Source organism: Gordonia sp. QH-12 (assembly GCF_001578675.1).
Classification (GTDB): Bacteria; Actinomycetota; Actinomycetes; order Mycobacteriales; family Mycobacteriaceae; genus Gordonia; species Gordonia sihwensis.
Genome location: NZ_KQ969283.1, coordinates 1 through 227,816 on the forward strand (window position 1 = coordinate 1; position 227,816 = coordinate 227,816).

At 68.9% G+C, this 227,816-nt stretch carries 212 protein-coding genes, 3 tRNA genes, 5 pseudogenes and 2 riboswitches (1 of these 222 running past the window's edge); of the genes and pseudogenes, 114 read left to right on the plus strand and 106 right to left on the minus strand.

Translation table 11 applies throughout. The features are described 5' to 3' along the window. Positions 1-75 precede the first annotated feature (75 nt). A complete protein-coding gene (locus tag Y710_RS01965; protein WP_045537938.1) occupies positions 76-1,005 on the plus strand; it encodes an IS3 family transposase in 930 nt (309 codons plus the stop codon). 30 nt (positions 1,006-1,035) lie between these two features. On the opposite strand, the pseudogene Y710_RS01970 reads toward Y710_RS01965, so the two are convergent. Beyond that, positions 1,036-1,575 (minus strand): annotated as a pseudogene (locus Y710_RS01970) (alpha/beta fold hydrolase); the annotation flags it as partial. Between the two features lie 136 nt (positions 1,576-1,711). Here Y710_RS01970 and Y710_RS01975 point away from each other — a divergent pair. The 3 genes from Y710_RS01975 to Y710_RS01985 are packed head-to-tail and all read left to right on the plus strand — an operon-like array spanning position 1,712 to position 3,298. After that, positions 1,712-2,404: a hypothetical protein gene (locus tag Y710_RS01975; protein ID WP_045537928.1), complete on the plus strand. Its 693-nt coding sequence runs from the start codon at positions 1,712-1,714 to the stop codon at positions 2,402-2,404. Between the two features lie 31 nt (positions 2,405-2,435). Beyond that, positions 2,436-2,930: an SRPBCC family protein gene (locus tag Y710_RS01980; RefSeq protein WP_062366140.1), complete on the plus strand. Its 495-nt coding sequence runs from the start codon at positions 2,436-2,438 to the stop codon at positions 2,928-2,930. Beyond that, positions 2,927-3,298, plus strand: coding sequence for an SRPBCC family protein (locus Y710_RS01985; protein ID WP_082781243.1), 372 nt, complete (start codon positions 2,927-2,929; stop codon positions 3,296-3,298). The genes Y710_RS01980 and Y710_RS01985 overlap by 4 nt, the downstream gene beginning before the upstream one ends. A gap of 21 nt (positions 3,299-3,319) precedes the next feature. Here Y710_RS01985 and Y710_RS01990 read toward each other — a convergent pair whose 3' ends face one another. Next, on the minus strand, positions 3,320-4,357 hold the full coding sequence (locus Y710_RS01990; protein WP_062366143.1) for a LacI family DNA-binding transcriptional regulator: 1,038 nt from the start codon (positions 4,355-4,357) through the stop codon (positions 3,320-3,322). A gap of 140 nt (positions 4,358-4,497) precedes the next feature. On the opposite strand from Y710_RS01990, the gene Y710_RS01995 reads away from it, so the two are divergent. Together Y710_RS01995 and Y710_RS02000 are read left to right on the plus strand one after the other, a co-directional pair. Next, complete coding sequence (locus Y710_RS01995; protein WP_006897490.1) at positions 4,498-5,685, plus strand: acyl-CoA dehydrogenase family protein; 1,188 nt, start codon at positions 4,498-4,500, stop codon at positions 5,683-5,685. Further along, the gene (locus Y710_RS02000) at positions 5,682-6,806 is read left to right on the plus strand and encodes a CaiB/BaiF CoA transferase family protein (protein ID WP_006897489.1); all 1,125 of its coding nucleotides are present in this window, start codon (positions 5,682-5,684) and stop codon (positions 6,804-6,806) included. The genes Y710_RS01995 and Y710_RS02000 overlap by 4 nt, the downstream gene beginning before the upstream one ends. Positions 6,807-6,819: 13 nt before the next feature. Here Y710_RS02000 and Y710_RS02005 read toward each other — a convergent pair whose 3' ends face one another. After that, complete coding sequence (locus Y710_RS02005; protein WP_006897488.1) at positions 6,820-7,299, minus strand: winged helix-turn-helix transcriptional regulator; 480 nt, start codon at positions 7,297-7,299, stop codon at positions 6,820-6,822. Between the two features lie 110 nt (positions 7,300-7,409). On the opposite strand from Y710_RS02005, the gene Y710_RS02010 reads away from it, so the two are divergent. The 4 genes and pseudogenes from Y710_RS02010 to Y710_RS02020 all read left to right on the plus strand — a co-directional run bounded on the left by Y710_RS02010 (position 7,410) and on the right by Y710_RS02020 (position 9,817). After that, on the plus strand, positions 7,410-7,826 hold the full coding sequence (locus Y710_RS02010) for a PaaI family thioesterase (RefSeq protein WP_006897487.1): 417 nt from the start codon (positions 7,410-7,412) through the stop codon (positions 7,824-7,826). A gap of 33 nt (positions 7,827-7,859) precedes the next feature. Continuing rightward, positions 7,860-8,453 (plus strand): annotated as a pseudogene (locus Y710_RS19025) (isochorismatase family cysteine hydrolase); the annotation flags it as partial. A gap of 69 nt (positions 8,454-8,522) precedes the next feature. Further along, complete coding sequence (locus Y710_RS19030) at positions 8,523-9,035, plus strand: TIGR03086 family metal-binding protein (protein WP_231875662.1); 513 nt, start codon at positions 8,523-8,525, stop codon at positions 9,033-9,035. A gap of 26 nt (positions 9,036-9,061) precedes the next feature. Further along, the gene (locus Y710_RS02020; RefSeq protein ID WP_006897485.1) at positions 9,062-9,817 is read left to right on the plus strand and encodes a LysR family transcriptional regulator substrate-binding protein; all 756 of its coding nucleotides are present in this window, start codon (positions 9,062-9,064) and stop codon (positions 9,815-9,817) included. A 16-nt stretch (positions 9,818-9,833) separates the two neighbouring features. Here Y710_RS02020 and Y710_RS02025 read toward each other — a convergent pair whose 3' ends face one another. Next, positions 9,834-11,246: a serine/threonine protein kinase gene (locus Y710_RS02025; protein WP_062366148.1), complete on the minus strand. Its 1,413-nt coding sequence runs from the start codon at positions 11,244-11,246 to the stop codon at positions 9,834-9,836. Positions 11,247-11,379: 133 nt separating this feature from the next. Here Y710_RS02025 and Y710_RS02030 point away from each other — a divergent pair, with 133 nt between their 5' ends. Then, on the plus strand, positions 11,380-12,282 hold the full coding sequence (locus Y710_RS02030; protein ID WP_062366334.1) for a D-isomer specific 2-hydroxyacid dehydrogenase family protein: 903 nt from the start codon (positions 11,380-11,382) through the stop codon (positions 12,280-12,282). 182 nt (positions 12,283-12,464) lie between these two features. On the opposite strand, the gene Y710_RS02035 is transcribed toward Y710_RS02030, so the two are convergent. The 4 genes from Y710_RS02035 to Y710_RS02050 are packed head-to-tail and all read right to left on the minus strand — an operon-like array spanning position 12,465 to position 16,984. Continuing rightward, complete coding sequence (locus Y710_RS02035) at positions 12,465-14,111, minus strand: FUSC family protein (RefSeq protein WP_045537911.1); 1,647 nt, start codon at positions 14,109-14,111, stop codon at positions 12,465-12,467. Further along, on the minus strand, positions 14,108-14,725 hold the full coding sequence (locus tag Y710_RS02040) for a class I SAM-dependent DNA methyltransferase (protein ID WP_006897481.1): 618 nt from the start codon (positions 14,723-14,725) through the stop codon (positions 14,108-14,110). Before Y710_RS02040 ends, Y710_RS02035 begins: the two co-directional genes overlap by 4 nt. Positions 14,726-14,729: 4 nt before the next feature. Further along, positions 14,730-15,629 (minus strand): LysR family transcriptional regulator, encoded by a 900-nt coding sequence (locus Y710_RS02045; RefSeq protein ID WP_006897480.1) that lies wholly within the window; start codon positions 15,627-15,629, stop codon positions 14,730-14,732. Between the two features lie 41 nt (positions 15,630-15,670). After that, complete coding sequence (locus tag Y710_RS02050) at positions 15,671-16,984, minus strand: oxygenase MpaB family protein (RefSeq protein ID WP_062366151.1); 1,314 nt, start codon at positions 16,982-16,984, stop codon at positions 15,671-15,673. Positions 16,985-17,053: 69 nt separating this feature from the next. Here Y710_RS02050 and Y710_RS02055 point away from each other — a divergent pair, with 69 nt between their 5' ends. After that, complete coding sequence (locus Y710_RS02055; RefSeq protein ID WP_231650119.1) at positions 17,054-17,689, plus strand: TetR/AcrR family transcriptional regulator; 636 nt, start codon at positions 17,054-17,056, stop codon at positions 17,687-17,689. Positions 17,690-17,783: 94 nt separating this feature from the next. Next, positions 17,784-18,806, plus strand: coding sequence for a YeiH family protein (locus Y710_RS02060; protein ID WP_082781244.1), 1,023 nt, complete (start codon positions 17,784-17,786; stop codon positions 18,804-18,806). Positions 18,807-18,883: 77 nt separating this feature from the next. Here Y710_RS02060 and Y710_RS02065 read toward each other — a convergent pair whose 3' ends face one another. From Y710_RS02065 to Y710_RS02075, 3 genes are all read right to left on the minus strand, one after another. Next, entirely contained in the window at positions 18,884-19,306 is a 423-nt protein-coding gene (locus Y710_RS02065) for a DUF779 domain-containing protein (RefSeq protein WP_045537907.1), read from the minus strand. 11 nt (positions 19,307-19,317) lie between these two features. Continuing rightward, a complete protein-coding gene (locus tag Y710_RS02070; protein WP_006897475.1) occupies positions 19,318-20,841 on the minus strand; it encodes an acetaldehyde dehydrogenase ExaC in 1,524 nt (507 codons plus the stop codon). Between the two features lie 110 nt (positions 20,842-20,951). Then, positions 20,952-22,229: a sigma-54-dependent transcriptional regulator family protein gene (locus tag Y710_RS02075; RefSeq protein WP_062366336.1), complete on the minus strand. Its 1,278-nt coding sequence runs from the start codon at positions 22,227-22,229 to the stop codon at positions 20,952-20,954. 210 nt (positions 22,230-22,439) lie between these two features. Between Y710_RS02075 and Y710_RS02080 the strand changes: the two genes are divergently transcribed. The 6 genes from Y710_RS02080 to Y710_RS02105 are packed head-to-tail and all read left to right on the plus strand — an operon-like array spanning position 22,440 to position 28,309. After that, positions 22,440-23,378, plus strand: a complete 939-nt coding sequence (locus Y710_RS02080; protein ID WP_006897473.1) for an ABC transporter ATP-binding protein — start codon at positions 22,440-22,442, stop codon at positions 23,376-23,378. 26 nt (positions 23,379-23,404) lie between these two features. Next, positions 23,405-24,181, plus strand: a complete 777-nt coding sequence (locus Y710_RS02085) for an ABC transporter permease (RefSeq protein WP_006897472.1) — start codon at positions 23,405-23,407, stop codon at positions 24,179-24,181. A 34-nt stretch (positions 24,182-24,215) separates the two neighbouring features. Further along, positions 24,216-25,328, plus strand: coding sequence for a sensor histidine kinase (locus Y710_RS02090; RefSeq protein WP_062366153.1), 1,113 nt, complete (start codon positions 24,216-24,218; stop codon positions 25,326-25,328). Between the two features lie 23 nt (positions 25,329-25,351). Beyond that, a complete protein-coding gene (locus Y710_RS02095) occupies positions 25,352-25,963 on the plus strand; it encodes a response regulator transcription factor (protein ID WP_006897470.1) in 612 nt (203 codons plus the stop codon). A 5-nt stretch (positions 25,964-25,968) separates the two neighbouring features. Beyond that, positions 25,969-27,096 (plus strand): acyltransferase family protein, encoded by a 1,128-nt coding sequence (locus tag Y710_RS02100; RefSeq protein WP_006897469.1) that lies wholly within the window; start codon positions 25,969-25,971, stop codon positions 27,094-27,096. Between the two features lie 10 nt (positions 27,097-27,106). Then, complete coding sequence (locus Y710_RS02105) at positions 27,107-28,309, plus strand: hypothetical protein (protein ID WP_045537899.1); 1,203 nt, start codon at positions 27,107-27,109, stop codon at positions 28,307-28,309. 3 nt (positions 28,310-28,312) lie between these two features. On the opposite strand, the gene Y710_RS02110 is transcribed toward Y710_RS02105, so the two are convergent. Further along, a complete protein-coding gene (locus Y710_RS02110; RefSeq protein WP_006897467.1) occupies positions 28,313-28,762 on the minus strand; it encodes an acyl-CoA thioesterase in 450 nt (149 codons plus the stop codon). A gap of 100 nt (positions 28,763-28,862) precedes the next feature. On the opposite strand from Y710_RS02110, the gene Y710_RS02115 reads away from it, so the two are divergent. Beyond that, positions 28,863-29,843, plus strand: a complete 981-nt coding sequence (locus tag Y710_RS02115; protein ID WP_082083920.1) for an alpha/beta hydrolase — start codon at positions 28,863-28,865, stop codon at positions 29,841-29,843. Here the strand turns inward: Y710_RS02115 and hisC are convergent. Beyond that, positions 29,835-30,905, minus strand: a complete 1,071-nt coding sequence (gene hisC / locus Y710_RS02120) for a histidinol-phosphate transaminase (RefSeq protein WP_062366156.1) — start codon at positions 30,903-30,905, stop codon at positions 29,835-29,837. The genes Y710_RS02115 and hisC overlap by 9 nt on opposite strands. Positions 30,906-31,017: 112 nt before the next feature. Between hisC and Y710_RS02125 the strand changes: the two genes are divergently transcribed. Continuing rightward, positions 31,018-31,106, plus strand: a tRNA-Ser gene (locus tag Y710_RS02125). Between the two features lie 57 nt (positions 31,107-31,163). Further along, a tRNA-Arg gene (locus Y710_RS02130) sits at positions 31,164-31,236 on the plus strand. A 117-nt stretch (positions 31,237-31,353) separates the two neighbouring features. On the opposite strand, the gene Y710_RS02135 is transcribed toward Y710_RS02130, so the two are convergent. Further along, the gene (locus tag Y710_RS02135; protein ID WP_045537891.1) at positions 31,354-32,238 is read right to left on the minus strand and encodes a LysR family transcriptional regulator; all 885 of its coding nucleotides are present in this window, start codon (positions 32,236-32,238) and stop codon (positions 31,354-31,356) included. 76 nt (positions 32,239-32,314) lie between these two features. Between Y710_RS02135 and Y710_RS02140 the strand changes: the two genes are divergently transcribed. Then, positions 32,315-33,556 carry an acetyl-CoA C-acetyltransferase gene (locus Y710_RS02140; RefSeq protein WP_062366158.1) on the plus strand — a complete coding sequence of 414 codons (1,242 nt, stop codon included), beginning with the start codon at positions 32,315-32,317 and terminating at the stop codon, positions 33,554-33,556. After that, positions 33,553-34,323: a 3-oxoadipate enol-lactonase gene (pcaD, locus tag Y710_RS02145; RefSeq protein ID WP_006897462.1), complete on the plus strand. Its 771-nt coding sequence runs from the start codon at positions 33,553-33,555 to the stop codon at positions 34,321-34,323. Before Y710_RS02140 ends, pcaD begins: the two co-directional genes overlap by 4 nt. A 12-nt stretch (positions 34,324-34,335) precedes the next feature. On the opposite strand, the gene Y710_RS02150 is transcribed toward pcaD, so the two are convergent. From Y710_RS02150 to benA, 4 genes are all read right to left on the minus strand, one after another. After that, entirely contained in the window at positions 34,336-36,909 is a 2,574-nt protein-coding gene (locus tag Y710_RS02150; RefSeq protein ID WP_062366161.1) for a helix-turn-helix transcriptional regulator, read from the minus strand. A gap of 82 nt (positions 36,910-36,991) precedes the next feature. Next, positions 36,992-39,784: a benzoate 1,2-dioxygenase electron transfer component BenC gene (gene benC / locus Y710_RS02155; RefSeq protein ID WP_062366163.1), complete on the minus strand. Its 2,793-nt coding sequence runs from the start codon at positions 39,782-39,784 to the stop codon at positions 36,992-36,994. A 9-nt stretch (positions 39,785-39,793) separates the two neighbouring features. Continuing rightward, entirely contained in the window at positions 39,794-40,327 is a 534-nt protein-coding gene (gene benB, locus Y710_RS02160) for a benzoate 1,2-dioxygenase small subunit (protein ID WP_062366166.1), read from the minus strand. Positions 40,328-40,371: 44 nt separating this feature from the next. Next, positions 40,372-41,790: a benzoate 1,2-dioxygenase large subunit gene (gene benA, locus Y710_RS02165; RefSeq protein WP_062366167.1), complete on the minus strand. Its 1,419-nt coding sequence runs from the start codon at positions 41,788-41,790 to the stop codon at positions 40,372-40,374. A 246-nt stretch (positions 41,791-42,036) separates the two neighbouring features. On the opposite strand from benA, the gene Y710_RS02170 reads away from it, so the two are divergent. The 6 genes from Y710_RS02170 to Y710_RS02195 all read left to right on the plus strand — a co-directional run bounded on the left by Y710_RS02170 (position 42,037) and on the right by Y710_RS02195 (position 46,678). Beyond that, entirely contained in the window at positions 42,037-42,960 is a 924-nt protein-coding gene (locus tag Y710_RS02170) for a LysR family transcriptional regulator (RefSeq protein WP_062366168.1), read from the plus strand. Then, positions 42,957-44,060: a mandelate racemase/muconate lactonizing enzyme family protein gene (locus Y710_RS02175; protein ID WP_062366169.1), complete on the plus strand. Its 1,104-nt coding sequence runs from the start codon at positions 42,957-42,959 to the stop codon at positions 44,058-44,060. The genes Y710_RS02170 and Y710_RS02175 overlap by 4 nt, the downstream gene beginning before the upstream one ends. A 58-nt stretch (positions 44,061-44,118) precedes the next feature. Next, positions 44,119-44,976: a catechol 1,2-dioxygenase gene (gene catA / locus Y710_RS02180; protein WP_006897456.1), complete on the plus strand. Its 858-nt coding sequence runs from the start codon at positions 44,119-44,121 to the stop codon at positions 44,974-44,976. Positions 44,977-44,980: 4 nt separating this feature from the next. Continuing rightward, positions 44,981-45,262 (plus strand): muconolactone Delta-isomerase, encoded by a 282-nt coding sequence (gene catC / locus Y710_RS02185; protein ID WP_006897455.1) that lies wholly within the window; start codon positions 44,981-44,983, stop codon positions 45,260-45,262. 111 nt (positions 45,263-45,373) lie between these two features. Beyond that, the gene (locus tag Y710_RS02190) at positions 45,374-46,066 is read left to right on the plus strand and encodes a hypothetical protein (protein WP_062366171.1); all 693 of its coding nucleotides are present in this window, start codon (positions 45,374-45,376) and stop codon (positions 46,064-46,066) included. A 15-nt stretch (positions 46,067-46,081) separates the two neighbouring features. Further along, positions 46,082-46,678, plus strand: coding sequence for a putative glycolipid-binding domain-containing protein (locus Y710_RS02195; RefSeq protein WP_062366173.1), 597 nt, complete (start codon positions 46,082-46,084; stop codon positions 46,676-46,678). 10 nt (positions 46,679-46,688) lie between these two features. Here Y710_RS02195 and Y710_RS02200 read toward each other — a convergent pair whose 3' ends face one another. Continuing rightward, positions 46,689-47,642, minus strand: a complete 954-nt coding sequence (locus Y710_RS02200) for a prephenate dehydrogenase (protein ID WP_082781245.1) — start codon at positions 47,640-47,642, stop codon at positions 46,689-46,691. A gap of 69 nt (positions 47,643-47,711) precedes the next feature. On the opposite strand from Y710_RS02200, the gene Y710_RS02205 reads away from it, so the two are divergent. From Y710_RS02205 to Y710_RS02225, 5 genes are all read left to right on the plus strand, one after another. Further along, on the plus strand, positions 47,712-48,233 hold the full coding sequence (locus Y710_RS02205) for a tRNA adenosine deaminase-associated protein (protein ID WP_006897451.1): 522 nt from the start codon (positions 47,712-47,714) through the stop codon (positions 48,231-48,233). Positions 48,234-48,241: 8 nt separating this feature from the next. Then, positions 48,242-48,745, plus strand: coding sequence for a nucleoside deaminase (locus tag Y710_RS02210; protein ID WP_062366177.1), 504 nt, complete (start codon positions 48,242-48,244; stop codon positions 48,743-48,745). A gap of 103 nt (positions 48,746-48,848) precedes the next feature. Then, the gene (locus tag Y710_RS02215) at positions 48,849-49,175 is read left to right on the plus strand and encodes a hypothetical protein (protein ID WP_062366179.1); all 327 of its coding nucleotides are present in this window, start codon (positions 48,849-48,851) and stop codon (positions 49,173-49,175) included. Between the two features lie 67 nt (positions 49,176-49,242). Next, positions 49,243-49,330 (plus strand) — tRNA-Ser (locus Y710_RS02220). Between the two features lie 113 nt (positions 49,331-49,443). After that, on the plus strand, positions 49,444-50,070 hold the full coding sequence (locus Y710_RS02225; RefSeq protein ID WP_006897448.1) for a PepSY domain-containing protein: 627 nt from the start codon (positions 49,444-49,446) through the stop codon (positions 50,068-50,070). Positions 50,071-50,073: 3 nt separating this feature from the next. Here the strand turns inward: Y710_RS02225 and Y710_RS02230 are convergent, their stop codons facing one another. Then, positions 50,074-51,147 carry a D-alanine--D-alanine ligase family protein gene (locus Y710_RS02230; RefSeq protein WP_006897447.1) on the minus strand — a complete coding sequence of 358 codons (1,074 nt, stop codon included), beginning with the start codon at positions 51,145-51,147 and terminating at the stop codon, positions 50,074-50,076. 39 nt (positions 51,148-51,186) lie between these two features. Between Y710_RS02230 and murF the strand changes: the two genes are divergently transcribed. Beyond that, positions 51,187-52,503 carry a UDP-N-acetylmuramoyl-tripeptide--D-alanyl-D-alanine ligase gene (murF, locus tag Y710_RS02235; RefSeq protein ID WP_006897446.1) on the plus strand — a complete coding sequence of 439 codons (1,317 nt, stop codon included), beginning with the start codon at positions 51,187-51,189 and terminating at the stop codon, positions 52,501-52,503. 137 nt (positions 52,504-52,640) lie between these two features. Here murF and Y710_RS02240 read toward each other — a convergent pair whose 3' ends face one another. Continuing rightward, entirely contained in the window at positions 52,641-53,099 is a 459-nt protein-coding gene (locus Y710_RS02240) for a hypothetical protein (protein ID WP_006897445.1), read from the minus strand. 47 nt (positions 53,100-53,146) lie between these two features. On the opposite strand from Y710_RS02240, the gene tgt reads away from it, so the two are divergent. From tgt to Y710_RS02260, 4 genes are all read left to right on the plus strand, one after another. Next, positions 53,147-54,409 (plus strand): tRNA guanosine(34) transglycosylase Tgt, encoded by a 1,263-nt coding sequence (gene tgt, locus Y710_RS02245; RefSeq protein WP_039867817.1) that lies wholly within the window; start codon positions 53,147-53,149, stop codon positions 54,407-54,409. A gap of 90 nt (positions 54,410-54,499) precedes the next feature. Then, positions 54,500-55,318 (plus strand): ABC transporter ATP-binding protein, encoded by an 819-nt coding sequence (locus Y710_RS02250; RefSeq protein ID WP_051999670.1) that lies wholly within the window; start codon positions 54,500-54,502, stop codon positions 55,316-55,318. 4 nt (positions 55,319-55,322) lie between these two features. Then, positions 55,323-57,905, plus strand: a complete 2,583-nt coding sequence (locus Y710_RS02255) for an ABC transporter permease (RefSeq protein ID WP_062366182.1) — start codon at positions 55,323-55,325, stop codon at positions 57,903-57,905. A gap of 33 nt (positions 57,906-57,938) precedes the next feature. Continuing rightward, positions 57,939-58,433, plus strand: a complete 495-nt coding sequence (locus tag Y710_RS02260; RefSeq protein ID WP_062366338.1) for a hypothetical protein — start codon at positions 57,939-57,941, stop codon at positions 58,431-58,433. Positions 58,434-58,631: 198 nt separating this feature from the next. On the opposite strand, the gene Y710_RS02265 is transcribed toward Y710_RS02260, so the two are convergent. Further along, positions 58,632-59,399, minus strand: a complete 768-nt coding sequence (locus Y710_RS02265; protein ID WP_006897440.1) for a class I SAM-dependent methyltransferase — start codon at positions 59,397-59,399, stop codon at positions 58,632-58,634. 28 nt (positions 59,400-59,427) lie between these two features. On the opposite strand from Y710_RS02265, the gene Y710_RS02270 reads away from it, so the two are divergent. After that, the gene (locus tag Y710_RS02270) at positions 59,428-60,558 is read left to right on the plus strand and encodes a glycosyltransferase family 4 protein (protein ID WP_045539056.1); all 1,131 of its coding nucleotides are present in this window, start codon (positions 59,428-59,430) and stop codon (positions 60,556-60,558) included. Position 60,559: 1 nt separating this feature from the next. Here Y710_RS02270 and Y710_RS02275 read toward each other — a convergent pair whose 3' ends face one another. From Y710_RS02275 to Y710_RS02285, 3 genes are all read right to left on the minus strand, one after another. Continuing rightward, positions 60,560-61,210 carry a ScbR family autoregulator-binding transcription factor gene (locus tag Y710_RS02275; RefSeq protein WP_045539052.1) on the minus strand — a complete coding sequence of 217 codons (651 nt, stop codon included), beginning with the start codon at positions 61,208-61,210 and terminating at the stop codon, positions 60,560-60,562. Between the two features lie 302 nt (positions 61,211-61,512). After that, the gene (locus Y710_RS02280) at positions 61,513-63,249 is read right to left on the minus strand and encodes an MmpA family trehalose lipid delivery protein (protein ID WP_062366184.1); all 1,737 of its coding nucleotides are present in this window, start codon (positions 63,247-63,249) and stop codon (positions 61,513-61,515) included. A gap of 15 nt (positions 63,250-63,264) precedes the next feature. Then, on the minus strand, positions 63,265-64,179 hold the full coding sequence (locus Y710_RS02285) for an HpcH/HpaI aldolase/citrate lyase family protein (RefSeq protein WP_006897435.1): 915 nt from the start codon (positions 64,177-64,179) through the stop codon (positions 63,265-63,267). Positions 64,180-64,220: 41 nt separating this feature from the next. Between Y710_RS02285 and Y710_RS02290 the strand changes: the two genes are divergently transcribed. Beyond that, a complete protein-coding gene (locus tag Y710_RS02290; protein ID WP_231875656.1) occupies positions 64,221-65,462 on the plus strand; it encodes a polysaccharide biosynthesis protein in 1,242 nt (413 codons plus the stop codon). Here the strand turns inward: Y710_RS02290 and Y710_RS02295 are convergent. Further along, a complete protein-coding gene (locus tag Y710_RS02295; RefSeq protein WP_062366187.1) occupies positions 65,449-66,573 on the minus strand; it encodes a cell envelope lipid trafficking protein PgfA in 1,125 nt (374 codons plus the stop codon). The genes Y710_RS02290 and Y710_RS02295 overlap by 14 nt on opposite strands. Before the next feature lie 80 nt (positions 66,574-66,653). On the opposite strand from Y710_RS02295, the gene Y710_RS02300 reads away from it, so the two are divergent. Continuing rightward, positions 66,654-67,886, plus strand: coding sequence for an acyltransferase family protein (locus tag Y710_RS02300; protein WP_062366189.1), 1,233 nt, complete (start codon positions 66,654-66,656; stop codon positions 67,884-67,886). Here Y710_RS02300 and Y710_RS02305 read toward each other — a convergent pair. Both Y710_RS02305 and Y710_RS02310 read right to left on the minus strand, forming a co-directional pair. Continuing rightward, the gene (locus Y710_RS02305) at positions 67,843-71,988 is read right to left on the minus strand and encodes an alpha-(1->3)-arabinofuranosyltransferase (protein WP_082781246.1); all 4,146 of its coding nucleotides are present in this window, start codon (positions 71,986-71,988) and stop codon (positions 67,843-67,845) included. The two genes, Y710_RS02300 and Y710_RS02305, sit on opposite strands and share 44 nt — an antisense overlap. 104 nt (positions 71,989-72,092) lie before the next feature. Beyond that, entirely contained in the window at positions 72,093-72,293 is a 201-nt protein-coding gene (locus tag Y710_RS02310; protein ID WP_006897045.1) for a DUF2613 domain-containing protein, read from the minus strand. Positions 72,294-72,384: 91 nt separating this feature from the next. Between Y710_RS02310 and Y710_RS02315 the strand changes: the two genes are divergently transcribed. Both Y710_RS02315 and Y710_RS02320 read left to right on the plus strand, forming a co-directional pair. Beyond that, positions 72,385-73,581 (plus strand): glycoside hydrolase family 3 N-terminal domain-containing protein, encoded by a 1,197-nt coding sequence (locus Y710_RS02315; RefSeq protein WP_197462899.1) that lies wholly within the window; start codon positions 72,385-72,387, stop codon positions 73,579-73,581. Between the two features lie 31 nt (positions 73,582-73,612). Next, complete coding sequence (locus Y710_RS02320) at positions 73,613-74,236, plus strand: TetR/AcrR family transcriptional regulator (RefSeq protein WP_006897043.1); 624 nt, start codon at positions 73,613-73,615, stop codon at positions 74,234-74,236. Between the two features lie 622 nt (positions 74,237-74,858). Here Y710_RS02320 and Y710_RS02325 read toward each other — a convergent pair. Both Y710_RS02325 and Y710_RS02330 read right to left on the minus strand, forming a co-directional pair. Further along, positions 74,859-75,743: a MaoC/PaaZ C-terminal domain-containing protein gene (locus Y710_RS02325; RefSeq protein ID WP_006897042.1), complete on the minus strand. Its 885-nt coding sequence runs from the start codon at positions 75,741-75,743 to the stop codon at positions 74,859-74,861. Positions 75,744-75,755: 12 nt separating this feature from the next. Continuing rightward, positions 75,756-77,123 (minus strand): 3-oxoacyl-ACP reductase, encoded by a 1,368-nt coding sequence (locus Y710_RS02330; protein WP_197462902.1) that lies wholly within the window; start codon positions 77,121-77,123, stop codon positions 75,756-75,758. Between the two features lie 203 nt (positions 77,124-77,326). On the opposite strand from Y710_RS02330, the gene Y710_RS02335 reads away from it, so the two are divergent. From Y710_RS02335 to Y710_RS02345, 3 genes are all read left to right on the plus strand, one after another. Next, positions 77,327-78,634, plus strand: coding sequence for an acetyl-CoA C-acetyltransferase (locus Y710_RS02335; protein WP_006897040.1), 1,308 nt, complete (start codon positions 77,327-77,329; stop codon positions 78,632-78,634). Positions 78,635-78,844: 210 nt separating this feature from the next. Continuing rightward, positions 78,845-80,533, plus strand: coding sequence for a VanW family protein (locus Y710_RS02340; RefSeq protein ID WP_006897039.1), 1,689 nt, complete (start codon positions 78,845-78,847; stop codon positions 80,531-80,533). Positions 80,534-80,616: 83 nt separating this feature from the next. Next, on the plus strand, positions 80,617-81,393 hold the full coding sequence (locus tag Y710_RS02345) for an SDR family NAD(P)-dependent oxidoreductase (RefSeq protein ID WP_039867696.1): 777 nt from the start codon (positions 80,617-80,619) through the stop codon (positions 81,391-81,393). Positions 81,394-81,456: 63 nt separating this feature from the next. On the opposite strand, the gene Y710_RS02350 is transcribed toward Y710_RS02345, so the two are convergent. Next, positions 81,457-82,932, minus strand: coding sequence for a malate:quinone oxidoreductase (locus tag Y710_RS02350; protein WP_006897037.1), 1,476 nt, complete (start codon positions 82,930-82,932; stop codon positions 81,457-81,459). A gap of 91 nt (positions 82,933-83,023) precedes the next feature. Here Y710_RS02350 and Y710_RS02355 point away from each other — a divergent pair, with 91 nt between their 5' ends. Together Y710_RS02355 and Y710_RS02360 are read left to right on the plus strand one after the other, a co-directional pair. Then, positions 83,024-83,923, plus strand: a complete 900-nt coding sequence (locus Y710_RS02355) for a LysR family transcriptional regulator (protein WP_006897036.1) — start codon at positions 83,024-83,026, stop codon at positions 83,921-83,923. A gap of 23 nt (positions 83,924-83,946) precedes the next feature. Next, positions 83,947-84,462: a glycine cleavage system transcriptional repressor gene (locus Y710_RS02360; RefSeq protein WP_006897035.1), complete on the plus strand. Its 516-nt coding sequence runs from the start codon at positions 83,947-83,949 to the stop codon at positions 84,460-84,462. 14 nt (positions 84,463-84,476) lie between these two features. Here the strand turns inward: Y710_RS02360 and Y710_RS02365 are convergent, their stop codons facing one another. Next, entirely contained in the window at positions 84,477-85,709 is a 1,233-nt protein-coding gene (locus tag Y710_RS02365; RefSeq protein WP_006897034.1) for an MFS transporter, read from the minus strand. Between the two features lie 93 nt (positions 85,710-85,802). On the opposite strand from Y710_RS02365, the gene Y710_RS02370 reads away from it, so the two are divergent. Continuing rightward, positions 85,803-86,111, plus strand: coding sequence for an ArsR/SmtB family transcription factor (locus tag Y710_RS02370; protein WP_006897033.1), 309 nt, complete (start codon positions 85,803-85,805; stop codon positions 86,109-86,111). Positions 86,112-86,121: 10 nt separating this feature from the next. Here the strand turns inward: Y710_RS02370 and Y710_RS02375 are convergent, their stop codons facing one another. From Y710_RS02375 to Y710_RS02385, 3 genes are all read right to left on the minus strand, one after another. Beyond that, complete coding sequence (locus Y710_RS02375; protein WP_006897032.1) at positions 86,122-87,177, minus strand: zinc-dependent alcohol dehydrogenase family protein; 1,056 nt, start codon at positions 87,175-87,177, stop codon at positions 86,122-86,124. A gap of 147 nt (positions 87,178-87,324) precedes the next feature. Continuing rightward, complete coding sequence (locus Y710_RS02380) at positions 87,325-89,166, minus strand: acyl-CoA dehydrogenase (RefSeq protein ID WP_006897031.1); 1,842 nt, start codon at positions 89,164-89,166, stop codon at positions 87,325-87,327. Positions 89,167-89,348: 182 nt separating this feature from the next. Continuing rightward, positions 89,349-90,116, minus strand: coding sequence for a deoxyribonuclease IV (locus tag Y710_RS02385; protein ID WP_006897030.1), 768 nt, complete (start codon positions 90,114-90,116; stop codon positions 89,349-89,351). Positions 90,117-90,260: 144 nt separating this feature from the next. Here Y710_RS02385 and Y710_RS02390 point away from each other — a divergent pair, with 144 nt between their 5' ends. Then, positions 90,261-91,448 (plus strand): phosphatase PAP2 family protein, encoded by a 1,188-nt coding sequence (locus Y710_RS02390; RefSeq protein ID WP_062366196.1) that lies wholly within the window; start codon positions 90,261-90,263, stop codon positions 91,446-91,448. Here Y710_RS02390 and Y710_RS02395 read toward each other — a convergent pair. Continuing rightward, complete coding sequence (locus Y710_RS02395; protein ID WP_006897028.1) at positions 91,408-91,629, minus strand: hypothetical protein; 222 nt, start codon at positions 91,627-91,629, stop codon at positions 91,408-91,410. The genes Y710_RS02390 and Y710_RS02395 overlap by 41 nt on opposite strands. Before the next feature lie 75 nt (positions 91,630-91,704). Further along, positions 91,705-92,547: an acyl-CoA thioesterase domain-containing protein gene (locus Y710_RS02400; protein ID WP_045537229.1), complete on the minus strand. Its 843-nt coding sequence runs from the start codon at positions 92,545-92,547 to the stop codon at positions 91,705-91,707. A 24-nt stretch (positions 92,548-92,571) separates the two neighbouring features. Between Y710_RS02400 and Y710_RS02405 the strand changes: the two genes are divergently transcribed. Further along, positions 92,572-93,171 (plus strand): HdeD family acid-resistance protein, encoded by a 600-nt coding sequence (locus tag Y710_RS02405; RefSeq protein ID WP_045537231.1) that lies wholly within the window; start codon positions 92,572-92,574, stop codon positions 93,169-93,171. A gap of 6 nt (positions 93,172-93,177) precedes the next feature. On the opposite strand, the gene Y710_RS02410 is transcribed toward Y710_RS02405, so the two are convergent. Continuing rightward, a complete protein-coding gene (locus tag Y710_RS02410; protein ID WP_045537233.1) occupies positions 93,178-93,747 on the minus strand; it encodes a hypothetical protein in 570 nt (189 codons plus the stop codon). Positions 93,748-93,847: 100 nt separating this feature from the next. On the opposite strand from Y710_RS02410, the gene Y710_RS02415 reads away from it, so the two are divergent. The 5 genes from Y710_RS02415 (at position 93,848) to Y710_RS02435 (ending at position 99,229) form a co-directional block, all read left to right on the plus strand. Beyond that, the gene (locus Y710_RS02415) at positions 93,848-94,747 is read left to right on the plus strand and encodes a cation diffusion facilitator family transporter (protein WP_006897024.1); all 900 of its coding nucleotides are present in this window, start codon (positions 93,848-93,850) and stop codon (positions 94,745-94,747) included. 46 nt (positions 94,748-94,793) lie between these two features. Next, positions 94,794-95,186, plus strand: a complete 393-nt coding sequence (locus Y710_RS02420) for a DUF5709 domain-containing protein (RefSeq protein ID WP_045537234.1) — start codon at positions 94,794-94,796, stop codon at positions 95,184-95,186. A 68-nt stretch (positions 95,187-95,254) separates the two neighbouring features. Then, positions 95,255-95,803 (plus strand): TetR/AcrR family transcriptional regulator, encoded by a 549-nt coding sequence (locus Y710_RS02425; protein WP_006897022.1) that lies wholly within the window; start codon positions 95,255-95,257, stop codon positions 95,801-95,803. A 55-nt stretch (positions 95,804-95,858) separates the two neighbouring features. Further along, positions 95,859-98,009: a phosphate acetyltransferase gene (pta, locus tag Y710_RS02430; RefSeq protein ID WP_045537235.1), complete on the plus strand. Its 2,151-nt coding sequence runs from the start codon at positions 95,859-95,861 to the stop codon at positions 98,007-98,009. Next, positions 98,006-99,229: an acetate kinase gene (locus tag Y710_RS02435; RefSeq protein WP_006897020.1), complete on the plus strand. Its 1,224-nt coding sequence runs from the start codon at positions 98,006-98,008 to the stop codon at positions 99,227-99,229. The genes pta and Y710_RS02435 overlap by 4 nt, the downstream gene beginning before the upstream one ends. Before the next feature lie 262 nt (positions 99,230-99,491). On the opposite strand, the gene Y710_RS02440 is transcribed toward Y710_RS02435, so the two are convergent. The 4 genes from Y710_RS02440 to Y710_RS02455 all read right to left on the minus strand — a co-directional run bounded on the left by Y710_RS02440 (position 99,492) and on the right by Y710_RS02455 (position 106,274). Continuing rightward, positions 99,492-101,183, minus strand: a complete 1,692-nt coding sequence (locus Y710_RS02440; protein WP_062366342.1) for an AMP-binding protein — start codon at positions 101,181-101,183, stop codon at positions 99,492-99,494. A gap of 213 nt (positions 101,184-101,396) precedes the next feature. Then, positions 101,397-103,841: a serine/threonine-protein kinase gene (locus tag Y710_RS02445; protein ID WP_062366344.1), complete on the minus strand. Its 2,445-nt coding sequence runs from the start codon at positions 103,839-103,841 to the stop codon at positions 101,397-101,399. A gap of 4 nt (positions 103,842-103,845) precedes the next feature. After that, complete coding sequence (locus tag Y710_RS02450; protein ID WP_045537237.1) at positions 103,846-104,829, minus strand: glutamate ABC transporter substrate-binding protein; 984 nt, start codon at positions 104,827-104,829, stop codon at positions 103,846-103,848. Next, positions 104,826-106,274: a hypothetical protein gene (locus Y710_RS02455; protein WP_062366198.1), complete on the minus strand. Its 1,449-nt coding sequence runs from the start codon at positions 106,272-106,274 to the stop codon at positions 104,826-104,828. Before Y710_RS02455 ends, Y710_RS02450 begins: the two co-directional genes overlap by 4 nt. Positions 106,275-106,403: 129 nt before the next feature. Between Y710_RS02455 and Y710_RS02460 the strand changes: the two genes are divergently transcribed. Next, on the plus strand, positions 106,404-106,862 hold the full coding sequence (locus Y710_RS02460) for an NUDIX hydrolase (RefSeq protein WP_006897015.1): 459 nt from the start codon (positions 106,404-106,406) through the stop codon (positions 106,860-106,862). A 37-nt stretch (positions 106,863-106,899) separates the two neighbouring features. On the opposite strand, the gene Y710_RS02465 is transcribed toward Y710_RS02460, so the two are convergent. Next, positions 106,900-107,262: a hypothetical protein gene (locus Y710_RS02465; RefSeq protein ID WP_039867667.1), complete on the minus strand. Its 363-nt coding sequence runs from the start codon at positions 107,260-107,262 to the stop codon at positions 106,900-106,902. Between the two features lie 258 nt (positions 107,263-107,520). After that, a complete protein-coding gene (gene thiE, locus Y710_RS02470) occupies positions 107,521-108,198 on the minus strand; it encodes a thiamine phosphate synthase (protein WP_006897013.1) in 678 nt (225 codons plus the stop codon). 43 nt (positions 108,199-108,241) lie between these two features. Next, a riboswitch (TPP riboswitch) is annotated at positions 108,242-108,355 on the plus strand. On the opposite strand from thiE, the gene Y710_RS02475 reads away from it, so the two are divergent. The 3 genes from Y710_RS02475 (at position 108,348) to Y710_RS02485 (ending at position 110,483) form a co-directional block, all read left to right on the plus strand. Beyond that, complete coding sequence (locus Y710_RS02475) at positions 108,348-109,505, plus strand: FAD-dependent oxidoreductase (RefSeq protein WP_006897012.1); 1,158 nt, start codon at positions 108,348-108,350, stop codon at positions 109,503-109,505. (Overlaps the previous riboswitch by 8 nt.) Beyond that, positions 109,496-109,693: a sulfur carrier protein ThiS gene (gene thiS, locus Y710_RS02480; protein WP_006897011.1), complete on the plus strand. Its 198-nt coding sequence runs from the start codon at positions 109,496-109,498 to the stop codon at positions 109,691-109,693. Before Y710_RS02475 ends, thiS begins: the two co-directional genes overlap by 10 nt. Next, the gene (locus Y710_RS02485) at positions 109,686-110,483 is read left to right on the plus strand and encodes a thiazole synthase (protein WP_062366199.1); all 798 of its coding nucleotides are present in this window, start codon (positions 109,686-109,688) and stop codon (positions 110,481-110,483) included. The genes thiS and Y710_RS02485 overlap by 8 nt, the downstream gene beginning before the upstream one ends. A 7-nt stretch (positions 110,484-110,490) precedes the next feature. Here the strand turns inward: Y710_RS02485 and Y710_RS02490 are convergent, their stop codons facing one another. Next, positions 110,491-111,438, minus strand: a complete 948-nt coding sequence (locus tag Y710_RS02490) for a hypothetical protein (protein WP_006897009.1) — start codon at positions 111,436-111,438, stop codon at positions 110,491-110,493. 82 nt (positions 111,439-111,520) lie between these two features. Here Y710_RS02490 and Y710_RS02495 point away from each other — a divergent pair, with 82 nt between their 5' ends. Continuing rightward, the gene (locus tag Y710_RS02495) at positions 111,521-112,687 is read left to right on the plus strand and encodes an ATP-grasp domain-containing protein (RefSeq protein ID WP_006897008.1); all 1,167 of its coding nucleotides are present in this window, start codon (positions 111,521-111,523) and stop codon (positions 112,685-112,687) included. A 30-nt stretch (positions 112,688-112,717) separates the two neighbouring features. Here the strand turns inward: Y710_RS02495 and Y710_RS02500 are convergent, their stop codons facing one another. From Y710_RS02500 to Y710_RS02515, 4 genes are all read right to left on the minus strand, one after another. Continuing rightward, complete coding sequence (locus tag Y710_RS02500) at positions 112,718-113,587, minus strand: alpha/beta fold hydrolase (RefSeq protein WP_006897007.1); 870 nt, start codon at positions 113,585-113,587, stop codon at positions 112,718-112,720. Between the two features lie 11 nt (positions 113,588-113,598). After that, positions 113,599-113,961 (minus strand): arsenate reductase (glutaredoxin), encoded by a 363-nt coding sequence (gene arsC / locus Y710_RS02505; RefSeq protein ID WP_006897006.1) that lies wholly within the window; start codon positions 113,959-113,961, stop codon positions 113,599-113,601. A gap of 46 nt (positions 113,962-114,007) precedes the next feature. After that, the gene (locus tag Y710_RS02510) at positions 114,008-115,249 is read right to left on the minus strand and encodes an NAD(P)/FAD-dependent oxidoreductase (protein ID WP_062366201.1); all 1,242 of its coding nucleotides are present in this window, start codon (positions 115,247-115,249) and stop codon (positions 114,008-114,010) included. Positions 115,250-115,346: 97 nt separating this feature from the next. Then, positions 115,347-115,964, minus strand: a complete 618-nt coding sequence (locus Y710_RS02515; RefSeq protein WP_039867690.1) for a LysE/ArgO family amino acid transporter — start codon at positions 115,962-115,964, stop codon at positions 115,347-115,349. A gap of 76 nt (positions 115,965-116,040) precedes the next feature. Here Y710_RS02515 and Y710_RS02520 point away from each other — a divergent pair, with 76 nt between their 5' ends. Next, positions 116,041-116,997, plus strand: coding sequence for a LysR family transcriptional regulator ArgP (locus Y710_RS02520; protein WP_006897003.1), 957 nt, complete (start codon positions 116,041-116,043; stop codon positions 116,995-116,997). Between the two features lie 23 nt (positions 116,998-117,020). Here Y710_RS02520 and Y710_RS02525 read toward each other — a convergent pair whose 3' ends face one another. Then, positions 117,021-118,313, minus strand: a complete 1,293-nt coding sequence (locus Y710_RS02525; protein ID WP_006897002.1) for an acetyl-CoA C-acetyltransferase — start codon at positions 118,311-118,313, stop codon at positions 117,021-117,023. Positions 118,314-118,452: 139 nt separating this feature from the next. Between Y710_RS02525 and Y710_RS02530 the strand changes: the two genes are divergently transcribed. Then, on the plus strand, positions 118,453-119,127 hold the full coding sequence (locus Y710_RS02530; protein WP_062366204.1) for a DUF998 domain-containing protein: 675 nt from the start codon (positions 118,453-118,455) through the stop codon (positions 119,125-119,127). Here the strand turns inward: Y710_RS02530 and Y710_RS02535 are convergent. From Y710_RS02535 to hutU, 3 genes and pseudogenes are all read right to left on the minus strand, one after another. Then, a complete protein-coding gene (locus Y710_RS02535) occupies positions 119,124-120,107 on the minus strand; it encodes a hypothetical protein (protein ID WP_062366206.1) in 984 nt (327 codons plus the stop codon). The two genes, Y710_RS02530 and Y710_RS02535, sit on opposite strands and share 4 nt — an antisense overlap. A gap of 149 nt (positions 120,108-120,256) precedes the next feature. Further along, positions 120,257-121,336 (minus strand): metallophosphoesterase, encoded by a 1,080-nt coding sequence (locus Y710_RS02540; protein WP_006896999.1) that lies wholly within the window; start codon positions 121,334-121,336, stop codon positions 120,257-120,259. A gap of 142 nt (positions 121,337-121,478) precedes the next feature. Then, a pseudogene (hutU, locus tag Y710_RS02545) lies at positions 121,479-122,414 on the minus strand (urocanate hydratase); the annotation flags it as partial. Positions 122,415-122,621: 207 nt separating this feature from the next. On the opposite strand from hutU, the gene Y710_RS02550 reads away from it, so the two are divergent. The 6 genes from Y710_RS02550 to Y710_RS02575 all read left to right on the plus strand — a co-directional run bounded on the left by Y710_RS02550 (position 122,622) and on the right by Y710_RS02575 (position 129,988). Further along, the gene (locus Y710_RS02550; protein ID WP_006896976.1) at positions 122,622-126,077 is read left to right on the plus strand and encodes an NAD-glutamate dehydrogenase domain-containing protein; all 3,456 of its coding nucleotides are present in this window, start codon (positions 122,622-122,624) and stop codon (positions 126,075-126,077) included. A gap of 50 nt (positions 126,078-126,127) precedes the next feature. Beyond that, the gene (hutC, locus tag Y710_RS02555; RefSeq protein ID WP_006896975.1) at positions 126,128-126,886 is read left to right on the plus strand and encodes a histidine utilization repressor; all 759 of its coding nucleotides are present in this window, start codon (positions 126,128-126,130) and stop codon (positions 126,884-126,886) included. A gap of 127 nt (positions 126,887-127,013) precedes the next feature. Next, on the plus strand, positions 127,014-127,487 hold the full coding sequence (locus tag Y710_RS02560; protein WP_006896974.1) for a hypothetical protein: 474 nt from the start codon (positions 127,014-127,016) through the stop codon (positions 127,485-127,487). A gap of 81 nt (positions 127,488-127,568) precedes the next feature. Continuing rightward, the gene (locus Y710_RS02565; RefSeq protein ID WP_045539376.1) at positions 127,569-128,126 is read left to right on the plus strand and encodes a potassium channel family protein; all 558 of its coding nucleotides are present in this window, start codon (positions 127,569-127,571) and stop codon (positions 128,124-128,126) included. 75 nt (positions 128,127-128,201) lie between these two features. Further along, positions 128,202-128,768 (plus strand): dCTP deaminase, encoded by a 567-nt coding sequence (dcd, locus tag Y710_RS02570; protein ID WP_006896972.1) that lies wholly within the window; start codon positions 128,202-128,204, stop codon positions 128,766-128,768. A gap of 65 nt (positions 128,769-128,833) precedes the next feature. Further along, positions 128,834-129,988: a hypothetical protein gene (locus Y710_RS02575; protein ID WP_006896971.1), complete on the plus strand. Its 1,155-nt coding sequence runs from the start codon at positions 128,834-128,836 to the stop codon at positions 129,986-129,988. A 36-nt stretch (positions 129,989-130,024) separates the two neighbouring features. On the opposite strand, the gene Y710_RS02580 is transcribed toward Y710_RS02575, so the two are convergent. From Y710_RS02580 to Y710_RS02600, 5 genes are all read right to left on the minus strand, one after another. Then, on the minus strand, positions 130,025-130,789 hold the full coding sequence (locus Y710_RS02580) for a MerR family transcriptional regulator (protein WP_039867658.1): 765 nt from the start codon (positions 130,787-130,789) through the stop codon (positions 130,025-130,027). Positions 130,790-130,832: 43 nt separating this feature from the next. Next, positions 130,833-131,969, minus strand: a complete 1,137-nt coding sequence (locus Y710_RS02585) for a PDR/VanB family oxidoreductase (RefSeq protein WP_174302295.1) — start codon at positions 131,967-131,969, stop codon at positions 130,833-130,835. Next, positions 131,966-132,874 (minus strand): metal-dependent hydrolase, encoded by a 909-nt coding sequence (locus Y710_RS02590; RefSeq protein ID WP_006896968.1) that lies wholly within the window; start codon positions 132,872-132,874, stop codon positions 131,966-131,968. The genes Y710_RS02585 and Y710_RS02590 overlap by 4 nt, the downstream gene beginning before the upstream one ends. Before the next feature lie 41 nt (positions 132,875-132,915). After that, positions 132,916-134,688, minus strand: a complete 1,773-nt coding sequence (locus Y710_RS02595; protein ID WP_006896967.1) for an SDR family oxidoreductase — start codon at positions 134,686-134,688, stop codon at positions 132,916-132,918. Between the two features lie 108 nt (positions 134,689-134,796). Beyond that, entirely contained in the window at positions 134,797-136,050 is a 1,254-nt protein-coding gene (locus Y710_RS02600) for a pyridoxal phosphate-dependent aminotransferase (protein ID WP_006896966.1), read from the minus strand. Positions 136,051-136,142: 92 nt separating this feature from the next. Between Y710_RS02600 and Y710_RS02605 the strand changes: the two genes are divergently transcribed. Further along, positions 136,143-137,018, plus strand: coding sequence for an exodeoxyribonuclease III (locus tag Y710_RS02605; protein WP_006896965.1), 876 nt, complete (start codon positions 136,143-136,145; stop codon positions 137,016-137,018). Positions 137,019-137,044: 26 nt separating this feature from the next. Here the strand turns inward: Y710_RS02605 and Y710_RS02610 are convergent, their stop codons facing one another. The 7 genes from Y710_RS02610 to Y710_RS02640 form a co-directional block, all read right to left on the minus strand. After that, entirely contained in the window at positions 137,045-138,643 is a 1,599-nt protein-coding gene (locus Y710_RS02610; protein WP_062366208.1) for an acyl-CoA synthetase, read from the minus strand. A 77-nt stretch (positions 138,644-138,720) separates the two neighbouring features. Then, entirely contained in the window at positions 138,721-140,949 is a 2,229-nt protein-coding gene (locus tag Y710_RS02615; RefSeq protein ID WP_039867681.1) for an AAA family ATPase, read from the minus strand. Beyond that, positions 140,946-141,956: a CDP-alcohol phosphatidyltransferase family protein gene (locus tag Y710_RS02620; protein WP_006896962.1), complete on the minus strand. Its 1,011-nt coding sequence runs from the start codon at positions 141,954-141,956 to the stop codon at positions 140,946-140,948. The genes Y710_RS02615 and Y710_RS02620 overlap by 4 nt, the downstream gene beginning before the upstream one ends. Beyond that, positions 141,956-142,672 (minus strand): phosphatidylserine decarboxylase, encoded by a 717-nt coding sequence (locus Y710_RS02625; RefSeq protein WP_006896961.1) that lies wholly within the window; start codon positions 142,670-142,672, stop codon positions 141,956-141,958. Before Y710_RS02625 ends, Y710_RS02620 begins: the two co-directional genes overlap by 1 nt. 217 nt (positions 142,673-142,889) lie before the next feature. Then, positions 142,890-143,351, minus strand: coding sequence for an SRPBCC family protein (locus Y710_RS02630; RefSeq protein ID WP_006896960.1), 462 nt, complete (start codon positions 143,349-143,351; stop codon positions 142,890-142,892). Positions 143,352-143,465: 114 nt separating this feature from the next. After that, positions 143,466-144,584, minus strand: coding sequence for an acyl-CoA dehydrogenase family protein (locus Y710_RS02635; protein ID WP_045540690.1), 1,119 nt, complete (start codon positions 144,582-144,584; stop codon positions 143,466-143,468). Positions 144,585-144,628: 44 nt separating this feature from the next. Continuing rightward, the gene (locus Y710_RS02640; RefSeq protein WP_006896958.1) at positions 144,629-145,825 is read right to left on the minus strand and encodes an acyl-CoA dehydrogenase family protein; all 1,197 of its coding nucleotides are present in this window, start codon (positions 145,823-145,825) and stop codon (positions 144,629-144,631) included. 99 nt (positions 145,826-145,924) lie between these two features. On the opposite strand from Y710_RS02640, the gene Y710_RS02645 reads away from it, so the two are divergent. Beyond that, on the plus strand, positions 145,925-147,331 hold the full coding sequence (locus tag Y710_RS02645; RefSeq protein ID WP_006896957.1) for an amidase: 1,407 nt from the start codon (positions 145,925-145,927) through the stop codon (positions 147,329-147,331). 135 nt (positions 147,332-147,466) lie between these two features. On the opposite strand, the gene Y710_RS02650 is transcribed toward Y710_RS02645, so the two are convergent. The 6 genes from Y710_RS02650 to Y710_RS02675 form a co-directional block, all read right to left on the minus strand. Beyond that, positions 147,467-149,095, minus strand: coding sequence for a solute symporter family protein (locus tag Y710_RS02650; protein WP_006896956.1), 1,629 nt, complete (start codon positions 149,093-149,095; stop codon positions 147,467-147,469). Beyond that, entirely contained in the window at positions 149,092-149,475 is a 384-nt protein-coding gene (locus Y710_RS02655; protein ID WP_156150524.1) for a DUF485 domain-containing protein, read from the minus strand. Before Y710_RS02655 ends, Y710_RS02650 begins: the two co-directional genes overlap by 4 nt. A gap of 142 nt (positions 149,476-149,617) precedes the next feature. After that, positions 149,618-151,366 carry a sodium/solute symporter gene (locus Y710_RS02660; protein WP_156479393.1) on the minus strand — a complete coding sequence of 583 codons (1,749 nt, stop codon included), beginning with the start codon at positions 151,364-151,366 and terminating at the stop codon, positions 149,618-149,620. Beyond that, positions 151,363-151,707, minus strand: a complete 345-nt coding sequence (locus Y710_RS02665) for a hypothetical protein (RefSeq protein ID WP_169317719.1) — start codon at positions 151,705-151,707, stop codon at positions 151,363-151,365. The genes Y710_RS02660 and Y710_RS02665 overlap by 4 nt, the downstream gene beginning before the upstream one ends. Before the next feature lie 78 nt (positions 151,708-151,785). Further along, positions 151,786-152,574: a LytR/AlgR family response regulator transcription factor gene (locus Y710_RS02670; RefSeq protein WP_062366212.1), complete on the minus strand. Its 789-nt coding sequence runs from the start codon at positions 152,572-152,574 to the stop codon at positions 151,786-151,788. Then, positions 152,574-153,824 carry a sensor histidine kinase gene (locus tag Y710_RS02675; protein ID WP_006896951.1) on the minus strand — a complete coding sequence of 417 codons (1,251 nt, stop codon included), beginning with the start codon at positions 153,822-153,824 and terminating at the stop codon, positions 152,574-152,576. The genes Y710_RS02670 and Y710_RS02675 overlap by 1 nt, the downstream gene beginning before the upstream one ends. A 184-nt stretch (positions 153,825-154,008) precedes the next feature. On the opposite strand from Y710_RS02675, the gene phoA reads away from it, so the two are divergent. Further along, on the plus strand, positions 154,009-155,481 hold the full coding sequence (gene phoA / locus Y710_RS02680) for an alkaline phosphatase (protein ID WP_062366214.1): 1,473 nt from the start codon (positions 154,009-154,011) through the stop codon (positions 155,479-155,481). A gap of 237 nt (positions 155,482-155,718) precedes the next feature. Beyond that, positions 155,719-157,341: a chaperonin GroEL gene (groL, locus tag Y710_RS02685; protein ID WP_006896949.1), complete on the plus strand. Its 1,623-nt coding sequence runs from the start codon at positions 155,719-155,721 to the stop codon at positions 157,339-157,341. An 80-nt stretch (positions 157,342-157,421) separates the two neighbouring features. Here the strand turns inward: groL and Y710_RS02690 are convergent, their stop codons facing one another. Next, positions 157,422-158,747: an amidohydrolase gene (locus tag Y710_RS02690; RefSeq protein WP_231875657.1), complete on the minus strand. Its 1,326-nt coding sequence runs from the start codon at positions 158,745-158,747 to the stop codon at positions 157,422-157,424. Between the two features lie 43 nt (positions 158,748-158,790). Between Y710_RS02690 and Y710_RS02695 the strand changes: the two genes are divergently transcribed. The 9 genes and pseudogenes from Y710_RS02695 (at position 158,791) to Y710_RS02730 (ending at position 165,627) form a co-directional block, all read left to right on the plus strand. After that, the gene (locus tag Y710_RS02695; RefSeq protein ID WP_006896947.1) at positions 158,791-159,621 is read left to right on the plus strand and encodes a tyrosine-protein phosphatase; all 831 of its coding nucleotides are present in this window, start codon (positions 158,791-158,793) and stop codon (positions 159,619-159,621) included. 4 nt (positions 159,622-159,625) lie between these two features. Next, positions 159,626-160,228, plus strand: a complete 603-nt coding sequence (locus Y710_RS02700; protein ID WP_045539312.1) for a TetR/AcrR family transcriptional regulator — start codon at positions 159,626-159,628, stop codon at positions 160,226-160,228. 61 nt (positions 160,229-160,289) lie between these two features. Continuing rightward, complete coding sequence (locus Y710_RS02705) at positions 160,290-160,724, plus strand: SRPBCC family protein (RefSeq protein WP_006896945.1); 435 nt, start codon at positions 160,290-160,292, stop codon at positions 160,722-160,724. Between the two features lie 281 nt (positions 160,725-161,005). Beyond that, a complete protein-coding gene (locus tag Y710_RS02710) occupies positions 161,006-161,494 on the plus strand; it encodes a DUF6764 family protein (RefSeq protein ID WP_231875658.1) in 489 nt (162 codons plus the stop codon). A gap of 216 nt (positions 161,495-161,710) precedes the next feature. Further along, a pseudogene (locus tag Y710_RS02715) lies at positions 161,711-162,774 on the plus strand (HoxN/HupN/NixA family nickel/cobalt transporter). Positions 162,775-162,877: 103 nt separating this feature from the next. Continuing rightward, positions 162,878-163,168 (plus strand): annotated as a pseudogene (locus tag Y710_RS19220) (urea transporter); the annotation flags it as partial. A 64-nt stretch (positions 163,169-163,232) separates the two neighbouring features. Continuing rightward, positions 163,233-163,739: an urea transporter gene (locus tag Y710_RS19225; RefSeq protein WP_269449332.1), complete on the plus strand. Its 507-nt coding sequence runs from the start codon at positions 163,233-163,235 to the stop codon at positions 163,737-163,739. A gap of 61 nt (positions 163,740-163,800) precedes the next feature. Next, positions 163,801-164,751, plus strand: coding sequence for a polyphosphate kinase 2 (gene ppk2, locus Y710_RS02725; RefSeq protein WP_039867673.1), 951 nt, complete (start codon positions 163,801-163,803; stop codon positions 164,749-164,751). Positions 164,752-164,805: 54 nt separating this feature from the next. Then, positions 164,806-165,627, plus strand: coding sequence for a hypothetical protein (locus Y710_RS02730; protein WP_062366216.1), 822 nt, complete (start codon positions 164,806-164,808; stop codon positions 165,625-165,627). Positions 165,628-165,804: 177 nt separating this feature from the next. Here Y710_RS02730 and Y710_RS02735 read toward each other — a convergent pair whose 3' ends face one another. The 4 genes from Y710_RS02735 to Y710_RS02750 form a co-directional block, all read right to left on the minus strand. After that, on the minus strand, positions 165,805-167,055 hold the full coding sequence (locus Y710_RS02735; protein WP_062366217.1) for an MCE family protein: 1,251 nt from the start codon (positions 167,053-167,055) through the stop codon (positions 165,805-165,807). A gap of 401 nt (positions 167,056-167,456) precedes the next feature. Further along, entirely contained in the window at positions 167,457-168,281 is an 825-nt protein-coding gene (locus tag Y710_RS02740; protein ID WP_062366218.1) for an ABC transporter ATP-binding protein, read from the minus strand. Then, positions 168,278-169,351, minus strand: a complete 1,074-nt coding sequence (locus Y710_RS02745) for a FecCD family ABC transporter permease (RefSeq protein WP_082781247.1) — start codon at positions 169,349-169,351, stop codon at positions 168,278-168,280. Before Y710_RS02745 ends, Y710_RS02740 begins: the two co-directional genes overlap by 4 nt. Further along, positions 169,348-170,544, minus strand: coding sequence for an ABC transporter substrate-binding protein (locus tag Y710_RS02750; RefSeq protein ID WP_006894175.1), 1,197 nt, complete (start codon positions 170,542-170,544; stop codon positions 169,348-169,350). Before Y710_RS02750 ends, Y710_RS02745 begins: the two co-directional genes overlap by 4 nt. A gap of 83 nt (positions 170,545-170,627) precedes the next feature. After that, positions 170,628-170,684, minus strand: a riboswitch (cobalamin riboswitch). A gap of 94 nt (positions 170,685-170,778) precedes the next feature. Here Y710_RS02750 and Y710_RS02755 point away from each other — a divergent pair. Then, positions 170,779-171,489: a rhomboid-like protein gene (locus Y710_RS02755; RefSeq protein ID WP_062366219.1), complete on the plus strand. Its 711-nt coding sequence runs from the start codon at positions 170,779-170,781 to the stop codon at positions 171,487-171,489. Here Y710_RS02755 and Y710_RS02760 read toward each other — a convergent pair. The 4 genes from Y710_RS02760 to Y710_RS02775 form a co-directional block, all read right to left on the minus strand. Further along, positions 171,441-173,477 (minus strand): prolyl oligopeptidase family serine peptidase, encoded by a 2,037-nt coding sequence (locus Y710_RS02760; RefSeq protein WP_101841627.1) that lies wholly within the window; start codon positions 173,475-173,477, stop codon positions 171,441-171,443. The genes Y710_RS02755 and Y710_RS02760 overlap by 49 nt on opposite strands. Positions 173,478-173,523: 46 nt before the next feature. Beyond that, positions 173,524-174,882: an MFS transporter gene (locus tag Y710_RS02765; protein WP_006894178.1), complete on the minus strand. Its 1,359-nt coding sequence runs from the start codon at positions 174,880-174,882 to the stop codon at positions 173,524-173,526. A 232-nt stretch (positions 174,883-175,114) separates the two neighbouring features. After that, positions 175,115-176,383 (minus strand): NADH:flavin oxidoreductase, encoded by a 1,269-nt coding sequence (locus tag Y710_RS02770; protein WP_062366220.1) that lies wholly within the window; start codon positions 176,381-176,383, stop codon positions 175,115-175,117. Then, positions 176,380-176,961 carry a TetR/AcrR family transcriptional regulator gene (locus Y710_RS02775; RefSeq protein ID WP_006894181.1) on the minus strand — a complete coding sequence of 194 codons (582 nt, stop codon included), beginning with the start codon at positions 176,959-176,961 and terminating at the stop codon, positions 176,380-176,382. The genes Y710_RS02770 and Y710_RS02775 overlap by 4 nt, the downstream gene beginning before the upstream one ends. A 114-nt stretch (positions 176,962-177,075) precedes the next feature. On the opposite strand from Y710_RS02775, the gene lpdA reads away from it, so the two are divergent. Together lpdA and Y710_RS02785 are read left to right on the plus strand one after the other, a co-directional pair. Next, a complete protein-coding gene (gene lpdA, locus Y710_RS02780) occupies positions 177,076-178,461 on the plus strand; it encodes a dihydrolipoyl dehydrogenase (protein WP_006894183.1) in 1,386 nt (461 codons plus the stop codon). 91 nt (positions 178,462-178,552) lie between these two features. Continuing rightward, the gene (locus tag Y710_RS02785) at positions 178,553-179,428 is read left to right on the plus strand and encodes a DNA-3-methyladenine glycosylase family protein (RefSeq protein WP_082781248.1); all 876 of its coding nucleotides are present in this window, start codon (positions 178,553-178,555) and stop codon (positions 179,426-179,428) included. A gap of 30 nt (positions 179,429-179,458) precedes the next feature. On the opposite strand, the gene Y710_RS02790 is transcribed toward Y710_RS02785, so the two are convergent. The 6 genes from Y710_RS02790 to ramB all read right to left on the minus strand — a co-directional run bounded on the left by Y710_RS02790 (position 179,459) and on the right by ramB (position 183,992). Further along, positions 179,459-180,112 carry a helix-turn-helix domain-containing protein gene (locus Y710_RS02790; protein ID WP_045537540.1) on the minus strand — a complete coding sequence of 218 codons (654 nt, stop codon included), beginning with the start codon at positions 180,110-180,112 and terminating at the stop codon, positions 179,459-179,461. Positions 180,113-180,130: 18 nt separating this feature from the next. Next, a complete protein-coding gene (locus Y710_RS02795) occupies positions 180,131-180,490 on the minus strand; it encodes a cupin domain-containing protein (RefSeq protein WP_006894186.1) in 360 nt (119 codons plus the stop codon). Then, positions 180,477-181,289 carry a class I SAM-dependent methyltransferase gene (locus Y710_RS02800; RefSeq protein ID WP_006894187.1) on the minus strand — a complete coding sequence of 271 codons (813 nt, stop codon included), beginning with the start codon at positions 181,287-181,289 and terminating at the stop codon, positions 180,477-180,479. Before Y710_RS02800 ends, Y710_RS02795 begins: the two co-directional genes overlap by 14 nt. A 73-nt stretch (positions 181,290-181,362) precedes the next feature. Next, a complete protein-coding gene (locus Y710_RS02805; protein ID WP_006894188.1) occupies positions 181,363-182,007 on the minus strand; it encodes a class I SAM-dependent methyltransferase in 645 nt (214 codons plus the stop codon). Next, positions 182,004-182,555: a carboxymuconolactone decarboxylase family protein gene (locus Y710_RS02810; RefSeq protein ID WP_006894189.1), complete on the minus strand. Its 552-nt coding sequence runs from the start codon at positions 182,553-182,555 to the stop codon at positions 182,004-182,006. Before Y710_RS02810 ends, Y710_RS02805 begins: the two co-directional genes overlap by 4 nt. A gap of 27 nt (positions 182,556-182,582) precedes the next feature. Beyond that, positions 182,583-183,992: an acetate metabolism transcriptional regulator RamB gene (gene ramB, locus Y710_RS02815; RefSeq protein ID WP_062366224.1), complete on the minus strand. Its 1,410-nt coding sequence runs from the start codon at positions 183,990-183,992 to the stop codon at positions 182,583-182,585. A 77-nt stretch (positions 183,993-184,069) separates the two neighbouring features. Between ramB and Y710_RS02820 the strand changes: the two genes are divergently transcribed. The 5 genes from Y710_RS02820 to Y710_RS02840 all read left to right on the plus strand — a co-directional run bounded on the left by Y710_RS02820 (position 184,070) and on the right by Y710_RS02840 (position 190,763). Further along, positions 184,070-184,843: a hypothetical protein gene (locus Y710_RS02820; RefSeq protein WP_062366226.1), complete on the plus strand. Its 774-nt coding sequence runs from the start codon at positions 184,070-184,072 to the stop codon at positions 184,841-184,843. Positions 184,844-185,206: 363 nt separating this feature from the next. Beyond that, positions 185,207-186,499 (plus strand): isocitrate lyase, encoded by a 1,293-nt coding sequence (aceA, locus tag Y710_RS02825; protein WP_006894192.1) that lies wholly within the window; start codon positions 185,207-185,209, stop codon positions 186,497-186,499. A gap of 158 nt (positions 186,500-186,657) precedes the next feature. After that, complete coding sequence (locus Y710_RS02830) at positions 186,658-187,539, plus strand: 3-hydroxybutyryl-CoA dehydrogenase (protein WP_006894193.1); 882 nt, start codon at positions 186,658-186,660, stop codon at positions 187,537-187,539. A 9-nt stretch (positions 187,540-187,548) separates the two neighbouring features. Next, entirely contained in the window at positions 187,549-189,870 is a 2,322-nt protein-coding gene (gene metE, locus Y710_RS02835) for a 5-methyltetrahydropteroyltriglutamate--homocysteine S-methyltransferase (protein ID WP_062366228.1), read from the plus strand. Positions 189,871-190,073: 203 nt separating this feature from the next. After that, positions 190,074-190,763: a hypothetical protein gene (locus Y710_RS02840; RefSeq protein WP_006894195.1), complete on the plus strand. Its 690-nt coding sequence runs from the start codon at positions 190,074-190,076 to the stop codon at positions 190,761-190,763. A 77-nt stretch (positions 190,764-190,840) separates the two neighbouring features. On the opposite strand, the gene Y710_RS02845 is transcribed toward Y710_RS02840, so the two are convergent. Genes Y710_RS02845 through echA20 form a run of 4 tightly spaced genes read right to left on the minus strand, consistent with a single transcriptional unit; the run spans position 190,841 to position 194,369 of the window. Further along, positions 190,841-191,944: an NAD(P)H-dependent flavin oxidoreductase gene (locus tag Y710_RS02845; RefSeq protein WP_006894196.1), complete on the minus strand. Its 1,104-nt coding sequence runs from the start codon at positions 191,942-191,944 to the stop codon at positions 190,841-190,843. Then, on the minus strand, positions 191,941-192,708 hold the full coding sequence (locus Y710_RS02850; protein ID WP_006894197.1) for a CoA-transferase subunit beta: 768 nt from the start codon (positions 192,706-192,708) through the stop codon (positions 191,941-191,943). Before Y710_RS02850 ends, Y710_RS02845 begins: the two co-directional genes overlap by 4 nt. Further along, positions 192,705-193,601 (minus strand): CoA transferase subunit A, encoded by an 897-nt coding sequence (locus tag Y710_RS02855; RefSeq protein ID WP_006894198.1) that lies wholly within the window; start codon positions 193,599-193,601, stop codon positions 192,705-192,707. The genes Y710_RS02850 and Y710_RS02855 overlap by 4 nt, the downstream gene beginning before the upstream one ends. A gap of 6 nt (positions 193,602-193,607) precedes the next feature. After that, entirely contained in the window at positions 193,608-194,369 is a 762-nt protein-coding gene (echA20, locus tag Y710_RS02860; RefSeq protein ID WP_006894199.1) for a (7aS)-7a-methyl-1,5-dioxo-2,3,5,6,7,7a-hexahydro-1H-indene-carboxyl-CoA hydrolase, read from the minus strand. 79 nt (positions 194,370-194,448) lie between these two features. Between echA20 and Y710_RS02865 the strand changes: the two genes are divergently transcribed. From Y710_RS02865 to Y710_RS02875, 3 genes are read left to right on the plus strand one after another with little or no spacing between them, the layout of a single operon-like run. After that, positions 194,449-195,228 (plus strand): SDR family oxidoreductase, encoded by a 780-nt coding sequence (locus Y710_RS02865; protein ID WP_006894200.1) that lies wholly within the window; start codon positions 194,449-194,451, stop codon positions 195,226-195,228. 53 nt (positions 195,229-195,281) lie between these two features. After that, positions 195,282-196,178: an SDR family oxidoreductase gene (locus Y710_RS02870; protein ID WP_062366230.1), complete on the plus strand. Its 897-nt coding sequence runs from the start codon at positions 195,282-195,284 to the stop codon at positions 196,176-196,178. Positions 196,179-196,190: 12 nt separating this feature from the next. After that, the gene (locus tag Y710_RS02875; protein WP_006894202.1) at positions 196,191-197,000 is read left to right on the plus strand and encodes a crotonase/enoyl-CoA hydratase family protein; all 810 of its coding nucleotides are present in this window, start codon (positions 196,191-196,193) and stop codon (positions 196,998-197,000) included. Positions 197,001-197,022: 22 nt separating this feature from the next. On the opposite strand, the gene Y710_RS02880 is transcribed toward Y710_RS02875, so the two are convergent. After that, positions 197,023-197,904, minus strand: a complete 882-nt coding sequence (locus Y710_RS02880; RefSeq protein ID WP_062366233.1) for an oxygenase MpaB family protein — start codon at positions 197,902-197,904, stop codon at positions 197,023-197,025. Between the two features lie 91 nt (positions 197,905-197,995). Here Y710_RS02880 and Y710_RS02885 point away from each other — a divergent pair, with 91 nt between their 5' ends. Continuing rightward, positions 197,996-198,580: a TetR/AcrR family transcriptional regulator gene (locus Y710_RS02885; RefSeq protein WP_062366235.1), complete on the plus strand. Its 585-nt coding sequence runs from the start codon at positions 197,996-197,998 to the stop codon at positions 198,578-198,580. 19 nt (positions 198,581-198,599) lie between these two features. Here the strand turns inward: Y710_RS02885 and Y710_RS02890 are convergent, their stop codons facing one another. Continuing rightward, positions 198,600-199,256 (minus strand): GNAT family N-acetyltransferase, encoded by a 657-nt coding sequence (locus Y710_RS02890; protein ID WP_006894206.1) that lies wholly within the window; start codon positions 199,254-199,256, stop codon positions 198,600-198,602. A gap of 189 nt (positions 199,257-199,445) precedes the next feature. On the opposite strand from Y710_RS02890, the gene fadD8 reads away from it, so the two are divergent. Further along, a complete protein-coding gene (fadD8, locus tag Y710_RS02895) occupies positions 199,446-201,050 on the plus strand; it encodes a fatty-acid--CoA ligase FadD8 (protein WP_006894207.1) in 1,605 nt (534 codons plus the stop codon). 122 nt (positions 201,051-201,172) lie between these two features. After that, positions 201,173-202,297 (plus strand): lactonase family protein, encoded by a 1,125-nt coding sequence (locus Y710_RS02900; RefSeq protein ID WP_062366236.1) that lies wholly within the window; start codon positions 201,173-201,175, stop codon positions 202,295-202,297. Between the two features lie 4 nt (positions 202,298-202,301). Here the strand turns inward: Y710_RS02900 and Y710_RS02905 are convergent, their stop codons facing one another. After that, positions 202,302-202,781 (minus strand): nitroreductase family deazaflavin-dependent oxidoreductase, encoded by a 480-nt coding sequence (locus Y710_RS02905; protein ID WP_062366238.1) that lies wholly within the window; start codon positions 202,779-202,781, stop codon positions 202,302-202,304. Position 202,782: 1 nt separating this feature from the next. Beyond that, positions 202,783-203,946 carry a steroid 3-ketoacyl-CoA thiolase gene (locus Y710_RS02910; protein ID WP_006894210.1) on the minus strand — a complete coding sequence of 388 codons (1,164 nt, stop codon included), beginning with the start codon at positions 203,944-203,946 and terminating at the stop codon, positions 202,783-202,785. 200 nt (positions 203,947-204,146) lie between these two features. On the opposite strand from Y710_RS02910, the gene Y710_RS02915 reads away from it, so the two are divergent. Further along, complete coding sequence (locus tag Y710_RS02915) at positions 204,147-205,373, plus strand: cytochrome P450 (RefSeq protein ID WP_197462903.1); 1,227 nt, start codon at positions 204,147-204,149, stop codon at positions 205,371-205,373. After that, a complete protein-coding gene (locus Y710_RS02920; protein WP_006894212.1) occupies positions 205,370-205,819 on the plus strand; it encodes a nuclear transport factor 2 family protein in 450 nt (149 codons plus the stop codon). Before Y710_RS02915 ends, Y710_RS02920 begins: the two co-directional genes overlap by 4 nt. A gap of 508 nt (positions 205,820-206,327) precedes the next feature. Here Y710_RS02920 and Y710_RS02925 read toward each other — a convergent pair. Next, positions 206,328-206,780, minus strand: coding sequence for a DoxX family protein (locus tag Y710_RS02925; protein ID WP_062366242.1), 453 nt, complete (start codon positions 206,778-206,780; stop codon positions 206,328-206,330). 116 nt (positions 206,781-206,896) lie between these two features. Here Y710_RS02925 and Y710_RS02930 point away from each other — a divergent pair, with 116 nt between their 5' ends. Next, complete coding sequence (locus tag Y710_RS02930) at positions 206,897-207,232, plus strand: winged helix-turn-helix transcriptional regulator (RefSeq protein WP_006894215.1); 336 nt, start codon at positions 206,897-206,899, stop codon at positions 207,230-207,232. Positions 207,233-207,248: 16 nt separating this feature from the next. Here the strand turns inward: Y710_RS02930 and Y710_RS02935 are convergent, their stop codons facing one another. The 3 genes from Y710_RS02935 to Y710_RS02945 are packed head-to-tail and all read right to left on the minus strand — an operon-like array spanning position 207,249 to position 210,494. Further along, on the minus strand, positions 207,249-208,418 hold the full coding sequence (locus tag Y710_RS02935) for a thiolase domain-containing protein (protein ID WP_006894216.1): 1,170 nt from the start codon (positions 208,416-208,418) through the stop codon (positions 207,249-207,251). After that, positions 208,418-209,461: a thiolase domain-containing protein gene (locus Y710_RS02940; protein ID WP_062366244.1), complete on the minus strand. Its 1,044-nt coding sequence runs from the start codon at positions 209,459-209,461 to the stop codon at positions 208,418-208,420. The genes Y710_RS02935 and Y710_RS02940 overlap by 1 nt, the downstream gene beginning before the upstream one ends. Before the next feature lie 19 nt (positions 209,462-209,480). Further along, positions 209,481-210,494 carry a Zn-ribbon domain-containing OB-fold protein gene (locus Y710_RS02945; RefSeq protein WP_231650079.1) on the minus strand — a complete coding sequence of 338 codons (1,014 nt, stop codon included), beginning with the start codon at positions 210,492-210,494 and terminating at the stop codon, positions 209,481-209,483. Between the two features lie 58 nt (positions 210,495-210,552). Here Y710_RS02945 and Y710_RS02950 point away from each other — a divergent pair, with 58 nt between their 5' ends. Next, positions 210,553-211,587: an LLM class F420-dependent oxidoreductase gene (locus Y710_RS02950; protein ID WP_062366246.1), complete on the plus strand. Its 1,035-nt coding sequence runs from the start codon at positions 210,553-210,555 to the stop codon at positions 211,585-211,587. 19 nt (positions 211,588-211,606) lie between these two features. Here Y710_RS02950 and Y710_RS02955 read toward each other — a convergent pair whose 3' ends face one another. The 3 genes from Y710_RS02955 to Y710_RS02965 form a co-directional block, all read right to left on the minus strand. Beyond that, positions 211,607-212,098, minus strand: coding sequence for a hypothetical protein (locus Y710_RS02955; protein WP_006894222.1), 492 nt, complete (start codon positions 212,096-212,098; stop codon positions 211,607-211,609). 102 nt (positions 212,099-212,200) lie between these two features. Further along, positions 212,201-213,088, minus strand: a complete 888-nt coding sequence (locus tag Y710_RS02960; protein ID WP_062366248.1) for a class I SAM-dependent methyltransferase — start codon at positions 213,086-213,088, stop codon at positions 212,201-212,203. A 47-nt stretch (positions 213,089-213,135) separates the two neighbouring features. Continuing rightward, on the minus strand, positions 213,136-213,954 hold the full coding sequence (locus Y710_RS02965; RefSeq protein ID WP_006894224.1) for a crotonase/enoyl-CoA hydratase family protein: 819 nt from the start codon (positions 213,952-213,954) through the stop codon (positions 213,136-213,138). A gap of 60 nt (positions 213,955-214,014) precedes the next feature. On the opposite strand from Y710_RS02965, the gene Y710_RS02970 reads away from it, so the two are divergent. Next, a complete protein-coding gene (locus tag Y710_RS02970) occupies positions 214,015-215,646 on the plus strand; it encodes an acyl-CoA synthetase (RefSeq protein WP_062366251.1) in 1,632 nt (543 codons plus the stop codon). 81 nt (positions 215,647-215,727) lie between these two features. Next, on the plus strand, positions 215,728-216,861 hold the full coding sequence (locus tag Y710_RS02975; protein ID WP_006894226.1) for an NAD(P)H-dependent flavin oxidoreductase: 1,134 nt from the start codon (positions 215,728-215,730) through the stop codon (positions 216,859-216,861). A 15-nt stretch (positions 216,862-216,876) separates the two neighbouring features. Here the strand turns inward: Y710_RS02975 and Y710_RS02980 are convergent, their stop codons facing one another. Both Y710_RS02980 and Y710_RS02985 read right to left on the minus strand, forming a co-directional pair. Further along, a complete protein-coding gene (locus Y710_RS02980; protein WP_062366254.1) occupies positions 216,877-217,119 on the minus strand; it encodes a type B 50S ribosomal protein L31 in 243 nt (80 codons plus the stop codon). After that, positions 217,116-218,405 (minus strand): ribosome hibernation factor-recruiting GTPase MRF, encoded by a 1,290-nt coding sequence (locus Y710_RS02985; RefSeq protein ID WP_062366256.1) that lies wholly within the window; start codon positions 218,403-218,405, stop codon positions 217,116-217,118. The genes Y710_RS02980 and Y710_RS02985 overlap by 4 nt, the downstream gene beginning before the upstream one ends. Before the next feature lie 100 nt (positions 218,406-218,505). On the opposite strand from Y710_RS02985, the gene rpmB reads away from it, so the two are divergent. From rpmB to rpsR, 4 genes are read left to right on the plus strand one after another with little or no spacing between them, the layout of a single operon-like run. Then, positions 218,506-218,742 (plus strand): 50S ribosomal protein L28, encoded by a 237-nt coding sequence (rpmB, locus tag Y710_RS02990; RefSeq protein WP_062366258.1) that lies wholly within the window; start codon positions 218,506-218,508, stop codon positions 218,740-218,742. Then, positions 218,739-218,909: a 50S ribosomal protein L33 gene (rpmG, locus tag Y710_RS02995; protein WP_197462904.1), complete on the plus strand. Its 171-nt coding sequence runs from the start codon at positions 218,739-218,741 to the stop codon at positions 218,907-218,909. Before rpmB ends, rpmG begins: the two co-directional genes overlap by 4 nt. Then, a complete protein-coding gene (rpsN, locus tag Y710_RS03000) occupies positions 218,909-219,214 on the plus strand; it encodes a 30S ribosomal protein S14 (RefSeq protein ID WP_062366260.1) in 306 nt (101 codons plus the stop codon). Before rpmG ends, rpsN begins: the two co-directional genes overlap by 1 nt. Next, positions 219,214-219,405, plus strand: a complete 192-nt coding sequence (rpsR, locus tag Y710_RS03005) for a 30S ribosomal protein S18 (protein ID WP_062366267.1) — start codon at positions 219,214-219,216, stop codon at positions 219,403-219,405. Before rpsN ends, rpsR begins: the two co-directional genes overlap by 1 nt. 3 nt (positions 219,406-219,408) lie before the next feature. Here the strand turns inward: rpsR and Y710_RS03010 are convergent, their stop codons facing one another. Genes Y710_RS03010 through Y710_RS03020 form a run of 3 tightly spaced genes read right to left on the minus strand, consistent with a single transcriptional unit; the run spans position 219,409 to position 223,251 of the window. Beyond that, positions 219,409-220,923 (minus strand): AMP-binding protein, encoded by a 1,515-nt coding sequence (locus Y710_RS03010; protein WP_062366268.1) that lies wholly within the window; start codon positions 220,921-220,923, stop codon positions 219,409-219,411. Between the two features lie 4 nt (positions 220,924-220,927). Continuing rightward, the gene (locus tag Y710_RS03015; RefSeq protein WP_062366270.1) at positions 220,928-222,040 is read right to left on the minus strand and encodes an acyl-CoA dehydrogenase family protein; all 1,113 of its coding nucleotides are present in this window, start codon (positions 222,038-222,040) and stop codon (positions 220,928-220,930) included. 29 nt (positions 222,041-222,069) lie between these two features. Then, a complete protein-coding gene (locus tag Y710_RS03020; protein WP_006894237.1) occupies positions 222,070-223,251 on the minus strand; it encodes an acyl-CoA dehydrogenase family protein in 1,182 nt (393 codons plus the stop codon). A 123-nt stretch (positions 223,252-223,374) separates the two neighbouring features. Here Y710_RS03020 and Y710_RS03025 point away from each other — a divergent pair, with 123 nt between their 5' ends. The 6 genes from Y710_RS03025 to Y710_RS03050 form a co-directional block, all read left to right on the plus strand. Further along, entirely contained in the window at positions 223,375-223,569 is a 195-nt protein-coding gene (locus Y710_RS03025) for a ferredoxin (RefSeq protein WP_006894238.1), read from the plus strand. Between the two features lie 82 nt (positions 223,570-223,651). Beyond that, entirely contained in the window at positions 223,652-224,542 is an 891-nt protein-coding gene (locus tag Y710_RS03030) for a 3-oxoacyl-ACP reductase (RefSeq protein ID WP_006894240.1), read from the plus strand. A gap of 95 nt (positions 224,543-224,637) precedes the next feature. Further along, the gene (locus Y710_RS03035; RefSeq protein WP_006894241.1) at positions 224,638-225,402 is read left to right on the plus strand and encodes an MlaE family ABC transporter permease; all 765 of its coding nucleotides are present in this window, start codon (positions 224,638-224,640) and stop codon (positions 225,400-225,402) included. A 3-nt stretch (positions 225,403-225,405) separates the two neighbouring features. Next, complete coding sequence (locus Y710_RS03040) at positions 225,406-226,257, plus strand: MlaE family ABC transporter permease (RefSeq protein WP_006894242.1); 852 nt, start codon at positions 225,406-225,408, stop codon at positions 226,255-226,257. Positions 226,258-226,261: 4 nt separating this feature from the next. After that, positions 226,262-227,446 carry an MCE family protein gene (locus tag Y710_RS03045; RefSeq protein WP_045536833.1) on the plus strand — a complete coding sequence of 395 codons (1,185 nt, stop codon included), beginning with the start codon at positions 226,262-226,264 and terminating at the stop codon, positions 227,444-227,446. Next, positions 227,439-227,816, plus strand: partial view of an MCE family protein gene (locus Y710_RS03050; RefSeq protein WP_062366272.1) — the 5' end (the start) only. It continues 678 nt past the right edge of the window; only the first 378 of its 1,056 coding nucleotides appear in the window; the start codon lies at positions 227,439-227,441; the stop codon falls past the right edge of the window. The genes Y710_RS03045 and Y710_RS03050 overlap by 8 nt, the downstream gene beginning before the upstream one ends.

Here is a 227,816-nt window from a genome sequence, read left to right on the forward strand (position 1 = left end):
CACTGACCGCTTGAATCCGCCGATCTTGAAGACCGCGTCGGCTTTCTTCGCGGCCGAGCTCGACCGGCCACGCCGCTGATCGTCGATTTCATCGACCAGTACCGCCGTCGATGGCCCGTCGAGGCGATCTGCACCGCCCTCACCGAGGCCGGATGCGCGATCGCGCCATCGACCTACTACGCCGCCCGAGGCCGCGGTCCATCGGCCCGCGCCCTGCGCGACGAGGAACTCAAAGAACAGATCATGGACGTCTACGAAGACTCCGGCGGTATCTATGGGCGCCGCAAGATCCGCGCCGCACTCGCCCGCAAAGGGATAACGGTCGCGAAGTGCACGGTCGAACGATTGTGCGGTGACCTGGGAATCCGTGGGGTGGTGCGCGGGAAGTTCCCGCGCACCACGAAACCAGCGGCCGAGACCGAACACCCCGGTGATCTCGTTGACCGCGCATTCGCCGCGACAGCGCCGAATCAGCTGTGGGTTGCCGACATCACCTACGTCCGCACCGATGCCGGCTGGGTCTACGTGGCATTCGTCTTGGACGTGTTCTCGCGGATGATCGTCGGCTGGCAGACCTCGACCCGCATGTTCGCCGACCTGGCGATCGACGCCCTCGCGATGGGCTTGTGGCTGCGGCGTCGGACCGGCCAGGACATCACTGGCCTGATTCATCATTCCGACCGCGGAGTCCAGTATCGAGCGGTGCGCTACACCCAGGCCCTCGACGAGGCCGGCGCCGTCGCCTCAGTCGGCTCGCGCGGGGACTCCTACGACAACGCGATGGCCGAAGCCCTGAACTCGCTGTACAAGCACGAGCTGATTTACCGGAAGGGCCCGTGGCGATCGACGAACGCCGTCGAGATCGCGACTGCCGAATGGGTCCATTGGTACAACACCGCCCGACTGCACGGCGAACTCGATCACCGGCCACCGACAGAGATCGAGGACCTCTACTGGCAGCAGCACGCTGCTGCCGAGACTGAACCTGCACTACAGAACAAATGATCGGTCTCTAACAAACCCGGGACTTGACAGCCCGTAACTAGGCACCATGATCGGCGCGCGTCCGAGGCGAGCGCCGATCAGGTCGCGCACCGCGAGTGCGGTGACCTTTGCGGATGTGACCGGCGGAATCGCCATCGACGCCGCCAGTCCGTCGGTGAAGGGGCACTGCGCGATGACTGCGGCGATGCGGTGATCACGCGCGGCGGTATGGATCACGTGGCCACCGCCGAAGGACGTTCCCCAGATCACCACGCGCTCGGGATCGACGTCGTCCAGAGTCCGCGCGTACGCGATCGCCGCGCGCCAGTCGTCGAGCTGGCTGCCGATGTCGAGCAGTTGGCGTGGCTCACCGCTGCTGGCGCCGAAGTGCCGGTAGTCGAAGACCAGGCATCGGTATCCGGCGTCGGCGAAGCGGTCCGCGAAGGCGTCGAGCCGCATCTCCTTCACGCCGGCGAGACCGTGCGCCATGACGATGATCGGCCTGGGCGTGCCGGCCGCGTCGGCGGGCTCGTACAGCCAGCCGGCGCAGGTCCCGCCGGTCGAAGGAAAGGTCGCATCATTTCGAGGCATGCTCCGACGATATAGAATGAGATCCAAATATGGAAGTGATTCCAACTGTGGATTGTCTTCGCCGGCGGTCCGAGCGGTGTTGCTCCGCCCGGACCGGCGATTCGACTATCGGGGCGTGACGCCGTAGCGTTTTCGGGTGCACTCCGACGACGACACGAGAGTCCCCGCATGGCGGGTGGCCGGCGAAATCCCCGTTCCGTTCTCCGACGCCCTCGCCGCGTGGGCCGTCGCGGCCCGGGAGGCCTTGATCGAGACCGCGCGCGTGTACGGCTCCCTCATCACCCAGGCTGAGCTGGGATTCCAGGTTCAGAGCCAGACCGGCATCAAGGCCGGCGCTCCGGTGCGCAAGTGGATCGCCGATCTCCTCGGCGCCGTCACCGAGGGGCAGGACGACGGCGAACCGCTCCTGGCGTCACTGTGTGTGCTGCTCGACCAGACAGCCGGTGATGCTTACGCGCATGCGCTCGGTGTCGCGGGCCGGTCCGTCCCCGCCGATCTCGACTCGGATGCGGCGCATGTGCGGTTCCGCTGCTACGAGTTCTTCGGCGCGACGATCCCGGCGGGTGCCCGCCCGACGCTGGCTCCCCGGGTAGCGGAGAAGCGCGCCGCTCGCGGTCCGGCACGACCGCCCAAGGCAGCCAAGTCGCCGGCGAAGGCGGCCAAGTCCGCTGCGCCGGGAACGAAGCCCGCGGCCGCGGCCGAACCGAAGCCGAAGAAGGCCAAGGCCAAACCCAAAGCCGACCCGAAGCCGGAAGAGCCCAAGCCCAAGCTGTGCCCGAACTGCTTCACCGTGCTCTCGACATCGGGTGAATGCGGCTTCTGCTACTGAACGCCGCGCTCGCGGGCTCTATGGTCGAACTGTGAACCCCGAACGTGCTGAGCGCGACCTGGACGAGTCGATCCGCATCCACGCGGCACCTGATCGAGTGTGGTCGCTGCTGATCGATCCCCGGACGATGACGCAGGCGAGTCCGGAACTCTTCGCCACCACCCGCCGTCGTCGCGGACCGCTGCGCGCCGGCGAGACGTTCGTCGGATGGAACCGGAACGGTCTGGCGCTCTGGCCGACGGTCAACACCGTGACGACGTTCGACATCGGCCGGGAGATCGCGTGGCATACGCGATCGAGCGGAGCGGTGTGGACCTACACCTTGACCGCCGACGGTGACGGGACCGTGCTCCGCGAGCGTCGCCAGATGCCCGACGGTGCGTCGGCCACCGCACGGCTGTTCGCCCGCGTCCTGCTCGGCGGTATCGAACGCCATACCGATGAACTCTCCGAGCACGTGTCCGCGACGCTGGCTTGGATCAAGACGGCGTCGGAGGACGCACCCGGTGACGGCCGTCCGGAGTGATCGAGCCGCTTCGGACCGTCATCGGCGAGCGGACCCGCGACCTGCCGGCGCCGCGTCGGGCGGTGTTCGAGGACTTGATCGATCCGAAACGACAGCCCGCGCGTCCGTGGCTGAGCCTCCTGGACGACGAAGCGGTTCCAGGAGTGACGATCGTCGCTTCCGAACATCGGGTGATCTGGTCGTCGATCTGGAAGAGGCGCCCGGACGCCCGAATCGAGTTCGAGCTCGCCTCGCGCGGCAGCGGGACTCGGCTGACGTGGCGGCTCGATGTCACAGGCGAGGTGCCGGACGCATCGTTGACCGGTCATATGCGCAAGCGAGTCAACGAGTTGCTCTTCGCCGGGCTCCGATACAGCTACGGGCAGTGATGTCACCCGTCGACGAACCCGTCAACGCTGCTGCGCCGTCGACCCCCGCACGACCAACCGGACCGGGAGCCGGACGTCGTCCGGTTGGGGGTCGGTGCCGGTGACCATCCCGAGCAGTAGGCGCACTCCCGCTGCACCGATCTCGTGTGCGGGCGTGACGACGGTGGTCAGCGGGACGGGGAGCTGTGCGGCCACCGGGATGTCGTTGTAGCCGACGACGCCGAGATCGCCGGGGATGGACAGACGCAGGTCGCGGGCCACGCCGAGCAGGCCGATCGCCATGGTGTCGCTGACGCAGAAGACGGCGTCGGGCCGGTCGTCGCGGGTGAGCAGTGAGCGGGCCGCGTCGATCCCGCCCTGCACATCCATTCGAGCGTGCGCGATGCGATGGTCGGGGATGCGGACGCCCGCGTCGCTCATCGCGTCGAGGAAGCCCGACAGCCGGTCGTGGCCGGTCGTCGCGAACAGTGGACCGCCCACCGCCGCGATGCGCCGGTATCCGCAGTCGAGCAGATGCCGCCCGGCGAGCGCGCCGCCGAGACGGTCGTCGCCGCCGGCGAAGGGCAGGCCCGACCCGGCATGGCGGTTCAACGCCACCGCGGGGACGGTGAGCTTCAATCGGCGGACGAACTCGGCCGCCGGGCTGTGCAGACTGCTGAGGATCAGACCGTCCACCTGACGGCCCGTGAGCAGTTCGATCGCCTGTCGCTGCGCGTCGGGGTCGTCGGGCGGGCTGGACAGGAGCACCGAGTACGAGGCTTCGCGTGCGGCCTGCTCCACGCCCTGGTAGACGGTCGCGACCACGCCGTCGGTGAGCCGCGGCATCACCGCGCCGATGGTCGTGGTGCGCCGGGTGCGCAGGCTCGCGGCCCACAGGTTGGGCTGATAGCCGAGTTCCTGCGCCACCTCGCGGACGCGCTTGGCCGCCTCGGACCATCCGTCGACCGGTTCGGTCTGCCGCAGTACCCGCGAGACCGTGGAGACGTGCACACCGGCACGTTCGGCGATCTCTTTCATCGTCGGCGGGCGCGTGCGGCGCGGGCCGGAGTGATCTGTCATCGGGTGGGTCCTCGTCGATGGGCATTGACGTCGATGGGCATTGACGGCTCGCCGCCGTGATGGATACTCTCACTCCACCATATGCAATCGATTGCGCAAAGCATTGCAGCCACCTCGTCCCCGAACTCAGGAGAATCCTCATGGCCGACACCCGCACCGTCACCGAACTCTTCGCCCTCGACGGACTGCTCTCCGACGAGGAGAAGGCGATCCGCGACACCGTCCGGAAGTTCGGCGCGGAGAGGATCCGGCCGCACATCGCGGGCTGGTTCGACGAGGCGCGGATCCCGGCGCGCGAACTGGCCAAGGAACTGGGCGGACTCGGGGTGCTCGGCATGCACCTCGACGGTTACGGCTGTGCGGGGATGAGTGCGGTGACCTACGGCCTGGCGTGCCTGGAACTCGAGGCGATCGACTCGGGCATCCGTTCGCTGGTCTCGGTGCAGGGCTCGCTCGCGATGTTCGCCATCCATCACTGGGGCAGTGATGAGCAGAAGCAGCAGTGGCTGCCGCAGATGGCGGCGGGCGACGCGCTCGGCTGCTTCGGGCTCACCGAACCGGATTTCGGGTCCGATCCGGGCGGCATGCGCACGCGGGCGGTCCGCGACGGCTCCGACTGGGTGCTCAACGGCGCCAAGATGTGGATCACGAACGGTTCGGTGGCCGACGTCGCGGTGGTGTGGGCCAAGACCGACCTGGCGCAGGGCGCCCGGGGGATCCGCGGCTTCGTCGTCCCGACCGACACGCCCGGATTCTCGGCGCCGGAGATCCGCGCCAAGATGTCGCTACGCGCATCGGTGACCTCGGAGCTGGTCCTGGAGGACGTGCGTCTGCCCGAATCGGCGATGCTGCCCGAGGCGGCGGGTCTGAGCGGTCCGCTGAGCTGTCTCAACGAGGCGCGCTTCGGGATCATCTTCGGCTCCATCGGTGCCGCCCGCGACTGCCTGGAGACCGCGATCGAGTACGCGTCGACCCGCCGGGTGTTCGACAAGCCGCTGGCCGCCTACCAGCTCACCCAGGCCAAACTGGCCGACATGGCACTCGAGGTCGGTAAGGGACACCTGCTCGCCTACCAGCTCGGCCGGCTCAAGGACGCCGGTGAGGTGGAGCCGGCCCAGGTGAGTCTCGGAAAGCTCAACAACTGCCGGGAGGCGATCAAGATCGCCCGCGAATGCCGCACCATCCTCGCCGCCAACGGGATCACCCTGGAGTACCCGGTGATCCGGCATGCCAACAACCTCGAGTCCGTGCTCACCTACGAGGGCACGTCCGAGGTCCACCAGCTCACCATCGGCCGCGCCCTGACCGGCGAAGCCGCCTTCCGGTGACGGGCGACGGCGCTGGCGGAGCCCTCGACGGGCTGCTGATCGCCGACTTCGGCCGAGTGCTCGCCGGGCCCTACGCGACCATGCTCCTCGCCGACCTCGGCGCCGAGGTGGTGAAGATCGAACGGCCGGGATCGGGTGACGACACGCGGTCGTGGGGGCCGCCGTACGCGGGCGGGCAGGCGACGTACTTCCAGGCGGTGAACCGCAACAAGTCCTCGCTCGCGCTCGATCTGCGCGACGCCGACGACCTCGCCTCGGCTCGGGACCTCGTCGCACGGGCCGACGTGGTGGTCGAGAACTTCCTGCCGGGAGCCATGGACCGGCTGGGTCTGGGCTATTCCGAAGTCGCCGCGGTCAACCCCGGCGTCGTCTACTGCTCGATCACCGGCTTCGGCGGACACAACGACCTGCCTGGATACGACCTCTTGGTGCAGGCCGTCGGCGGTCTGATGAGCATCACCGGCGCGTCGCCGGAGGAGCCGACGAAGGTCGGCGTCGCGCTGGTCGACGTGGTGACCGGTCTGCACGCGGCCGTCGGCATCCTGTCGGCACTGCGCCACCGTGACCGCACCGGCCGAGGGCAGCGGGTGGAGGTGAACCTGCTGTCGTCGCTGCTGTCGGCACTGGCCAATCAGGGTTCGGGATACGTCGGCGCGGGTGTGGTCCCGCGGGCCATGGGCAACATGCATCCGAGCGTGGTGCCGTATCAGCCGTTCCCGACGGCCGACCGTCCCCTGATCCTCGCGGTAGGCAACGACCGCCAGTTCTCCGCGCTGACCGCCGAACTCGGCGCCCCCGGGATGGCCGACGATCCGCGGTTCGCCACCAACTCCGACCGCGTCGCCAATCGCGAGTCGCTCATCGACGAACTCACCGAGCTGCTGCGCGCCGACACCGCCGACGGCTGGTTCACCCGATTCGCGGCGGTCGGAGTCCCATGCGGACCGGTCAACGACATCGCCGAGGCGTTCGCATTGGCCGATCGGCTCGGACTGGAACCGATCGCGCAGGTCGACGACCCGCGCCGCGACGCGCCGGTCAGGACGGTGGCCAATCCGATCCGGATGTCGGAGACGCCGCCGGTCTATCGGAGCGCTCCGCCGGAGCTGGGAGAGGACTGACGGCGCGGATGCGTCAGGCGACGGGCCCGGTGGCGCGCTTGCGCGCACCCGGACCCGGTTCATTGCGTACCTCGCGCTGGGGCACGGGGTGCCCGGCGTCGCAGACGATCTCGGTGCGCACCGGAGCGCCGCACCCGCGGTGCACCACGTTCAGCGACGGGCCCGCCGGGTCGGCGCGGTGCTTGTCGCCCCACCGGAGCATGGAGATCAGCACCGGCTGAAGGTCGAGCCCGGCGTCGGTGAGTCGATACTCCTTCCGGCGCCGCGACCCAGGCTCCCGATACTCGGAGGCCACCAGCACGCCGGCGTCGAGGAGCCTGCGCAGACGGTCGGACAGGACAGAGTCGGAGATCCCGGTGTGCTGCTTGATGCGGTCGAACCGGCGCACACCATTGAATACCTCGCGCAGCACGAGCACGCTCCAGCGGTCGCCGATGACGTCGAGCGTGCGCTGGACGGAGCAGTTGTCGGTGTCGAAATCCAGCCAGTCCACGTCGCCAGTCTAGCTGGCTTCGATGTTGACAGTCAGTTGATCGGCGATCTAACTTCTCTATCAGAAGTCAGCGGCAACGTGTCGCCGACATCGATCGCAGGAGAGACACGATGACCGACACCGCACCGATTCCGTCGACGTCGAGCGAGTTCATGGACGCTTCCGGCCTCGTCGTCACCGAGGCCTCCGGCACGCGCGTGGAGGGATACGCCGATCTCGACGAGCGGCACCACACGCCGTTCGGTGTGGTCCACGGCGGCGTGTACGCGGCCATCGTCGAAAGCGCTGGCAGCATCGGCGCCAGCGTGGCCGTGGCCGACCGCGGGCAGTTCGCGGTGGGGCTGAACAATTCGACGGACTTCCTGCGGTCGTCGCGAGGTACTCGTGCGCGGGTGGTCGCCGAACCGATCGTTCAGGGCCGCACGCAGCAGCTCTGGCTCGTCCGGATCAGCGACGAGGCCACCGGCAAGGATCTCGCCCGCGGGCAGCTGCGCCTTCAGAACATCCCGCTGCCGGCGGGCGACTGACGCCCTGCGCAGCGCTGTGCGACCATCGATGACGTGGCCGACTACCTCGTTCCCGACTGGGCCGACGCGGCGCTGGTGCTCATCGACGTCCAGCGGGACTTCGTCGACGGCCCGGCCGCTGTGCCGGGTACGCGCGAAGCCATTCCGGCGATGACGGCGGCGGTCGCGGAGTTCCGTCGGCTCGGCCGGCCGGTGGTCCACATCGTGCGGTCGTACCGCCCGGGGGAGAGCGACGTCGACCTGCTCAGGCGTGCCGCGGTCGAGGCCGGTGACGCGGTCGTCGCGCCGGGCACTCCGGGAGCTGAGATTCCCCCAGATCTGCTGCCCGGTCCCGTCGAGTTCGATTGGGATTCACTGCGATTCGGTGCGGTGCAGCAGATCGGCGCTGCGGAGTACGTGGTGTACAAGCCCCGGTGGTCGGCGTTCTTCCGCACGCCCCTCGACTCGCTGCTCGGTGACCACGACGTGAGCACCGTGGTGGTCGCGGGCTGCAATCTGCCCAACTGCCCCCGGGCCACCCTCTTCGACGCCTCGGAACTCGATTACCGCACCGTCCTGATCTCCGACGCGACCTCGCAGGTCACGCCGGCTCGGCTGGCCGATCTGGAGTCGATCGGCGTGCAACTGCGCACCGCCGACGAGGTGGTCGCAGCACTGGCCGGCGACGAACTGCTCGGTTCCGCGGAGACGCTGTGGGTGGAGTTGCTGGAGCGGGTCGACGGCGATCTCGACCGCGCCGGCGGCTGCGGCGACTGGACGGTCCGACAGCTCGTCGACCATGTCGCGGGCGGTGCGCAGCGGTACGCCATCCTGCTCGACGGCGGCAGCGCGGCGGACACGGCGGCTACCCGCGGTGTCGACTACATCGGCGCCGATGCTGTCGGCAGCTTCTGGGAACAGGAGCACCGACTGCGGGAGGCGGCCGAGCACGCGGATCTGAGCGCGCTGGTCGATCACCGGGCCGGGCGGCGCACCGGCGCCTCGCTGATGCATTTGCGGCTGCTGGAACTGACCCTGCACAGCAAGGACCTCGCCGACGCGCTCGGCGTGGAATGGACGCCCCCGGCGGAACTGGTCGCTCACCTGCTCGATGTGGGCACGCCCATCATCGAGGACCTTCGCGCGCTCGGGTTGTTCGGTCCGGAGCTGCCCGCCGCCTCCGATCACCCCGCCGACCGGCTGCTCGCCGTCGCCGGACGCGGCGCGTGACCGCCCGGCCCCGATAGTCTTTCCCCGTGACTCCCGACTCGGCCGAGAACGCCGCCGCGCACCGCCGCTTCCGTCTGGCGTACGTCCCCGGCGTCACGCCGGCGAAATGGGAACGCAAATGGCGCGAACGGTTCGCCGACGTGCCGCTCGAGTTGGTGGCGTGCAGCGTGTCCGACAGCGTGCGGCTGCTCGCCGACGGCGCGGTCGACGCGGCCGTCACACGCTTGCCGGAGGCCCTCGACGCCGTCGATCCCGGACCCCATCACACCATCGATCTGTACGTCGAGACCACTGTGGTCGTGGTTCCGAAGGACCACTACCTGACCCTGACGGACGAGTTGCGCGCCGACGACGTCGCCGACGAGACCTTTCTGTCGCCCCTCGACGACGCCCTCACCTGGGATCGGTGGCCCGGGCCGTTGCTCGACCACCGTCCGGCGACCACCGCCGACGCGATCGAACTCGTGGCGGCCGGCACCGGACTGCTCGCCGTGCCGCAGTCGCTGGCCCGGCTGCACCATCGCCGCGACCTCGTCTACCGGCCGCTGCTCGACGCCCCCGTCAGCCGGGTGGGACTGGTCTGGCCGTCGCCCACGTCCCAGCTCGCCGACGAATTCGTCGGACTCGTCCGTGGTCGCGGGGCGAACTCGTCGCGCGGCAGGGAGCCGCAGCCCAAGCGGACCGCGAAGGAGAAGGCTGCCGCCAAGCGGGCGAACCGCGAGGCGGCGGGCAAGATCGCAGGCAATAGCTTCGGCAAGGCCGCACGACGCGGTCGGCGGTAACGATGAGGGTCGGAGTCTAGTAGCCCCAGGTCAGAGTCCCGTCAGTGTCGGACTCACAGGTTGCGATTGCGTCGGTACCGCTGATCCGGGCGCGCGCCCCGGGTTCGGAACACTCAGTACCGTACGTCACAGCAGGACGAGACTGGTGTGTACGGTCGGTCCACGCGCCGTTCTCTGCGCTGCAGAACAGTGTGCCGTCAGCGGAGATGTCACCGAACTGATCCAACCCGCACTCCTGCCCTTCGACGGGTTCGGGCGTGACGGTCACGGGTTCGGGCTCCTCGGTCGGCGTGACCTGCTCGTAGACCGTGGCGATCGCAGGAGCAGTGGTGGTCGATGGCGTGGATGTGACGTGCGTCGTGACCGTGGTCTGTGTGATGGGTGCCGAAGCTGTCGGCGTCTCGTCCCGTTGCTGGAAGTACGCGTACGCGGCGGCTCCACCGACTGCGAGGACCGCGGTCGCGGCGAGTGCCGAGACCGCCGTGATCCATCGGTTCCGGCGCGACGACGATCGGTGGTGCGGATGGCGCCCTGGAACCGAGTGCGTTCCGACAATCGTCTGGGCGTAGGCCGGACCGGTCAGCGGCGTTGTTCTGCCATCCAGCGCATCGGACAACGCAGCCACGAATTCGGCACAACTCGAGTATCGCGAGTCGGGCTCTCGCGACAGGACTCGAGTGAACACCGAATCCAACGTCGCCGGCAGATGCGGGGCGAACTTTGAAAGGCTGGGCGGCTCACCGTTCAAATGAGCCGACATCAGCGCGGTCATAGTCTTACCGGTGAAGGGAGCCTGCCCAGAGAACAAATGGAACGCGGTACAACCGAGTGAGTAGATGTCTGATCGGTTGTCGATTTCCGCGCCCTCAATCGCTTCCGGGCTCATATACGCCAAGGTGCCGACGGTGATTCCGGTGGAGGTCAAGGTCGTCGTCTCTTCGGCCGCTTTTGCGATGCCGAAGTCGGCGAGCTTCACTGCCTCGACGGTGTCGTGATCGTCGATCGCGAGAAGGATGTTCGCGGGCTTCACGTCGCGGTGGGTGATCCGCTGCTTACGCCACGCGTAGTCGAGCGCTGACCCTGCGCTCGCGACTAGAGACATCACTCGGGTAGGCGACAGCGGGCCAGTCGATTCGAGCAACTGGCCGGCATCGGTGCCTTCGACGAACTCCATGGTGGCCCAGAGACGGCCGTCGTACTCGCCGCGGTCGTACAGCGTAACGATGTTCGGGTGTGACAGTTGGGCCAGAAGATCCGCCTCACGCTGGAACCTGGCTTTGAACTCGCTGTTCCGCGAGACACCCGCGTCGAGCAGTTTCAATGCATCACGACGCGGCAGACGGGGATGCTCGACGAGAAACACCTGTCCCATCCCGCCGGCGCCGAGAGTGCGCAGGATCCTGTACCCGGCGATTTCCGTCATCTCCATGAAGTGCTCTTTTCGGTCGCAGCATCGACCGGGCAAGTGTGCCATGCGAGCCGATGGTGAATCGAACGAATGGCACGCGTGATCGGCACAGAGCATTCGGTCTACCGTGGGACCGGAGATTGAGGAGGCGCTCGTGAAGATCGCGATCGAACCGGTTGTGGACCGGCACCTGTCGGAGGCGGTGACCGGAGCCGGAAGTGAGGTGACCGGGCTCGACGACGCCGAGGCTCTCGTCTGGATCGGCGGGCCGGACGGCTTCCCGCAACTCGGCGACGCCGTCCGCTGGGTGGCGCTCAGTACCGCCGGTATCGAACGCTTCGTCGACGCCGGCGTCTTGGACGGCCGTCGACTCTGGACCAACGCCTCGGGCTTCTACGCAGCGGGCGTCGCTGAACACGCCCTCGCGTTGCTGTTGGCCGGGCTGCGGCAGATCAACACGGCGGTCCGGGACGGGTGGGCGAAGGAACGGATCGACCCGGCCGTCCGGACACTGCGGGGTGCGACGGTCGCGATCATCGGTGCGGGCGGGATCGGGCGCGAGCTGACGCCGCGTCTGGCGGCGTGCGGCGCCTCGGTGATCGCCGTCAACCGCAGCGGCCGCGCCGTCGAAGGCGCTGAGCTGACGCTGCCCGCCGACCGAATGGACGAGGTGTGGGAGCGTACCGACCACGTGGTGCTCGCCGCACCCGACACTCCGGATACCCGTCACCTGCTCAACGACGAGACCCTCGGCAGACTGCACCCGCACAGCTGGGTCGTCAACATCGCACGCGGGCCGCTGATCGATCAGGCTGCTCTTCACCGGGCGTTGTCGGAGGGAGTGATCGCGGGCGCGGCGCTCGACGTCACCGATCCGGAACCGCCCGCGGACGACGACCCGCTCTGGTCGCTGCCCAACGTCATCATCACCCCGCACGTGGCCAATCCGGCGTCCGGGCTCACGCGCGAGATGGCGCCCTTCCTCGCGGAGAACATCCGGCGGTTCGAGGCGGGCCAGGAACTGCTGGCGGTGGTCGAGCCGGATGCGGGGTACTGAGGGGGTCGGTGAGTGGGGGTGTGGCGGTCGGTAGGGTTTCGACTCGCTGCGCTCGCTCAACCAGCCTGTGGAAGGCTGCTCAACCAGCCTGTTGGAGGTCGCTCAACTGGCCTGTTGGAGGTCGCTGGGGCAGGAGGGTTTCGACTCGCTGCGCTCGCTCAACTGGCCTATATGAAGGCTGCTCAACCTGCCTGTTCAGGGCCTCGCTCAGTCGGGGGAGGGGTGAGGCCGATCGTGCGGCTCGCGGTGACGCGGTCGGCGAGGTCGGCGCGGATCGTCTCGCCGATCAGGGTGTCGGGGCCGGCGCGCCAGCAGGCGCCGAGCGTGTCGTAGCCCACGGATCGGACCGCCGCATGGGCGGGCCAGTAGCGGTACGCCCAGGCGGGCTCGTCGTTCGCGCTGTCGGTCGCGGCCAGCTCGGCTTCCAGCAACTGCCACTGGAGGTCGCGCCGCGACACGCGCATGGACGCCGACGCGGGGACATCCGTGCTCGCCCGGTTCAACACATCGGAACACGCCGCCCTGGCCGCCTCGTCCGCGGAGCGGAGGGTGCTGCGGTGGATCCGCGGGAACAGCAGCCACATCGTCGCCACCGCGAACGCGACGCCCAACAGGGTCTCGATGACGCGTGAGAGCATCTGCTCGCCGAGCGGCTGAGTCGGCGCTCCCATCAGCAGCGCGAGCGGCGTGATGAAGGTGACCGCGAGCGCGTAGTTGGTGGTGACGGTCAGCTCGATCATGATGTTCAGCACGGCCAGCACCACGATCAGCGCGGCGACGTGCAGATCGAGTGTGTGCAGCACGGCGAAGATCGCCAGACCGCCGAGCGTTCCGAGCACGCGGTGCACACCGCGCACCGCGCCGCGGACACGGTCGGGCCCCAACTGCAGCACCAGGACCGCGCCCATGATCGCCCAGTCGGGGCGTCCCAGGCCGGCGAGGACCGAGACCCCGCCCGCGAGCAGCGTGGCCACCGTCGCACGGGTGGCCGTCACTGTCGCGTGGCTGTCGAGGCGCGCTCCGAATCTGAGGCGGTGCACGATGCTGGGACGGGGGAGCGGCGCCATCAGCGCGCCGGCCTCGGCGCCGTGAACGCGGTGATGAGTGAGCCAGAGACGATGTGCGAGATCGCCGTCGATCTGCGCCGCGTCGTGCAGCACCGACCACGCGTTCAGCGTCGACGCCGCGACACTGTGCCTGCGGGAGGGCTCGCGGTTGTCGGCGAGGAAGCGCTCGCCCTCGGCCAGTGCGGTCTCGGTGGCGGCGATCTCGGGTCCGTGCGGGCGCCACAGTCCGGGCGACATGCTGACGATGAACGCGGCGGCCGCGCCCGCGGCCGTACACAGGGCCACCGTCGCGGCGGAGCCGCCGGCGCGGCAGACGACCACGGCGACACCTCCGACCAAGACCAGGAAGAACGGACCGGGAGGCCCCAGACGCAGGGTGTTCACCCCGAATACCGAGACGGCGGTGAGCGCCGCGAGCGCGCCGACCATCGTCATCTCGCGAGCCGTCGATCCACCCGGACCCATCCATGAGCCGAGCGCGCCGAACAGGGCCGCGGAGGCGACCAGCAGCAGACCCGTGGTGAGGTTCACCCGCCACCTGATCCGGTACGGGCGACGTTCGCCGTACATCAGCGCGAACGAGCCCAGTGCGGCGAGGACCGCGTTTCGCTCGAATCCCAGCCCGTACAGCGTCAGCGCGGGCAGCAGGAAGGCCAGCCCTCCGCGCAGTGCCGGAGCCCAGCGTCCACGGGTGGACGGCCGCGACAGGAGTAGTGCGCGGACCGACGGTCGCGACGGCGGGACCGGAGCGTGATCGGTCATGGGCGCCGCGCCGCCAGATGGACGTCGGGGAAGCGGTGGTCGGCGTCCGCTCGGCTCACCGTGCGCCAGATCTCCGCGAAGCCGGCCGCGACGACCGCGTCGGCGAGCGCGTCCGGATGCCAGCGCCACGCCTTTGCGACGGCGTGATCGAATTCGTGCACACCGGGCTCGTCGGCGGCCTGCGTCGAGATGAGCACCACGGCGCCGGCGGACAGTCGTGCCGACCAATCGACGAGGATCTCGCGCACCTCGTCCGGAGGTACGTGGATCAGGCTGTGCCGCGCCACGACGCCGCCCACCCGTGACAGGTCGACGGTGACCAGCCGGGCGTCGTCCGTCCGGAGCGTCAGCTGCGGGTGCCTCCGTCGGGCCACCGCCAGCATTCCGGCGCTCGGATCGACGCCGCACACGCTGAGCCCGCGTCCGGCGAGATGCGCGGAGACACCGCCCGTGCCGCAGCCGACGTCGACGACCCCCGCATCCGGCCGCGACTCGAGCACCATGTCCGCGAAGGCGTCGACGGCCCGGCGCTCGAGCGCCGTCTGAAACGGATCCGGAAACGTTCTGTCGTAGAGGTCGGCGAGGGCGTCGTAGCCGGGCTGGTCGGCGGTCACGGATCTATTGTGCCGACCGGCGGGCGATCCGGACGAGTTCGGCCGCGGGGCCCTGGAGAGTGCGTGGCGGTCGCCACACGGCGCGCAGTTCCCGGGTCAGATCGAGCCCGTCCACATCGATCACGCGCAACTCGCCGCTGCGCGCGGACTCCTGGACGGCGAGGGTGCTGAGCACGGCGGGGCCGACCCCGCCGGCCACCGCGGTGCGGATCGCGGCGCTGCTGCCGAGTTCGAGGATCGGCGGGGCGATGTCGTATCCGGTCAACGCCACCTCCAGTGTCGTGCGCGTGCCCGATCCGGGTTCGCGGACCAGCAGCGGCGTCGCGGCGAGTTCGGCGATGTCGATGGGGCGCCGACGGCGCGACCATTTGTGGCCGGGCGGAACGACGAGCACGAGGCGGTCGCGCGCGACCACCGCGCTGTGCAGTCCGGACGGAATCGACGGGCTCTCGACGAAGCCGACGTCGCAGGCGCCCGAGGCGACGGCCTCGAACACCGCGCTGGAGTTGCGGACCCGCAGGTGCACGGTGGTCTCGGGATGGTCGGTGCGGAATGTCCCGAGCCACAGGGGCATCAGGTGTTCGGCGACCGTCATCGAGGCGTCGACGGTCACCTCGGCGGCGGTATCGCTGAGCAGCCCGGCCGCCACATCCAGCAGTGCGCGCGCATCGTCGACGGTGCGTCGGGCCCAATGCACCAGCACGGTCCCATCCGGGGTGAGGCGGGAGCCGGTGGTGACCCGATCGAGCAGACGGACGCCGAGCAGGCGTTCCAGCCGCCCGATGGCCCGTGACGCATTGGGCTGTGCGACGTGCAACGCGCGGGCCGCCGCGCTCAGACTGCCGTGGTCGTCGACTCCGACGAGCAACTCGAGCGCCCCCAGGTCGATCGATCGCAAGTCCACGGCTGGACAGTACCCCGGTCGCGCCGGCGGTCGTGCATCGTTCAGTGCGCGACGGCGTACTCGGTGTGGTCGGTCCGGAACTCCGGCTTGCCGTAGTCGGCGAGCCGTCGCTCGACCATCCGCGTCGCGTACCGGTCGACGTGCGGGGCGAGGAACGGGATCCGCGTCGCGTACTGGGCGGCCGCGAGGCGACCGACGATGAACGGTGCGGTGACCGCGATCCTGGCGAAGTCGGCGGCGGCGATCTCGACGCCCATCCGTGCCGCGGCACGGCGATTCCCCTGGCAGAACGCGATCATGAACGCGATCTTGCTGTAGCTGCGCTCGACGGATTCGGCGGCACGGTCGAAGGCGGCGTGTCCCGAGCGCAGGTAGGCGTTCATCGTCGAGACCAGTGACGCGCACGAGCCGTCGAATCCGGCGCGCAGCAGCGCAGCGCGGCCGGTGAACACGTCGACCACTCCCCGGGGCGTGGCGGGGACCAGTTCCTCGGGAAGCCCGAGCAGGAAGCAGCGGTACCGGTGGAACTCCACCGTCGCCCGCTCGGCCCGGGTGAACTCGGAGCGACCCTGTCGCAATGCGCGCTGGGCGAGGATGAACGCGCCCATCAGACCGGCCGGTGCCTGATCGAGTTGGGGGATCGGGATTCCGTAGGTGTCGACATCCCAGGTTCCGGATCGGCGCAAGGCGTTGTACCGCACCATCGAATGCATCAGTCGCACCATCGCGGCGGCCTCTAACCCCGCGCCGTCGCGGTCGAGTGCGCCGGGCAGCGTGGTAACCGCGAAGAAGCTCGTCGTCTCGTTGACCCGCCGTGCCGCGCGTTTGCCGGTCAGTGCGCCGGTCATCACCATCGGAAGTGCGGCGTACAGATTCGTGAAGGTGGCGATGAACGCCCTGCGGGTGATGAACGGCGAGAGCAGCGCGGACGGCACTCGCGACAGGCGGGCGCCTTCGGCGACCAGGTCCAGATCGATCCAGTCGGGGGTGGTCTCCATCGCTTCCAGGAACGACGCCAGTTCGGAAGGCGCGTCTTCGACGGCGTCGATCCCCTCGCGGCACGCCGTGCGGAGCATCGAGATCAGCTCCGAGACGCTGTGGTCGGCCGCGAGCGCCGCATACCTGTCGGCGACCACGTCGCCGAGCATCGTCGACGTGGTCATCAGCTCCACGATTCGCTCGTCCGACAGGTAGCGGGACCGGCCGCCCACCCACGCCGGTAGTGCCGATTCGACGTCCGGGTCAGTGGTGAACCGGTAGGGAACGCCGCTGAAGTCGACGTCGCCGTACACCTCGGGCAGGGCGTCGGCTTGTCGGCGGACCACGTCGGCGAGATCGGGGTAATAGGTGGTCACGGCGGCCCTCCGGGGTAACTAACACATTGTTAGTTACTAACTAACAATGTGTGAACTACGATGTCAAGGGTGACTTCGGAGAACGTGCGTCGGCGGATGAGCGGTGCGGCCCGGCGTGAGCAGATTCTCGACGTCGCTCTCGCGATCGTCGACCGCGAGGGCTTTCACGCCGCGACCCCCGCCCGCATTGCCGACGAGGCCGGAGTGCACCGGACGCTGATCTATCAGCAGTTCGGCGACGTCACCGGACTGTTCGTCGCGCTGGTCGATCGCGAGGGCGACCGAGACCAGGCCGACTTCGCGGCCGCTGTCGCGAGCGCGGAGGGTCTCGCCGGACTCGAGCAACTGCGTGCGGTGCTCGCGCGGCTGATCGAGGCGATCGACGAGAATCCGGCGAGCTGGCGGCTGTTCCTGTCGCCCCCGCTGGGGGCGCCTGCCGAGTTCGGCCGGCGGCTCGAAGTGTCGCAGGAGCGGGTTCGGAAGTACCTGGCGGAGGTCGTCGCCGACATCGGGCTCGACCAGCTCGATCCGGAACTGACGGCGCGCGTGATGCACGCGGGTGCCCGGGAGTTGCTGGCCTTCCGGCTGGAGAATCCCGACTCGGCCGCCGTCGACCGTCTGCTGGAGTTCGCCGACCGGATGGGCGCCGGGCTGCTGATGCTGCAGAAGCTCGCCTCCCGGCTCGGCCGGGAGGCCAGTCTTTAGCGAGACGGACGGGGTCATGACCATATCGATTTGATATGCCTGCATATCGGATCTCCGGGTTCCCGATCGTCTCCGGTTCGCCGACCGTGGAGGTATGACTCAGACACTGCATCGTGCCGGAAAGTCCGGGAGAGGCGACCGGCCCGATCCCCGCGCCGTGGTTCCGGGGCTGCTGATCTGCGGCGCGGTCGCCCTCGCCGCCACCGGCATCACCATGCTGCTGCCTGCGGTCAGCCCGCTCCTGCTGGCAATCGTGATCGGCGCGGTGGTCGCCAACGTGGTCCGGCAGCCTGCCGCCGCGGCGCCCGGACTGACGCTGGCGTCGAAGACGCTGCTGCGCATCGGTGTCGCGCTGCTGGGGCTGCAACTGGTTCTCGGCGATGTGCTCGGACTCGGATTCGGGATGATTCTGGTGGTCGTCGCGATCGTCGTCGGCGGCATCGTCGGGGGTCTGCTCATCGGACGGGCGCTGGGCATTCCGTTCGCCCGCCGGCTGTTGATCGCCTGCGGCATGTCGATCTGCGGTGCGGCGGCGGTCGCGGCGGTCGACGGCGTGGTGGAGGCCGACGACGAGGACACCGCGACCGCGGTCGGCACCGTCGTCATCTTCGGAACGCTGATGATTCCGGCGATCCCGCTGCTCTCCCACGCGATGGGGCTCTCGGACGAGGTCGCGGGGCTGTGGGCCGGCGGCTCGATCCACGAGGTGGCGCAGGTGGTGGCCGCCGGCGGGATGATCGGCGGAGGCGCGCTCACCGTCGCGGTGGTGGTGAAGCTGGCCCGCGTGATGATGCTCGCGCCGGTCGTCACCGTGCTGAGCATCCGTCAGCGCCGCGCCACCGGGGTAGCGGGCAAGCGGCCTCCCATCGTTCCGCTGTTCGTGGTGGGATTCGTCGTGTGCGCGATCCTGCGGTCCACCGGAGTGCTGCCCTCGGCGGTCATCTCCGTGGGGCACGAGGCGCAGGTGGTGTTGCTGACGATCGCGATGGCGGCTCTCGGACTCGGCGTCCGCATGGAGGTCATGCGCAGGGTGGGATGGCGCCCCTTCGTCCAGGCGGCGCTGACCACCGTCCTGGTGGCCGGTGTGGCACTCGGCGGGGTGCTGCTCGCCGGGTGAGCTCCGATCGGAAAAACTTTGGCTCCCGGAACGGTCTCAGAGACCGTTCCGGGAGCCAAAAATTCTGCGGGTCGCCGCTACACGTCCAGGTCTGCCCCGGTCAGGGGCGGCGAATCCGCGAGTGCGGCGTTCTCCTCATCGGTGAACACCCGCGATCGGGACAGGAACCGGACGCCCTCGGGGGCTTCGAGGGAGAATCCGGCTCCGCGGCCGGGCACCACATCGAGGATCAGCTGCGTGTGCTTCCACAGTTCGAACTGGTCGCCGTTGATCCAGATGCGCACCGCGGGCAGCGGTTCGGGCAGTTCGACCTCGCCGACGAGCACGTCGCGCTGGCCGACCCGATACTCGCCGACCGGGTAGCACATCGGAGCGGAGCCGTCGCAGCATCCGCCCGACTGATGGATCATGAGCCCGCCGTGAAGCTCCGACAGCTTGGTCAGGAGCTCCACGGCGGAGTCGGTGGCAACCACGCGCGCGACGGTTGCAGGCTCGTTCATCGCACGCCGGCTTAGAAGAAGCCCTTGGCGCTCTGCGCGTAGCCGACCAGCAGGTTCTTGGTCTGCTGGTAGTGGCTGAGCATCATCAGATGGTTCTCGCGGCCGACGCCCGACTGCTTGTAGCCGCCGAAGGCGGCGTGCGCCGGGTAGTCGTGGTAGGTGTTGGTCCACACCCGGCCGGCCTGGATGTCGCGGCCCGCGCGGTAGGCGACGGCGCCGTTGCGGCTCCACACGCCGGCGCCCAGGCCGTACAGCGTGTCGTTGGCGATGGAGAGCGCGTCGTCGTAATCGGTGAACGAGGTCACCGACAGGACCGGTCCGAAGATCTCCTCCTGGAAGATCCGCATGTCGTTCTTGCCGCCGAAGACGGTCGGCTGGATGTAGAAGCCACCGGAGAGGTCGCCGCCCAGATCGGCGGGCTCGCCGCCGGTGAGCACCTTGGCGCCCTCCTGCTTGCCGATCTCCAGGTACGACTTGATCTTCTCCCACTGATCGTTGCTCGCCTGGGCGCCCATCATGGTGTCGGTGTCGAGCGGGTTGCCCTGCTTGATGGCGGCGACCCGGGCGACGGCGCGCTCGAGGAAATCGTCGTAGATGCTGCTCTGCACCAGCGCGCGGCTCGGGCACGTGCACACCTCGCCCTGGTTCAGGGCGAACATCGAGAAGCCCTCGAGTGCGCGGTCGAGGAAGCCGTCGTCGGAGGCCATCACGTCCTCGAAGAAGATGTTCGGGCTCTTGCCGCCCAGTTCCAGGGTCACCGGGATCAGGTTCTCCGACGCGTACTGCATGATGAGGCGGCCGGTGGTGGTCTCGCCGGTGAAGGCGATCTTGCGGATGCGGTTGCTCGAGGCGAGCGGTTTGCCCGCCTCGACGCCGAAACCGTTCACGATGTTCACGACGCCGTCCGGCAGCAGATCGCCGATCAGGCTCATCACGTACAGGATCGACGCCGGGGTCTGCTCGGCCGGCTTCATGACGATCGCGTTGCCCGCGGCCAGGGCCGGGGCCAGCTTCCAGGTCGCCATCAGGATCGGGAAGTTCCACGGGATGATCTGACCGACGACGCCCAGCGGCTCGTGGAAGTGGTAGGCGACGGTGTCCTTGTCGATCTCGGAGATGCCGCCCTCCTGGGCGCGGATGGCGCCGGCGAAGTAGCGGAAGTGGTCGATCGCCAACGGGATGTCGGCGGCGAGTGTCTCGCGGACGGCCTTTCCGTTCTCCCACGACTCGGCGACGGCGATCGCCTCGAGGTTCTCCTCCATGCGATCGGCGATCTTGTTCAGGACGGCGGCGCGCTCGGCGACCGACGTCTTGCCCCACGCCGGTGCGGCGGCGTGCGCGGCGTCGAGCGCCAGATCGATGTCCTCGGCGGTGGAGCGGGCCACCTCGCAGAAGGTCTTGCCGTCGACGGGCGACGGGTTCTCGAAGTACTGACCCTTCACCGGCGGAACCCACTTGCCGCCGATCCAGTTGTCGTAGCGGGACTGGTAGCTCATCAGCGAGCCGTCGGCTCCGGGCTTTGCGAAGACGGTCATGATGCTTGCACTCCTTCGTGGATTCACTTCAATCAGTGAGGTGAATCACACACTAGGGGTGATGTGGTTGCAGTCGCGTTGCATCGCGGCGCGGGGTGCGCCCGGCGCCCTCAGCGCCGCACTCCGAACCGCCGATCGAGCAGCCGGACCCGCCCCTGTGCGACCGCCCGCTGCGGATGTCCGGCGGGGAGCCGCTGGGCGAGCGCGTTCCACGCGGTGATGTCGTCCCGGCCGTGCGGCGAGGCGACCCACGCGTTCAGTGCGACGAGGTCGCCGGTGCCGAACATGCGCGATCGCAGGTCTTCGCGCACTTCGTCGAACAGTTCCACCACGCCGGGGGCGAGGGACTCGGCCAGCAGTCCGCCGCGCCCCAACGCCCGGACCGCCGCGGTCAGATCGCCCGCGGCGATGAGCCCGCGCAACTCGTCGACGTCGGAGCCGGCGTCGACGGTAAGCCGGTACGGGCGGGCGGCGATCACATCGCCGAGGTCGCGCCGCAGCCGCGAGATCTCGGCGCGCACGGTGACCGCGCCGAGCCCCTCGTCCGAGAGCATCGTCGCGAGTTGCTCGGTGCCCAGGCCTTCGGGGTAGCTCTGCAGCAGGAGCAGGATCTCCGCGTGCCGCGGCGACAGCGGTCGGGCGGCGCCCGCGGCGTCGTGCCAGTGGGCGGGGCCGTCGATCAGCACGGTCAGCCGGGGGCGCGTGTCGGGTCGGACGAAGGTCTCGGGTGCGGCGAGGTCGACGGCGCGTGATTGCAGTTCCCGCTCCACCGCGGCGACCACCGATCGGACCGCCGCGAGAGCGAACGGTGCCGCGGCCGCGGGTCCGCCGGTGACGTCGACGACGCCGAGCAGCTCGCCCGACACCGGATCATGCACCGGGGCCGCGGCGCAGTTCCAGTTCTGGACGGGACCGGAGAAATGCTCCGGACCGATGATCTGCACACCGCGATTCATCGTCAGGGCGAGTCCGGGCGCATTGGTGCCGACGGTGTCCTCGCTCCACACCGAGCCCTCGACGAAGTTGATGCGGGCCGCGGCGTCACGGGCGCCGTGGTCGCCCTCCACCCACAGAAGCCGGCCCTGGTTGTCGGTGAGCGCGACCACCACGCCGGAATCGGCGATGTCGTCGAGCATCAGCGACTGCACCAGCGGCCGCACGGCCGCCAGCCGATGCGACGAGCGGTAGGCGTCGAAGGCATCACCCGACATGGGGGCACCGGCGTCGTGGCCGGGTTCCACCTCACTGGGATCCACTCCTCGGCTGCGGGACCGCTCCCACGATTCCCGGACCAGCGAGCGCACGGAGTCGTCGGCGGGTGAGACACCGGCGAGGAACTGCTCGTAGGCACGGCGGACGCGAGTCGACACGCCGGCGCCGTCTCTCATCGCGTTCAACTCCCGACTGTTTTCGCAGGTCCTCGTCCTTCGATTGTGCCTGCACGGTGTGACCCGGGCAACGACCGGCCCCGTCGGCGGCCCGGGCTACACCGATTGCCGCGATCGCGAAGCGTTGTGCCGGGCCCATGACAAACGTCATGGCGAACCGATGACATCCGCTCTGGGTGACCGGCGTCCCCCGGCGGAAGAGTGAATGTCATGACACAGCGACATCTCACCCCAGCGCGAACCGCGTCGACGGTTCCGGCCATCGCCATCTCCGATCTGTCGAAGCGGTTCCGCGGCTCGAAGGGCGAGACCGTCCAGGCCGTCGACGGCATCGACCTTCAGATCCAGCCCGGCGAGGTGGTGGCCTTCCTCGGACCCAACGGTGCGGGCAAGACGACCACCATCGACATGATCCTCGGCCTCACCACACCCGACTCCGGCGAGGTGAGGGTCTTCGGCCGCGATCCGCGCGAGGCGGCGCGCGCCGGCCGGATCGCCGCGGTCATGCAGACCGGCGGACTGCTCGACGACTTCACCGTCGCCGAGACCGTCTCCACGGTCGCCGCGCTTCACGGGCGCACCGCCGACATCCCCGAGGTGATGCGCCGTGCCGACATCGCCGATCTCGGCGCTCGCAAGGTCTCCCGGTGCTCGGGCGGTGAGCAGCAGCGACTCAAGTTCGCGCTGGCGTTGCTGCCCGATCCCGACCTCATCGTCCTCGACGAGCCGACCGCCGGGATGGACGTGGAGTCGCGCAGGACCTTCTGGGCCGCCATGCGAGCCGACGCCCAGCACGGCCGCACCGTCCTGTTCGCCACCCACTATCTGGAGGAGGCGGACTCCTTCGCCGACCGCATCGTGATGATGGCGAGCGGCCGGGTGGTCGCGGACGGCTCCACCGCCGACATCCGCGCCCGGGCCAGCCGTCGCATCGTCTCGGCCGTCCTCGACGACGACGCGGTGCCCGGTCTCCAACGGGTGTTCCCGGACCTGGAGATCACCGAACGGCGCGGCGGCCGGATCTATCTGTCTCTCGAGAACTCCGACGTCCTCGCCCGCCACCTGCTGACCAGCACCCGTGCCCGCGATCTCGAGATCGCCAGCCACAACCTCGAAGACGCGTTCGTCGCGCTGACCACCGGCGCCTGACGCGCCGAGACCTGAAAGGCATTGCCATGAGTCTCAATTCCACCCTCGCTGCGAGCAGCGTGTCGACCGTCTATCTCCGTAACGACATCCGCCGCGTTCTGCGGAACCGGCGAGCGATGATCTTCACGGTCGCGATGCCCGCCCTCCTGTACCTCGTCTTCGGCGCCACCCAGAAGAGTTCCGAGACGGTCGGCAGCGGCAACGTCGCCTTCTACGTCCTGGTCGGCATGGCGTTGTACGGCGCGGTCCTGGCGGCGGCGTCGAACGCCGCCGCGGTCTCCATCGAGCAGCAGGCCGGCTGGACGCGCACACTGATGATGACCCCGCTGCGGCCCGCCGGTTACGTCTCGACCAAGGTCGCGCTCGCGTTGACCATGAGCGCACTGCCGGTGGTGCTGCTGGCCGTGGTCGGCGCGATCTCCGGAGCCACCGCCCCGGTCGGAGTCTGGGCGGTGTGCCTGGTGTTGGCGTGGCTCGGCTCGGCCGTCTTCGCGGCGCTGGGGCTGGCCCTGGGCAGCATTCTGAAGTCCGACGGCGCCATGCAGGCCCTCGGCGGCGTGCTCGCGCTGCTGGCCTTCGCGGGCAACGTCTTCGTCCCCCTGAACGGAACCATGCTGCGGATCGCCGAGTTCACCCCGATGTTCGGCGTCGTCTCGCTGGCGCGGTACCCGCTCGACCACGGGGTCACCGTCTACGGCACCCCGATCTCCCTGTGGGTGATCATCGCGAACATCGCCTTCTGGGCCATCGCATTCGCCGTTGCGGCAAGCTACTTCTACAACCGCAGCACGCGCAGGCAGTAGTTCGCGCCGTGCCGGGACCAGTTTGGAGGAACCGATGACCGCAGCGCCCGCCCCCACCTCACCGTGGCGGAGCGGGCGCTGGCTGTTCGCGGCCGTGTGGCTGCTGTTCATGGGGTATCCGATCGCCGGGATCATCACCGCCGACGCGCGATGGCTGATGAAAGCTCTGGCCCTGGCGATCATCGCGGTGTTCGTCGTCGTCTATCTGCTGCTGTGCGTGTACTCGATGTTCGACTGCGATCCCCGCTCCGCGCCGGCGCGCAACGCCGCGATCGCCCTGCTCGCGGTTCTGATGATCGGACTGATGCCGCTGCTGCGCGCGGACGCGTTCTCCTTGGCGCCGTTCGTGATGGCGGCGGTCGCCTTCGCGGCACCGTGGCGGGTGGGGTATTCGCTGGCCGGGGTGGCGGCGGTCCTCGTCTCGGCGGTGGTCGTACCGGAATTGTTCGGGTGGGAGCTCGACAGCGGCTTCCTGATCGTCCTGCTGGTCGTCGGCATCACGATGGGGTTCTCGCGCGTGATGCGCGACGGCGAGCGCGACCGGGAACTCGCCGCCGAACGCCAGCGGGAGCTGAACGGGCAGCTCGCGGTGGTCGCCGAACGCGAACGCGTGGCCCGCGACGTGCACGACATCCTGGGGCACTCGCTGACCGTGATCTCGGTGAAGTCCGAGCTCGCGGGCCGGCTCGTCGATCTCGATCCGGCGCGGGCGAAGCAGGAGATGGCGGAACTGAACGCGCTCGCCCGGCAGGCGCTCGCCGAGGTCCGGTCGACGGTCGGCAACCTGCGTGCGCCGGAACTGCCGAGTGTGGTCGCGGCCGCGGAGATCGCGCTGACGGCGGCGGAGATCGACGCCGACCTGCCGGATCCGGACGCCTACGACGGTCCGCACGCGGCGCTGTTCGCATGGGTGCTGCGCGAGTCGGTGACGAACGTGGTCCGCCACAGCGGAGTCACCCGATGCGTCGTGACGCTCACCGATCACAGCCTGACCGTCGCCGACAACGGTCACGGCTCGCCGCTGTTGACCTTCGGGAACGGCCTGCGCGGGCTCGCTGAACGGGTCGACGCCGGCGGCGGACGCCTGACGGTCGATTCCGATGCCACCGGCACCACGGTGACCGCGAGCGTGGACGAGGGACGGTAGGTTCTTCTCCGAGAGGGGGACCGGTGGAGACCATCCGACTGCTGCTGGCCGACGACCAGGCACTGGTCCGCGGTGCGCTCGCGGCGTTGCTCGATCTCGAGCCCGACCTCGCGGTGGTCGCGCAGGTGGGCCGGGGAGACGAGGTGGTGGACGCGGCGCGGTCCAGCGGCGCCCAGGTGTGCCTGCTCGACATCGAGATGCCCGGGGCCGACGGCATCGAGGCGGCCTCCCGCATCACGCGGGAATTGCCCGGAGTCCGCTCGCTGGTGGTCACCACCTTCGGCCGGCCCGGATACCTGCGCCGCGCGGTGGACGCCGGTGCGTCCGGATTCGTCGTCAAGGACACCCCCGCCGCCGAACTGGCCGACGCCGTGCGACGCGTCCACGCCGGGCTCCGCGTCATCGATCCGACGCTGGCCACCGAGAGCCTCACCAGCGGTGACAATCCGCTCACTCCGCGCGAGACCGAGGTTCTCACCGCCGCGCTCTCGGGTGCGACCGTCGCGACCATCGCGTCGCAGGTGCACCTCTCGGCGGGCACCGTGCGCAATCACCTGTCGTCGGCCATCGGCAAGACCGGCGCGTCGACGCGGGCCGAGGCCGCGCGGATCGCACGCGATCGGGGCTGGATCTGACCCCGGTGCGACGCCGCGTCCCCGCACTGACCGGTGTCCGGACCGTCGCCGCGCTGTCGGTCTGCCTCACGCACGCCGCGTACTGGACCGGCCACTACACCGACGACTACGTGGGTCGGTTGCTGTCTCGTTTCGAGGTCGGCGTCGCGCTCTTCTTCGTCCTCTCCGGCTACCTGCTGTTCGCGCCCTGGGTGCGGGCGTTGCAGGAGACGCAATCCGGAGCGCCGGCCGAGTATCCGGGGCTGCGGCGCTACACATGGCATCGGGTGCGGCGGATCGTGCCCGCCTACTGGGTCACGGTGCTGGCGGTGTACGCGATCTTCCTGGTGCGCACGGACACGTCCGACTTCGGTCAGGGGTGGTCGGACCTGCTGCGGAACCTCACATTCACCCAGGTGTACGGGCTCGGACACCTGCACACCGGCCTCACCCAGATGTGGAGCATGGCGGCGGAGGTGGCCTATTACATCGCGCTGCCGCTGGTGGCGTGGCCGATCGCGCATCTGGTGTGCCGCGATCGGTGGCGGCCCGACCTGCTGCTCGTGTGCCTGGGCGGGCTGCTGCTGGTCTCGCCGTTGTGGACGGTGGTGGTGCACGGGTCCGACGGCGTCGACCCCACCGCGCGAATGTGGCCGCCCGCCTTCGCGAGCTGGTTCGTCGGCGGGATGGTGCTCGCCGTCCTGGCCCGGACGGTGACGCGGTGGCCCGCGATCCCGAGCGTCGCTGTCGCGGTCGGTGCGTTCCTGATCAGCGGCGGCGCGGTCGCCGGAGAGCCGACGATCGTGCCGGCCGACGCCGGAGCGACGGTCGTCAAACACACGCTCTACCTGGTGGTGGCCCTGGGTCTGGTCGGTCCCCTGGCGATCGGCCCCGGCGACGACGCGTGGTCCCGGGTGTGCGGCAGTCGGCCGATGGTGTGGTTCGGCGAGATCTCCTACGAGTTCTTCCTGGTCCACGTGATGGTGCTGGAGTTCACGATGGATCTTCTCGGGTACTCGGTCTTCACCGGATCCACCCTCGCGGCCTTCGTCGTGACCAGTGTCATCAGCGTGCCCGTCGCGTGGTCGCTGCATCGCCTCACCGCCCCGCTGTGGCGGGATTCTCCCACGCGATCTGTCGGGGTCCGCGGGTAGAATCGGCGCCATGACCTCACCGCAGCGTGCTGTCACGGCAGCCGATCTCCGTCAGTGGACGACGGATGCGCGGGTGCCCGGGCAGCCTGCGGAACTGTCCGACACCGCGTGCATTCTCATCGCTGCCGGCTATCTCGTGCCCACCGCGCGGGCGACGGTGGTCCGCCGCGTCTCGCAGGGACTGCCGATGCCGGTTCCGCAGTCGGGATTCAGTGAACTGCGGCGCGTGCAGCGCGGAATCGTGCACGCCGAGCGCAAACTGGCGTCGACGATGCTGCCGGGCGTCGTGGTCCCGATCATCCGGTCCCGGATGGCCGGGCTCACCCGCCGGCGCGACGAGGCGCACCGCGCGGTCGTCACCGGCAAGGGCGTCTTTCCGTCGGGTATGCGGGCCATTCGCCGAGAACGCCGCGAGAACGTCTACCTCGAGGTCGAGGAGCGCGAGCAACTCTTCGCCGGGCTGCTCTGCACACCGGTGGCGAACCTGTCCACCTCGGGTGCCCGCTGGGCCGGCACCGATGCCCTGGACAAAGTGGCGGGAATCGTCGACAAGGTCGCCGGGCGCGCCGGACGCAGGCAGGTGGAGCACTGGGCCGACGAAGTCTTCGGAACCATGCCCACCACGCAGGACTCGTCGCGCGGTTCGAGCTTCGCCGACGGCTACGAGGCACTCCTGTTCGTCGCCGGCCACTACTACGACCGCATCCGGACCAACCCGGCCTGGCTGTCGGACCACTTCGAGATGCAGCGGGTGCAGGTGAACCTGCACGCCGAACTCGCCGAGATCGCCTCCGACGTCGTGGCGCTGCGGGCGTTGCGCGTCGATCTCGACCGCGCTCGGGACAACGGCGGTTTCGATCCCGGCTTCGTCGCCCACATCAGAGAGCGCGAAGAGGCGTTGCGGCCGGTGTGGACCGAACTGATCGACCGCGTCCACGCTCTCATCGACATCTGTGCGACCGTCGAGTCCGCGGCTGTCGAGTTGCGGCTGCTCAACGAGTTCGACCGTGCCACCACCATCGACGCGCGCATCGACCATCTGCTCTCGCGCTCCGGCGACCGCGAACTGTCCGCGGACCATTCCCGCAGGCTGTCGCAGCAGGTGCGCAGCGGCGAAGAACAGCTGCGCATCTACCGGGACGTCCTGCAGGGCAACATCGCTCAGCTCGGCACGGCGGCACCCGCGCAGCTTCCGGAGAAGTACGAGCCCTGAGTCTCAGGAGCGGGTCCACTCGCGCAGACGGTCCTTCTCGGCGGCGGTCAGGCGCCGCAGACTGTGCTTCTCGATGTCGACGACGGCCATCTGAGTGGTTGCGACGCACGCCGGGCGCGCCCCCGCGGGCGCGGCGGCGCCGGCGATCTCGTAGCCGATCGTGAAGTCGACCGATCGGAAACCCTTGATCCACATCCCGATCCGGAGCGGCGAATCGTCGTGGTGCAGCTGTGCTCGGTACCGGATGTCGACGTGGACGATCATCGCGCTCTTGATGTGCGGTGCGTAGTCGTCCCCGGCGCTCAGGAGCCACTGGATACGTGCCTCCTCCATGAGGGTCACCATCCGCGCATGGTTGACGTGACCGAAGGCGTCCATGTCCGACCACCTGACGGGGACCTGCGCGGTGAAGGCGTGGCGACGGCCGTCCGGCAGCGTCGAGGTCTCGGTCATGTCGCCGATCCTAGTGCCGGCCCAGCACGCTGCTCGGCATCGACGTTCACACGGTCGACACTTTCGCCGGGTACGCTGGGCGACCATGTGGTGCGATCGTATGTCACTGAAGCTGGTCACCGCCGGGTCTGTCGTCGCGGCTGCGGCCATGCTGGCGTCGGTGTCGACCGCACCGGTCAACGCCGCTCCCAAGGGGGCGCACGTGGTCGCGGAGAAGGTTCGGAGCATTCACCGGGTGGACCTCACCGTTGAGTCGGCGGCGATGAACGGCTCGGTGCCGGTCACGGTTCTCAGCCCCGGCGGCTCCGGTCCGCGGCCCACCGTGTACCTGCTCGACGGCGCGGACGGCGGAGACAAGGTCAGCGACTGGATCACCAAGGGCGGCGCCGAGTCGTTCTTCGCCGGGCGCAACGTCAACGTCGTCCTGCCTGCCGGTGGAGCGGGCAGCTTCTACACCAACTGGGAGAAGCCGGACAAGAAGCTCGGCAAGCCTCAGTGGGAGACCTTCCTGACGCAGGAGCTGCCGCCCGTGATCGACGCGAAGTTCAGCGGGTCCGGACGTAATGCGGTGATGGGTCTGTCCATGGGCGGCCAGTCGGCGTTCGCCCTCGCCACCCGCCACCCCAAGCTGTACCGCGGTGTCGCCTCGATGAGCGGCTGCCCGCGTGTGTCGGGTCAGGCCAACGAGGCCTACGTCCGCGCGACCGTCGCGAAGAGCGGCGCCAACGCCGACAACATGTGGGGTGCGCCCGGCTCCAAGGACTGGGTGCAGCACGATCCCGCCCACAAGCTGGACGCCCTGCGCGGGAAGGCGTTGTACATCTCGTCCGGTTCGGGTGCGGTGGGACCGCTCGACCTGGCCGCCAAGCGTGACCCCAAGGACGGCCCGGAGAACGCGCAGATCGCTGCCGGTTCGGCGCTGGAGGTGGGCGCGAACCGCTGCTCGCTCGAGTTCGCGACACTGCTGCGCGCCAACGACATCCCCTTCACCTCGGGATTCCGCCTGATCGGCACGCACAGCTGGGACTACTGGAAGCGCGACCTGCCCGAGGCGTGGAACGCCATCGCGCCCTCACTCTGACCGCGCGCCGGCGTACTTCTCCGCGAAGGTGAGGAAGGCGTCGTTCTCTGCGGGATGGGTGACGGTGACCCGCACCCCGTCGCCCGCGAACGGTCGGACGATCACCCCGGACTCGGCGCACTCGGTCGCGAACGGCATGGAGTCGTCGCCGAGCATCAGCCACACGAAGTTCGCCTGTGAATCGGGTACCCGGTAGCCGAGCTCGCGCAGTCGTGCCGTGACGCGTTCACGTTCGGCGACCACCGCGTCGGTCCGTGCCAGCAGCTCGTCCTGTGCGTGCAGGGAGGCGACGGCCGCGGACTGGGCCACACTGCTGACGGTGAACGGCACGTGCACCTTGTTGAGCGCGGTGATCACCTCCGGATCGCCGACCGCGTATCCGACCCGCAGGCCGGCGAGTCCGTACGCCTTCGAGAAGGTGCGCAGGACCACCAGGTTCGGGAACTCGCGCCGCAGTTCGAGGGCGTCGTACGCGAACGGTCCGGTCAGCCGCATGTACTCGAAGTAGGCCTCGTCGAGCGCGACGACGATGTCTGACGGCACTGCGGCCAGGAAGTCGCGCAGCGCCTGCGCCTCGACCACCGTGCCGGTCGGGTTGTTGGGGTTGCACACGAAGATCAGGCGCGTCCGGTCGGTGATCGCGCCCGCCATGGCTGCGAGGTCGTGCACGGCGTCGCCGGTGAGCGGGATCTGGACCGGGGTGGCGCCGACGACGCGCGTCGCCACCGGGTACATCTCGAACGAGCGCCAGCCGAACAGCACCTCGTCGCCCGGGACGGCGGTGACGGTGATCAGGTTCTGGCAGAGGATCACCGATCCGCAGCCGACCTGGATCTCCGCGGGGGTCACGCCCAGGCTCTTGGCCAGTTCGTCGGTGAGCTCCACCATCCCGTTGTCGGGGTAGCGGTTGGCCGTCGCTGCGGCCTCGGCGATGGCAGCGGCCACGCCGGGGAGCGGGGGGTCGGTCACCTCATTGCTGGCGAGCTTGATCGCGCCCGGAAAGGTCTTGCCGGGGACGTAGACGGGCAGGGTGTCCAGATCGGGGCGGATTCGCATGCTCACCCCTCAAATGTACGTCTGACCTGCGGGTCGATGCTCATCCGGTCGGCGATTTGCGTCCCGACGCTCCCTCTGTGTAATGTTTTGCCCCGGCGGCCCGAAAGGACTCCACCAGGGAGGCGTGCCAGAGCGGCCGAATGGGACTCACTGCTAATGAGTTGTTCCATGAAAGTGGAACCGGAGGTTCAAATCCTCTCGCCTCCGCCGACCGGGACACGCACCCGGTACAATTGAAGAAGTGCGGATCGCAAGATCCACTACGCGCCCGTAGCTCAACGGATAGAGCATCTGACTACGGATCAGAAGGTTTGGGGTTCGAATCCCTACGGGCGCACTCCGAGAAGGTCCCCGTCGTTCGCGACGGGGACCTTCTCGTCGGTGGAATACGGCACAAGTTCCTAGAACGACGAACCGGCGCCATTGGGCGGACCGTCAGCGCCCTCGTACCGGCTCACTCCGCGGCGATCCGCCGCAGGACCGTCAGCGCACGCTCGACGACGGGAGACGCCGGCTCGGGAATCCATGCCGCGGACAGATCGATTCCTGCCTCGGGGCGCAGCGGAAGGTACCGGACTCCGGCGATGTCGAGAGCCGACGTCGGCTCGGGAACCACCGACACTCCGAGCCCGGCGGCCACGAGCGTGACGAGAGTCGAGGTCTCGGTCACCTCGTGCCGGATCCGCGGAACGAACCCGGCGTCGGCGCACAGGCCGGTGACCAGTCCGTTGAGCGCCGAGCGGCCGTGGCCCGCGTGCATCACGAAGTCGTCGTCGCGCAGGTCGGCCAGATCCGCCTCGCCGCGTCCGGCGAGCCGGTGACTGTCGGGAACCAGCGCGATCAGTCGATCGTGGCGCACCGGCTCCACCACCACGCGCGCACTGGTGACCGGGGGCCGCAGCAGCGCCAGATCGATCCGGCCGGCCTCGAGCGCCGTCACCTGGTCGGGGGCCAGCATCTCGCCGCGCACGCTCACATCGACGCCGGGCAGCTCGTCGCGCAGTGCTCGCACCAGACGCGGGAAGAGTGAATAGGTGGCCGATCCGACGCACCCGATCGTCAACGCGCCCTGCATGCCCTCGGCCACCCGGTGCGCCTGCTCGCCGGCCGCATCGACGGCGTCGAGGATCTCGCGGACCCGGTCCAGATACACCTCCCCGGCCGGAGTCAGTTCCACGCGACGGGTCGATCGCGTCAGCAACTGGACGCCGAGCTCTTCTTCGAGCTGTCTGATCTGCGAAGACAGCGGCGGCTGCGCGATGTGCAGACGTTCGGCGGCGCGACGGAAGTGCAGCTCCTCGGCGACCACGCGAAAATACCGGAGATGCCGCAGTTCCATGATTGATACCTCTCCTGTTTCAGCGATCGTAGAACATGTACTTCACGATATGGGTCCGGCTTTCTAGGCTGGACGCATGGTTACTGCGTCCGGCATTCGCACCCACGACGACATCGTGATCTGTTCCCCGCTGCGGACACCGGTCGGCCGCATGGGCGGAGCGCTGGCGAAGCTGACGGTCGACCGCCTCGCGACCGACCTGCTCAGCGAGCTCGTCGCCCGGACCGGTCTCGGAGAGAACGAGGTCGACGACGTCGTGCTGGGACAGGGGTATCCGAGCGGCGAGTCGCCGGCTCTCGGCCGGATCGCCGCCCTCGACGCCGGACTCGGCGCCGGGGTGCCCGGAATGCAGCTCGACCGCCGCTGCGGCTCGGGTCTGCAGGCCGTCCTGTCCGGGGCGGCGCAGATCGCCGGGGGAGGGGCCGATCTGATCGTCGCGGGCGGCGCCGAGTCGATGTCCACCGTCGAGCACTACGCGCTCGGCCTGCGCACCGGGGTCGGGCAGGGCGGCGTGGAACTGCGCGATCGCCTCGATCGTGCTCGGTTGACGGCGGGCGGGCAATCGCATCCGGTGCCGGGAGGGATGATCGAGACCGCCGAGAATCTGCGCGCCCGCTACGGACTCACCCGAGAGCAACAGGATCGGCTGTCCGCCGAATCGCATCGCCGTGCCCTCGCCGCCATCGAGGCCGGCCGATTCACCGACGAGATCGTTCCGGTCACCGTCCCGGGCGGCCGCCGCGACCCCGACGTCGTCGTAGACCGGGACGAGCATCCACGTCCCGGCACCACGGCCGAATCGCTGGCCCGACTGCGCCCGATCCGCCTGGCCGTCGACCCCGACTCGACCGTCACTGCCGGAAACGCCTCGGGCCAGAACGACGGCGCCGCGATGATGGTGGTCACCACACTCGCCGAAGCGGAGCGGCGCGACCTCGATCCGATGCTCGCACTGCGTTCGTGGGCCGTCACCGGATGCGCACCCGAGGAGATGGGGATCGGGCCGGTCGGTGCCACCGCCAAGGCACTCGCGCGCGCCGGACTGACACTCGACGACATCGACCTCATCGAACTCAACGAGGCCTTCGCCGCGCAGGTGCTGGCCGTCCTGGCCGAATGGGGAGTCGAGCCCGGCGACGAGCGGCTCAATCCCAACGGCTCGGGCATCTCGCTGGGCCACCCGATCGGAGCGACCGGCGCGCGGCTGGTGGTCACCGCTGCCCATGAGGCGAAGCGACAACGCGCCCGAAACGTGCTGGTCACGATGTGCATCGGCGGCGGCCAGGGACTCGCGGCCGTGTTCGAGGCGATCCGATGAGCGCCGTCGACGTCCACGCGGTGGTCAGCGGCCGGCCCGACGGACCCGCCGTCGTGCTCTCCAACTCGCTCGGCTCCACGCACCGGATGTGGGACGCGCAGATCGCCGACCTGGAACAGCACTTCATGGTGATCCGCTACGACACCCGCGGTCACGGGCAGAGCCCGGTGCCGGACGGACCGTACAGCATCGACGACCTCGCCGATGACGTGCTGGCGCTCCTCGACGGTTTCGGCGTCGACCGCGCCCACCTGGTGGGGCTCTCGCTCGGCGGCATGACCGCGATGCGGGTCGCGGTCCGCGCACCGCACCGCGTTCGGCGCCTGGCGCTGCTGTGCACCGGGGCCCGGCTGGCCAACGCCGAGTCGTACGCGGAACGGGCGGCCGCCGTGCGTGCGGACGGTGTCGCGCCGATCGCCGAGGCGGTGGTGAGCCGCTGGTTCACCCCCGAGTACCTGTCCGCCGACGCCGAGCGGAAGCGCTACTACGAGGCGATGGTCGCGGGCACGCCCGCAGAGGGGTACGCGGGCTGCTGCGAGGCGATCGCCGCGATGGATCAGCGCGCCGATCTGCCGTCGATCTCCGCGCCGACCCTGGCGATCGCCGGCCGCGACGACACCGCGACCGGACCGTCGGTCCTGGCCGAGATCGTCGACGGCGTCCAGGACGGTCGGCTGCTGGTGGTTCCCGAGTCGGCCCACCTGGCCTGTGCTCAGCAACCGCAGATCGTGAATCCGGCATTGCTGGACCATCTGCTGGCGCAGTAGCCGCTGCCGAGATCACCGGCGCAGCGCGGCCAGCTCCGAACGCGACCGGACGCCGAGTTTCGCGTAGATGCGGGTCAGGTGGTACTGCACCGTCTTCGGTGAGATGTAGAGCTCGGCGGCCACCTCCCGGTTGCTCATCCCGGAGGCCACCAGCGCGGTCACCGACTCCTCCTGCGGTGTCAGCTCCGCAGAACTGCGGTCGCCGCGAACCGCGTGCAGGCCGCCGGCCTTCAACTCGCGGTCGCAGCGGTCGACGTACGCCGTGGCTCCGAGCGACCGGTAGATGTCGCGGGCGTTGCCCATCACCGCATCGGCGGCGCGCCGCTTGCCCGCCCGGCGGAGAGTCTGCCCGTAGGCGAAGTTGACGCGCGCTTGGTCGTGCCGCAGGGGCAGACCGTCGAGAAGCTCGAGGGCCTCCTCGAACTTCCTTCGCGCGGAGGCGATGTCGCCGATGGCACCGAGATAGCGGCCGCGGGCGTAGCGGAGCCGGGCACCGGCCGAACGATGCCCGCGCAGGTCGGCCAGTTCCTCGTGCGGGCGGAGCAGACTGTCGGCGGCCTCGAGCCGGCCGTCGAGTACCAGCGCGTTGGCCAGCACGTCCACCCACGGCCACCAGCCCGGTTCGGTGAGAGCCGGAGTGTCCTCGGCGAGGAGCCTCAGCGGGGAGAGAACTCGGGTGACCTTGTTGTAATCGGCGGCCGCCTCGGCGATCTGCGCCTGTGCCAGCAGCAGCGGAATCTGCATGATCTCGTAGTCGCCCGCCAGTCGGGCCGAATGCGCGACCGCGGCGTCCGCGGCCTCCCGGTCGCCTCGGAGGCAGTGGACCTGAGCCGCGGTCCAGTCGGCGAGCGGGGTGGCGAGGGTGATGCCGCTGGTGGTCGCGAGCTCGCGCGACTGCGCGACGGTGAGCAGTGCCCCGTCCCAGTCGCCGCTCACGAACCGCAGACGGGCCAGCCAGCCCAGTGCCCACAGCGTGATGCGTTTGGAGCCGCCCAGATTCGCCATCGACACCGCCGTCTCGAGACTGGTGCGCGCGGAGTCCACCTCGTCCAGCCCCAGCTGCAGCCAGCCGTGGCCGATGGCGACCCGCTGCGTCTGCGCTCCGAACCGGACGTCGCGGCCCAGCGCGTCGTACGACGCGACGGCGTCGGCCGTGCGGCCGGACCATGCCAGGCCGAGCCCGCGGATCGCGGCGGCCTCCACACCGGCGGGCGAGGCGGTTCCGGCCATGTCGATCGCGCGGTCCGCCCAGCCGACGAGGCGCTCGCCCTGACAGCGGACCAGGCAGTGCAGTACGTAACGCTGCGCGATGAGGGCCGCGATCGCGGGTTCGCGCTCCACGCTGACGATGCCCCACGCTCTGTCGAGCCGGATCCGGGCCTCGGCCGATCGTCCGCGCAGGATCGCCAGATAAGCGAGTGTCGCATTGCGCAGCGGAGTCTCGCGAAGGCTCTCCACCGTCGGCACCATGGAACCGGCGGTGAGGCAGTCACCGTCGGCCAAGAGCGCGTCCACCGAGAGCGTCACTCGTTCGGCATGCCGGAGCGGCTCGTCGGTCAGCCGCCCGGCCTCACGGTAGAGCTCGGCGGCCTCCGCCCATTCGCCCGCGCCGCCCCGATCGGCCGCCAGTGCGGCGACCTCGTCCGCGAGTTCGGCGTCCGGCACCGGTGCGGCGGCGACGCGATGATGCAGTCTGCGTGCCGGATCCGCCACCAGCTCCGAGGCTCGGCGGTGCAGCAACCCGGTCCGCTTGGGCCCCAGCACTTCGAGTACCGCGGCACGGGTGACCGGAGTCGGCACGGCCAGGGCCGAGGCGGCCGGACCGACGGCGGCGGCCGGCTCCACGAGCCCGGTTCCGACCGCCTCGTCGACGGCGGACAGCACGTCGCCGACCGCCGAGAGTTCCACGGCCGTGCCGAGTGAGTTCGGATCGTTCAGAATCGCGATCGCCTCGATGAGCCGCCGCGTCTCCGGTCGACACGCCGCCAGGGCGGTCTGGACCCGTTCCACCTCACGGGCCGGTGCGGGCAGGGCTGCGTCGGCCCGCGACCACAGACGGTCGGGCAACTCGTCGAGCAGTTCGACGATCTCGCGCGGTCGGCCCATCGTGTGCCTGGTCAGTTCGTCGAGAAGAGACGGGTGCACCGACCGCCCGCGGGCCGCGGCGATCTCCGCCACGGCGCTGCGGTCCAGACCTGGAAGTCGCAAGGTGTCCGGCAGCAGGTCGGCGATGGCGGGCGTGGACCGCTCCGCGGCCAGGATCACCGTGACGTGGGCCTGCGGACGCGCGGCGGCGAGCCGCCCGAGCCGGCGCAGAGCCGCGTCGTCCGCATGATCGGCGTCGTCGATCAGCAGCGCTGCGGGGTCGTCACCGAAGAGCTCGGCCGGATCGCCGAGCTCGGGTGCGGCGGCGACCCGGACCCGGCGACCCCGCAGGATCTCCGACAGGCGCCGCAGCAACGTCGACTTCCCGGCACCGTGCGGGGCTGTGATCAGCACGAAGCCGGGACCGGCGGCGTCGGCGACGCGGCCGGTCAGCTCCGACAGTTCGTTCTCCCGGCCGACGCAGGCGGCCTCGATGATCATGGTTGTCGAGGTTATTCCTGTCAGGGCGGACGCGTGGCGTCGCTCGCGGTCGACTGCCGCGAACGACGGGCACGCATGGGGCTCACCCCTGGTCGCCGCCGGCGACCGGAAGCACCGAACCGGTGATGTACGAGGCCTCGTCGGAGGCCAGGAAGCAGATCGCCGCGGCCTGTTCGTCGAGGGTTCCGTACCTGTTCATCAGGGAGGCGTCGAGCGTCTGGTCGATGTGTGCCTGGAACCATTCGCGCTGCGTGTCGTCGGCCGGCACCGGTGTTCCCCGTGAAACACGGCGCGGCGGGGCGTCGGTTCCGCCGGGGGCAGTGGCCACCACTCGCACACCGGCCGGTGCGTACTCCATCGCCAGGGAGGCGGTGATCGCGTTGACCCCGCCCTTGGCCGCGGAGTACGGAATCCGATGGATGCCCCGGGTGGCCGCCGAGGAGACGTTGACGATGACGCCGCCGCCTCGCTCCACCATCGTGGGCAGCACCGCGCGGCAAGCGTAGAGCGTGGTCATCAACGAACGGTCCACCTCGGCGCGGATCTCCTCGTCGGTGAACTCGGTGAAGGGTTTGAAGTTGATGGCGCCGCCCACGTTGTTGACCAGCACGTCCACCCGCCCGTAGGCGGCCAGCGCGCGATCGATCACCTCCGCGGCGCCGGCATACGACTCCAGATCGGCGTTCACCGCGATCGCGCCGGGTCCGCTCGCCGACAGATCAGACGCGACCGTGCGCGCGTACTCGGACCGGTCGGCCACCACCACGCGTCCGCCCTCGGCGCTGATCCGGCGGGCCGTGGCCTCGCCGATGCCCTGCCCGGCGCCCGTCACGACGACGACCTTCCCGGCGAACCGTCCCGGAGTCACGAACCGTGGCTTGCGAGCGGCGAGTTCGTCGGCCATCGCTCGCCGCATCGTCTGCTTGGATCGTTCGCCGTGTGCGCTGATGAGGGCGCGGGCGGTGTCGCGGTCTCCGGCTTCGAACGCGGCGACGATGTCGAGATGGTCCTGGGTGCACAGGGGATGGCACCAGGTGGCGGTCCGCAGTACTTCGCTCATCCGGCCCTTGACCCCGAGCGCGGTGTACGCCTCCAGCAGGTGGGTGTTGCCGGTGACGTGGAACAGGTAGTCGTGGAAAGCGGCGTTGGTGGCCGTGTACTCGGCTGAGTCGACGAAGCGATCGCCGTCCACGTACGGGACGGTGGCCTCCGCGAGGAGGCGATACCCGGCGAGTTGCTGCGAGGTCATCCGGCCGATCATCAACTCGAGAGCACCGAGTTCCAGCGCGGCTCGGGCTTCGAAGAGCGCATCGGATTCGTGGATCTCGGGATGCTCTTCGCCGATCTCATAACCCTCGGAACCGACCGTCGGGACCTCTGCGGGTGCAATGCTCGCGGGCTCGTCCGCCGTGGTCCCGGGCTGGGTCGCCACCGATTCGGCGGCCGCGTCGACGTCCGCCACGGGGGCGGCAGCCGAGCCGGGGAACACCTCCTGCCCGGCGATCGACCTGGCCGCACCGGGTTCCAGGACTCCGGTGTCGGCGTCGAGCAGAGCAGACGGTTCGGCGGCGGTCGGCTCCGGCCAGATCCGCTGCCCGGCGATGCGGGCCCGGGACTCGTCCGCGCCCGGCGCGGACCGCGGTTCGAGACCGGGCAGGCTGATCGCCGGAAGCACCGGCTGCCCCGCGACGGCGCGGGCGTCGAGGGCGGGCGCGATCGGCACGTCGACGGGCGCCTCGGCGTTCGCCGACGCCGATGCCGCGACTGCGTCGGTCACCGGCTCGGCGGGCGACGGGCCCGCAGCGAGGGCGAACTTCTCGTAGTAGAACCCGGTCAGTTCGATCCCCGCCTCGACGAAGTGTCTGCGCACCGATTCGACCATCGGCGGCGGCCCGCACAGGTAGGTCGCGACGTCGCCGCCGTAGAGGTGACGGGGAGCGATCAGCGAGGTGACGTAGCCCTTGTTCGCGGCGCTGCTGCCGGGATCGGAGACGCAGTGGTCCCAGGTGAATCCGGCGACCTCCGACTGCATCCGGTCGAGCGTCTCGGTCTCCACGAGGTCGTCGTCGGTGGAGACGCCGTAGATGAGATGGATGCGGCGCGCGCTGCCGTCGTGGCGCAGCTTCCGCAGGATCGCGAGGATCGGCGCGAGGCCCGTGCCGCCGGCGAGCAGCAGTGCCGGCCGCATCGATTCGCGCAGGAAGAACGATCCGTGCGGCCCGCGCAGCGTCAGCAGATCGCCGGTCGACGCCCGGTCGGTGAGATAGGTCGACATCGCGCCGCCGGGAGTCAGCTTCACCAGGAAGACGAGAGTGTCCTCGTGCGGTCCGTTCGCGAAGGAATACGAGCGGCGCACCGGACTCCCGCTGCCGTCGTCCGTGCCCGGAACGTCGATGTTGACGTACTGACCGGGCAGGAACGCCAGCTCGGAGCGGTTCGGGATCTCGACGGACAGGCGCATCGTGGTGGGCGAGAGGCGCTCGAGCCCGACCACGGTGGCGCTGAACTCGGCGGCCTGGGTCTTGGCGACGTCCGACGTGGCCGCGATCTGCAGCACCAGGTCCGACCGCGGCTTCATGCAGCACGGCAGGGCGTAGCCGTCGGCCGACTCCGCGGGCGACAGGGCGTCGTCGATGTACGTGCCGCCGTCGTAGTCGCCCGATTCGCACATGGCCTTGCAGGTGCCGCAGGCGCCGTCGCGGCAGTCGAGCGGGATGTTGATCCGCTGCCGGTACGACGCGTCTGCCACCGTCTGGTCCTCGCGGCAGTCGATGAACTTGGTGACCCCGTCCTCGAAGGCGAGTGCGACGCGGTGCGTCGGCGCCTCGGCGGGTGCCGCGGTGCGTCCGGATGCGGGGCCGGAAGTGACAGTCATGGTGAGTCCCTAGAAGTGGTAGACGTCCACCACGTGGTGGATGTAGTCGTTCTTGAGGACCACGGTCTTGCGGCGGATCAGCGGTGCCTCGCCGGAGAAGTCGATCGTGTAGAACGACGTGCCGTAGTACGGGTCGACGGTGTGATAGCGGAAGTACATGGTGTGCCAGTTGAACCGGACGTCAACCATGTCGCCGCGCCGTTCGATCACCTCCACGTTGGTGATGTTGTGGCTGGTGCGCGGCTCGGGAAGCGACGTCGCCGACGACCGTTCGGTACGGATCCGGAACACCCGGTCCTCGAGCCCGCCCTTGTTGCCGTAGTAGATCAGCGAGATCTCCCGTCGGGGGTCTTCGGTGAGGCGATCGTCGTCGGCCCACGACGGCATCCAGTAGACGACGTCGTCGGCGTAGCAGTCGAGCCACTTCTCGAACTCGCGGTCGTCGAGGTACCGTGCCTCGCGGTAGAGGAACTGTTCGATGGCGTTCTGGGTGATGAGCTTGCGGCCGTCGGTGTCGGCCGGAGTGGTCTGGGCGGTAGTCATGAGTCCTGTCCGATCTCGGGTACGAAGTGGTGGTCCGATCGCGCTCAGCCGACGGCGGTCTCGACGTCCTCGGCATCGACGGCGCGGCGCATGGTCTTGAGCCAGTAGCCGTGCTGCACGGGGTAGAGACCCTCGTCCTCGTTCTTCAGGCCGGCGGAGATCACGTTCGGCATGTCGAGCGCGGTGGCGACCTCGTCCGGACCGGTGAGCCAGTGTTCGGCGCCGCGGCTCATGTCGTTCCAGGGCGCGGCGGTCGCGCGGAAGGTCAGCTGGCACGACCGGAACTCCTCGAGGTCGTCCGGCGTCGCCATTCCCGACGCGTTGAAGAAGTCCTCGTACTGGCGGATGCGGTGGGCACGGGCGGCGTCGCTCTCACCCTTCGGCGCGATGCAGTAGATCGTGACCTCGGTCTTGTCCGGTGCGATCGGGCGGAAGTGCCGGATCTGGGTGGAGAACTGGTCCATCAGGTAGACATTCGGATACAGGCACAGATTGCGTGAGCCCTTCACCATGAACTCGCCCTTGGCCTCGCCGAACTGGGCCTTGAGTTCGTCCATCCGGTCCCACAGCGGCCGGTCCTGCGGGTTGGCCGCCCAGGTCCACAGGCACAGGTGACCGTGCGGGTACGACCAGTAGCCGCCGCCGGACTTGCCCCATCCGCCGGCGTCGAGCACCTTCGCGTCGTTCTTCGACTCCCCGGTGGTGCGCCGGGAGGTGGTGGCGGCGTAGTTCCAGTGCGTCGCGGTCACGTGGTAGCCGTCGGCGCCGTTCTCCGCCTGGACCTTCCAGTTGCCGTCGTAGGTGTAGGTCGACGCGCCGCGCAGCACCTCCAGGCCGTCCGGCGACTGGTCGACGAGCATGTCGATCACCCGGCGGGTGTCGCCCAGGTGTTCCTCGAGGGGGAGGACGTCGGCGTTGAGGCTGCCGAAGAGGAACCCGCGATAGCTGTCGAACCGCGCGACCTTCGTGAGGTTGTGCGATCCCTCGCAGTCGAAGGTGGACGGGTATCCGGCGCCGTCGGGGTCCTTCACCTTGAGCAGGGTGCCGTCGTTGCGGAAGGTCCAGCCGTGGAACGGGCAGGTGAGCGTCATCCGGTTGTCGGTCTTGCGGCGGCAGATCATCGCTCCGCGGTGCGCGCAGGCGTTGATCAGGCAGTTGAGTTCGCCGTCGCGGCCGCGGGTGATGACCACCGGCTGGCGGCCGATGTAGGTGGTGAAGTAGTCGCCCGGGTTCGCGACCTGGCTCTCGTGCGCGAGGTAGATCCAGTTCCCCTCGAAGATGTGCCGCATCTCCAGTTCGAAGATGTCCTCGTCGGTGAAGATCCGGCGGTTGGCGCGGAACACCCCGGCCTCGCGGTCGTCGATGACGGCGTCCCGGAGTACTTCGCGGACGTGCTCGCGGGTGTCCGCGGTGATCGCCGTACCGGGAATCGACGCGCTGGGGCGAGAACTGGTCGCAGTCATTGAGAACCTCCTGTGTGCGTTGTCCCTCGACGGTCCCATCTCGTGATGGCACTCACACCAGTAGAAACCCCAGTGTTGACCCAGGCGTAGATTCATAAACAGGACAGATCAATAAGGCGAAAATGAGTCCTGGTGTCGTATGGATCTTGTGCTTACCGTGGTCGTACGGATGATCCGGATCACACAGAGGGGCGACTATGACGATGCGTCCCGGCCGGTGAATCGACACACCGACAGGAGCGCGACATGGAGCTACGGCATCTGCGATATTTCGCCGCCGTCGCCGACACCTGTCATTTCGGGCGGGCGGCGGACCGGTTGCACATCGCGCAGCCGGCGTTGTCGTACGCGATCCGCCAACTGGAGGCCGAGCTGGGGGTCTCGCTGTTCGCCCGCACCACCCGTCAGGTGACGCTGACCGCGGCGGGTGAGTTCCTCAAGGGCGAGGTGGACCGGATTCTGGTGGGCATCGACGCGGCCGTCGACGGCGTGCAGCGCGTCGCGGCCGGCCGCAGCGGTGTGGTCCGCCTGGGACTCACCGGCATCGCCGTGTTCTCGCATCTGCCGCGCATCGCCCGGGCCGTCCGCAGCGAACTGCCGCACGTGGAGTTGCGGATCGTCTCCGATCTGCTGACCCCCGACCAGTGCGATCGGCTCCGCGACGGCGCCATCGACCTCGGCGTACTCCGGCCGCCGGTGGTCGGAGAGGGGATCGAGGTCCGGACGATCGACGTGGAGCCACTCGTCCTGGCGGTCGCCTCCGACCACCGTCTCGCGGTGGAACCGGTGGTCTCGGTGGACGATCTGCGCAGCGAATCGTTCGTCATGTACGACAGTCGCGACTCGGCGGTCAACGAGGCCGCCGTCCGCACCTGCCGCACAGCGGGCTTCGTCCCGCACCGCGCCCACGACGCCTCCGGCACCCCGGTGCTCCTGGCGCTGGTCGCCGCCGGACTCGGCGTGGCCCTGCTGCCCGCCTCCGTCCGCGCACTGCCGCTGGAGAACGTCGTGGTGCGCGACCTGCCCGACACCGGAACCATGCCGGTGGCTCTCGCCCGGCGCGCGGGCGACGACAACCCGGTGGTCGACGCCGTGGCCGCCGTCGCCGCCGCTGCATTCGCGTCCGCGTCCGCGCGGGCCCTGGACTCCTCGATGGGAGAGACACGTTGAAGATCACCCGGGTGGAATCGATTCCCTTCTCGATTCCCTACCTCAAACCCCTTCACTTCGCCTCGGGCGAGGTGCACGCGGCCGAGCACGTCCTGGTCCGCGTGCACACCGACGACGGGGTGATCGGCGTCGCCGAGGCGCCGCCGCGGCCCTACACTTACGGCGAGACCCAGCGCGGCATCGTCGCCGTCATCGAGGACGTCTTCGCCGAACAACTGCACGGCCTCACCCTGCTCGAACGCGAACAGGTGGGGGCGAGGCTGGCACGGACCGTCGGCAATCCCACCGCCAAGTCGGCGATCGACATGGCCCTGTGGGACGCCTTGGGCAAGACCCTCGGGCAGCCGGTCTCCGAACTCCTCGGCGGATACACCGACCGCATGCGGGTGAGCCACATGCTCGGCTTCGACGATCCGGCGAAGATGGTCGCCGAAGCTCAGAAGGTGCGCGAGCGGCACGGTATCTCGACGTTCAAGGTGAAGGTCGGGCGGCGCCCGGCCGAGCTCGACATCGCCGTCGTACGGGCGCTGCGCGAACACTTCGGCGACAGCGTCGAGCTGTACATCGACGGCAATCGCGGCTGGACCGCCGCCGAATCGGCCCGCGCCATGAAGGAGATGGCCGACCTCGACCTGCTGTTCGCCGAGGAACTCTGCCCCGCCGACGACGTCCTCGGGCGTCGCTGGCTGGTCGGCAAGCTCGACATCCCGTTCATCGCGGACGAATCGGTTCCCACGCCGGCCGACGTGACTCGCGAGATCCTCGCGGGATCGGCCACGGCGATCAACATCAAGACCGCCCGCACCGGATTCACGCAGTCGCGGCGTGTGCATCACCTGGCGGAGGGCCTCGGCCTGGAGATGGTGATGGGCAATCAGATCGACGGCCAGATAGGCACGGCCTGCGCGCTGGCCTTCGGTGCGGCGTTCGAAGCGACCTCGCACTATGCGGGCGAACTGTCGAACTTCCTCGACATGAGCGACGACCTGCTCGCCGAACCGCTCCAGATCCGTGACGGCTGCCTGCAGACCTCATCCGGCGCCGGACTCGGAATCGACATTGACCCCGACAAACTCGACCGCTACCGCACCGACAAGTGAACGACTCCTCGCACAGCCCATGGGCGAGACGACGAACTGAAGATCAAAGGAGACAGTCATGACCACCACCGAGCACAGCCCGTCCGCCGCGGCGTCAGGCGCATCCGCCACCGAGCGCTTCCAGCAGGACAAGTCGCCGTACGACGCCGTCAAGAACGTCAGCCCCGAGCGCGTCGACAAGCTCGCCCGCCAGGTGCTGGCCGGGGTCCACCAGACGATCCGCGACAACCAGGTCACCTACGACGAGTACAACGCCCTCAAGGCGTGGATGATCCAGGTGGGCCTCGACGGCGAGTGGCCGCTGTTCCTGGACGTGTGGGTGGAGCACGTCGTCGAGGACGTCAACACCGCGCACCGCCACGGCAACAAGGGCTCGATCGAAGGGCCGTACTACGTCCCGGATGCGCCCGAGCAGGGCGCCGAGGGCACCATCCCGATGCGCGACGGCGAGGCGGGCGATCCGCTGGTCTGGGAGGCGCAGATCACCTCCACCGACGGCACCCCGCTGCAGGGCAAGGTGGAGCTGTGGCACGCCGACGCCGACGGCTACTACTCGCAGTTCGCCCCGGGCATCCCGGAGTGGAATCTGCGCGGCACCTTCTCGACCGGCCCCGACGGCAAGTTCAAGATCACCACGATCCGTCCCGCCCCCTACCAGATCCCGACGGACGGCTCGTGCGGCAAGCTGATCGCCGCGGCCGGCTGGCACGCGTGGCGCCCGGCTCACCTGCACGTCAAGGTCTCGGCTCCGGGGCACGAATTGCTGACCGCCCAGCTGTACTTCCCGGGCGATCCGCACAACGGCGACGACATCGCCGACGCCGTGAAGCCGGAACTGATTCTCGACCCGAAGCCGGACGGTCACGGCGGCTACACGATCGATTACGGCTTCGTGCTCGATCCGGTGGAGGGCTGAGCCGATGCTGTTCCACGTCCGGATGGATGTGCGGATTCCGCACGACATGGACCTGACGGTCCGTGAGGAGACCGTCGCGCGGGAGAAGGCGTACTCGCAGGAGCTTCAGCGGTCGGGCAAGTGGCCGCAGATCTGGCGCATCGTCGGCGAGTACTCCAATTACTCGATCTTCGACGTCGAGTCGAACGACGAGTTGCACGAGATCCTGTCGGGGCTGCCGCTGTTCCCGTACATGGACATCACGGTGACTCCGCTGGCGACGCATCCGTCCGACGTCAAGGCCTGACCGATCCGGCCGCGACCGCCCGGATTCCCGATCGGGGATCCGGGCCGTCGGCGTGCCCGGGCCGTCGCCTCTGGCACCATCGAAGGGAGGACGTCGTCGGGAGGAGCCGCCGTGGACCGGTCATCGCAGCCGGCGCCGGGATACCGGCCGCCGCTGGCTCCCGGGCAGTCGTACCCACCGCTCGGCTACAGCGAGCACGGCGCTCCGTTGTTCACCTACGACGACCGGGAACGCGCTCTCGCCGGGCCGCCGCCCGCGGCCGCGCCGCCCGATCCCACCCCACCCGCGCCCGCGCCGCAGCCACCTCCGGATCGACGTCGCGGTCTCGCCGTCGGCGTCGCCGTCGTCGCCGTCGGGGTGCTGTGCCTTGCGCTCGCCTTCCGGATGTTTCCGACCGGCGACGACGACCCGGTGCGGCGAGCCGATCCGCCCGACGCGCAGTCGACCGACGATCCCTATCTGCGGGGCCTGCCCGACCAACCCGAACAGTCGGTGCCGCGCGATCCCGACAGCGCACAGCCGCCGGTCCACTCCGGCGCCGCGACGGTGGAGTACCAGGTCGACTCCGGGCGCGCGACCATCCTGTACGTCGACGACACGTCGGTGAAGATCGAACGCAACGCCGGCGGCACGTGGCGGCACACCGTGCGCGGCAGCCAGAACGCGCTGCTGCGGGTCAGCGTGATCCTCTCGGACACCGATCCGGCGTCATGCAGCATCACGGTCGACGGCAAGGTGGTCGACCGTCAGACGACGCAGGACGCGCAGTCTTCGGGCATGCTCACCTGTCGATACGAGGGATGACGCTACCGTTAGAGAATGACTTCCTTCGACGCGTCGTCCGCCGATGCCGGCGTGAAAGCGATGCTGACCTGGCGTAGCGCCGACGGCGATCGGTTCGAGCAAGTGCGGCTGAATCTGAGCGGTGCCCGGGTCCGCGCGTACGGCCGCATCGTGGCCGCCGCCACCGACACCACCGAGGCCTACTCCGCATCGTACGAACTCGTCACCAACGACAGCGGGGTGACGCGGCGGCTGTCGGTGCGCCTGCTGCGCGCCGGCGGCGAGAGCTCGCTCGACATCAGCCGTGACATGGACGGTCGTTGGATGGTCCAGTCGCCGACCAGCACCGTGCGCAGTGACTTCGACGGGGCCGAGATGATCGACTTGGAGCTCTCGCCCTTCTTCAAGGGACTGCCGATCCGGCGCTTCGGGATCGCCGACGGCGTCTGCCGCGACGACGTCCCGGTCGTCAGGCTCCGGCTGCCCGACTGTGAGATCGACTCGGTGCAGAAGAGCTACGTCGGCGGCCCGGAAGGCCGCGTCACGGTGATCGGTCCCAAGGGACGTCGCGATCTGACGGTCGACGACGCAGGCATCGTGCGCGACTACGCGGGTATCGCGACGCTGATCTGATCCGGGCCGCTCAGCCCATCCACACCCGGGCCAGGTGGGCCTGCCTGCGCAATTCCTCCTGCCACCGGGCATCGCCGATCCGGACGCCGGTGATCGGCTCCGGCGGCGATCCGGCGATCCGCTCGTACTTGCGCCGCGCGCGGTGGCCGTCGTCGACGATCACCGCGACGTCGCCGTGCTCGCGCAGTGCGTCGCGCGCGGTGATCAACCGGTCGATCGTCTCGCTCAGCGTGTTGAGCAGGGCCACCGAGTTGGCTTCGAGCATCGCCCGCTGCAGGTCGGGGGCGGTACCCGCCACCCGAGTGCCGTCCCGGAAGCTGCCTGCGGCCAGCCGGAGCGCGAGGTCGCTCTCACCCGCGCCGACCGTGGCGGTCACCGCGGCGGTCAGATGCGGGTTGTGGGAGATCGCCGCCGCCGCGCGGTCGTGCGCGTCGTCCGCGGCGGGTACCACGTACGAGCCTGCGGCCAGGGCGATCCCCGCGACGTCGAGCCAGTCGTCGGCGACGGTGTCGTCGTGCGTCGCGACCATCCACATCGCGCCCTCGAAGAGCGCCGGGTCGGTGGCCGGCCAACCCGACTCGGTGGTGCCGGTCATCGGATGCCCGCCGACGTACCGGGCCCGCGGATGGAGCCGTCGGACGAGGTCGGAGACCTGCTCCTTCACGCTCACCACATCGGTGAGAAGACAGTCCGGCGCCAGCTCCCGGACCGCGGTGATCATCGGTTCGAGTGCGGTGAAGGGAGTCGCCAGAACGACGATCGCGTCGTCGTTCCGGGCGCGCTCGAGGACCGCGGACAGGTCCGTGGAGGCGTCGTAGCCGTCGGCCGCCGCGGCCTCGACGGTGCCCGCCGAGCGGTTGTAGCCGAACGCGGGACCGCCCGTGTCGGAGAGGCGGCGGAGCAGGGACCCGCCGATGAGGCCGAGACCGAGGATGCAGACGGGGCGAGACGGTGCAGCAGACACGGTTCCAGCGTGGCACATCGGGGTCGGTTCGACTTGGGAGAGTCCCGAAAACCGACTACGGTGGCGGTCATGGCGAAGCCCGGTGCGCAGAGCGAATACGACGAGGTCGAAGGATTCGCTGTCGCGGTCGTCCGCGAGGAGTCGGGGTGGAAGCTCACGACGCTGAAGCCGTCCGCTCTCGACAGTCTCGACGACGCCGAACTGCAGCTGCGGGAACTGCGGGCCACCGGAGCCGTGTTCGGCCTCCTGGACGTGGACGACGAGTTCTTCCTCATCGTCCGGCCGGCTCCCGCCGGAGCCCACGTGCTCCTCTCGGACGCCACCGCCGCGGTGGAGTACGACATCGCCGCCGACGCCCTCGACGCGCTGCACGTCGACATCCCCGACATCGATCCCGACGAGCTCGACGACGTGGATCCGTGGGAGGAGGGCGACCTCTCGATCCTGGCCGACCTCGGTCTGCCGGACGCCGTGCTCAGCATCATCGTCGGTGACACCGATCTGTACGCCGACGAGCAGATCGGCATGATCGCCGCGCGCCTCGGCTTCGCCGACGAGCTTGCCGCGGAACTCGACAAGCTCGGTCGCTGACCGGGTCCATGCCGGTGGACCCCAGCCCGCGACCGGATCGGGGAGCGGTGGACCGGGACGCGGCGGCCCTGATGTCCGTCGCACTCGAAGCGGCACGGGATGCGGACTCCCGCGATGTCCCGATCGGGGCAGTCGTCTTCGGGCCGGACGGGAGCGAGCTGGCCCGTGCCGCCAACCGCCGCGAAGCCGATGGCGATCCGACCGCTCATGCCGAGATCCTGGCGCTGCGGGCGGCCACCGCCCGCCACGGCGACGGATGGCGGCTGTCGGGCTGCACCCTGGTCGTCACCGTGGAGCCGTGCACGATGTGCGCCGGCGCGATCGGACTGTCGCGCGTCTCGCGGCTGATCTTCGGTGCCTGGGAGCCGAAGACCGGCGCCGTCGGGTCACTCTGGGACGTGCTGCGCGATGAGCGGCAGCTGCACCGCCCGGAGGTGCTCGGCGGGGTCCGCGAGGACGAGTGCGCCGCCCTGGTCCGCGACTTCTTCGCCGGCCGTCGGGGTCAGCCCTGAACTATCCCTGAATTCGCTTCCGGGCTCTCGCCGCGCGCGTGCGCCTGTGGCAGATTGAGGAGGTGGGCGCAGCCCGCGCAGACATCGCGAGAAGGGGAATGAGATGTCCGATCCCATCGACAAGATCACCGAGGTCGTCGACACGGTGGTGCGCAAGGTCGACGAATTCGCCAACAGCGAGCAGGTCACCGGCGTGGAAAACGCGAAGTCCGCGTTGACCGAGTTCGCCGCCAACGAGCACGTCGCCGGCGCCGTGGAGACGGCCAAGGACAAGCTGTCCGAGATCGCGAGCAACGAGCACGTCGTGAGCGCGGTGGAGACGGCGAAGGGAAAGCTGGCCGAGATCGCGAACAGCGAGCAGGTCACCGGCGCGGTCGAGACGGCCAAGGAGAAGTTCGACGATCTCGTCAACAAGCGCTCCGGACACTGAATCGTCGAGAAACTGGGTCTGACCTGCCGATTTCGTGCTGGTGACGGGCTGCGGTACAGTTCTTCGCGGTGGCGTGTCCGAGCGGCCGAAGGTGCGACACTCGAAATGTCGTGTGCGGTAACCCCGCACCGGGGGTTCAAATCCCTCCGCCACCGCCGAGGGCCCCTGATCTGCAGAGCAGGTCAGGGGCCTTTTCCAATGTCCGGCCCGGAGAATGTCCGTACGGTGTGAGTCACGTGACGAGACTTCTCTTCTGGGAGGACACGCCTTGAACACACATGCGCTGAACATCAGACTCTCGGCAGCCGCGGTACTGGCCGCGGGCGCAGGTCTGCTCGCCGGGTGCGGAACCGACGACGCGACGCCGGAGACGAAGACCGAGACGATCACCCAGACCGCCGGGTCACAGTCGTCGGCGGCGTCGGCCGCGCCGTCGCGAAGCGGTGTCGATCTCGCCGCGACTGCGCCCGCCGTCTCCTGGCGCGACGCACTGCGGACCGCCGGCGCGCAGTTCACCGGGTCGCCCACCGCGGTCAAGCTCGAGACCGAGCACGGCCGGACCGCGTACGAGATCGAGCTGGCCTCCGGCACACAGGAATCCGACATCACGATCGACGCCGCGAACGGCGGCGTGGTCGCGAAGACGACCGACGATCTCCACGGCGACGACGCAGCCCACGCCGGCGCGGAGCGGTTCGAGGCGGGTGAAGTCACCGTCGAACCCGATCGCGCCATGAGGGCCGCGCAGGCGCGAGTCGCCGGACCGGTGTCCGAGTGGAAGCTCCATCGCGAGAACGGCCGCCTGGTGTACGAGATCAACGTCGGCACAGCCGGCGACGACACCGAAGTGGTCGTCGACGCCGCCACCGGTGAGGTGATCGGCACCGACCGATGACGCTCAGTGCTCGGTGGAGAACGAGCTCCGTCGGCGATGCACTTCGAGCGCCAGCGTCACAAGGCGGTCGATCAGGTCGGGATAGGTGATCCCGGTGGCCTCCCACATCTTGGGGTACATCGATGCGGGGGTGAAACCGGGAATCGTGTTGACCTCGTTGAGGAGCCAGCCGCGACCGTCCTCCTCGTAGAAGAAGTCGACGCGCGCCAGACCCGCGCAGCGCAACGCCACGAAGGCGTCGGCGGCCAGCTCGCGCACCTGCGCGATCGCCTCGTCCGACAGCGGTGCGGGAATCATCAGCTCGGCGGCGCCGGTGACGTACTTGTCCTCGTAGTCGTAGAAGTCACTGCCGGGCTTGATCTCTCCGGGGAGGGACGCGTCGGGGGCAGCGTTGCCGAGGACGGCCACCTCGACCTCGCGGCCGGTCACCGTCTCCTCGATGACGACCACGTCGTCGTAACGGAGGGCGTGGTTGATCGCCGCGTCGAGTTCCTCGATCGAGTCGGCGCGGCTGACGCCGACGGACGAGCCCATGTTCGCCGGCTTCACGAACACCGGCAGACCGAGTTGCTCGGTCGCGTCGGCCAGCACCTGGCGGGCGTCGTCCACACCGTCGCGGAAGGTGATCCACTTGCACTGCGGGATGCCCGCGCGAGCGGCGATCTCCTTCGCCATCGCCTTGTCCATGCAGACCGCCGATGCCAGCACTCCGCAGCCGATGTACGGCAGCTTGAACAGCTCGAGCATGCCCTGCACGGTGCCGTCCTCGCCGTGCGGCCCGTGCAGCAGCGGGAACACCACGGTGAGGTCTTCGGGACGGCCGGCCAGCACCTGAAGCGGATTCACCTCGGGGCCTTCGACGTCGAGACTGTTCGGCAGTTCCGCGCCGGCGGCTAGGGCTTCGGCCGCGGCGTCGTTGCGGTGCCATCCGCCGCGCTTGTCGATGCCGACCGGGATCAGGCGGTACTTGGAGCGGTCCGCGGCGGCCAGTACATGGGCGGCGCTCACACGGGAGACGTCGTGTTCGGCGGACACTCCGCCGTAGAGGACGACCAGGCGGATGAGGGGGGTGCTCATGGATGCAACCATACGTGCTTGCTTGTACCGTGGTCTGTCGTGCATCTCCTCGCCAGTCAGATCGCCGCCGCGACCGGCGGCACCCTTCACGGACCGGATGTGACGGTCGATTCCGCGAGCATCGACTCGCGGTCCGCGCGGCCCGGTCAGCTGTTCGTGCCGATCGTCGCCGCGCGTGACGGCCACGACTACATCCCGGCGGCGGTGCAGGCCGGCGCTCCCGTGTACCTGACCGATCGGACGCCGGATCCGGCCCTCGCCGCGACGGCCGTCCAGGTCGCGGACACCGCCGAGGCGCTCGCCGATCTCGGTCGCTTCGTCCGCGCCGGACTCACCGGCAGCGTCGTCGGCGTCACCGGCTCGGTCGGCAAGACGTCGACCAAGGACCTGCTCGCCGGCGTGCTGTCGACCACCTTCCGCACCGCCGCGAGCGAGAAGTCGTTCAACAACGAACTCGGGCTGCCGCTGACCCTGCTCGGCGCACCCGACGACACCGAGGCCGTCGTCCTGGAGATGGGCGCGCGCGGTGTCGGTCACATCGCACAGCTGTGCTCCATCGCCTCCCCGACGGTCGGAGTGCTCACCCGCGTCGAGGCGGTGCATCTGGAGATGTTCGGCAGCATCGAGGATGTGGCACGGGCGAAGGGTGAACTCGTCGAGGCTCTGCCTGCCGACGGGCTCGCCGTTCTCAATGCCGACCACCCGGTGGTCGCGGCGATGGCGTCGCGGACCAGCGCGCGGGTCGTGACCTACGGTGTCGATCCCGCCGCGGACGTGCGCGCCACCGACATCGTGCTCGACGACCAGTTGCGTGCGGCCTTCACTCTGCACAGCCCGTGGGGCAGCGTGCCGGTGCGGCTCGGGGCACGCGGCGAGCACCAGGTCGGCAACGCCCTGGCCGCGGCCGCTGCCGGCGGCGGCGTGGGGGTGTCGGTCGAGCGGATCGCCGACGGTCTGCTGCGCGCGGGTCTGTCCGGACTGCGGATGGAGATGAGCACCACGGCCGCGGGAGTCGTCGTCATCAACGACGCCTACAACGCCAACCCGACGTCGATGGCGGCGGGCCTGTCGGCACTGGCGCGCGTCGAGGCCGGACGCCGGTTCGCGGTGCTCGGCACGATGGCCGAACTCGGAGACGACAGCGACGCCGCCCACCGCGCCGTCGCCGAGCGGGCCCGTGAACTGGGCGTGACGGTGATCGCGGTGGACGAGCCCGCCTACGGCGACGGCGTGGCGCACGTCTCGGGCATCGAGGGCGCCGTCGACGCCCTGAGCGGACTCCGCAGCGGCGACGCCGTGCTGGTCAAGGGCAGCCGGGTCGCCGCCCTCGAACGAGTGGTGCAGGCGCTCGGCTGAGCGTCGCACCGCGTCACCACACACAAACGCGACATTCGGCGACAGAACCCCCGTCCCGGACGGGGGTTCTGTCGCCGAATGTCGCGTTTACTGAGCGGTCTACTGCGCGCTCGACTGCGCGTGTTGGCCTGCGAGCCTCAGTTGGGCATCAGCGCGAAGGCCTGGCCGCCCTTGGTGCAGCGGGCGAGTTCGCCGACGGTCGTCGACGGTCCGCAGTCCCAGCCCGACACGGTCTGCGGTGCGCCGGTCGCGATCAGGGGTCCGTACTGCTTCGCGATGTCCTTGGCGGACGAGCACGACAGGTCGCCCGCGACGATGTGGATCTGGAGGGCGCCGTCGGGCCCCTTGGTGGGGCCGCAGGTCTTGTCCCCGGACGACGACGTCGCCTCGCCGGTGCTCTCGTCCGTGGCGGCGGTGCTCTGGGGCTTCGGTCCGCCGACCACCGGGACGCTGGTGTCGCTGGAACCGGTGACCGCGGAGGCCCCGGACTTGTCGGCGCCGGACGACGCCTCGTTCTCCGAACCGCAGGCGGTGGCGGCCAGGGCGATCGAACAGACGAGGAGTGCGGTCGCGGCCAGTTTCATCGTGCGAGTCATGGGCACAACGCTAACGAATTTGAGCGGCCGAGCGCACGGCTGGGATGATGGCCTGCGTGACCACCAGCCACTTCGCTCCGCGAACCCGCCTCGAAGGCACCACCGGGCGCACCGGGACCATCACCACACCGCACGGCGAGATCCAGACCCCTGCGTTCATCCCGGTGGGAACCAAGGCCACCGTCAAGACGGTCCTGCCGGAGTCGGTCGCCGCGCTCGGCGCGCAGGCCGTGCTCGCCAACGCCTATCACCTCTATCTGCAGCCGGGGCCGGAGATCGTCGATCAGGCCGGCGGTCTCGGCCGGTTCATGAACTGGCCCGGACCCACGTACACCGACAGCGGCGGCTTCCAGGTGATGTCGCTGGGCGCGGGCTTCAAGAAGGTCATCGCGATGGACCTGGTCGGCGAGCAGGACGACCACAAGATCGCCGACGGCAAGGAGCGGCTGGCCAACGTCGACGACGACGGAGTCACCTTCAAATCGCACCTCGACGGGTCGATGCACCGGTTCACCCCCGAGGTGTCGATGCAGATCCAGCACCGGCTCGGCGCCGACATCATCTTCGCCTTCGACGAGCTCACCACGCTGATGAATACGCGCGGGTACCAGGAGCGGTCACTCGAACGCACTCGGCAGTGGGCCATTCGGTGCCTCGCCGAACACAACCGGCTCTCCGTCGAGCGCTCGCATCGTCCGCAGCAGGCGCTGTGGGGTGTGGTGCAGGGGGCGCAGTACGAGGACCTGCGGCGGAAGGCGACTCGCGACCTCGTCGAGCTGAGCCGCATCGATCGTGAGAACGGCGGCAAGGGTTTCGGCGGTTACGGCATCGGCGGCGCGCTGGAGAAGGCCAATCTCGGCACCATCGTCGGATGGGTCACCGACGAGCTCCCGGACGACGCCCCGCGGCATCTGCTCGGGATCAGCGAGCCGGACGACATCTTCACCGCCATCGAGAACGGCGCCGACACCTTCGACTGCGTCTCGCCGACCCGGGTGGCGCGCAACGGTGCGATCTACTCGTTCGACGGCCGGTACAACATCACGAATGCCAAGTACCGCAACGACTTCCGGTCCCTCGATGAAGAGCTGGACAACTACTCGACGCAGTACACCCGTGCCTACCTGCACCATCTGTTCAAGGCGAAGGAAGGTCTGGCGTCCACGCTCGCGACCCTGCACAACCTCTCGTTCACGATCACCCTGGTCGATCGCGCCCGGCGCGCGATCGACGAAGGCGACTACGTCGAGTACCGCGATGAGTTCCTGCGCCGCTACTACGCCGGAACCCGGCAGGCCGAAGCCCGATAGGTCCGGATCGCGCGGCGAATCGTCGGGCGAGGCGGTGATTCCGGGTGGTCCCTGATGCGCGGGCGGCGCAATTCTGACACCTTTGTCTGCATGACAGAAACAGCACCGGCAGGCAAGCATGCAATGATCGCGGCGCGTGCGGACGACGTGGTGAAGACGTACGGCAGCGGCGACACCGCCGTGCACGCGCTTCGGGGCGTGTCGATCGGATTCCGTGCGGGAGAGTTCACCGCGATCATGGGGCCGTCGGGCTCCGGCAAGTCGACCCTGATGCACTGCCTGGCCGGACTCGACACGGTCACCGAGGGCGAGGTGCACATCGGTGACGTCGGTCTGGCCGGTCTGTCCGACAAGGAGATGACCAAGTTGCGGCGCGACCGCATCGGATTCGTCTTCCAGGCGTTCAACCTGGTGCCGACGCTGACGGCCGAGGAGAACATCACCCTGCCACAGGGGATCGCCGGCCGCGAGGTCGACCGCCCGTGGTTCGACACGGTGATCGACCGCCTCGGCATCCGGCCGCGACTGAACCACCGTCCCAGTGAACTCTCCGGCGGCCAGCAGCAGCGCGTGGCCTGCGCCCGCGCACTCGTCGGACGTCCGGACATCATCTTCGGCGACGAACCCACCGGCAACCTCGACTCCCGCTCGTCCGGTGAAGTGCTCGCCATCCTGCGCGCCGCGACCGACGAGTTCAACCAGACCGTGGTGATCGTGACCCACGATCCGCGCGCGGCGTCGTACGCCGACCGCGTCGTCTTCCTGGCCGACGGCCAGATCGTCCGGGAACTGCAGCGCCCGTCCGCCGACGACGTCTTCGAGGTGATGCGCAATCTCGACGACTCGGCACCGGGACAGGACGACCACGGGCAGTCGACGCGTCCCGCCGGATCCGGCGAGGTGAACTGAACCGATGGCTGCCAACGTCATGCGCAAGGTTTCTCTGAGAAGCCTTGCGTCTCACAAGATCAGGTTGATCCTGACGGTGTTCTCGGTGGTGCTGGGCACCAGCTTCGTCGCGGGCGCGGTCATCTTCACCTCGACCGTGGCCACCGCTTTCAACTCGATCTTCGACAACGTCGCGCAGGGAGTCGCGGTCGAGATCACCGCGGCGGGCAACGAAGCACCCGGCGTGCCCGTGACGATCGTCGACGATCTGAAGAAGAACGAGCAGAAGCTCGGAATCGAACGGGTGGCCGCCTCGAACTCCGGGCCGGTGACGCTCGCCGATTCGTCCGGCCGGGCCGTCCAGACCGGCGGAGCGCCGAGCGTCGGCATGAGCTACCTCCCGCCCGACGAGGCGGTCGGCGAGGACATGAAGTTCAGCGAGGGCCGCGCACCGGAGAAGTCCGATGAGATCGCGGTCAACTCCCAGGCCGCCGACAAGGGCGGGCTCAAGGTCGGGAGCCGGACGAAGGTGGTCGTCGGAGCCGGGCTGGCCCCGCCGATGGACGTCACCGTGGTCGGTCTCACCGACATGCCGTCGTCCACCGGCGGTTATGTCGGGGTGCTCTTCGACCAGGCGACCGCCGCCAAGCTGTTCTCGGATGGCAAGTACGTCTCGACCGTCGACCTCGCGGCCCGTCCCGGGGTGTCCGACGACCAACTGCGCGACGCCGTCCACGCCCATCTGGCCGACGTGGTCGCCCGATCGGGGAAGACCGACTTCGATCAGCTGTACAAGGTCCGCACCGGCGAACAGGTGCGCGAGGACCAGAAGGAGAGCATCCAGCAGTTCCTGACGATCTTCCGGGCCATTCTGCTGGCTTTCGCCGCGATCGGCCTGCTGGTCGGCACCTTCATCATCTACAACACCTTCTCGATGATCGTCGCCCAGCGGAACCGTGAGCTCGCGCTGCTGCGCGCGATCGGCGCGAGCCGGGAGAACGTCTCCCGGTCGGTGCTGCTCGAAGCGCTGATCGTCGGCGTCATCGGCGGGCTGATCGGTCTGGCGCTGGGTGTCGCGATCGCCGCAGGCCTGCTCGCGTACACCCAATCGCAGGGCCTGCCGTCCAACGGCATCCAGGTCGGCGCGGCCGCGATCATCTCCGCGGTGTTCGTCGGAGTCGTCGTCACCCTGCTCAGCGCATGGATCCCGGCACGCCGGGCCTCGCGCATCCCGCCGGTGGAGGCCATGCGCGAGAGCACCGTGGAACCCGGCGCCGGCTCGCTCCGCGTCCGGACCCTGCTGGCGGCCGTCTTCGGTGTCCTCGGCGTCATCGCGCTGGTGATCGGCGGACTCGGGGAGGGGGCCGGCTCGGCCACCATCGTCGGAATCGGGGCGCTCCTTGCGGTGATCGCCGTGGTGCTGGGGGCACCCGCCATCTCCCAGCCCGTCGTGGGCGCGTTCGGCGCCGTCTTCCAGAAGCCCTTCGGCACCGTCGGCAAACTGGCCAGGACCAACGCGGTCCGCAACCCGCGGCGTACCGCGGCCACCGCGTTCGCACTCACCCTCGGCCTGATGCTCGTGGTGGTGATCGGCACTCTCGGATGGTCGTTCAAGGGCACCGTCGACTCGTCGGTCGACAAGGGCATCCGCGCCGACTTCATCGTCACCGGCACCAACAACATGCCGCTGCCGCTCTCGGTGGTGGACGCGGTCAAGGAGGCTCCGGGAGCGGACAAGGTGGTCGCGCAGGCATACGGCGAGGCCCGCTACGACGGGAAGGACACCTACGTGACCTCCCCGTACGGTGGTTCGATCGGTGACGTCGCGTCCATCAACGTGCTCGAGGGCAGCCTGGATCTGCCGGACGACGGGCTCCTCATCAGTTCCTCGCAAGCGCGCGACAACGGTTGGAAACTGGGGCAGACGGTCACCTTCACCAGCGGTACCGGCGACGAGGTCGCCACCGAGGTGACGGGGATCTTCGAGGACAACCAGGCGATCGCGTCGTCGATGGTGGGCTGGCCGACGTACGAGCAGCTCATGCCGGTCGCGATGAAGCGGATCGCGGGCCCGGTGCTGGTGACCGCGAAGCCCGGGGTGAGGGCGGCCGACCTGCGTAAGCAACTCGAGGACGCCACAGCTGAGTACCTCACCGCCCAGGTGCAGGATCGCGATCAGTTCAAGAACTCGATCTCCTCGCAGATCGACCAGATGATGGCGACGCTGTACGCGCTGCTGGCCCTGTCACTGGTGATCGCGGTGCTCGGCATCGTGAACACGCTCGCGCTGTCGGTGGTGGAGCGCAGGCAGGAGATCGGAATGCTCCGCGCCGTGGGCATGAGCCGGGCGCAGGTGCGCCGCACGATCTACCTCGAGTCGACGTACATCGCGGTGTTCGGGGCACTGCTGGGCACCGTGCTGGGTCTCGCGATCGGCATCCCGCTGGTGCGGACGCTGGCGTACTGGGGTCTGGAAGGCGTGGTGATCCCGTGGGCGCTGATCGGCGGGACGCTGGTCGGAGCCGCGGTGGTCGGGGTGATCGCAGCGCTGTGGCCTGCGGTGACCGCCGCTCGCACCCGCCCGCTCGAGGCCATCACCGCAGAATGAGGGGCTTCTCGCACCGGGTATACGGTGGTCGGCATGACTAGCCCCTCGCCCTCGGGCCGCGGCCGCACGGTGGTCCTGTCGTTGATCGTCGTCCTCGCGGTGATCATCCTGGCGGCCGTCGGTTTCCTCGTGTTCCGGTCGGGTTCGCCGAACTCGGGAACCGACCGGCCCTCGGCGACGCCGACCACCGTCACGACCACCAGCGAGGAGAGTGAGACGATCTCGTCGCCGAAGCCGACGCCGACCCGGACCACCCCGCGGGTGGAGCCCGGCTCGGTCACCTATCAGCTCACCGGAGACGGCGACGTGGTGGCTCTGGCCTATCGCGATTCCGGCGGTCGGGTGGTGGTCGCCGCGACGGGGACTCCGTGGTCGGCCAAGACGGTCGTGCCCGACCGCGAGGTCGAGATGACAGCGATCGTGGTGCGCGGTCCGGTCACGTGCACGATTCTGCAGGGCGACGACATGATCTCGTCGAGCACCAGCCGCGGCGGTCCGCTCCGCTGCGCGGGACGGTTGCCGCGCTAGACCGGTCCGTCTGCCTGCGAGGCACGCCGCGTTACGCGGCGTGCCTCGTTTCGTATTGTGCTCAAACACCTGTTCGGGATATGTTATCCACAGTTATCCACAACCTTCATCCACAATGTGCATGAATTACACACATGTAATTTCCACATTGTGGATGGATTCAGGTGTGGGAAGCGTGTCCCGAAACCGCCCCTGACCTCAGTTTTTCCGGAGCACGAGGACCAGGTTGGTCGCTGCCGCCTCGCGGACCACGGGGATGTGCACAACTGGCCATGCGAACCTGGGGAGATAGCGCGGAATGGCGGCCAGCAGTTCGGCGTCGGCTGTGGATCGTGCCCAGCGCAGTCCCGCGGCAGCGGTGATCGGAAACAGCGACACTCCGTAGAGGTTCTTCGGCAGGTGACCGGTGCGCCGCGTGTACCAGCGCGCGGCGCGGTGGCCGCCGAGGTAGTGAGTCAGTCCCATCTCGTGGCCGCCGAACGGACCCCACCAGAGGGTGTAGCTGAGGACGATCGTTCCGCCCGGCCGGGTGACCCGGACCATCTCGTCGGCCATCGCCCACGGGGTCCGAGTGTGCTCGGCGACGTTCGACGAGTAGCAGACATCGACGCTTCCGGTCCGGAACGGGAGATGCTCGCCCTGCGCGCGGACCGCCGACCGTTGGTCGATCCCGGCGGCCGCCATCTCTCCCGCGTCCGGTTCCACCGACAGATAGGCGGCACCGCGATCGCGGAAGGCGTCGGCGAAGAACCCGGGCCCGCCCCCGACGTCGAGCACGGTGGCGCCCCGCAGCGGGCCGGGGTGGAGAGAGTCGATCATCACGGCGGTGTCGTGTGCGAGCGCCGAATAGAACCGGGCCGGGTCGGACTGCTCGTACCGGAAGGCGTCGAGGAGCCGCACCGAACGACGGATCGTGGCGTGCCGACCGAAGGCGGCGGCGGGAGCGGGGAACCGGGAACGCGGCATGCAGCCAGGTTCGCATACGCTGGAACGAATGAGCGTCCCGACCGATGTCCTGCTGCTGTGCTGGCGTGACACCGGCCATCCCCAGGGCGGGGGCAGCGAACGCTACCTCGAACGCGTGGGCGCCGAGTTCGCCGCCCGGGGTTCGCGCGTCACCCTGCTCACCGCCCACTATCCCGGTGCTGCGAGGAAGCAGACGGTCGACGGGGTGCGCATCGTCCGCGCGGGCGGTCGGCTCACCGTGTACCCGCGGGCTCTGGCCACCGTCGCCGCGGCCCGCTGGGGACGGGGACGGCTGGCCGGGTATCGGCCCGACGTCGTCGTCGACACCCAGAACGGCGTTCCCTTCTTCGCGCGCCTCGTCGCTCCCGCGCCGACCGTGGTCCTGGTCCACCACTGTCATCGGGAGCAGTGGCCGGTGGCGGGGCCGGTCCTGGCCCGGGTGGGTTGGTGGATCGAGTCGAGGATCGCGCCGCGGATCCACCGCCGGAACCGCTACATCACGGTCTCCGAACCATCCGCGGCCGAACTCACCGGTCTCGGTGTGGACCGGCACCGCATCACCGTCGTGCGCGGCGGAGTCGACCCGGTGCCGAACGGTATCGATGTGACCGGGCGGTCGGGCGGTCTCCGCCTGATCGCCGTCTCGAGGCTGGTGCCGCACAAGCAGATCGAGGACGCGCTCGAGGTGGTGGCCACGCTGTCCGCCGCGGGCGCGGACGTGCACCTGGACGTCGTCGGGGACGGATGGTGGGCGGGCCGGCTGCGCGCGCAGGCGCAGTCTCTGGGAGTCGTCGACCAGGTCAGCTTTCACGGGCACGTGAGCGATCGGCGCAAGCACGAGTTGCTCGCCGCCGCCGACGTCCATCTGATGCCGTCGCGGAAGGAGGGATGGGGGCTGGCGGTGATCGAAGCCGCACAGCACGCGGTTCCGACGATCGGCTATCGCAGTTCGGCGGGGCTGGCCGACTCCATCGTCGACGGGGTCACCGGCGTGTTGGTGGACGACGCCGTCCAACTCGCCCGGGCCGCCGCGGCCCTCGCGGCCGACCCGGATCGGCGGCGCGCGTTGGGGGAGGCCGCACGGGACCGTGCAGAGCAGTTCTCCTGGGCGGGAACCGCGGACGGGTTCGCGGCGGTCTTCGACGAGGTGTGCGGCTGACTCAGGCGCCGGGTTCGGTCGGCGGAGTCCAGCGTGCCCCGAGCAGATCGGAGCGCGCGGCGATGCGTTCGTCGGGCATCAGCGCCGTCACCAGGTAGTCGGCGAGCCGGTCGATGCGTGCGGGCAGATCGTCGTGGCCCGACACAGCGTAGGAGAGGACGTGGGCGCCGACGAACGACTCGGTGACGAATACGGCGGCCTCCTCGGCGTCGGTGTCCGGCGGCACGTCGCCGTCTTCGACGGCCTTCGTGACGAAGTACTTGATCGCTTCGATCCACGCGAGGTACACGGGGATCGGGGCCTCGCCGGAATGCAGTTCGATGATGAGGCGGATGCCCGCGCGGACCACCGGGTCGTCCACCAGCAGGCGGCCCATCTCCCGGCACAGCATCACGAGCTGTCGCATGCCGTAGGTGTCGGTCTGCGCGATGGTTCCGACCGCCCTCATCGAGGTGGCCTGGAATTCGTCGACGACGATCGCCGCGAGGTCGTCCTTCGACTGGAAGTGGAAGTAGATCGCGCCGCGGGTGAGGCCGGATTCGCCGACGATGTCGTTCAGTCGCGCCCGTTCGTAGCCGACGCGACTGAAGAGATTCGCGGCGGCGACCACGATCTGACGACGTGTCTCCACAGCCCTGGCCTGCTGGGCCATCGCCGCCCCCTCGGTGTATGAGAAATGCGCTCTGATGTGGTCGTATTCGGCACATATGGTAACCGAGCGCGCTTGCGCGATATTACTTCAGAGTATACGGTTACATACCGGTGGACCGGTTTAGCCGGACACGACAACTGGAGCTGCGACATCGGCTGGGACACGGAGGATTTCCGCCGACTGACCGAGGGGTGCTTCAGCGACGTGCCGGACCGGGTGCACCGACGCCAGTGCGCGACCCCCGCGCTCGATCCGAACGCGAGGGTGGCGCACTGGCGTGCTTCTGCGGCGTGCTCGCCGCATCACTTCCGTTGAGCCGCTTCGTCTTCCTCGGTCTCCGGGGCCCTTCGACGGACGACGGCCGCGGCGAGACCGGCGGCCACCGAACAGATCCAGAGGACCAGGGCCGCGAATGCCGCCGCCCGCGCGGCGGTCGCCGGAACGGGCGCGGCCACGGCGCCGGGAATCCGGTACACGGTCAGATGCTCGCCCGAGTAGGCCGGAGCGGTTGCGGCCAGCCGGGCGGGCGGGTCCGACTCCTCGGCCACCACCCAGCCGACGCCGAGCCGTGCCAACCGCTGCGGGTCGCCTCCGTCTCGGAGAACGTCGAGGACCTGCGCCGTCCGGCCGGTGGGGGAGTCCACCGTCGTCCCGTCCACGGTTAATGCGCCCGAACCGATCACCGGTGCGTCCAGCATGCGCGGGAGCGGAGACAGCGACGGCCCCCGGGCCCACGACAGCCGTCGCACGGCGTCGCCGGGCCACAGGGCCACTGAGCCGCGGGCGCCGTCCGTGTCGTGGCCGACGAGCGCCGTCACCCGGGCGTAGTCGTCGGGGTAGATCACCGGCCGGATCTTGCCGCCCACACCCCAGGCGAGGTCGGGGAGCGGTGCCACGATCAGTGCGATCACCGCCGCTGCGGCGAAGCCGGCCGGTACGAGTGCGCGCAGTGCGGTCACGGCGGCCGCCGCCGCGACCGCGACGAACGGGACGGCGAGCGCGAGGTATTTCTGCGTGTCGCGCAGCAGCCCGGCACCGGGCACATGCGCCAACACGACGTCCATCACCGCCAGTCCGGGCGGTGTCGCAGCGACCACCACCGCCGCGATCGCGACCGCCGCCAGGAGTGCCTGCCCGGCGACCGCGGGGCTCAGTTCCCGGCGCATCCGGACCAGGGCGCCGGTGCCGACCGCCACCACCGTCAGCAGCATCAGTGTCGCGACCAGGGCCCAGGGGGTGGTGCGGCTGGCGGGGACGGCGTCGGCGTTCCAGATGCCGCCGAGCCCGAGGGCGGTGCCGAGCAGCCCGAGCCCCGGCTCGGCACGCAGCGCGAACACCGCGGCGCCGCCGGAGGACCCGACGTCCGACGCGACCGCGGAGGCCACCAGCCAGGGAGAGGCGGTGATGAGCCAGCATCCCGCGGCGAGTCCCGCCGTCCGGATCGGCAGCCGCACCGCCGCCGCGGTGGCCACCGCCACGATCCCGGCCAGAAGCGAACCGGTGGGCGTCAGGCCGGCTGCCGCGAATATCCCGGCGAGACCGGCCCATTGGCGCCACGACCGCCGGCCGTCGGCCAGGTCGAGCACCGCGCACACCGTCCACCCGAGGGCGGCGTAGCCGGCCAGCAGACTCCAATGCCCTTGCAGCAGGCGCTCTGCCACGTAGGGATTCCAGATCCCGACGACGGCGGCGGCCACCGCACCGGCGGTGGCGGCGCGCGGGACGAGCCTGCGGGCCAGCCGCCCGTAGCCCACTCCGGCCGCGAAGACGGCCAGGATCGTCAGGCCGGCCACCAGGAGGCCGCCGTCCACGAGATGCGAGCCGAGGGCGAGCAGCGCGTCCTGCGGGACCGCTCGCGGCGCCGTGCCGTCGATGCCGAGCGCGGCAGCCGTCAGCGGCGACTGCGGAGTCGCGACCGCGTCCCGGTAGAGCAGGTGGTTCCCGACCAGGGGCGCGCAGATCAGGGCGGTGAGCAGAGCGCTGACCGCGTAGACCGCCGCCCCGGTCTGCGCGGGCGTGCGCGTGGAGGTGGCGGTCACCGCACTGCCGTCGGATCAGAAGTGGTACGTGTCGGTCGGTGCGGGCATGTGGTCGTTGATCCCGTAGTCGCTCGGGACGATCTCGTATGCGCGGGCCAGTTCCAGAATCTTGGTGGCACGGGCGATCCGAGGCAGGTCGGAGCCGTTGCGGATCTCGCCGCCGTCCGCCTCGAACTCGGTGAAGAACTCACGCGCCCACTTGATCTCGTCGTGCGACGGCGACAGCCCCTCGTTGACCGACGCGCACTGGTCGGGGGTGAGGCAGATCTTGCCCGTCATCCCGAACTCCGCGCTGACGGCCGTCGCCTCCGACAGCTTCAGGGCGCTGGAACCGACGGTCGGGCCGTCGATGGCCGACGGCAGGTTGGCGGCCTTGGCCGCGATGGTGAACCGTGACCGCGCATAGGCCAGCGTGGTCGGCTGCTCACCGAAACCGGTGTCGCGGCGGAAGTCGCCGATGCCGAACGCCAGGCGGAAGGTGCCCTTGGCCGAGGCGATCTCGTTGATCCGTTCCAGGCCCCGGGCGGTCTCGACCAGCGCGACGATCGGCACGCCCGGGACACGCTGGGCCGTCTCGGTCACGTGATCGACCGATTCCACCATCGCCAGCATGATCCCGCCGATGGACGTCCCGGCCAGCGCGGCGAGATCCGCCGCCCACCACGGGGTTCCGAAGCCGTTGATGCGAACCCAGTCGGAGTGACCGTCGGCGAGCCAGCGGACCACGTTGTCGCGGGCGGAGTCCTTGTCCTTCGGTGCGACGGCGTCCTCGATGTCGAGGATGACGATGTCGGCGCGGGAGCGCGACGCGGCCTCGAACCGGTCGTACTGCGCCCCGTTCACCAGGAGCCAACTGCGGGCCAGTACCGGGTCGATGCGGGACCCGACATCGGAGGGGTCGGGCTCGTTGAATGGTTCGGTGTCGTACATCGACTCTTAGCGCTCGTCTCGATCAGCTACGGATACTGCCGATGCAGTCTATCGCGCAGCGGCCGGGCACACTGGTCAGCATGGTCGACGCCGCCACGCCCCGCCGCGGGTCCACCGTGCGGTCGGTCGGCTGGGTCACCGCGGGTTCTCTCCTGGCCAATCTGCTGGCGTACGTGGTGCAGGTTCCGGCGAGCCGGGTGCTGGGGCCGGACGCCTTCGGCGAGTTCTCGGTTCTCAACGCGGCCATGCTCATCGCCTCGGTGCCGGCGCTGGCTCTGCAGGCGGTGGTGGCGCGCGAGGTGGTGCGGGGAACGCCGTCGCGTCGGCTGTGGAGGCTGATCGGCGTGGTCTTCGGCGTCGTCGCCCTGGTGTCGGTGCTCGCGGTGGCCGCGATGATGAGGATCGCGCACACCGATCTCGGACCCACCGCGGCAGCGCTCGCCGGTGCCGCACCGCTCGCGGTGGTCTCGGGCGGCCAGGGGCTGCTTCAGGGGGCGGGGCGGTTCCGGTTGCTCGGGGCGGTGCTCGCCGGCGTCGGGCTCCTGCGGTCGGTGCCCGTGGTGGGCGCGGTGTACGCGGGGGCGGACGCGGCCGGCGCGCTCGCGGCGGGGACGCTGGGAACGGCCGTCGCGGCGGCGCTGGTGGCCGCGGTCGCCGCAGCCGCGATCGGTCCGGCCGGACGCTCCCGAGGCGCGGCAGTTCCCGGGTCGAGGCTCACGCTGTCGGCGGTGGTCGCCGCGTCGGGCGTGCAGTTCGTGATGATCGTCGCGGTGTCGGTGGATCTGCTGCTGTCCCGATCGGTGCTGACCGCCGGGGACGCGGGCGTCTACGCGCTCGGCGCCGTCGCCACCAAGGCGGCGTTCTGGCTGCCGCAGGCCATCGGCGTGGTGGTGTACCCGAGGCTGGCCGACCCGGTGCGTTCGGCCGCCGCTCTCCGCGGTGCGGTCGGCGTCCTCGCGCTGACGGGTCTGGTCACCACCCTGATCGCCGCCGTCGGCGGCGGATTGGTGCCCGTGGTGATCTCCGACGACTACCGGCCGGTGGCGGGGTTGATGTGGTTGTTCGCGCTCACCGGAGCCCTGCTCGCGGTGCTGCAGCTGATGCTGTTGACCGCGATCGCTCGCGACCGCGCGCGGGGTGCGATCCCGGCGCTCGTAGTCCTCGTGGTGGAGGTGTCGGTGATCCTGACCGCGGTCGATTCGGTGGCCGGACTCGCCGCCGTCGCCGCCGGGGCGGCGGCCTGCGCGGTGGCCGCGACCGGCGCCTGGCTCACCGCTTCCTGACGCCGTCGTCTTCTCGCCCGTTCCGCACGCCGGTGCGGTAGACGTACACCGCTCCGCCGATCAGCGCCAGCACGCCCACGGCGCCGAGTGCGACGGGCAGGGTCCGCGTCACCAGAGTCACTGGGCGGGCGCGGTGCCGGGCGGCGTCGGCCCCGTCGATCCGGCTCTGCCGATCACCGGTGAGGACGGTGCTCAGATTGGGCAGGCGAAATCCCGTCAGCGCCGGATTCGACCCGGCTTCGCCCGGCGCGAACCGGTACTCCTCCTCGATCTCGATCCGCTCGTCCACCACCACGCCGGTCGCCGTGTCGACGAACAGGTCCCGAGTGGCGCGGTGATGGAGGCTGGCGGTCAGTCGTCGGCTCGGCGCCACTCCGGGGAAGGTGCCGAACCACGAGGCCGGGCGGGTGATCACTCCGCGCGGATCGGTTCCCAGCGCGCCCAGGTCGGTGTCGGGGATCACCGCGCGCAGCCGGGCCACCCTGCGGCCGTCGATCTCGGTCTCACCAGCGGCCTGCAGAGGAACCGTCTGCCTGGTGGTGACGTCGAAGTAGTCGCCGGGATCGCCGAAGCCGTACGGCAGTGCGTAAGTGCGACCCCGGCGGTCGGGGACGGCGACGGCGGCGTGCTTGTCGTCGTACTGGATCTCCGACCGCCCGGTCGGCGACGCCGTCACCCGGTTCACCGTCACCCGGTCGATGGTCGCGGCCAACGTGGGCTCTGCGCAGACTCGCTCGGCGTCCTGGGCACTGCCGTCGACGAGGTACGAGTCCACGCCCAGCGCCGTGGCCGCCTGCAGTGTGACCACGTCGGAGTCCGACGGCCTCACCGCGACCGTCCGGCGGCGCTGCTGCAGATGCGCCTCGAGCACTCTCGCCGCGGGCGAGTCGATGGAGCAGCGGTCGAGGACCGTCGTGTCGTCGGAGGAGTCGGCGATCCATGTCTGGTCGACGCTCAGCGGCAGTTTCCTCAGGCCGGGACCGATGATCGGGCCCATCGCGACCGCCGCCGCCAGCAACAGTGCGCCGAGGAAGAACGCGGTCGGGGCGATGAGGTCCCGGGTCGACCAGCGCGGACCGGTCCGGGGGCTGTCGGGAGCGGCGTCGGACATAGCGTCGACTGTATGTGAGGGGGCCGGCCGCTCGTCCGGGCTCCCGCCGCCGCGCTCGCGCGGCTTACCCTGGGCAGGACATGTCTGACTCGCAGCCGGCACCGGCCCGGCGTTTCTACCCCCAACTGGAGGGCCTGCGCGCCGTGGCCTCGCTCGGCGTGCTGACGACGCACGTCGCCTTCCAGACTCGGGTGACGCAGTGGCCGGTGCTCGGAGAGATCCTCGGCCGCCTCGACCTCGCCGTCGCATTGTTCTTCGCGCTCAGCGGATTCCTGCTGTGGCGCCCGTATGCCGCGGCGGCCCGCGACGAAGAGGCTCCTCGGCCCGCCGTGCGCCGCTATCTCCGACATCGCTTCGTCCGCATCTGGCCGGCGTACGCGCTGGTGGTGGTCGCGGTGCTGGCTCTGCTGCCGCAGGCGCGCGGCGCCTCGGCGACGGTCTGGCTGGCCAATCTCACCCTCACCCAGGTGTTCGTCCCCCTCACTCTCGCGCCCGGCCTCACCCAGATGTGGAGTCTGTCGGTGGAGGTCGCGTTCTACCTGCTTCTGCCGGTGATCGGCTTCGCCCTGTACCGGGTACGGGGTGCCGCCGCCCGCCGCCGCATCCCGATCGTCGTCGGGGTCGCGATCGTCAGCCTCGGGTGGACCTGGGTGACGCGACTGTTCGCGCTTCCCGCCGGTGTCGAGGCGCGCAACTGGGTGCTCGGGTACCTGCCGTGGTTCGCCGTGGGTCTGGTGCTGTCGGAGATCGCGGCCGCCCTCGCCATCGGCCGGCTCGACCGCCGATCGCGCGCAGTGCGGCTCGGCGCCGACCGCCGGGTGATGCTCGTGGTGTTCGTCGTCGCGTACGGACTCGCGTGCACGCCGATCGCCGGACCGGTCGGGCTCGGCGACATGACTCACCTGGCCTACGTGGCCAAGATGGTGCTCGGCGCCGTCGCCGCATTCGCGGTGCTGGCGCCGCTGGTGCTGTCCGACGGCCCGTTCGTCTTCCTCGACTCTCGGGTGATGAACGCGCTCGGCCGATGGTCGTACGGCATCTTCATCTGGCATCTCGCGGTGCTGAGCGTGGTCTTCGGGCTGTTCGGCATTCCGATGTTCGACGGTCACTTCGTATCTGTGTGGCTGCTGACGGTGATCATCACCGTCGCGCTCTCGGCCGCCAGCTACGCGTTCGTCGAGGAACCGCTCCGGGCGCGGTTGTCGGCGCGGGAGAAGCGACGGACCGCGGAGGTGCCCGCCGACGAACCGACGCCGGAACGCGCCGGCGTCACCGCGGCCGGCCGAACAGCGCCGCCGCCACCGCCGCGCTGACGGCGATCAGCGCGAACGCCTGGGCCCAGCCGCTGTAGCCGGTGTAGGCGGTGTCCGAATGCCAGGGTCCCGCGGCCAGCACCACCGTCGCCGCGAGCATCGCCGTGAACGTCAGCGCCGGTCGTAGGCGGGCGGAGAGCCGCCAGGTGACGGCCCCGGTCGCCGCCGCGATCAGCGCCCCCGGCCAGCCGGTCAGCAGGAACGCCGCCGCGAGGGCCGCGGCGACCGCGCCTCGTCCGGCGCGCACGCCGTCGTCCGGCCGCACGGCCGGCTCGCAGCGGCGCCGTCCGAACCTCGGACCGAAGGCGACGGCGAACAGAACCACCACCAGCGCCAGACCGGCGCCCAGCGCCCACCGGTACGGCGAGTCGAGGTCGACGGTGAGCGCGACGGTGCCGCCCGTTCCCGCCGGCACGATCCAGCCCTGCTGCCAGCCGTTCACCACGACCGGCTTCAGTTCTCGGCCGTCGGCGCGTGCATGCCAGGCGGGATTCGTGCTCTCCGGAACGAACAGGATGCGGTCGGTGTCGGCGGCGTCCACCGTCAGCCTCCGGTCCGTGGGCGCCCATTCGGTCACCTGCGGGTGTGTCACCGCAGGCGAGGAGGCCTCCGCGCCGGGACGCCGGAGGGTCACCGCGTCGACGGTGAAGGCGCGTCCCGGATTCACCGCGACCTCCTGCTCACCCGCCGGCAGTCGCAGCGACGGGCCGGGGCACGCGGTCGCCGATACGCTCTCGCCGAGGCGCAGCGCGCCCACCGTGGTGCGGACATGCAGTCGGAGCATCTGGCCGGCTGCCGTGACACCCATGCCGTACGGGCCGGACGGGTCTGTGGCGCAGCCGATCTCGATGATGCGATGGTCGTCGTCGGGTACGTTCGGGCCGCCCGGCAGCACTTGGGCCTCGCTGATGCCGACCGGTGCGTCCTTCGCGAAACCGAGATCGTTGACGTCGATCAGATCGCTCTGCTCCTCGATCGTCAGCACCACGGTGTCGGCCCGGGCGGCGGGAACCGACAGCACCCCGTCCGTGCCGACCCGCGCTGTCGTCCGCACCACCGTCCGATCACCGTCCCGCAACTCCACGGACACGCGGGTCGGGTGCGCCGGATAGTCCGCGGGCGTCTGGAGACGGATCCCGGACACTTCGCGAGGGGCGGGCAGATGAAGGGTCAGAACGGGTTTCCTTCCCTTCGGGAACGTGTCCGGATCCGGTGCGGTCCACGTGGTGTTCGGATCACCGTCGACGGCGGCCGATGCGTTGCCGCGCGGATCGGCCACCGACGACTGCGCCTCCGCGCGGATCGCGCCGGTGCGGGCCAGCAGATCCGAGAGTTCACCGCCGGCCTTCGGTCGCAGCGTGACATGCACGTCGGCGTCGGTCTGCGACGGCACCGACAGGGTCCGGGAGAACACGCCCGGCGTCTCCGGACTCAACCCCACCGCCGGGGAGCAGCGCACCCGGCCGTCCGCCGCGGTGACGCAATCCGGGATCGGACCGAGTTCGGGGGAGAGCACCCAGCCGGACACGTCGTCGGCGGCGTCGAGTGTCGGCAGCACCGTGCGCTGCCGGATCGACAGCGGGACACCGGTGTTCGCGTCGGCGACCGACAGTTCGGCGATCGCGAACTGATTACCGGCCGAGCCGTCGGCGGTGTCGATGGCGCGGACCTGGACGCTCGACGTGGGCCCCGACGGCACCAGGATCCGGGTCGGCACTCCGGGTTTCACTCCCTGAGCCACGGTGCTGCCGGAATCGGACGAGACCAGCAGCGTCGAGACGTCCGGCCCGAGCGCCTTGGCCGTCGTGACGGTCACCGCGAGGTCGTCCTGCGGATGGGTGAAGTCGATCGAGAGCCACCTGCCGACCGCCGACTCCAGACCGCGACTGACCCAGGCGGTGTCCGGATCGCCGTCGAAGGCGGCGGCGGTGGAATTGGCAGGCGACGTCCGGCCGGGCTGCGTCGCGTCGGCGGCCGAGCCCGAACTGGTCACGCGCACCATGCCCGGCTGGTTGTCGAGCAGCCATTGCGCGCGGACCAGCGGCTGGCCCGGCACCGGGTAGTCCGGCGCCGCGTTCTTGGTCAGCCGGGGATCGTCGGGGCCGCGAATAGCCGAGGAATGGTCGTCGACCCGCCCGAAGTCGGTCTCCCGGTCGACAGGGGAGTCGGTCACCACCGCCGGAGCGTCGGGCAGGCCCGCGCGCCTCGCGTCCGCGGTCAGCAGCGCCGGACCCAGCGGTTCCTCTCCGGCTCGGCTGCGGGCGTCCTCCACCGCGGCGAGGGCCTCCGGTCCGCCGGTCACCCGCGTCATCGCGCCGACGTCCACCAGTCCGGGCGCGCCGGCGGTCGTGGCACCGGTGCCGTCGGGAGGTCCGACCCGGTAGACCGTCACCGCCGGCATCGGCGGACGCAGTCCGTCGTCCACGACCACGCCGTCGAGCGTCGGCGGTGAGACGTCGGGACCGAACCGGGCCGCCTCCGACAGTCCGGGTGAGTTGCGGATCGCCTGCGCCACCAGCAGCGGTCGTGCCGACCGTGACGTCACCGCGTCCAGATCGGCCCGCAGCACCAGGTATCCGACACCCTGTTCGGCGAGTGTCGCGGCCAGTCCGGGTGATCCGCGGCCCGAGCTCAGCGCCCGTTGCACCGAGTCCATCGCTCGGATGGCGCCCGGCGGCGTCAGGGGAATCGCGTCGCGGACGGCCCACGGCGAGTGCGCCAGCGCCTGCAGCGGTTCGTCGCGCGTGAGACCCCAGATCTGGTCGGCGAAGGGCGCTCCCGGGACCACCAGGGCGCGCGACGGAGTCGGGGAGCCGGCCTGCGCGGCGTCGAGCCAGTCGGCCGTCTGCTGCCAGTAGTCGGGGACCGCGCGGTAGCTCTTGGCCGGTGCCAGCCCGCCGGTCCACAGCAACGACCCGGAGCCGAACGCGGCGATCACCACCACCAGTGCGGCGGCCACACCTCGTTCGGCACCGCGGCTGCGGATCGGGACACGGACACGCGCGAGCAGATGCGCGATTCCCATCGCGAGGGGGAGCCGGACCAGCGGATCGAACTTGTGGATGTTGCGCAGCGCGGCGCCCGGACCGTCGAGGAAAGCGATGACCGTCTCACGCACGGGCGAGCCGAGTGCTCCCGGATATCCGAGACACAGGGCGAGAAGGCCGATCACCAGGATGGTCAGGAAGCGGCGGCGGTGCGGCATCGCCCGCATCGTGAGACCGGCCAACCCGGCGGCGGCGAGGATGCCGGTCGCGACCACCGCGGCCGGCTCGGAGACCAGAACGGCGCCCACAGCGCGTTCCGGGGAGACGAACGGCGTCCACGAGTCGGTGCCGCGCAGCACTTCGGTGAGGGAGGTCCATTCGGTGGTGACGCTCGCCGACTCGATGAAGTCGAGGAAGGGCGGGGAGACCCGCGAGAGGATCAGCAGCGGCACCACCCACCACAGGCACGCCATCGCCAGACCCGCCGCCCACCATGCGCCGAAGACCAGTCCGCGACGGCGGCGTCCCCGGTCGCGCCGCGCAGTCGCCAGCAGCCACCAGATCGCCGACACCGCCACGGCCGCAGCCGTGGCGACGGCGTTCACCGCACCCATCAGCGCCACCGCGCATGCGGACCGGGCCGCGTTGCGCCACAGCGGACGGGGGTCGGACGCGTCGAGAGCCCGGACCACCGGGAGCAGCACCCAGGGCGCCAGCATCATCGGCAGCGTCTCCGAGGAGATGGTGCCCAGCGTGGTCATCACGCGGGGGGCCAGTACGAAGACCCAACCGGCGATCAGCCGCGATGTGAACGACCCGACGCGCAGCGCCTCGGCGAGACGGACCACGCCCAGGAAGCCGACGGTCAGCAGAATCGCCCACCAGAATCGCTGAGTGATCCACGGCGGCACGTGCAGGATCTCGCCGACGGCGAAGAACAGGCCGTGCGGGAAGAAGTATCCGTAGGCCTGGTTCTGGATCTGGCCCATCGGGGCATCCGGCGACCACAGGTGCGCGGCGCGAGTGAGGAACCCGATCGGATCGGCGGTCAGGTCCAGCTTGGTGTCGGGCGAGATGCGGCCGGGGCGCTGGAGTAGACAGACCACCAGCGCCACGACAGCGACGATGAGTGCCTGCGCCCGCGTCAGAATCCGGCCCGGGCCGCCCGGCTCAGTTGCTGCGGGACTCGACCGAGCGGACCGGCGGAGGAGTGCGCGAGTCAGTTGTTGGCGTCTCCGCCGCCGCGGGATCCGTAGTCCACCGATCCCTGAACGAAACCGTTGTCGGCGTTGAAGCTGTTCACGTCGGTCGACGGCTTGGTTTCGGAGGCGAGCTGCCCGCCGAGGAAGACGGCGCCGATGCCGACGAGCACGCCGGCCACTCCGGCGACGGCACCATAGATCAGGCGTTCACGCAGCATGGATTCCAAGGTACCAGTTCAGTCGGCGCCGCCCGGGCTTCGTCCGCCGCGCCGATCCGGCCGTCGCGAGCGAGCATGAAACACTGGGTGAATGAGCCCGCTCACGCATCTACGTCCCAGCCGTGCTCTCGTCGCCCTCGTCGCAACGGCAGGCCTCTTCGCCTCCGCGGCGTGCTCGGACTCGACCGGCGATCAGGCCGCACCGTCGTCGCACACGACGACTAGTTCGCGGACCGTTTCCGCCTCGAGCAGTGCTCCGACGGTTCCCGCCGCGTGCGGCTCCGAGGAACTGGCCGGGATGAAGCTGCGCGACAAGCTCGCTCAGCTGCTGGTGGTCGGGGTGCAGAACGGGGCCGACGCGCGGCGGGTGGTCGCGAAGGAGCACATCGGCGGAGTGTTCGTCGGCAGTTGGACCGACCTGTCGATGCTGAGCGACGGCACCGTCGCCACGCTCTCGAAGAGCCAGAAGGTCCCGCTGATGGTGACCGTGGATCAGGAGGGTGGCCGAGTGAGCCGGCTCAAGTCGCTGGGGATCGACATGCCGTCGGCGCGTGTGCTGGCGCGCACCAAGACGCCCGAGCAGGTCCGGCAGCTCGCCAAGGCGGCCGGCGAGAAGATGGCGAAGCTCGGTGTCACCGTCGACTTCGCTCCGTCGGCGGACGTCAGCGCCGAGCCCGACGACGAGGTGATCGGCGACCGGTCGTTCTCGAACGATCCCGAGGTGGTCACCGAGTACGCCGGTGCCTATGCGCGCGGGCTCCAGGACGCGGGCATCATGCCCGTGTACAAGCACTTCCCCGGCCACGGGCACGCATCGGGGGATTCGCACACCGGCGCCGTCACCACGCCTCCGCTGGCGGACATGCAGAACACCGATCTCGTTCCGTACCGGACTCTGCTGCGCAGTCCCGGGACCGCGGGCGTGATGGTCGGGCACCTGATCGTGCCGGGTCTGACCGGGCCGGAGACGCCCGCGAGCATCAGTCCGGCGGCGATCGGCATGTTGCGCACCGGCAAGAAGTACAACGGACCGGCGTTCGACGGCGTCGTCTTCTCCGACGATCTGTCCGGCATGAAGGCGATCACCGACAAGTACACGATCGAACAGGCGGTGCTGAAGGCGATCACCGCAGGCTCGGACGTCGGCCTGTGGCTTTCCACCGATCACGTGACCTCGGTGCTGGACACTTTGGAGAAGGCGGTCGCGGACGGGAAGCTGTCGCAGCGCCGGATCGACCGCTCGGTGCTCCGGATCCTGAAGGCCAAGCACGTGGTGAACTGCTCCTGACGCGTTCTTACTCGATGGTAAGTTTGTAGTCATGGCTAGCGGAACCAAGCGGCTGCCGCGGGCAGTTCGAGAGCAGCAGATGCTCGATGCTGCGATTTCAGCGTTCGCCGCGAATGGCTTCGCGGATACCTCGATGGACGCCATCGCCGCCGAGGCCAAGATATCCAAGCCGATGCTCTACCTCTACTACGGCTCCAAGGACGAACTGTTCAGCGCCTGTATCGCGCGCGAGTCCGGCCGGTTCATGGAAGCCATGTCGGCGGGTTTTGATCCCACGATGAGGCAGAAGGACCAGGCGCGCACGCTGGTGCGTGAGTTCCTCCGGTTCGTCTATCAGAACTCCGATTCGTGGCGAGTGCTCTACCGGGTCGCGGTCGGGACCGCGACGTTCGCACACATCGTCACCGAGAGCCGCGAGGGAATCACCTCGATGATCACTGATCTCATCCGCCGCGGCACCACCACCGAGGGTGCGAGCGACGTCGATTTCGAATTGACGGCGGTGGCCCTCGTCGGCGCCGGCGAGGCCGTCGCCGACCGGATCGCCGAAGGCGACATCGACCTCGAAACGGCCACCGACCTGCTGCTCGGCATCACCTGGCGCGGTCTGCGCGGTGTCGGAGTGTCGGAGGACGCCGTCGGCGACGAGACATAGTCGGATCCCTCACGCCGGCCGGGCCCGGTTTGAGTGAGCCTTCCAGGCCAGTTGAGCGAACTCTTCCCAAGCTTGTTGAGCGAGTTCTTCCTGAGGCCTGTTGCGTGGGTTCTTCCTTAGGCCAGTTGAGCGGGTTCTTCCTTAGGCCAGTTGAGTGGGTTCTTCATTAGGCCAGTTGAGCGAGCGGAGCGAGTCGAAACAGACGCGCACATGTTTCGACTCGCTGCGCTCGCTCAACAAGCCTGGGAGAGGACTCGGTGAGTTGCCCTTGCGGCGTGTCGTGCGGGTTCTACCTTCGGCCAGTTGCGTGGGTTCTTCCTTAGGCCAGTTGAGCGAGCGGAGCGAGTCGAAACAGACATGCACATGTTTCGACTCGCTGCGCTCGCTCAACAAGCCTGAGAGAGGACTCAGCGAGCCTGGGGGAGGACTCGGCGAGTTGCCTTTGCGGCGTGTCGTGCGGGTTCTTCCTTCGGCCAGTTGCGTGGGTTCTTCCTTAGGCCTGTTGAGCGAGCGGAGCGAGTCGAAACAGACATGCACACGTTTCGACTCGCTGCGCTCGCTCAACAAGCCTGGAGGAGGACTCAACGAGCCTGAGGGAGACTCACCGAGTCCGGGCAAGCGGTCAGACGCGCGGGCGCGTCGTGGCGGTCAGATGCGGATAGCCCTTGCGGCGGTTCAGGATCGACAGGTCGTATCCGTCGGCCACCCGGTCGGTGTACATGTTCACCTTCGCGGGCAACAGGATCGGCTTCCCGAAGCGGACCGAGTACACGACCGATTCGGGGAGCTGAGCCTCGACGTTCGCGAGCACGGCGGCCGCACTCCACATGCCGTGGGCGATGGCGCGGCTGAAGCCGAAGGCCTTCGCCGTCAGGTCGGCCATGTGGATCGGATTCCGGTCGCCCGAGGCGTTCGCGTACTGGCGGATCAGACCGAGGTCGACGCTGACCACGCGATCGGGCGGCGGCGGTGCGACGTCCTTGGGCGCCGGGCCTCGTTCGGCGTCCGACAGGCTCGTGCGCTGCTGCTTGAGGAACGTGCCGGTCTGGACGGCGACCAGTTCGCGGCCGACGCGGAACTCCGATACCACGTCCACCAGCATGCCCTTGCGGTGCTCCCGGAGGTTCTCGGCGTGAGTCGAGACGGTCAGCGGCTCGTCGACGCCGATGGCCCGGATCCGCTCGATCCGGTTCTCCAGATGCACCGCGCCGACCGCGCCGAACGGGAAGTCCGGCGAGACCATCACGGTCATCGCGAGCGGGAACTGCAGAACGAACAGGTATGTCAACGGCACCTGCGCACCGAACTGCAGACCCGTGGTGCGGCAGTACTCCTTGAGCTGCGCCTCGTCGACGCGCAGGTTCTCGATCCGGTAGACGGTGTCGGGCAGTGACGCGTCCGCGCTGACGCGGGCCGGCTTGCCGATCACCGGGAGCATCGCGCTCACGGCTTTCGGGTAGATCTGGCCCGCGCCCGGCAGGGACGTCAGAGTGACGGTCTTGGTCATGGCAGGGTCCCGTCAGGCGCCGAGGAGGCTCTGACCGCACACGCGGACGATATTGCCGGTGACCGCGTTGGACGCCGGGTTGGCGAAGTACGCCACGGTCTCGGCGACGTCGACGGTCTGTCCGCCCTGCTGCAGCGAATTCATGCGACGGCCCACCTCGCGCGTGGCGAGCGGGATGGCGGCGGTCATCGCGGTCTCGATGAAGCCCGGGGCGACGGCGTTGATGGTGATGCCCTTCTCAGCCAGGATCGGGGCGTAGGTGTCGACGAGGCCGATCACGCCGGCCTTCGACGCGCCGTAGTTGGTCTGGCCGCGGTTGCCCGCGATGCCCGCGATGGAGGAGACGTCGACCACGGCGCCGCCCGACCGGAGGGCCTTGCGCTCGACCAGCTCGTTCACCAGCGTCTGCGGTGCGATCAGGTTCACGCTGATGACCGAGTTCCAGCGGCCGGCGTCCATGTTCGCGAGCAGCTTGTCGCGCGTGATGCCCGCATTGTTGACGATGATGTCCAGGCCGCCGTGACGCTCGAGAACGTGCTCGGCGACCTTGGCTCCCGCGTCCTCGGCGGTCACGTCGAGCGGCAGCGCGGTGCCGCCCACCTTGTTCGCCGTCTCGCTGAGAGCCTCGCCCGCGGCCGGGACGTCGGCGGCGATGACATGGGCGCCGTCGCGCGCCAGCACCTCGGCGATCGTGGCGCCGATGCCGCGTGCGGCACCGGTGACCAGGGCCACCTTGCCGGCGAGGGGCTTGTCCCAGCTCTCCACCGAAGCGGCGTCGGCGGCGCCGACCCGGATCACCTGGGCGTCGACGTAGGTCGACTTGGCCGACAGCAGGAAGCGGAGGGTCGACTCGAGACCGGACAGGCCGGTCTTGGCCTCGGGCGAGACGTAGACCAGCTGGGCGGTGGCGCCGTTGCGGAGCTCCTTGCCGAGCGAGCGGGTGAAGCCCTCGAGCGCGCGCTGCGCGACGTGCTCGTCGGGCTCAGCGGTCAGCTCGGGTGTGGTGCCCAGCACCACGAAGCGCGCCGAGTTGCCCACCGAACGCATGATCGGCGTGAAGAACTCGAAGAGCTGCTCGAGATCGGCGGGCTTGGAGATGCCGGTGGCGTCGAAGACCGCGGCGCCGAGCTTGTCGGCGCTGCGTCCGCCGGCGTTGTTCTCGACCAGCGTGTAGTCGTCGCCCGCGCTGAGGATCTCCCGCACCGGCTCCACCAGACGTCCGGCGCCGCCGAGCAGGACCGGACCGGCGAGAGCGGGCTGAGACGGCGAGTACCGACGCAGTGCCGGCGGCTGCGGAAGACCGACGCGCGAAGCGATGAAAGCGCCCGGGCCGCTGTTGACGATGGACGAATACAGGTCGGTGTTGCCTGCCACGACTATCTCCTTCGATGTCTGTGAAACGAATCCGTGTCCCGTGTCGGGTACCGGTCCTGCCGGAGACCCTAAGCGGATGCCGCAGACGAGCAGTAGCCCGCTCGTCTGTGACATGTACCGCAGGTTCAGGAGTCGACAATTAACTTACTCGGGAGTAAGAATACTCTCAAGGTCGATCTGTCGACATCCGAGACTCTCCAGGAGAAGTTGTGGCCTCGTACACGCCCCGCCAGCCGGAAACCCGTCAGCAGCGCCCGGTCGCCATCCTCGGCGGCAATCGCATTCCCTTCGCGCGTCAAGACCGCGCGTACGCGACCGCGAGCAATCAGGACATGTTCACCGCCGCCCTCCAGGGGCTGGTCAGCCGTTTCAGCCTGCAGGGCGAGCAACTCGGCATGGTCGCCGGCGGCGCGGTGCTCAAGCATTCGCGTGACTTCAACCTCATCCGCGAGTCGGTGCTCGGTTCGTCGTTGTCGCCCTACACCCCGGCGGTGGACGTCCAGCAGGCGTGCGGCACCGGTCTCCAGGCCATTCAGATCGTGGCCGACGGTATCGCCGCAGGCCGCTACGACGTCGCGATCGGCGGCGGCGTCGACACCACCTCCGACGCCCCGATCGGCGTCTCCGAGGACATGCGCAGGCAGATGCTCGAGGTGAACCGGGCCAAGAGCACCGTGGACCGGATCAAGGCCGCACTCGGTCTGGCGACCAAGCTGGGCATCGAGATCCCGCGCAACGGCGAGCCGCGCACCGGCCTGTCGATGGGCGAGCACGCCGCCATCACCGCCAAGGAGTTCGGCATCAGCCGCGCCGAGCAGGACGAGCTGGCCGCCGCCAGCCACCAGAAGATGGGCGCCGCCTACGACCGCGGCTTCTTCGACGACCTCATCACCCCGTTCATGGGCCTCACCCGCGACGAGAACCTCCGTCCGAACTCGTCGGTGGAGAAGCTGGCCACCCTCAAGCCGGTCTTCGGCGTGAGCCTGGGCGACGCCACCATGACCGCGGGCAACTCCACCCCGCTCACCGACGGCGCGTCGGCCGTCCTGCTCGCCACCGACGAGTGGGCCGCCGAGAAGAACCTCCCGGTGCTGGCCTACCTGCGCGACACCGAGACCGCCGCGGTGGACTACGTGAACGGCCCCGACGGGCTGCTCATGGCACCGACTTACGCGGTCCCCCGCCTGCTGCAGCGCAACGGCCTCACCCTGGCCGACTTCGACTTCTTCGAGATCCACGAGGCTTTCGCCTCCGTGGTCCTGGCGACCCTGCAGGCGTGGGAGTCGGAGGAGTACTGCACCGAGCGTCTCGGCCTGGACGGGGCGCTGGGCTCGATCGACCGCAGCAAGCTCAACGTCAACGGCTCCTCGCTGGCCGCCGGGCACCCGTTCGCCGCCACCGGCGGCCGGATCATCGCGCAGGCCGCCAAGCAGATCAAGGAGAACGGCGGCGGTCGTGCGCTGGTGTCGATCTGCGCCGCGGGCGGCCAGGGCGTCACGGCCATCGTCGAAGGCTGATCCCCGCATCGGATCGCAGGCCCCGGTCGGCCGCCGCACGGCGCTGACCGGGGCCTTCGCGATCATCGATGAGAACTCCGAAGTTTTTCCCGCAGATGTGTAACGCCCCCGCACCCGCCACCTATAAACCGGATAGCTCCGGCTGAACCGCCAGACCCCCGACCCGGCGGTTCAGCCGGAGCTCTTGTTCCCGGCTAGGATTCGACAGTTGTGACCTCTTCCGACGATCGCTCCGATCACCGCCGGTGGGTCGCCCGCGCGCTCATCGGCGCGCTGCTGCTCGTCGGCGCGATCTTCGGGATCGACGCGATCCTCACCCACGGCCACACGGCCCGCGGCGCACACATCGCCGAGTTCGATCTGGGCGACCTCACCGAAGATCAGGCGCGCGCGAAGCTCACCGGACTGACGGTGGCCGCACACAGCCCGGTCTCGGTGCGTACTGATTCCGGCTCGGCGCAGATCGATCCGGCCGCGCTCGGTGCCGACTTCGACGTCGAAGCAACGCTCGCGCGCCTCATGGACCAGCCGCGCAATCCCTGGGATCGATTCCTCGGCATGATCGGCCTCTCTCGCGATGTGGCCCCGGTCGTCTCGCTCGACGACGCCGACTTCAACGCGGCGCTCGACGAGCATCGGGAGTCGCTCGAGAAGGCGGCCGTCGAGGGCGGTGTCCATTTCGACGGTCTGCAACCGGTCGGCGACTTCCCGTCCAAGGGACTGCGTATCAAGCGCGAGGCCGCGAAGCAGGCCATCGCCGACAACTGGCTCAGCGGTCACCCGATCGACCTCGAGATGGAGCCCTTCTCGCCGACCGTCTCGGCTGAGACGGTTCAGGCCACCCTCGACGGGCCGGCCCAGAACGTGACGGCGTCGGCGGTCCCGCTCGCCGGACGCGGAGCGCGAGTGATCGTCTCACCGCGGGAGGCGGGCGCGCTCGTGTCGTTCGTGCCCGACGGCCGCGGCGGTCTGACCCCGCACGTGGATCCCAAGAAGGCGCTGGAAGTCCTCGGCGACCGCGCGGCCAAGACCGAGTCGACCCCGGTCGATGCGAGTTTCCGGCTGACCGGCGGCGCGCCCGTCGTGGTGCCGTCGTCCGACGGCGCCGCGGTCGACTGGACCCGGACAGCCGCCGAGATCGAGAAGCTGGCTGTCTCCGCCGACTCCCGGTCGGGCCGGGTGGCCTACAAGATCACCCGACCCAAGGTCGACACGAAGCGGGCGAAGAAGCTGGGGGTGAAGGAAGTTGTGTCCGAGTTCACCACCGGCGGGTTCAGCGGACCGTCGGGGGAGAACATCCGGCTCGTCGCCGAAGAGGTGGACGGCGCGCTGGTGCTGCCCGGCCAGACCTTCTCGCTCAACGGTTACACCGGACCGCGCGGGACGGCCCAGGGCTACGTCGAGTCGGGGATCATCGATCACGGCCGTCCGTCCGAGGCGGTCGGCGGCGGCATCTCGCAGTTCGCCACGACGCTGTACAACGCCTCGTACTTCGCCGGGCTGGAGGACGTCGCCCACACCGAGCACAGCTACTACATCTCGCGCTATCCCGAGGCGCGCGAGGCCACGGTGTTCGAGGGCGCCATCGATCTGCAGTTCAAGAACAACACGCCGTACGGGATCGTCATCGACACGTCGTGGACGCCGTCGAGCATCACCGTCCGGATGTGGAGCACCAAGACGGTCGAGGTCCAATCGGTGACGGGCGACCGCACCGATCCGACCTCACCGACGACCGTGGAGGTCCCGGCGGGGCAGAGCTGTGTGCCCAGCAGCGGTCAGCCCGGCTTCACCGCGTCCAACACCAGGATCATCCGCAGTCTCAAGACCGGCCAGGAGACCTACCGGCACACCCGGACCGTCAAATACGACCCGGAACCGGTGGTCCGCTGCCGCTGATCGGGCCCTGCGGAAGCCGCGGACTGAAACGTGTTTCAGCCCCGGCGCTGTGCTGCCGGTCACCGGCAGATATGCTCCCCGACATGGATATCAATGGAGCAAGTGCAATCGTGACCGGAGGTGCCTCGGGCATCGGCGCCGCGACGGCTCGCCGGCTCGCCGCGCGGGGCGCCAAGGTCGTCATCGCCGACCTGAAGGCCGAGGACGGCGAGGCCCTGGCCAAGGAGATCGACGGCGTCTTCGTCGCTGTCGACGTCACCGACACCGCACAGATCGAGGCGGCGGTCAACAAGGCTGTCGAGCTCGGACCGCTGAAGGCCGTGGTCAACTCGGCCGGTATCGGCTGGGCCCAGCGCACCATCGGCCGCGACGGCGAGTTCGCCTCGGCGCACAACCTGGACCTCTACAAGAAGGTCATCGCGATCAACCTGATCGGTACCTTCGACACGGTCCGCCTCGCCGCCACCGCGATGAGCCGCAACGAGCCGAATGCGAACGGAGAGCGCGGCGCCATCGTCAACCTCGCATCCGTCGCGGCCTTCGACGGCCAGATCGGCCAGGCCGCGTACTCGTCGTCGAAGGGCGGCGTGGTCGGCATGACGCTGCCGGTCGCCCGCGACCTGTCGGCGGCGGGCATCCGCGTGAACTGCATCGCCCCCGGCCTGATCGACACCCCCATCTACGGCTCGGGTCCGGAGTCGGAGGCGTTCAAGGCCAAGCTCGGCGAGAGCGTGCTGTTCCCGAAGCGTCTGGGCGTGCCCGACGAGCTCGCGTCGATGGTCGAGGAGCTCATCACGAACTCGTACATGAACGCCGAGGTGGTCCGCGTGGACGGCGGCATCCGGATGCCACCGAAGTAGAGTCTCCGCACCGGATCGACGCCTGCGACGGCCCCGCACGAATGCGGGGCCGTCGCTCGTCTTTCAGCGGTGCTCGGCCGGCGGTCGCAGCCGCAGTGCGCGGGCGGTCTCGGCCGTCGCGCGGCGCACGTCGTCGTGGGTCCACTCCTCGACGCGCAGATCGGGCACTGCCGCGTGCAGGTCCTCTGCCCACCGCTGCGACCATTCGGCGGGGAAGGCGCGTCGGAGCAGATCGATCATGATCGGCACGGCCGTCGATGCACCCGGCGATGCGCCGAGCAGTCCGGAGACCTGCCGGTCGGCGCTCACGATCAACTCGGTGCCCTGCTGCAGCACTCCGGCGACTCCCGGGCCGGGCGTGACGAGCTGCGCGCGCTGGCCGGCGTGCACCAGGGTCCAGTCCGCGTCGCGGGCCTCGGGGAGGTACCGCTGGAGCTGTGCGAAGCGTTTCGCGCGCCCCGCGAGCAGTTCGGAGACGAGGTACCGGACGAGATCCAGGTTCGTCGCCGCGGCCGACATCACGGTCCACAGATTCCGCGGATGCAGTGTGGCGAAGAAGTCCCACAGGTGCCCGCCCTTGAGCAGCCGGGTGCTGAACGTGGCGTACGGGCCGAACATCAGATGGTCGCGGCCGCGAACGGTCCGGCGATCCAGATGCGGCACAGACATCGGCGGGGCGCCGATCGGGGCCTGCCCGTAGACCTTGCCGTCGTGCCGTGCGACCACCTCCGGCGCGTCGCACCGGAGGAAGGCCGCTCCGACCGGCAGCACCCCGTAGCGGCTCACCTCGTCGAGCTTCGCTTTCTGCAGCTGCCGCAGGGCCTGTCCGCCCGCGCCGACGAAGACATGCCGAGCGCGGATGCGGAAGCGGCCCGCCCGACCGCGGCCGGTGACGGTGGACCGGCCGTGAGCGTCGCGGGCGATCCGGCGCACCCGATGGCCGAACAGGACCTCGGCACCGGAGGTCTCGAGCAGACCCGTCGACAGCGCCCCGAAGTCGACGTCCGTCCCGTCCGGATGCCGCGTGGCGGCGATCGGTCCGGGCGCGCGACCGTCGGTCACCAGTGGGGCCCATGCGCCGACGGTGGCGGGATCGTCGGTGAATTCGAGGCGGTCGAAGAGCGGCGACCGGCGCAGTGTGGCGTGACGGCGCCGCAGGTAGTCGGTGTCCCCGTCGAAGACGACGCTCAGGTGCCCGGTGGTGTGGATGAACGACGCGGGGTCGAGCCCGCCGGCCGCTGCCAGATGTGCCCACCATTCGCGGGTCAGGAGGAACTGCGCCGCGATCGACTCGGCCTTCGCGGAGTCCTCCGGGTCGGGCATGTAGTTGAGTTCGCAGAAGCCTGAGTGGCCGGTGCCCGCGTTGTTCCACGGATCGCTGCTCTCGGTTGCGGCGCGATCGGCGGCTTCCAGCACCACCACCGACCACTCGGGTTCCAGGTGACCGAGCATCGAGGCCAGGGTGGCGGACATGATGCCCGCGCCCACCAGGACGACGTCGGCGTCGGGAAGGTCGACGGCTGCGGTACGGATTCTCATCGGGCTCTCCTTCGCGTCGAGGTGACGTATTCGATGCTCGTCCGCCGCTAATGATCCGTCTAATGTGATTCGGCTGGAATATGATCCGATTGTGCATGAATGGACCGGGGAGCTGTCCCCTCGGCTGCGCGCGCTGACCGCACTCGAATCCCACGGCGGTTCGATGACCGCCGCGGCGGCTGCGCTCGGCGTCTCGCAGAGTTCGATGAGCAGGCGCCTGCACGCGCTCGAAGCGCAGATGGGCGTTCCGTTGTTGATCAAAGACGGACGCAAGGTGCGGTTGACTCCGGCCGCGCTGTCGTTGGTCGCCGACATCCGCGCACCGCTCGCCGCGCTCGAACACGCTGTGGAGCGCGCGGTCGACGCAGGAGACGGGAGCACCGGATCGGTTCGTTTCGGCTTTCCGCTGACGATGGGTTCCGGCGAGGTGCCCGAACTGCTGGCGGCCTTCCACCACCGCAATCCGGGGATCCGCCTGGAGCTCAAACAGGCTCACGGCGCACAGTTGGTGGCCGATCTGCAGTCCGGGGAGCTCGATCTCGCGATCACCATTCCGCTCGCGCACGAGGTGGAGCACGCGATGGTCGGCTCACAGGAGATCGTCGTGGCGGTACCCGAGAATCACTGGAGTGCGCGGCGTTCCTCGGTGGCGCTCGCGGAGCTGTCGGGCGAAGACTTCATCGCGAACCCGGAGACGTATCATCTGCGGCGCGCGACGCAGGAGTGGTGCGCCGCGGCGGGATACACGCCGAGGGTCGCGATCGAGATCACCGAGTTCGCGACCGCCCGCGAGTTCGTCGAACGAGGTCTGGGCATCGCGTTGCTGCCGCGGGCCGGGCGCCCGATCGCCGGCGTGGCCGAGGTCCCGGTGGCGCCGGAGACGCTGCGCCGCGACATCGGGCTGGCCTGGGCCTCGACGATCCGTACGCCGGCTGTGGAGAGATTGAGCCGATTCCTCCGGGAGAACCTGCCGGTGCGACCGCCCGCGTGAGCATTCCCCGATACGCTTCGACCATGCGGAATCTGGTGCTGTCGGTGATCGGGGACGACCGTCCGGGGCTGGTGTCGGCGCTCGCCGATGCGGTCGCCGCGCAGGGCGGCAATTGGGAGCGCAGTCAGCTGGCACAACTCGCGGGCAAGTTCGCGGGCATCGTCGTCGTGGCGGTTCCCGACGAGCGCGCCGACGCACTGATCGCCGCGGTCACCGGACTGGACGGGCTGCTGGAGGTGGCGGTCCACTCGGCGGACGGCGCCGAACCGAGCACCGCCGATTGGCCGGCGCTCACGATCGGACTGCTCGGGAACGATCGTCCCGGCATCGTTCACGAACTCTCGGCGGCGCTGAGCGCCGGCGGGGTCTCGATCGAGAAGATGACGACCGGCACCCGGGAGGCCCCGATGGCCGGTGGGATGCTGTTCGAGGCGGAGTTGGAGGTCCGGCTGCCGCCGAATGTCGACCCCGCGCGCATCCGTGCCGATCTGGAGCGGATCGCGGAGGAACTGCTCGTCGATCTCGGCATCGAGGGCTGACGGTTCCTTCCGCCCTAGGCACCGGCCGCGGGCACCCGATCCGGCCGACCGCCCCGGAGGCCGAGCACCGCTGCCGTGAAGCACGCCAGGGCCACGGCACCGGCGAACCACGGGAACACCTCGGCGGTTCCGTACGACGACGACAGTGCCCCGGCGATGACGGTCGGAACGCCCATCGCCAAGTAGCCGAGCAGGTAGTACGCGCTCATCACCCGGCCGCGCGCATCCGGGGGCGTGACGTCGTTCAGATGCCGCAGAGACCCTCCGAAGGCCAGACCGAAGGCCGCGCCGAGCACGATGGAATCGACGATCACGAATGCCGTCGACCCGGTGTGCAGCGCCCAGATCGCCGACAGCAGTGCGACGATCATCCCCAGGTCGCCGGTGATGGCGGCGGTGCGGGGATCGAGCCGGCCGCCCACCCACTGGGACGCCGCGGAGGCCGCGGCCATCACGGCCACGACGACTCCGACGAAGATCACCGACGTGTGGCCGGTGGCGTGCTGGGTCAGCGCGGGGTAGAGGCTCAGGAAGACGCCGAGGACCGACCACGCCGTCATGATGCCGATTCCGGAGAACCAGAAGTCGGAGGTGATCTCCTTCGGGATCGACGGACGCTGCAGGCGGATGCGGCCGCCGGTGCGTTCGGTGTGCGGTTCCACGAGTGCGATCACGGCGACGAGCATCACCACGACCACGGCGCCGACGATCGCGAAGGGCACCCGCAGCGGGTTCGACGCCCACTGCGCCGCGGCGGCGGCACCGAAGACGGTGATCGTGATCCCCACGTTGAGGGCGATACCGCTGGCCATGCCGTTGCGGGCGCCGTCGTGCGGTCGGACGTCGAGCAGTGCCGCGCCCGCCACCACGGTGATGGCACCGATCGCGCCTCCGTGCAGGAAGCGGGCGATCATCAGCTCCCACGCATTGGTAGCGATGAGGAACAGGCCGAGTCCGGCGAGGATGGAGATCAGTGCGGCGATGAGCACGGGTTTGCGGCCCACGGCGTCGGAGACCGGGCCCACGGTCAGCGCCGATCCGAGCGCGCCGATCGCGTACACCGCGAAGACGATGGTGATCGTCAGCGGGCTCATATGCCATTCCGACTGGTAGATCGGATAGAGCGGCGACGGCAGTCCGGAGCAGCCCAGTGCCAGCGCGAGAAGCGCGAGCAGGAGCAGGTACGACCACGCCTGTGGATGCGTGGTCCGCTCCACCGGTCGGTGGGTGACGGTGCTGCTGGTCATGGCGTCCTCGAGTATGTTTGATAGAGATCGAACAGTGACGACAGTACCGCAACTGTTCGACGACCATCAAACTGTTTTCGAGGAGGTGGACCCGTGACGGGGACGACTGCGCGGTTGGACGTCGCCGACCTGCACGCGGTGCTGAGCGCGTTGGCCGATCCGGTCCGTCTGGAGATGGTGCGGCGGTTGAGCCGCGCGGGCGCGCCCGTCTCGTGCGCCGGGTTGTACGACACCGTCACGAAGGCCACCGCGAGCCATCACTTCAAGATCTTGCGCGAGGCGGGCGTGATCGAGCGCCGACCCGCCGGCCAGGGAGCCGAGTACGTGCTGCGCGACGCCGAGATGGAAGCCGCCTACCCGGGACTGCTGACCGCGGTGATCGCGGCTGCGAACGCGCGGTAGCGGATCGTCGCTACGCGGTGAGCACCACCTTCAGCGCCTTGGTCTCCGCGGCGCGTTCGAAGACGTCATAGGCGTCCATCATGTCGTGCAGTGCGAACCGGTGGCTGATGAACACGTCCGGGTCGATCTTCCGCTGCGCCACCATCTTGAGCAGGGTGCCGAGGGTGTCGGTGTTCACCAGTCCCATCGTCATCGTCACGTTGGTGATCCAGAGATCCTGCAGCGGCAGGTCGACGCCGGTGCCGTGCACTCCGACGTTCGCGACGTGTCCCGCTGGGCGCACGATGTCCAGGCACATGTTCCAGGTCTGCGGCACTCCGACCGCTTCGATGGCGACGTCGACGCCGAGGCCGTCGGTCATCGCGAGGATCTGCTCGCGCCAGTCGTCGTCGGACGACACGACGCCGTCCGTGGCGCCGAACCTGCGGGCCTGCTCGACGCGGCCTGCATCCACATCGACGGCGATGACGCGGCTCGGGCCGTAGAGTCCCGCCGTGGCGATCGCGGCCAGGCCGACGGGGCCGGCACCGATGACCGCGACCACGTCCCCGGGCTTCACCGCGCCGTAGCGGACGCCGATCTCGTGACCGGTCGGAAGGATGTCCGAGAGGACGACGCCCTGTTCCGGACGCATGGTGTCGGGCAGCCGGTACACGGAGGTCTCCGCGTAGGGCACACGGACGTACTCGGCCTGCGTCCCGTCGATGAGGTGGCCGAAGATCCAGCCGATCCCCGAGGTGCCCTCGTCGCCGAGGCAGTGCGAGAACACGCCCTGCTTGCAATAGGCGCACTTACCGCACGCGCTGATGCAGGAGATGATCACCTGATCGCCGACAGACAGCGTGGTCACCGCCGCGCCGACCTCGGTGATCGTCCCGACGCCCTCGTGGCCGAGGATGCGTCCCGGCGTGACAGCGGGGACGTCGCCCTTCAGAATGTGCAGGTCGGTGCCGCAGATCGTCGTCGCGTCGATCTTCACGATGACATCGGTGGGCGCCTGGATCCGGGGTTCGGGCACGTCGTCCCACGACTTGTTCCCGGGCCCGTGATAGACGAGTGCTTTCATTGCCTCGCGCTCCAATCGGACGAAGTTCCGCCGATCCGACCGTAGACCGGATCCGGTGACGAGAGAACCCCGCCGGGAAAACTGGCTGCTCCCGGCGGGGTCCCTGCGCTTGCGCCGGTCGGAGTGGACCGGATCTGAACCGCCCGATCAGAACGCGGCTTCGTCGAGCTCCATCAGGTCGTTGTCGACGTTGTTCTCGACGATCTGGCGAACGGAGGTCAGCAGCGGCAGCATGTTCTTCGCGAAGAACACACCCGAGGCCACCTTGCCCTCGTAGAACGCCTTGTCGTCACCGGAGGCACCGGCGTCGAGCGCGGCCTGCGCGACGACGGCCTGACGCAGCAGCAGCCAGCCGATCAGCAGATCGCCGACGGCCATCAGGAAGCGGACCGACGCGGTGCCGATCAGGTACAGCTGCTTCGGATCCTCCTGCGCGCTCATCAGCCAGCCGGTGAGCTTGGCGGCCATGGCCTGGACGTCCTCGTTGGCGGTCTTGAGCAGTGCGCGCTCGGCCGCAAACTGTTCGCCACCGTTGCCCTGGCCGTTGTCGATGAAGTCCTGGATCTGGCCTGCGACGTGGGCCAGTGCCTGGCCCTTGTCGCGGATGATCTTGCGGAAGAAGAAGTCCTGCGCCTGGATGGCGGTGGTGCCCTCGTACAGCGAGTCGATCTTCGAGTCCCGGATGTACTGCTCGATCGGGTAGTCCTGCAGGAAGCCCGAACCGCCCAGCGTCTGCAGGGACTCGGTCAGCTTCTCGTAGGCACGCTCGGAGCCGACGCCCTTGACGATCGGGAGGAGCAGGTCATTCACCTTGTGCGCCATCTCGGCGTCCGCGCCGGAGACGATCTTCGCGGCGACGGCGTCCTGGTGCGACGCGGTGTACAGGTACACGGCGCGCAGACCCTCGGCGTAGGCCTTCTGGGTCATCAGCGCGCGGCGCACGTCCGGGTGGTGCGTGATCGTGACGCGCGGAGCGGCCTTGTCGGTCATCTGCGTCAGATCGGCGCCCTGCACGCGCTGCTTGGCGTAATCGAGAGCGTTGAGGTAGCCGGTCGACAGCGTCGAGATGGCCTTGGTGCCGACCATCATGCGGGCGTGCTCGATGACGTCGAACATCTGGGCGATACCCTTGTGGACCTCGCCGACGAGCCAGCCCTTGGCCGGGGTGCCGTGCAGGCCGAAGCTGACCTCACAGGTGGCCGAGGCCTTGATGCCCATCTTGTGCTCGACGTTGGTGACGAAGGCGCCGTTGCGCTCGCCCAGCTCGCCGGTCTCATGGTCGAAGTGGAACTTCGGAACGAAGAACAGCGACAGACCCTTGGTGCCCGGTCCGGCGCCCTCGGGGCGGGCCAGGACCAGGTGGAAGATGTTCTCGGTCATGTCCTGGTCGGCCGAGGTGATGAAGCGCTTGACGCCCTCGATGTGCCAGGTGCCGTCTTCCTGAAGGGTGGCCTTGGTGATGCCCGCGCCGACGTCCGAGCCGGCGTCCGGCTCGGTCAGGACCATGGTGGCGCCCCAACCGCGCTCGGAGCAGATGGCGGCCCACTTCTTCTGCTCGTCGGTGCCGTTGTCGTAGAAGATGTTCGAGAAGCCCGAACCGGCGGCGTACATGAACACCGGCGGGTTGGCGCCCAGGATCATCTCGCCGATCGCCCAGTACAGCGAGCGGGGTGCGGGCAGGCCGCCGAGTTCCTCGTCGACGCCGACCTTGTCCCAGCCGGCCTCGATCAGGGCGTTGTACGACTTCTTGAAGCTGTCGGGAATGGTGACGCTGTGGTCCTCCGGGTTGAAGACCGGGGGATTGCGGTCGGCGTCCGCGAACGAGTCGGCGATGACGCCCTCGGCGAGGTGCTTGACTTCGCGGAGCATGTCGACCGCGGTGTCGTGGTCGAGGTCGCCGAACTCGCCGGAGGCGAGGACCTCGTCGAGCTTGTACATCTCGAAGAGGTTGAAGTGCAGATCGCGCAGGTTGGACTTGTAATGGCCCATGGTTTTCCTTACTCGCTGTTCTAGAAGTTCGTTTCCCGGGGGCGTGGCTCCGGTGGCTGACTCGGTGCCGACTATGTTACTTGCCGGTAACTATTGACAGCGTACCGCTAGCCGTTCAGACGGACAATATGAGTGCGGTGTGGCCCCGCTAACAAATGCAAGCGGACGGCGCCCGGTGCCCGTCAGAGCGATCGCAGATACGCCAGATCGTCGGGAATGCCGTCGGCGGGCGTCTCCAGCACACCGGGTGCACCGGCGGTCTTCATCAACTCGGCGAGCACCTCCGCATCGATCTGGCCGGACTCGAGGTTGGCGTGCCGGTCGCGGCCCGAGTCGAACTCGTCACGCGAGTTGTTCAGATGGATCAGATCGATCCGGCCGGTGATCGACTTGATCCGTTCCACGAGGCCGACGAGGTCTTCACCGCCGGCCCAGGCATGGCAGGTGTCGAGGCAGAACCCGGCCTCGGGGAAGTCTCCGACGGCGTCCCACAGGCGCTCGATCGACTCCAGTGTCCGGGCCATCGCGTGATCGCCGCCCGCGGTGTTCTCGATCAGGATCGGCACCCCGAAGCCGCCCTTGTCCGCCTGTCGTTCGAACAGCTTGCGCCAGTTGGCGAATCCGTCGGCCGCGTCCTCCCCGTCCTTCAGATGGCCCCCGTGCACCACGAGGCCGATCGCGCCGAGGTCGGCGGCCGCCGCGGCCTGCTGCTCCACAGCCTTGCGTGACGGCATCCGCAGGCGGTTGTTCAGGCTCGCCACGTTGATCTGATAGCTCGAGTGCACGACCACGTCGATCGGCGACTCGCGGATCTGCTCGGCGTGCGGATGCGGCTCGGGCTTCTTCCAGCTCTGCGGATCGGTGACGAACATCTGGAAGATGTCGATCCCGAGTTCCTCGGCGGTGGCGACGGGGTTCTCGTCCTGGCGAAGATGGGCTCCGACTCGCATGAACCCAGCCTATCGTCTGGCCGACCGCCTCCGGGGTGGCCGCAAGGAAGACATCCGGTGCACTGACAGCCAATTCCCGGAGAACTTCTATAGAGTTCGCCATGGACGGTGGCACCGTCCTCGACTGGGGCAGGAGGCTCGGGCGTGAGCGTGGACACGGCGTCGCCGGGTACGGCGGGTGGATCCGACCCCGACCCAGACGATCCTCCCGCCGGTGCGGACTCGATCCCGGATCTCCCCCCGGACGACGCGCCCATCGAAGTCGTCGAGGAGAAGGTGCGCGACTTCCGGTTGCTGCGCCGGATCCTGCTGACGATCTGGGCGGTGAGCCTGGCCGTCTACTTCTGGCGGTACGGCATCGCCGCAGACCGGACGAGTCTCATCTTCTTTCTCGCGTTCGGGATGGCGGCCGCCACCATCGGGCGCCGTCGCGTCAGCACCGTGCTGATCGACTGGCTGCCCTTCGTCCTGATCCTGATGCTCTACGACTGGACCCGGAACATCGCGGTGTGGCTCGACATGCCGGCGCACTGGCAACTCGCGCCGGACGTCGACCACTGGATCTTCGGGACCAACCCGACCGTCTGGCTTCAGTCGCATCTGAAGGAGTCCTCGCCGCCGTGGTGGGAGGTCATCACCAGCGCGGTCTACATGTCGTACTTCATCGTTCCGTACGCGACCGCCGCGGTGCTGTGGGTGCGCGATCGGGCGCTGTGGCGCCGGTTCGCCGCGTGCTTCATCGCGGTGAGCTTCCTCGGCCTGGTCGGTTACACGCTGGTCCCGGCGGCGCCGCCGTGGGCGGCGGCCCGCTGCACCGTCGCGCAGGTCGCCGACAGTCCGCACGATCCGCCGTGCATGTACCGGGCCGACGTCGAGGTGCCCGGCAACCTGCTCGGTGAGGTGCATCCGGAGAATCCCGGCGCCGAACCGTACGTGGAGCGGATCTCCGACCGCGGCTGGAGTGTGATCGGCTTGGACATGGTGCTGCGAGCGGTCCGGTTCGGTCAGACGAAGTCGAATCTCGTCGCCGCGATCCCGTCCCTGCATGCGGGACTGACGATGCTGCTCGCGCTGTTCATGTGGCCGCGAACGCGCTGGTTCGGCAAGACGATGTTCATGGGGTACGCGCTCACCATGGCGTTCGCGCTGGTCTACAGCGGCGAGCACTACGTCTTCGACATCCTGCTCGGCTGGGGCCTCGCCGGAGCGGTCTTCGCGGCCTATTGGCTCATCGACACCCGGTACATCCTCCCGCGCAATGCGCGCCGGCGGGCGGAGAGAGCAGACGCGGCTAAGCAGGAGCGTCGAGATACGGCTCCGTCTCAATCGTGATCGGCACCCCCGCGGCGATCAGCAGCCGGCACTCGGCCTCGCTGTCGGGGTAGAGGTTGAGCCACTCGTGGCCCGCGCTCCCGTCGGCGTAGACCTTGTCGAGCGCGCGGTGAAGGCGGGCTTCCGTCTCGCGATTGATGATGAAACGACGATCACCGTACCTGAGATACCTGTTCGTCACGACAGCCTCCGGAAATAGCTCGCTGTGACTTAGAACACTACTCGCCCAGGTGTGGTCGCCGCCGGTTCTCCCGGGTCAGCTCAGTTCGGGGGCCCGGTTGGTGTACGGCTTCACGGTCGTGAAATCGATCATCGCGCGGGTGTTGTCGACGGCGGTCACCATTCCCACCCCGAACTGTCCGTGCTCGTCGTACAGGTTGGCGGTGCCGACGGAGACGCCCGCGTTCTCGATGTGCGAGTCGGCCTCCACGCCGACGCGGACGCCCTCCGGCAATCGGGCGACCGCGACGGTCAGATCGCAGTTGATGAACCCGATACCGCCGTCGCCGATGTTCGTGACCAGGCTCGTCGACTCGGCGGCGATCACCGCGCGCTGGAAGGGCGTCAACTCCTCATCGGGGACGGCGTTGAACGGCCTGCTCCAGATCGTGAGCCGCTCGGAGTTCTGGTACTCGCCCATGTCGTTGGACCACGTCCCGCCCTCGGTCCGGAACCACGGCCGGTAGCCGTCACCGGCGTCGGCGGGCGGGGTGAAGGTCCGCTCCCGCGCGGGGCGCTCCCATCGCTCGCCCGGCGGATTCGAACCCGTCTTCAGGAACACGACGTTGCCGCGCGCGACGAGGATCTCGGCGTCGCCGTCGTACTGCCGTACCGACACCTCGATGACCCGGATGCGGTGACCGTCGCGCAGGACGGTCGTGGTGGGCACGGTGGGCAGCCGTCGTGCGCTCTTGAACAACTCGAGGGTGAACCGTGCGGGAGTGAAATCGGCACTGCCGCCAGCGTTCTCGGCGGCGCGGGCGGCGATCGCGCAGACCGACGGTCCGTTCAGCGCGTCCGGGCCCCACAGTCCCACCGCATACCCGGTGGGGTCGTACCGACCGGCGCCGTCGACGGTGAAGAAGGCCTTATCAGTCATAGGTCTGCACGCTACGCTGCGTGCATGACCACTCAAGCATCGCCGTCGGTTCTCCCGAACGACGCGGTCGGCGCCGTGCGGACCTTCGTCATCTTCTCCTCGCTCGTCGGAATCGCGCTGGGCATCGTCGCGCTCGTCTGGCCCGCCGCGACACTGGCCGTGATCGGTGTGCTGTTCGGCATCTCGCTCATCGTCGCCGGGCTCTTCCGGCTCTTCGTCGCCTTCGCGCTGACCCGGGCGACCGCGGGGACCCGGCTGCTCCTCGGCGTGTTCGGCGGAATCGTGCTCGCCGTCGGCGTACTCGCCACCATCAACCCGTCCAAGTCGCTGGTGCTCCTGGGTGTCTTCATCGGCATCGGATGGATCATCGGCGGTCTGCAGGATCTGCTCGGGTCGCGCTTCACGGTCACCATGGCGCCCCGCTGGTTGGTGATGCTCTCGGGTGTGGTCTCGGTGCTCGCGGGTATCGCGATGATCGTGCTGCCCGCCGTCTGGACCCTCTCGACCATCCTGTGGATCCTCGCGGTGCTGCTCATCGTGGTCAGCGTCGTCACGCTGTTCACCGTGCCGGGCAAGGTCAGCGCGCTGGCCGCCAGGATCGAGCGTGAGGAACCGGTGATCTGACCGAGCTCAGCCGGTGAGCGCCAAACCGTCCAGGGTGAGGGTCGGCTCGGCGTCTGCGTGTTCCGCGAGCCGTTCGGCGACGGCGCCCAGCACCGCCAGCAGTTCGTCGGTGTGCGCGATCGGGACACCGTCCACCCGGCCCCGCCACACCATCTCGGCCGGTCGGGCGTCGGGGACGACGGCCGCCGCGCCGATGAGACGGCGCGCGCCCGGCGCGTCCGCATCCCACATGGCGTCGGCGGTGGTCAGATACAGTGCTGTGGCCGGTCGCAGGTCGTGGCGGTGCACCATCGCCCACGCCCAGTGTTTGGCGACGTCGACCGTCACCTCCTGACCGCGACCGAGCGTGCGCACGTACTTGCTGTGCAACTCGCTGCACAGGAGGTCGGCGTCGTCCCACATCTCCAGCATCGACATGCAGCGGACGCTGTTGTGGAGTGCCTCGAGGTACTTCACCGAATACGGGCCCTCGCGGCGTGAACGGATCTCGCGGAGCACCGAGAAGCCGGCGAGTGCCGTGCTGAACTCGCCGGAGTCGTAGTCGGCGCGGGCCTGGTCGTTCAACTCGTCGAGCATGCTTCAATGCTCCCCCTGTGCGGAAGAATCCGCAGCGTAATGCCGACTTTCCGTGGCGTCGGATGGTGCGCGACCCGCCGGCGTGCGGGATGATTCCGGTGTGGTGGAACAGACACGGGACCTGACCAGGTGGGCACTGCTGAGCATCGTGACGGCGATCGTGGTGATCGCGCTGAAGATGGTCGCGTGGTGGATGACCGGATCGGTGGGTCTGCTCTCCGACGCCGCCGAGTCGGTGGTGAACCTCGTGGCCGCCGTGGTGGCGTTCATCGCCCTGCGCATCGCGGCGAAGCCGGCCGACGACGAGCACAACTTCGGTCACGTCAAGAGCGAGTACTTCTCCGCGGTGGTCGAAGGAGTGATGATCGTGGTGGCCGCGATCGTCATCATCGTGACGGCCGTCGACCGGCTGCTCAATCCGCGTGACCTCGAATCGGTGGGCGTCGGTCTGGCGGTCTCGGTGCTGGCGTCGGTGATCAACGCCGCGGTGGCGTGGCAGCTGATCCGCGCGGGCCGACAGCACCGGTCGCTGACGCTCGAGGCCGACGGCAAGCATCTGATGACCGACGTCTGGACCACCGCGGGCGTGATCGCCGGAGTCGCGGTGGTGGCACTCACCGGCTGGACGATCCTCGATCCGCTCATCGCGATCGCCGTCGCGGTCAACATCGTCTTCGTCGGCTACCGCTTGGTGCGCCAGTCGACGCGCGGGCTGATGGACTCGGCGGTGCCCGATGCCGAACGCGCGGCGATCGACCGGGTCCTCGACCGATTCCGGGGCGACGGCGTCGACTTCCACGACGTACGCACGCGCGAGGCCGGCCATCTGCGATTCGTCCAGCTGCACATGCTGGTGCCGGGCCAATGGACCGTGCAGCGCGGACACGACCTGCTCGAGGAGGTCGAGGCCGCGCTGCACGATGAGGTCGAGGACCTCGTACCCACGATTCACCTGGAACCGATCGAGGATCCGCGCAGCTACGAGCCGTGGCGAAGGTAGCGGAGAACACGTCCACGCGCGGACGCCGAAGCATTAGCCTGGAAGTATGAGCGCTCGTGATTCGTACGAAGGTGGCGAGTACGACCAGGACGACACCGATCAGTTGCAGCCGGCGGACACTCTCGCCGACAGCGAACTGTCGGACGTCCTCGACCGCGGTTACTCGCCGCCCGACTACGCGCCTGCATCCCACGAGCACGACTGTCTCGACGAGAGACTCGCTGAAGAGGTGCCCGACGTCGGCTATGCAGACGAGGACGGCGACCCGGACTTCCCAGAGCGCGACGAGGTCGGCGACCGGCGGGCGGGGCGATTGATCGCGCCGGACGAGGGCGTCGGTCCGGATGTGGACAACCAGTTGCTCGCGACCGACGCCGGCGTCGACGGCGCGGGCGCTTCGGCCGAAGAGGCGGCCATGCACTACATCGACGAGGAGTGAGTGATTCTCGTCCAATCGAGACGAGACATCCGCCCGGAACGGTAGTGGGATTCGATACCGTTCAACCCATGGATCGTGACCGGTTGGTGGAAGTGGGCGTCGCACTGGTGTCGCGCTTCGGGGCCAAAGCCCTCAGCCTGACCTCGGTGGCGCGGCAGGCCGGCGTCGCACGCGCCACGGCCTACCGCATGTTCGGCGGGCGCGATGCGCTCGTCGCCGCGATCATGGCGCGCGAACTCGAGCAGCTCCGGACGCAGCTGCGGGTGTGGGGTGCCGATCAGCCCGACCCCGGCGAGCGGATCCGTGAACGCGTCCGCGGCAGCCTCGCCTACATCCGCGAGCACGAGGCGCTGCAGTACGTCCTCCGGAACGAACCCGAGGAAGTGGTGCGGGCCCTGATCACCACGCACGATTCCGAGCGGCCGTCGCTGATCGAGATGATCGTCGACGCCACGGCGCCCGATGTGCAGGACGACGAGGCAGCGGTGCTGTACCCCGACCCCCGCGCGGGCAGCGAGTTCATGGTCCGCGTGGTGTACTCCTGCATGCTCGTCCCCGACAGCGTGATGTCCGACGACGAGATCGCCGAAATGGTGGTGCGTGCCGTCGTCCGGTGACGGGCCGGAGGCGGCCGGTCCGAGCAATGCGTCCCGACCGACTACGCTCGGATGCATGACTGGCACGGGCGCCCGCAGCATCTACGTCGCGTCGGCGGAAGGCGATACCGGCAAATCCACGATCGCGCTGGGGGTGCTCGCCGTCCTCACGGCGGCGGGCGGACGGGTCGGCGTCTTCCGGCCGATCTCTCGGGCCGCCGCCGGCGAACACGACTACATCCTCGACCTCCTGCACCAGTTCGCGTCGGTCGACATTCCGTACGAGCAGTGCATCGGCGTCACCTACGACGACGTGCACGCCGACCCCGACGCCGCCGTCGCCGAGATCGTCGACCGGTACCACACCGTCGCCGAGCAATGCGACAACGTCCTGGTGATCGGATCCGACTACACCGACGTCGCCTCGCCGTCCGAACTGAGTTTCAACGCGCGGATCGCGGCCAATCTGTCGGCGCCGATCATTCTGGTGGTCAAGGCCTTCGAGCGCCAGCCGCAGGAGGTGAAGGCGGTCGCCGAGATGCTGATGGCCGACATCAAGGCCGCGCACGCCACCACTGTCGGCGTGGTCGCCAACCGTTGCGATCCCGACCGGTTGCTCGAGGTGGTGGCCGCGCTCGGATCGGTGGACGTGCGGACGTGGGCGCTGCCTGACGAGCCGCTCCTGGTGGCGCCGACGATGGCCGAACTCTGCGAAGCGCTCGACGGAGTTCTGTACTCCGGCGAGGCGGATCTGCTCGAACGCGAGGCGCTGGAGGTGATGGTCGGCGGCATGACCGTCGAGCACATCCTCGAGCGGCTCAGCGAGTCGATGGTGGTGATCGCACCGGCGGACCGGTCGGACGTTCTGCTCGCACTGGTGAACGCCAATGCGGCGGAAGGCTTTCCACGGCTGTCCGGGATCATCATCAACGGCGGTCTGCGACCGCACCCGATGATCGACGCCCTGGTCAAAGGGCTCCGTCCGACGCTGCCGATCATCGCGTGCGATCACGGAACCTATGAGACGGCGCGGATCGCCGCGCATACCCGAGGCGCGATGGTCAGCGGGTCGGTCCGCAAGATCGACGCGGCGATGAGTCTGATGGAACGGTACGTCTCCCCGCAGGACCTGCTCGCCGAACTCGATCTGCACACACCGGAGGTGGTCACCCCGCAGATGTTCGAGTACCAGCTGCTGGCGCAGGCCAAGTCGGACCGTCAGCGGATCGTCCTGCCCGAAGGCGGCGACGATCGGATCCTGCGGGCCACCGACCGGCTCGTGCGTCGCGGTGTGGCGGAGTTGACGCTGCTCGGCGACCCGGACTCGGTGCGGCGCCGCGCCAACGAACTCGGCGTCGACCTGTCCGAGGTGGACATCATCGACCCGGCGACCTCGGAGCTCGCCGAGGAGTTCGCGCCGATCTACGCCGAACTGCGCAAGCACAAGGGAATGACGCTGGAACGGGCCTCGGAGGTGGTGCGCGACGAGTCGTACTTCGGCACCATGCTGCTGCACACCGGCCGCGTCGACGGCATGGTGTCCGGTGCCGTGCACACCACCGCCCAGACCATCCGGCCGGCATTCGAGATCATCAAGACGGTGCCCGGGGTGTCGACGGTGTCGAGCGTCTTCTTCATGTGCCTGGCCGATCGGGTCCTGACCTACGGTGACTGCGCGGTGGTTCCCGACCCGACGGCCGAGGAACTGGCCGACATCGCGGTGTCGTCGGCGCAGACGGCCGCGGCCTTCGGGATCGAGCAGCGGGTCGCGATGCTCTCGTACTCGACGGGCGGGTCGGGCTCCGGCAAGGACGTCGACAAGGTCCGCACCGCCACCGAGCTGGTTCGCGAGCGAGCGCCGGAACTGCTGGTGGAGGGGCCGATTCAATACGACGCGGCGATCGAACCCTCGGTCGCGGCGGCGAAGATGCCCGATTCGCCGGTCGCCGGGCGCGCGACGGTGCTGATCTTCCCGGACCTCAACACCGGCAACAACACGTACAAGGCGGTGCAGCGCAGCGCCGGTGCGATCGCCATCGGCCCGGTGCTGCAGGGACTCAACAAGCCGATGAACGATCTGTCTCGCGGCGCACTCGTCTCCGACATCGTCAACACCGTCGCCATCACCGCGATTCAGGCGCAGAACATCAAGAAGGCCCTCGCCGCCACGGAGCGGGGACCGCGAACCGAGACCCCGGGCGGGGAAGAGAACGGGAGCGACGCATGAGCCGCACACCGATCGACGGGACGGTGCTCGTGGTCAACGCCGGGTCGTCGTCGCTGAAATACCAGGTCCTCGATCCGGTGACCGAAGAGGTGATCGCCGACGGGCTCGCCGAGCGGATCGGGGAGTCGGCGTCGCGGATCAAGCACTGGTACCGCGGTCACGACGTGGAGGTCGAGGAGACGCTCGCCGACCACGAGGCGGCGATCGCGCGGGTCCTCGCACTCTTCGCCGCCGACGGTGTGGACGTCGCCGACTCGGGGTTGGCGGCGGTCGGCCATCGCGTGGTGCACGGCGGGCGCTCGTTCTTCGAGCCGACTCTGATCGACGACGTGGTGCGCTCGGAGATCGAGCGGATCTGCCCGCTGGCCCCGCTGCACAATCCGGCCAATCTCGTCGGCATCGACGCGGTGTCGGCACTGTTGCCGGACGTGCCGGCGGTCGCGGTCTTCGACACCGCGTTCTTCCACGACCTGCCCGACGCGGCGGCCACCTATGCGCTCGACGCCGCCGTGGCCGAGGAGTACGCGGTGCGGCGTTACGGTTTCCACGGCACCAGCCACGAGTACGTCTCGCGCCGGGCCGCAGAGTTCCTGGGGCGCGACTACGCCGACGTCGACCAGATCGTGCTGCATCTGGGCAACGGCGCCTCCATGTCGGCGGTGGCGGGCGGGCGCCCGGTCGACACCACGATGGGGATGACGCCGCTCGAGGGGCTGGTGATGGGCACCCGTACCGGAGACATCGACGCCGGGATCGTCTTCCAACTCGCGCGGGTGGGCGGGATGTCGGTCGATGAGATCGACACGCTCGTCAACAAGCGATCCGGGCTCAAGGGGCTGTGCGGGGAGAACGACTTCCGCGCGATTCTCGAGCGGGTCGAGGCGGGCGACGCAGCGGCGCGCCTGGCCTACGACGTGTACCTGCACCGACTGCGCCGGTACATCGGCGCGTATCTGATCGAATTGGGCGGCGCCGACGCCATCGTGTTCACCGCCGGAGTCGGGGAGAACGCGGCGGCGGTGCGCGCCGATTCGCTGGCCGGGCTGGAGAAGTTCGGCATCGAGATCGACGCCGAACGCAACGCGGTCCGCAGCAGTGAGTCGCGTGTCATCTCCACCGAATCCTCCGAGGTGACGGTCCTCGTGGTGCCGACCAACGAAGAACTCGCCATCGCCCGCCAGGCCGTCGCTGTCGCCGGCTCTACCTCACAGGCCGGTTGACCGATTTCCCCCGCAGGCTGGTTGAGCGACTCCCACCCCCAGGCTGGTTGACCGACTCTCCCCTCAGGCCTGTTGAGCGAGCGGAGCGAGTCGAAACTGCGTTGTGCAGTCGACTCCCTCCCCCTCAGGCCTGTTGACCGACTCTCCTCTCAGGCTTGTTGAGCGAGCGGAGCGAGTCGAAACTGCGTTGTGCAGTCGACTCCCTCCCCCTCAGGCCTGTTGAGCGAGCGGAGCGAGTCGAAACTCCCGCACCCCGGCAGAGTCACACGACCAGGTCCTCGTACCGGAACTCGGTGACGATCTCCTCTCCCGCCGCATGCGACGCGGCTTCGCGCTGCTGCAGTTCCACACGTCGAATCTTCCCGGAGATGGTCTTCGGGAGTTCGAAGAACTCGACGCGGCGCACTTTCAGATACGGCGCCAGATGGTCCCGGGCGTACTCCATGATCGTCTTCGCGGTCTCGGCGGTGGGCTCCCATCCCTCCGCGAGTGCGACGTAGGCCTTCGGCACCGCGAGACGGGTGTCGTCCGGTTGCGGAACCACCGCGGCCTCCACCACGGCGGGATGCTCGATCAGCACGCTCTCCAACTCGAACGGCGAGACCTTGTAATCGGACGACTTGAAGACGTCGTCGGTGCGGCCGATGTACGTGATGTAGCCGTCCTCGTCGCGGTGCGCCACATCGCCGGTGTGGTAGTAGCCGCCGGCCATCACCTGCTCGTTGCGTTCCGGATCCCCGAGATAACCGGTCATCAGGTTCATCGGGTGCCGGGCGAGGTCCAGACAGATCTCGCCGTCGTCGGAGACCTCACCGGTCAGCGGATCGACGAGCGTGACCGGAACGCCTGGCATCGGACGGCCCATCGAACCCGCTTTCACCGGTTGGCCGGGTGTGTTGCCGACCTGGAGCGTGGTCTCGGTCTGCCCGAAGCCGTCGCGGATCGTGAGACCCCACGACTGCTCGACCTGACGGATCACGTCGGGGTTCAACGGTTCGCCCGCGCCGAGCAGTTCGCGCAGCCCCTCCGGCCGTTCTCCCAGATCCGCTTGAATCAGCATGCGCCACACCGTCGGCGGGGCGCAGAAGGTGTTGACGCGGGCCCGTCGCAGCTGCCCCATGAGGGCGGCGGCGTCGAACCGTGAGTAGTTGTAGACGAAGATCGTCGCCTCCGCGATCCACGGCGCGAAGAACAGGCTCCACGCGTGCTTGGCCCAGCCGGGCGAGCTGATGGTCAGGTGGACATCGCCCGGCTTCACGCCGATCCACGCCATCGTCGTGAAATGGCCGACGGCGTAGCTGATCTGCGAGTGCTCCACCAGCTTCGGCCGGCTGGTGGTGCCCGAGGTGAAGTAGATGAGCATCGGGTCGCCCACCAGGGTGGTCGACTCGAACGGTCCGGCCGACTCGGCATCGGCGCTGGCGGAGTACGACGTCCAGCCGGCGACGTCGCCGCCGACCACGATGCGCCGATAGTCGCCCTCGACCGTGTCGAACTTGGCGGTGTCCGCGGCGTTCGCGATCACACAGCTCGCGCCGCCCCGCTTGATCCGGTCGGTGAGATCGGCCGGGCCCAGAGCCGCGGTCGTCGGCATCACGATCGCGCCGAGCTTCATGATCGCGAGCATCAGCTCCCACAGTTCCACCTGATTGCCGAGCATCAGGACGATGCGGTCGCCCTTCGTGATGCCGAGACCCCGCAGCCACGTCGCCACGCGATCGGAGTTCGTGGCCATCTCGTCGAACGTGACTTTGACCTCCGACCCGTCCTCTTCGGTGATCCACAGAGCGAGACGGTCGTTGCCGCGGGCGAAGCTGTCGAACCAGTCGATGGCCCAGTTGAACGTGCCGGTGATCTCCGGCCAGCGGAACTCGCGGACGGCGCGGTCGTAATCGTGGATCAGCTCGATCATCTGGTCGCGGCTGCTGCGGTAGAGCTCAGTGTTCGTGGTCATGGTCACATGATCCACATCACAGTCGGGTGCGGCCACCCTCCGAAGAGGGGTGTGGGTGTGGTGGGTGGGTGCGGTGGTTTCGACTCGCTGCGCTCGCTCAACCAGCGTGGGGGTGGGGGCGGTGGTTTCGACTCGCTTCGCTCGCTCAACCAGCCTGGGAGGAAGTGCTCAGCCAGCCTGGGGGCGCTCAACGAGCCTGGGGAGTTGCGGCGGTCAGAACAGGGTGGCGGGCCGGATCAGGTTCGCGAGGTCGACCAGCAGGAAACGGTGGGCGCGATTGTCGCGGGTCGCCTTCGCCAGCTCGCGGAGAGAGCGTTCGGTTCCGGCCCGCAGACCGTGCTCGTTGAACGGGAAACCGAGGAAGTCGTCGGCCGGATAGTCCTCGTCGAGGTGAGCGTCGATCCACCCGAGAGCCGTGCCGAGGATGATGAGCTGGAGGCGGCCGCGCCGGGGATCGTCCCAGCTGATCTCTTCGAAGCGCTCGGCCGCCTCGAACAGCTCCGACCTCGTCACCTCGCTCGGCGGGCGACCGTGGACGAGGGTGATGATCGCCGAGATCTGCGCGGTGCCGTAGTGCCGGCTCGTGGTGGGTACCTCATCGAGGGGCTCGATGGCGGCGTCGTACCGTCCCTCCGCCAGGATCATCCTGGCCAGCCCGAAAGCTGCGGACACGATGCTGTGATCGGTCAGCCACAGATCGTGATAGTTCTGCCGCGCGATCTCGTACCAGCGTTCCACCTGCGCCATCTGGTCGTTGGAGGTGTACTCCTCGGCGGAGAGCCAGTAACCGATCAGCTCGGCGGTGCCCGCCACCGCCAGTTTCGGCGCCACCTCACCGGGCATCGCCTCCAGCACTTCGTGAAAGCGGTCGAAGGCGAGTTCCGGCTCGGCGTTGAGCAGCGAGCAGATGCCCAGATACCAGTGCAGCCGCCACGAGTCCCCGTGATGGACCGCGACCTCCCGAAGCAACTGCAGCGCCGTGTCGAGATTGCCGAGCTCCAGATGGGCGCGCGCTTCGGCGAGGTCGAGTTCCATCGACGGGTGCTGCGGTCCGGCGCCGTCGTCGGCGTCGTCCGTCGCGATGAGCGCCTTGTACCCGTCGGCGCGCGCGGCGCGGATGGTGTCGAGCGTTTGCCGCGGGTACGAGAGAGCGGCCGAGGTCAGGACGCTCGCGGCGGGATCGGTCGGGTCCACGAGCGGCACCGGCAGCGCTCGCGCGATGTCGGCGGGGTCGTGGATCGCCGCGTCCTTCGGGTCGAAGAAGCCGTCCACGGGCGCCAGCAGGAGTTCGGTGCCGAACGTCGAGCGCTGCGGGGTGAAGACCGTCGACATGGAGGGCCGGGGGACGCCGGTGTGCAGCGCCACGGTCTCCCGCAGCACGTTGAGCACCTGCGTGGTCATCTCCTCCGCGGACGAGAAGCGTTCGGCGGGGTCGGGGGATGTGGCCCGGTGCAGCAGGAAGTAGAACGACGGATTCTCCACGAACAGCGGAGTGGTTCGCGGGTCGGGCAGTCCGTCGAGGTATCGGCCGTCGGCCATCGGCATGTCGACGGTGAGGACGGCCAGTGTGCGGCCGATGCTGTAGATGTCTGTGACGATCTGCGGGCCCGTCTGCACGATCTCCGGAGCCTGGAACCCGGGCGTGCCGTAGAGATGCCCGGTCCCGTTGATCGCGGACACCGCACCCAGGTCGATGAGCTTGACCTCATCGCTGGTGATCATGATGTTGTCGGGTTTCACGTCGTTGTAGACCAGGCCCACCGAATGCAGGTATCCGACGGCCGAGAGCACTTCGAGGATGTAGGCCATCGCCTGCTCGATCGGGAGCAGCGACGAGGTGCCGTCCTCGTTGGTGGTCAGCTGTTTGAGAGTGTGACCGCCGACGTACTCCATCACGATGTAGCCGACGGACCGCCCGTCCTCCGTGACGCCCTCCACGAAGTTGAAGATCTTCACGATGCCCGGATCGTTCACCGAGGCGAGGAACTGCCGCTCGGCGATGGCTACCGCCTGAGCCTGTGAGTCCGACGAGTTCAGCAGGCCCTTCAGGACGACGGGGCGGTCGGAGACGTTGTGGTCCACAGCCAGGTAGATCCATCCGATGCCGCCGTGCGCGATCGCGCCGGCGATCTCGTACTGATCGGCGACCATCGTGCCCCGTTTGAGACCGGGGACGAACGAGTACCGCGACCCGCAGTTCCAGCAGGTGCCGCTGAGCGGTCCCTTGCCGCGGCCCGACTTCCGGCCCACCGGCTCGCCGCAGTTCCAGCACTTGCGCTTGCTCGGCGCGATCACGGGGTCGGCCAGGACGGCGTCCGCGGGGTCGATGTCGGTGATCTCGGGAAGCTGGACCAGTTCACTGCCGAGGCGGCGGTCGTGGACGTGGGCGCTCTTGCGGCTCTTCCTGCGTGAGGCGGCGATGTCGTCGAGGATCCGCCGCACCTGCGTCGACTGGGTGACGGTCGCCGTAGGCGCGGTGTCCCCGACAGCGCCCATCGGCGCGGGGACGGTGCCCGCCTGTGTCTGGACCGACTCGGAGGCCTCGGTCTGTGCGGGTTCGACTGCCGAGGCCTGCGTCTCGGCCGGGAGCGCGGTCGCCTCGGTGGCGACCGGCTCGGCGTCGCCGTTCTTGTTGCGCTTCTTCTTGATATCGCTCATCACGTCAATCCCGGTACATCGTCGGCGGCGGGGATCCGGGCCCGAGGATCGACAGCCACTCGTCGTAGGACCGCTGCCAGCTGCCGTCGGCCTCGCGGGCCGCGATCACGCCGTTGATGAATCGCGCGAAGTCATCCTGCCCCTTGGGTATCCCCACTCCGTAGTACTCCGTTCCGAGGCTGTCGCCGACCACGTGGACCCACGGGTCCTGCGCGGCGATCCCGGCGAGTATGGAGTCGTCCGAGGTGATCGCGTCCACCTGCCCCTGCTGCATCATCACCAGGCAGTCGGCCCAACTCGCGGTGGTGAGATATTTCGCGCTCGGAACAGCACGTTCCACACGCGCGATGGAAGTGGACGAGCGAGTGGCGCAGACGTTCTTCCCGGCGAGATCGGATGCCTGTGAGATACCCGAATTGCGGTACGCGAGGATCTGCTGGGCGGCGGCGTAGTAGGGCACCGAGAAGTCGATCGACTTGAGCCGATCGCACGTGATCGACATCGTCTTGACGACGACGTCGACCGCGCCGTTCTCCAGCGCCTGGATTCGGTTCTCGTTGGTGATCATCCGGTACTCGATCAGATTCGGATCCCCGAAGATCGCCTCGGCGATCCAGTGCGCGACGTCGATGTCGAATCCTTTGACGTCGCCGGTGATCGGATCGCGGAAACTCAGCGGATTGCTGCCGAGGTCGGTGCCGACGATCAGCCGTCCGCGCTTGGCGATCCGGTCCATCGTCGATCCGGGCGGCATCTGCCGCGGTTCGGGCAGCGGTCCCGGCCGGAGTCCGGCGATCGTGGCGCAGTCGGAGTCGGGCGCCGGCGCGTCGGGCTGCGCGCCGAAACCGACGTCGGGCGGGAACGGCGCGTGCGCGGTGGTGGACGGCGGCTCGCTGGGGGTGCTGGTCACGGTGGCGCATGAGGTGAGGCCGGACGCGATGAGACACAGCAGTACGATCAGGCGGCGGGCGGACGCGGAGGCTGTCATCGGTACTCCCGGATCCGGGGGAACAGGCCGATCGCGACCGCCACGGCGGCCACCCCGCACAGCACGCCGATACCAGTGCCGGTGAAGCCGAGCATACGCTGGGCGGTGCTGATGTTGTCGCGGAACGTGGTGCGGGCCTGGCCTATAGCCTTGACCAGCGCGTCGTTGACCTCGTTGTATCCGGTTGCGGTGCTGATCTTGCCGTTGCCGATGGTCAGGGCCCGCGCGGCCGTGTAGTCACCGCTCGCCAGCCGACGGCCCACCTCCTCGTGGGCACTGCGCCAACGTTCGAGCGCCGACTGGACGTCGGTGAGCGGCTGCGTCAGGCCGTGGTCGTCGGCGTGGTCGGGGTCGTTCGCGAGTTGGTCGGCGTGATCGTGGATCTCCTCGAGATCCTTGCTGAAGCCGACGTCGAGTTCTCCCGGATCGGACCGGCGGACCAGCGACAGCGTCTCGGCCGACCGCGCCTGCTGTGTGAGGATCCGCATGGTGGTCAGCGTGTGCAGCGGATCGGCACCGGCGGTCTTCGCCGTGTTGGCCGCGGCCACCGACAGCAGTCCCGAGATGAGCAGCCAGACCGTGCCGAGGATCATCGCGGTGAGCGCGCCGATGAGACCGATGTTGAAGTGGCGCCGCGTGCGCCGGGCCAGATAGCGTCCGGTGACGATCAGCATCGCGATGATGATCAGCAGCGCCACGTAGACGCCCCACGGTGGGACGGTGAGGGTGCGCTGGGGGTCGGAGATCGCCGACGACCGGTCCTCGTAGAGGCGTTGCGCCGCGGGCAGGATGGTCTCGATCATCAATGACGAGGCCTCGCTGAGGTAGGCCGATCCGACGGGGTTCGCGAGCCGGTTGTTGGTGCGTGCGGTCTCGATGAGGCCCGTGTACACCGGGATGTTGGTGGCGATGGTGTCGAGATCGTCACGCGAGGGCTTGTCGCGCTCGGACACCTCCGCCGCCGTGGACAGTCCGTCCGCGGCGGCGATGAGCGCGGAGGACGCCGTCGCGATGGAGTCGGTGTACTCCGCGCGGAGGTCGGGGGACTCGCGGCCGCCGGAGATGAACGCGGAGTTGGCCGCGGCGTCGGCCACCGACAGCGAACTGTAGAGGACCTCGGCGGCCTCGGCCTGCGGCTCGGCGCGGTCGACGAGTGCTTCGAGGGTCTGGCTTCGCTCGGTGAGCGAGACGGACGAGTACCAGCCGGTGAGACCGCATGCGAGGACCATCGCGAGCAGGATGATGACGAGTTTGCCGGGCGTGGTGGTCGCGTAGAAGCGCATCGTCAGCAACGGCGACGAGACCCGCTCGCGGGTCATGGCGGCGATCTCGCGCCGGTCGGCGATCACCTGGCGCAGAGTGGGGCTCGGCGCGCCACGGTCGGGCAGCACACTGCGGCCCGCATGCGTGAGTGCCGAGCGCACTCGGTAAACCTGGCCGGCCACGAGTTGTCCCTTTCGGATGTGCTGCGCTCAACCCTAGTCGGCGCGGCTGCGAGTAGACGGACAGCCCGGTACGGTGATTCGTCAGAGAAGCCGATCTGAAGTCGGTGGGTCGGTGCAGGAGGTCGCAGGGTGCGCGGTGACGGTGACGGCTGGGTATTCGGTGCGGACGGTGCGCGCTACTGGGGACGCTTCGGGGCGGCGGGTCTGCTGCTGTGCGCGCCGGCCGACTCAGGCGTCGTGGTGCTGCTCCAGCATCGCGCCGTGTGGTCGCATCAGGGCGGCACGTGGGGGCTGCCGGGCGGTGCCCGCGACTCGCACGAGAGCGTGGAACAGGCCGCGGTGCGTGAAGCGCACGAGGAAGCCGGGATCGCTGAGTCGGACGTCGCGGTGATCGAGTCGATCGTCACGCACTCGGCGCCGGAGTGGAGTTACACGACGGTCATCGCCAAGGCCGATTCGCCGGTCGCGACGGTCGGCAACGGGGAGTCCGCCGAACTGCGCTGGGTGCCCGCCGAGTCGGTGGCCGAGCTGCCGCTGCATCCCGGTCTGGCGAAGGCGTGGCCGGGGCTGCTGGCCCGGCTCACCTGAGTCCGGCCCGCCCGAAACCCGGACCACCTGAGCGAGCTCACGCCAGCTGATTGGCTCCCGCGATCAGCGCGTTGATGGTGGCCTCGTCGCCGGTGCGGCCCCGGCCGTACGACCAACTCCGGTGCAGATCGCGTTCGCAGAGCAGGTAGGTGACGGTCTCGCCGTCCTCCTGATGCTGGTACAGCGAGACGATCTCGACGCCCGCGCCCAGTGCGTACAGCACCTCGGTCATCGCGCCGATGGCGCCGACCGCGGTGGCGCTGACGTCGTGGCATCGTCGGCCGAGATTGATCCGTGCGCGGCAGGTGACGGTGTCGCCGCGACCCGGCTCGATCGTGATCGCCTCCAACGCGATGTCGCCGGCGGGTGCGTAGGTCTGGTCGAAACTCGAAGTGGTCATGTCGGCCGCCTCCCGTGGAAACCAGTTCGGCAGTCGCCGAGAGGAGCGGGACTGCTGCGGACGGTCGTATCCGTTACGGGTACAGGATGTCGGCAGGATCTGAATGGAACGCATCGGGAGCCTTCATTTCGGTCGAAGATTCGATGACCGACGAGCTCAGATATGTGGAGAGACGACAACCCCGCAGCGGGGGGTCGGTCGAATCAGACCCCGCTGCGGCGGGCTACAAGAAGCTTCCACGTCATGATGGCAAGCAGCTTACTCCGCCGTGCCGGAAAGGCAAGCCGTCCGGAGGTCGCGCGCGGCGGTCGCGGGATCGTCGGCACCGGTGATCGCCCGGACCACCACGATGCGCTCGCCGCCCGCGTCGGTGACCTCTCGAACGCGGGGCAGGTCGATGCCGCCGATCGCGAACCACGCCTTGCTGGGCCGCGCCGCGGCGACCGCGCTGACGAACTCCAGTCCGGTGGCCGCCCGGCCCGGTTTGGTCGGCGTCGTCCAGCACGGGCCGGTGCAGAAGTAGTCCACGTCGGGATCGGCATCGGCGGTGAGCGCCTGCTCCACGGTGTGCGTGGAGCGGCCGATCACCACGTCGGGGCCGACGATGCGCCGGGCGGTGGCGGGCGGCAGATCGTCCTGGCCGACGTGGAGGACGTCGGCGCGGGACGCGACCGCGACGTCGGCCCGGTCGTTGACCGCCAGCAGCGCACCCGCGGCGTGCGTCAGTTCGCGCAGCCGCCGCAGCAGTTCCAGCTCCTGCACGGCGGTGAGCTCGCCGAACTCGCGTTCCCCGGGCGAATTCTTGTCGCGCAGCTGGACGATGTCGACGCCGCCCGCGAGAGCGCTCCGGACGAAGTCGATCAGGTCGCCGCGCTCGCGCCGCGCGTCGGTGCACAGGTACAGGCGGGAGGTGGCGAGACGAGTGCGGGCATCCATGACCGACACCGTAGTCGCCGATGCCGGGCGGTAGACTGTGAGGCGTTATCGACACGGGAGTCCGGAGGTCCGCCGGGCTGAGAGTGCGCTGCGCCGGCGCTGACCGTCACACCTGATCCGGGTCATGCCGGCGAAGGAAGGCTGACGTCATGTCTGGTGAAAGCGCATCCGGCGAAGAGTTCGCCTCCCCGAGGGGACATAGCACCGAGCGGCTCGGTGAACTGTCGGTGATCGGGGGCGGCGTCGTCGGCCTCACGTGCGCCCTGTCCGCCGCCGACCGCGGATGGCGGGTGCGCGTCTTCGACGCCGGACCGCAGGAGCGGGCCGCGCACGTCGCGGGCGGCATGCTCGGCTGCTTCGCAGAAGGACATCCCGGCGAGGACCGGCTGCTGGCGATCTCGCGGGACTCGGTGGCGCGATGGCCCGCCCTGCTCGAACGACTCGGCGATCCGACCGTGCGGACGGCCGCCGACAGCTTGCTGATCGGTGCCGCGCCGGCCGATCTGGAGCACCTGCGGACACAGGTGCGGTTCGGGCTGTCCACGTCGCCCGGCGACGCCGACCGGCTGCCCGCGATGACACCGGCCGAGCTGCGTGCAGCCGAACCCGCGCTGGTGCGCGGCGTGGCCGGAGGGTTTCACGCGGTCGGTGAGGGGTCGCTCGACAACCGGCGGCTGATCGCCGCGCTGCAACGCGCGCTCAAGAGCCGCGGAGTGATCTGGGAGCGCGGGCGGGTGACCGATCTGTCGACGATCCCCGGGGATCAGGTGCTGGTCGCGGCCGGCCTCGGTTCCCGCAGGCTGCTGCCGAGCGTGGAACTCCGCGGTGAGAAGGGCGAGATCCTCCGACTGCGCCGCACACGTTGGTCGGTGCCGCCGCCGACGCATGTGATCCGGGCCCGCTGGCATGGGCGCGCCCTGTACCTGGTGCCGAGGGATGACGGGGTGGTCGTGGGCGCCACCCAGTACGAGGCCTACGACGACGGTGATCGGATGCCGCTGGCGGGCGGGGTGGGCGATCTGCTCGCCGACGCCGCCGAGCTGATGCCGGGACTGCGCACCTACGAACTCGCCGAGGCGGGCGCGGGGATCCGCCCGTCGTCGCCGGACGGTGTGCCCGTGGTGCGGCGGGTGGACGAGCGGATTCTCGTCGCCGCCGGGCACGGCCGCAACGGCATCGCGCTCGCCCCGTGGACCGCGGCGCGCGTGGCCGCCCTCCTCCGACCGCCGGATCGGCGCGGACCGGACTCGCGGGTGGATCCGATCGCAACTGACAACACCGACAACAGGGAGCCGACATGGAACTGACCGTCAACGGCGACACCGTCACCTTCGATGACGCGCCGACCGTCACCGGGCTGCTGGCCCACCTCGACCTGCCCGACTGCGGAGTCGCGGTGGCCGTGGACGGGGTGGTGCGTTCCAAAGCCGAGTGGGACCGACCGCTCGGTGCGTACGCCGAGATCGACATCCTGACGGCGGTGCAGGGTGGCTGACACAGCACGGGGACCGGTCGGGGAGGTGCCGCCGCTGTCCGTGGCCGGCCGCGAGTTCGGTTCGCGGCTCATCACGGGGACCGGCGGCGCGCCGAATCTCGCTGTGCTCGAACGTGCATTGATCGCCTCCGGAACCGAGCTGACGACGGTGGCGATGCGCCGCATCAGTCCGGAGTCCGGGACCGGTGTGCTCGACCTGCTGCGTCGCCTCGGAATCGCGGTCCTGCCGAACACGGCGGGCTGTCACACCACGGCCGAGGCGGTACTGACCGCGCAGCTCGCCCGTGAGGCGTGCGAGACGGATCTGGTCAAGCTGGAAGTGGTGGCCGACGACCGCACGTTGCTGCCCGATCCGCTCGAGTTGGTGGACGCCGCATCGGCGCTGGTCGCCGACGGCTTTCAGGTTCTCGCGTACACCAACGACGACCCGGTCCTCGCTCTGCGTCTGCAAGACGCGGGGGTGGCCGCGGTGATGCCGCTGGGCTCGCCGATCGGGACCGGGCTCGGCATCTCCAATCCACACAACATCGAGATGATCGTCGCGCGGGCCGAGGTGCCGGTGGTGCTCGACGCCGGCATCGGGACGGCGAGCGACGCGGCACTGGCCATGGAACTCGGCTGCGACGCCGTCCTGCTGGCCTCGGCGGTCACGCGCGCGGACGACCCGGCGGCGATGGCCGCGGCCATGCGCCACGCCGTCGTCGCCGGATACCTGGCCGCGCACGCCGGCCGGATCCCGAAGCGGTTCTGGGCGCAGGCATCCTCGCCGAGCCGTTCCGCGATCTGCTGAGGACGCGTCAGCGGTCCGCGTCGTCGACCTGCTCGCGGCCGCGGCGCCATCCGCCCTTCTCCGGCGGGGCCTCCCCGAAGTGGTCGGGGTCGCCGGTGCCGTACCAGGCGACGAGGACCGCGCCGACCACGGCGCCGATGAAGCCGACCACCGCGAGCCAGCCGAGACCGGGGTGTGCGCTGTCGCCCAGGAAGGCCACGCCGATGATGCTGGGGCCCGCGGTCTCACCGACCACCAGCATCGCGGTCACGCCGCTGACGGCACCGACCTGCAGCGCCACCGTCTGCACGTAGAAACCGATCGCTCCGGCGATCGCGATCGACCACGCCGCGGGGTCACCCAGGATGGTCAGGATGTCGAACTTCTCCAGGCCGTCGAGCACCCGGACCGAACACGCGATCACGCCGAACAGCAGCCCCGCGCCGGCACCGCCGATCGGCGCGGCGAACTTACCGCCCCGGTACACGCCGACCAGGGAGACGGTGCACAGCAGGATGGTCGCGATCATCAGACCCCAGTGGAAGGTCATCGACGCGCTGTCCTTGACGCCCGGGGACGACGACACGCCGAGCAGGAACAGGGAGAGCACCACGAGCCAGATCGCGACCCAGTCACGGGTGTGCAGAACGATATTGAGCAGGAGTGTTCCGAGCAGTGCCGTGACGACGAGGTTGGCGGACACGATCGACTGAGCCAGGAACAGCGGCAGGAAACGCGCGGCGACGGCGCCGCCCGCGAAGCCGACGATGACCATGACAGTCCCGAGGATGAACGCGGGATCGACGAGCGTGGAGAAGGTCGACTCGACCGACGGCGAGTTGTCGCCGCCGACCCCGGCCTTGCCCTCTTCCCGCTGCTCCACCGCGACCCGGCGGGCGCCGAGTGCTCGGAGCACGGTCGAGACTCCGTAGGCCACCGCGGCCATCGACGCCGCAATGATCCCGATTACGTACAACGAAGAATCCCCTGAGTCGTGAATGAGTACTCGGTAAGAACACGCTACACGTGAGGCTTGTTCACTTGTCTACTCTGTATCTGTGGTCTCCGGTACGCGCAAACATGTCCTCATCACCTTCGGCAGGTCGTTTCTGACGCTCAACCTGGCGCGACAGTTCGCCGCTGCCGGGCACACGGTGTCGACGTGCGACAGCCTCCCGATCACGGTGAGCCGCTTCTCGAACGCCGTCTCGTCGTTCCATCGGGTCAGTCCGCCCAAGTTCAAGCCGCAGGAGTACTGCCGCGAGATCGCCGAACTGGTCAAGTCCGAGGGCATCGACATGGTGATCCCCATCCACGAGGAGACCGACATCCTCTCGATGATGGCCGGTCTGTTCCCGCCGGCATGCGAGCTGTTCCTGTCGCCATTCGAGGTGGAGGACATGCTCCACAACAAGTTCTCCTTCCAGGAGGCGCTGGTGGAGCGGGGCTTTCCCACGCTCAAGTTCAAGAAGCTGGCCTCGGCGCAGGACACGGTCGGGCTCGACTTCGACACGCCCTTCGCCATCAAGCAGACGTACTCCCGCGGCTCGCAGAAGGTCTACAAGGCGCAGCCGGGCGAATCCCTCGACTTCCTCACCTACGACGAGACCAACCCGTGGATCGCCCAGGAGTGGATGGAGGGCGACCGGTACTGCACCTACTCGGTGTGCCGTGACGGCGAGGTCTTCGCCCACGCCACCTATCCCGTCGACTACGCCATCGACGGCAGCTCGTGCCTGACCTTCACGCAGGTCGATCACCAGCCGATCCTCGACTGGGTGCAGCGCTTCGCGAAGTCGGTGAACTTCACCGGCCACATGGGACTCGACTTCATCGACCACCCCGAGAAGGGGCTGTACACGATCGAATGCAATCCGCGGGGCACCAGCGGAATCATGATGTACACCAGGCAGAATCGCCTCGACCGCGCGTTCTTCGGCGAGAACACCGAGATCATCAGCCCGCCCGAGAACCGCACTCGGATGATCGGCGTCGGCATGACCCTCTACGGCTGGCGCAAGTCCAGCCGAGGTGGGCGCAGCCTGCGGCAGTTCGTGCGCGACTTCCGTGCGGCGAGCGACGTGATCTGGGATTCCGAGGACCGGCTGCCCGCGCTGATGCTGATTCCGGCCTACATGGCGATCCTGAGTCACGGATTCCGATACAAGGTGGGCCTCGCGGAGGCTTTCATGCACGACCACGAGTGGGACGGGCACAAGGTCTGAGAGCCGCACTCCCCGAACGGAGCCGCGCGGCTACGACGCCGTGACCTTGCGGCAGAACTCGACCAGCAGGGCCGTCGCGCGGCGATCGGGGTCGAGCATGAGCCCGCCGTGCGCGAGTCCGTCGAGTTCGTGGAAGTCGGCGATCGGCATGTGCGACGCGGCTTCGCGACTGCCCGACGGCGGAAAGAAGACGTCGTGCTGGTAGGCGACGACGAGCGCCGGAACGTCGATCGCGGCGAGGCGTTCGGGCGTCGGCTCCTTGGCCAGCATCCATCCGTGAGACGCCGAGAGCTGGCCCTTGAGGCCGTCCGGTGACGCCCACACCGGCTCGCCCGCCGTCAGCACCTCGCGCCAGGCGCGGACGGTCAGGTCGTCGCCGAGCATGCCCGGTCCGAGAGTGGTCATCAGTTGTTCGAAGACGGTGACCGCTTCGGGGATCTCACCGAGCCGCTCGATGAGCCCGAGTTCCATCTCGTTCACCATCTCCCCGATGGCGGACGACCGAAGCCCGGCGATCATTGCGAGACCGCGGATCCGTCCCGGCCACGACGACGCGAGGACCTGGGAGATGTAGCAGCCCATCGAGTAGCCGGCGATGACGGCGTCGTCCACCCCGAAGTGGCCGAGCACGGCGGCGGCGTCATCGGCCATCTCCGGGACCGAGTAGGGCGCGGGCGGCGCGGACGACGGCACGAGTCCGCGCGCCGAGTAGGTGATGACGGAGAACCCCGCCTCCACCAGTGCGGCGGGCACGCCGGTGAACTGCCAGACACCCGCCGGCATGCCGAGCCCGCCGTTGAGAAGAACGGTGGGGCCCTCACCGACGCGTGTGGCGGCGATACGAACGTCGGCGGCTGTCTGGATCAGTTCTGGCTTCGACTCTGGCTTCGACGCGGTCACGACTGCCGACGTTACTCGCGGCCGCGCAGACCCTCGACGATTCGCTGGAGACTCTCCGGCGTTCTCGCCATGACGGTCCCGGCGTCAGTGACGACCAGCGGCCGCTGGATGAGCGACGGGTGCGCGACCATCGCGTCGAGCAGCGCATCGTCGTCGGCTCCGTCGAGACCGAGGTCGGCATACAGCGGCTCCCCGCTCCGGACCGCGTCGCGCACCGATAGGCCCGCGGCCGCGATCAGTTCGGCGAGTGCGTCTCTGTCGGGGGTGTCGGTCAGATACTCCACGACGGTGACGTCGGCGCCGGCGTCGCGCAAGGCGTCGAGGGCGGTGCGGGACTTGCTGCAGCTCGCGTTGTAGTAGATGGTCGCGTCCACCGCGTCGGCCTTTCGGTAGGGTCTGCGGACGAGCGCAGAACGGGTGTCAGATCAGGCTCGACAAGGGTACTTCGGGGTCGGCCAGCGCGGCGGCGTCCACCGGGCGCCGTGCCTGCACCAGGGCTGCGATGTCGTCGCCGGCGTCCCAGATGTTCACGTTCATCCCGGCCAGAACGGTTCCGGCCTCGTCGAGCCAGAAGGCCAGGAACTCCAGCCCGGAGACGTCGCCGCGCGTCACCACGCGCCGGTAGCCCTCGGCGAGGCCCCGGTACTCCATTCCGAGGTCGTACTGATCGGTGAAGAAGTAGGGCATGCGGGTGTACTCGGTGTCGCGCCCGACGATGTTCTCCGCGACCACGGCGGGCTGGTTGAGAGCGTTGGCCCAGTGCTCGGTGCGGACCCGCGTCCGCAGGATCGGGTGCATGGCGGCGGCGATGTCGCCGGCCGCGTACACGTCCGCTGCGCTGGTCCGCAGCCGGCTGTCGGTGGCCACCCCGCCGTCGGCGAGCGTGAGCCCGGCGGCTTCGGCGAGCCCGGTCTCGGCCCGGGCTCCGACGGCGATGAGGACCGCGTCGGCCGTGACGGTCGCTCCGTCGTCGAGTTCGAGGCCGGTGGCCCGGCCGTCGGCGACGGTGATCGACGAGACCTTGCGCCCGGTGCGCAGATCGACACCGTGCGCGCGATGCAGATCGGCGAAGGCAGCGCCGATCTCGGGTCCGAGCGCGGCCCGCAACGGCTGATCGGCGGCCTCCACCACGGTCACCTCCGTGTCGCGACGCCGGGCCGCGGCCGCCACCTCCAGGCCGATCCAGCCTCCGCCGATCACCGCGAGCCGCTTGCCCTCGCCGAAGGTCTCCAGAAGCGCGGACGCCTCGTCCACGGTGCGGAGATAGTGAACGCCCGCCGCGTCGGCGCCGTCGACCGGCGGATGCACGGACGTCGACCCGGTGGCCAGCACCAGTGCGGAGTAGGCGACGGCACCGCCGTCGCTGAGACGCACGGTCCGCGATGCGGTGTCGACAGACTCGGCGCGCACGCCCAACCTCAGGTCGACGTCGTTATCTGCGTACCAGGCCTCGTCGTGGACGGTGAACTCCGGCAGCGACTTGCTTCCGGCGAGGAACTCCTTCGACAGCGGTGGGCGCTCATAGGGTGCGACGCGCTCGGCGGCGATCAGCACCACGCCGCCGGAGTATCCGTTCTCCCGCAATTGCTCGGCGGTCTTCGCTCCGGCGAGCCCGCCGCCGATGATCACGACGGGGTCGGAGGGTCGGTTCGGTCCGGTCATCTCACTTCTCCTCACTTCGCCTGTACAGCCGAGTCTAGAGACGTCCGGTGCGCGGGGAGAGGTGTACAGCGACGTCGTCTGGCGCGCTGCGTGCGACTCAGGCTCCGGCGATCAGCATCACGCCGAGAGCGGCCATCACGGCGGCGATCGCGGTGTCGAGGACGCGCCACGCGCGCGCAGAGGCGAACACCGGCGCCATCCGCCGGGCGCCGAGGCCCAGCATCAGAAACCAGATCAGGGATGCCGTGCATGCGCCGATCGTGAACGACCACTTGGCGCCGCCGTGACTGTTGGCGATCGATCCGAGGGTGAGAACCGTGTCGAGGTAAGTGTGGGGGTTGAGCCAGGTCAGAGCGAGTGCGGTGCCCAGTGCAGCCCACAGCCCCACGGTCCGTCCGGAGCCGGAGTGCGCGGGTCCGGAGCCAGGGCGAAGAGCGCGCCGCGCGGCGAGGGCGGCCAAGACGAGCAAGTAGCCGCCGCCGACGAACTCAGCGATCGCGACGGCGCTCGGATGAGCGGAGACCAAGGCGCCGAGCCCCGCCGTTCCCGCGCTGATCAGGACGATGTCGGAGACCACGCAGACCGCGATCACCGGGAGTACGTAGGCACCACTCACGCCTTGCCGGATGACATAGATGTTCTGCGGTCCGATCGCGATGATGAGGCCGGCGCCGGTCACGAGGCCGGCGAGCGCGGCGAGAAGGTACGTGCTGATCACGTGAGTCCACGCTAGGAACGTCGACCTCATTAGTCCAACAAATGATTCTTAGTAAAGATTAGAATGACTTAATATGGAGTTTCCGGTTGAAGGACTCGTGACGCTGGCCACCGTCCTCCGTGAGGGCACATTCGAGGCGGCGGCGGCATCGCTGCACGTCACGCCGTCCGCGGTGAGCCAGCGGATCAAGGCGCTGGAGCAGTCGGTGGGGAGAGTGCTGGTGCGCCGCACCAAGCCCGCGACGCCGACCGTCGACGGCGAGGTGCTCGCCCGGCTCGGCGAACAGTGGGAGGTCCTGGTGGCCGAGGCCCGGGGCGCGCTGATCGGGACCGCGCCGGAGTTCGACGGCGACCCAAGGCATCTGCCGCGGGTGGAGCTGTCGATCGCCTGCAACGCCGACTCGTTGGCGACGTGGTTCCTTCCGGTGCTCGCCGAACTCCACCGCGAGCACGCCGTCTCGATCGACGTCAACCGTGACGACGAGTCGATCACCACCGCGCTGCTTCGGTCGGGCGACGTGATCGGGGCCGTCACCTCCGACCCGGTCGGTGTGCGGGGCTGCGAGACCATCGAACTCGGTTCCCTGCGGTACTTCGCGGTCGCTTCGCCGGAGTTCATCGAGTACTGGCTGCCCCACGGCGTACGGGCCCGAGACATGCGCTACGCGCCGATGGTGATGTTCGACAGCAACGACCATTTGCAGATCAAAACGCTGAAACAGCTCGTCGCCGAACCGATCTCACCGCCCGTCCACTACATTCCGGCGGCCGCGGAGTACCGGCGGGCCATCGCCGCCGGCATCGGTTGGGGAGCGGTTCCCGAAGTGGATCTCGACGACGAGCACACCGGGCGAGACCTGGTGAAACTGTCGCAGACGCCGGTCGACGTACCGCTGTTCTGGCAGTACTGGAAGCTGCGGTCGCCGGCCGTGACCGCGCTCACCGAGATCATCGTCGCGCACGCGCGGGCCGGCCTGGTGCCACGCCGTCGCGCGACCGCCGTGCAGGCCCGCCCGTCGGGCAGCCGCTGAGCGCGTCCGCCGACCGCGGTCGGTCAGCCGGCCGATTCCAGAATCATGGTGACGGCCATGCCGCTGCCCGCGCAGATCGAGACCAGCGCGCGCGAGCCCGGTTGGGAGGCGAGGAGTTTGGCGACCGTTGCGACGATGCGGCCGCCGGTGGCGCCGAAGGGATGACCGGTGGCCAGCGAGCCGCCGCACACATTGAGGCGGCTGCGGTCGATCTCGCCGAGTGCCCGGTCGCGGCCCAGAGCCGTCCGGCAGAACTCATCGTCGTTCCAGGCGGCCAGCGTCGAGAGCACCTGAGAGGCGAATGCCTCGTGGATCTCGTAGAAGTCGAAGTCCTGCAGGGCGAGGCCGTTGCGGCGCAGCAGTTCGTCGACCGCGTACACCGGCGCCATCAGCACGCCCTGCGTCTTCGGGTCGCCGTCCACGTAGTCGACCGCCCAGCTCTGTGCGTCCACCAGCCGGGCGAGCGGGGTCAGATCGCGGCTCTGCGCCCACGCGGCCGTGCCCATCAGGACCGACGACGCCCCGTCGGTCAGCGTGGTCGAGTTCGCCGGCGTCATCGTGCCGTCGGGCCCGCCGAAACACGGTGCGAGCGCCGCGACCCGTTCGGCGGTCAGACCGCGTCGCAGGTTGTCGTCCTCGGCGAGCCCGGCGAACGGGGTCAGCAGGTCGTCGAAGAATCCGTCGTCGTAGGCCCGCGCCAGATTGTGGTGGGAGTCGAGCGCGATGCGGTCCTGGTCGGCGCGAGTGACGTTCCACGCCGCGCCGGTCACCGCCTGGGCGGCACCGGGAACGAGGTTGGTTCGGCGCTCGGCGGGGCTGGGGACGTCGAAGTCCAATGACAGCGGGATCTGCACGGCCTCGCGCAGGCGGTCGGGGAGGCTGCGGGCAGCGTTGACCCGGACGAGCCGGTTGCGCAGCCGAGGACCGAATCCGATCGGCGGATCGGAGGTGGTGTCGGCACCGCATGCGACGCCGGACTCGATCTGGCTGCACGCGATCTTGTTCGCGATGTGAACCACGGCCTGGCCTCCGGTGGCGCACTGCTGCTGCACGTCCACGGTGGGAGTAGCCCGCGACAGCGGGGTGTCGAGAAGGCTTTCGCGGGTGAGGCTGTGGTCGCGGGCGAGCTTGACGACAGCGCCGCCGGCCACCCCGCCCAGGCGTACGTCGTGGAGACCGAAGCGGTCGACGAGGCCGTTCAACGCGGCGGTGAGCATCGTCTGGTTCGTCTCGCCCAGGTAGGCGCCGTTGGAACGAGCGAAGGGGATCCGGTTACCGCCCAGGACATAGACGTTCTGGAGTTCGCGAGGTGACATGGTCCAGAAAGCTACCATCAGCCGATGTAAACGTTCGAGGGGCCGTCGACGGGACTCGGCGCGAACCGGTCGGGCGCCGACCTCGGTAGACTCCGACGTCGTGCACGGATTACGAGCCAGATCCGCCTTCGTCGGCGCGATGCTGGTGTTGGCGGGGGTCTGCTACTCGTCGTGGGTGCTCGACCTGTTCCTGCATTCCGGACTCGATCCGATGCGCTCGTTCCTGTCCGAGCTCGACAGCGGCCACATGCCGCACCGCGATGTCTACGTGACTGGCGACGTGCTGACCGGGGTCTTCTCGCTGCTCGCCGCGTTCGGCCTCGGTTGGCCGCCGTCGCTGGTGCGCAACAGGTTCTCGATCACCGCCGCGGTGGCGATCGGCGCGTTCGGTGCGTCGACCATCGCCGACGCGCTGATGCCGATCGAGTGTCTGGCCGGTCGCGACCCGGGGTGCCCATCCGAGTCACGCGGCCTGCTGCCGCAGTTGCAGCACGTTCACGCCCTCACGAGCTCGCTCGCGGTGTTCGCGATCTTCGTGGCGATGGTCGCGGCGTCATTGGCGGCCTGGCGGCGGGGCGACTGGGCGTGGCTGCGTTACGGGGGCGGTCTGGTCTTCGCCGTCGTCGTGCTCGCGACCGTCTGGATGCTGGCCGCCGACCGGCTCGGCGGCGACTACCGGCTGGGACTGGCCCAGCGGATCCAGGTCGGCGGGATGAGCCTGTGGCTGGCGTTCTGGGGCGTCGCGATCGCCCGGTGGGGACGCGGCGCGCGTGCCGCCTCCGCGAACTCGGCGGACGACGGCACCGCAGGCTAACGGCCCTTGGGTCGCGTCTCGCCGCGCAGCCAGGCCGGGATGTCGGTCTCCAGTCGCGGCCGGGCGGGATCCATCACGACGCGGACCACATCGCTGTTCAGGCGCGGCACCATCCGCGCACCGAGGAGATCGTGCACCGCGTCCGGAACGTCGACCACCGAGCCGACCACACCGACGAGGTCGCCGAGTGATTCGCCGAAGGGATTCACCAGGCTCACGTCGAGCGGGTTCTTGACCGAGAGAGCGATCGGGCCGTCGTCGTGCTGCGTCCGCTGGAACAGGAATCCCACGCTGGTGCAGGAGTCGGTCACCGAGTTTCCGGAGCGGACCTCGGCGGTGCCGAAGGCCGCCGTACAGATCGCGCCGTTGCCGGGCCCCTTGCCACTGCTCGCCGAGGTGACCCCGCCGAACGCCGTGGTCGTCGTGGTGCGTCCGCGGGCGTCGGCGGTGCTGAAGGCGAGTGCCGCGGGGAGGGCGGTGGCCTCGGCGCGCGCGCCCGTCACCGTTGCCACCGCCACGGAGGCTCCGAGCACCGTCGCATTGGCCGAGGCCTCTCCGCCGAGGAGACCGGCGGCGACACCGAGGCTCAGCACATTGGCGAGCGAATGCGCCTCACCGCCGGTGACCGCGATCGCGGCGGTGATCCCGCCGCCCGCGATGGAGGCCTTGGTCGGCAGTGCCGGACCGACGGCGATCGCCTGGTTGAGGTCCCGCAGGATCGGTTCCTGACCGAACAGGCGGAGCAACCCGTCACCCAGTGCCGCCGTGACCGGTGCCGCCCGTTTGCAGTCGGCGGTGATCGGGATCAGGACGTTGCCGTTGATCGGATTGCGGATGCTCGCATCGGCCGATTCACCGGGTGCGCATGTCGCCGATACCCCCGGAGTCGACGCCGCGTGCGCCGGTGCCGCTGACGCGCCTGCGGCGACGATGGCCACGGCGGAGGCGGCCAGGATCCGTCGAGTCGTGAGCTTGGACATCTGAAGCCTCCCCTGGTCGGCGACCCGCGACGAGATGCGACGAACGACTGAGATGGATTGCTTGAAACTAGCGCCGTCAGTCGGTCGGGGGAGGGGTTTTCAGCGAAAAGTCCGATGGATCGGGACTGTGCGGTGTAGGTACTTCGACGTCAGCGTCGGTACGTCGTGGTGAAGGCCTCCGTCGGCCCGGACGCGTTCGCGGCCACTTCGTGGGCCGTCAGAACCACCGATGTGGAATCGATCGCGAGCGTCATGAATCCGCGGTCGCGGTAGTTCTCGTACTTGGCCCGGAAGCGGCCGGCGGAGCGGCCGTTCACCGACTTCGCCGCGGCCCCGGACACGATCTGGCGCGTGCCCTTGAGTCCGGAGACGTTCTCGAGGACCTGCTGGCTGTGATCGTGTCCGGAGAACAGGAAGTGCGCGCGGCCTGCGACGTGCTTCTCGATGAACCGCTTCATCTCCACGCCGTTCAGCGGGGCCGGGAGGCCGTCGAAGTCGCCTGCCGGCCCGTGTGGTCCGTTGTTCGCGTACGGGTGATGGGTGCAGACGATCTTCCAAGGTGCAGTCGAAGTCCGCAGCGCGCGGTCGAGCCATGCCGCCTGGCGCGTCATGTAGTGGCCGCCGGGCTCCCACTCGGGGGACAGGAAGGGCGGAATGTAGGCGGCGAGGGGGTTCATGTCGAGGACGAAGACGTCGGCGACGCCGAGCGGGACGCTGTAATAGCGCGCGGGCATGTACCAGCGGCGGGAGCGCCGGTGGTAGGCCACCTCGGCGTCGCCGCGCAGCAGCCAGCCGCCGTCGCCGGGGAACACGGCGGTGTTGTCGTGATTGCCGAGCGTCATCAGCCACGGGAAGTCGAGACCGGCGTTCGGCTTCTCGAACTTGGTGGTGAATTGATGGTCGTCCGGGCCCTTCGGGCCGGTCTCGTAGATGTTGTCGCCGAGACCGAGGGCGAGGTCGAACGGAGTGGTCGCGTGGATCCTCCGAGCGGCGGCGGTTACCGCGTACTGGGGCTTCTCGCCGGTGCCCGCGTCGCCGGTCACCAGGACGTGGAGGCTCGACGCCTTCGACGGGAGGGGGAAGCGGGACGCCGCGGAGGCGGTTCCGGCTCCCCGGGCGGTGGATCCCAGTGCTCCGAGGCCGGCGGCCGCGCCGGTGGCGGCGGCGCCCGCGAGGAAGGTGCGTCGATTGAGGCCGCGGCGGTGCGGCTGGGGGCTGTTGTCGGTCATGGGCGTGATGGTTCCACGTCTACGTGAACGAAAGGTGTTCGATTCCAGCACTATTCGCCATGTCGGCGCCGACTTGCGTTTACTGACGAGTAACCTGTCTCTGCCAGCCTTCTCGCGATGTCTGAGAAACGAACCTCCCTCCCCCGACCATCGCCTCCACGTGCGCGGCCATCGAGCGCTGCGACTCCGTGGTGAACCACTGCGGATCCTTCTGGGCGTACGTGTGCCAGTCCTCGAGGGAGATCCCGACGGGCAGGTACGACAGCGGGTCGTGCGCGGAGGTCTGGTCGGTGACGATGTCGATCGGGGCGTTCATCTCCAGCAGCTGCGGGAAGATCTCGGCCGCGTTGCCGAGCAGGCCGATCGACAGCGGTCGGCGCTCGTCGCGGGCCCTGGTCGCCAGATCGAGCGCCTCGTCGACGGTCTCGGCCTTCGCGTCGAGGTAGCGATGCGCGATCCGGCGGTCGATGCGGGCCGGGTCGCACTCCACGCAGATCGCGACGCCGTCGTTCATCGTGACCGCCAGCGGCTGCGCGCCGCCCATGCCGCCGAGGCCGGCGGTGAGGGTGATCGTCCCGGCCAGCGTGCCGCCGAAGCGCTTGCGGGCCACGGCACCGAAGGTCTCGTAGGTGCCCTGCAGGATGCCCTGGCTGCCGATGTAGATCCACGAGCCGGCCGTCATCTGGCCGTACATGGTCAGCCCGAGTTCCTCGAGCCTGCGGAACTCCTCCCAGTTGGCCCAGTCGCCGACGAGGTTGGAGTTGGCCAGCAGCACGCGCGGCGCCCACTCGTTGGTGCGGAAGACGCCGACCGGCTTGCCGGACTGCACCAGCATGGTCTCGTCGTCCTTGAGGGTCTTGAGCGTGGCCACCATCGCGTCGAACGCGGCCCAGCTGCGGGCGGCGCGACCGGTGCCGCCGTAGACGACCAGGTCGTCCGGGCGTTCGGCGACCTCGGGGTCGAGGTTGTTCATCAGCATCCGCAGCGCGCCCTCCTGCTGCCACCCGAGGGTGTTCAGCTCGGAGCCGCGCGGTGCGCGGACGGGGCGGGCTTCGTGGCCGGGCGAGGTGATGTCCATGAGAACTCCTGGTGTTCTGCGTCGTGTTTATCGGTGGTTGTGTACTGGCTCACGTTCTGCAAGTATGACTTGTATATTCCTGTCTATACAGATTCGTGTCAAGGGGCGGTTCCGAAACCGGTCCCGGGACGCGAGAAGTTCGACCACCCGAACGGACACGACGATCAGCCGGATGCAGCGTGGTATCCGGCGGAAGGGTCCCTTGAAATGGACACCGCATCTCCCACCGACACCGCCGCCCTCGTCCACACCGACGCCGACCACACGGACGCCGGAGACACCGCCGCGGGCGGGATCGACGACGCCCTCGCCCGCGTCTTCCGCCGATGGGACGAGGCGGCCCTCGACGGCGCACAGACCGACATCCGCGACTCACTCGCACGGTTCGTCTCCGGGCTGCCCGCCGGGTACAAGCAGGACTTCGAGCCTCGGCGCGCTCGCGTGGACCTGGACGTTCTGGCCGGGCTCGCCGCCGGGGACCTGGATGTCCGCCTCGCCGCCGACCCGGCCGCGGCGGACCGGCACCGGTTGTCGCTGTACGTCGGCGGACAGCCGGCGTCGCTGGGCGACGTGATGCCGTTGCTGCAGAGTCTCGGCGTCGAAGTGCTCGACGAGCGTCCGTACGCGCTGGTCTCGCCGACCGAGGTGCCGTGCTGGGTGTACGAGTTCACGGTCCGCTACCCGAGCGCCCCGACCGACGGTTTCGAGGCCTTCGCGGCGCGCTTCGCCGCCGCCGTGCGGGCGCTGTGGCACGGACGGACCGAGCCGGACGCGCTCGGCGAACTGGTGGCCCGCGCCGGACTGCACTGGCGACAGGTGACCGTGCTGCGCGCCTGCGCCGAATACCTCCGTCAGGGCGGACTGCCGTACAGCAGCGCCTACGTCGCCGACGTCCTGCGCCGTCACCCGGACATCGCCGCGGGGATCGTCGGGTACTTCACCGCCCGGTTCGACCCGGCCGCCGCGACCGGCGACGGGGGCGAGGCCGCGGCGGCCGAGGTATCGGCGCTGATCGAGACGGTGCTCGGTCTCGACGAGGACCGGATCCTGCGCGCATTGGTCGACGTGGTGCGGAACACCGTGCGCACCAACTACTTCGCCACGCCCGAACGCGAGGCGCTGGCACTCAAACTCGATCCGCGCGCCATCGCCGAACTGCCGCAGCCGCGCCCGCGACACGAGATCTTCGTTCACTCACCGTCGATGGCGGGTGTGCACATGCGGTTCGGGGCGGTCGCCCGCGGCGGGCTTCGCTGGTCGGACCGGCGTGAGGACTTCCGCACCGAGGTCCTCGGTCTGGTGAAGGCACAGGCGGTGAAGAACGCGGTGATCGTTCCGGTCGGAGCGAAAGGCGGGTTCGTGCTGCGCCGCCCGCCCGCCGCGACCGGTGACGCCGAAGCCGATCGTGCGGCGCTGCGCGCGGCGGGCGTTGCCGGTTACCGCCTGTTCATCCGCTCGCTGCTCGACGTCACCGACAACGTCGACCGTGCCACCGGTGCCGTGATTCCGGCCGCCGGCCTGGTCCGGTACGACGGTGACGACGCCTACCTCGTGGTGGCCGCAGACAAGGGCACTGCGTCGTTCTCCGACATCGCCAACGAGGTGGCCGCCGAATACGGCTTCTGGCTCGGCGACGCCTTCGCCTCCGGCGGCTCGGTCGGCTACGACCACAAACAGATGGGCATCACCGCCCGCGGGGCGTGGCAGGCGGTGACCCGCCGATTCCGCGAACTCGGCGTCGACGTCGGTGCCGAGGACTTCACGGTCGCGGGGATCGGCGACATGAGCGGCGACGTCTTCGGCAACGGGATGCTGTGCAGCGAACACATCCGGCTGGTCGCGGCCTTCGACCACCGGCACATCTTCCTCGATCCCGACCCGGACGCCGCGTCGTCGTACGCGGAGCGGCGGCGGCTGTTCGAGCTGCCGCGGTCGTCGTGGGCCGACTACGACAGTGCGCTCATCAGCGCGGGAGGCGGGGTGTGGGAGCGCGGCGTGAAGTCCGTGCCGGTCAGTGCGCCGGTGCGCCGGGCACTCGGTCTCGACGAGTCCGTCACCGAACTGACCCCGCCGGAGCTGATCCGGGCGATCCTGCGCGCACCCGTCGACCTGCTGTGGAACGGCGGCATCGGCACCTATGTGAAGGCGGGCACCGAGTCTCACGCCGACGCGGGGGACAAGGGCACCGACGCCGTGCGCGTGGACGCCGGCGACCTGCGCGCCCGTGTGATCGGGGAGGGCGGCAACCTCGGCCTGACGCAGGCCGCCCGCATCGAGTTCGCGCGCGGCGGCGGCAAGGTCGGCACCGACGCCCTCGACAACTCCGCCGGCGTGGACTGCTCCGACCACGAGGTGAACATCAAGATTCTGCTGGACGACCTGGTGGGCGCCGGTGAGATCGACGCCGAAGCGCGGGCGCGGTTGCTCGCGGCCATGACTGACGAGGTCGCGGCATTGGTACTGGCGGACAACGTCTCCCAGAACGCGGTGATCGGTACCGCCCTCACCGAGGCGCCGGCGCAACTCGGAGTGCACGCCCGGCAGATCGCGGCACTGGAGGCCGCAGGCGCGCTCGACCGCGCATTGGAAGTGCTGCCGGACCGCGCCGAGATCGCCGCCCGCAAGCGGGCGGGGGAGGGCCTCGCCGCCCCCGAACTCGCGACGCTGATGGCGCACGTCAAACTCGAACTGAAAGAGCAACTGCTGGCAGGCGACCTCGTCGACCACGGCGTCTGCGTGCCGATCCTGCGCGAGTACTTCCCCCAGCCGCTGCACCGCGCGCACGCCGACGCGATCGATCGGCATCGGTTGCGCCGCGAGATCATCGCGACCGAACTGACCAACCGCGTGGTCGCGGGCGGTGGCCTCGCCTACGTCTTCCGGCTCGCCGAGGAGGTGGGGGCGTCCACGGACGACGCCGCGCGGGCGTTCGTCGTGGTGACGGAGGTGTTCGGGTTGCCGGAGCTCTGGTCGCGCATCGGTACGGCCGATGTCCCCGCCGCGGTCGCCGACGAAATCGTGCTGGTCTCCCGGCGGCTGCTCGACCGGGCGGCGCGCTGGATGCTGAATCGTCGTCCCCAGCCGCTGGCGGTCGGTGCCGAGATCGCGCGGTTCCGCGAGCGGATCGCGAGGGCGTCGGAACTGCTCGGCGGCTGGCTGGTGGGCGCCGACCGCACCAACCTGCACGACCGTACGCGCGCGATCGCGCGCCGCGGTGCGCCCGAAGAGCTGGTGCGCGACGTGGAGTTGGTGCTGGATCGGTTCGGTCTGCTCGACGTCGTCGAGATCGCCGACCGGGCCGGATGCGAACTGTCCGTCGCGGGGGAACTGTACTTCCGACTGTGCGAACACGTGGGCCTGGTTCCGCTGCTCGGCAGGGTGTCGGCGCTGCCGACGGAGAGCCGGTGGGACACGCTGGCGCGGCTGGCGCTGCGGGATGAGTTGTACGACAGCGTGCGAGTCCTTACCCTCGACGTTCTCATGCACTCGGTGGCCGGCGACGGTCCCGAACGGATGATCGCGGACTGGGAGGAGCGCAACGGGTCCCGGCTGAGCCGGGCGCGGGCCGTGCTCGACGAGGTCGCCCGGATACCCGTCTCCGCCGACCGCGGGCTGGCCGCGCTGTCCGTCGCGTCGCGGCAACTGCGACGGATGGCCGGCTGAGGTCGGTAGACTTCGTGGGCCGGTGAGATCTCGAGGAACAGGGGCGGTCGATGGCAGTGGTCGAACTCGACGCGGACCTCGCGGCTCTGTTCGACGAGCCCGGCGGCGAGTCGCTTCCCGCCTACGAGCGCGTCAAGCGGTTGGTCTCGGCTCAGATCCGGTCGGGCCGGTGGTCCGAAGGCGATCAACTGCCGTCCGAGAACCAGTTCGTCAACGCGCTGGGGCTCTCCCGGATGACGATCAACCGGGCACTGCGCGAACTCACCGGCGAGGGACTGATCGTCCGGATGATGGGCGTGGGCACCTTTGTGGCGGGAACGAAGGCGCCGTCGCCGCTGTTCGAGGTGAAGAACATCGCCGACGAGATCCAGCAGCGCGGGCACCGGCACCGCACCGAGGTGGTGCTGGTGCGCGAAGAGAAGGCCACTACCGCGTCGGCGCCGTTGAGCGAAGCCGTCGGGGTCACCACGGTGTTCCACTCGGTGCTGGTGCATTTCGAGGACGAGACGCCGATCCAGGTCGAGGACAGGTTCGTCAATCCTGCCGAGGCGCCCGACTATCTCGCGCAGGACTTCACCGAACTCACGCCCAACGATTACCTCAGCCGTGTGGCTCCGCTGGTCCGGGGAGAGCATGTGGTGGAGGCGGTGCTGGCCAGTCCCGAGGAGTGCCGGCTGCTGCAGATCGAACGGTCCGAGCCGTGCCTGCTGATCCGGCGCCGGACCTGGTCCGAGCACGGACTGGTGAGTGTGGCCCGGCTGATCCATCCCGGCTCGCGCAATCGGCTGGAGGGCTCGTTCACCCGCTGACCGTTCGGCTGTGGGGGCCACGGTGGAGAACCCGAGCGGGTACGCCGTCCGAATGGTCGCTCTCGCGGCGAGAGGTCCGTCCCGATTAGGTTCGGATCACCGCGATCGGCTACCCACCGGAGACTCGATGACTGCACCACCGCCCGGCGGTCACCCGTCGTGGGGGCCCGGCCCGTCGCCGCTTCCGCGGCCGCTCGCATTCGGAATGCTGCCGCAGGGGCCGTACCTGGGCGAAGGGGTGGCGATCATGTGCGGCTTCGCGATCTTCAATCCCGTGCTCGCCTCCTCGGCGATCAGCGTGGAGGTCGACGGCTACGAACTGGCACCGGTCAAGTGGGGCCGGATCGAAGTCCCCGTGGTTCCCGGAACGCATCGTTTCCGGGTGTTCATCCGACGCGGCGCCGAACGCAAGCACCTCGCCGAGTGCACCGGTGAGGTCCGTGCGGGCGAATTGCTGGAGCTGACCTACATGTTCCCCCGGTTCGGTGGCGTGCAACTGCATTCGACGCCGACCGCGGCGGAGTCGCGGCGTGCGCTGCTGGTGTACTTCGCTCTGGTGGCGGTGATCTGGGCGCTGCTCTGGGGCGTCACGCTGCTGTGAGTTGCTGCGAGACAGGCGCGGACACCGGGCGGTTCGGCGATTCTCTGCGCCTGGTCCGCCGCGCGTGGTGCGATTGATTCGATGAACGATTCCGGCACCGCTCCCCATCGAACGAGCCACGTGGCCGCGGCGTTGCTGCGGCCGCTCGGAGCCGCGGCGGTCCTTCTCGCGGGCTACTTCCTGCTGCCGATCGGCAGCGACAGCACCTGGCGGGTGCCCGGGATGATCGTCGGCGTCGCGCTGCTCGGCGGCTTCTGCGTATGGGAGGTCCGGCACTTCCTCCGGTCCGACCACCCGGTCGCGACGGCGATCGAGATGCTCGCCGCCGTGATCTGCTTCTACATCGTCTCGTTCTCGGCGACCTACTACCTCTTCAGCGAGTACGCGCCCGGTTCGTTCAACGAGGACCTGAGCAGAGTCGACGCCCTGTACTTCTGCCTGACGGTCTTCACGACCACCGGATTCGGCGACCTGGTCGCGGTATCGCAGAATGCGCGGATCGCCGTATCGGTTCAGATGGCGAGCAGTTTGATCGTGCTCGGTCTCGGTATCCGCTTCGTCAGCCTCCTGGTGCGCGACCGAGTCTCCGGCGGTCGCCGGCTCGACGAGTACCGGCGCCGGCAGCGGGACGAGCAGTGACGTCACCGCCGCCCGGTGCGCTCCGCACTCCCGACCCTCGATGAACTCGGCCTTCATGCTCTAGTCTGAGGAATCGTGCTGCTATCAGACCGCGACATCCGTGCCGAGATCGATGCCGGGAACCTCGGCATCGACCCGTTCGACCCGGGCCTGGTCCAGCCGTCGAGTGTGGACGTACGACTGGACTCGCTGTTTCGCGTCTTCAACAACACCAAGTACACGCATATCGATCCCGCGAAGCGGCAGGACGAGTTGACCACCCTGGTCGAACCCGCCGAGGGCGAGCCCTTCGTGCTGCATCCGGGCGAGTTCGTCCTCGGCTCGACCCTGGAGGTGTGCTCGCTGCCCGACTTCCTCGCGGGCCGTCTGGAGGGCAAGTCGTCGCTCGGCCGATTGGGCTTGCTCACGCACTCCACCGCGGGCTTCATCGACCCGGGCTTCTCCGGCCACATCACGCTCGAACTGTCGAACGTGGCGAATCTGCCGATCACGCTGTGGCCGGGAATGAAGATCGGCCAGCTCTGCCTGTTCCGGTTGACCAGCCCCGCCGAGAGCCCGTACGGCTCCGCGTCGGTCGGGTCGAAGTATCAGGGGCAGCGCGGGCCGACGCCGTCGAAGGCGTACCTCAATTTCCAGAGATGAGCCGGAGCCGGCACCGGCGGCACCGGTGCGGGTGACGGGTTCGAATCACCACTAGGAGAGTCGTCGTGACGGGTCCGCTCAGCCGACCGCCGGCCTGGCTGGCGGACTTCGACCTGCCCGGCGACCCGACGGGTGCGGTGATCGCCCTCGATCTGCGTCCCACCGGACTGTGGGCCGCGCGCATCGAGAACGGTGCGGTGATCGCGTCCGAGGTCGAGGAGCGCATCCACCCCGACGTGCTCGACGCCAGAATCGCCGCGTACCTGCGCGATACCGGTCGCGTCGACGCTGCGGCCCCGGAGGTCTTCGCCGAGCTCGTCACCCTGGTGGGCCGGGCCCGCGCCTCGCTCGCCGGACGCGACAGTGCGCTCATCCTCGGAGACGAGCACATCCGGGTGCTCACGCTGACGCTCGACGACGTCGTCGAGGCCACCGTCCCGGAGGCGAATCGCGCCCACGGAATGGTGGTGGAGCTCGCGGGCGCCCTGCCGGTCGATGCGATCGCGCTCGGGCCCGGCGACACCGCCTGGCCCGGGTTGTCCGAGTCGCTCACCGAACGCGGCTTCTCGGTGATCGCACCGGGCGACGACTTCCCGGCGACCTTCGGCGGTGACGACGAGCCGACCGAGACGCTCGCTCCCGTCCCCGCACCGCCGCCGATCCGCGCGTGGGATGCCGGCGCCGCGGACCCCGGGCTGATCGACCCGGCCGACTACGGACTGGATCGCTTCGGCAACGCGCTGCCGGACGTGTACGACGATGCCGAGGGCGCCGAGGAACCACCTGCCGAGGAGCCGGCGTCCGCGGACGCGGCCGTCGAACCGCAGCCGGGTATGAGGGGCCGGATGATCGTGGTGGCGGCGCTGGCGCTGCTCGCGATCGGGGGCGGCGGCGTGGCGCTGGCGATGAATGCTCATGAGACGTCGGGGCCCGACCGGAGCGCAGCGGAATCGGCGACCCGGCCGACTGCCCGGACCTCGAACACCGCGTCCGAGCCGGTCCGGGTGCCCGGCTCGGTGGATCCGCGCGATGTCGCCGCGGCGCGGGCGCCGCTGGCCAGGTACACCACGCCTCCGCCGCCCCCGCCGCCGCCCAAGACGACGCGGCGCACGCCGACGGAGGCGCAGACCGGCCCTGCGCCGCCGGCTCCGCCCCCGGAGAACCGGCGTCGGACGATCCCGAACCCGATACCGGGTCTCCCGCCGATCGTGATCGGGTAACGCGGTCTCACGCGGCCCGATCCGAGACGGTCGCCTTCAGCTCTCGCGCTGGTCCCGGCGTTCGCGGGCGACGGCCAGGTAGTCGTCGAGCTGTCGTGCCAGTTCGCGGTCGAGCGCGCGGTAGAGCGTGTTGTGCGCCGCCACCCGGCCGGTGACCTTCAGCTCGCCCAAGAAGGTGGACGCCCAGTCCGACTCGGCGCCGCTCTCCGGGATCCAGCCGTCGAAGCGGCCTTCGGTGATGGCGCGGCGGCCGGCGCTGATCAGCGTCTTTGCGGCACGGTCCATGTCCTCGTCGAGCTGTCGCTGCAGGTCGAGGATGTACGGCAGCGGTATGCCGATCTGCATCAGACGCTGATAGGCGTCGATGGTCTCGACGTCCTTGATCATGTACTGGCGGGGCGGGTCATCGTCGCCGATCGGCTCGATGAGCCCGAACTCGCGGACCCGGCTCAGCAGCTTCGGATCGCTGGTGTTGAGCTTGGCGTGCAACTCGGCGGCGGTCACGGTGTCGGTGGGGGTCTGCGACCACGGCCGCGACACCACCTCGCGCAGCCCGAGCGACTCGGCGATGTCGTCGCCTGTCTGCACGCGCTTGAAGAAGTCGCCGATGTGCGTCATCGTGAAGCCGCGAGCCAGCAGATCGTTGATGACGCGCAGCTTCGCCAGGTGCTCGTCGCCGTAGATCGCTATCCGGCCGCGGCGGATGGGACGCGGGATGAGTCCCCGATCCTGGTAGCCGCGGACGTTGCGGGTCGTCGTTCCCGCGGCCCGTGCCAGATCATCGATTCGGTACTCGGTCATGGGGTGCATTGTTCCAAACCCCGGACCGGTGCCGGAGCCGTCCTCACATCTCGACGGTCAGGGAGTCGGAACGGCACCGGGACACGCACGGGAGGAACCAGCCATCCTCCCGTTCGGGTCCGGTCAGCAGCGTGTCACGATGATCCACCTCGCCCGCGCTCGTCTTGAGCCGACAGGTGCCGCAGAATCCCTGCTGACAGGAGTACGGGACGGCCGGATCCACCCGCCGCAGCGCGGTGAGCACCGACTCGTCGGCCGCGACCGTCTCCGTGCGTCCGGTGGAACCGATCCGGACTGTGAACTCGGTGCCGTCGAGGATCGGCGGCGGCGAGAAGCGCTCGAAGTGCAGCTCGATATCGCTGCGATCGGCCAGATGCGTACGCAGGCGCTCGAGCATCGGGACCGGACCGCAGCAGTACACCGACAGCCCCGCGTCGCCGGCCGGGACCGGTCCCACCAGTTCGTCCATGCCCGGCAGCCCGTCGACGTCGTCGGTCCGGACCGTCACCTTGTCGCCGTACCGGCTGAGCTCGTCGATGAACGGGATCGAGTCGGCGGAGCGGCCGGAGTAGATCATCGACCAGTCGAGTCCGTAACGGTCGGCCATCGCGATCATGGGGAGGATCGGGGTGATGCCGATGCCCGCGGCGACGAAGCGCAGCGTGCGCGCCGGCGATCCGTAGCCGGGCAGAACCAGCGGGAAGGCGTTGCGCGGTCCCTTGACCTGGATCGAGTCACCGACCCGCAGACCGTCGTGCACCTCGATGGAGCCGCCACCGCCGTCCGGGATGCGCCGGACCGCGATGCGGTAGGTGCGCCGATCGCCGGGATCGCCGCAGAGCGAGTACTCGCGCATGCGGCCCGACGGCAGGAGTAGATCCAGGTGCGCGCCGGGATGCCACTCGGGCAGGATCGAGCGATCCGGCGCGGCGAAGGTCAAGGCGATCACGTTCTCGTCGACGGCCACCACCTCGCGGTCGACGATGTCGAGGGTCATGACGCCGTCGTTCGCGGCCGGATCGCGCAGCGGCGAGATCGGCCGCCAGAACGGGAACCAGACCTTGCCGACCCCGGTGAGCAGCCTCATCAGCGGGTCGCGGCGGAACCGGCCGTACAGGTGCGGCGGTTCGGTGGAGAGGTCGGAGATGGGGCGTGCGGAGCCGTGCGTCATGATCGTCATGCCGCTCGACGAGCTCCGGGCGAGGAGGCCAGGAAGGCCACCGCCTGGGCGGTGTCGCCGATGTCGGTCGGCGCGAAGCCCGGTTTGAAGTAGGTGAGCGTCGCGAGCGCGAGCTTCGAGAGCTTCGGGAACACTCCGGCGCGTGAGTCGCGCACGTAGCTCCGGACGTACAGGCGGGTCTTCGCCACGACTGACTTGTCGGCGACCGTCGGATCCTGACTGTTGATGAACCGGAAACCGCGAGCCATCAGCCAGATCAGGAAGGGGAAGGCCAGCGCCATCGCGCGAGCGCGGCGGAGCGGACTGTCGGCGAAGTACGCGGCGGCGTCGTGCGCCACCGCACGGTGCTCCACCTCTTCGGCTCCGTGCCAGGTGAACATGTCGGTCATCGCGGGGTCGGCGCCGTTCTCGGCCCACGTGCAGTTCAGCGCGAAATCACCGAGGATCGCGGTGTAGTGCTCGATGGCGGCGATGAGCCACAGGCGTTCGATCAGGTGCTTGCGCTTCTGCTCGGCGTTCCCGTCGCGAGGTCCGAGCACCCGCCGGAAGATCCACTCCATCTGCTGCAGGTAGCCGGTGGGGTCCACGCCGTGTCCGCGCAGCCAGTTCTCGACGGCCCGGTCGTGAACCTCGGCGTGCATCGCCTCCTGCCCGACGAATCCGCGCATGTCGGCGGCGAGCGCCTCGTCCTTGATCAGAGGCAGCGCCTCGTTGAAGGTCTCGACGAACCACCGTTCGCCCTCGGGCAGCAGCAGGTTGAGGACGGTGATCATGTTCGACGACATCGGGTGGCCGGGGATCCAGTGCAGCGGAGTCTCCGACAGATCGAATGCGACGTTGCGCGCGTGGAGTTCGATCTTGCCGGGATCGGTGTCGGCGGTGGAGTGTGTGTGCCCGGTGTTCATCTGTCCCTCCGGTTCTAGAGAAGAGTCCTGTTCGAGGTGGATCAGCCTGCGATCTTCTGACGGGCGCCGATGCGCGCCGCCCACGGGAAGAAGCGGTAGACGCGGTAGCCGAACTCGGCTTCGGGCGTCACCGGCACCACGGCCTTGTTCTTCGCGATGGCGGCGACGATGTCGCGCGCGACCCGGTCGGGAGTGAAGTTCCGCTTCTGGTAGAACTTGTCGACCTTCTCGCGGGCCGCCGACTCGTCGGCGGCCCCGGCGTACTCGGTGTTCGCGGTGATGTTGGTGTGCACGATGCCCGGGCAGATCGCGGTGACCCCGACGCGGTGCTCGGCGAGTTCTGCGCGCAGCGACTCGGAGAACATCAGCACACCGGCCTTGCTCGCCGAGTACAGGCCGAGGTCGCGGGAGAGGGTGAAAGCCGCGGCGGAGGCCAGGTTGACGATGTGTCCGCCGACGCCGCGCTCGGCCATCTGCCTGCCGAAGGCGCGGCTGCCGCTGATGACCCCGCGCAGGTTGATGGCGAGGAGCCGGTCCACCTGTTCGTCGGACGCGGCCAGCGCCGATCCGGCGAGGGCCACGCCCGCGTTGTTGACGACGATGTCGGCGACGCCGTGGGCAGCGCGCACATCGTCGGCGAAGCGGGTCACCGCGTCGGTGTCGGAGACGTCGAGCCGGTAGGCGGTGGCCGGGACGCCCTTGGCCTTGCACGCGATCGCGGTCTCCTCGGCCGAATCCAGGTCGATGTCGGCGAGGACCAGTTCGGCGCCGAGATCGGCCAGGGCATACGCCGTCTCACGTCCGATGCCGCTGCCCGCGCCGGTGACGACGGCGAGTTTGCCGATCAGTTCGCGCGCCGGCCCGTCGACGCGGGCACGGTCGATGGTGTTGGGGGACACCGGTGCGCCGCCGGCGATGGTCTCGATGAACTCGATCGCCGTGTCCGCCAGGTAACCGGGGTTGGTGTACGGGAGCCAATGGCCGGTGGCGGTCCGCTTACGCCAGAGCCTGTCCGCGTGGGTGTGCGTGCGTTCGTAGATCGCCGGACGCAGCGCGATGTCGCGATCGTTCACGACCTCCAGCACCGGCACTCGGGTCGGCCGGGGCTCCGGATTCGCCAGCTTGCCGCGGATGTTGGCTCGGTACAGCTTGAGCCCGCTGATCATGTCCTCTCGCAGCGTCGGGCCGAACCGAGCGTTCTCGCGCGGGGTCCCCTCGACGAGGTGGAGGAACTCCGTCCAGACGCGGTCGGATCCGAAGGTCCGGAAGAACAGGTCCGATGCGCCGGGGACCTGGAAGAACGCGGTGTAGGCCGACGAGGCGACCTGGGAGAGCGCCTGTGCGACGCCCCGCGGCGTGGGCCGTGCCATCTTCGCGCGAGCCCACTCGCCGAGGTAGTCGAGGTTCGGGCCCGACACGGAGGTGAACGAGGCGATCACGTCATCGGCGCCGGCGGTGGTGACCGTCTCCCAGGCCTGGACCGAACCCCAGTCGTGCGCGACGATGTGCGTCTTGCCGTCGGGGTTCACGGCGTGGCACACCGCGAGCATGTCCTGCGCCAGGGCGTCGAGACGGTACGACTCCACCGCTACCGGACGCGTGCTGTCGCCGAACCCCCGCGTGTCGTATGCGTAGACGCGGAAATGCTCCGCCAGCCGCGGCGCCACCAGGTCCCACAGGTGGTGAGTGTCGGGCCAACCGTGCACCAGCAGCACGACCGGCTTGTCGGGCGTGCTCTCGCCGGGCGTGCCATACGAGAAGGTCGCGAGATCGACGTCGCCGTTCGTGACGTTGAAGCGGTGCCAATCGGCCATGGGCGTCTCCATCTGTCGGTGTGACAGATTTGACGTTACCAGGTGTCACATCTAACTGCTAGCAGCAGTTAGCGTCTGTTTTTCCGCTGGTCAGGGCGTCGGAGCCGGTCATTGTCGGTACGACGAGAGGAAGTTGCCGATCCGTTCGATGGCCTCGGCCAGGTCCTGGGCCCACGGCAGTGTGACGATTCGGAAGTGATGGGTGTCGGGGAGATTGAAGCCCGAACCCTGAACCACCAGGATCTTCTCCTGCAGCAGCAGATCCTGGACGAACTGCTCGTCGTCGTGGATCTGGTGCACCTCCGGATCCAGGCGCGGGAACGCGTACAGCGCCCCCATCGGCTTCACGCAGCTGACGCCCGGGATCTCGTTGAGCTTCTCCCACGTCACATTGCGCTGCTCGAACAGCCGGCCTCCGGGGGCGGTGAGCGCGTCGATGCTCTGATAACCGCCGAGCGCCACCTGGATCGCGTGCTGTGCGGGGACATTGGCGCACAGTCGGGTGGAGGCGAGGATCGACATACCCTCGATGAAGCCCTTCGCGTGGTCCTTGGGGCCGGTGCGAACCACCCATCCCGCGCGGTAGCCGCACACCCGGTAGGCCTTCGACAGGCCGTTGAAGGTCAGCACCAGCAGATCGGGGGCGAGGCTCGCGATGTTGATGTGCTCGGCGTCGTCGTACAGGATCTTGTCGTAGATCTCGTCGGCCAGGATCAGCAGCGAATGACGGCGTGCCAGATCCACGAGGCCCTCGAGGACCTCTCTGGAGTAGACCGCGCCGGTCGGATTGTTCGGGTTGATCACGACGATCGCCTTGGTGTTCGGCGTGATCTTCGACTCGATGTCCTCGATGTCCGGATTCCAGCCGTTGTCCTCGTCGCACCGGTAGTGCACGGGCGTGCCTCCGGACAGTGCCGTCATCGCCGTCCACAGCGGATAGTCCGGTGCCGGGATGAGCACCTCGTCGCCGTTGTTGAGCAACGCCTGCATGGTCATGGTGATGAGCTCGGAGACGCCGTTGCCGAGCAGGACGTCGTCGACGTCGAAGTAGGGGAAGTCCGGAATGGTCTCGTAGCGCGTGACCACCGCACGCCGTGCCGACAGCACGCCCGCCGATTCGGAGTAGCCCTGCGAGAACGGGAGGGCGTGGATCATGTCGCGCATGATGACGTCGGGCGCCTCGAAGCCGAACAGTGCGGGGTTGCCGATGTTCAGCTTCATGATCCGGTGTCCTTCGGACTCCAGACGGGACGCGTGCTCGTGCACTGGCCCGCGGATCTCATAACAGACGTTCTGCAGCTTCTCGGACTGTTCCAAGGGGCGCAGGTTCAGATTCTGGTGCGACACGTGGGGGCGGCTCATGGACTCATTCTGTCAGCCCCGGGCAACCGAATAGAATTCCGCGCCCGGGGGCGGCGGATGCCGCCCGCGGAGAGCTCGGGCATTCTGGGGCCGTGGCATCCGAGGAACTGACCGTGGTCTCGTTCAACGTCAACGGCATCCGTGCGGCGCGACGCCGCGGCTTCGACACGTGGCTGGCAGATCGGGCACCGGATGTGGTGGGACTGCAGGAGCTCCGCTGCCCGCCCGAGGAGATCGGCGAATTCCCCGGCTACACGGTGTCTTTCGACACGGGGACCATTCCGGGGCGCAACGGCGTGGCGATCGCGACCCGGCAGCCGCCGGCGTCGGTGCGGAGCTGGGCCACCGACCCGCCGCGGGCCCGCGGGCTGTCCGCGCACGCCTCGCACGGACGCTATCTGGAAGTCGACCTCGCCGATGAGCCGATCACGGTGGCCTGTCTGTACTTGCCGAAGGGCGGCTTGCCCGCGGAACTGCAGCGTCCCGGGAACATCCGGGAGAAGCCCGACGGCGGTGCGAAGTACCGGCGCAAGATGGCGTTCCTGGCCGGCTTCGCGCGCGAACTGGAGCGCAACCGACTCGCCGCTCGCCGCGCCGGTCGGGAGTTCCTGCTGATCGGCGACCTGAACATCGCCCACTGCGAGCACGACGTCACCAACTGGCGCGCCGCACGCAAGATGGAGGGGTTTCTGCCGGAGGAGCGCGAGTGGCTCGATCGGCAGCTCTCGCCGCGCAGGCTGATCGACGTGGTCCGGACACTGTACGGCGACCGGCCCGGCCCGCTCACCTGGTGGAGCTGGGCCGGGCAGTCGTTCGTGAAGGACGTCGGATGGCGCATCGACCACCAACTCGCGTCACCGGGGCTGGCGTCCCGGGCGCGATGGGTGACGGTCGACAAGGAGCCCTCGCCGGATGAGCGTCTGTCGGATCACGCGCCGCTGGTGGTCGGGTACCGGCGGCGGGCCTGAGACCGACACGCCGGCGCCGTGACGCGTCAGTCCTGCGAGGCCACCGCCGCATGCGCCGTCCGGAGGTCCTTCTTCAGGATCTTGCCCGACGGGTTCTTCGGCAGGGCGTCGGCGAAGATGACGTACTTCGGCCGCTTGTAACCGGCGAGGACGCCTTCGAGGTGGGCGTTCACGTCGTCCTCGGTCAGCTCGACGCCGTCCTTGCTCACGATCACCGCCGTCACCGCCTCGATCCACTTGGGATGGGGAACACCGAACACCGCGACCTCGGCGACGCCGTCGAGCAGGTAGATCGCCTCCTCCACCTCGCGGGAGGCGACGTTCTCACCGCCGGTTTTGATCATGTCCTTCTTGCGGTCGACCACCGAGAGGTAGCCGTCGGCGTCGATGATCCCGAGGTCGCCGGAGTGGAACCAGCCGTTTCGGAATGCGGCCGCGGTCTTCTCCTCGTCGTTGAAGTAGCCCAGACAGGCGTGCGGACTGCGGTGAACGATCTCGCCGACCTCGCCCGTCGGCACCGGATTGTCCTCGTCGTCGACCACGTGGGTCTCCACGTTGAGCGAGGCGCGGCCGGCCGATCCGGCGCGCTCGATCTGCTCGTGTGGTTGCAGGATGGTGGCCAGCGGACTCATCTCGGTCTGGCCGTAGAAGTTCCAGAGCCGGACGTCGGGCAGGCGCCGGCTCATCTCCCGCAGGACCTCGACGGGCATCGGCGAGGCCCCGTAGTAACCCTTCTTCAGCGAGGAGAGGTCTCGGGTGTCGAAGTCGGGATGGCGCAGCAGTGAGATCCACACGGTGGGCGGACAGAACAGTTTGGTGGCGCGGTGCGTCTCGATCGCGGCCAGCAGGGCCGCCGGCTCCGGGCTCGGCAGGATGATGCTCGTGGCGCCGAGGTAGACGTCCACCGACAGGAAGCAGTCGAGCTGGGCGCAGTGGTAGAGGGGCAGGGAGTGCACCTCGATGTCGTCGGCGGACATGCCGCCGTCGATGATGCACGAGACGTACTGGGACACCAGTGATTTCGAGGATAAGAGCACGCCCTTGGGACGAGACTCGGTCCCGGAGGTGAACATCATCCGCACCGGATCATCGTCTTCGACGAGAACGTCGGGGACCGAGGCGTCGTCGTGGGCGATCCAGGAGGCGACATCCTCCCAGCCGGCTGTCGTACCGCCGGCGAGGTTGATGACGCCGCGCACCGCGTCGCCGCCGGAGGAGGCGTCGACCGCCGCGCCGACGGTCTCCGTGAGCGCGTCTTCGGAGACGACGATGCGGGATCCGGAGTGCGAGAGGATGAACGCGATCTCGTCGACGCCGAGGCCGAAATTGATCGGCACCAGAATCGCGCCGAGCCGGGCCACCGCGAAGTTCAGCACGGCGAACTGCCAGCAATTGTGACTCACCAGAGCGAGGCGGTCGCCCTTGCCGAGTCCGCGGGCGGCGAGGGCGTTGGCGCAGCGGTTCACCGCGTCGTCGAACTCGGCGAAGGTGAGCGTGGTGTCGCCGTTGACGACGGCGGTCTTATCCGGGCTGCGCAGGGCGGTGCGGCGTAGCAGTCCGCCGATGGTGTGCGAGCGGGCGACGTCGATCGCCCGCGTGGTCTCGACGCTGAAACCAGTGGTCACGTGTACTCCTCGGGAGGGTTACTGGGCATTCCCAGTAAGTGTCGCCCAGAAGTGACACGAATTACTAGGGCTTCCTACTAATTGTCTCGATCGCGGCGCTCGGCGTAGGCCTCGAGTTCGGCGACCTGCTGAGGATCCAGCGACGGCCGGACCGCTCGCCGGGCGGTCGCGACGTCGTCGGCGGTCACCGTCGCCGCGTCGATGTCCCGGCGCATGGCGGCCAGTGCCGACTCCCGCAGGACGGCGGCGCAATCGGCCGCCGAATACCCCTCCAGTTCGGCGGCGAGCGCCTCGAGGTCGACGTCCGGCATCGGAATGCTGCGGGCGGCGGCGCGGAGGATGTCGGCGCGGGCGGCGGCATCGGGCGGCGGCACGAAGACGAGGCGTTCGAGGCGTCCGGGCCGCAGCAGTGCGGGGTCGACGAGGTCCGGCCGATTGGTGGCGCCGAGGACGACGACGTCGGTGAGCGGCTCGGCCCCGTCCAGTTCGGTGAGCAGCGCGGCCACCACCCGATCGGCGACGCCGGAGTCGGTGGACCCGCCGCGGCGGGGCGCGAGGGCGTCGACCTCGTCGAGGAAGATCATCGACGGCGCGCTCTCGCGGGCGCGGTCGAAGAGGTCGCGGACGGCGCGCTCGGACGATCCGACCCACTTGTCGAGCAGTTCGGCGCCCTTCACGCTGTGGACCGACAGCCGGCCCGACGCGGCCAGTGCCCGGACGACGAAGGTCTTGCCGCAGCCGGGCGGTCCGTACAGCAGGACGCCGCGCGGCGGCTGCACACCCAGGCGGGTGAAGGTGTCGGGATGCTGCAGCGGCCAGAGCACCGCCTCGGTGAGGGCCTGCCGGGTCTCCACCATGTCGCCGACGTCGTCGAGCGTGATGGATCCGAGTGCCACGTCGGGGGATTCGAGTCGGGACGCCGGGCGGATCACGCCGAGCGCGGCATCGAGGTCGTCGGTGCGCAAGGCGGCGGGAGAGCCGTCGCGCGTGGCGCGCGCGGCCGCCCGCAGTGCGGCGTCGCGGGTCAGGGCGGCGAGGTCTGCGGCCACGAAACCGGGAGTGCGTGCGGCGACGGAGTCGAGGTCGAGGCGGCCGTCGGTGGGTGCCTGCGAGAGGATCGCACCGAGCAGTTTGGCGCGTTGGGCGGCGTCGGGCAGACCGATGGCGAGTTCGCGGTCGCACAGATCGGGCTCGCGGACCCGGCTGTCGAGGCCGGACGGGTCGGAGGTGGTGGCGACGAGCGCGACGGCACCGTCGGCGACGGCGGCGCGCAGGTCCTGCAGGATCAGCGTCGACACCGGGTCGGCCTGTGCGGGCAAGAGCTTGTCGATGTCGGTCACCAGCAGCACACCGCCGCCGGTGAGCCGGCTCAGAGCGCCGGTGACGGCGGCGCGTCGGTCGTCGGCGGCGAGAGCGCCGGTGGAGGGCCCGTCGACCTCGACCAGCGGGCGGCGGGCGCACACGGCCCGGACCACCGTCGCCTTTCCGACTCCGGCGGGCCCCGAGACGAGGACGCCGAGCCGAGGCTGTGCGCCGAGGGCGCGCAGTACGTCCGGATTGTCGAGAGTCACCTGGAGCCATTCGCTCAGCCTGGCGACCTGCGTGTCGACCCCGACCAGTTCCGACACCGGTCGGACGTGCGCGTCCGGCTCCGCGGCGGTCGCGGTCGGGGCAGTGAGGGTGCTCGGAGTGGCCGGCGTCGCCGCGGCGGTCGGGGCCGGAGGCACCGCGCCCGGAGTCCGGGCGTCCGTCTCCCACAGGACCGCGGTGTTGGTCTGCACGCTCACCGGGCCGGCGGGGGCGGTGGCCGTCACGGTCAGCAACTCGTTGGTCCAGGTGATCCCCACCGAACGCGCGAGGGACCGGGTGGCCTCGGCGGCGGTGAGTTCGGGACCCAGATCGCGGGGCAGCAGCGAGACGGTGTCGCCGACGCTCACGACCTTGCCGAGCAGAGCCCGGCGCAGCGTCGCCTCGCTCACCGATGCACTCGCCAGCCGTGAGCCTCGGACACTCACGCGCGCGGCGCCGTGCACCACCACCGGTGCCACCGCGACCCCCGAGTTCTCGCGGATCCCCAGATTCGACAGCGTCAGGTCGTCGAGCAGGACCAGACCGGTGGGGGAACCGGGCGGCGCGGCGGCGACGACCGCCGCGCTCGTGCGCGCGCCGACCAGCGAGACAGCGTCCCATTCACGCAGCGACAGGGCGGCGAGCACCTCCGGATGCACCCGTACGATGCCGCGGCGCGAGTCGGCCGCGGAGGTGTTGAGCCGGGCGGTGAGCGTCAGCGTCGGGTTCACCGTCAGTCCTCGCGCCGCGCCGGGGGTCGGCGCAGACCCAGCCGCGCATTGGAACGCGCGGGGATCACTCGCCTGCGGGTGCCGTCCGCGACCGCCTGCCGGCGCTCGTCTCGGCGCTGGAGCCTGCGGTCGCGGGCGGGGGCCTCCCAGTGCTCCGGGTGCGCCGCCACCCAGCGCTGCGTGCGCCAGGCGAACGGGATGTGGATGAGGTAGGCGGCCACGCCGATCACCATCAGCAGATACGGGAACGTGAACAGCAGCGCTCCGGCCGCTGCGACCAGGAACAGCAGACCCGCCAGTGAACTCGGCCTGATCTTGACCGACTTGAGCGACAGGGTCGGGATGCGGCTGACGGCGAGGAACCCGATGAACAGCAGCCAGGCGCCGACCGCGGGCACCGACACCCACCATCCGTGACCGAAGTGCTGCTGCAGCCCGATCGGCAGCAGCGCCATCACCGCCGCCGCCGGCGCCGGCACACCGACGAAGTAGTCCTTGGTGTAGCTGGGCGCGCTGTCGTCGTCGAGAAGGGTGTTGAACCGGGCCAGTCGCAGGACCACCGCCACGCAGAACAGCAGCGCGAGCACCCAGCCGAAATCCTGCGCCGCAGAGCCCGCGTTGTCGCGCAAGACCACCGAGTACACGATCAGCGCGGGGGCGACGCCGAAGTTGATGGCGTCGGCCAGTGAATCGACCTCGGCACCGATCTTGGTCGAGGCGTCCATCATGCGGGCGACGCGACCGTCGAGTCCGTCGAAGACGGCGGCCAGGACCAGCAGACCCATCGCGAGGTCGACCTGGCCGGCATCGGCCGAACGCACGGCGGTGAGGCCGGAGCAGATCGCGAGGATCGTGAGCGTGGACGGGACCAGCATGCGTCCCGCGCGCGCCGACCGGGCGGCACGGGAGGCCCGCGAGCGGGCCTCGGGGTCGGACGACGGCGTCGACGTGCGGCGCCGCAGTCGTCTGCCGGACTTGTTGGTGGGATTACGGTGCGGACGGCTCCTGGCCATCAGGGCAGCTCCGCGACAACGGTCTCGGCGCCGACCGCGCGCTGGCCGAGTGCGACCCGGACGTCGCTGCCCTCGGGGAGGTAGACGTCCACACGCGAGCCGAACCGGATCAGTCCGTAGGTGTCGCCGAGACTCAGGACCTCGCCCGGGGCGGGTTCGCAGACGATGCGGCGGGCGAGAAGTCCGGCGATCTGCACCACGCCGACTCGCGGACCGGTTCCGTCTGGGCCGGTGGCGATGGTCATCGCGGTGCGTTCGTTCTCACTGCTCGCCTCCGGGAGGTCGGCGGACAGGAACTTGCCGGGGGTGTGCTGCACGGACAGCACCCGGCCGGCGATCGGAACCCGCTGGACGTGGACGTCGAAGACCGACAGGAAGGTGCACACACGCGGTACGGGCCGGTCGCCGAGCCCCAGTTCGGGCAGCGGCACGGCCTCGTCGACGAGGGCGATGGTGCCGTCGGCGGGCGCGACCACCAGCCCGTCGCCGGTCGGAGGCACACGGTTCGGGTGCCGGAAGAACAGCGCGGAGGCGCCCGCGGCGGCCCACGCAGGTCGCGCGATCCAGCGGTGCCTGCGGCCCAGCAGCGCGAGGGCGGCCGGGGCGGCGACGAACGGCACGCCCGCCGGATGCAGCGGTGGAACCGTTTCGCGGATCAGGTCCACGATGTGGGCGAGGCCTTCGCGGTCGTCGGGTCGGGCGGGACGTCGGGCCACCGGTTCTGCGCTCCTAGTTCGAGGTCGCTGCGTCGGGTCGTTCAGGTCGCAGCGCAAGTGCTTTCAGCTTAATCGTCCGCGGGCCGCGGGTCGCATCTCGTCGAGCACGCACACAGATCCCCGCTCAGCGGGCCGCCGCCGGGATCGGCGGGCGGTGGCTGAGCGGGGATCTGTGGGTTCGGTCCATGCGCGCCCGAATGCGCGCAGATGGCGGTGGTCAGGCGGTCTGCGCAGCGCGCTTGATCTTGCCGAGGGTCTCGCGGATTCCCGCGGCCAGTTCCGCCTCGAACGACTTCTCGCCGCCCATCACCTTGTCGACGAGGGTGGAGGAGATCTTGGTGGTCTGCCCGCCCGGCACCGTGCGGCTCTCCGTGAGTCGCACGCCCGAGTCGGTCGGCTCGATCCGGAACGACCACACGGTCCGGTTGTCGAGCACGCGGAAGGCCAGCTCCTTGTTGGGCTCGAAGGTGACGACCTTCGATCGCGTGGGCCACACGAGCGGGCCGCGGCGGTTCACGTTCAGCGTGGTGGTGCCGAGTTTCACGTCACCGCCGAAGATGATCATCTTCTTGCACTGGGGGCTCCATTCGCCCATGCGGCGCAGATCGCTGACGACGGACCAGACCTTCTCCGGGCTGGCGTCGATCTCGATGGAGTCCTCGATGAGGGGTGCGGCCATTGTTGCCTCCGTTTCGATCGCGCCGAGCGGCTCGGCGCTGGGGTTTCGGTCACCTTAGTACATGTGACCGACGGTCACAGATTCGGTGGCCCGCCGTTCGGGCCGGGCGCAGGCTCAACCCACGGTGACCATGTCCCACTCGCCGATCGACGCCGAAAGCCGCTGGAGATGACTGTCGGCGTCGCCCAGGGTGTGCCCGATCGCGGTGAGCCGGCTGACGTAGTGCGCCACCGGATACTCGGCCGTCATTCCGATGCCGCCGTGCATCTGGATCGACTCCTGCCCGATGTGCCTGCCCGAACGGCAGATCTGCAGTTTGGCGCGGGAGGCGATGACGGGGTCCACGCGGCCCTCCGCGAGCGCCGCCGTCGCGTAGACGCTGAGGCTGGTGGCCAGCTCGAGTGAGACGTACATGTCGGCGGCGCGGTGGGTCAGCGCCTGGAAGGTCGCCAGCGGAACGCCGAACTGCTTGCGGGTCTTCAGATATCCGGTGGTCATCTCCAGCGACGCCCGCATGGCTCCGACCGCCTCCGCGCACAGGGCGGTCTGGGCGAGCACCTCCACCTCGGCGATGACGGCGGTGGCGTCGCCGGAACCGAGGCGGGTGGCCGGCGCACCGTCGAATTCGATCTGTGCGCCACGGCGGCGGTCGTGGGTGCGGTAGCCTGTGCGCTTCAGGCCCTCGGCCGTCCCGTCCACCAGGTAGAGACCCACCTGGCCGGCCTCATCGCGGGCCGAGACCACCAGGGTGTCGGCGCAGTCGCCCGCGGCGACCAGCGACTTGGTGCCCGTCAACCGGCCGTCGGCGAAGGACGTGGCGATCGCGAACGCCGGCCAGCGATCACCGTTCTCGTGGTGGGCGAAGGCGCAGAGCCGCTCGCCCGACGAGAGGCCGCCGATGAGTTCGGCTCGGGTCTCGGGGTCGGCGGTGCGGGTCACCAGCAGTCCGGGTACCACGACGGCGTCGAGGAACGGTTCGGGTGCGATCGTCGCGCCGAACTCGCCCATCACCGGTGCGAGTTCCTCGGGTCCGGCGCCGGTGCCGCCGTCGGCCTCGTCGAATACCAGACCCAGGATGCCGATCTCGGCGAGCGCCGACCACACGTCGCGGCTCCAGCCCAGTTCGGTGTCGGTGACCGCGCGCAGGTTCTCGATGTCGCCGTATTTTCTGCCCAGTACGTCGCGGACGGTGTCGCGCAACAGGACCTGTTCCTCAGAGAGTTCGAATTCCATTGTCTTCCTTGTGAAGTGGTATCGGAGTCGGGGTGTCTGCGCGATCAGAGGCCGAGTACGGCCTTGTCGATGATCTGCCGCTGGACCTCCGAGGACCCGCCGTAGATCGTCACCTTCCGGTGGTTGAGATACGCCGGGACGGTCAGCTGGGCCCAGTCGGGGCTCAGGATCTCCGCGGGGTCGCCCTCCGCGGCGGAGTCGATCGCCGACACCGGAAGCGAGTCGGGTCCGGCGATGTCGGCGAGCAGTTCGGTGGCGTCCTGCTGCAGCTGGGAGCCGCGGAGCTTCAGCAGCGACGACGCCGGATTCGGCTTCCCGTCGGCCGATCCGGCGACCACCCGGAGCTGGGTGATCTCCAGCGCCAGCAGCTCGTTCTCCAGGTTCGCGAGCCGCGCGGCGAAGAGCGGATCGTCCAGCAGCGTGCCGGCGGCGGTGCGAGTCCGGGCGGCGAGCTTCTTGGCCCTGGCGACCTTGGTCTTGGTCCATCCGACGCGGGCGATGCCCGACCGCTCGTTGCCGAGGAGGAACTTCGCGATCGTCCAGCCGAGGTTCTCCTCGCCGACCAGGTTCTCCGCCGGGACGCGGACGTCGGAGAAGAAGACCTCGTTGACCTCGTAGCTGCCGTCGATCAACTGGATCGGCCGGATCTCGACACCGGGCGTGTCCATGGGGAAGAGGAAGAAGCTGATGCCCGCCTGCTTCTTCACGTCCGGGTCGGTCCGGGCCAGAGCGAAGATCCAGTCGGCGTACTGCCCCAGCGTGGTCCACGTCTTCTGTCCGTTGATGACGTAGTGGTCGCCGTCCCGGACCGCGCGGGTCTTCAGCGATGCGAGGTCGGAGCCGGCCTCGGGTTCGGAGAAGCCCTGACACCACCAGATGTCGAGGTTCGCGGTGGCGGGCAGGAACTTCTCCTTCTGCTCCTGCGACCCGAACTGCGCGATGACCGGGCCCACCATGCCCGCGTTGAAGGGGAGCAGGTCGGGCACGAAGTTGAGAGACATCTCCTCGCGCCAGATGTGATGCTGGATGGGCGTCCAGTCCCGACCGCCCCACTCCACCGGCCAGTGCGGCACGGCGTAGCCCGCCTTGTTCAGAATCCGGGTGGTGGTGACGATGTCTTCGGGGTAGTTCAGCGCACCGGCCTCACATCTCTGGCGGATCTCGGCGGGGATCTCGGTGGTGAAGTAGTGGTGGAGTTCTCGGCGGAAGGCTTCTTCCTCGGGAGTGAATTGCAGCTGCATCTCTGTAGTCTTACCCGCTCGGCCGGGTCGGGAGAAGGGCTCGCGCGAGTTGACTCGGGCGGGGGCCGGAGGCGGGCGGCCTCGGCTAGCGTGATCGGCATGAAACACGTTCACTCATTCGCCGACGACTGCCTCGGTGACCTCGACGCGGTCGGGCTGGCCGCGTCCATCGCCTCCGGAGCGATCTCGGCCGCCGAGGCGGCGCGTGCCGCGCTCGCCCGGATCGACGCGGTGGAGCCGCGACTGTCGGCGGTGGCCGTCGACGATCGGGAACGCGCGTTGGCGCGGGCGGAGGCCGACGACTTCACCGGCGTGTTCGCCGGTGTGCCCTCGCTGATCAAGAACAACACCGATTTCGCAGGGATCCCGACGCTCCACGGTTCGGCGGCGGTGGCGAACGTCCCCGCGCGCGCGGACGAGGCCGTGACGCGTGAGCTCGTCGGCACGGGGCTGAACATCCTCGGTGCATCGACGATGCCGGCCTTCGGTCTCACCGCGACCACCGAGTTCGCCGACCGGCCGCCGACCCGCAATCCGTGGGACACCGACTACTCCTGCGGTGCGTCGTCGGGCGGTGCCGCGGCGCTGGTCGCGGCGGGGGCGGTGCCGATCGCGCACGCCAACGACGGCGGCGGCTCCATCCGCATCCCCGCGGCGGCGTGTGGGCTGGTCGGTCTCAAACCCACGCGGGGGCGGGTGGCGCAGGCCAAGCAGATGCACGGCCTGCCGATCGACCTGGTGAGCAACGGCGTCGTCACGCGGTCGGTTCGCGACACCGCGCACTACTACGCGGATCTGGAACGGCAGCGGGAGGTCGCCTCGCTGCCGCCGATCGGCCTGGTCGAAGGTCCGGGCCGGGCGCGGCTCCGCGTCGCACTGATCAACACGCCTCTGACCGGCCGGCTCCTGGACGACGACACCGATCGCGAGCTGGCGGCGACCGTCGAACTGCTCGAATCGCTCGGGCACCGCGTGGAATCGGTTCCGATGCCCGTCGACCGCTCGTACATCGCCCAGTTCACCGACTACTGGGCGCTGCTGGCGTTCGGCATCGATCGCATGGGCGGCAGGTCGGTGGGCAAGGGATTCGACCGCTCGCGACTGGACCCGTTCACCAAGGGGTTGTCGGCGGCCTTCCTCAAGCACTTCTACCGCCTGCCGGCGTCGGTGATGGGGCTCAAGCGGGCGACGGCGAGATTCCGCAGCGCGTTCGAGGGGTACGACGTCATCCTCTCGCCGACGCTCGCGCACGCCGTGCCGGAGATCGGCTACCTGGCGCCGGACGGCGACTTCGACGAGATCTTCGCCCGGCTCGTCGACTACGTCGCCTTCACCCCCGCGAACAACAGCAGCGGCACCCCGGCCATCACGCTGCCGCTCGGCCGGAGTGCGAACGGTCTGCCGCTCGGGATGCACTTCTCGGCCGACCTCGGAGGCGAGCGCACACTGCTCGAACTCGCCTTCGAACTCGAGGCCGCCCGGCCGTTCGCCCGCATCCAGGACTGATCCACCGGGCGTCTCCGCCCATGTCTCCGCCCACGCCGAACGCGGCCCACGCCGAACGCGGCCCACGCCGAACGCGGCCCACGCCGAACGCACTGTGCCCCGCCCTTGCGGACGGGGCACAGTGCGTATCGGGGGTCAGTGAGCGAGTGCGCCTTCGGCGCCCACTCCGGTGAGCGAACGGACCTCCATCTCGGCGTTGCGGCCGGGCCGGCCGCGGTCGGGCGACGTCAGCGTCCCGACGATGCCGAGCACGAAGGCCAGCGGGATCGACACGATGCCGGGATTCGACAGCGGGAACCAGGCGAAGTCGGCTCCGGGGATCATCGCCTTGGCGCCGCCGGAGACGGCGGGGGAGAAGACGATCAGGACGATGCACGAGATCAGGCCGCCGTACATGCTCCACAGTGCGCCGCGGGTGTTGAACCGCTTCCAGTAGAGCGAGTACACGATGGTCGGCAGGTTCGCCGACGCCGCGACCGCGAACGCCAGCGCGACGAGGAAGGCGATGTTCTGACCGTTGGCGAGGATGCCGAGGATGATGCTGACCACGCCGAGCACCACGATGCAGCGACGCGAGACTCGCACCTGATCGTCCTCGGATGCCTTGCCGCGCTTGATGACCGACGCGTAGATGTCATGGGCGAACGATGCCGAGGCGGTGATCGCGAGCCCGGCCACCACGGCCAGGATGGTCGCGAACGCGACGGCGGAGATCACACCCAGCAGCACCGTTCCGCCGAGTTCGAGGGCCAGCAGCGGAGCGGCGGCGTTCTCCTTGCCCGCGGCGGACAGGATCCGGTCCGGGCCCACGAGCGCGGCGGCGCCGTAGCCGAGGATCAACGTGAACAGGTAGAAGGCGCCGATGAGGGAGATCGCCCAGACCACCGAGCGGCGGGCCTCCTTGGCGGTCGGAACGGTGTAGAAGCGCATCAGCACGTGCGGCAGACCGGCGGTGCCGAGAACGAGGGCCAGGCCCAGCGACAGGAAGTTGACCTTCGACATCGTCGATCCGCCGTACTGGGCACCGGGCGCGAGGACGTCGCGCGAGGCGACGGCCTTGTCCGCCGAATCGCCCATGGCGTTCTGCGCCTGACCGAGGATCTCCGAGACGTTGAAACCGAACTTGCCCAAGACCAGGAAGGTCATCACCGCGGCACCCGCGATCAACAGGACCGCCTTGATGATCTGCACCCAGGTGGTGCCCTTCATGCCGCCGATCAGCACGTAGGCGATCATCAGCACGCCGACGACGGCGATGACGATGGACTGTCCGGTGCGGTCGTGGATGTCCAGGAGCAGTGCGACCAGGCCGCCGGCTCCCGCCATCTGCGCGAGCAGATAGAACAGCGACACCACCAGGGTCGAGAGTGCGGCGGCCATGCGGACCGGCCGCTCTTTGAGCCGGAAGCTCAGCACGTCGGCCATCGTGAACCGGCCGGTGTTGCGCAGCAGTTCGGCCACCAGCAGCAGCGCGACGAGCCAGGCCACCAGGAAGCCGATGGAGTACAGGAATCCGTCGTAGCCGTAGACGGCGATCGCGCCGGCGATGCCGAGGAAGCTGGCGGCCGAGAGGTAGTCGCCCGAGATGGCGATGCCGTTCTGCGGGCCGGAGAACCCGCCGCCGGCGGTGAAGAACTCGGAGGCCGAGGCGTTCTTCCGGTTGGCGCGGATGACGACGATCATGGTCACCGCGACGAATGCGACGAAGATCGAGATGTTGATGGCCGGGTTGCCGACGGTCTCGGCGGCGAGCACGTGGTTCATCGCTGCGCCTTTCCGGCCGTCGAGTAGGTGCCGTCCGCGAAGTTCTCGCGGATGGCCTCCGACTGCGGATCCAGATCGCGGTTGGCGAACCGGACGTACAGGAATGTGATGCCGAACGTGGTGACGAACTGCAGCAGTCCGAGGATGAGGCCCACGTTGATGTTGCCCCAGACCGGGGTGGCCATGAAGTCGTGCGCGAAGGCTCCGAGGATGACGTAGCCCGCGTACCAGAGGAGGAAGAAGGCGGTCATCGGGAAGACGAAGCGGCGCAGCGCGGTGCGCAACCTCTGGAACTCTGGGCTGGCCTGCGCGACGAGGAACTCGTCCTGGGAAGGACTGACGTCCTTCGGCGCGGCATGATCGGTGACGGTCACGATCACTCCTTTGCTGGTGTGCTGCGGGGATGTAGCTGCACAAAGCATGAGTGAGACGACAGTCACGGGTAATGTCGTCTGTGACCTGAGCGACGAGCCATGGCGGCCGTGCGGTGAACGGTCGCCGCCGCCCGATGAACGGTAGCGGTCAGTCCTGCGCCGACGGGGTCCGTTCCACCCCGAGCCCGAGCCGTTCGGGCACGTGCATCCGAGCGAAGGCCGCGCCGGTGACCGCCGGGATCCGCGACCTGGTGGCCAGGCTGACGAGGACCATCGTGGCGAAGGTCAGGGGAACGGTGACCGCCGCGGGGAACCCGGCGATCACCGACAGCCAGCCGGCGCCCGCACCCTCGTCGATCGCCCCGGTCACCGCTACTCCGACCGCCAGCGCGGACGTGGTCGCGCCCACACAGAGTCCGGCGATCGCACCGGCGGCGGTGAGTCCGCGCCACCAGATTCCCAGCACCAGCAGTGGGCACAGCGTGGACGCCGAGACCGCGAAGACCAGGCCCACCGACCGTGACAACTCCAGTGTCCCGGCGTTGAGGGCGATCACGATCGGCACCGCCCCGCCGAGCAGAGCGCAGATGCGGAAGCTGCGGACTCCCGGGGGCATCAGGTCGGTCGACATCACGCCGGCGATGCTGACCAGCAGTCCGGACGAGGTGGCGAGGAAGGCGGCCATGGCGCCGGCGGCCACGAGCGCCGACAGCCCGATCGCCCAGGCCCCGTGCAGCGCGGAGGCGGGTAGCAGCAGGACGGCGGCGTCGGCGGTGCCGGTCGCCAGGACCTGCGGGACCCACGCGCGGGCGAGTGCGCCGAGGACGGTCGGGAAGAGGTAGAAGACCGCCAGCGCCGCGATCACGTTCAACGCCGTCCGCCGCGCGGCACGGCCGTCGGGATTGGTGTAGAACCGCACGAGCACGTGCGGCAAGCCCATCGCGCCCAGGAAGGTCGCCACGATCAGCGAGAGCACCTGATAGAGCGGATGGCCCCCGCCCAGGCCGCCGCCCGATTCCATCCAGGCCGCCCCGGTCTGCGGCGCGTTCGCCACCACCGGGGTCGCGGCGCCCTCGTCGAGGTCGATGACCGCGCCGCGATCGAGACGGTGCGTGCCCGCGCTCAACGGCTGGTCGACGACCGCGACGTGGTCCACGTCGCCGGTCGCCCGAACGCCCGCCGGGTCGGTCACCGTCACCTCCACCGGGGTGTCGACCCGGACGGTGGTGTCCGCGGACACCCGCGGTGGCAGCGGATCGCCGAGGCGCTGCGGGCTGTTCAGAAACACCGCGGTCAGCACCAGCGCGGGGATCGCGACGGCGGTGAGCTTGAGCCAGTACTGGATCGCCTGCGCGAAGGTCACCGATCGCATGCCCGCGCCGACCACGTTCACGATCACCAGCAGTCCGGTCGCGGTGACCCCGACCCACGGCGGTACGTGCAGCAGGATGTTCAGGGTCAGCCCGGCGCCCTGCAACTGCGGCACCAGGTACAGCACGCAGATCACGATCACCACGACCATCGCGGCCTTGCGCGCCCGAGTCGAGGCCAGCCGGAACTCGGCGAAGTCGGGCACGGTGTACGCGCCCGACCGGCGCAGCGGAGCGGCGACGAAGAGCAGCAGCGAGAGGTAGCCGGCGGTGAATCCGATGGGATACCAGAGCGCGTCGGCACCGTACTTGGCGACCAACCCGGCCACGCCGAGGAACGACGCCGCCGACAGGTACTCGCCGGCGATCGCCGCGGCGTTCCATCCCGCGCCGATGCTGCGCGAGGCGACCAGGAAGTCGGACGTCGACCGCGAGCCGCGTCCGCCGTAGGCGCCGACCGCGACGGTGCCGAGGGCCGCGAGGAGGACGGCGGCCACCGTCAGTGCCGCGACGTGCTCGGTGATCATCGCGTACCGCCGCCCGGGTCGTCGCCGCTGTCGGAGTCGGCGTCCACCAGCCGGACGAAGTCGCGTTCGGCCTGCTCGGCCAGCCGGATGTACAGGCGACCCGCCAGATACAGGAGCGGAAGGGGCAGCAGGCCGAGGATCAGCCAGTTCAGGCGCAGACCGAAGACCGTCGCGTCGGCGAACGGTTCGACGGTCGCGCCGATCAGCGGGATGGCGACGAAGATCGCGAGGACGGCCACGCCGAGCCGCAGCGCCAGCGCCAGCTGGGCGCGGACCAGTCCGCGGACCAGATGCTCGCCGACGCCGGTCTGCTCGGCCACCTGCACTCGGGTGCGGACCATGCGCGCGCCTCGCCGCTCGGACAGGACGACGCGTTCGCGCTGTGGGGCCGGTTCACGGGCGGAGTCGGGCGCCACGGATCAGCCGTCCCGCCCGGAACGGAAGGTCCGCATCGGGTCACGGACCAATCGGTCCTTCAACTCGCGCACCTGCCTGCGGCTCACCGGCAGTTCCACCGCGGGCGAGGCGCCGTTGGCCCGGACCCGGACCATGGTCGACGCCCCGGTGGACCGTAGGCCGGTCACCATTGGCAGCGCCACCAGGTACGAACGGTGAACGCGTGCGAAACCTGCTCCTCCCCAGCGTGATTCGAGGGTCGAGAGAGTGACTCGGACGAGGTACGAGCCGGTGTCGGTGTGCAGTCGGGCGTAATCGCCGACCGCCTCGATCCACGAGATGGAGTCGCGCTGCACCAGCGAGGTGATCCCGCCCGACTCCACCGGAATCACATCGTCGGCGGGTTCGTCCGGCTCCTCGGTCCGGACCGGACCCTCGCCGCCGGCGAGGGAGGCGAGGATGCGGCCCACCGCTTGATCGAGCCGTTCGGCTCGCAGGGGTTTGAGCAGATAGTCGACGGCACCGACGTCGAAGGCCTCGACCGCGCGGTCGTCATGCGCGGTGACGAAGACGATCGGCGGCGGCGCCGAATAGTTGGCCAGGACCGCCGCCAGCTCCATGCCCGAGAGTCCAGGCATGGAGATGTCGAGGAACACCGCGTCGATCCGGCGCTCGGCGAGTTCGCGCAGCGCCTGGGTCGCGTCGGACGCCTTGTGCACCGCCGACACCGCGTCGTGACGGTTCAGCAGGTAGGTCAGTTCGTCGAGGGCGGGGATCTCGTCGTCCACGGCGAGCACGGTGAGGTCGGTCATCAGCTGCTCTCCTCCCGTCCGTCAAACCGTAGCGCGGCGGCCGGGCCTCCGGCGTGGATGCCCGCGGCGAACTTCGGGATGCGCATGCTGACTTTGGTTCCCGCTCCCACCGCCGTCTCGACGACCAGGCCGTAGTCGTTGCCGAACGCCGCGCGCAGCCGCTGGTCGACGTTCGTCAGTCCGACGTGTGCGCCGTCGGACTCTCGCGGTCCGGCCGGGTCGAGCGCGTCGATCGCACCCGTGCGCAGCAGTTCCGGATCCATGCCGACGCCGTCGTCCTCCACGCTCAGCAGACAGTCGGGTCCCGCGTTGCGCGCGACGATCGAGATGGTTCCGTCCCGGCGCCCGGCGAGGCCGTGCCGCACGGCGTTCTCCACCAGCGGCTGCAGTGCGAGAAAGGGCACGACGACGCCGAGGACCTCGGGTGCCACCTGAACCTTCACCGTCAGCCCGGGCCCGAAACGCGCTCGTTCGAGCGTGAGGTAGCGGTCGATGTTGCGGAGTTCGTCGGCCAGTACCGTGTACTCGCCCGCGGCGCGGAAGGAGTAGCGCGTGAAGTCGGCGAAGTCGAGGATCAGCTCGCGTGCGCGGTCGGGATCGGTGCGGACGAAGGATGCGATCGTGTTCAGTGCGTTGTAGATGAAATGCGGGCTGATCTGTGCGCGGAGGGCGAGGACCTCGGCGCGATCCAGTCGCGCGCGGGAGGCGTCGAGCTCGGCGAGCTGCAGTTGGCTGGCCGCATAGCGTGCGACCTCGGTGATGGCGCCGATACGGCCGGGGCCGGGCTCGGTCACCGATGCCACGACCAGTGCGCCGATGCCGATGCCGTCGGCCATCAGCGGCGCGGCCAGGAGACTGCGCAGGGGACCGACGCCGTCCGCGGGATCTCGCTGCACGCAGTGGCGGCCGTTCGCGAGCGTGTCGGCGGCCAGCGCGGCGGCCGCCGAGCGCATCGGCGGGGTCCACAGCTGTTCGTCGCCGTCGAAGGTCAGGAGCGATCCCTCGGCGTCGTAGAGCGCGAGTCCGTCGGCGCCGGTGAGCGCCCGCAACGGGCCGGCCGCCTCTGCCGCCGACTCGGCGGTGAGACCGCGGCGGAGCGGCCGGGCGGCCAGCGCCGCCGTGTGCAGGGTGTCGTGCACGGCGCGCTCGTGGGGTGTGCTCACCACTCGGCGCGTGCGCAGTGCGACGACGATCAGGACCGTCGCCAGCGCGACGCCGAGAACGGCGATCGCGATCAACTCACCCGACATGCGCAATCACGAATCGACGCTAGCAAGCGTGTCTCGCGGTCGACGCCGGATCGCCGGGCCGCAGGCGGATTCACCGGGCGTTCGCCTCCGGTACGCCGGATCGACTCGGGCGGGCACCCGCTCGTCGAATGGAGTTCGGTTCGAGGCCGACAGCCGTTCATATGCGACTGTTGGCATACCTTTCATGGCTCAGAACCTGGAGAAGAAGAAGGCCCGCAGGGCGGGCGCACTCGCGGCAGCAGCTCTCGGACTCACCGGAGTGCTCGGCGCGTGCTCGGTCGGCGTCGACGGCGACAAGGCCGCAGACGTCGACATCTCGCGCGCGGCCACCGGCGACATCACGGTGCACGGCGGTGCCCGGCGGCTGGCGGAGGATCAGACGCAGGCGATCGCCGATTCGATTCAGAAGTCGGGAGCCAAGAACGTCATCCTGATCATCGGTGACGGCACCGCGAATCAGGAACTGACCCTGGCTCGCAACTACCAGTGGGGTGCGGCCGGCGCGATCCCCGCTATCGACGAGCTTCCGCTGAGCGGTGACTACACCACGTACTCGTTGAACAAGGACACCCACAAGCCCGATTACACGACCGACTCGGCGGCCTCCGGCACGGCGTGGTCGACGGGGACGAAGACGTACAACGGCGCTGTCGGCGTCGACGTGAACGGGGTGCCGCAACGCACGATCCTGGAGATCGCCCGCGCCAACGGCCTGCGCACTGGAGACGTCACGACCACCGAACTGCAGGATGCGACGCCGGCCGTACAGGTGGCGCACGTGACTCAGCGCAAGTGCTACGGACCGAAGGAGACCACCGAGAAGTGCCCGGAGAACGCGCTTGAGAACGGCGGCGCGGGATCGATCACCGAACAGCTCCTGGCGGCCCGCCCCGACGTCACGTTCGGCGGCGGGTGGGCCACCTTCGCGCAGACGGCCACGGCGGGCCGATACCAGGGGAAGACGCTCGAGGCGCAGGCCAAGGAGCGCGGCTATCAGATCGTCCGCTCGGCGGACGAGATGCACGATGTGACCGTAGCGGACCAGGACAAGCCGGTGCTCGGTGTCTTCGCCGACGGCAACCTGCCGCGCATCTGGGACAAGGCGACCGCCGTCAAGGACGGCATCGAGCAGCCGCCGGTCCGGTGCGCGCCCAATCCCGCGTTCACCTCGGCCACGCCCAAGCTCGGAGACATGACTCAGAAGGCGATCGACCTGCTGAAGAACGACAAGGGGTTCTTCCTGCAGGTGGAGTCCGGGTCGGTCGACAAGGCCAACCACGACGCCGATCCGTGCGGTCAGATCGGCGAGACGGTGCAGTTGTCGGATGCGGTGAGCAAGGCGCTCGACTTCGCGAAGAAGGACAAGAACACGCTGGTGATCGTCACCGGCGACCATGCGCACACCAGCCAGGTGGTGGAACCGCATCCGGAGCTGCCGATGCCCGGACTCACCCGGCTGCTGACCGGTCGCGACGGCGACCCGATCGCGGTCAACTACGGGACCTCGCTCGAGCCGGGGGAGGAGCAGCACACCGGCGGGCAGGTCCGGATCGCGGCGTACGGTCCGGGTGCGGCCAACGTCGTCGGCCTCAGCGATCAGACCGATCCGTTCTTCTATATCACCGACCAGCTGGGACTCGACCGCACCAAGAGGTAGCGGCCCGGGACGTGGTTGCTGACCTGCTTATACGCGCCGAAGCGGCGGCCGTCGAGCTCCGGGCCAGACCTTGCACTCTCACCATGCGAGTGCTAAAACGGAGTCTGGCACTCACGGAGTGTGAGTGCCAGGTCGGAACGGTGAGATCGGTCCAACAGACACCCCGGTCGTCCGTCGCGGGCATCGAGTCCGGCCCAGAAGACTTAGTGTCACCCCCTACCGGAGGATCACTTACCAATGGCAAAGCAGATTGCTTTCGACGAAGAGGCCCGTCGCGGACTCGAGCGCGGCCTGAACAGCCTCGCCGACACCGTCAAGGTCACCCTTGGACCGAAGGGTCGCAACGTCGTCCTGGAGAAGAAGTGGGGCGCCCCCACCATCACCAACGACGGTGTCTCGATCGCCAAGGAGATCGAACTCGAGGACCCGTACGAGAAGATCGGCGCTGAGCTGGTCAAGGAAGTCGCGAAGAAGACGGACGACATCGCCGGCGACGGCACCACCACCGCCACCGTTCTGGCGCAGGCGCTGGTCCGCGAGGGTCTGCGCAACGTCGCGGCCGGCGCGAACCCGCTCGGCCTCAAGCGCGGCATCGAGAAGGCCGTCGCGGCCGTCACCGAGTCGCTGCTGAAGTCGGCCAAGGAGGTCGAGACCAAGGAGCAGATCGCTGCCACCGCGGGCATCTCCGCCGGCGACCAGTCGATCGGCGACCTGATCGCCGAGGCGATGGACAAGGTCGGCAACGAGGGTGTCATCACCGTCGAAGAGGCTCAGACCTTCGGTCTGCAGCTGGAGCTCACCGAGGGCATGCGCTTCGACAAGGGCTACATCTCGGGCTACTTCGTCACCGACGCCGACCGCCAGGAGGCCGTCCTCGAGGATCCGTACATCCTGCTCGTCTCGAGCAAGGTGTCGACCATCAAGGACCTCCTGCCGCTGCTGGAGAAGGTCATCCAGTCGGGTAAGCCGCTGGTGATCATCGCCGAGGACGTCGAGGGCGAGGCTCTCTCGACCCTGATCGTCAACAAGCTCAAGGGCACCTTCAAGTCCGTCGCCGTCAAGGCCCCGGGCTTCGGTGACCGCCGCAAGGCCATGCTGGCCGACATCGCCATCCTCACCGGTGGCGAGGTCATCAGCGAAGAGGTCGGCCTGTCGCTGGAGAGCGCCGGCCTGGAGCTGCTGGGCACCGCCCGCAAGGTCGTCGTCACCAAGGACGAGACCACCATCGTCGACGGTGCCGGCGATGCCGACGCCATCTCGGGTCGCGTCGCACAGATCCGCGGCGAGATCGAGAACAGCGACAGCGACTACGACCGTGAGAAGCTGCAGGAGCGTCTGGCCAAGCTGGCCGGCGGTGTCGCAGTCATCAAGGCCGGCGCTGCCACCGAGGTGGAGCTCAAGGAGCGCAAGCACCGCATCGAGGACGCCGTCCGCAACGCGAAGGCTGCCGTCGAAGAGGGCATCGTCGCCGGCGGCGGCGTGGCCCTGCTGCAGTCGGAGCCGGCCATCGACGGTCTCGCTCTCGAGGGCGACGAGGCCACCGGCGCCAACATCGTGAAGGTCGCTCTGGAGGCTCCGGCCAAGCAGATCGCCGTCAACGCAGGCCTCGAGCCGGGCGTCGTCGCGGACAAGGTCCGCAACTCGCCGCTCGGCACCGGCCTGAACGCGTCGACCAACACCTACGAGGACCTGCTCGCCGCGGGCATCAACGACCCGGTCAAGGTCACCCGCTCGGCGCTGCAGAACGCGGCTTCGATCGCCGGTCTGTTCCTCACCACCGAGGCCGTCGTCGCCGACAAGCCCGAAAAGGCCGCTCCGGCCATGCCGGGTGCCGACGAGATGGGCGGCATGGGCTTCTGATCTGATTCAGAACCCCCTGCGATTCCACGCAGAACGAAGGCCGGTCACCCGAAGGGTGGCCGGCCTTCGGCGTCGCGGGGTCAGCTCCGGTTCAACAGGCCGAGCATCGAGTAGGCGGCGACCTTGGCGCCGAAGGGGATGGCCGACAGGTCCACCAGATAGTTCGGGTTGTGCGGAGCGAACGGGAACGGCTCGCCCTGCGCCTGAGCCGCCGCGAAGGTCTCATGGTTCGCGATGCCGACCAGGAGGTAGTTGAACGGCATCTCCGGGTACGGGCCCTTCAGCAGCTGGACGTCCTCCGAACCGGTGGCTCGCGGCATGTCGGTGACGATCTGCTGGTCGCCGAGGACCGCCGCGAGCGTTCGGGCCATGCGTTCGGACAACTCGAGGTCGTTCACCAGCGGACTCGACCCGCCCTTCAGGGTGATCTCCGGCAGCTTGTCCTCGGGCATCCCGTACGTCCTGGCGATCCCGTCGGCGACCGACTCGACCGCTGACAGCATGATCTCCCGGACCGCGGGGTCGTACCAGCGCAGATTCGCCTTGAGCAGGGCCTGTGTGGGGATCACGTTGTTGTCGGAGCCGGCGTGGACGGCGCCGACGGTGAGCACGGCGGTCTGCTGCGGATCGATCATCCGCGACACGATGGTCTGGAACTCCACGATGGCCATCGCGGCCATCAGCACCGGGTCCTTCGCCTTCTGCGGCATCGAGCCGTGGCCTCCGACACCGTGGAAGAGGATGTCGAGCTGATCGGTGCCCGCGAGCCGCGGCCCCGGAGACGAGACGACCACCCCCACCGGGGCGGGCGCGGTGTGCATGCCGATGAACACGTCCGGTCTGGGGATGAAGTTGTACAGACCGTCGTCCACCATCGCCTTGGCTCCGGTGATCGGTTCCTCTGCGGGTTGACCGATCAGGACCAGGGTCCCGGACCAGCGGTTCTTGAGTTCGATCAGTGCGTGCGCCATCCCCAGCATCCAGGTGACGTGCGCGTCGTGGCCGCAGACGTGGGCCACCGGCACCTCGGTGCCGTCCTCGCGCGTGACCCGCTTCTCACTCGCGTACTCGACGCCCGTCTCCTCCTGCACCGCCAGTGCGTCCATGTCGGCGCGGTACATCACCACCGGACCGTCGCCGTTGCGGTAGATGGCGGCCACCCCCGTGGTACCGATCCCGGTCGTGATGTCGAAGCCGAGGTTCTGCAGGGCCAGCTCGATGATGCGGGCGGTCCGGACTTCGGCGAATCCGAGTTCGGGATTGCGGTGGATGTCCTTGAACGTCTCCACCAGCCGGTCGGTGTCGGCGTCGATGATCCGGTCGACGTCGGCGACGAGGTCTGCGGGGAGGGAATCGGTCAGCGGCTCGCCGTCGTGGGCGTCTGGGAGAGTGCTCACATCCGCCATGTTAGACAGCGTGCCGAGCCTCGGCTGAGCATAATGAGACTTCATGACCGACCAGCAGACCCGGGTCCCCGGCGCCCCCAGTCCGTTCCCCGTGCTCCCCAATCTGCGTGATCTCGGCGGATGGGTCGGAGTCGACGGGCGGCCGGTCCGCCACGGAATGCTGTTCCGGTCCACCGATTTCCGGTCCATCGTTCACGACTCGTCGGCGGTCGCCGAGATCGCCGCGACTCTCGGCCTCCGCACCGTCTACGATCTGCGGTCGGCCGGCGAGACCGAAGCGATGCCGGACCCGGTGTGGGCCGACGTCGCCGAAGTGCACCTGGACGTCCTGGCCGATGCGCAGACCGCCGTACCCGCCAACCTGGCGACCGTCCTGACCGATCCGGCGGGTGTCGCCGAGATCAATCGGGTGCTCGAGAGCGGCGGCGCCATCTCGACGATGGCGGGCACGTATCGCCAGATGATCACCCTCGACAGTGCGAAGACCGGTTACCGCCGCTTCTACGAGGGGCTCCTCGGCGAGGACCGATCGCCGGCCTTGTTCCACTGCACCACCGGCAAGGACCGCACCGGCTGGGCCTCGGCGTCCTTCCTGTCGCTGATGGGCGTCGCCCGCGACGACGTCTTCAGCGACTATCTGCTCACCAACGACCGTCTGGTTCCGGCCCTGGCTCCGGTGTTCGAGAAGTTCACGGCTGCGGGCGGCGACGCAGATGCGCTGAGGCAGGTCCTGGGTGTGCGGCCGGAGTATCTCGAGGCGGCGTTCGACGAGGTGGATCGGGTTCACGGCGGCATGGAGGCGTATTTCGCCGAGGCTCTCGGAATCGACTCCGCCGCGCAGTCCGAACTGCGAGAGCGGTTCCTCGAGGCCTGAGGCTGTGAGATCGCCGGAGCCGGACTCGCCGCGGGCCGCGATGGTTCGGTGCGCGGCCGACCTCATCGCCCGCCACGGAGTCGCGGGTACCTCGATCGGCGACGTACTGGCAGCTGCCGACGCCGCCCGCGGATCGGTCTACTACCACTTTCCGGGCGGTCGCGCTCAGCTGATGGCCGAGGCCGTCTACTTCGCGGGCGAGGTACTCGGGGCGGAGCTGAATCGCGCCCGTAGGCGGCCGCTTCCCGACGCGGTGGCCGCCGTCGCCGGCATCTGGCGCCGGAGGCTGATCGAAGACGACTTCGAGGTCGGCTGCCCGGTGGCGGCGGGTGCGCAGGCACGCGAGCGCGACCCCGAGGCGGCCCAGGCCGGCGAAGAGGTCTTTCTGCAGTGGACGCATCTGCTGGCGGCCCGGTTCCGTGAGGAGGGCTTCGACGACCGGCGCGCGGACGAACTCGCCGATGCGGTCCTGTCGGGCATCGAAGGCGCGGTGGTTCTGTGCCGAGCGCGGCGCAGCGTCGAGCCGCTTGACCGCGTCGTGCTCACGCTGAACGAGCTGGTTCGACGCCCCGTTCCCGAAACCGTGACCGATGCGGAACCGCGCTGAGGAGAGTGAAGATTCCGGCGGCGGCCGGGTCCACCGTCACCGGCTGGGGTAGGTTCTGTCCATGGCTGTCTCTGCATCAACAGAATTCGACCTCAAGGCCCCGCTCGCGCTGGTGATGGAGGTGCTGCTCGACGTCGAGTCCCTGCCGGAGTGGTCGGGCCCGCACAAGTCGGCGAAGATCCTCACCGAGGACGCCGACGGGCGGCCCGCTCGCGTGGAGGTCTCGGTGAGTGCGGTCGGCATGACCGACAACCAGACCCTCGACTACTCCTGGACCGACAACACCTGCACCTGGGATCTGGTCGAGAGCGATCAGCTCAGCGAACAGCACGGCGTCTACACGCTCACCGAGAACGGCGATACGACACACGTGAAGTTCGACCTCACCGTCGACCTGAAGATCAAGCTCCCCGGACTCATCGTCAAGCGAGCCCAGAAAATGGCGGTCGACACCGCCAAGAAGGGACTCACCGAGGAGGTCAAGCGCCGCAGCTGAGCGCGACTCGGACTCGAGACGCTCACAGTAGACGCGAACTTCGACGACAGAACCCCCGTCCCGGACGGGGGTTCTGTCGTCTCGCGTCGCGCCTGCGGGTGGGGCGACCACGGCCCGATGCCACGGCAGGAATCAGTCCGGTCACGATCGGCTGTGAGGAACCTGGAATCGCGAAACTCGCGAGTAGGGTGGCGGCTGCATCGTGCGCCGGTGAGCGGCCGCACAGTCGCGTCTTGTTGAGAGGGACAGTCATGCGAATCGGGTCGTTGTTCTTTCGTGTCGTGTTCGGGATCGCCGCCGTCGCCGCGGCGTTCGGACTGACGTCGTTGCTGGGCGGTGGTCACGCCGCGGCGTCGACCAACTGCACCGCGAACGACAACCAGCGCGTCGAGCGCGCCAACGGCCAGAGTCATTGCATCGCGAACGCCGGTCCGGGCAGCCGCGCCTCGGCGCAGGACACCACGAACAACGGTGCGGCGCTCGCCGTCGCGACGACCGGAGGGACGGCGACGGCGCAGAACAACGGCGTCAATTCGTCGGCGCTCGCGAGCGGCATCCACCGGGGCAACGGTTACGCGTACACGATGGGCCCGTACTCCACGTCGGTGGCGCAGGGCCGCAGCGGCGGTACCACGGTCGCGGTGTCCGGAGCGGCGGGCGGAGCGTTCGCCACCGGCGACGGCGTCGCGTGCCTGGGCAGCATGGCCGCCACCTACGACACGACCACCGGTCGGGGCTGCTTCCGGTGGGGCGAATTGTACGTGCACTGAGACGAAGTCGGCCGATCCGGCTTATGCTTCGCGAATGACGGTAGTGCGGATCGGTTCCTTCACTCTCCCTTCCTCTCTGCTCAGGCCCGCGCGGGCGGATGATCCGTCGGCGGCGCGGCCGTGACCGCCTCGACGGACTCCCGGCCGGGACCGGTGCGCCGTCTGCAGACCCTCTGGGGCGGACTGTCGGCGCGCGACCGCCTGTCACTCGGCGGTATGACCGCGGTGGTGGTGCTCCTGCACGTGGTGGGCATCGGCATGCTCGTGGGGCTGGTGGCGCCCGAGCACTTCCAACTCGGGGGTGCCCACACCGAGTTCACCGTCGGCGTGGGCATGCTGGCGTACACCTTCGGCCTCCGGCACGCCTTCGACGCCGATCACATCGCCGCGGTCGACAACGCCACCCGGAAACTGCTGGCGGACGACGCCGATCGCCGGGCCGACGGACTGCCCGCCCGGCCGAAGCCCCTCTCGGTCGGGTTCTGGTTCTCGCTGGGCACTCGACCATCGTCTTCGGGCTGACGGTCCTGCTGGCGGTGGGCGTTCGGGCACTCGCCGGGCAGATCGAGGACGATTCGTCGACCCTGCATTCGATCACCGGTGTGATCGGGGCGTCGGTGTCGGGAGTGTTCCTGTGGATCCTCGGGGCGGCCAACCTCGTGGTGCTCATCGGCATCGTCAGAGTGTTTCGCGAGATGCGGCGCGGTGAGTTCGACGAGGAGGCACTGGAGGAACAGCTCAACAAGCGCGGCTTCATGAACCGGCTGCTCGGCGGGCTGGCGAAGTCGGTGCGCAAGCCGTGGCACATCTATCCCGTCGGCGTGCTGTTCGGTCTCGGCTTCGACACCGCCACCGAGGTGGGCCTGCTGGTGCTCGCGGGCGGTGCGGCGGCGTTCTACCTGCCGTTCTACGCGATCCTCGTGCTGCCGATCCTGTTCGCCGCCGGGATGTGCCTGATGGACACCGCTGACGGGGTGTTCATGAACGCGGCATACGGCTGGGCCTTCGCACGGCCGGTGCGGAAGGTCTACTACAACATCACGATCACCTCGATCTCCGTGGCGGCGGCTCTCGGGATCGGCACGGTGGAATTGGCCGGGGTGCTCGCCGACGAGACTCACGTCGAGTCCGGGCCGCTGGCGTGGGTCGCCGGAATCGACTTGGACTACGCGGGATTCGTGATCGTCGGGGTGTTCGTCGCCGCATGGGCCGCGGCACTGGCGATCTGGCATTTCGGCGATATCGAGAACCGCTGGAAGCAGGAGGTCCGCAGTGAGTGACGTCGAGACGCGGACGGACGCTCCGGCCGAACCTTTCGGGTCGCCGCGCGACGCGGCGGCCACCGCACTCAACGGGATCGGTCAGATCTACTTCCAGCCGAACGTGTGGTGCGGTCTGCTGATCCTGGCGGGATTCGCGGTCGCGGACTGGGGAATGGCGCTGCTGGGCGTCATCGGGCTGGCGGCTTCGACCGCCGCGGGGGTCGCCCTGCGCGACCGCTTCCCCGGGTCGCCCGACGGTTCGGCGCTGCGCGCCGGAATGCACGGCTTCTGCGGGATTCTCGTGGGTGCGGCGGCCTTCACCATGCTCGGAGCGGGCTGGGCCGGTGTGATCGCCACGGTGGTCGGCGGATTGCTGTGCGGTCCGATCACCGTCGCCCTCGTCGCGCTGTTCGCCGCCCGCGGATTCGCGCAGTTCGCGCTGCCCGCGACGACGGCGCCGTTCTGCCTGGTGCCTGGTGGCCGAGGCCGTCCACTACGCCACCGAGCCGCTGCAGGAGCCCGCGGGCGCGCTGGCGGAGATCGACGGCAACCGCTTCGAGGTCGCCGTGCACGCGATCCTCAGCGGGATCTCGCAGGTGGTTCTGATCGACGATCCGATCTCCGGTCTGCTGATCCTCGTCGGCCTGACCGTCGCGGGCTGGCGGGTGGGTCTGGCGGCGCTCCTGGGCAGCGCGCTGGCCGCCGGTTTCGCCGTCGCGATCGGATCCTCGCCGCTGCGCGACTATCACGGACTCGACGGCTACTCGTCGGTGCTGGTAGCGATCGCGATGGCGTGCGTGTTCCTCTCTGGACGGTGGATGCCGTGGGTGATGGCGGTGATCGGAGCACTGCTGGCGGTCCTGCTCGAGCGGCTCATGCTCGGAACCCAGGTGCCGCTCTTCACGTGGCCGTACGTTCTGATCACCTGGATCCTGCTGGTGATCGTCCGCTTCGTGCCGGGTGTGCAACGCGCGCCGGGCTGACCCCGACACGCTGCTGGTGCCGGAGCCGCCGAACCGGGCTAATCTGACGGACGTGGATGGAATCACCGGCGACAGCAACCCCGTTCAGCACGTGGGACCCGACCTCAGCCTGGTCTCCGGGCGCGAGGCTCTGCAGCACCTCGTGGACCTGCGGAACACCGCCGGGTTCGCCGTCGTCGACGATGACGACGACGATCCCATCCTGCTGACGCTCCCGACCCGGAACGTGGTGGACACCTGGCGCGAGGACTACCCGTACGACGAGCGGATGAGCCGCCGCGAGTACGAGGTCACCAAACGCCGTCTGCAGATCGAACTGCTGAAGCTGCAGAAGTGGACCAAGCAGACCGGGCAGCGGCATCTGCTCGTTTTCGAGGGGCGCGACGCGGCGGGCAAGGGTGGCACCATCAAGCGGTTCAACGAGCACCTCAATCCCCGCGGTGCCAGGACCGTCGCCCTGGAGAAGCCCACCGAGCGCGAAGCCACCGAGTGGTATTTCCAGCGGTACGTCCAGCATCTGCCCGCAGCCGGAGAGATGGTCTTCTTCGACCGCTCCTGGTACAACCGGGCCGGCGTGGAGCGGGTGATGAACTTCTGCACCGACGCGCAGTACGCGCAGTTCATGCAGCAGGCGCCCGCGTTCGAGAAGATGCTGGTCGACGATGGCATCCACCTGGTGAAGTTCTGGTTCTCGGTGACGCCGCTGGAACAGCGGACCCGGTTCGCGATCCGGCAGATCGACCCGGTGCGCCAGTGGAAGCTCTCGCCGATGGATCTGGCGTCGCTCGATCGCTGGGACTCGTACACCGAGGCCAAGGAGCAGATGTTCGCCGACACCGACACCGATTTCGCGCCATGGACCGTCGTGAAGAGCAACGACAAGAAGCGGGCCCGCATCAACGCCATGCGGTACGTGCTGAGTCTGCACGAGTACGACGGCAAGGACGAGGCGCTGGTGGGAGTCCCCGATCCGGCGATCGTGGGCCGCGCGCGCGATGTGATCGGTGAATGACCCCGGCCTCGTCGGCTTGGCAGTCCGCCGCGATCACCCGGTAGCCTCGGCACCGTGCGAAGCGTAGTTTCCGGCCTGTTCACCGTGGTCGCGATGATCTGCATGATCGTCGCGGTGCCGAGCATGTGGCTGTCACAGAGAGTCGTGTCGTCGGACGGGTTCACCTCTTCGGCGGCGGAAGCCGCGCACAGCTCCGAAGTGCAGGACTACTTCGCCCAGAAGGTCGCGGCGTCGGTGGAGGAGAACACCGGATCCAAGGTCGCGAGCGACCTGGTACTGCCCGCCGCGAAGAACTACGCGCGCAGCGACGGCTTCGTCGAGGACTTCTCCGAGGTCGCGAGGCAGCAGCACAGTTGGCTCTTCACCGCTCCGGCACCGGACGCCGACCTGCACATGATGGAACTCGACATCAGTCCGATGATCAATCGGGTGATCGCGTCGGCCCCCATCCCGGTGCCCGTGTCCATCGGTCATCCGGTGATCGTGACGATCGATCAGAGCCAGATCACTGCGGGGTCGCTCGAAGACAGCGGAAAGATCATCGACGTCGTGTCGTGGGTGACGGTGATCGGCGCCGTGATCGCGGCGGTCATCGCACTGCTCGTGGCCAACCGCCGCAGCACCGTCCTCGCGTGGCTCGGCGTCGGTGCGGTCCTGGCGGGCGTTGCCGGCTGGGGGCTGGCGGCATTCACCAAGCACATCGTGAGCGAGCGGCTGGCCGACACCGAGCAGGCCGCGCGCTCCACCATCGAGGTGGTGGTCGGGGTGATCGCCGATCACCTCACGACGGTGTCGTTGTTCGTCGGGGTCGCCGGCGCGGTGGTGGCGGTCGTGGGCGTCATCGCGCGCGTCGCGGCGGGACGACGCTACGCGTAGCGGTACCGGGGTCGGTCCGGCGGTTTCGACTCGCTCCGCTCGCTCAACCAGCGGAAAGGCGAGCCCGTGTCAGTGGAGTCGAGCCAGCCGCATCCCTTCCATGGGGTTGAGCGGGTCGTGTTTTGTTATTTCAGGCTTGTTGAGCGAGCGGAGCGAGTCGAAACCCCCGACCCCCCATCACGATCGCGGTCGCACGCCCATGAGTTGCGCGAGCTGAGTGGCGAGGGTGTTGAGGTTCAACTTGTCCGGGTCCTTCTTGGCCGTGTGATCCCACGGTTGCGCGTAGGCGGGATCGGCGAGTGCAGCGTTGTTCGCGCCGCGGACCGCCGTCGGGCTGCCGGTCGGCACCGTGCAGTGCACATCGGTGTTGAACGGGAAGTCGTCGTAACTCTGGTCGAAATCCGGGTTCTTGCGCTTGATCTCGGCGATCATCTTCGCGGTGCTCTCGTAACCGCGCGTGCACGACGGCGGATTCCCCGTTTCGAGCACGATTCCGAATCGGATCGAACCGTCGGGCGAGGCCGCCGTATGGCTGCCCGCCGACAGTGCCGAGAGCATCCAGAACGTCGGCTCGGCGGCATAGGACGCCGGAGCGATCGCGTGGACCGTCCCGCCGAGCCGGCCGATCAGTTCGGTGGCCTCGTCGCCGGTCTCGTCGAGGAGACGGGAGAGCGCCGACGCAGCGCGCGGACCGTCGGTGAGGATCCGGCGGACCGCCGGATCCGATGACGCCAGCGTCGCGGTGACCGCGTCGAGATTCTTCGACCAGCGCAGAATCTCGTCGGACTGCTCGTTCTGGGTCGCCAGAACCGAGTCGGCGGAGGTGATGAGCCCGATCGTCTCGTCGAGGCTCTCGACGCCCTCCTTCGACAGACGGTCGAGGGAGTCGACGAGCCGGCTCATGTCGTCTCCGCGGCCGTTGAACGCCGCGCCCAGTTCGGTGACGGTTCTGCGCAGCGCATCGACGGGGATCGTGTCGGTCAGGTCGATGGCCGATCGCACCACTTCGTCGAGCCGAGGCGGCAGCCGGTTCTCGTCGATCACCGAGCCGTCGCGCAGGTACGGTCCCGCGTCGGAGGGCGGCTGCAGATCCAGGAACTGTTCTCCGATCGCCGATCGGTCGGAGACGACGGCGACCGCCGAGGCCGGAACCTTCGCCTCGCTCGAGTCGAGGGCCAGAGTGACGTCGATCCCGCCCGGGACGATCGACATCTTCTGCACCCGGCCGATCTCGACGCCGCGGTAGGTGACCTGCGCTTGCTCGAACAGTCCGCCGGAGTCGGGCATGCGCACGGTCACGTGGTACACCCCGACGCCTGCCGCCTGATCGAGGCGCGCGTATCGGATGCCGCCGTAGACCGACGCCACCAATCCGATCAGCAGCACGACGATCAACTGGGTGCGCACGAGACGACTGAGCGGCGGCATGCAGTCCCTTTCCGGTCGGAAGAGTTCGAACGCCCGCGATTCATCCAGGAGCGTAGGAATTGACGGCAGAAGAATGCCGACGATCTGCGATGACGTCGTGACCGTCGGTGCTTGCTGATGTTAAACGCAGGGGTCGCAAGCGAGGCAATCCCGGTATGTCGGGAGTGGGGCGGGTAACAGTGGTGATTCGGAGTGAGACGGCGGGAGGAGAGGGCGGGGGGCGGGGTGTGTCACGGTGGGTGGGCGTGCGGGTGCGGATGGTTTCGACTCGCTGCGCTCGCTCAACCAGCGGGCGGGAGGCTCGCTCAACCAGCGGGCGGGAAGCTCGCTCGGCCGGCGGGCGGGAGGCTCGCTCAACCAGCGGGCGGGAAGCTCGCTCGGTCGGCGGGGGAGAGGTTCGGTCAGCCGGTGGGCGGAGGCTCGACCGCCGGATGCTGTGACGAACCGTCCTGCACCTCGAACACGAACCTCTCCGGGTCGAAGCGGAGCCGGCCTCGATCGAAGGCGGCGGAGACGGCACCGGAGGAGGCCACGTCGAGCGGGGTGCCGGTGTGCATCACGCCGCCGGGGGCGAGGAGCCAGATCGCGTCCGAGAGGCGCATCGCCAGCTCCAGTTCATGGGACGACACCAGGACGGTGAGACGCTGCTCGCGGGCCAGCGTGCTCAGCAGATCCAAGAACTCGACGCGCGACGGTGCGTCCAGGTGCGAGGTCGGCTCGTCGAGCACGAGGAGTTCCGGATCCTGCGCGAGGGCGCGGGCGGCGAGGACGCGCTGCGCCTCGCCGTCGGACAGGTCGTGGAAGGGGCGGTCGGCCAGCGCCGCAGCGCGAACGGCCTCCAGCGCCCAGTCGACGCGCAGGCGATCATGGGCGCCGAGCCGGCCGGTGGCGCCCAGGTAGGGAGTCCGGCCCAGCTCCACCACTTCTCGCGCGGTGAGCCGGCCCGGGTCGACGATCTGGGTCCCGACGGTCGCGATCCGGCGAGCCAGCCGGGCCGGCCTCATGCGTGTGACGTCGGTGCCGTCGGCGAGGAGAGCCGATCCCGACAGTGGTCGCTCCAGACCGCAGACGGTCCGCAGCAGTGTCGACTTTCCGGCGCCGTTCGGACCGATCAGCGTCGTCAACCGGCCCACCTGCGCCTCGGCGGTCAGATCGGAGGCGATGGTGACCGGCCGTCGGCCCCGGTAGCCGATGGTCAGCCCGGCGAGGGTGAGACCGGCCGTCATACCGCACCGCCGTTCCCACGACCGCGCAGCAGAACGGTGATGACCACCGGCGCGCCGATCAGAGCGGTGACCGCGTTGAGGGGCAGCGAACTGTCCTTACCCGGCAGATCTGCGACGATGCCGCACCAGATCGCGAGCAGCGCTCCCACGAGGACGCATCCGGGCAGAATCACCCGATGATTCGAGGTGCGGAACACTCCGCGCGCGAGATGCGGAATCACGAGACCGAGGAATCCGACGGGTCCGCAGTACGCGGTGACCACACCGGTGAGAACCGCGGCCGACAGCAGCGTGACGGTGCGGGTGAGACGCAGGTCGACGCCCATCGACCGCGCGTACTCCTCGCCGAGCAGCAGGGCGTTGAGCGCTCGCATCGAGGTCGACGACAACAGGACGGCACTGAGGATCACAGGTGCGGCGACGCGCAGGTCGGACCACGACGTCGCGGAGAAGGTCCCCAGGCCCCAGATCATGTACTTCTGGACCGAGTCGGGATCGGCGTAGACGATGAGGACTGCGACGAGCGAGCCGGTGACGGCACCGATCATCACGCCGATCAGCAGCAGGGTCACCGCGCTGCGGACCCAGACCGCGAACAGCAGGATCAGTCCCAGCACCGCCGCGGCACCGAAGGCGGCGGCCACCACGCTTCCCGCTCGTCCCCAGCCCGCGAGGCCGCCGGCGAAGGTCGCGGCGCCGGTGACTCCGCCGCCCAGTGCGACCAGCGCCACGCCCAGGCTGGCGCCGGAGTTGGCGCCGAGCACATAGGGATCGGCGAGGGGGTTCCGGAACAGGGTCTGCATCTGCAGCCCGGCCACTCCGAGCGCGGCGCCGACCAGCGCGGCAGTCGCGATCCGCGGCAGCCGCACCTCGCGCAGAATGAAGTCGCTCCCCGCGTCCAGCGCGTGACCGCCGGTCAGTACCCGGAGCGTCTCCGCGGGCGGGATCGCGACCGATCCGACCGCGGCGGCCACCAGCAGCGACGCGAGGAGTGCGACGGCGAGTCCGACCCAGACCCCGGATCGGGCGCGTGGTCGCCGGGCTGCCGCCGAGGTCCGGACCGGTGTCATCGCTGCGGCAGATGGAGGTAGAACTCGAAGGCATGACCCGGGAAGAGATCCGGGTGCGCAATTGCGGCGATGTCCGCCAACACGAGGTCCGGGCGCAGCACACCAGTCTCCCAGTAGTCGTTGCCGCCACCGGAATTGACGGCCTTGGTGCTGTTCCACGCTTGTTTCGCCGGACCGGCGAAGGCGCGGTACCGCGGATCCTGCTTGTCGAGATCGGCCACAGAGTTCACCGTCGGGTCGCTCAGCAGCCACACGGCGGAATCACGGGCGCGGGCGATGACCGATTCGATCGACAACTGCAGGCTGCCCGCGGCGCGATCGTCGATCCACGGATAGGTGGCGCCGGCGTCGGCGACGAGCTTGCCGAAGTAGCTGCCCCCGGAGGGCATGGTCCACGAGCCGTTGGCGATCGAGCCGAGCAGGACCGGCGTCTTCGGCACTCCCGACAGCCGGTCGGCCACGCTGCGGTACTGGGACTTGATGTTCTGGTAGACGCTCGAGGCCTGCTTCTCGGTGCCGGTGAGGGCGGCGAAGAACTTGAGCCATTCGGCGCGGCCGAGTGGGCTCTCCTCCAGCCAGTCGGCGTCGGCGAGGACGGGAATGCCCGCGTCGCGGATCTTGCCGAAGGCCGGACTGTCGCTGCCGTCGGTCACGAGCACGTCCGGGCGTCCGGCGATCACCTTCTCAGCGTTGACGGCGCCGGCGTCGGTGAACTGCTGCACCTTCCCTGCGTCGATCCGCTCGACGATCTCGGGAGTGGAGACGAAGCCGGTGGTCGCGACCCCGGTCACCGCATCGGCCGCGCCGAGAGCGGCGAGTCCCGGCAGATGCGTCGTCGAGCCCGCGTAGACGGTCCGCACGGGAACCTCGACCTGAGGCGCGTCCGCGAGTTCTCCGGTCAGCTCCGGGGCGGGGGCGCCGCATCGCACCAGAACGTACGACGCGGGCGGCGCTCCCTGCGCCGGATGCGCCACGGTAACGACCTGGTACGAGCGGTGATACTCGATGGTCAGGCCGGTGGCGTCCTCGATCGTCGACTTCTCCGGGAAGTAGTCCTTCGACGGGTCGAAGTCGGTGATGCAGTCGCGTGCGGCTCCCGCGGAGCGGGGCGCCGGCGACGAGCAAGCGCTCGCACCGAGCGGAATGAGGACGGCGATGCTCGCGAGCAGGGCGCCGATGCGTGGTGATCGCACGTGCAGACCTCCCTCGGGGAGGCTCCGCCCCCGGGATCTCGGTGGCGCGACGCAGGAGGGTCTGGCTGCCGCCCGCGGGGATCGTCTCCTGCCGGGCAGACCACAGTGGCGGGACCGCACCGGAATCGCACCGGATTTCCTCGTCTGGCATCGCGTGCTGGACGGCGCAAATCTAACACGCGCGGTTCGCGGGCAGATCTGGCGCGCGGTGGTCGGCGGGCCTACCGTGAGACGGTGACCAGCGTTCGGAGCAGGTGGCGCCGCGGCCTCGGCGCCGTCGCGCGATGGATTCGGAGCGCGCCGGTCACCTACGCGTGGCTGGTGATCCTGCTGGCCACCACCATCGTGGCGCACCGGGTGTCGCCGCAGCGGCTGGACCGGATCCTGGGCAAACGGTCGACGAACATCGACAACCTGCTGCACGATCCGGTCCGTGCGATCTTCGGCAGCCTGTTCTGGCTCGACGGCGCGTACTGGATTCCGTACGTCGTCGGATTCACCGTCTTCCTTATGCCCGCGGAACGCTGGCTCGGCAGTCGGCGGTTCGTCGTCGTCGGCCTGAGCGGACACATTCTCGCGACCCTGGTCAGCCAGGGGCTCGTCGGCGCCGAGATCGCGCGCGGCGACGCCAATCCGTCGCTCACTTACGCCATCGACGTCGGGGTCAGCTACTTCATGGCATCGGTGATCGGCATCCTGGCCTACCGGTTTCCGCGGCCGTGGCGGTGGGTGTACGTCGCCGGGGCGACGGTCGCCTTCTGCGCACCGCTGGCGGTGGCTCCCGTGACCTTCACGGCGATCGGTCACGCGAGCGCGCTGCTCATCGGTTTCGCGTGGTATCCGATGGCCCGGGGACGGCCGATGCTGGACGTCGAGGCGACGGTGCGCCGGCTCCGTCAGCGCTCCGGAGCCGCGGCTCCGACTGTGCGCCACAGGAACTCGTAGGCCAGCGCCGATTTGAACGCCGCCTGGCGGTTGTCGGCCGCGCCGCCGTGCCCTCCCTCGATGTTCTCGTAGTACCGGACCGGGTGACCCTGTTCCTCCATCCGCGCCGCGAACTTCCGGGCGTGGCCGGGGTGCACGCGGTCGTCCCGAGTCGAGGTGGTCACGAGCATCTCGGGCATGGCGGCGTCGGCACTCAGCCGCTGATACGGCGAGTACCTCGAGATGAACTCCCACTCGTCCGGATCGTCCGGATCGCCGTACTCGGCCATCCACGACGCTCCGGCGAGCAACAGGTGGTACCGGCGCATGTCGAGCAGGGGGACCTGGCACACCAGCGCGCCGAACAGGTCCGGATAGGTGGTGGCCATGACCCCCATCAGCAGACCGCCGTTGGAGCCACCCTGCGCGGCCAACCGGGCCGGGGTGGTCAGTCCGCGCCCCACGAGGTCGCGGGCCACCGCCGCGAAGTCCTCGTACACCAGGTGTCGGCCGGCCTTCTGCGCCTGCGTGTGCCAGGCCGGGCCGTACTCGCCGCCCCCGCGGATGTTCGCGATCACGTAGATGCCGCCCCGGCTGATCCAGCTCCGCCCGGCGATACCGAGATAGCTGGGCGTCATCGAGTTCTCGAAGCCGCCGTATCCGTAGAGCAGGGTGGGACCGGACGCCACGTCGTCGCGTTTGACGACGAAATAGGGGATGGCCGTGCCGTCGTCGGACGTGGCGAAGAACTGTTGCGCCGACACGGCGGACGCGTCGTAGAACTCGGGGGACGATTTGATGACCGACACCCCCTCGGACGTGGAACCCTGGAGCAGGCTCGGGGCCTGGACGAAGGTGCTGGCCGACAACCAGATCTCGTCACTGTGATCGGGGTCGGTGTCGAGCACGCCGATCGTCGCGAGTTCGGGCAGCCCGTTCAGCGGCTCGGACTCCCAGGTGCCCAAGCGGAGAAGCTCGACGCGGGTGGCCACGTCGTGCAGCGTCACCATCACCAGGTGCGAGCGGGTGTACGCGAGGTCCTGCAGGCTGGTGTGCGCGTCGGGAGTGAACAGCACGCGGTGGGTGCGGTCGCCCGACAGGTACGAGGGGTAATCGAAGAGCAGCAGCGCTCCGGCCGGATGCTCCTGGCCGTCGACCGTCCACGGCGACCGCGTCAGGACGGTCAGCCAGTCGTGCCGGACGTCGAAGTGCGAGTCGGTCGGCACGTCGATGCGGAGGAGTTCGTCGCCGCGCAGTTCGTAGGCGATCTCGTTGAAGAAGTCCACCGACCGGGAGACGAAGTGCCGCACATGGCCGGGCGTCCGGTCGCAGGCTGCGCCGACGGCGACGTCGGACACCTCGCCCGCGAAGACCGTCGGGGCGTCCGCCACGTCGGTGCCACGCGACCAGCGCCGGACGGTCCTCGGATAACCGGAGGAGGTCAGCGCGGGCAGCCCGTCCGGCGTCTCGACGAAGTCGGTGCCGACGTACACCGTGTCGCGGTCGATCCAGCTGACGGACGACTTGGCCTCCGGCAGGACGAAGCCGTCGTCCACCCAGTCCCGCGCGAGTACGTCGAACTCCCGCACCACTGCCGCGTCGGCGCCGCCTCGAGACAGCGAGATCAGCGCGCGGTCGTACTCGGGCCGGTTCATGGTGGCGCCCGACCACACCCAGTTCTCACCCTCCGCCGCGGCGAGGGCGTCGACGTCGATCAGGACGTCCCATTCGGGTTCGGCGGAGCGGTAGCTGTCGAGAGTGGTACGCCGCCAGAGACCTTTCGGGTGCGCCGAATCGCGCCAGAAGTTGTAGAGGAAGCCGCCGCGCCGGCGCACGTACGGAATGCGTTCGTCGTTGTCGAGCACTTCGAGGGCGCCGGCTTCGAGTTCGGCGAAGCGCTCCGAGCCGGTCAGCTCGGCGACGGTGGGAGCGTTGTGCTCACGCACCCACCGCAGGGCGTCGTCGCCGGTCACGTCTTCGAGCCACAGGTACGGATCGTCGTCGGTCACGGTGTCCAACGTACCGGCGCCGGCGCGGCGGCCTTCCGGTGGCGGGCTACGCGCCCACCCGCGAGGTCTCGACAGCGTCCTCGACCGGCTCGGCACCCGGAGTCTTGGTTCCGGCGATCGAGCAACCGGCGGTCTCGCGCAGGAAGCTGAGGGCGATACCGCCCACCACGCACGCGGCCATCATGTACACGGCCGGGAAAAGGTTCCAGCCGGTCTGGTCGACGACGGCGTCGTTGACCAGGGGTGCCGTACCGCCGAAGGCGGCGGTGGACAGGTTGTACGAGATCGCGAAGCCCGCATAGCGCACGTGAGTGGGGAACATCGCGGGGAAGGTCGCCGAAATGGTCGCCAGCTGCGGGATGTAGAGGACGCCGAGCACGACGAATCCGACGATCGCCCATCCGAAACCCTGGCCCATCAGCCAGTACATCGGCAGCGCGAAGACGAACAGACCCACGAGGGAGACCCGCCACATCGGTTTGCGGCCGGTGCTGTCGGACCACATGCCGAACACCGGGATGAGCAGCATCATCACCACCTGGCCGATCAGGACCACCACCGAGGCGGTGTCCTCGCTCAGGCCGATGGTGCCCTTGAGGTACTGCGGCTGGTAGGCCAGCAGGGTGTAGTTCGCGATGTTGAGCGCGACCACCATGCCGAACATGATGAGGATCGGCTTCCAGTAGTGCACCAGCGTCTGACGCAGCTGACCGGTGATTCCGCCCGGATCGGCGACCTTCTTCTCCACATCGGTGTACAGCGGCGGATCGTCGAGCTGCGACCGCAGGTAGAGGCCGGCCAGACCCAGGGGGAGAGCGATCAGGAACGGGATGCGCCAGCCCCATTCCTGCATCTGCGACTCGCTCAGGCCGAGGTTCATCAGCAGGACGATGGCGGTTCCCGAGGCGAAGCCGGCCATGGTGCCGAACTCGAGGAAGCTGCCGTACCGTCCGCGCTTGTCGGCCGGCGCGTACTCGGCCATGAACGTGGCCGCGCCGCCGTACTCGCCGCCGGTCGAGAAGCCCTGCACCACTCGCAGTGCGATCAGCAGGATCGGAGCCCAGATACCGATCGACGCGTGGGTCGGCAGTACGCCGATCAGCGCGGTGGCCAGCGAGATCAGCAGGATCGTCAGCGCCAGGACGTGTTTGCGGCCGAGGCGGTCGCCGATCGGTCCCCAGACGAAGCCGCCGAGCGGCCGGAGCACGAAGGAGACGGCGAAGCCGAGCATGGTGCCGATGGTGCCGAGGTGGCCGGGGAAGAACGCCTGGGTGAGGTAGGTGGTGGTCGCGGCGTAGACGCCGTAGTCGTACCACTCGGTGGCGTTGCCGATCGCGGACGCCGCGATCGCCTTCCGGAGCGTCGCCGTGGAGGTGGCGTCGGTGGAGACGGTCGAGTCAGTCATCTGACCTCCGAATTGTCGATAGTCGTTTCTCGGGTCGGGCGAACTGGATTCATTCGACGGCGGCGACGTGGAGCGCCGCGGATCTGACTACCACTTCCCCCGGCCGGTAGGGCCCATCGACTCTCGGGTCAGTGACCCGAACGGACTAATCCTGCCTATCACGTTTCGCGGACCAGTGGAAACCGCGCGGACCGCGGGGCGGGTGGTCCCGCGGTCCGCGCGACGGCCGGAATCAGCCTGCGGCGGTCAGCGGATCGGGGACCTCTCCGGTCCGGATCGGGCAGCGGGTGTGGGAGTAGATGGTCGGCATGCAGAGGTTGCAATGCACGCACTTGCTGCGGGTGGACGGGTCCGCCTCGATGAGGTGCGGCAGATCCGGCTCGCGCAGCAGCGCGCGGCCCATCGCGACGAAGTCGAAGCCCTCGTCCATCGCCGTCCGCATCGATGCGTGATCGGTCACGCCGCCGAGCAGGATCAGCGGCAGGGACACCGCCTTGCGGAGTTCGCGGGCGAGCGGAAGCAGGTAGGTGTCGGTGTACGGGTAGTGCTTCAGGAACAGACGGCCGCCGAGCTTCATACCGGTCTTGACCGGTCCGGCCATCGCCTCGGCGAACGATTCCAGCGGCGGCTCGCCGTGGAACAGGTACATCGGATTCAGCAGCGAACTCCCCGCGGTGGGCTCGATGGCGTCGATGAACCCGTCGCTCTCGAACAGCTCGGCGTATTTGATCGCATCGTCGAGATTGGTGCAGCTCCAAGGTCTGCCACCGCGTCCGCGGGCGGGTTTGCCGAGGCCGTCGAACATGTTGAGCTTGGCCCAGACAGCGGCCTCGTCGCCGACCTCGTTGCGCACCGCTTCGAGGACTTCGCGGGCGAACCGGGCGCGATTCACGGCCGAGCCGCCGTATTCGTCGCGCCGGTGGTTCAGCAGCGGTGACATGAATGCGCTGAGCAGGTAGTTGTGGCCGCAGTGGATCTCCAAGCCGTCGAACCCGCTGTCGACGGCCAGCCGCGCGGCGGTGGCGAACTTGCGCACCAGTCCGGGGATGTCGTCGCGCGCGACCTTCGCGGTCAGCGACATGCCCATCGGCGCGGGGATCCGGCCCGGACCGAGCGCCGGAAGCCTGTTGGACACGGCGTTCGCGACCGGCCCGGCGTGCCCGAGTTGAGCTGCGGCCAGAGCGCCTTCGGCGTGGATCGCCGAGGTGAGCCGCTGCAGGCCCGGGACCGCCTCGGGCCGCATCCAGATCTGATGGCGGTCGGTGCGGCCTTCGGGCGCGATCGCGCAGTAGGCGACCGTCGACATCGCCGCGCCGCCCGCGGCCACCTCGCGGTGGAACTCGATGAGCTCGTCGGTCACCAGTGCGTCGGGCGTCATGGCCTCGAAGGTCGCGCACTTGATGATCCGGTTCCGGAGCGTGAGCGGTCCGAGCACAGCTGGGCTCAGCGGGTCGTTCCCGGCTCTCGGTGCGGGATCTTTCGGACTCGGGCTGGTGGTCATCGAATGCCTTTCGGTAGGCCGGCGAGGCCGGCGATGAGGAAGTCGGACAGGGCTGCGACGTTGTCGGGGGAGATCTCCCGGGGTGCGGCGAACTCGGTCATCATCAGGCCGAACGCGAAGCGCCAGCGGCGTCGTGCGACGTCGGGGTCCAGGCCGGGCACGGTGGCGGTGAGCAGTTCGGTCCACACGTCGAGCTGGAACCACCGGCTGTCCCACGGCGCTCGCGGATGAGTGAGCACGAATTGGGCGAGGGTGCGGACCAGGGGTGCGGTCTCGGGGGCGGCCTGCAACGCGATGAGCGGGTCGAGAATCGCCTCGACGATGTCGGTGACGGTGCGCGGACCCGCTTGGAGTGTGTCGAGCTGGTCGGACCATTCCGGTTCGAGGCGGTCTTGGAGCAGCGCGGCGACCAGGGCCTCCTTCGATCCGAAGTGGTAGTGCACGGCCGCGGGGTTGGCGCCGGCCTCGCCGCACACCGCCCGCACCGACAGGTCGTCGTAGGGCACGGCGGTGAGGAGTCGTTCGGCCGCGTCCAACAGGCGCGAGCGTGTGGTGGCGGCAGTCGGGTCGACGGGCATCTGTTGAGCAGATCACATTTCAATCAGCGTTTCAATCACTGATTGAATTGTGATTCGTGACTGAGCGTGACCGGACACCTGCGTGGCACACAGGGGAGAAGTACGCTGAACTGCGTGGCTGAACATTTTCAAACAGTTGTCCTGGGAGCCGGTCCCGGTGGGTACGTGGCCGCGATCCGGTCCGCCCAGCTGGGCATGAAGACCGCCGTCATCGAAGAGAAGTGGTGGGGAGGTGTCTGTCTCAACGTCGGGTGCATCCCCTCGAAGGCGTTGCTGCGCAACGCCGAACTCGCACACGTCTTCAATCACGAGGCCAAGACCTTCGGTATCAGCGGTGAGGTGAGCTTCGACTTCGGAGCCGCCTTCGACCGCAGCCGCAAGGTGTCCGACGGCATCGTGAAGGGCGTTCACTTCTTGATGAAGAAGAACGGCATCACCGAGATCGACGGATACGGCGTCTTCCGCGACGCTGAGACGATCGTCGTCGGAGATCGGGAGATCACCTTCGACAACGTCATCATCGACACCGGTTCCACCGTCAAGCTGCTCCCGGGCGTCGCGCTGAGCGACAACGTGGTGACCTACGAGACGCAGATCCTCACCCGCGATCTGCCCGGCTCGATCGTCATCGTGGGTGCCGGCGCCATCGGCATGGAGTTCGGGTACGTACTCGCCAACTACGGCGTCGACGTCACCATCATCGAGTTCATGCCGCGCGTGCTGCCGAACGAGGACGCCGACGTCTCGAAGGAGATCGCGAAGGCCTACAAGAAGCTCGGCGTCAAGATTCTCACCGGCACCGGTGTGCAGAGCGTCGACGACAACGGCGACAACGTCACGGTGACGTACAAGGACGCCAAGGGCGCCGACGGAAGCATCACCGTCGACAAGGTCCTGATGTCGGTCGGCTTCGCTCCCCGGGTGGAGGGCTACGGCCTGGAGAACACCGGTGTCGCACTCACCGACCGCGGCGCCATCGCGATCGACGACCACATGCGCACCAACGTTCCCGGCATCTACGCGATCGGCGACGTGACCGCCAAACTGCAGCTGGCCCACGTGGCCGAGGCGCAGGGCGTCGTGGCCGCCGAGACCATGGCCGGCGCCGAGACGATGACGCTGGGCGACTACCGGATGATGCCGCGCGCCACGTTCTGCCAGCCGCAGGTCGCGTCGTTCGGTCTCACCGAGGAGCAGGCCGAGGCCGAGGGCTACCGGATCACCGTCTCCAAGTTCCCGTTCAGCGCCAACGGCAAGGCTCAGGGCCTGGCCGCCCCGGCCGGCTTCGTGAAGCTCATCACCGATGCCGAGACCGAGGAACTGCTCGGCGGCCACCTGGTCGGCGACAACGTCTCCGAGATGCTGCCCGAACTGACGCTGGCGCAGAAGTGGGACCTCACCGCTCGTGAACTGGCCCGCAACGTCCACACCCATCCGACGATGAGCGAGGCTCTCCAGGAGACCTTCCACGGCGCGATCGGTCACATGATCAACCTGTAGCGACACCCGCTCAGATCCGCTCGGCGAGGGCGCCGCACCGACACCCGGTGCGGCGCCCTCGCGTCTGCGGTCCGCGCGCACAATGGGTGGCATGCTGCAGCGCGAGTGGACGCCCGGATGGCGTGTTCCGGTGCGCGCGATGCTCTCACTGCACCGCCGGGGGCGGGCCGATCCGGCGTACCGGGTGGCGACCGACGGATCCGTGTGGCGCGCGGTCCACACGCCCGACGGTCCCGGCACGCTCGCGGTCGCGGGCCGCGCCGACGGTTCGGTGTTCGCCCGGGCGTGGGGGCCCGGCGCGGGCTGGCTCGTCGAGAACGTGCCGGCGATGCTGGGTGCGCACGACGACCCCGCGGCGCTGACCCCCCTCGATCGGGCGGTCGCACGTCTGGCGGAACGGGTTCCCGACCTCCGCATCGGGCGCACCGACCGCGTCTGGGAGGCCCTGGTGGCGGCGGTCTTCGAACAGAAGGTGGTGGGCGACGAGGCCTACCGGGCCTGGCGCTATCTGCTGACCCGATACGGCGACCGCGCGCCCGGTCCGGTCCCGGCCGACATGAGGGTGCCGCCGCCGCGCCCGAGGTGGCGGGAGATCACCGAGTCGGACTGGCACCGGAGCGGGCTCGAACCGGTGCGCGCTCGGACCGTCAGAGCCGCCGCGACGGTCGACGTGGAGCGGAAGGCGGACCGCCTCACCGCCCTTCGCGGCATCGGCCCGTGGACCGCCGCGCACACCCGGATACGCGCGGTCGGTGACCCGGACGCGGTCCCGGTGGGCGACTATCACACTCCGTCGGTCGTCGGACTCGCATTGATCGGCGAGCGGGTCGACGACGACGGGATGCTGGAGTTGCTGGAACCGTATGCGGGCCAACGCTATCGGGTGATCCGGTTGTGCGAGCTGGGTGCGGGGATGCCGGCCCGTCGCGGACCGCGGATGCCGGTGCGCGACTACCGCTCGTTCTGACATCCGAGTCAGCGTGCAGGGGTGCGAACTTCAGGGGGTGCGAACTGCAGGAGTGTGAACTCCGGACAACCGCAGCACGAGTTCGCAGTCGCCGGCCGAATCGGGCGAGACGTCGACGGCATAGGCGCCTCCCAGTGCCGGCGACGCCTGCTCGAGTGCGAACTCCACCGCGCCGCGGACGATGCCGTGGGCGATCTCGGGGTTACGTGACGCGATGCTCTGCAGCGGGCAGCCGCAGACCGACAACTGGTGCTCGCCGAATGCGCTGAGCGCATCGGTCACCCGGAAGCCGAGCCGCGTCAGCATCGCCTCGACCACCGTCACCGGGTCGGGGACAGCGACCGCATCGATGTCGGCGCCACGCCGGCCGCGTGCCCAGAGTCGGCCGGTCTCCGCGGCGACCCGTTCGCGTTCGGCCTCGGTCTCGCCGATGCGGCGCAGCAGCAGGTGCACGAGTTCGTCGGCGGACGGGGCGGGCACGATGCGGTAGACCACGCGCGGCCGCCCGACGCCGCGGGGTTCGGTGGTCTCGGTGACGGCCGAACCCTCGTCGACCAGGTTGTTCAGGTGGAACCGGGCGGTCGTGACGTGAACGCCCAGCGCATCGGCCACCTCATGCGCGTCCATTCCGTCCGGGGCGTCGGCGAGGAGCGCGCGGGCTCGGTCTCGAGGGCGCACGGGCATGGCGACCCCCTCCTGATGTCAGCTTCCGTGGATCATCACCAGTGTTACCGCACCGTCGGTGACCGCGTGCAGCGAGTGGGTCACCCGGGCGTCGACCCGGATCGCGGTGCCGGGTTCGAGCCGGACGGTGGCGCCCGCGACCGTGAAGTCCACGGCGCCCGACTGGCCGAGCACCACGATCGGGTGGGCGGCGAGGTGGTCGGGCATCTCCTGTCCCGCGCGGAAGGAGAGCCGAACGACGGTCTCGGTATCGCTCCGGTGGATCCGCTTCACCGCCGGCTTCGACCCGGTGTCCCCGGTGTTGGGTGCGTTCAGTCCGGTCAGATAGGTGAACGGCGCCGCCGCCGTCTCTCTGCCCGCTGTCTCACTGCTCGACATCGGGTTTCCTCACGATCACTTCGATGGCGGCCATCTGGTCACGGTACTTCGCGAACACCTTGCGCATCCCCAGGATCCGCTTGCGCGCCGACGGGTTGCGGGCCACGTTGAAGGCGATCCTCAGTGTCCCGGCCACACCCTCGTCGGCGATCATCCGTGCGGGTTCCAGGAGCGCCATCGGCGCGAACCGCACACGCTCGACGACGAACCCCGATCGCTCCAGAGCCTCGCGCCACTCGGCCTCGGTGAGCGGGCGGGCGTTCACCTTGATCGAGCGTGCCAGCGCTTTGCGGATCTCGGTCTTCGCGTCGTCCGGCAGGGTGTCGGGATGCAGCGACAACTCGTGCACGGCGTATCGGCCTCCGGGACGCAGCACTCGGAACGCCTCGTCGATGATGGCGGATTTGCCTCGATCGGACTGCATGGTCAGCATCGCCTCGCCGACCACGACGTCGGCGCTCGCCGCATCGAGCCCGGTGTCGTCGGCGTCGGCGTGAACCACTCGGCCGCGGTCGCCGATCGCGGCCGCGGTCAGTGCGACGGCCTGCTCATCGGCTTCCACGCCGAGGTAGCTCCGCGGCCGGCGGCCGAGGATCTCGACCGCGGTCTTGCCGAGGCCCGGTGCCAGTTCCACCACGTCGGCGCCGGCGAGCGCGGCATCGTCGAGCAAGGCGGCGGTGAGCTCGCGGCCGCCGGGCCGCAGCACGCGCTTGCCGACCTTGGCGAGCAGCCAGTGGCCGGGCAGATCCTCGTCGCGGCGGTCGGACAGAGGGAGCTCTCCTGTATGCGGATCGGACATGACCACTCCTGCCTATTCAGCGGAATAACTTCCTTTAAATAGGCTAGCCTAAGCTAGTTCGCTTGCCTAGGGGTCAGACGCGAGGTCGCCGCGCGTGAACGTATTGGCCGACGCCGGTGATGGTCTGCTCCACGTGTGTCATCCCGAGATCGTCGAACCGGTCCAGCAACTCCCGGCGCCCGAAGATCCGCAGTCCCGACAGCCCGGCGACGAGATCGGCGCCGGGGACTGCGGCGATCGACGATCGCACGGAGGTGAAGACGATCAGTTCGCCGCCCGGCTTCACCACGCGGGCCATCTCGTCGAGCACAGGGAGCGGGTCGGGGATCAGGTAGAGCGCGGCGAGGCACATCACGGTGTCGAACGACGCGTCCGGCACCGGCAGTCGGTGGGCGTCGCCGCGGACGTAGGCGATGCGGTCGTCGCGGTGATCGCGCTGCGCCTGTTCGAGCATGCTCGCGGAGAAGTCGAGGCCGACGTACCGGCCGTCGCCCGTGAGCCCCGAGGCGGCGTCCCGGCTGTAGTTGCCGGGGCCGCAGGCGACGTCGAGGACGAGCCGTTCGCCGGGCCTGGCCAGGTAGGCGCGCAGCGCGCGGTCGTAGTCCAGAGTCTGCGATCCGCCGAGGCTGAAGCCCCTGGTGAACACCGGCCGCCAGAGGCGCTCGTAGATCTGCGAGAACGCCGGGTTGCCCATGAGTCGTTGCGCCACGGAGGTCATCGGCGACCGCTTCCCCGGAACTCGTCACGCTGGACGCGGAGCGCGGTGATGGTGGTCGCGAGCCCGTCGTACTGCTCCACCAGCAGGACGAAGGCGACGGCGCGGCGCTCGTCGAGGTGCCGGCGCAGCGCCTGCCAGGTCTGATCGCCCAGGTCGCGCTCGGCGACGAGTTCGTCCACGGCCGACAGCAGGGTTCGCTCGCGGTCTCCCCAGCCGGCGTCGGGTCCCTCGAGGATCTGCTCGAACGCCTCAGCGGTGATCCCCGCGCGTGCCCCCAGACGTCGATGGTGGTCGAGCTCGTAGTCGCAGGAGCGCAGGTGGGCGACGCGGATGATGATCATCTCGGTCTCTTTGCGCGACAGTTCGCCGAACGGCATCATGCGCGACGAGTAGTGCAACCAACCGCGGAACAGGCCCCGGCTGCGGCCGAGCGTGGCGAAGATGTGCGGGTCGTCGGTGCCGGTGGCCAGGCCCATCGCGCGGACCACCAGCCAGTTCACCGGGCCGAGTTCGAGCAGAGTGCCGGGGGCGACGCGAGGTGTGTTCATGTCGACCCAAGGTAGTCCAGCCGCGGCTCACCCCGGCATGTACGGAGAAACCGTGCTGCGGTGTTCGTCGATCGCCAGATTGGCGCCGAGTTGTGGAAAGGCGCGCTGGGGGCAGTTGAGACGGTCGCAGACCCGGCACCCGGCGCCGATCGGCGTCGTTCGCGCATCGGTGCCGATCTCGGTGCCGTCGGAGTAGACGATGCGTCCGGCGTGGCGCAGTTCGCAGCCCATGCCGATCGCGAACGACTTGCCGGGCTGCCCGTACCGCGCAGCGCGCCGCTCCACGGTGCGCGACACCCAGAAGTACTCGCGGCCGTCCGGCATCTCGGTGATCTGGGTCAGGATCTTGCCCGGCGAGACGAATGCCTCGTACACGTTCCAGAGCGGGCAGGTGCCGCCGCTGGAGGAGAAGTTGAAGCCGGTGGCCGACTGCCTCTTGGACATGTTCCCGGCGCGGTCGACGCGGACGAAGGTCCACGGGACTCCGCGCAGACTCGGCCGCTGGAGCGTCGAGAGCCGATGGCAGATGGTCTCGTACGAGACGGCGTAGAAGGCCGAGAGCCGTTCGATGTCGTAGCGGAAGTCCTCGGCCGCACCGTGGAACTGCCCGTAGGGCAGCATCGCGGCGGCGGCGAAGTAGTTGGCCAGCCCCTGTCGGCCGAGGGCCAAGGCGTCGTCTGTGGTGAACCCGCCGTCGGCCACGAGTTCGTCGATCAGATCGCCGAGCTCGAGGTAGGCCAGTTCCGCGGCGATCTTGAAGGTGCGCTGGCCGGCGGAGAGCGCCGCGGAGAATTCCAGCTGGCGCCGCTCGGGGTCGAACCGGTGCAGCACGTCGTCGCCCAGGTCCACGCGCCGGATGATCCGCACGCCGTGCCGGTCCTCGAGGCGCGAGGCCAGGCCGGCGCGGATGTCGGCCGAGTGCATGCGCATCCGCGAGGTCAGGTCCTCGGCGGCCTCGTCCAGTTCGTGCACGTAGTTGCGACGTTGGTAGAAGAAGTTGCGGACCTCCTCGTGCGGGGCGCTGATGGTTCCGCGCGTGCCGGAGTCGCCGCGACCGGCCGTCGCCGCCGCGAGTTGCTCGGAGACCACGCGGTACCGCTGGTAGATCCCGACCAGTGCTTCGGCGATCGCCCGGTGGCTGCCGACCAGCGACGCCACCTCACCCGCCTCGCTGGCGGCGGGATCGAAGTCGAGGTCCTCGTCCTGCAGTGCCTCCCGCAGTTCGGCGACGAGCCGGACGTCGTCCTGCGGGTCGAAGAAGTCGATGTCGAGTCCGAACAGATCGGTGATCTTCGCCAGGACCGGGCCGGTCAGCGGCCGGTTGTCGTGCTCGATCTGGTTCAGGTACGACGCGGAGATGCCCAGCATGCCCGCCAGGGCCTGCTGCGAGAGTCCGCGGTCGGCGCGGAGCCCGCGGATCCGCCCGCCGACGAACATCTTCTGGCCGGCCGGGTGTTCAGTGCTCACGCGATGTGCCTCCCTCCCCGCGGCTCTCCGCCGGGTACGGTGCCGGTGTGCTTCGCTCCATTCTGTCCCGTTCCGCACTCGCCCGTACCACCGCACTCGCGGCCGCCTGCGCGGGTCTGATCGGCGTCGCCGGATGCGGGGACGGCAGTGCGCAGGAGCCGACGTTGCCGAGCCTGCTGCTCACCAGCGATCAGCTGCCGCCGGACTTCACCGCGGTTCCGATGATGGTCAACGATCTGATCGTGTCGAATCGCAGCACGCTGGAACAGTCGAAGACGGTCGCCTTCACCCCGCCGGAGTGCGCGCCCACCGCTGATGCCGAGTTCAATCCGCAACTGACCGAGGACAACTCGGCTCTGCTGGTGGCGCGCTCGGACACCGGAGTCTTCAGTGAACTGCTCTCTAGCGTCCGCCGCGACATCGATGTGGACCGTCGTGCGACGACGGGCCCGTGCGCGGTCGTGACGGCGGTTCCCAGCAAGGGCACGCTGGCCGGGGCGCACATCGTGACCACGACGGTGGAACTGCCCGCGCTCCGCGACTCGGCCGTGGAGCAGTCGTTCCTGGTGCGCAGCGATTCGGTGACCACGCTGCCCGGCGGCGCCGTCCGCGCCCGCGCGGGTCTGATGGGCAACATCCTGGTCCGGCGGCCCAGCGGCGAGACCGTCACGCTGCAGCTGGGCCTGTCGACCGACGAACGCGCCGTCAGCGAGCAGGAGCGCGCGGCGGTGGTTCCGGGTTCGGCGCTCGTCGCGGCGCCGGTGACCGACGACGAGTTCGTGCGGCTCGTTCGAGACGCCGTCACGCGTGCCGCACGCTGATCTTCCGTCGTTTCGCGCCGCGGCCGTCTGTGAAGTGCCGCACTTTCGGCCGCGGTGCCCGTCGCCGCCGAGTGCCGCGGTCGGTGTCGCGCGGCCGAGCGTCCCGCGACGAGTTTTCCCAGTACGCGCGTACTTTTTTGAGATTCGGCCCGTGAGGTTCACACATCAATATTTACAAGCTTTGCAAAACTCGTCGGTAACATGCCCGTTATTTGCATCCATGTAGGGATTGAACTGCAGGTTTTCCCTATGGCAACCTGATGTCAGGCATCGCCTCAAGGTGTCAACCGGTTCGCAAGAATCGGATGGGGCCGTAAACCCTCAAAGCACTGCGATCGAGCAGTTCTAACGAAAGCGAAGGCTATGAGCAACGTCGGAAAGCCGCGTACCGCCGCCGAGATCCAGCAGGACTGGGACACCAACCCCCGCTGGAAGGGCATCAAGCGCGATTACACCGCGGAGCAGGTCGCTGAGCTCCAGGGCAACGTCGTCGAGGAGCACACGCTCGCCCGCCGCGGCGCGGAGATCCTGTGGGAAGGCGTCACCAAGGGTGACGACAGCTACATCAACGCGCTCGGCGCACTGACCGGCAACATGGCCGTGCAGCAGGTCCGCGCGGGCCTCAAGGCCATCTACCTGTCGGGCTGGCAGGTCGCCGGTGACGCGAACCTCTCGGGCCACACCTACCCGGACCAGTCGCTGTACCCGGCCAACTCGGTGCCGTCGGTGGTCCGCCGCATCAACAATGCGATGCTGCGCGCCGACGAGATCGCTCGCGTCGAGGGCGACGACTCGGTCGACAACTGGGTCGTGCCGATCGTGGCCGACGGTGAGGCCGGCTTCGGTGGCGCTCTCAACGTCTACGAGCTGCAGAAGGCCATGATCGCCGCGGGTGCCGCAGGCACCCACTGGGAGGATCAGCTGGCTTCGGAGAAGAAGTGCGGCCACCTCGGCGGCAAGGTGCTGATCCCGACCCAGCAGCACATCCGCACCCTGACCTCGGCGCGTCTGGCCGCCGACGTCGCCAACACCCCGACCGTCGTCGTCGCCCGCACCGACGCCGAGGCCGCCACCCTGATCACCTCGGACGTCGACGAGCGCGACCGTCCGTTCATCACCGGTGAGCGCACCTCCGAGGGCTTCTACAACGTCAAGAACGGCATCGAGCCCTGCATCGCTCGCGCCAAGGCCTACGCTCCGTACGCCGACCTGATCTGGATGGAGACCGGCAAGCCCGACTTGGCCCTCGCGAAGCAGTTCGCCGAGGCCGTCAAGGCCGAGTACCCGGACCAGCTCCTGGCCTACAACTGCTCGCCTTCCTTCAACTGGAAGCAGCACCTGGACGACGACACCATCGCCAAGTTCCAGAACGAGCTGGGCGCGATGGGCTTCAAGTTCCAGTTCATCACGCTGGCCGGCTTCCACGCCCTCAACTACTCGATGTTCGATCTGGCCTACGGCTACGCTCGCGAGCAGATGAAGGCGTACGTCGACCTGCAGGAGCGCGAGTTCGCTGCCGAGGAGCGCGGTTACACCGCTACCAAGCACCAGCGTGAGGTCGGTGCCGGCTACTTCGACAAGATCGCCACCACCGTCGACCCGAACACCTCGACCGCGGCTCTGAAGGGCTCGACCGAAGAGGGACAGTTCCACTAGGAACCGACGCGACCTTCGCTTGAAAGGTTGACGATCTCGTGATGATCCCGGGGCAGTGGGGTATTGAACCCCAACTGCCCCGGGATCATTGCTAAACAGGTAGTACTCCGCCGTTCGCGCGGCGCGACACGTCAGACAACACTTCAGGAGCCTTCACAATGGCAGGTGAGAAGATTTCACGCGTCGGTATCATCGGCGCAGGTCAGATGGGTGCAGGTATCGCCGAAGTGTGTGCCCGCGCGAACGCCGACGTCCTCGTCTACGAGTCGACGCGCGAACTCGCCGCGGCCGGCCGCTCCCGTATCCTCCGCTCCCTCGACCGCGGCGTCAGCAGCGGCAAACTCACCGAGCGCGAGCGCGAGCAGGCCTCGTGGCGCCTGCGATTCACCTCCGACCTCGGAGACTTCGCCGACCGCCAGCTGGTGGTCGAGGCGATCATCGAGGACGAGGAGGTCAAGACACAGATCTTCCGGGAACTCGACAAGGTGGTGACCGACCCCAACGCGGTGCTGGCCTCCAATACCTCGTCGATCCCGATCATGAAGCTCGGCATGGCGACCGAGAACGCGAGCCGGGTCATCGGCATGCACTTCTTCAATCCGGTCCCGGTGCTGCCCCTCGTGGAACTGGTGACCACGCTGATGACCTCCACCGAGGTCAGCGAGCGCGCCGAGGCCTTCGCGCACGACGTGCTCGGCAAGCAGGTGGTCCGCTCGTCCGACCGTTCCGGCTTCGTGGTCAACGCGCTGCTGGTGCCGTACCTGCTGTCGGCGGTGCGCATGGTGGAGAGCGGATTCGCCACGGTGGAGGACATCGACAAGGCGATGGTGCTCGGCTGCGCACATCCGATGGGTCCGCTCAAGCTCACGGACCTCGTCGGGCTCGACACCGTCAAGGCGATCGCCGACAGCATGTACGAGGAGTTCAAGGAACCGCTGTACTCGCCGCCGCCGCTGCTGCTGCGCATGGTCGAGGCAGGGCGTCTGGGTAAGAAGTCCGGTCGCGGTTTCTATCAGTACGGCGACGGCGCGGCCAAGTAGGCGTGCGCCATGACACGCGCTGACGGTATCGAGTACGGGTCATCGATTCTCGGGTACCCGAGAATCGGTGCGCGCCGCGAACTGAAATTCGCGCTCGAGGACTACTGGCACGGCTCCGGCGATCGCGGGAAGCTCCTCGCCGCCGGCCGTGAGCTCGCCGAGTCGACGTGGCGTGAGCTCGCCGCCACCGGTCTCGAGCAGGTTCCGGGCAACACCTTCTCGTTCTACGACCACGTTCTCGACAACGCGCTGATGTTCGGGATGGTGCCGCGTCGCTTCGAGCCGCTGCACGCCGAGCTCGATCCGATCGACTTCTACTTCGCGATGGCTCGCGGCAAGCCCGACTTCCCGCCGTTGGAGCTGATCAAGTACTTCGACACCAACTACTACTACCGGCAGCCGGAGGTCGGCCCGGACACCGAGTTCTCGCTCGGCCGAGCGAGTTGGCTCAGCGAGAACCTGCTCGACGAGCATGCGCGCGCCGCGGAAGCGGGCATCGAACTGCGACCGATCATGCTGGGGCCGGTCAGCCTGCTGCTGATGAGCAAGCCTGCGGCCGACGCACCGGAAGGGTTCCGTCCGCTCGACCGGCTCGACGACCTGCTCGAGGTGTACATCGAGTTGTTCGAGAAGCTGGCCAAGCAGAACACCAAGTGTGTTCAGCTCGACGAGCCCGCTTTCACCTCCGACCGCACCGACGCCGATCTCGCGGCGCTCGCCCGCGCCTACGACCGACTCGGCGGCGCGGGGCTGCGTCCGCGGATCCTCGTCACCGGCGAGTACGGCGATCTGGGCCCGGCGCTCCCGATTCTCGCGGCGTCCAAGATCGAGGCGATCGGTCTCGATCTCGTGTCCGCGCCCATGACGCCGAGCATGCTGATGGAGATCGCCGGGCTCCGCCGCAAGCGGCTGTACGCGGGGGTGATCGACGGCCGCAACGTCTGGAAGGCGGCCAAGGGCGGGAAGCTCGACTACCTGCTCCAGATCAAGAAGGTGATCCCCGATCTCGTCGTGTCGACGTCGTGCACCCTGATGCACGTCCCGGTCGACAAGCTCATCGAACCCGACCTTCCCGGCGATGTGGCCGACCGGCTCTCGTTCGCCAAGCAGAAGGTCGCCGAGGTGATCGCGCTGGCGAAGGCGATCTCCGAGGGGGCGCCCGAACACTGGTACACGCGTCCGGCGACCGTCCACTTCAAGCTCAAGCACGAGGTCCGTCAACGAGTCGCCAATATCCGACCGGACCAGCGCGAACGAGCTCCGTACGCCGAACGCCGGAGGGCCCAGGCCGCAGTCCTCGGGCTGCCGCCGGTGCCGACGTGCACGCTGGGGTCGTTTCCGCAGACCGCGGACATCCGACGCGCCCGGTACTACTACGGGCAGGGTCGGCTCACCTGGGACGAGTACGCCGAGCGGCTCCGCGAGGAGATCCGGCGGGTCATCGAGTTGCAGGAGGACATCGGGCTCGACGTCCTCGTCCACGGTGAACCCGAGCGCAACGACATGATCCAGTACTTCGCCGAACTGATGGAGGGCTACGCCTTCACCCACATGGGCTGGGTCCAGGTATACGGCTCGCGATACGTCCGGCCGCCGATCCTCTACGGCGATGTGAAGCGGCGGGGTCCGATGACGATCGAATGGATCACCTACGCGCAGTCGCTGACCGACAAGCCCGTCAAGGGCATTCTCACCGGCCCGGTCACGATGCTCGCACGGTCGTTCGTCCGGCAGGACCAGCCGCTGTACGAGACCGCCGAGCAACTGGCGCTGGCCGTCCGCGACGAGGTGGCGGATCTGGAGCGGGCGGGAATCAAGATCATCCAGGTCGACGAGCCGTCGATCCGGGAGTTGCTGCCTCTGCGCGAACGGGGCCGCGAAGGCTATCTCGACTGGGCGGTCGCGGCGTTCAAACTGGCGGTCGGCGGCGCGAAACCCGAGACGCAGATCCACACGCACCTCGGCTACTCCTCGATCGCCGAAGTTGTCGAGGCGTTCAACGCGATGGACGCCGACGTCACGTCGATCGTGGCGACGCGGTCCATCGACTGGGTGCTGAGCGAACTGACCGAGCACGGCACCGCCATCGAGCGCGGGGTGGGGCCGGGGGTTTACGAGAGCCGCAGCGCGGTGATCCCGGACATCGACACGATCGACGACCGTCTCACCCGGGCCGCGTCGGCGATTCCGATCGATCGGCTCTGGGCCAACCCGGACGGCGGATTGAAGACGCGGCACTACTGGCAACTGGAACCGGCACTCCGCAACATGGTTGCTGCAGCACGCAGGTTGCGGCGTCGGATGGACGCTGACAAAGCGCCTAAGGCGTAGATTCTGCTAGCAGCGAACTAAAGGGTTGCGCTGGAGCGGACGGGTGGTAGTTGCGCAAGAAACCACGGTGAACACGACGTTTATTGCAGGCGGAAGTACTTTCAGTAGCAGTGACATCGACCACTCACACGCTCCTAGCGCTAGCATTTGCTAGCACATTGACGCACACTGGTGGTGCAAGTTAAAGCAAGCAAGGAGTTGCCATGAGCACCGCCGAACGTACTCTGCCCACCCCGGTCTACGCCGTCGTCGGCGCCGGCGACGTCGCCGTCCAGGAAGTCAAGGACGCCCTCGCCGAGCTGAAGAACCGCGCCCAGGCCTCGCGCGAGCGCACCCAGAGCCGCCTGGACGAGACCCGTAGCCGGATCACCGATCTGCCGACCGAGTTCCCGTCGATCGAGGAACTGCGCGCCAAGCTGACCGCTGACGAACTGCGCAAGGTCGCCGAGCCCTACATCGAGGCCACCACCGGCCTGTACAACTCGCTCGCCGAGCGCGGCGAGAGCGCCGTGGAGCGTCTTCGCCAGACCCCGTACGTCGAGGAGAACCTGGCTCGCGTCGAGAAGGTCTACAACGACGCCGTCGACCTGACCGAGGACGCCCTGGGCGCCGTCTCGACCCAGACCCGTGCCGTGGGCGAGCGCGCTGCCGCACTCGCCGGCCGCGCCGCCGACCGCGTCGAGGATGCGGCTGTCGCCGCCGACGAGGTCTCCGAGAAGCTGCAGGAGACCGCGGCGGACATCGAGAAGGCCGGCACCAAGGCCAAGGCCGACGCCGATGCCGCCGCCAAGAAGGTGAGCACCGCTGCCGCGCGCAAGCCGGCTCCGGCCAAGAAGGCCACCCCGGCCAAGAAGGCCGCGCCCGCCAAGAAGGCTGCGCCGACCGAGAAGTAGTTCCGGTCCGCCGAAACGGCCCCGACACTCGAGAGAGTGCCGGGGCCGATTCGTTGTCTGCGGAGCGTGGGAGACGCTCAGCGGGGAAGCGCGGCCAGGCGCGCGTGCGCTTGCGTCATGATCGAGGTGATCAGTTCCGCGCAGGACGGCAGATCGTCGATCATGCCGACCACCTGGCCGGACGCGAGCACGCCGGCGTCGGTGTTGCCGTCGACCAATCCGGCCTTGAGCAGCATCGGGGTGTTGCCTGCCATGATGATCTGCTGCCAGGTCCGCTCGCCCGACTTCTTCATCGACGCACCGTCGCGCAGCATGGTGGTCCACTTCATACCGGTGAGCTGCTTGAACTCGTTGGCGTTGCGCGCCGCGGCCAGCAGCGCCTTCGCGCGGGAACCGCTTTCGAGGGCGTTGACGAGCTCGGTCCGCAGCACGCGGTGCGGCATGCCGTCCACCTTGAGCGACACCACCGTGTCGTTCAGTCCGCGTTTGAGGTATTCGCGCTTGACGCTGTCCGGGACGGCGGAGTCACTGGTCAGGAGGAACCGGGTGCCCATCGCTATGCCTTCGGCGCCGTAGGCGAGTGCGGCCACCAGACCGCGACCGTCGAAGAAGCCGCCGGCGGCGATCACCGGGATCGACGTCGGCCCGTCGCCGCCGCCGAGGGCGTCGATCACCGACGGCAGCAGCAGCGTGGTCGCCACGCCGCCGGTGTGGCCGCCGCCCTCGCCGCCCTGCACGATGACGGCGTCGGCGCCCCATGACGCGACCTTCACCGCGTGCTTGGCGGCGCCGATCGACGGCACCACCACCAGGCCGTTGTCCTTCAGCTTCGCGATCAGCTCCTTCTTCGGAGCCAGCGCGAACGAGGCGACCTTCACGCCTTCGCGGATCATCAGATCCACGCGCTCGGCCGCATCGGTCGCGTCCGCGCGCAGGTTGACCCCGAAGGGCTTGTCGGTCAGCGACTTGGTCTTCTTGATCGCGAACTCGAGTTCGTCGTAGGTCATCGTCGCCGATGCGAGGATGCCCAGTCCGCCGGCTTCGGCGGTGGCGGCCGTCAGTGACGGTCCGGAGACCCAGCCCATGCCGGTCTGCACGATCGGATAGTCGATGCCGACCAGTTCGGTGAAGCGAGTCGACAGCGGAGCCGCGGGCGCCGGTCCGTTGTGAGGCGCGGTCACGACCGGACCTCGCGGTCGCGGAGATTCCTGGGGTCGAGGACCTCGCGGATGATCCGCAACTGTTCGTCGGTCGGGTCCGCGGTGGCCGGGGCCGATTCGAGGTCGGCCACCGGGAAGCCGGTGGCGTCGGCGACCGCCTCCGGCGTCACGCCCGGATGCAGCGACAGGGCCCGCATGGTGTGGCCGGGTCCGCGGAAGTCGAAAACGCCGAGGTTGGTGACCACTCGGTGGATGTTCAGATCGTCGAAGGCGGGATTGCGCTCGTCCACCTTGTCGAAGCCGACGCCGGAGACGATGTCGACCCGCTCCGGGAACACCCGAGCCGTATGGTTCCCGACCCAGTAGCTGGTCGGGTGGTTGATGGTGTTGCCGGGAGCGCCGCGCACGCCGAACATCTGGCGAGTCGGCTGCTGCAGCGGACCGAACGCCGAGAGGTTCTGGTTTCCGTAGCGGTCGATCTGGTTGGCGCCCATCACCACGTGCCGCCGGCCGGAGGCGACCACGTCGAACACCTTGCGGAAGGGCATCCACCCTTCCACCGGACCCGACTGGCCCACCGCGGGTGTGTCGGCCAGGATGAGCGCTTCGCCGTCGGTGATGAGCAGATCGGGTTCGGTGGTCAGTCGCGCCAGCCGGGCGCCGATCAGCGGAGTGGTGGCCATCGGCGACGCCATGATCTCGCCCGCGCCGGTGAAGATGTCGGCACACGCCGCGACGCAGTACTCGGCGCGGGTGATGACAGCGGTGGTCTCGGGACTGCTCACTTGGCTTCCTCCTGCTCGGCCTGCCACTTGGCGACCTCGGTCTGGTATCCGGCCTCGTCGACGTCGAGGAAGCGGGTCTTGAACGCCGACCAGCTCTCGTCGTCTGCCGCAGAGGTCGCGTAGTGCTTCAGGAACGCGTTGTCGCGGCCGTATCCGCCCGCGAAGGTGAAGTGTGCGCCGTTCGGGGTGTGGACCACGCGGTCGACGTTCATCCGGTTGATCAGAAGACGTTCGCGGGCGACGGAGTCCACCAGTTCCTCGGTGGGGACCACCTGGTCGGCTTCCAGATAGCGGCGCCGCGCCGCGGCCAGGTACAGATCGTCGAAGTACGGATCGACTCCGGTGTAGGCGGCGTTCCCGTGAGGATCGGCGATGTCGAGGTGGACGAATGCCGCGTCGAGCTCGAGCGCGGGCATCGCGATGAGAGTCTGGGTGCGTCCGTCGGCATCCGGATACGGGGATTCGACGGTTTTGAGCTCGCCTTCCCAGAAATCGGGGACGGCGGAGCCGAGTCCGGCGCGGATGGGCAGGAAGGGCAGGCGTGCGGCGGCGGCCTCCAGGCCGCACTTGACCATGCCCTCGTCCATCTCGCGGGCCTCGATGGCGCCGGACAGACGCGCCTTGGCGAACCAGGGATCGTAGAACGGTGCGGCGTCGAGGGAGACGAAGCCGTAGTACGCGCGTTTCACCTTGCCCGCCGCGCACAGCAGCCCGAGGTCGGCGCCGCCGTAGGTCACCACGGTCAGATCCTTCACATCCGAGCGGGCGATGGCGCGGACCAGCGCCATCGGCTTGCGCCGGGAGCCCCAGCCGCCGATGCCGATCGTCATGCCGTCGCGCAGTTCGGCGACCACGTCGTCGAGGCTCGACGTCTTGTCAGTCTTGGTGGCCATTCGGTGTCAGTTCCCCTTCAGTGTCTTACCGGTCTCGACGAACGCGTCGCGGTGCTCGTCGGCCACTCCGGCCAGATTCAGTTCGTACGTGTAGCGCTGCTCGAGCAGATAGCTGGTCTTGACGTCCACCGGATCGATACCGTTGATCGCAGCCTTGGCCGCCCGGATGACACGCGTGTCCTTGGCGTCGATCAGACGGGCGACCTCGAGCGCGGTCTCCAGCAGTTCCTCTCGTGGGACGGCCTTGTAGCAGGAGCCGAACTGCACCAGCTGCTGCGCGGTCACGTTCTGCGCGGTGTAGTACAGCGTTCGCATGAGGTGCTGCGGCACCAGGCGTGCCAGATGCGTGGCCGCGCCGAGCGCACCGCGATCGACCTCCGGCAGGCCGAAGACGGCGTCGTCGGAGGCGACGATCACGTCGGCGTTGCCGACCAGGCCGATGCCGCCGCCCACGCAGAAGCCGTTGACCGCGACGATCACCGGGACCTCGCAGTCGTACACGGCGGAGAACGCCGCAGCGCACCCGCGGTTGGCGTCGATCAGGGCACCGAAACCGGTGGTCTGCTGCATCTCTTTGATGTCGACGCCCGCATTGAAGCCGCGTCCCTCTGCTCGCAGGATGACCACGGAGGTCTCCGGATCGGCGCCCGCGGCGCTGATCGCGTCGGCGAGTTCGAACCATGCGGCGCTGGGCAGCGCGTTGACCGGCGGAAAGTCGACCGTCACGGTGACGATGCCGGATTCGGCGCGGGCGGTGGTGATCGGCACACCGACTCCTTTGTCTGGGCTGGGTGAGGCTCTGACGAGCCACCCAAGCAAATGCTTGGTTGTTTGTTACAGTAGCACCATGACCGAAGCAGTGCACGGCCCGGTGAATCTGGGGCTGGCAGGGAGAATCGTCCTGATCACCGGCGGTGTCCGCGGGGTGGGCGCGGGAATCGCGCAAGTGCTAGACGACCTCGGCGCCACGCCCGTCGTCTGCGCTAGACGCCCGGGCGACGACGACCGCGAGTTCTATCCCTGCGACGTCCGCGACGGTGATGCGGTGGCCTCGATGATCGAGCAGATCGTCGCCGCGCACGGCAGGCTCGACGGCGTGGTGAACAACGCGGGCGGCTCGCCGTTCGCGCCGGCCGCGGATGCCTCCGACAACTTCTCCCGGAAGATCGTCGAACTCAATCTCGTCGCGCCGCTGATCGTCGCGCGCGCCGCGCACCGAGTGATGTCGACCCAGGACGGCGGCGGCGCCATCGTCAACGTGTCGAGCGTCAGCGGGCACCGGCCGTCCCCGGGCACCGCCGCCTACGGTGCGGCGAAGGCCGGTCTGGACAATCTCACCGAGACGCTCGCCGTCGAATGGGCGCCGTCGGTGCGGGTCAACTCGGTGGTCTGCGGCCCGGTGCAGACCGAGCTGGCGCATCTGCACTTCGGCGACGAGGCGGGGGTGGCCGCCGTCGGCGCCACCATCCCGATGGGCCGCATGGCCCGGCCCGCCGACATCGGCAACGCGGTGGCTTTTCTGCTGTCGCCGCTGTCGCAGTACATCACCGGTTCCACCGTCACCGTCCACGGCGGCGGCGAGAAGCCGGCCTTCCTGTCCGCCGCGAACGCCGGCAACGACGCCTGAGAACCGCGACGGTCGGGTAACCGCCGCAGACTTCCGAGAGAGAGTGAAGAGCATTGAGCAACAAGACCAATGAGGGCCGCGTCGTCATCGTCACCGGTGCCGGCCAAGGGATCGGGCGCGCACACGCGCACGCTTTCGCCGCCGACGGCACCAAGGTGGTGGTCAACGACTACGCGGCGGAATCGGCCGCGGCCGTCGTCGACGAGATCAGGGCGGCCGGCGGCGAGGCCGTCGCGGCGGTGGGCGACGTCGCCGACTGGGACACCGGCGCCGCGATCGTCGCGACTGCGATCGATGCCTTCGGCCGTCTCGACGCGCTGGTCAACAACGCGGGATTCCTGCGGGACCGGATGCTGCTCTCGCTGAGTGAGGACGAGTGGGATTCGGTGGTCCGCGTGCACCTCAAGGGGCACTTCGTGATGCTGCGTCATGCCGGAGCGCACTGGCGCGCCCAGGCCAAAGCCGGTGAACGCGTGCAGGCCCGGATCATCAACACCAGCTCGGGAGCCGGCATCTTCGGCTCGGTGGGGCAGGGCAACTACGCCGCCGCCAAGGCCGCCATCGCCGAACTGACGATTCAAGCGGCCGCCGAACTCGGCGGATACGGGGTCACCGTCAACGGCATCGCCCCGGCCGCACGCACTCAGATGACGATGGGTGCGGGCGAGGCGATGGCCGCGCAGATGGCGGCGCCGGAGGACGGCTCCTTCGACGCGATGGATCCCGCGAACATCTCGCCGCTGGTGGTGTGGCTGGGCTCGCCGGCGTCGGCCTCCGTCACCGGGCGGCTCTTCGAGGTCGAGGGCGGCCGCGTCACGGTGCTCGACGGCTGGCAGCGTGCGGCCTCGCGCGACAAGGGCGCGCGCTGGGACGTCGCGGAGCTGACTCCGGTGGTCGCCGAGCTGATCGACGCTTCACCGGTCCAAGTCAAGGCATACGGCGCCCGCTGAGAGGGCTCGCAGATGTCTGAGACCGCGGAGGGATCGGTCCGCTACGAAGCGTGCGACGGCGTCGCCGTGGTGACGCTGAACCGGCCCGAGGCGCTGAACGCGATCGACGGGGCAGTCGCGACCGGGCTGGGGGAGGCGCTGGAGAGGGCCTCCGCCGATCGCGCGGTGCGGGCGGTGGTGCTCACCGGAGCGGGCCGAGCCTTCTGCGCGGGGGCCGACCTCAAGGCCGTCGCACGCGGTGAGCCGATCATCGACGACACCCATCCGGAGTGGGGGCTGGCGGGGCTGGTGCGGCACTGGACCGACAAGCCGCTCATCGCGGCGGTCAACGGAACGGCGCTCGGCGGCGGGACCGAACTCGCTCTCGCCTGCGATCTCGTGGTCGCCGCCGACTCCGCGGTCTTCGGACTGCCCGAGGTGAAACGCGGACTGATCGCCGGTGGCGGCGGTGTGATCCGGCTGGCGCGGCAGCTTCCGCTCAAGCGGGCCCTGGAGATGATCCTCACCGGCGACGGGGTCGACGCCGCGACCGCCTGCGAGTGGGGACTGGTCAACCGCGTCGTCCCGGCCGCCGAGGTCCTGGACACCGCGCTCGCGTTGGCGCACCGGATAGCGGCCAACGCACCGCTGGCGGTACAGCTCAGCAAACGCGCCGTCTACCGGACACATCAGGGCCGGTCGGAGTGGGACCCCGAATGGGGCGCCGAAGAGCCCTGGGCCGTCAATCAGGAGGCCGGGCTCACGGTCCTCGCCTCCGCTGACGCGAGGGAGGGACCGCGCGCGTTCGCCGAGAAGCGCGAACCGGTCTGGCGCGGAGAGTAGGTCTCGGGTATCGGCGGTCCGATCAGTGCCTGACCGGGCATCCGGGCGGTGCGAAGGTGCCCATCCGCTCGATGTCGAAGCCGTTCGGATAGCTCTTGATCCGGGGCAGATCGTGAACATGTCGCGGCCGCCGACGCCGGGGCAGCAGTGAGACCAGCCGGCCCCGGATTCGGAGGCCTGCCCTCGACGCGAACCGCAGCGCGGCGGGCGGACGCCGGTAGCCGAAGGCGTCGAGCAGTGCGTCGTCCATCACCGACAGACTGAAGGCGCCGATCAACGGTCGCAGCGGCGCCGGGTAGAAGGTCTTGAACAGGTCGATCGTCGCGTCGCCGGTGCGGCGGACGCCCGCGGTGCCGCCGGACCGGTAGTGGGCGGCTTCGTACGAGTCCATCAGAGCTGCGAACTCCTCGTAGGTCTCCGGTACGTCCTTGATCGCCATGTGTCTGCCGAGTTGCCGGTAGTACAGCACGGTCGCGCGGATCTCGTCGTCGGTGAGCGGGCGTCTGCCGTAATCGGCGATCCAGCGGACCGGCACGACGACGAAGGTGGACAGTACGTACCGCATGTCGTCGTTGCTGATCTCGAACATCTTGTGCATCTGGTTGATCCGGCGAATCGCGGCCCTGCCGTCGGTGCTGTCGAAGCCTTTCAGGAGCGGCACCTCGAGCAGGACGGCGGTGTCGTCGTACCGCTTCTGCGGTCGGTCGCGGAACTCGCCGGTCCGGTCGAGGAGGTCGCCGATGCTCGGGACCGCGTACGTCCGGAACAGGGCGAAGCTCAGCGCTTGATTGATGTCCCAGGGGAACTCGTACGTGGCCAGGGCACGGTAGATCTCGTGGAACTCGGTCTCCGGATCCATGCCCGCGGTCCGGGACGGTGTCTGGACCGGCGTCTTGAGTGTCATCGGTCGGCTCCTGCCTGTCGGTGAGCTCACTGTAAGTTGAGTTATAGTTTTGTGCAAGGGGTCACGTCGCAGGTGCGGGAGGCGGGTTCGCATGGTGAAGAAGCAATCGGTGCCGTCCGAGCATGCGCGCAGGCGGTTTCTGGACGCGGGCCTGGAGGTGCTGGGGGAGCACGGGCACGCCGGTCTCAAACTGGCGCAGGTCTGCCGGGTCGCCGGCACGACGACGGGCAGCTTCTATCACGCCTTCGCGGACTGGGCCGAGTACAAGTCGGCGCTGATCGACTACTGGCGAGAGGAACACAGCCGCAGACCGATCGGAGACGCGATCGCCGTCGACGACCCCAGGGAGCGGATCGACTTCCTGATCGGCGTCGGCCTCGGGCTCGACCGTGCCTCCGAAGCGGCGATCCGGGTCTGGTCGACCCACGATTCCGGGGTGCTGGCGCACTTGGCGGAGGTCGACCGGGAGCGCGCGGAGGTGATTCGCGAGACGTCGGCCGAGGTCATCGGTGACGCCGACAGGGCGGAGAAGTTCGCGCAGGTGGCCATGTACCTGCTCATCGGCTACCAGATGGGGACGGTCGATTCGCTGGACGCGCTGCGGTTCGGTTTCGAGTCCATGCTGGCCGGCGCAATGGGCGACGGGCCCGGTCCGTCGTGGACCGGGCCCGCCTGAGGGTCTGCAGGGTGCCGCGTCAGGCGCTGGGGGCCCGCACGACCATCGGGACGCCGGGGAACAGCGCTGCCATCTCCGAGCGCGACTTGCGCAGCGCCGCAGTGCCGTAGCCGCGCTTGCGTGATTCCGGGCGAATCCAGATGCGGACGTCGACCTCTCCGTCGTTCAGCTCGCCGAAGACGATGCCCACCTTCTGGTCGCCTTCCACGGCCACCAGCCAGACGGCGTCTTCGGCGTCGACGCGGTCGACGCCCTTGGTGATCTCGTCTGCGACGTCCCCGGCCGGCGCGCCCGACCCGTCGCCTGCGACACCCTGTTCGGCGGTGCGTTCGGCGAACAGATCGGCGTCGTCGTCGGCGGAGAAGGGACGGAGGTCGAGGCTGTCGCCCGAACTCGCCGGCCGCTCGGCGAGCGTGAAGGTGATCTCCTCGTTGAGATTGTCGAGTTCGGCCTGGTTGTGGCGCCGCTCGGTCTTGGTGAGCTGGTAGAAGGACATGTTCAGGACCGCTTCCGCGCCCAGTTTCGACTTGCCGAGAAGGTCGGCGATCGCAGTCGCCGCGGCATCGCGATCCTCTGCGTCGACGATCGCGTCGAGTACCTCGTGCCGCCGCTCCATCGCGGTCAACAGCGCGTCGGTGATGTCTCGTCGGGTTGCTGCCTGGTCCAGATCCGTCATATCTCGATACTAGGTCCGATCCCGGCCGAACGGTTGGACTTCTTTTCGCCGGTCGCGATCTCGGCGCTCTTTTCGTGACGGGATCCCGAATCGGAGACGTCTCGAGAGAGTCTGTGCGGCAACAGTTTTCGATCGAGTGCTTCCAGTCAGCTAGAACACGTTCTAGTATTTGCGCACATGGGATCCGAAATGACTGCGGCCGACGCGCTGCGCAACCCCGTCCACCTCGGCGACCTGATGGTCGCGGCCCTGCGCCGTCACCGGGACAAGCCGGTTCTGAAGCTCGGCGACGCCGAACTCACCGGCGGTGAGATGGCCGACCAGATCAGTCGCTACATCCAGGCCTTCGAGGCGGCCGGTGCAGGCACGGGAACCGCCGTCGGGCTGCTCGCACTGAACCGCCCCGAGGTGCTGTTCGTGATCGGAGCGGGCCAGACGCAGGGCTGGCGCCGAACGGCGCTGCACCCGCTCGGGTCGCTCGACGATCACGCCTACGTCCTCGCGGACGCCGGCGTGTCGACGCTGGTCATCGATCCGAATCCGATGTTCGTCGAGCGAGCGGTGGAACTGGTGAAGCGGGTCGACGGGCTCACCCGGGTCCTCACTCTCGGCCCGGTGCCCGCTGAGCTCACCGACATCGGCGTGGACATCGTCGCCGCCGCTCAGGAGTACCCCGTCCGAGAGTTGACCGCCGCGGTGCTCGATCCCGACCACGTCGTCTCGATCACCTACACCGGCGGCACCACCGGAAAGCCCAAGGGCGTCATCGGGACCGCCCGCGCGATGTCGACGATGACGCAGATCCAGCTGGCCGAGTGGGAATGGCCCGAGCGGCCGAAGTTCCTGATGTGCACTCCGCTCTCGCATGCGGGCGCGGCCTTCTTCGTGCCCACCCTCATCAAGGGCGGCACGATGCTGGTCCTGAGCAAGTTCGATCCGGCGCTGGTCCTCGAGACCATCGAGCGGGAGCGGATCACCGCCACCATGCTCGTGCCGTCGATGCTGTACGCCCTGATGGACCACCCGGACTCCCGCACCCGCGATCTCTCGTCCCTTGAAACCGTCTATTACGGCGCGTCGCCGATGAATCCGGTCCGGCTGGCGGAGGCGATCGAGCGGTTCGGGCCGATCTTCGCGCAGTACTACGGCCAGTCCGAGGCGCCGATGGTCATCAGCTACCTGCGCAAAGACGAACACGACAAGGCCCGCCTCGGCAGTTGCGGACGCCCGTCGGCGTTCCTGCGCACGGCCCTGCTCGATTCGGAGGGCAACCGCGTGGCGCGGGGTGAGCCGGGTGAGATCTGCGTGTCCGGTCCGCTGCTGGCCGGCGGTTATCTCGGGCTGCCCGAGCAGACCGCCGAGACCTTCGTCGACGGCTGGCTGCACACCGGCGACGTCGCCCGCGAGGACGAGGACGGCTTCTGGTTCATCGTCGACCGCACCAAGGACATGATCGTCTCCGGCGGATTCAACGTGTTCCCCCGCGAGGTGGAGGACGTGGTCGCCGAGCATCCCGCGGTCGCACAGGTCGGGGTGATCGGCGTGCCCGATGAGAAATGGGGAGAGGCGGTGACCGCGGTGGTGGTCCTGCGCCCCGACGCCGATGCCGGGGACGCGGCGCAGACGCAGATCGCCGCGGACATCCAGGCCGCGGTCAAGGAACGCAAGGGTGCGGTGCAGGCGCCCAAACAGGTCGTGTTCGCCGAATCGCTGCCGTTGACGGCGCTCGGCAAGCCGGACAAGAAGGCCCTGCGCGCGCAGTTCTGGGAGGGTGCCGGCCGCGCCGTCGGATAGTTCGGCGGGACAGGAGCCGGGCGAGTGTGCAGGAATCGTGACAGTTCCGGCGTCGCAGGCCGGGAGACGATGAGCCCGAACCGGCCTCGCCTCTCGGGGCCACCGACAGCGAAAGTCCTGACATGGCTATTCTCCCGAACGGTGTCCGCGTCCGGCTGACGGCTCTTCTCACCGGCCTCGTCCTGCTGACCGCCGGGGCGCCGGGCACGGCACACGCCGGCACCCCGCATCCGCGCTTCCTGCTGACCGCGGGTACCGCGTCCCAGGGTATCAGCGTCCTGCGCGTGCACGACGACGGTGCACTCACCCCGGTCCCGGGCAGCCCCTTCGCCACCGGTCTCGGGGTGCTGTCGCTCGTGGTGAGTCCGGATGGAGAGAAGGTCTACGTTCCGCACGCACTCGATGGCGGGGTCAGCGGTTACCGGATCTCCGGCAGCGGCCGGCTCACTCCGATCCCGGGTGCCGATGTGAAGGTGGGCGGCGCGCCGACGGCCGCCCGGCTCACGCCCGACGGCAAGTATCTGTACGTGGTTCTCGGCGGCGTCCCCGGCCGGGTGACGTCGTATCGCGTCACCGGCAGCGGTGCGCTGATCGCGACGGGGAAGCCGACCGCGCCGGTCGACGGGTTCAGCATGGTCGGTATGGGCGGCATCGACCCGAGCGGCACCCGGATGCGCGTGGTCAGCTACATCGGCAACACGATGACGAATTACGCCCTCGGCCCGGGCGGCGGCATCCGCCGTCTCGGTGTGACGCAGGTGGGGCTCGGGCCGGTCGCCCCCGGTTACTCGCCCGACGGTCGGTTCCTGTACGTCAGCGACGAGTTCTCCATGGGACTGTCGGGATTCCGCATCGGCGACGACGGCTCCGTGACACGGACACCGGGGTCTCCGTACCCCACCGGAGGCGTCCCGCACGGCATCGTCATGACGCCGGACGGCAAGCGCCTGTACGTCCCGAACGCGGTCGGCACATCGATCGCCGCGTACAACGCCCACGCCGACGGGCGGCTGACGCCGATCGCGGGCTCGCCCTACCCGGGGCCGGCCGGAACCCTCCCCGGGCAGGTGCTCCTGCACCCGAACGGGCGCTACCTGTACGACATCGACGTGCTGACCGCACGGCTGACCTCGAGGGTGACCACCTATCGGATCGGGGCCGACGGGTCGCTCTCCCGGACGTCCCGACCGGAGGTGGACACCGGCGTGATCATGTCCGACGGCCCGATCGCCGCGATGACGCCGTGAGCGATCACACCGGTTCGCAGATCACGACCGGGATCTCGCGGTCGGTCCACGCGGCGTACGTGTCGAAGTCCGCGTACATCTCGACCAGCCGCGGCCAGAGTTCGGCGCGTTCGGCGTCGCCCGCGATTCGCGCCAGATAGTTGCGCTCTTCCCGGCCGATCTGGATCCGGACGTTCGGCTCATCGCGCACGTTGTAGTACCAGGCCGGATTGTTCGGCAGTCCGCCCTGCGAGGCGACGAGCACGATCGACTCGCCGTCGCGCAGGAACAGGAGCGGAACGGTGCGCTCCTGTCCCGACTTGCGCCCCGTCGTGGTGAGCAGGCAGACGGGTGTGGGGCGGCGCAGCGCGGCACCGACTCGCCAGGTCCCGCCCAGCCGTCCGCGCGTGAGCCGGTACAGCCGGGTGTTGAGCCGTGAACCGATCCTGATGATCCGCGCGACCACCGGCGAATCGAGTTGGGCCGGTCGGGAGCTCGCCTCCAAATCAGATCCGTTCGATGATGGTCGCGGTCGCCAGCGCGCCGCCGGCGCACATCGTGACGAGCGCGGTCTGCTGGTCGCTGCGCTCGAGTTCGTGCAACGCGGTGGTGAGCAGCCGGGAGCCGGTGCTGCCCACGGGGTGCCCGAGGGCGATGGCGCCGCCGTTGACGTTCACCTTGTCCATGTCGGCACCGTGCACCTGGGCCCAGCTGAGGACGACGGAGGCGAAGGCCTCGTTGATCTCGACCAGATCGATGTCGTTGAGATTCATCCCCGAGCGGGAGAGGACTCGTTCGGTGGCCTGAACGGGTCCGTCGAGGTGGTAGTACGGTTCGGCTCCGACGAGCGCCTGGCTCACCAGCCGGGCCCGCGGACGCAGGCCGAGGGCCTTGGCCTTGTCCTCGTCCATCAGCAGCACGGCCGCCGCGCCGTCGGAGATCTGCGACGAGTTGCCGGCGGTGTGGATGCCGCCCTCGATCACCGCCTTGAGTCCGTTCAGCGACTCGGCCGTGGTGTCGCGCAGACCCTGATCGCGGTTCACCTCGAGGATCTGACCGGTCAGCTCGCCCTCCTTGGTGCGCTCGGGCGCCTTGACCGTGAGGACCTCGCGGTCGAAGCGGCCCTCGTCCCACGCACGCTTGGCCTTGGTCTGCGAGGCGAGCCCGAGTGCGTCGACGTCGGCGCGGGTGATGCCCCGGCGCTTGGCGATCCGCTCGGCGGCGTCGAACTGGTTGGGCATGTCGATGTCCCACGAATCGGGGCGGCGGGGGCCCGCATCCGTGCCGACGTTGGCGCCGAGCGGCACATGTGACATGCATTCGACGCCGCAAGCGATGCCGATGTCGATGGTGCCGGTCGCGATCAGGCCGGCGACCATGTGATTGGCCTGTTGTGCGGATCCGCACTGGCAGTCGATGGTGGTGGCGCCGGTCTGCCACGGTAGGCCCGAGTGCAGCCATGCGGTGCGTGTGACATTGTTGCCCTGCTCGCCGACCTGCATGACGCAGCCGCCGACCACTTGCTCCACCAGGCCCGGATCGATTCCCGCGCGTTCGACGACGCCGCGCTGTGCCGCACCGAGGATCTCCGCCGCATGCAGGCCCGACAGCCAGCCGTTGCGCTTGCCGATCGGAGTACGGACCGCTTCGACGATCACCGGTACACCCATGCCAACTCCTTGTTCGAGAAACGTTTCTCCGTCAAAACTAGAACAAGTTCTTGTTCGCGTCTATCCAGTGTGGCAGAGTGTGAGTTACGCAAATTGTAACGGGTTCTCGTTCCGATCGAGACCGGAGAACATGGCCAGAGAATTGAGGTGATGACGTGACTCAGGCGCAGAGCGTTGAAGCGTCCGGCACGTGTCCGTTCATGCATCAGGAGGGGTGGGATTTCACGAACCCGGACCTCCTGGTCGAGGGTATTCCCGTCAAGGAGTTCGCCGAGCTCCGCAAGACCGCGCCGGTGTGGTGGAACGCTCAGCTGCCCGGCAAGGGCGGCGGCTTCCATGACGGCGGCTACTGGGCCGTCACCAAGCACGAGCACATCCGTGAGATCTCGAAGAACGCCGACGACTGGTCGGCGAACGAGAACGGCGTGATCATCCGCTTCGAGGACGACATGGACCCGGAGCAGCTCGAGGTCACGAAGACCCTGCTGATCAACCACGATCCGCCCGAGCACACGCGCCTGCGCAAGGTGGTCTCCCGTGCGTTCACGCCGAAGGCGGTCCACGCGCTGGAGGAGAAGCTCGACGCCGCCGCGCGAGAGATCGTTCAGAAGGCCGCGGACGAGGGCAAGGGCGACTTCGTCCACCAGGTCGCCGTCGACCTGCCTCTGCTGGCGATCGCCGATCTGCTCGGCGTGCCCGAAGTGGACCGGATGAAGCTATTCGACTGGTCGAACTCGATGATGAACGCCGATGACCCGGAGTTCACCACGGACCCGCTCACCGCGAACATGGAGATCCTCGGCTACGGCTACAACATGGCCGAGGAGCGCAAGAAGTGCCCGGCCGACGACATCGTCACGCAGCTGATCGAGGCCGACATCGACGGTCACGGTCTCACCGAGGCGGAGTTCGGCTTCTTCTTCATCCTGCTGACGGTCGCGGGCAACGAGACCACCCGCAACGCCATCACGCACGGTATGAACGCCTTCCTGGACAACCCGGATCAGTGGGAGCTGTTCAAGAAGCAGCGTCCGGCCACGGCGGTGGACGAGATCGTCCGGTGGGCGACTCCGGTCAACGTCTTCCAGCGCACGGCCAAGCACGACACCCAGGTCGGCGGCGTCGACATCAAGGCCGGTCAGCGCGTGGGCATGTTCTACGGTTCGGCGAACTACGACGAGGACGTCTTCGAGGATCCGTTCACGTTCAACATCCTGCGCGATCCGAACCCGCACGTCGGCTTCGGCGGCAACGGCACGCACTTCTGCATCGGCGCCAACCTGGCTCGCATGGAGATCAACCTGATGTTCAACGCGCTCGCCGACCTGGTGCCCGACATCACCAAGCTCGAGCAGCCGCGCCGGCTGCGTCACGGCTGGATCAACGGCATCAAGGAACTGCAGGTCGATTATGGGACGAAGTCTTGACCGACACCCAGAACTCTCCCGCGTATCTGAACATCGACCGCGCGAACCATCCGGCGGTACTCGCCGGGCGGCGCTCGCGGGAGGCCGTCGAAGCTCGTGACAAGGCGGCATGGCTGGCGAACTTCGCCGCGAACGGATCCGTCGAGGATCCGGTCGGCCCGTCGATGTTCGACGAGGAAGGGCGGGGTCATCGTGGCGCCGACGGGCTGTCGGCGTTCTGGGACAAGGCGATCGCACCGACCGAGAGCATCGACTTCCAGTTCGAGAAGGAGATCATCTGTGGTCGCGAGGTGGCCTACATCGGCACCATCGTCACCCGGATCGGCGGCCACATCTCCGAGGCCGAAGGCGTGTTCACTTACAAGGCGGACGAGAACGGAGACCTGGAGGCGCTCCGCGCGTTCTGGGAGGTCGAAGCGACGATGAAGTCGTTCCGGCCCCAGTAGGTCTGCGGATGCAGTAACGGGCGAAGAAGTCCCGGCGACCGAGATGGTCGCCGGGACTTCTTCATGTCGAGCCTCGCGGCTGCGCCCGACGGACCCGCGTCCGTCTCGATGCGCTCCGTCGCTCCGCTCCTGCGCTTACTCGACTGGCCCTGAGCGGTGCCCCCGAGGGCTGTCGAGTAGGACGAGGCGCTAGCCGAGGACGTATCGAGGCCGACGTCCGTCTCGATGCGCTCCGTCGCTCCGCTCCTGCGCTTACTCGACTGCCCTGGCGGAACGGCCCGCTTACTCGGCTGGCTTGACGGAGCGACCCCCAGGGCAGTCGAGTAGGACGAGGCGCTAGCCGAGGACGTATCGAGGCTGACGCGGGGCCGTCTCGATGCGCTTCGTCGCTTCGCTCCTGCGCTTACTCGACTGGCCTTAGCGGTGCCCCAGGGTAGCCGAGTAGGACGAGGCGCTAGCCGAGGACGTATCGAGGCCGCCTCGATGCGCTGCTGGAATCAACGGCCGTTCAGCTGTCGGCGCCGACCTTCTCGGGGGCCTTGTCCGCGGAGACCGCCTTGAGGAGGTGGGTGTCGACGGCCAGCACTCCCTGCTTGACGAAACCGACGGCCAGCAGGCCGGCGATCAGGGCCAGGACCAGTTCGTAACCGCCGTCCGAGGCCCAGAAACCCGCGTCGATGTGGGCGATGAAGATCGCGCCGATCATGTCGACGATCAGGATCACCGACACCACCGGAACCGCGAGGCCCACGATCAGCAGGCCGCCTCCGATCAATTCGGCCAGCGCGGCGAGCCAGGCGCTCACACCGGGGACCGGCGCGCCCATCATCTCGAAGTTGGCCTTGACTCCGTCCATGCCGAACGTGAAGAACTTCTGCCAGCCGTGGGCGAAGAAGATGACGCCGAGGATGATCCGGGCGATGCTGACGGCCAGGCCCTGGCCCTGCTTGAAGTAGGTCATGGTCGAGGTGACTCCTTGTGGGATCGTTCTGTTCTCGCCCACCGAGATGTGTGGGGTCACCGGAATTCAATCACTTACTTTTCGTAAGCGCAAAAGGTCAGGGCTAGTATCGAGGTATGATCCCGTTCGACGTCTTCGCGAAGCAGTGCCCGTCCCGGGAGGTGTTCTCGCACGTCACCGGCCGCTGGGGAGCTCTCGTGCTGGGCAAGCTGAAGACCGTTCCGCAGCGTTTCTGTGAATTGCGTGAGCAGGTGGAGGGCATCAGCGACCGGATGCTGACGCAGACGTTGAAGACGCTGACGAACGACGGCCTCGTCGTGCGGACGATGTCCGACGAGAGGCCGTCGCACCCGGAGTACTCGCTGACCGACTCCGGGGTGGAGGTGGCGCGCGCGGTGCGCGCCCTGGTGGAGGCTGTTCAGAACAACATGCCCGCGCAGGCGTACGTCTGACGCCCGCGCGGCGCGGCTAGGGCTTGTCCGCGCCGAGAAGCCACATCGAGAAGTACTGTGAGCCGCCGCCATAGGCGTGGCCGAAGGCCTTGCGGACATCGGGCACCTGGTGATCGCCGCCCTTGCCCATCACCTGGATCGCAGCCTCAGCGCACCGGATCATGCCCGAGGCGCCGATCGGGTTCGACGACAGCACGCCGCCGGACGCGTTGACGGGGAGCTTCCCGCCGATCTCGGTCTCTCCCGCCTCGGTGAGCTTCCAGCCCTCGTACTCCGGCATGAAGCCGAGGTTCTCCAGCCACATCGGCTCGAACCAGGAGAAGGGCACGTAGATCTCGGCCGTGTCCACCTCTTCCAGCGGATTGGTGATCCCGGCGGCCTTCCACAGCGCGGCCGAGGCGTCGCGTCCGGCCTGCGGGCTGACCACATTGCGGTGCGAGTACGAGAGCGGCTCGGTGCGCATGGCGGTCGCGTGCACCCACGCCACGGGGCGTCCTTCGGCGATCGCATCGTCCGCGGATCGCTCGTCGCCGAGCACCACCGCGCACGCTCCGTCGGACGACGGGCACGTCTCGTCGAAACGGATCGGATCCCACAGCATCTGCGAGGCCATCACCTTCTCGACGGTGATATCGGGCTGGTGCAGATGCGCGAGCGGATTCTTCGCGCCGTTGCGGCGGTCCTTGGCGGCGACCATCGCGCCGATGTGCGCCGGCGCCTTCGAATTGTTGATGTAGGCGCGCACGTGCGGGGCGAAGAATCCGCCCGCGCCGGCACCGACCGGCATCGTGAACGGCACCGGGATCGAGAGCGCCCACATGGCGTTCGACTCCGACTGCTTCTCCCAGGAGACGGCCAGCACGCGTCCGTGGACGCCGCTGCTGACCAGGGAGGAGCCCACGATCGCGGTGGACGCTCCCACCGAGCCCGCGGTGTGCACGCGGATCAGTCGTTTGCCGACCGCGCCGATGGCCTCGGCCATCGCCAGCTCCGGCATCATCGAGCCCTCGAAGAGATCGGGTGCCTTGCCGATCACGATGGCGTCGATGTCGTCGATCGAGACGTGGGCGTCGGCGAGTGCACGGTCGATCGCCTCGCGGACCATGCCCGCCATCGTCACGTCGGTGCGCTTGGCGACGTACTTGGTCTGGCCGGTTCCGAGGACGGCGACGCGATTGCGGCCCATCAGTTCTCTCCTCCTGCGAGTGTGACGACCATGTTCTGCTGCAACAGCGGTCCGCTGGTCGCGTGAGCGACCGCGGTGCGCGCGTTGCCCGCGAGGATCTCGTGCGCGGCGTAGCCGATGCGCTGAAGACCCACGGAGAACAGGGCGTTTCCGGTCAGGGCGCCGCCCGACGGGTTGATTCTGGTGCGGGCGCCGAGCCCGAGTTCGCGCGCGACGATCAGTTCCTGATGCGTGTAGGTGGCGTGGATCTCGGCGACGTCCACATCGCGCGAGCGGTCGCCGAACGCGGTGTTCGCGGCGAGTTCGGTGGACGGCGACCGCGTCAGGTCGCGTGCACCGAAATTGGGTGTGTCGATGCGGTGATCCCAGCCGGTCACCCACGCCGGGTTCGCGACCAGCTCACGGGCGCGGGCCTCGGAGGCCAACACCACGGCGGCACCGGCATCGGCGTACGGCGCGATGTCGTGAGCGCGTAGCGGATCGGCGACGTAGTCGGCGGCCAGCAGTTCCTCGACCGAGGCTCCGGTGGTGCGCGCGGCGACCGCCGCCATGTCGGCCTCGGTCCAGGCGCCCGACTCCAGGCCTGCGCGAGCCTGCAGGCCCGCGAGCGACCGGGCGTCCGGCCACAGCGGAGCCACCGTGTAGGGGTCGGTCTGCATCGCGAGCGTACGGTCGGAGTCGCCGGCCGAGGCCTTGCCGAATCCGTAGGCCAGTGCGATGTCGACCTCGCCGGTCGCGATCTTGACCCACGCCTCGTACAGAGCCCAGGCTCCGTCCATCTCGACGTGCGACTCGTTGATCGGCGGAACGGCGCCGATGGCGTCGATCGCGGAGATGAAGGAGAACGCGCGGCCGGCCAGGTAGTCCGACGATCCACTGCACCAGAAGTCGATGTCGGTGCGGCTGATGCCCAGATCGGCGTACAGCTTCTGGAAACAGGGGATCAGCATCTCGACGCCGTTGGTGGTGCCGGTCGATGCGGGGTCGTTGGTACTGTGCGCGAATCCCACGACTGCGATGCGCGGGAGTGTGCTGTTGCTCATGTGAATAGCTCCTTCCCGCTCAGAGGTGATTCCGGTACGCGTCGAAGTCGGCGTCCGGTTCGCCGCTCGGGGCGAAGTGGCTGATATTGCGCATGGTGTAGTCCCATTCGGCCTCGGGACGCCATACGGCCTTGACCCGCATGCCCATGCGTACCTCTTCCGCGGGGCAGTCGAGGATCAGGTGCAGGAACGGGATGTCGGCGCCGTCGAGCAGAACGTAGGCGGCGACGTAGGGCGGCTTGATCTGCTGCCCCAGGAAGGGCACGTTCACGATGCAGAAAGTGGTGACGGTGCCGGTGTCGGGCAGCTCCACCCGCTCGACGGTCGGGCTGCCGTCGGCCGGGCTCACGTACCGGGGTGGGAAGTACACCTCGCCGGTACGCACCCGACCGCCGATGAGACGGCCTGCCTTGAGGCCCTCGAGGTACCAGCTCTCGGACTCCGCGGCCGAATGCATGATGTCGGTGGTGATCGGCGTGGTGATGATGACGTCGCCCGCGTCGTCGACGATCATCTCGCCGGTCGCCTCCGGTGCGGTCTCCGGTGTCTCACCCAGGCTGAAGTGGGCGATGTCGGTGATCGCTCCGCTGCGCGCCGCATGCCACACGGCGTGGACGCGTGCGCCGACGCTCATCTGCGACGGCTCGTCGGCGTCCACCACGTGCAGCAGCGCGGTGTCGGCGCCGTCGAGCCTGATGAGGGCGAAGGCGAACGGCCGGTCGAGGATCTGGCCGTCGAGCGGCTCCGGCTGCCAGGACCAGCTCTCGACCGTGCCGACCGGCGCGACCTCCACAAGCGAGGTCGTCGGCTCCCCGGAGGAGGGGTCGAACTCGGCGGGAGGAACCGTGACGCGGCCGTCGGAGCCGCGGCTTCCGACGATGCGGCCGTCGCGCAGGGCGAGGGCGAACTGCGACAGGACCGGTCCGAGCGAGCGTGTGTAGGCGAAGGTGTTGGTCAGCTTCGCGGACAGGATTCGTGACTCGGGTGCGGGGACCTGCACCTCGGGAGTCGGGTGGGTTGCACTATTGGACACCACCAAAGTAGAACACGTTCTAGTATGTGTCGCAAGGGTTCGACGGAAGGGTTCTCGCGTGAAACTTGGCCTACATCTGGGGTATTGGAGTGCGCAACCGCCGCTGGGCGTCCCGGAGATGTTGGTGGCCGCGGAGGAGTCGGGATTCGACTCGGTGTTCACCGCGGAGTCCTGGGGATCGGATGCGTACACCCCGCTGGCCTGGTGGGGAGCGGCCACCGCGACCCTGCGGCTCGGCACGGCGGTGGCCCAGCTGTCGGCCCGGCCGCCCACCACCCTGGCCATGGCGGCCTTGACCCTCGACCATCTCTCGGGCGGCAGGCACATCATCGGTCTCGGCGTCTCCGGGCCGCAGGTGGTGGAGGGCTGGTACGGGCAGTCGTTCGGCAAGCCGTTGGCGCGCACCCGCGAATACGTGCGGATCGTCCGCGACGTGCTGGCGCGCGAGGGCGCCGTGGTCAGCGACGGACCCCACTACCCGCTGCCGCGGCGGGAGGGCGAGGGGGTCACCGGTCTGGGGAAGTCGCTCAAGCCGATCACCCATCCGCTGCGCGCGGACATCCCGATCTGGCTGGGAGCCGAAGGTCCCAAGAACGTCGCGCAGACCGCCGAGATCGCCGACGGCTGGCTCGCGATCTTCTACACGCCGCGGCTCGCGGGCATGTACGACGAGTGGCTCGACGAGGGCTTCGCCCGTCCCGGCGCGCGCCGATCGCGTGCCGACTTCGAGATCTCGGCGACCGTTCAGTGTGTGATCACCGACGACGTCGCCGCGGCGATCGACCGCTATCGGCCGTCGACCGCGCTCTACGTCGGCGGGATGGGGGCGGCGGAGAAGAACTTTCACGCCGACCTCTATCGGCGTATGGGGTACGGCCAGGCGGTCGACGACATCGGCCGGCTGTTCCGGTCCGGCCGCAAGGAGGAGGCTCTGGCTGCGGTGCCCGACGAGATGGTCCGCGAGACGATGCTGGTCGGCACCGCCGACGAGGTGCGCGAACAGATCGGGTTGTGGGAGGCCGCAGGGGTCACCACGCTGATGGTGACCGCGCGCGATGTGCAGACCGTGCGAGCACTCGGCGAACTGGTCTAGCGACGCAGCGGCGAGCGGTTCAGGGCGCGACCACCACGCCGCCGCAGCTGCGCGCGGGTATCGCCCAGAGTGCGTTGCGGTTCACCGTGCTCAGCCGCAACTGCACTCTGCCGGGCCCGAAGGTGCTGCGGGGGAGGCTGAAGTTGTGCACCCCGGTGTTCGGCGGCCGCACCTGGCTGTGGTCGATCATCGTGCCCTTCCGCCCGGTCTGCAGGTTGTGCCAGTCCAGGCGGGCCACCGAGTCGTATCCGACCCCGATCCAGAGGCTGCCGTAGTCGATCTGGATATACGTGGTCCCGGCGTACTCGGAGACGATCGCGCGGAAGGGCCGGTAGGGCATGTCGACGATGTTCGGACTGACGTTGAGGCAGCCGTGGAGCGGGTACTCGCGTGTCACGGCGCCGGCGCTTCCCGCTCCGGCGAGAAGCGACGAGACGACGGCAGCGGCGGCGACCGCCGCGGCGAGGACACGGGTCCGGAGTGAACGACGATGTGTCGGCAGGGTGGGCATGAGCTTCTCCTCGGCGGGCTCGTCGCGTGGCTTCGTACCCGGTATGTCGACGCCGAGGGGGCGATCTGTTAGCCGGATCACAGAATCGGTGAGCCCCGGGCGTCAGGTCTCGCGGTCGGACGGGAACGAGACCTCGGCCACCACGACGTGGCCGTTCGCCAGTCTGCGCGGGTGCCGAGTCCGGACGCCGACGTCGTCGGCGATCGATTTCAGATCGCGATCGGAGACGACGGTGAACCCGAAATCCTCCAGCAGGTCGCGCATCGCCGCCGGTCTCCAGGCCGAGACATGGCGTTCCTCGCCCATCGGATCGGGCCGCCCGGCGATCGCGAAGACCGTCTTGAGCGCATAGTGCGCCGGACGGCTCACCGTGTGGCGTTGCGGATAGGTCGCTATCAGCTGAGATCCCGGAGCCGAGCGTTCGGCGACGTCCGCGAGGGTGGCACGGACCTGGTCCGTCGTGAGATACGGCAGCACGCCCTCCCAGATCCACGTGGTGGGGAGTTCGGAGCGATGGCCGGCTGATTCCAGGGCGCCGGTGAGACTGTCGGTGCCGAACTCGACCGGGACGAAGGTGAGTTCCTCGGTGACCGGCTCCAGATTCCGGACGCGCCTGCGCTTGTCGGCCTGCGATGCGGGGCGGTCCACCTCGAAGACGGTGGTCTGCGGCAGCTTTCGCATCCGCCAGGCCCGGGCGTCCAGGCCCGCTCCGAGGACGACGAGTTGGCTGTGCCGCCGCTGGCGCACGGCGTCGTCGATCGCGACGGTGCGCGCCGCCAGGATCTCCACGGTCGCCGTCAGCAGTTCATAGGCCGGACGGTCGCGCCAGTGTCTCGGGGCCGGCCCGCGTGCCGTCTCGACCTCTCTGCGCTCGTCGTCGTCGAGCAGGTCGATGGCGATGGGATCGCTGAACCGTCCGATCGCGATGCGCCCGTCCGCGACGGCGCGCGCCTGGCAGACCAGGACGGCGGTGCGGCTCGCTTTCGGCATGGCAACGACCGTAGGCCGGGACGGACCGATGGGCAACGCAGCCGCTCCTACTCGCCGGTGAACACCGGCTTCTCGCGGTTGGCGAAGGCGCGCGGGCCGATCTTGGCGTCCTTGGACGCGAAGACCTTGGCGCCGAGTTCGGCGTCGATCTTGAAGGCCTCCTCCTCGTGCAGGCCCTCGCTGTCGCGAATGGTCTTGAGGATGGCCTGGACTGCGAGCGGGCCGTTGGCCGCGATCTGGTCGGCGATCTCGAGAGCCTTGTCCAGCGCCGTGCCGTCCGGAACCACGTGGCCCACGAGTCCGTACTCCTTGGCCTCGGCGGCGGTGATGTGACGGCCGGTCAGGAGGATGTCGGCCGCCACGGTGTAGGGGATCTGGCGGACCAGCCGGACGGCGCTGCCGCCGAGCGGGAACAGGCCCCACTTGGCTTCGGAGACGCCGAACTTCGCGCTCTCGGCGGCGACGCGGATGTCGGTGCCCTGGAGGATCTCGGTTCCGCCGGCGATCGCCGGGCCCTCGACCGCGGCGATCAACGGCTTCGACAGCCGACGTCCCTTGAGCAGTGCGGGGAGCCGCGTGAGGTCCCATCCGCCTTTCGCGAAGGAGTCGCCCGGTGCCGACTGGTTCATGGCCTTGAGGTCGGCGCCCGCGCAGAAGTAGCCGCCCGCTCCGGTCAGGATCGCGACCCGGATGTCCGGATCGTCGTCCACCTGGTCCCACGCCTGCTCCATGATCCGCATCATCGGACCCGACAGTGCGTTGCGCGCCTCGGGTCGGTTCATCGTCACGATCAGCACGTGGCCGCGCTTCTCGACGAGGCACTCCGGTGCGGCGGCGGTGGTGGCGGCAGCGCTTTCTGGGGACATGTTTCCTCCTGGCCCGACGTTTTCCTTGCCGCGAACAGTAACACGTTCTAGTTTTGATGCATGGCCTTCACTGTCGCGGACCTCTTCGAGCACGCCGTGGACCTCATGCCCGACCGCGTGGCGCTGGAATCGGGCGACCGCTCGCTGACCTACGCCGAGCTCGATCGCCGGGCCAACGCGCTGGCGCACCGGCTGCGGTCGCTCGGCGTGGCACCCGGCGACGCGGTGGGCCTGTACAGCAGAAACACCATCGAAGCAGTCGAGTCGATGATCGCGATCTTCAAGGCGCGGGCAGTGATGGTGAACGTCAACTACCGCTACGTGGAGAACGAGCTGAAGCACATCTTCACCGATTCGCAGATGACGGTGCTGATCCATGAGCGCCAGTACGCCGCGAAGGTCTGCAACGTGTTATCGAATGCGACCACCGACATCACCGCGCGCATCGTCGTCGAAGACGGATCCGACGCGCCTGCCGAGTGTTCGGACGCGGCCGGCGTCGCGGTCGTCGGATACGAGGCGGCGATCGCCGAGTCGTCGTCGGAACGGGACTTCGAGGAGCGGTCGGACGACGATCTCTACCTGCTCTACACGGGCGGCACGACGGGAAAGCCGAAGGGCGTCGTCTGGCGTCAGGAGGACGTGTGGCGGGTGCTCGGGGGCGGGATCGACTGGTACACCGGACGGCCTGTCGAGGACGAATGGGAGCACGCGCGGACCGGATCGCAGGGCGGCCAGCTGGTGCGCTTCCCGATTCCGCCGTTCATCCACGGCGGCAGCCAGTGGGCGGTGTTCCAGTCCCTGTTCGCCGGCGGGAAGGCGGTGGTCTACCCGGATTTCGACGCCGCCGAGGTGTGGAAGGCGGTGCAACGGCACGGTGTGAACGTCGTGTTCATCACCGGTGACGCGATGGGCCGGCCGATGATCGAAGAACTCGAGAAGGGTGGCTACGACACCTCGACGGTGGTGTCGGTGGCCTCGTCCGCGGCCCTGTTCTCGGCGTCGATCAAGGACCGCTACCTGGAGCGTCTGCCGAACGCGGTCATCGTCGACGCGATCGGATCGTCGGAGACCGGCTTCGGCGGCATGGGAGTGGCGGTGAAGGGTCAGAGCCGGGTCGGTGCGCCGACGGTGAAGGCCGACCCGAGCGCTCACGTCCTCGCCGAGGACGGTCGCCGTCTGGAGCCGGGCAGCGGAGAGGTGGGGCGCCTGGCGCGGTCGGGTCACATTCCGCTGCGCTACCACAACGATCCGGTCAAATCGGCCGAGACCTTCGTCGTCTACGACGGTGTCCGCTACTCCATGCCGGGCGACTTCGCGACCATCGAGGCCGACGGCACGATCACGATGCTCGGCCGCGGGTCGATGTCGATCAACACCGGCGGCGAGAAGGTCTTCCCCGAGGAGGTCGAGGCCGCGCTCAAGGGTCATCCGGACGTCTTCGACGCAGTCGTGGTGGGCGTGGCGGACGATCGCTTCGGTCAGCGGGTCGCGGCCGTGCTGCAGACCCGCGACGGGGTCCGGCCGGACCTGGTGACCCTCAACGAGGCCGTCCGCGCCGAACTCGCGGGGTACAAGTGCCCGCGGAGCGTCTGGTTCGTCGACGAGGTGAAGCGCTCACCCGCGGGCAAACCCGACTATCGGTGGGCGCGCGAGGTGACCGGCTCCCGCGAAGCCGACCACGCTCTCTGAACCCGTGACTCCCATCCCTTCTACGACCATCGCCTCTACGACCATCTCCTTTACACAATCTCTTCTACGACAAGGACATCGATGAAAACCCCATTGTGCGAGCGGTTCGGGATCGAATACCCGATCTTCGGCTTCACCCCCAGCGAGGAGGTGGCCGCCGCGATCAGCCGCGCGGGCGGCCTCGGCGTCCTGGGATGCGTGCGGTTCAACGAGCCGGATGAACTCGACGCGGTCCTGGAATGGATGCACGAGAACACCGACGGGAAGCCCTTCGGCGTCGACGTCGTGATGCCCGCCAAGATCCCCACCGAGGGATCCAAGATGGACCTCGACGCGATGATCCCGCCCGAGCACCGTGCGTTCGTCGAGCGGACGCTCGACGATCTCGGAGTGCCGCAGCTGCCGGACGGCGGCGATCGGGTGAACACCGGCGTGCTCGGCTGGCTGCACTCGGTCGCACGCTCGCATGTCGACATCGCGATGGAGCACACGCGCAAGTACGGGCAGATCAAGCTGATCGCCAATGCGCTCGGCTCGCCTCCCGAGGACGTCATCGGCATCGCGCACGACAACGGTGTGGCGGTCGCGGCGCTCGCGGGAGCGCGGGAGCATGCGCTGCACCACCTCGACGCCGGCGTCGACATCGTCATCGCGCAGGGCTATGAGGGCGGCGGGCACACCGGCGAGGTCACGTCGATGGTCCTCTGGCCGGAGTTGGTCGACGCCGCCGGTGAGGCTCCGGTGCTCGCCGCGGGCGGTGTGGGCAGCGGCAGGCAGATCGCCGCCGCCATCGCGCTCGGTGCGCAGGGCGTGTGGATGGGCACCTATTGGCTCACCGCCGCCGAGTACAACCTCGGCGCGCACAAGCCGGGCGAACCGTCGACCGTTCAGCAGGCACTGCTGGCCGCGACCTCGCGCGACACCGTCCGGCGTCGGATCTACTCGGGCAAGCCGGCGCGCCTGCTCAAGACGGCGTGGACCGACGCGTGGGACGCTCCCGGCGCCCCGGAACCGCTGCCGATGCCGCTGCAGAATCTCCTGGTGGGCGAGGCGCACGCGCGGATCTCGGCATCCGACGACCCGAAGGTGGTGGCGATGCCGGCCGGACAGATCGTCGGGCGCTGCAACGAGATCACCCCGGTGGAGAAACTGATCGACGGACTGGTCTCGGAGTACCGCGAAGCGGTCGCGAGGATGAACGCCACCCTGGACTGAGCGTCCGGGTCGGCTCTACAGCCCGTACCGCCGCTTGAACCGTTCGACGCGGCCCTCGGCGTCCACCAGACGCTGGGTGCCGGTCCAGAACGGATGGGAATCGCTCGTCACATCGACGGTGATCAGCGGGTAGACCTCGCCGTCCTCCCACTCGACGGTCGCGTCCGAGGCGGCCGTCGATCGGGTGAGGAAACTCGTGCCGGTGGTCGCGTCGCGGAATACGACGTGGCGGTACTCGGGGTGGATTCCGGGCTTCATCGGTTCTCTCCTTCGGTCTGGTCCACGGTGGCGGACCGGTCGGTGGTCTCGAGGTCGTCGCACGGGTCGCGATGGTCGGTGCCGAACGGGGACGGCAGGTTCGCCAGGGCCCGCGGCCCAGCGGCCAGTTCGTCATCGGTGACGAGCGCCGCGTCGAAGGCGGCGCGGATCTCGTCGGGCGCGGCCCGATGGCACAGGACGACGATGCTGGTGTGGCGATCACCGTGCACGTCGTCCCAGTAGAACGCCGCCGTCGCGGACTGCTGCGGATCCGCGGCGGCCGCGGGATCGGTGGCCAGCCAGGTGCCGACGCGGCGGATGCCCAGGGCGCCGCCGGCCGAGTCGAGCCACAGCACGTCGTTCGGATTCGCCGCGATCCACAGCCGACCCTGCGCGGTCACGACGCCGTCGAGCAAGGCGTCGAGCGCCACGTGCAGCCGCTCAGGGTGGAACGGGCGCGTCGCTTCGATCGTCATCAGCTCCACGCCGCAGTCGGCGGTGAGGTCCGGTCGTCCCGACAGCAGGGGATCGAACGGGCGGCGCGGGCGTCCGTGAGGTGACTCCGCCGTGCCGGAGGCGAGCGCCCGCGCCATCAGTGCGGCGTCGAGCGGCTGCCTGCTGTTGAGCGTGCGCATTCCCGCGGCCGGCGCCAACCGGACGAGCACGGCGTGCAGTCGTGCGAGCTCCCATGCACCCGCGGCCGAGTCGGCGCGCTCCACGATCACGGTGTCGGCGAATCGCACCTGCCCGACGGCCACCTGTGCGAGGGTGCGCTCGTCCTCGGCGGCCGAGAGTCCCGCCTCAGCGAGCGTGAGATCGCCGGTGGCGTCGGCGAGCCACCGTGCCGCGTCGACGCCGCAGACGGTGTGGCTCAGGCACACGTCGTCGCCCGCGGGGGCGGGTGGCAGCCCCGGCACGTGCACGACCGTCTGGTGGACCTCGAGCGCGACGTTCTCCGGTTCCGCCACCGGATCGAGAACCACCACGATCCGGGACACCTGCGTCTCGCGGTGCAGGGTGCGCAGGAGCGGGAGGAGATCGAGTCGGAGTGTGCACGACACGCATCCGTGTTCCAGGTCGATGTCGTCGACACTGAACTCGTCGTGGCCGTCGGTGTCGATCCGATGCACGGTTCGCGTGACGCGGCCGCGCTCGACGTCACGCAGATCGTGGCTCACCACCGCGGTCCCGGGAGTGGCCAGGGTGTGGGCGATTCTGGCGGAGATAGTGCGATCGAGGCCGGTGACCAGGGTCAACGGTGTTCTGTGCGAACGTTCCTGCGGCATCTCGACTCATTCCTTACTTGTAATGGTTTTCATTAATTTCGGATTTCACTGTACCGTCATCGGCGAAATTAATGCGAATAGTTGTCAGTAAGGAGGCTTCATGTCAGCGAGATGCCAGGTGACGGGGGCGGTACCCGGATTCGGGAAGTCGGTGTCGCACTCGCACCGTCGGACGTCGCGTCAATGGCAGCCCAATCTGTTCCGGAAGACGTACTGGGTGCCCAGTCTGGGTCGCCGGGTGACGTTGCGGGTCAGCGCCAAGGGGATCAAGGAGATCGATCGGGACGGGATCGATGCGGTCGTCGGTCGCATCCGGCGGCGAGGGGAGCGGGTCTGATGGCGAGCAGCACTGATCTGCGGCCGGTGATCAAGCTCCGGTCGACGGCCGGTACCGGATACACGTACGTGACGCGCAAGAACCGCAGGAACGACCCCGATCGTCTCGTCCTGCGCAAATACGACCCGATCGTGCGGCGGCACGTGGATTTCAAGGAGGACCGCTGATGGCGAAGAAGTCGAAGATCGTCCGTGACGGGCAGCGGCGCGCGGTGGTCGAGCGGTACGCCGAGCGGCGGGCCGAGCTGAAGCGGATCGTCGTCGATGCGAGCGCCGAGCCCGCGGCCCGCCGGGCGGCTCAGGCGGAGTTGTCGAAGCAGCCGCGCGACGCCAGCGCCACCCGGCTGCGCAATCGTGACGCGGTCGACGGCCGGCCGCGCGGCTACCTCCGCAAAGCGGGAGTGTCGCGCATCAGATTCCGTGAGATGGCGCACCGCGGCGAGCTGCCCGGCATTCAGAAGGCGAGCTGGTGATGCGTGAGGTGAAACGGCGTACCGCCGGTCCGAACCTGACCTTCGACTACAAGGACACGCAGACGCTCAGGCGCTTCCTGACCGACCGCGGCCGCATCCGGAAGCGATCGGTCACCGGCTTGTCCGTGCAGCAGCAACGCCGCCTCGCGGTCGCGGTGCGGAATGCGCGGGAGATGGCGCTGCTGCCCTGACGCTCAGCCGGCCAGGCGCCAGGTCGGCTCGCCGAGCGACGCGGCGAGGGCGGCGCGGGCGGTCTTGAAGGTCGCGGTCTCGGGCTGCGAATCGGTGAGCCAGACCAGGGTCGGCCACTGCTTCGGCCCGAGATCGGTCTGCGCCTTCAAGAACTCCACCAGCGACTCCCGCGTCAGTCCCGGTGCCACCAGCACGGCACCGACGGCGTCGCCGATGTCGTCGGGGACGCCCAGCACGGTGGCGTCGGCTATCAACCGATGGCGCAGCAGGATCTGCTCGATGGGACGGGTACCGAGATTCTCGCCGTCCACCCGCAGCCAGTCGCCGAGACGGCCGGCGAAGTGCACGTACCCGTCGTCATCCACCCATCCCAGATCTCCGGTGCGGTACACGCCGCCGCGCAGGCGCTGCGCCGTCGCCTCCTCATCGCCGTAATAGCCGTCGAAGAGTCCGGCACCGGCGGTGTTGACGATCTCGCCGATCCGTCCGGCGGCGACGGGTTCGAGTGTGTCCGGGTCGACGACGGCGTTCGGGGCGGTGAGCGGCCCGAGCGCATCGTCCGGGGTGTCCGCGGTGCGGGTGATCGAGACACCGCCCTCGGTGGACCCGAAACCGTCGACCACGCGCGCGCCGAACCGGCGCGCGAACTCGGTGCGATCGGCGGCCCCGGCCTCGTTTCCGTACACCAGGCGGAGGGTGCTGCGGGCGTCGTCGTCGCGCTCGGGCGTGGCCAGGACATAGCGCAGCGGCTTGCCGACGTAGTTCGCGTAGGTGACACCGTACCGACGCACGTCCTCGCAGAACCCGGTCGCCGAGAACTTCCTGCGAAGGACGATCGACGCGCCGGCGGCCACCGCCACCGACCATCCGGCGATCAGCGAATTGGAGTGGAACATCGGCATCGACAGGTAGGCGACGTCGTCGGGTCCGAGTCCGAAACGCTGCGCCAGCATCACTCCCGGCGCACCGAACTTGCGCTGACTGCAGCGCACGGCCTTGGGGTCGCCCGTAGTGCCGGAGGTGAAGATGAGCATCACCAGATCGTCGGGTCGCACGGGCGCCGGTGCGAACCCGTCGGACGACGCCGCGGAGACCGTCTCGGCCCACTCGGCGCCGTCGACGTTGAGCACCGGGACCGGGAGATCCGCCGGAATCAGCTCGGCCGTCTCGTCCGAGACGATCACGATCTGACAGTCCGCCCGGGCCACGTCCGCGGCCAGCGCCGCACCCCGGCGCGTGCTGTTGAGCCCGACGAGGACGAACGCGCCTAGTGCGGCCGCTCCGAACAGGAAGCTGAACTCGGGGACGTTCGGCAGCAGCACGCCGACGTGCGGAGGACGGACGGGATCGAGTCGTTCGCGCAGCGCCGCAGCACGTTTCCTGGTCGCAGTGAAGTGATCGCGCCACGGGGTGAACCCGCCCTCGAAATGCATCCCGCGGTCGGTGACCTCCGACAGCGAGGCGTAGAGGTCCGACAGGCAGCGGGCGTCGGTGACGGCGGCGGGCGGCGCGGTCACCGAATCACCGCGTCGCCGTCAGCAGGTCGCCGAGTTCGGCGAGCACCACCGGGGCGCTGCCCAGCGTGAATTCGTTCTGCTTGGCGCGCAGGAAGTACCGGTGCACCGGGTGGCTGGTGTCCAGACCGACGCCACCGTGCACGTGAACCGTGGTGTGGGCGACGCGGTGTCCGGCTTCGGCCGCCCAGAACTTGGCGGTGTCGACCGCGGCGGTGGCCCCGTCGGCGTCGGTGTCGGCGAGTCCCGACAGCAGCCAGGCGGCCTGCAGCACGCTCAGCGTGAGTGCCTGGACATCGATGTAACCGTCGGCGAGGCGCGCGGCCACGGCCTGGAACGAACCGATCGGCCTTCCGAACTGCTCTCGTTCGCGTGCGTAACGGGCGGTGGCGTCGAGGGCTCCGGCGATCACGCCGGCCTGGTCCGCGCTGACGGCCAGCCGCAGCAGGTCGAGTGCTCGATCGACGGTGGCGGCGCCGCCGTCGAGGATCTCGTCGGCCGCCACCTCCACCGCGTCGAACTCGACGAGATAGGTCGGGGTGAGACCGGTCGTGACGGTCTCGGTGATGCGCACGCCGGACCGGTCCGCGGGTACGACGGCGATCAGCGGCCCGCCCGCGCTCGCGGCGGTGACGAGGAGGGTGTCCGCGGCCGCCGCGTAGGGGACGTTGACTTTGGAACCGGTGAGAGCCGAGCCGTCGAATGCGGTGAGCCCGTCGACGGGTCCGTAGGCGCCGTCCTCCTCGACCGCGGCGGTCAGCACCTGCTCGCCGGAGACGGCCCGCGGCAGCAGTTCGGATCGGAGCCGGTCGCTCGCGTGCGCGCAGAGCAGCGGAACGCCGGCCACCGCGTGCGGACCGAACGGCACTCGGGCCAGGGCGCGGCCCAGTTCGGTGGCCACCGCGGTGGTCTCCAACGTGGTGAGACCGGCGCCGTCGACGGCCTCGGGTGCGGCCAGGCCGAGGAGGCCGGCCGCGGCGATCTCGGTCCAGAGCCGCCGGTCGATCGGCGCGCGATCGCTCTCGAGTTCGGCGACCCGCTCGGCGGGGCTGAGCCGGTCGACGATGTCGGACGTCAGCTTGGCGAGGTCGGTCGCAGCTTCGGTGGGGTTGAAGTCCATGGGTTCGTCCTTTTGAGTACGGCGGCGGTTCAGCGGCGGGCCGGCGGGAGCTTCAATGCGAGCATGCCGATGATGTCGCGCTGGATCTCGTTGGTGCCGCCACCGAAGGTGAGGATCAGGGAGGTGCGCGCGAAGCGCTCCAGCCGGCCGAGCAGATGAGCTCCCGGACTGCCCTGCCGCAGAGTGGCGGCGGGTCCGACCACCTCCATCAGCAACCGGTAGGCCTCAGTGGCGAACTCGGTGCCGAACACCTTCGTCGCCGAGGCGTCGGCGGGCGACGGCGAGCCGCCCGAGGCGGCGATCGACGCGATCTTCCAGTTCACGAGCTTGAGGAACTCGACCTTGGCGTGGACACGTGCGAGGTTGGCCCGGACCCAGGCTTGATCGGCCGGCCGCCGACCGTCGGTCTCCGCGGTGGCGAACGCCAGCGTCTCCCGCAGTGCGGTCTGGATGGGGGCGGCACTGCACAGCGCCACCCGCTCATGGTTGAGCTGGTTGGTCACCAGGCTCCATCCGCCGCCCTCTTCGCCGACGCGATTCGTGACCGGAACGCGTACGTCCTGGTAGTAGGTGGCGCTGGTGTCGACGCCCGCCATCGTGTGGACCGGGGTGTACGAGAAGCCCTCGGCGGTGGTCGGCACGATCACCATCGAGATCCCCTTGTGCTTGCTCGCCTCCGGATCGGTGCGGCAGGCCAGCCAGACGTAATCGGCGTAGGGGATCAGCGAGGTCCACATCTTCTGCCCGTTGATGACGTACTCGTCGCCGTCCCGGACCGCGGTGGTGCGCAGCGCTGCCAGGTCGGTGCCCGCACCGGGCTCGGAGTAGCCGATCGAGAAGTGCAGGTCGCCGGCCGCGATCTTCGGCAGAAAGAACTTCTTCTGTTCGTCGGTGCCGAAGTGCATGATCGTCGGCGCCACCGAATTGATCGTCAAGAACGGGACGGGGGCGCCCGCGATTGCCGCTTCGTCGGTGAAGATCAGCTGATCCATCATCGAGCGGTCGGCTCCGCCGTACTCGGTGGGCCAGCCCAGCGCGAGCCAGCCGTCCCGCCCCATCTGGCGGACGACGTCCCGGTAGGCATCGCCTTCTCCGAGTTCTCCGTCACCGCCGGTGAGTGCGGCTCGGCGCTCCGGCGTCATCAAGGCGTCGAAGTAGGCGCGAAGTTCGCTCCTGAGCTGCTCTTGTTCCTGCGTGTAGGCGATCCGCATGGCTCTCCCGCCGTTGCTGTTTCCCAATCGGGGCGCAATACTGCTTCCCTAGTATTGAAACACGTTCTAACGTGTAGGACGCGAGCCCGTCAACTGTTCGGGCTGCAAGCGGAGGAGGAATAGATGCACATCAAATGCGACTTCGATCTGTGCGAGTCGAACGCTGTCTGCGTCGGTATGGCACCCGACGTCTTCGAGCTCGACGACAACGACTACCTGGTGATTCTGCAGGACGACGTGGCCGAGACCCGGCGCGAGGAGATGCGTCAGGTGGTCGCCAGCTGCCCCCGCTCGGCACTGTCCATCGTCGACGACTGACAACACTCATTTCCCGATCGAGTGGATGCTCGCAGGGATCTGTGTTAGAACAAGTTCTAGTTTTCGCGTCGAAGGGATAGAAGTGAGTCAGTCGTTGGACGGTCGGGTAGCAGTCGTCACCGGTGCGGGTGCGGGTCTGGGGCGTGCGGAGGCGATCGGTCTCGCGCGCGACGGGGCCACCGTCATCGTGAACGACCTTCAGTCGGCGCTCGACTCCAGCGACGTCTTCGACGAGATCGCCGGTGTGGGCGGCAAGGCGGTTCCGGTGGCAGGCGACATCGCCGACTCGGCCACCGCGGCCGAGATCATGCGTGTCGCGACGCAGGACCTCGGCGGTCTGCACGTCGTCATGAACAACGCGGGCATCACCCGCGACGCCATGCTCTTCAACATGACCGATGAGCAGTGGGATCTGGTGCAGCGCGTCCACCTGCGGGGTCACTTCCTGCTCAACCGGAACGCCGCCGCACACTGGCGCGCCGAGTCCAAGGCCTCCGGTGCGCCCGTGTACGGCCGCCTGATCAACACATCGTCGGAAGCGGCGCTCCTCGGTGGCGCCGGCCAGGCGAACTACTCCGCGGCGAAGGCCGGCATCTCGATGCTGACGGTCTCCGCGAGCCGCGCACTGGCCCGCTACGGCGCCACCGCCAATGCGATCTGTCCCCGTGCGCGCACGGCGATGACCGCGGACGTCTTCGGTGCAGCCCCCGAGGACGCCGTCGACCCGCTGTCGCCCGAGCATGTGGTGACCCTGGTCCGCTACCTCGCCGGTCCCTCGGCGCAGAATGTCTCCGGACAGGTCTTCGTGGTCTACGGCCCCAAGGTCAGTCTGATGGCCGCTCCCAAAGTGCAAGAGGTCTTCGCCGCGGACGGCGACCAGTGGTCGCCCGAGGCGCTCGGCGACGTCGTCTCGGCGTACTTCGCCGAGCCGGAGAAGGTCGGCACATTCTCGGCCTCGGATTTGATGGACTAGCACACCTCTCTTTAGAGTGTGTCGGCTCGGCTTGTAACGCAGAGCACAATTTTCGTACGTGATAGGTTGCCAGCATCGGAGCGGGAGGAGGGGCCTTGACGAGCAGACTCGCTGCCCCGATGAACGGCGTGGGAGAGTTCGTCTCCCTGGGTGTGGAATCCGCCCGTGAGCTTTTTCGACGTCCTTTTCAGTGGCGTGAGACCGTCGAGCAGTCGTGGGCCATCGCCCGCGTCTCACTCGTGCCCACCCTGCTGGTCGCGATCCCGTTCACGGTGCTGGTGAGCTTCACGCTCAACATCCTGCTCCGGGAGATCGGTGCGCAGGACCTCTCCGGCGCCGGTGCCGCGCTCGGAACGATCACCCAGATCGGCCCGATCGTCACGGTGCTCATCGTCGCCGGTGCCGGCGCCACCGCGATCTGCGCCGACCTCGGTGCGCGCACCATCCGTGAGGAGATCGACGCGCTCGAGGTGCTCGGCATCAACCCCGTCCACCGGCTGGTGGTGCCGCGCATCATCGCCTCGACCGGGGTGGCGCTGCTGCTCAACAGCCTGGTGTGCACCATCGGCATCGCGGGCGGCTTCATCTTCTCCGTATATCTGCAGGACGTGAATCCCGGCGCCTTCATCGCCAACCTCACGCTGCTCACCGGTCTCGGGGAACTGGTGATCTCCATGATCAAGGCCGCGCTCTTCGGCCTGTTCGCCGGACTGGTGGGCTGCTACCGCGGCCTCAACGTCAAGGGCGGAGCGAAGGGCGTCGGTGACGCCGTCAATGAGACCGTCGTCTACTCGTTCATGGCGCTGTTCGTCGTGAACGTGGTCGTCACCGCGGTCGGTCTCAAGGCGACGATGGGATAATTGATGGTTCTGCCAGGTACTACCCGTCTGCTCACTGCCCGTGTCGCGCTCAAGCGCGCCGGCGAGGACTGGAACAAGATCGGTGATCAGGCCCTCTTCTACTGGGACGCGATCGCCTCGATTCCGCGTGCCGTCCGGCTCTACAAGAAGGAGACGCTCCGCCTCATCGCGGAGATCTCCATGGGTACCGGTGCGCTCGCGATGATCGGCGGCACGGTGGTCGTGGTCGGCTTCCTGACCCTGTTCACCGGCGGCACGATCGCCGTCCAGGGATACAACTCGCTCGCGAACATCGGCGTCGAGGCCCTCACCGGCTTCTTCTCCGCGTTCATCAACGTGCGAATCGCCGTCCCGGTGATCGCCGGCATCGCCCTGGCGGCGACGATCGGCGCGGGGGCCACCGCTCAGCTCGGCGCGATGCGAGTGTCCGAGGAGATCGACGCCCTGGAAGTGATGGCGATCGCGTCCGTGCCCTACCTGGTGAGCACGCGCATCGTCGCGGGACTGGTCGCGATCATTCCGCTGTACTCCCTCGCGGCGCTGGCGTCGTTCCTGGCCAGCCGGTTCGCGACCGTGGTGCTCTACGGCCAGTCCTCCGGCGTGTACGACCACTACTTCTCCACGTTCCTGATCCCGTCGGACATCCTGTGGTCGTTCGTACAGGCGATCTGCATGGCCGTCGCGGTCATGCTCATCCACACCTACTACGGATTCAACGCGTCCGGCGGTCCGGTCGGCGTCGGTGTGGCGGTCGGCAACGCGGTCCGCGCCTCGCTGGTCGTGGTCGTGGTCATCACCCTTCTGACGTCGCTCGCGATCTACGGCGCCGACGGCAAGTTCAATCTGGCGGGCTGAACGGATGGCGAAGAAGAACAGCAGAGGCTACAGCGACCGCACCCGGAAGCTCGCAGCCGTCATCATGGTCGGCGTGCTCGCCGGCATCGTCGCGCTGGCGTCCGGGCAGTTCCTCGGATGGTTCGCCAGCACCGAGACGGTCACCCTCTTCGCGCCGCGCGCGGGACTGGTGATGAATCCCGACGCGAAGGTCAAGCTCCGCGGGGTGGAGGTCGGGCGCGTCGCCTCGGTGACCACCCTCGGTGACCGGGCCGAACTCAAGCTCGACATGGCCTCCGACCAGATCGGCATGGTTCCGGCCAACGTCAAGGCCGACATCAAGTCGAACACGATCTTCGGGGCCAAGGCCGTGAACCTCGTGGTGCCGGAGTCCGGGCCGGAGGGACAGCTGCGGGCGGGCTCGGTCATCACCGCCGACCACGTGGTCGTGGAGCTGAACACGGTGTACCAGCAGTTGGTCAACGTGCTCGCCGAGCTGCAGCCGGACAAGCTCAACGTCACCATCGGCGCCGTCGACGAGGCCCTCTCGGGACGCGGGAAGCAGATCGGCGACGCGCTGGTCCAGCTCACGGACGTGCTCGGCAAGACCAACCCGCACCTGCCCGAGCTCAACCGGCTGCTCCGCGAGGGTGCAGGCGCCACCAACGTCTACGCCGACGCGATGCCCGATTTGATGCGCGTGCTCGACAACGCGACCGTCGTCGGGAACACCCTGGTCGACAACGCCGCGAACCTCGACGCGCTGCTCATCAACGTCACCGGCATGACCAACACCGTCAACGGCGTGCTGACGGCGTCGAAGAAGAACCTCATCTCCACTCTGACCGATCTCAACCCGGTCAGCCGGCTGCTCGGCAGGCAGGCGCCGGGACTGCGGTGCTTCATCACCGCGGCGTCGGACGCCACCGACATCGCCACGCCGCTGCTCGGCGGGCGTAACGGCATGCTGCTGCTCGACGCCGGACTGATCCCCGGTCAGGACCCGTACCGCTACCCGCAGGACCTGCCCGAGGTCCACGGCGACGGCCCGCCGACCTGCCAGGCCGGACTGACCGATGTGCAGTCCAAGGAACACATCCCGTTCTACGTCATCGACAACGCGCCGCAGCCGTATCAGCCGCGCACCACCCCGAAGGTGGAGTCGCGCAAGCTCTTCCAGTTGCTGTTCGGAGGTACCCCCCGTGGATAGTCGCGCACGCGCATTCCGTGCGACCGTCATCAAGCTCGGCGCCTTCGCCCTCGCCATGATCCTGGTGCTCGTCGGCCTGGTGCTGGTGTTCAGCCGTTACCAGGGCGGAAGCAGTGACAAGTACAGCGCCGTCTTCGCCAGCGCCTCCGCCATGAAGTCCGGCAGCGTCGTCAAGATCGCGGGCGTCGACGTCGGAGCCGTGAGTTCGGTGAAACTCAATCGCGACAACCAGGCCGAGGTCACGTTCACGGTCAACGACAACTACCGGCTGCCGAAGTCGGTGCAGGCCCGGATCCGGTACCAGAATCTCACCGGCGACCGCTATCTGGAGCTGCAGCCGGGCACCGGCGACATGAGCCAGACGCTGTCG

What these genes read in the sequence shown, in the direction of transcription:
- Y710_RS01990 (WP_062366143.1), bottom strand. Translation starts at nt 4,357, where the DNA reads ATGACAGATCACTCCGGCCCGCGCCGCACGCGCCCGCCGACGATGAAA.
- groL (WP_006896949.1), top strand. Translation starts at nt 155,719, where the DNA reads ATGGCAAAGCAGATTGCTTTCGACGAAGAGGCCCGTCGCGGACTCGAG.
- Y710_RS02660 (WP_156479393.1), bottom strand. Translation starts at nt 151,366, where the DNA reads ATGATCACCGAGCACGTCGCGGCACTGACGGTGGCCGCCGTCCTCCTC.
- Y710_RS02290 (WP_231875656.1), top strand. Translation starts at nt 64,221, where the DNA reads ATGCAGTCTATCGCGCAGCGGCCGGGCACACTGGTCAGCATGGTCGAC.
- Y710_RS03045 (WP_045536833.1), top strand. Translation starts at nt 226,262, where the DNA reads ATGGCGAAGAAGAACAGCAGAGGCTACAGCGACCGCACCCGGAAGCTC.
- Y710_RS02640 (WP_006896958.1), bottom strand. Translation starts at nt 145,825, where the DNA reads ATGCAGCTGCAATTCACTCCCGAGGAAGAAGCCTTCCGCCGAGAACTC.
- thiS (WP_006897011.1), top strand. Translation starts at nt 109,496, where the DNA reads ATGGAACTGACCGTCAACGGCGACACCGTCACCTTCGATGACGCGCCG.
- Y710_RS02140 (WP_062366158.1), top strand. Translation starts at nt 32,315, where the DNA reads ATGGTTACTGCGTCCGGCATTCGCACCCACGACGACATCGTGATCTGT.
- Y710_RS02770 (WP_062366220.1), bottom strand. Translation starts at nt 176,383, where the DNA reads ATGACCACCAGCCCGAGTCCGAAAGATCCCGCACCGAGAGCCGGGAAC.
- Y710_RS02510 (WP_062366201.1), bottom strand. Translation starts at nt 115,249, where the DNA reads ATGACCGGACCGAACCGACCCTCCGACCCCGTCGTGATCATCGGCGGC.
- Y710_RS02275 (WP_045539052.1), bottom strand. Translation starts at nt 61,210, where the DNA reads ATGGCCCAGCAGGCCAGGGCTGTGGAGACACGTCGTCAGATCGTGGTC.
- Y710_RS02270 (WP_045539056.1), top strand. Translation starts at nt 59,428, where the DNA reads ATGAGCGTCCCGACCGATGTCCTGCTGCTGTGCTGGCGTGACACCGGC.
- Y710_RS02775 (WP_006894181.1), bottom strand. Translation starts at nt 176,961, where the DNA reads ATGCCCGTCGACCCGACTGCCGCCACCACACGCTCGCGCCTGTTGGAC.
- Y710_RS02785 (WP_082781248.1), top strand. Translation starts at nt 178,553, where the DNA reads ATGCTGCAGCGCGAGTGGACGCCCGGATGGCGTGTTCCGGTGCGCGCG.
- fadD8 (WP_006894207.1), top strand. Translation starts at nt 199,446, where the DNA reads ATGACTGCGGCCGACGCGCTGCGCAACCCCGTCCACCTCGGCGACCTG.
- benC (WP_062366163.1), bottom strand. Translation starts at nt 39,784, where the DNA reads ATGACTGTCACTTCCGGCCCCGCATCCGGACGCACCGCGGCACCCGCC.
- Y710_RS02880 (WP_062366233.1), bottom strand. Translation starts at nt 197,904, where the DNA reads ATGACACTCAAGACGCCGGTCCAGACACCGTCCCGGACCGCGGGCATG.
- Y710_RS02910 (WP_006894210.1), bottom strand. Translation starts at nt 203,946, where the DNA reads ATGGGTGTACCGGTGATCGTCGAAGCGGTCCGTACTCCGATCGGCAAG.
- Y710_RS02695 (WP_006896947.1), top strand. Translation starts at nt 158,791, where the DNA reads ATGACCGACCAGCAGACCCGGGTCCCCGGCGCCCCCAGTCCGTTCCCC.
- Y710_RS02740 (WP_062366218.1), bottom strand. Translation starts at nt 168,281, where the DNA reads ATGACGGCCGGTCTCACCCTCGCCGGGCTGACCATCGGCTACCGGGGC.
- Y710_RS02065 (WP_045537907.1), bottom strand. Translation starts at nt 19,306, where the DNA reads ATGAACGAGCCTGCAACCGTCGCGCGCGTGGTTGCCACCGACTCCGCC.
- Y710_RS02195 (WP_062366173.1), top strand. Translation starts at nt 46,082, where the DNA reads ATGACTTCCTTCGACGCGTCGTCCGCCGATGCCGGCGTGAAAGCGATG.
- pcaD (WP_006897462.1), top strand. Translation starts at nt 33,553, where the DNA reads ATGAGCGCCGTCGACGTCCACGCGGTGGTCAGCGGCCGGCCCGACGGA.
- catA (WP_006897456.1), top strand. Translation starts at nt 44,119, where the DNA reads ATGACCACCACCGAGCACAGCCCGTCCGCCGCGGCGTCAGGCGCATCC.
- Y710_RS02875 (WP_006894202.1), top strand. Translation starts at nt 196,191, where the DNA reads ATGTCTGAGACCGCGGAGGGATCGGTCCGCTACGAAGCGTGCGACGGC.
- Y710_RS02915 (WP_197462903.1), top strand. Translation starts at nt 204,147, where the DNA reads ATGCATCAGGAGGGGTGGGATTTCACGAACCCGGACCTCCTGGTCGAG.
- Y710_RS02400 (WP_045537229.1), bottom strand. Translation starts at nt 92,547, where the DNA reads ATGACTGATAAGGCCTTCTTCACCGTCGACGGCGCCGGTCGGTACGAC.
- thiE (WP_006897013.1), bottom strand. Translation starts at nt 108,198, where the DNA reads ATGGATGCCCGCACTCGTCTCGCCACCTCCCGCCTGTACCTGTGCACC.
- Y710_RS02735 (WP_062366217.1), bottom strand. Translation starts at nt 167,055, where the DNA reads ATGCCGCCGCTCAGTCGTCTCGTGCGCACCCAGTTGATCGTCGTGCTG.
- Y710_RS02530 (WP_062366204.1), top strand. Translation starts at nt 118,453, where the DNA reads ATGCTGGTGTTGGCGGGGGTCTGCTACTCGTCGTGGGTGCTCGACCTG.
- Y710_RS02595 (WP_006896967.1), bottom strand. Translation starts at nt 134,688, where the DNA reads ATGGCCGATTGGCACCGCTTCAACGTCACGAACGGCGACGTCGATCTC.
- Y710_RS02935 (WP_006894216.1), bottom strand. Translation starts at nt 208,418, where the DNA reads ATGGGCCGCAATCGCGTCGCCGTCCTCGGAACCGGCCAGACCAAGTAC.
- Y710_RS02965 (WP_006894224.1), bottom strand. Translation starts at nt 213,954, where the DNA reads ATGTCCCCAGAAAGCGCTGCCGCCACCACCGCCGCCGCACCGGAGTGC.
- rpsN (WP_062366260.1), top strand. Translation starts at nt 218,909, where the DNA reads ATGGCGAAGAAGTCGAAGATCGTCCGTGACGGGCAGCGGCGCGCGGTG.
- Y710_RS02345 (WP_039867696.1), top strand. Translation starts at nt 80,617, where the DNA reads ATGGATATCAATGGAGCAAGTGCAATCGTGACCGGAGGTGCCTCGGGC.
- Y710_RS02650 (WP_006896956.1), bottom strand. Translation starts at nt 149,095, where the DNA reads ATGAACCACGTGCTCGCCGCCGAGACCGTCGGCAACCCGGCCATCAAC.
- Y710_RS02840 (WP_006894195.1), top strand. Translation starts at nt 190,074, where the DNA reads ATGAGCACCGCCGAACGTACTCTGCCCACCCCGGTCTACGCCGTCGTC.
- Y710_RS02405 (WP_045537231.1), top strand. Translation starts at nt 92,572, where the DNA reads ATGACCACTCAAGCATCGCCGTCGGTTCTCCCGAACGACGCGGTCGGC.
- benA (WP_062366167.1), bottom strand. Translation starts at nt 41,790, where the DNA reads ATGACTGCGACCAGTTCTCGCCCCAGCGCGTCGATTCCCGGTACGGCG.
- Y710_RS02830 (WP_006894193.1), top strand. Translation starts at nt 186,658, where the DNA reads ATGGCAGGTGAGAAGATTTCACGCGTCGGTATCATCGGCGCAGGTCAG.
- rpsR (WP_062366267.1), top strand. Translation starts at nt 219,214, where the DNA reads ATGCGTGAGGTGAAACGGCGTACCGCCGGTCCGAACCTGACCTTCGAC.
- Y710_RS02795 (WP_006894186.1), bottom strand. Translation starts at nt 180,490, where the DNA reads ATGTCGAGCAGTGAGACAGCGGGCAGAGAGACGGCGGCGGCGCCGTTC.
- pta (WP_045537235.1), top strand. Translation starts at nt 95,859, where the DNA reads ATGACTGGCACGGGCGCCCGCAGCATCTACGTCGCGTCGGCGGAAGGC.
- Y710_RS02940 (WP_062366244.1), bottom strand. Translation starts at nt 209,461, where the DNA reads ATGAGCAACAGCACACTCCCGCGCATCGCAGTCGTGGGATTCGCGCAC.
- Y710_RS02630 (WP_006896960.1), bottom strand. Translation starts at nt 143,351, where the DNA reads ATGGCCGCACCCCTCATCGAGGACTCCATCGAGATCGACGCCAGCCCG.
- ramB (WP_062366224.1), bottom strand. Translation starts at nt 183,992, where the DNA reads ATGTTCGTCGGCGGGCGGATCCGCGGGCTCCGCGCCGACCGCGGACTC.
- Y710_RS02705 (WP_006896945.1), top strand. Translation starts at nt 160,290, where the DNA reads ATGGCTGTCTCTGCATCAACAGAATTCGACCTCAAGGCCCCGCTCGCG.
- Y710_RS02265 (WP_006897440.1), bottom strand. Translation starts at nt 59,399, where the DNA reads ATGCCGCGTTCCCGGTTCCCCGCTCCCGCCGCCGCCTTCGGTCGGCAC.
- Y710_RS02550 (WP_006896976.1), top strand. Translation starts at nt 122,622, where the DNA reads ATGGACACCGCATCTCCCACCGACACCGCCGCCCTCGTCCACACCGAC.
- Y710_RS02960 (WP_062366248.1), bottom strand. Translation starts at nt 213,088, where the DNA reads ATGCCGAAAGCGAGCCGCACCGCCGTCCTGGTCTGCCAGGCGCGCGCC.
- Y710_RS02745 (WP_082781247.1), bottom strand. Translation starts at nt 169,351, where the DNA reads ATGACACCGGTCCGGACCTCGGCGGCAGCCCGGCGACCACGCGCCCGA.
- Y710_RS02620 (WP_006896962.1), bottom strand. Translation starts at nt 141,956, where the DNA reads ATGGCCAGGAGCCGTCCGCACCGTAATCCCACCAACAAGTCCGGCAGA.
- Y710_RS02240 (WP_006897445.1), bottom strand. Translation starts at nt 53,099, where the DNA reads ATGACTCGCACGATGAAACTGGCCGCGACCGCACTCCTCGTCTGTTCG.
- Y710_RS02955 (WP_006894222.1), bottom strand. Translation starts at nt 212,098, where the DNA reads ATGCCCACCCTGCCGACACATCGTCGTTCACTCCGGACCCGTGTCCTC.
- Y710_RS02070 (WP_006897475.1), bottom strand. Translation starts at nt 20,841, where the DNA reads ATGACCGTCTTCGCAAAGCCCGGAGCCGACGGCTCGCTGATGAGCTAC.
- Y710_RS02060 (WP_082781244.1), top strand. Translation starts at nt 17,784, where the DNA reads ATGACTCAGACACTGCATCGTGCCGGAAAGTCCGGGAGAGGCGACCGG.
- Y710_RS02325 (WP_006897042.1), bottom strand. Translation starts at nt 75,743, where the DNA reads ATGACCAAGACCGTCACTCTGACGTCCCTGCCGGGCGCGGGCCAGATC.
- Y710_RS02425 (WP_006897022.1), top strand. Translation starts at nt 95,255, where the DNA reads ATGGATCGTGACCGGTTGGTGGAAGTGGGCGTCGCACTGGTGTCGCGC.
- Y710_RS03025 (WP_006894238.1), top strand. Translation starts at nt 223,375, where the DNA reads ATGCACATCAAATGCGACTTCGATCTGTGCGAGTCGAACGCTGTCTGC.
- Y710_RS02210 (WP_062366177.1), top strand. Translation starts at nt 48,242, where the DNA reads ATGCCGGTGGACCCCAGCCCGCGACCGGATCGGGGAGCGGTGGACCGG.
- Y710_RS02810 (WP_006894189.1), bottom strand. Translation starts at nt 182,555, where the DNA reads ATGAACACACCTCGCGTCGCCCCCGGCACTCTGCTCGAACTCGGCCCG.
- tgt (WP_039867817.1), top strand. Translation starts at nt 53,147, where the DNA reads ATGGCCTGCGTGACCACCAGCCACTTCGCTCCGCGAACCCGCCTCGAA.
- Y710_RS02565 (WP_045539376.1), top strand. Translation starts at nt 127,569, where the DNA reads ATGAACGATTCCGGCACCGCTCCCCATCGAACGAGCCACGTGGCCGCG.
- phoA (WP_062366214.1), top strand. Translation starts at nt 154,009, where the DNA reads ATGGCTCAGAACCTGGAGAAGAAGAAGGCCCGCAGGGCGGGCGCACTC.
- metE (WP_062366228.1), top strand. Translation starts at nt 187,549, where the DNA reads ATGACACGCGCTGACGGTATCGAGTACGGGTCATCGATTCTCGGGTAC.
- Y710_RS02890 (WP_006894206.1), bottom strand. Translation starts at nt 199,256, where the DNA reads ATGACGGATCTGGACCAGGCAGCAACCCGACGAGACATCACCGACGCG.
- Y710_RS02105 (WP_045537899.1), top strand. Translation starts at nt 27,107, where the DNA reads ATGACCTCACCGCAGCGTGCTGTCACGGCAGCCGATCTCCGTCAGTGG.
- Y710_RS02690 (WP_231875657.1), bottom strand. Translation starts at nt 158,747, where the DNA reads ATGGCGGATGTGAGCACTCTCCCAGACGCCCACGACGGCGAGCCGCTG.
- Y710_RS01995 (WP_006897490.1), top strand. Translation starts at nt 4,498, where the DNA reads ATGGCCGACACCCGCACCGTCACCGAACTCTTCGCCCTCGACGGACTG.
- Y710_RS02300 (WP_062366189.1), top strand. Translation starts at nt 66,654, where the DNA reads ATGTCTGACTCGCAGCCGGCACCGGCCCGGCGTTTCTACCCCCAACTG.
- Y710_RS02115 (WP_082083920.1), top strand. Translation starts at nt 28,863, where the DNA reads ATGTCACTGAAGCTGGTCACCGCCGGGTCTGTCGTCGCGGCTGCGGCC.
- Y710_RS02475 (WP_006897012.1), top strand. Translation starts at nt 108,348, where the DNA reads ATGTCTGGTGAAAGCGCATCCGGCGAAGAGTTCGCCTCCCCGAGGGGA.
- Y710_RS02365 (WP_006897034.1), bottom strand. Translation starts at nt 85,709, where the DNA reads ATGACCAGCAGCACCGTCACCCACCGACCGGTGGAGCGGACCACGCAT.
- hutC (WP_006896975.1), top strand. Translation starts at nt 126,128, where the DNA reads ATGGCAGTGGTCGAACTCGACGCGGACCTCGCGGCTCTGTTCGACGAG.
- Y710_RS02230 (WP_006897447.1), bottom strand. Translation starts at nt 51,147, where the DNA reads ATGAGCACCCCCCTCATCCGCCTGGTCGTCCTCTACGGCGGAGTGTCC.
- Y710_RS02080 (WP_006897473.1), top strand. Translation starts at nt 22,440, where the DNA reads ATGACACAGCGACATCTCACCCCAGCGCGAACCGCGTCGACGGTTCCG.
- Y710_RS02085 (WP_006897472.1), top strand. Translation starts at nt 23,405, where the DNA reads ATGAGTCTCAATTCCACCCTCGCTGCGAGCAGCGTGTCGACCGTCTAT.
- Y710_RS02385 (WP_006897030.1), bottom strand. Translation starts at nt 90,116, where the DNA reads ATGCGAGTCGGAGCCCATCTTCGCCAGGACGAGAACCCCGTCGCCACC.
- Y710_RS02580 (WP_039867658.1), bottom strand. Translation starts at nt 130,789, where the DNA reads ATGACCGAGTACCGAATCGATGATCTGGCACGGGCCGCGGGAACGACG.
- Y710_RS02635 (WP_045540690.1), bottom strand. Translation starts at nt 144,584, where the DNA reads ATGGAATTCGAACTCTCTGAGGAACAGGTCCTGTTGCGCGACACCGTC.
- Y710_RS02315 (WP_197462899.1), top strand. Translation starts at nt 72,385, where the DNA reads ATGAGCCCGCTCACGCATCTACGTCCCAGCCGTGCTCTCGTCGCCCTC.
- benB (WP_062366166.1), bottom strand. Translation starts at nt 40,327, where the DNA reads ATGACTACCGCCCAGACCACTCCGGCCGACACCGACGGCCGCAAGCTC.
- Y710_RS02205 (WP_006897451.1), top strand. Translation starts at nt 47,712, where the DNA reads ATGGCGAAGCCCGGTGCGCAGAGCGAATACGACGAGGTCGAAGGATTC.
- Y710_RS02855 (WP_006894198.1), bottom strand. Translation starts at nt 193,601, where the DNA reads ATGGCCACCAAGACTGACAAGACGTCGAGCCTCGACGACGTGGTCGCC.
- Y710_RS02800 (WP_006894187.1), bottom strand. Translation starts at nt 181,289, where the DNA reads ATGTCCGATCCGCATACAGGAGAGCTCCCTCTGTCCGACCGCCGCGAC.
- Y710_RS02350 (WP_006897037.1), bottom strand. Translation starts at nt 82,932, where the DNA reads ATGAGAATCCGTACCGCAGCCGTCGACCTTCCCGACGCCGACGTCGTC.
- Y710_RS02540 (WP_006896999.1), bottom strand. Translation starts at nt 121,336, where the DNA reads ATGACCGACAACAGCCCCCAGCCGCACCGCCGCGGCCTCAATCGACGC.
- Y710_RS02805 (WP_006894188.1), bottom strand. Translation starts at nt 182,007, where the DNA reads ATGACCTCCGTGGCGCAACGACTCATGGGCAACCCGGCGTTCTCGCAG.
- Y710_RS02865 (WP_006894200.1), top strand. Translation starts at nt 194,449, where the DNA reads ATGACCGAAGCAGTGCACGGCCCGGTGAATCTGGGGCTGGCAGGGAGA.
- Y710_RS02375 (WP_006897032.1), bottom strand. Translation starts at nt 87,177, where the DNA reads ATGAAAGCACTCGTCTATCACGGGCCCGGGAACAAGTCGTGGGACGAC.
- Y710_RS02310 (WP_006897045.1), bottom strand. Translation starts at nt 72,293, where the DNA reads ATGCTGCGTGAACGCCTGATCTATGGTGCCGTCGCCGGAGTGGCCGGC.
- Y710_RS02170 (WP_062366168.1), top strand. Translation starts at nt 42,037, where the DNA reads ATGGAGCTACGGCATCTGCGATATTTCGCCGCCGTCGCCGACACCTGT.
- Y710_RS02360 (WP_006897035.1), top strand. Translation starts at nt 83,947, where the DNA reads ATGCGGAATCTGGTGCTGTCGGTGATCGGGGACGACCGTCCGGGGCTG.
- Y710_RS02520 (WP_006897003.1), top strand. Translation starts at nt 116,041, where the DNA reads ATGGAGTTTCCGGTTGAAGGACTCGTGACGCTGGCCACCGTCCTCCGT.
- Y710_RS02090 (WP_062366153.1), top strand. Translation starts at nt 24,216, where the DNA reads ATGACCGCAGCGCCCGCCCCCACCTCACCGTGGCGGAGCGGGCGCTGG.
- Y710_RS02260 (WP_062366338.1), top strand. Translation starts at nt 57,939, where the DNA reads ATGACTAGCCCCTCGCCCTCGGGCCGCGGCCGCACGGTGGTCCTGTCG.
- Y710_RS02585 (WP_174302295.1), bottom strand. Translation starts at nt 131,969, where the DNA reads ATGACGATCATGACGCACGGCTCCGCACGCCCCATCTCCGACCTCTCC.
- Y710_RS02535 (WP_062366206.1), bottom strand. Translation starts at nt 120,107, where the DNA reads ATGTCCAAGCTCACGACTCGACGGATCCTGGCCGCCTCCGCCGTGGCC.
- Y710_RS02250 (WP_051999670.1), top strand. Translation starts at nt 54,500, where the DNA reads ATGACAGAAACAGCACCGGCAGGCAAGCATGCAATGATCGCGGCGCGT.
- Y710_RS02255 (WP_062366182.1), top strand. Translation starts at nt 55,323, where the DNA reads ATGGCTGCCAACGTCATGCGCAAGGTTTCTCTGAGAAGCCTTGCGTCT.
- Y710_RS02885 (WP_062366235.1), top strand. Translation starts at nt 197,996, where the DNA reads ATGGTGAAGAAGCAATCGGTGCCGTCCGAGCATGCGCGCAGGCGGTTT.
- Y710_RS02450 (WP_045537237.1), bottom strand. Translation starts at nt 104,829, where the DNA reads ATGACAGCCTCCGCGTCCGCCCGCCGCCTGATCGTACTGCTGTGTCTC.
- Y710_RS02525 (WP_006897002.1), bottom strand. Translation starts at nt 118,313, where the DNA reads ATGTCACCTCGCGAACTCCAGAACGTCTATGTCCTGGGCGGTAACCGG.
- Y710_RS02600 (WP_006896966.1), bottom strand. Translation starts at nt 136,050, where the DNA reads ATGAGCCGCCCCCACGTGTCGCACCAGAATCTGAACCTGCGCCCCTTG.
- Y710_RS02980 (WP_062366254.1), bottom strand. Translation starts at nt 217,119, where the DNA reads ATGAAGCCCGGAATCCACCCCGAGTACCGCCACGTCGTATTCCGCGAC.
- Y710_RS02035 (WP_045537911.1), bottom strand. Translation starts at nt 14,111, where the DNA reads ATGACCGATCACGCTCCGGTCCCGCCGTCGCGACCGTCGGTCCGCGCA.
- Y710_RS02410 (WP_045537233.1), bottom strand. Translation starts at nt 93,747, where the DNA reads ATGCTCGACGAGTTGAACGACCAGGCCCGCGCCGACTACGACTCCGGC.
- Y710_RS02670 (WP_062366212.1), bottom strand. Translation starts at nt 152,574, where the DNA reads ATGACCGACCTCACCGTGCTCGCCGTGGACGACGAGATCCCCGCCCTC.
- aceA (WP_006894192.1), top strand. Translation starts at nt 185,207, where the DNA reads ATGAGCAACGTCGGAAAGCCGCGTACCGCCGCCGAGATCCAGCAGGAC.
- Y710_RS02215 (WP_062366179.1), top strand. Translation starts at nt 48,849, where the DNA reads ATGTCCGATCCCATCGACAAGATCACCGAGGTCGTCGACACGGTGGTG.
- Y710_RS02590 (WP_006896968.1), bottom strand. Translation starts at nt 132,874, where the DNA reads ATGAACACCGGGCACACACACTCCACCGCCGACACCGATCCCGGCAAG.
- Y710_RS02665 (WP_169317719.1), bottom strand. Translation starts at nt 151,707, where the DNA reads ATGGTCCGCACCCGAGTGCAGGTGGCCGAGCAGACCGGCGTCGGCGAG.
- Y710_RS03020 (WP_006894237.1), bottom strand. Translation starts at nt 223,251, where the DNA reads ATGCGGATCGCCTACACGCAGGAACAAGAGCAGCTCAGGAGCGAACTT.
- Y710_RS02445 (WP_062366344.1), bottom strand. Translation starts at nt 103,841, where the DNA reads ATGAGCGATATCAAGAAGAAGCGCAACAAGAACGGCGACGCCGAGCCG.
- Y710_RS02075 (WP_062366336.1), bottom strand. Translation starts at nt 22,229, where the DNA reads ATGAGAGACGGCGCCGGCGTGTCGACTCGCGTCCGCCGTGCCTACGAG.
- Y710_RS02010 (WP_006897487.1), top strand. Translation starts at nt 7,410, where the DNA reads ATGACCGACACCGCACCGATTCCGTCGACGTCGAGCGAGTTCATGGAC.
- Y710_RS02930 (WP_006894215.1), top strand. Translation starts at nt 206,897, where the DNA reads ATGATCCCGTTCGACGTCTTCGCGAAGCAGTGCCCGTCCCGGGAGGTG.
- Y710_RS02440 (WP_062366342.1), bottom strand. Translation starts at nt 101,183, where the DNA reads ATGACCACGAACACTGAGCTCTACCGCAGCAGCCGCGACCAGATGATC.
- Y710_RS02110 (WP_006897467.1), bottom strand. Translation starts at nt 28,762, where the DNA reads ATGACCGAGACCTCGACGCTGCCGGACGGCCGTCGCCACGCCTTCACC.
- Y710_RS03015 (WP_062366270.1), bottom strand. Translation starts at nt 222,040, where the DNA reads ATGGACTTCAACCCCACCGAAGCTGCGACCGACCTCGCCAAGCTGACG.
- Y710_RS02985 (WP_062366256.1), bottom strand. Translation starts at nt 218,405, where the DNA reads ATGCCGCAGGAACGTTCGCACAGAACACCGTTGACCCTGGTCACCGGC.
- rpmB (WP_062366258.1), top strand. Translation starts at nt 218,506, where the DNA reads ATGTCAGCGAGATGCCAGGTGACGGGGGCGGTACCCGGATTCGGGAAG.
- Y710_RS02285 (WP_006897435.1), bottom strand. Translation starts at nt 64,179, where the DNA reads ATGTACGACACCGAACCATTCAACGAGCCCGACCCCTCCGATGTCGGG.
- Y710_RS02320 (WP_006897043.1), top strand. Translation starts at nt 73,613, where the DNA reads ATGGCTAGCGGAACCAAGCGGCTGCCGCGGGCAGTTCGAGAGCAGCAG.
- Y710_RS02150 (WP_062366161.1), bottom strand. Translation starts at nt 36,909, where the DNA reads ATGATCATCGAGGCCGCCTGCGTCGGCCGGGAGAACGAACTGTCGGAG.
- Y710_RS02900 (WP_062366236.1), top strand. Translation starts at nt 201,173, where the DNA reads ATGGCTATTCTCCCGAACGGTGTCCGCGTCCGGCTGACGGCTCTTCTC.
- Y710_RS02420 (WP_045537234.1), top strand. Translation starts at nt 94,794, where the DNA reads ATGAGCGCTCGTGATTCGTACGAAGGTGGCGAGTACGACCAGGACGAC.
- Y710_RS02970 (WP_062366251.1), top strand. Translation starts at nt 214,015, where the DNA reads ATGGCCTTCACTGTCGCGGACCTCTTCGAGCACGCCGTGGACCTCATG.
- Y710_RS02925 (WP_062366242.1), bottom strand. Translation starts at nt 206,780, where the DNA reads ATGACCTACTTCAAGCAGGGCCAGGGCCTGGCCGTCAGCATCGCCCGG.
- Y710_RS02675 (WP_006896951.1), bottom strand. Translation starts at nt 153,824, where the DNA reads ATGTCGGGTGAGTTGATCGCGATCGCCGTTCTCGGCGTCGCGCTGGCG.
- Y710_RS02975 (WP_006894226.1), top strand. Translation starts at nt 215,728, where the DNA reads ATGAAAACCCCATTGTGCGAGCGGTTCGGGATCGAATACCCGATCTTC.
- Y710_RS02135 (WP_045537891.1), bottom strand. Translation starts at nt 32,238, where the DNA reads ATGGAACTGCGGCATCTCCGGTATTTTCGCGTGGTCGCCGAGGAGCTG.
- Y710_RS02560 (WP_006896974.1), top strand. Translation starts at nt 127,014, where the DNA reads ATGACTGCACCACCGCCCGGCGGTCACCCGTCGTGGGGGCCCGGCCCG.
- Y710_RS02435 (WP_006897020.1), top strand. Translation starts at nt 98,006, where the DNA reads ATGAGCCGCACACCGATCGACGGGACGGTGCTCGTGGTCAACGCCGGG.
- Y710_RS03040 (WP_006894242.1), top strand. Translation starts at nt 225,406, where the DNA reads ATGGTTCTGCCAGGTACTACCCGTCTGCTCACTGCCCGTGTCGCGCTC.
- Y710_RS02025 (WP_062366148.1), bottom strand. Translation starts at nt 11,246, where the DNA reads ATGGAGATGACGGAAATCGCCGGGTACAGGATCCTGCGCACTCTCGGC.
- Y710_RS02645 (WP_006896957.1), top strand. Translation starts at nt 145,925, where the DNA reads ATGAAACACGTTCACTCATTCGCCGACGACTGCCTCGGTGACCTCGAC.
- catC (WP_006897455.1), top strand. Translation starts at nt 44,981, where the DNA reads ATGCTGTTCCACGTCCGGATGGATGTGCGGATTCCGCACGACATGGAC.
- Y710_RS02295 (WP_062366187.1), bottom strand. Translation starts at nt 66,573, where the DNA reads ATGTCCGACGCCGCTCCCGACAGCCCCCGGACCGGTCCGCGCTGGTCG.
- Y710_RS02790 (WP_045537540.1), bottom strand. Translation starts at nt 180,112, where the DNA reads ATGCCCGTGCGCCCTCGAGACCGAGCCCGCGCGCTCCTCGCCGACGCC.
- Y710_RS02380 (WP_006897031.1), bottom strand. Translation starts at nt 89,166, where the DNA reads ATGGGCCATTACAAGTCCAACCTGCGCGATCTGCACTTCAACCTCTTC.
- Y710_RS02465 (WP_039867667.1), bottom strand. Translation starts at nt 107,262, where the DNA reads ATGACCACTTCGAGTTTCGACCAGACCTACGCACCCGCCGGCGACATC.
- Y710_RS02765 (WP_006894178.1), bottom strand. Translation starts at nt 174,882, where the DNA reads ATGACTGACTCGACCGTCTCCACCGACGCCACCTCCACGGCGACGCTC.